214 protein-coding genes, 1 tRNA gene and 1 pseudogene (2 of these 216 cut by a window edge) are annotated in these 228,313 nt (G+C 65.2%); 129 read left to right on the top strand and 87 right to left on the bottom strand.

Annotated features, from left to right (window positions below):
• The 4 genes from GGR17_RS01350 to GGR17_RS01335 all read left to right on the top strand — a co-directional run.
• Positions 1-654, top strand: the 3' end of a protein-coding gene (locus GGR17_RS01350; RefSeq protein ID WP_162231813.1) for an ATP-binding protein. It extends 1,392 nt beyond the left edge of the window; only the last 654 of its 2,046 coding nucleotides appear in the window; its start codon lies off the left edge, out of view; its stop codon occupies positions 652-654.
• Positions 655-995: 341 nt separating this feature from the next.
• Positions 996-3,353, top strand: a complete 2,358-nt coding sequence (locus GGR17_RS01345) for a PAS domain S-box protein (protein WP_082386547.1) — start codon at positions 996-998, stop codon at positions 3,351-3,353.
• A 170-nt stretch (positions 3,354-3,523) separates the two neighbouring features.
• Positions 3,524-5,233 carry an ATP-binding protein gene (locus GGR17_RS01340; protein WP_162231814.1) on the top strand — a complete coding sequence of 570 codons (1,710 nt, stop codon included), beginning with the start codon at positions 3,524-3,526 and terminating at the stop codon, positions 5,231-5,233.
• A gap of 160 nt (positions 5,234-5,393) precedes the next feature.
• Positions 5,394-5,774 carry a response regulator gene (locus tag GGR17_RS01335; protein ID WP_037204589.1) on the top strand — a complete coding sequence of 127 codons (381 nt, stop codon included), beginning with the start codon at positions 5,394-5,396 and terminating at the stop codon, positions 5,772-5,774.
• A gap of 57 nt (positions 5,775-5,831) precedes the next feature.
• Here the strand turns inward: GGR17_RS01335 and GGR17_RS01330 are convergent, their stop codons facing one another.
• From GGR17_RS01330 to GGR17_RS01305, 6 genes are all read right to left on the bottom strand, one after another.
• On the bottom strand, positions 5,832-6,185 hold the full coding sequence (locus tag GGR17_RS01330; protein WP_054538403.1) for an Hpt domain-containing protein: 354 nt from the start codon (positions 6,183-6,185) through the stop codon (positions 5,832-5,834).
• A 14-nt stretch (positions 6,186-6,199) separates the two neighbouring features.
• A complete protein-coding gene (locus GGR17_RS01325) occupies positions 6,200-7,195 on the bottom strand; it encodes a response regulator (RefSeq protein WP_054538404.1) in 996 nt (331 codons plus the stop codon).
• 320 nt (positions 7,196-7,515) lie between these two features.
• Positions 7,516-7,590 (bottom strand) — tRNA-Gly (locus tag GGR17_RS01320).
• Positions 7,591-7,665: 75 nt separating this feature from the next.
• Positions 7,666-8,382 (bottom strand): TerC family protein, encoded by a 717-nt coding sequence (locus GGR17_RS01315; protein ID WP_037204494.1) that lies wholly within the window; start codon positions 8,380-8,382, stop codon positions 7,666-7,668.
• A gap of 11 nt (positions 8,383-8,393) precedes the next feature.
• Positions 8,394-8,780, bottom strand: a complete 387-nt coding sequence (locus GGR17_RS01310) for an MAPEG family protein (RefSeq protein WP_054538405.1) — start codon at positions 8,778-8,780, stop codon at positions 8,394-8,396.
• A gap of 176 nt (positions 8,781-8,956) precedes the next feature.
• Entirely contained in the window at positions 8,957-12,412 is a 3,456-nt protein-coding gene (locus GGR17_RS01305; protein WP_054538406.1) for a pyruvate carboxylase, read from the bottom strand.
• 210 nt (positions 12,413-12,622) lie between these two features.
• Here GGR17_RS01305 and GGR17_RS01300 point away from each other — a divergent pair, with 210 nt between their 5' ends.
• Complete coding sequence (locus GGR17_RS01300; protein ID WP_054538407.1) at positions 12,623-14,983, top strand: ATP-dependent helicase; 2,361 nt, start codon at positions 12,623-12,625, stop codon at positions 14,981-14,983.
• A gap of 556 nt (positions 14,984-15,539) precedes the next feature.
• Here GGR17_RS01300 and GGR17_RS01295 read toward each other — a convergent pair.
• On the bottom strand, positions 15,540-15,755 hold the full coding sequence (locus GGR17_RS01295) for a DUF1127 domain-containing protein (protein ID WP_054538409.1): 216 nt from the start codon (positions 15,753-15,755) through the stop codon (positions 15,540-15,542).
• Between the two features lie 245 nt (positions 15,756-16,000).
• Between GGR17_RS01295 and GGR17_RS01290 the strand changes: the two genes are divergently transcribed.
• From GGR17_RS01290 to murD, 9 genes are all read left to right on the top strand, one after another.
• Positions 16,001-17,080: an Mrp/NBP35 family ATP-binding protein gene (locus GGR17_RS01290; protein WP_054538410.1), complete on the top strand. Its 1,080-nt coding sequence runs from the start codon at positions 16,001-16,003 to the stop codon at positions 17,078-17,080.
• 605 nt (positions 17,081-17,685) lie between these two features.
• Positions 17,686-18,195 carry a division/cell wall cluster transcriptional repressor MraZ gene (mraZ, locus tag GGR17_RS20285; protein WP_054538411.1) on the top strand — a complete coding sequence of 170 codons (510 nt, stop codon included), beginning with the start codon at positions 17,686-17,688 and terminating at the stop codon, positions 18,193-18,195.
• 3 nt (positions 18,196-18,198) lie between these two features.
• Positions 18,199-19,203, top strand: a complete 1,005-nt coding sequence (gene rsmH / locus GGR17_RS01280; RefSeq protein ID WP_054538412.1) for a 16S rRNA (cytosine(1402)-N(4))-methyltransferase RsmH — start codon at positions 18,199-18,201, stop codon at positions 19,201-19,203.
• A complete protein-coding gene (gene ftsL / locus GGR17_RS01275) occupies positions 19,203-19,550 on the top strand; it encodes a cell division protein FtsL (RefSeq protein WP_037204514.1) in 348 nt (115 codons plus the stop codon). The genes rsmH and ftsL overlap by 1 nt, the downstream gene beginning before the upstream one ends.
• Positions 19,547-21,334, top strand: coding sequence for a peptidoglycan D,D-transpeptidase FtsI family protein (locus GGR17_RS01270; protein WP_054538413.1), 1,788 nt, complete (start codon positions 19,547-19,549; stop codon positions 21,332-21,334). Before ftsL ends, GGR17_RS01270 begins: the two co-directional genes overlap by 4 nt.
• A gap of 17 nt (positions 21,335-21,351) precedes the next feature.
• Positions 21,352-22,842 carry a UDP-N-acetylmuramoyl-L-alanyl-D-glutamate--2,6-diaminopimelate ligase gene (locus tag GGR17_RS01265; protein WP_054538414.1) on the top strand — a complete coding sequence of 497 codons (1,491 nt, stop codon included), beginning with the start codon at positions 21,352-21,354 and terminating at the stop codon, positions 22,840-22,842.
• The gene (locus GGR17_RS01260; protein WP_054538415.1) at positions 22,839-24,275 is read left to right on the top strand and encodes a UDP-N-acetylmuramoyl-tripeptide--D-alanyl-D-alanine ligase; all 1,437 of its coding nucleotides are present in this window, start codon (positions 22,839-22,841) and stop codon (positions 24,273-24,275) included. Before GGR17_RS01265 ends, GGR17_RS01260 begins: the two co-directional genes overlap by 4 nt.
• A gap of 12 nt (positions 24,276-24,287) precedes the next feature.
• Positions 24,288-25,373, top strand: a complete 1,086-nt coding sequence (mraY, locus tag GGR17_RS01255) for a phospho-N-acetylmuramoyl-pentapeptide-transferase (protein WP_054538416.1) — start codon at positions 24,288-24,290, stop codon at positions 25,371-25,373.
• A 111-nt stretch (positions 25,374-25,484) separates the two neighbouring features.
• The gene (gene murD, locus GGR17_RS01250) at positions 25,485-26,903 is read left to right on the top strand and encodes a UDP-N-acetylmuramoyl-L-alanine--D-glutamate ligase (protein ID WP_054538417.1); all 1,419 of its coding nucleotides are present in this window, start codon (positions 25,485-25,487) and stop codon (positions 26,901-26,903) included.
• 78 nt (positions 26,904-26,981) lie between these two features.
• Here the strand turns inward: murD and GGR17_RS01245 are convergent, their stop codons facing one another.
• Entirely contained in the window at positions 26,982-27,914 is a 933-nt protein-coding gene (locus GGR17_RS01245; protein WP_054538418.1) for an L-lactate dehydrogenase, read from the bottom strand.
• Between the two features lie 292 nt (positions 27,915-28,206).
• On the opposite strand from GGR17_RS01245, the gene GGR17_RS01240 reads away from it, so the two are divergent.
• Positions 28,207-29,379, top strand: a complete 1,173-nt coding sequence (locus GGR17_RS01240; protein ID WP_054540344.1) for a type III PLP-dependent enzyme — start codon at positions 28,207-28,209, stop codon at positions 29,377-29,379.
• On the opposite strand, the gene GGR17_RS01235 is transcribed toward GGR17_RS01240, so the two are convergent.
• The gene (locus tag GGR17_RS01235) at positions 29,325-30,782 is read right to left on the bottom strand and encodes a sulfatase (RefSeq protein ID WP_054538419.1); all 1,458 of its coding nucleotides are present in this window, start codon (positions 30,780-30,782) and stop codon (positions 29,325-29,327) included. The two genes, GGR17_RS01240 and GGR17_RS01235, sit on opposite strands and share 55 nt — an antisense overlap.
• A 259-nt stretch (positions 30,783-31,041) precedes the next feature.
• Here GGR17_RS01235 and ftsW point away from each other — a divergent pair, with 259 nt between their 5' ends.
• The 16 genes from ftsW to GGR17_RS01155 all read left to right on the top strand — a co-directional run bounded on the left by ftsW (position 31,042) and on the right by GGR17_RS01155 (position 48,359).
• The gene (gene ftsW / locus GGR17_RS01230; RefSeq protein WP_054538420.1) at positions 31,042-32,208 is read left to right on the top strand and encodes a putative lipid II flippase FtsW; all 1,167 of its coding nucleotides are present in this window, start codon (positions 31,042-31,044) and stop codon (positions 32,206-32,208) included.
• Positions 32,209-32,210: 2 nt separating this feature from the next.
• Positions 32,211-33,317, top strand: a complete 1,107-nt coding sequence (locus GGR17_RS01225) for a UDP-N-acetylglucosamine--N-acetylmuramyl-(pentapeptide) pyrophosphoryl-undecaprenol N-acetylglucosamine transferase (RefSeq protein WP_054538421.1) — start codon at positions 32,211-32,213, stop codon at positions 33,315-33,317.
• Positions 33,314-34,714 carry a UDP-N-acetylmuramate--L-alanine ligase gene (gene murC, locus GGR17_RS01220; protein ID WP_054538422.1) on the top strand — a complete coding sequence of 467 codons (1,401 nt, stop codon included), beginning with the start codon at positions 33,314-33,316 and terminating at the stop codon, positions 34,712-34,714. Before GGR17_RS01225 ends, murC begins: the two co-directional genes overlap by 4 nt.
• A gap of 5 nt (positions 34,715-34,719) precedes the next feature.
• Complete coding sequence (locus GGR17_RS01215) at positions 34,720-35,910, top strand: APC family permease (RefSeq protein ID WP_054538423.1); 1,191 nt, start codon at positions 34,720-34,722, stop codon at positions 35,908-35,910.
• Positions 35,907-36,164 (top strand): DUF2484 family protein, encoded by a 258-nt coding sequence (locus tag GGR17_RS01210; RefSeq protein WP_054538424.1) that lies wholly within the window; start codon positions 35,907-35,909, stop codon positions 36,162-36,164. Before GGR17_RS01215 ends, GGR17_RS01210 begins: the two co-directional genes overlap by 4 nt.
• Entirely contained in the window at positions 36,161-36,415 is a 255-nt protein-coding gene (locus GGR17_RS01205; protein ID WP_037204546.1) for a DUF2484 family protein, read from the top strand. Before GGR17_RS01210 ends, GGR17_RS01205 begins: the two co-directional genes overlap by 4 nt.
• Before the next feature lie 14 nt (positions 36,416-36,429).
• A complete protein-coding gene (locus tag GGR17_RS01200) occupies positions 36,430-36,720 on the top strand; it encodes a hypothetical protein (RefSeq protein WP_054538425.1) in 291 nt (96 codons plus the stop codon).
• Between the two features lie 8 nt (positions 36,721-36,728).
• Positions 36,729-37,649 carry a UDP-N-acetylmuramate dehydrogenase gene (gene murB / locus GGR17_RS01195; RefSeq protein ID WP_157445525.1) on the top strand — a complete coding sequence of 307 codons (921 nt, stop codon included), beginning with the start codon at positions 36,729-36,731 and terminating at the stop codon, positions 37,647-37,649.
• An 88-nt stretch (positions 37,650-37,737) separates the two neighbouring features.
• The gene (locus GGR17_RS01190) at positions 37,738-38,616 is read left to right on the top strand and encodes a D-alanine--D-alanine ligase (protein WP_235974392.1); all 879 of its coding nucleotides are present in this window, start codon (positions 37,738-37,740) and stop codon (positions 38,614-38,616) included.
• Positions 38,604-39,491, top strand: a complete 888-nt coding sequence (locus GGR17_RS01185) for a cell division protein FtsQ/DivIB (RefSeq protein WP_054538428.1) — start codon at positions 38,604-38,606, stop codon at positions 39,489-39,491. Before GGR17_RS01190 ends, GGR17_RS01185 begins: the two co-directional genes overlap by 13 nt.
• Positions 39,488-40,822, top strand: a complete 1,335-nt coding sequence (ftsA, locus tag GGR17_RS01180) for a cell division protein FtsA (protein WP_037211410.1) — start codon at positions 39,488-39,490, stop codon at positions 40,820-40,822. The genes GGR17_RS01185 and ftsA overlap by 4 nt, the downstream gene beginning before the upstream one ends.
• A 180-nt stretch (positions 40,823-41,002) precedes the next feature.
• On the top strand, positions 41,003-42,571 hold the full coding sequence (gene ftsZ / locus GGR17_RS01175) for a cell division protein FtsZ (protein WP_054538429.1): 1,569 nt from the start codon (positions 41,003-41,005) through the stop codon (positions 42,569-42,571).
• Between the two features lie 233 nt (positions 42,572-42,804).
• On the top strand, positions 42,805-43,725 hold the full coding sequence (gene lpxC / locus GGR17_RS01170; RefSeq protein WP_054540345.1) for a UDP-3-O-acyl-N-acetylglucosamine deacetylase: 921 nt from the start codon (positions 42,805-42,807) through the stop codon (positions 43,723-43,725).
• A gap of 115 nt (positions 43,726-43,840) precedes the next feature.
• Entirely contained in the window at positions 43,841-44,677 is an 837-nt protein-coding gene (locus GGR17_RS01165; RefSeq protein ID WP_054538430.1) for an outer membrane protein assembly factor BamD, read from the top strand.
• A gap of 22 nt (positions 44,678-44,699) precedes the next feature.
• On the top strand, positions 44,700-46,349 hold the full coding sequence (recN, locus tag GGR17_RS01160) for a DNA repair protein RecN (RefSeq protein ID WP_054538431.1): 1,650 nt from the start codon (positions 44,700-44,702) through the stop codon (positions 46,347-46,349).
• Between the two features lie 321 nt (positions 46,350-46,670).
• Positions 46,671-48,359: a chloride channel protein gene (locus GGR17_RS01155; protein WP_054538432.1), complete on the top strand. Its 1,689-nt coding sequence runs from the start codon at positions 46,671-46,673 to the stop codon at positions 48,357-48,359.
• Between the two features lie 7 nt (positions 48,360-48,366).
• Here the strand turns inward: GGR17_RS01155 and GGR17_RS01150 are convergent, their stop codons facing one another.
• The 7 genes from GGR17_RS01150 to cobS form a co-directional block, all read right to left on the bottom strand.
• Positions 48,367-48,711, bottom strand: coding sequence for a DUF427 domain-containing protein (locus tag GGR17_RS01150; protein ID WP_054538433.1), 345 nt, complete (start codon positions 48,709-48,711; stop codon positions 48,367-48,369).
• A 90-nt stretch (positions 48,712-48,801) separates the two neighbouring features.
• Positions 48,802-50,607, bottom strand: coding sequence for an aminopeptidase P family protein (locus GGR17_RS01145; RefSeq protein WP_054538434.1), 1,806 nt, complete (start codon positions 50,605-50,607; stop codon positions 48,802-48,804).
• A 69-nt stretch (positions 50,608-50,676) separates the two neighbouring features.
• Complete coding sequence (gene cobT / locus GGR17_RS01140) at positions 50,677-52,557, bottom strand: cobaltochelatase subunit CobT (protein WP_054538435.1); 1,881 nt, start codon at positions 52,555-52,557, stop codon at positions 50,677-50,679.
• Between the two features lies 1 nt (position 52,558).
• Positions 52,559-53,032 (bottom strand): thermonuclease family protein, encoded by a 474-nt coding sequence (locus tag GGR17_RS01135; RefSeq protein WP_054538436.1) that lies wholly within the window; start codon positions 53,030-53,032, stop codon positions 52,559-52,561.
• Entirely contained in the window at positions 53,032-53,271 is a 240-nt protein-coding gene (locus GGR17_RS01130; protein ID WP_157445526.1) for a hypothetical protein, read from the bottom strand. Before GGR17_RS01130 ends, GGR17_RS01135 begins: the two co-directional genes overlap by 1 nt.
• 94 nt (positions 53,272-53,365) lie before the next feature.
• A complete protein-coding gene (locus GGR17_RS01125; RefSeq protein ID WP_054538438.1) occupies positions 53,366-53,791 on the bottom strand; it encodes a hypothetical protein in 426 nt (141 codons plus the stop codon).
• A gap of 112 nt (positions 53,792-53,903) precedes the next feature.
• Complete coding sequence (gene cobS, locus GGR17_RS01120) at positions 53,904-54,890, bottom strand: cobaltochelatase subunit CobS (protein WP_054538439.1); 987 nt, start codon at positions 54,888-54,890, stop codon at positions 53,904-53,906.
• Positions 54,891-55,075: 185 nt separating this feature from the next.
• On the opposite strand from cobS, the gene GGR17_RS01115 reads away from it, so the two are divergent.
• The 4 genes from GGR17_RS01115 to GGR17_RS01100 all read left to right on the top strand — a co-directional run bounded on the left by GGR17_RS01115 (position 55,076) and on the right by GGR17_RS01100 (position 57,491).
• Positions 55,076-55,621 (top strand): sigma-70 family RNA polymerase sigma factor, encoded by a 546-nt coding sequence (locus GGR17_RS01115; RefSeq protein WP_037208313.1) that lies wholly within the window; start codon positions 55,076-55,078, stop codon positions 55,619-55,621.
• The gene (locus tag GGR17_RS01110; RefSeq protein ID WP_054538440.1) at positions 55,618-56,316 is read left to right on the top strand and encodes an anti-sigma factor; all 699 of its coding nucleotides are present in this window, start codon (positions 55,618-55,620) and stop codon (positions 56,314-56,316) included. The genes GGR17_RS01115 and GGR17_RS01110 overlap by 4 nt, the downstream gene beginning before the upstream one ends.
• Before the next feature lie 212 nt (positions 56,317-56,528).
• Positions 56,529-56,996: a peptide-methionine (R)-S-oxide reductase MsrB gene (gene msrB / locus GGR17_RS01105; RefSeq protein ID WP_054538441.1), complete on the top strand. Its 468-nt coding sequence runs from the start codon at positions 56,529-56,531 to the stop codon at positions 56,994-56,996.
• A 228-nt stretch (positions 56,997-57,224) separates the two neighbouring features.
• Positions 57,225-57,491, top strand: a complete 267-nt coding sequence (locus GGR17_RS01100; RefSeq protein WP_037208307.1) for a hypothetical protein — start codon at positions 57,225-57,227, stop codon at positions 57,489-57,491.
• Positions 57,492-57,503: 12 nt separating this feature from the next.
• Here the strand turns inward: GGR17_RS01100 and GGR17_RS01095 are convergent, their stop codons facing one another.
• On the bottom strand, positions 57,504-58,136 hold the full coding sequence (locus GGR17_RS01095) for a J domain-containing protein (protein WP_037208305.1): 633 nt from the start codon (positions 58,134-58,136) through the stop codon (positions 57,504-57,506).
• Positions 58,137-58,212: 76 nt separating this feature from the next.
• Here GGR17_RS01095 and GGR17_RS01090 point away from each other — a divergent pair, with 76 nt between their 5' ends.
• Positions 58,213-58,470, top strand: coding sequence for a BolA family protein (locus GGR17_RS01090; protein ID WP_054538442.1), 258 nt, complete (start codon positions 58,213-58,215; stop codon positions 58,468-58,470).
• A 3-nt stretch (positions 58,471-58,473) separates the two neighbouring features.
• On the opposite strand, the gene GGR17_RS01085 is transcribed toward GGR17_RS01090, so the two are convergent.
• Entirely contained in the window at positions 58,474-58,926 is a 453-nt protein-coding gene (locus tag GGR17_RS01085; protein WP_054538443.1) for a DUF4177 domain-containing protein, read from the bottom strand.
• 125 nt (positions 58,927-59,051) lie between these two features.
• A complete protein-coding gene (gene gatB / locus GGR17_RS01080; protein WP_054538444.1) occupies positions 59,052-60,560 on the bottom strand; it encodes an Asp-tRNA(Asn)/Glu-tRNA(Gln) amidotransferase subunit GatB in 1,509 nt (502 codons plus the stop codon).
• A gap of 181 nt (positions 60,561-60,741) precedes the next feature.
• Here gatB and GGR17_RS01075 point away from each other — a divergent pair, with 181 nt between their 5' ends.
• Both GGR17_RS01075 and GGR17_RS01070 read left to right on the top strand, forming a co-directional pair.
• Entirely contained in the window at positions 60,742-61,356 is a 615-nt protein-coding gene (locus GGR17_RS01075; RefSeq protein ID WP_054540346.1) for a transglycosylase SLT domain-containing protein, read from the top strand.
• A 106-nt stretch (positions 61,357-61,462) separates the two neighbouring features.
• Positions 61,463-62,275 (top strand): transglutaminase-like domain-containing protein, encoded by an 813-nt coding sequence (locus GGR17_RS01070; RefSeq protein WP_054538445.1) that lies wholly within the window; start codon positions 61,463-61,465, stop codon positions 62,273-62,275.
• Positions 62,276-62,287: 12 nt separating this feature from the next.
• Here GGR17_RS01070 and GGR17_RS01065 read toward each other — a convergent pair whose 3' ends face one another.
• Positions 62,288-63,163, bottom strand: a complete 876-nt coding sequence (locus GGR17_RS01065; protein WP_082386552.1) for a lysophospholipid acyltransferase family protein — start codon at positions 63,161-63,163, stop codon at positions 62,288-62,290.
• Between the two features lie 112 nt (positions 63,164-63,275).
• Complete coding sequence (gene pepN, locus GGR17_RS01060) at positions 63,276-65,834, bottom strand: aminopeptidase N (protein WP_054538446.1); 2,559 nt, start codon at positions 65,832-65,834, stop codon at positions 63,276-63,278.
• 118 nt (positions 65,835-65,952) lie between these two features.
• Between pepN and GGR17_RS01055 the strand changes: the two genes are divergently transcribed.
• The 5 genes from GGR17_RS01055 to GGR17_RS01035 all read left to right on the top strand — a co-directional run bounded on the left by GGR17_RS01055 (position 65,953) and on the right by GGR17_RS01035 (position 70,314).
• Positions 65,953-66,177 carry a hypothetical protein gene (locus tag GGR17_RS01055; RefSeq protein WP_054538447.1) on the top strand — a complete coding sequence of 75 codons (225 nt, stop codon included), beginning with the start codon at positions 65,953-65,955 and terminating at the stop codon, positions 66,175-66,177.
• Between the two features lie 111 nt (positions 66,178-66,288).
• Positions 66,289-68,436 carry a malate synthase G gene (locus tag GGR17_RS01050; RefSeq protein WP_037208293.1) on the top strand — a complete coding sequence of 716 codons (2,148 nt, stop codon included), beginning with the start codon at positions 66,289-66,291 and terminating at the stop codon, positions 68,434-68,436.
• A 29-nt stretch (positions 68,437-68,465) separates the two neighbouring features.
• Positions 68,466-68,894, top strand: a complete 429-nt coding sequence (locus GGR17_RS01045; RefSeq protein ID WP_054538448.1) for a GlcG/HbpS family heme-binding protein — start codon at positions 68,466-68,468, stop codon at positions 68,892-68,894.
• Positions 68,895-69,014: 120 nt separating this feature from the next.
• On the top strand, positions 69,015-69,791 hold the full coding sequence (locus GGR17_RS01040) for a gamma-glutamyl-gamma-aminobutyrate hydrolase family protein (protein ID WP_054538449.1): 777 nt from the start codon (positions 69,015-69,017) through the stop codon (positions 69,789-69,791).
• Between the two features lie 85 nt (positions 69,792-69,876).
• Positions 69,877-70,314 carry a c-type cytochrome gene (locus GGR17_RS01035; protein ID WP_054538450.1) on the top strand — a complete coding sequence of 146 codons (438 nt, stop codon included), beginning with the start codon at positions 69,877-69,879 and terminating at the stop codon, positions 70,312-70,314.
• 17 nt (positions 70,315-70,331) lie between these two features.
• Here the strand turns inward: GGR17_RS01035 and GGR17_RS01030 are convergent, their stop codons facing one another.
• Both GGR17_RS01030 and GGR17_RS01025 read right to left on the bottom strand, forming a co-directional pair.
• On the bottom strand, positions 70,332-72,938 hold the full coding sequence (locus GGR17_RS01030) for a Hint domain-containing protein (RefSeq protein WP_054538451.1): 2,607 nt from the start codon (positions 72,936-72,938) through the stop codon (positions 70,332-70,334).
• 282 nt (positions 72,939-73,220) lie between these two features.
• The gene (locus tag GGR17_RS01025) at positions 73,221-73,697 is read right to left on the bottom strand and encodes a GNAT family N-acetyltransferase (RefSeq protein WP_054538452.1); all 477 of its coding nucleotides are present in this window, start codon (positions 73,695-73,697) and stop codon (positions 73,221-73,223) included.
• Between the two features lie 148 nt (positions 73,698-73,845).
• On the opposite strand from GGR17_RS01025, the gene GGR17_RS01020 reads away from it, so the two are divergent.
• The 5 genes from GGR17_RS01020 to GGR17_RS01000 all read left to right on the top strand — a co-directional run bounded on the left by GGR17_RS01020 (position 73,846) and on the right by GGR17_RS01000 (position 80,154).
• Positions 73,846-74,292 (top strand): methyltransferase family protein, encoded by a 447-nt coding sequence (locus GGR17_RS01020; RefSeq protein ID WP_328705640.1) that lies wholly within the window; start codon positions 73,846-73,848, stop codon positions 74,290-74,292.
• Between the two features lie 125 nt (positions 74,293-74,417).
• Positions 74,418-75,989 carry a Re/Si-specific NAD(P)(+) transhydrogenase subunit alpha gene (locus GGR17_RS01015; RefSeq protein ID WP_054538453.1) on the top strand — a complete coding sequence of 524 codons (1,572 nt, stop codon included), beginning with the start codon at positions 74,418-74,420 and terminating at the stop codon, positions 75,987-75,989.
• 13 nt (positions 75,990-76,002) lie between these two features.
• Positions 76,003-77,436, top strand: a complete 1,434-nt coding sequence (locus tag GGR17_RS01010; RefSeq protein WP_037208284.1) for an NAD(P)(+) transhydrogenase (Re/Si-specific) subunit beta — start codon at positions 76,003-76,005, stop codon at positions 77,434-77,436.
• A 104-nt stretch (positions 77,437-77,540) separates the two neighbouring features.
• Positions 77,541-78,758: an MFS transporter gene (locus GGR17_RS01005; protein ID WP_054538454.1), complete on the top strand. Its 1,218-nt coding sequence runs from the start codon at positions 77,541-77,543 to the stop codon at positions 78,756-78,758.
• Positions 78,759-78,870: 112 nt separating this feature from the next.
• Positions 78,871-80,154, top strand: a complete 1,284-nt coding sequence (locus GGR17_RS01000) for a DUF3422 family protein (RefSeq protein WP_054538455.1) — start codon at positions 78,871-78,873, stop codon at positions 80,152-80,154.
• On the opposite strand, the gene GGR17_RS00995 is transcribed toward GGR17_RS01000, so the two are convergent.
• On the bottom strand, positions 80,090-81,166 hold the full coding sequence (locus tag GGR17_RS00995; protein WP_037208326.1) for a YeeE/YedE family protein: 1,077 nt from the start codon (positions 81,164-81,166) through the stop codon (positions 80,090-80,092). The two genes, GGR17_RS01000 and GGR17_RS00995, sit on opposite strands and share 65 nt — an antisense overlap.
• A 303-nt stretch (positions 81,167-81,469) precedes the next feature.
• Between GGR17_RS00995 and argE the strand changes: the two genes are divergently transcribed.
• From argE to GGR17_RS00980, 3 genes are all read left to right on the top strand, one after another.
• Positions 81,470-82,642 (top strand): acetylornithine deacetylase, encoded by a 1,173-nt coding sequence (argE, locus tag GGR17_RS00990; RefSeq protein WP_054538457.1) that lies wholly within the window; start codon positions 81,470-81,472, stop codon positions 82,640-82,642.
• 4 nt (positions 82,643-82,646) lie between these two features.
• The gene (locus GGR17_RS00985) at positions 82,647-83,813 is read left to right on the top strand and encodes a M20 aminoacylase family protein (protein WP_054538458.1); all 1,167 of its coding nucleotides are present in this window, start codon (positions 82,647-82,649) and stop codon (positions 83,811-83,813) included.
• Positions 83,814-83,890: 77 nt separating this feature from the next.
• A complete protein-coding gene (locus GGR17_RS00980) occupies positions 83,891-84,628 on the top strand; it encodes a glutamine amidotransferase (protein ID WP_054540349.1) in 738 nt (245 codons plus the stop codon).
• A 113-nt stretch (positions 84,629-84,741) separates the two neighbouring features.
• Here the strand turns inward: GGR17_RS00980 and moaA are convergent, their stop codons facing one another.
• The 5 genes from moaA to glmU form a co-directional block, all read right to left on the bottom strand.
• A complete protein-coding gene (gene moaA, locus GGR17_RS00975) occupies positions 84,742-85,749 on the bottom strand; it encodes a GTP 3',8-cyclase MoaA (RefSeq protein WP_054538459.1) in 1,008 nt (335 codons plus the stop codon).
• Between the two features lie 76 nt (positions 85,750-85,825).
• Positions 85,826-86,503, bottom strand: coding sequence for a DNA alkylation repair protein (locus GGR17_RS00970; protein ID WP_054538460.1), 678 nt, complete (start codon positions 86,501-86,503; stop codon positions 85,826-85,828).
• Positions 86,500-87,051 carry a pyridoxamine 5'-phosphate oxidase family protein gene (locus GGR17_RS00965; RefSeq protein ID WP_054538461.1) on the bottom strand — a complete coding sequence of 184 codons (552 nt, stop codon included), beginning with the start codon at positions 87,049-87,051 and terminating at the stop codon, positions 86,500-86,502. The genes GGR17_RS00970 and GGR17_RS00965 overlap by 4 nt, the downstream gene beginning before the upstream one ends.
• 4 nt (positions 87,052-87,055) lie before the next feature.
• A complete protein-coding gene (gene glmS / locus GGR17_RS00960; RefSeq protein ID WP_054538462.1) occupies positions 87,056-88,879 on the bottom strand; it encodes a glutamine--fructose-6-phosphate transaminase (isomerizing) in 1,824 nt (607 codons plus the stop codon).
• Positions 88,880-88,881: 2 nt separating this feature from the next.
• Positions 88,882-90,234 carry a bifunctional UDP-N-acetylglucosamine diphosphorylase/glucosamine-1-phosphate N-acetyltransferase GlmU gene (gene glmU / locus GGR17_RS00955; RefSeq protein ID WP_054538463.1) on the bottom strand — a complete coding sequence of 451 codons (1,353 nt, stop codon included), beginning with the start codon at positions 90,232-90,234 and terminating at the stop codon, positions 88,882-88,884.
• A gap of 128 nt (positions 90,235-90,362) precedes the next feature.
• On the opposite strand from glmU, the gene GGR17_RS00950 reads away from it, so the two are divergent.
• Together GGR17_RS00950 and GGR17_RS00945 are read left to right on the top strand one after the other, a co-directional pair.
• Complete coding sequence (locus GGR17_RS00950; protein WP_054538464.1) at positions 90,363-91,031, top strand: HAD-IA family hydrolase; 669 nt, start codon at positions 90,363-90,365, stop codon at positions 91,029-91,031.
• A gap of 150 nt (positions 91,032-91,181) precedes the next feature.
• Complete coding sequence (locus GGR17_RS00945) at positions 91,182-92,405, top strand: DegT/DnrJ/EryC1/StrS family aminotransferase (protein WP_054538465.1); 1,224 nt, start codon at positions 91,182-91,184, stop codon at positions 92,403-92,405.
• 11 nt (positions 92,406-92,416) lie between these two features.
• On the opposite strand, the gene GGR17_RS00940 is transcribed toward GGR17_RS00945, so the two are convergent.
• Positions 92,417-92,866 carry a CreA family protein gene (locus GGR17_RS00940; RefSeq protein WP_054538466.1) on the bottom strand — a complete coding sequence of 150 codons (450 nt, stop codon included), beginning with the start codon at positions 92,864-92,866 and terminating at the stop codon, positions 92,417-92,419.
• Between the two features lie 182 nt (positions 92,867-93,048).
• Between GGR17_RS00940 and GGR17_RS00935 the strand changes: the two genes are divergently transcribed.
• The 26 genes from GGR17_RS00935 to GGR17_RS00810 all read left to right on the top strand — a co-directional run bounded on the left by GGR17_RS00935 (position 93,049) and on the right by GGR17_RS00810 (position 115,710).
• A complete protein-coding gene (locus tag GGR17_RS00935; RefSeq protein ID WP_082386553.1) occupies positions 93,049-93,654 on the top strand; it encodes a lysozyme inhibitor LprI family protein in 606 nt (201 codons plus the stop codon).
• Positions 93,655-93,879: 225 nt separating this feature from the next.
• A complete protein-coding gene (locus GGR17_RS00930; RefSeq protein WP_054538468.1) occupies positions 93,880-94,245 on the top strand; it encodes an NADH-quinone oxidoreductase subunit A in 366 nt (121 codons plus the stop codon).
• A complete protein-coding gene (locus GGR17_RS00925; protein WP_037208260.1) occupies positions 94,236-94,769 on the top strand; it encodes a NuoB/complex I 20 kDa subunit family protein in 534 nt (177 codons plus the stop codon). Before GGR17_RS00930 ends, GGR17_RS00925 begins: the two co-directional genes overlap by 10 nt.
• Before the next feature lie 3 nt (positions 94,770-94,772).
• Complete coding sequence (locus tag GGR17_RS00920) at positions 94,773-95,384, top strand: NADH-quinone oxidoreductase subunit C (RefSeq protein WP_037208258.1); 612 nt, start codon at positions 94,773-94,775, stop codon at positions 95,382-95,384.
• A gap of 7 nt (positions 95,385-95,391) precedes the next feature.
• Positions 95,392-96,258: a sulfotransferase gene (locus GGR17_RS00915; protein ID WP_054538469.1), complete on the top strand. Its 867-nt coding sequence runs from the start codon at positions 95,392-95,394 to the stop codon at positions 96,256-96,258.
• A gap of 4 nt (positions 96,259-96,262) precedes the next feature.
• Positions 96,263-97,471 carry an NADH-quinone oxidoreductase subunit D gene (locus tag GGR17_RS00910; protein ID WP_054538470.1) on the top strand — a complete coding sequence of 403 codons (1,209 nt, stop codon included), beginning with the start codon at positions 96,263-96,265 and terminating at the stop codon, positions 97,469-97,471.
• Between the two features lie 112 nt (positions 97,472-97,583).
• The gene (locus GGR17_RS00905; RefSeq protein WP_037208252.1) at positions 97,584-97,877 is read left to right on the top strand and encodes a hypothetical protein; all 294 of its coding nucleotides are present in this window, start codon (positions 97,584-97,586) and stop codon (positions 97,875-97,877) included.
• Entirely contained in the window at positions 97,877-99,034 is a 1,158-nt protein-coding gene (locus tag GGR17_RS00900; protein ID WP_183314763.1) for an NADH-quinone oxidoreductase subunit E, read from the top strand. The genes GGR17_RS00905 and GGR17_RS00900 overlap by 1 nt, the downstream gene beginning before the upstream one ends.
• A gap of 35 nt (positions 99,035-99,069) precedes the next feature.
• Positions 99,070-99,714 (top strand): hypothetical protein, encoded by a 645-nt coding sequence (locus GGR17_RS00895; RefSeq protein WP_054538472.1) that lies wholly within the window; start codon positions 99,070-99,072, stop codon positions 99,712-99,714.
• A 31-nt stretch (positions 99,715-99,745) separates the two neighbouring features.
• The gene (locus tag GGR17_RS00890; protein WP_037208775.1) at positions 99,746-99,970 is read left to right on the top strand and encodes a DUF5337 domain-containing protein; all 225 of its coding nucleotides are present in this window, start codon (positions 99,746-99,748) and stop codon (positions 99,968-99,970) included.
• A 9-nt stretch (positions 99,971-99,979) separates the two neighbouring features.
• Positions 99,980-101,275: an NADH-quinone oxidoreductase subunit NuoF gene (nuoF, locus tag GGR17_RS00885; RefSeq protein ID WP_054538473.1), complete on the top strand. Its 1,296-nt coding sequence runs from the start codon at positions 99,980-99,982 to the stop codon at positions 101,273-101,275.
• A gap of 5 nt (positions 101,276-101,280) precedes the next feature.
• A complete protein-coding gene (locus GGR17_RS00880) occupies positions 101,281-101,502 on the top strand; it encodes a DUF805 domain-containing protein (protein WP_054538474.1) in 222 nt (73 codons plus the stop codon).
• Positions 101,502-101,951, top strand: a complete 450-nt coding sequence (locus GGR17_RS00875; RefSeq protein ID WP_183314760.1) for a DUF5333 domain-containing protein — start codon at positions 101,502-101,504, stop codon at positions 101,949-101,951. The genes GGR17_RS00880 and GGR17_RS00875 overlap by 1 nt, the downstream gene beginning before the upstream one ends.
• Positions 101,952-101,957: 6 nt before the next feature.
• On the top strand, positions 101,958-103,967 hold the full coding sequence (nuoG, locus tag GGR17_RS00870) for an NADH-quinone oxidoreductase subunit NuoG (protein ID WP_054538476.1): 2,010 nt from the start codon (positions 101,958-101,960) through the stop codon (positions 103,965-103,967).
• Positions 103,968-103,974: 7 nt separating this feature from the next.
• Complete coding sequence (locus GGR17_RS00865; protein ID WP_037208784.1) at positions 103,975-104,385, top strand: hypothetical protein; 411 nt, start codon at positions 103,975-103,977, stop codon at positions 104,383-104,385.
• 11 nt (positions 104,386-104,396) lie between these two features.
• Positions 104,397-105,437 (top strand): NADH-quinone oxidoreductase subunit NuoH, encoded by a 1,041-nt coding sequence (gene nuoH / locus GGR17_RS00860; RefSeq protein ID WP_037208786.1) that lies wholly within the window; start codon positions 104,397-104,399, stop codon positions 105,435-105,437.
• Between the two features lies 1 nt (position 105,438).
• Positions 105,439-105,930 (top strand): NADH-quinone oxidoreductase subunit NuoI, encoded by a 492-nt coding sequence (nuoI, locus tag GGR17_RS00855; protein ID WP_037208788.1) that lies wholly within the window; start codon positions 105,439-105,441, stop codon positions 105,928-105,930.
• The gene (locus GGR17_RS00850) at positions 105,927-106,334 is read left to right on the top strand and encodes a carboxymuconolactone decarboxylase family protein (RefSeq protein WP_054538477.1); all 408 of its coding nucleotides are present in this window, start codon (positions 105,927-105,929) and stop codon (positions 106,332-106,334) included. Before nuoI ends, GGR17_RS00850 begins: the two co-directional genes overlap by 4 nt.
• A complete protein-coding gene (locus GGR17_RS00845) occupies positions 106,331-106,945 on the top strand; it encodes an NADH-quinone oxidoreductase subunit J (protein WP_037208791.1) in 615 nt (204 codons plus the stop codon). The genes GGR17_RS00850 and GGR17_RS00845 overlap by 4 nt, the downstream gene beginning before the upstream one ends.
• Before the next feature lie 120 nt (positions 106,946-107,065).
• Complete coding sequence (gene nuoK / locus GGR17_RS00840) at positions 107,066-107,371, top strand: NADH-quinone oxidoreductase subunit NuoK (RefSeq protein WP_037208793.1); 306 nt, start codon at positions 107,066-107,068, stop codon at positions 107,369-107,371.
• Between the two features lie 6 nt (positions 107,372-107,377).
• A complete protein-coding gene (nuoL, locus tag GGR17_RS00835) occupies positions 107,378-109,501 on the top strand; it encodes an NADH-quinone oxidoreductase subunit L (RefSeq protein ID WP_054538478.1) in 2,124 nt (707 codons plus the stop codon).
• Positions 109,501-111,042 (top strand): NADH-quinone oxidoreductase subunit M, encoded by a 1,542-nt coding sequence (locus GGR17_RS00830; RefSeq protein WP_037208796.1) that lies wholly within the window; start codon positions 109,501-109,503, stop codon positions 111,040-111,042. Before nuoL ends, GGR17_RS00830 begins: the two co-directional genes overlap by 1 nt.
• 11 nt (positions 111,043-111,053) lie before the next feature.
• Positions 111,054-112,496, top strand: coding sequence for an NADH-quinone oxidoreductase subunit NuoN (gene nuoN, locus GGR17_RS00825; RefSeq protein WP_054538479.1), 1,443 nt, complete (start codon positions 111,054-111,056; stop codon positions 112,494-112,496).
• Entirely contained in the window at positions 112,486-113,250 is a 765-nt protein-coding gene (locus tag GGR17_RS00820; protein WP_255353400.1) for a biotin--[acetyl-CoA-carboxylase] ligase, read from the top strand. The genes nuoN and GGR17_RS00820 overlap by 11 nt, the downstream gene beginning before the upstream one ends.
• 10 nt (positions 113,251-113,260) lie before the next feature.
• The gene (locus tag GGR17_RS00815) at positions 113,261-114,040 is read left to right on the top strand and encodes a type III pantothenate kinase (RefSeq protein WP_054538480.1); all 780 of its coding nucleotides are present in this window, start codon (positions 113,261-113,263) and stop codon (positions 114,038-114,040) included.
• Positions 114,037-115,710 carry a ribonuclease J gene (locus GGR17_RS00810; protein WP_054538481.1) on the top strand — a complete coding sequence of 558 codons (1,674 nt, stop codon included), beginning with the start codon at positions 114,037-114,039 and terminating at the stop codon, positions 115,708-115,710. The genes GGR17_RS00815 and GGR17_RS00810 overlap by 4 nt, the downstream gene beginning before the upstream one ends.
• A 70-nt stretch (positions 115,711-115,780) precedes the next feature.
• Here GGR17_RS00810 and GGR17_RS00805 read toward each other — a convergent pair whose 3' ends face one another.
• The 4 genes from GGR17_RS00805 to GGR17_RS00790 form a co-directional block, all read right to left on the bottom strand.
• Positions 115,781-117,226: a DEAD/DEAH box helicase gene (locus GGR17_RS00805; RefSeq protein WP_054538482.1), complete on the bottom strand. Its 1,446-nt coding sequence runs from the start codon at positions 117,224-117,226 to the stop codon at positions 115,781-115,783.
• Positions 117,227-117,362: 136 nt separating this feature from the next.
• Positions 117,363-118,262, bottom strand: a complete 900-nt coding sequence (locus GGR17_RS00800; RefSeq protein WP_054538483.1) for an SGNH/GDSL hydrolase family protein — start codon at positions 118,260-118,262, stop codon at positions 117,363-117,365.
• Positions 118,263-118,349: 87 nt separating this feature from the next.
• A complete protein-coding gene (locus tag GGR17_RS00795) occupies positions 118,350-119,957 on the bottom strand; it encodes a peptide chain release factor 3 (RefSeq protein ID WP_054538484.1) in 1,608 nt (535 codons plus the stop codon).
• A gap of 117 nt (positions 119,958-120,074) precedes the next feature.
• On the bottom strand, positions 120,075-122,303 hold the full coding sequence (locus GGR17_RS00790; RefSeq protein ID WP_054538485.1) for a Calx-beta domain-containing protein: 2,229 nt from the start codon (positions 122,301-122,303) through the stop codon (positions 120,075-120,077).
• Positions 122,304-122,686: 383 nt separating this feature from the next.
• On the opposite strand from GGR17_RS00790, the gene GGR17_RS00785 reads away from it, so the two are divergent.
• Positions 122,687-123,310, top strand: a complete 624-nt coding sequence (locus GGR17_RS00785; RefSeq protein WP_037208807.1) for a ParA family protein — start codon at positions 122,687-122,689, stop codon at positions 123,308-123,310.
• Positions 123,311-123,329: 19 nt separating this feature from the next.
• On the opposite strand, the gene GGR17_RS00780 is transcribed toward GGR17_RS00785, so the two are convergent.
• Positions 123,330-124,382, bottom strand: a complete 1,053-nt coding sequence (locus tag GGR17_RS00780; RefSeq protein WP_082386733.1) for a Hint domain-containing protein — start codon at positions 124,380-124,382, stop codon at positions 123,330-123,332.
• A 257-nt stretch (positions 124,383-124,639) separates the two neighbouring features.
• On the opposite strand from GGR17_RS00780, the pseudogene GGR17_RS00775 reads away from it, so the two are divergent.
• Together GGR17_RS00775 and GGR17_RS00770 are read left to right on the top strand one after the other, a co-directional pair.
• Positions 124,640-125,418, top strand: a pseudogene (locus GGR17_RS00775) (SDR family oxidoreductase).
• Positions 125,419-125,506: 88 nt separating this feature from the next.
• A complete protein-coding gene (locus GGR17_RS00770; protein WP_054538487.1) occupies positions 125,507-126,616 on the top strand; it encodes an ABC transporter ATP-binding protein in 1,110 nt (369 codons plus the stop codon).
• On the opposite strand, the gene GGR17_RS00765 is transcribed toward GGR17_RS00770, so the two are convergent.
• Entirely contained in the window at positions 126,613-126,993 is a 381-nt protein-coding gene (locus GGR17_RS00765; protein ID WP_054538488.1) for a rhodanese-like domain-containing protein, read from the bottom strand. The genes GGR17_RS00770 and GGR17_RS00765 overlap by 4 nt on opposite strands.
• Before the next feature lie 233 nt (positions 126,994-127,226).
• Between GGR17_RS00765 and GGR17_RS00760 the strand changes: the two genes are divergently transcribed.
• From GGR17_RS00760 to GGR17_RS00745, 4 genes are read left to right on the top strand one after another with little or no spacing between them, the layout of a single operon-like run.
• A complete protein-coding gene (locus GGR17_RS00760) occupies positions 127,227-127,442 on the top strand; it encodes a twin-arginine translocase TatA/TatE family subunit (RefSeq protein WP_037208815.1) in 216 nt (71 codons plus the stop codon).
• A 33-nt stretch (positions 127,443-127,475) separates the two neighbouring features.
• A complete protein-coding gene (tatB, locus tag GGR17_RS00755; RefSeq protein ID WP_054538489.1) occupies positions 127,476-128,069 on the top strand; it encodes a Sec-independent protein translocase protein TatB in 594 nt (197 codons plus the stop codon).
• Positions 128,066-129,058: a twin-arginine translocase subunit TatC gene (tatC, locus tag GGR17_RS00750; RefSeq protein WP_054538490.1), complete on the top strand. Its 993-nt coding sequence runs from the start codon at positions 128,066-128,068 to the stop codon at positions 129,056-129,058. Before tatB ends, tatC begins: the two co-directional genes overlap by 4 nt.
• Positions 129,055-129,897 carry an ATP-binding protein gene (locus GGR17_RS00745; RefSeq protein WP_054538491.1) on the top strand — a complete coding sequence of 281 codons (843 nt, stop codon included), beginning with the start codon at positions 129,055-129,057 and terminating at the stop codon, positions 129,895-129,897. Before tatC ends, GGR17_RS00745 begins: the two co-directional genes overlap by 4 nt.
• Before the next feature lie 21 nt (positions 129,898-129,918).
• Here GGR17_RS00745 and GGR17_RS00740 read toward each other — a convergent pair whose 3' ends face one another.
• From GGR17_RS00740 to pyrC, 14 genes are all read right to left on the bottom strand, one after another.
• Positions 129,919-131,046, bottom strand: coding sequence for a peptidoglycan DD-metalloendopeptidase family protein (locus tag GGR17_RS00740; RefSeq protein WP_157445527.1), 1,128 nt, complete (start codon positions 131,044-131,046; stop codon positions 129,919-129,921).
• Positions 131,047-131,101: 55 nt separating this feature from the next.
• Positions 131,102-131,746 carry a protein-L-isoaspartate(D-aspartate) O-methyltransferase gene (locus GGR17_RS00735; protein ID WP_037208824.1) on the bottom strand — a complete coding sequence of 215 codons (645 nt, stop codon included), beginning with the start codon at positions 131,744-131,746 and terminating at the stop codon, positions 131,102-131,104.
• Entirely contained in the window at positions 131,743-132,528 is a 786-nt protein-coding gene (surE, locus tag GGR17_RS00730; protein ID WP_037208827.1) for a 5'/3'-nucleotidase SurE, read from the bottom strand. Before surE ends, GGR17_RS00735 begins: the two co-directional genes overlap by 4 nt.
• A 119-nt stretch (positions 132,529-132,647) precedes the next feature.
• Positions 132,648-133,319: an SDR family NAD(P)-dependent oxidoreductase gene (locus GGR17_RS00725; protein ID WP_054538492.1), complete on the bottom strand. Its 672-nt coding sequence runs from the start codon at positions 133,317-133,319 to the stop codon at positions 132,648-132,650.
• On the bottom strand, positions 133,316-134,773 hold the full coding sequence (gene purF / locus GGR17_RS00720) for an amidophosphoribosyltransferase (protein WP_054540352.1): 1,458 nt from the start codon (positions 134,771-134,773) through the stop codon (positions 133,316-133,318). Before purF ends, GGR17_RS00725 begins: the two co-directional genes overlap by 4 nt.
• Before the next feature lie 193 nt (positions 134,774-134,966).
• Positions 134,967-135,527, bottom strand: a complete 561-nt coding sequence (locus GGR17_RS00715) for a CvpA family protein (protein WP_037208834.1) — start codon at positions 135,525-135,527, stop codon at positions 134,967-134,969.
• Between the two features lie 19 nt (positions 135,528-135,546).
• The gene (gene radA, locus GGR17_RS00710; RefSeq protein WP_054538493.1) at positions 135,547-136,914 is read right to left on the bottom strand and encodes a DNA repair protein RadA; all 1,368 of its coding nucleotides are present in this window, start codon (positions 136,912-136,914) and stop codon (positions 135,547-135,549) included.
• Between the two features lie 273 nt (positions 136,915-137,187).
• Positions 137,188-137,631 (bottom strand): paraquat-inducible protein A, encoded by a 444-nt coding sequence (locus tag GGR17_RS00705; RefSeq protein ID WP_054538494.1) that lies wholly within the window; start codon positions 137,629-137,631, stop codon positions 137,188-137,190.
• Entirely contained in the window at positions 137,631-138,377 is a 747-nt protein-coding gene (locus GGR17_RS00700; RefSeq protein ID WP_054538495.1) for an ABC transporter ATP-binding protein, read from the bottom strand. Before GGR17_RS00700 ends, GGR17_RS00705 begins: the two co-directional genes overlap by 1 nt.
• Positions 138,374-139,153, bottom strand: coding sequence for an MlaE family ABC transporter permease (locus GGR17_RS00695; protein WP_157445528.1), 780 nt, complete (start codon positions 139,151-139,153; stop codon positions 138,374-138,376). The genes GGR17_RS00700 and GGR17_RS00695 overlap by 4 nt, the downstream gene beginning before the upstream one ends.
• Positions 139,153-140,202: an alanine racemase gene (alr, locus tag GGR17_RS00690; RefSeq protein ID WP_054538496.1), complete on the bottom strand. Its 1,050-nt coding sequence runs from the start codon at positions 140,200-140,202 to the stop codon at positions 139,153-139,155. The genes GGR17_RS00695 and alr overlap by 1 nt, the downstream gene beginning before the upstream one ends.
• Before the next feature lie 66 nt (positions 140,203-140,268).
• Positions 140,269-141,771, bottom strand: coding sequence for a replicative DNA helicase (locus tag GGR17_RS00685; RefSeq protein WP_037208844.1), 1,503 nt, complete (start codon positions 141,769-141,771; stop codon positions 140,269-140,271).
• 209 nt (positions 141,772-141,980) lie between these two features.
• Positions 141,981-142,661: an orotate phosphoribosyltransferase gene (locus GGR17_RS00680; RefSeq protein ID WP_054538497.1), complete on the bottom strand. Its 681-nt coding sequence runs from the start codon at positions 142,659-142,661 to the stop codon at positions 141,981-141,983.
• 127 nt (positions 142,662-142,788) lie between these two features.
• Positions 142,789-143,829, bottom strand: a complete 1,041-nt coding sequence (pyrC, locus tag GGR17_RS00675; protein ID WP_054538498.1) for a dihydroorotase — start codon at positions 143,827-143,829, stop codon at positions 142,789-142,791.
• 199 nt (positions 143,830-144,028) lie between these two features.
• Between pyrC and GGR17_RS00670 the strand changes: the two genes are divergently transcribed.
• The 11 genes from GGR17_RS00670 (at position 144,029) to ureG (ending at position 150,649) form a co-directional block, all read left to right on the top strand.
• Entirely contained in the window at positions 144,029-144,853 is an 825-nt protein-coding gene (locus GGR17_RS00670; protein ID WP_173585977.1) for an urease accessory protein UreD, read from the top strand.
• Positions 144,854-144,862: 9 nt separating this feature from the next.
• Positions 144,863-145,165 (top strand): urease subunit gamma, encoded by a 303-nt coding sequence (locus tag GGR17_RS00665; RefSeq protein ID WP_037208850.1) that lies wholly within the window; start codon positions 144,863-144,865, stop codon positions 145,163-145,165.
• Between the two features lie 10 nt (positions 145,166-145,175).
• Positions 145,176-145,343 (top strand): peptidase M23, encoded by a 168-nt coding sequence (locus GGR17_RS00660; RefSeq protein ID WP_157445529.1) that lies wholly within the window; start codon positions 145,176-145,178, stop codon positions 145,341-145,343.
• Positions 145,340-145,651: an urease subunit beta gene (locus GGR17_RS00655; RefSeq protein WP_037208852.1), complete on the top strand. Its 312-nt coding sequence runs from the start codon at positions 145,340-145,342 to the stop codon at positions 145,649-145,651. The genes GGR17_RS00660 and GGR17_RS00655 overlap by 4 nt, the downstream gene beginning before the upstream one ends.
• A gap of 93 nt (positions 145,652-145,744) precedes the next feature.
• Positions 145,745-146,284, top strand: coding sequence for a hypothetical protein (locus tag GGR17_RS00650; protein WP_157445530.1), 540 nt, complete (start codon positions 145,745-145,747; stop codon positions 146,282-146,284).
• Between the two features lie 5 nt (positions 146,285-146,289).
• Positions 146,290-146,604: an antifreeze protein gene (locus GGR17_RS00645; RefSeq protein ID WP_157445531.1), complete on the top strand. Its 315-nt coding sequence runs from the start codon at positions 146,290-146,292 to the stop codon at positions 146,602-146,604.
• Positions 146,605-146,762: 158 nt separating this feature from the next.
• Positions 146,763-148,472, top strand: coding sequence for an urease subunit alpha (ureC, locus tag GGR17_RS00640; protein WP_054538502.1), 1,710 nt, complete (start codon positions 146,763-146,765; stop codon positions 148,470-148,472).
• 139 nt (positions 148,473-148,611) lie between these two features.
• Positions 148,612-148,827, top strand: a complete 216-nt coding sequence (locus GGR17_RS00635; RefSeq protein WP_037208383.1) for a hypothetical protein — start codon at positions 148,612-148,614, stop codon at positions 148,825-148,827.
• 78 nt (positions 148,828-148,905) lie between these two features.
• A complete protein-coding gene (locus tag GGR17_RS00630; RefSeq protein ID WP_054538503.1) occupies positions 148,906-149,421 on the top strand; it encodes an urease accessory protein UreE in 516 nt (171 codons plus the stop codon).
• Positions 149,418-150,041, top strand: coding sequence for an urease accessory protein UreF (locus GGR17_RS00625; protein ID WP_054538504.1), 624 nt, complete (start codon positions 149,418-149,420; stop codon positions 150,039-150,041). The genes GGR17_RS00630 and GGR17_RS00625 overlap by 4 nt, the downstream gene beginning before the upstream one ends.
• Entirely contained in the window at positions 150,038-150,649 is a 612-nt protein-coding gene (gene ureG / locus GGR17_RS00620; RefSeq protein ID WP_054538505.1) for an urease accessory protein UreG, read from the top strand. The genes GGR17_RS00625 and ureG overlap by 4 nt, the downstream gene beginning before the upstream one ends.
• Here the strand turns inward: ureG and GGR17_RS00615 are convergent.
• The 7 genes from GGR17_RS00615 to GGR17_RS00585 all read right to left on the bottom strand — a co-directional run bounded on the left by GGR17_RS00615 (position 150,618) and on the right by GGR17_RS00585 (position 158,286).
• Entirely contained in the window at positions 150,618-151,607 is a 990-nt protein-coding gene (locus tag GGR17_RS00615) for a phosphoadenosine phosphosulfate reductase (RefSeq protein WP_157445532.1), read from the bottom strand. The two genes, ureG and GGR17_RS00615, sit on opposite strands and share 32 nt — an antisense overlap.
• Before the next feature lie 137 nt (positions 151,608-151,744).
• The gene (locus tag GGR17_RS00610) at positions 151,745-152,788 is read right to left on the bottom strand and encodes a glycosyltransferase family 2 protein (protein WP_054538507.1); all 1,044 of its coding nucleotides are present in this window, start codon (positions 152,786-152,788) and stop codon (positions 151,745-151,747) included.
• A gap of 6 nt (positions 152,789-152,794) precedes the next feature.
• The gene (locus tag GGR17_RS00605; protein ID WP_054538508.1) at positions 152,795-153,493 is read right to left on the bottom strand and encodes an FkbM family methyltransferase; all 699 of its coding nucleotides are present in this window, start codon (positions 153,491-153,493) and stop codon (positions 152,795-152,797) included.
• 1 nt (position 153,494) lies between these two features.
• Entirely contained in the window at positions 153,495-155,861 is a 2,367-nt protein-coding gene (locus tag GGR17_RS00600; protein WP_054538509.1) for a glycosyltransferase family 2 protein, read from the bottom strand.
• Positions 155,861-156,502: a sulfotransferase gene (locus GGR17_RS00595; protein ID WP_054538510.1), complete on the bottom strand. Its 642-nt coding sequence runs from the start codon at positions 156,500-156,502 to the stop codon at positions 155,861-155,863. Before GGR17_RS00595 ends, GGR17_RS00600 begins: the two co-directional genes overlap by 1 nt.
• A complete protein-coding gene (locus tag GGR17_RS00590; RefSeq protein WP_054538511.1) occupies positions 156,499-157,524 on the bottom strand; it encodes a glycosyltransferase family 2 protein in 1,026 nt (341 codons plus the stop codon). Before GGR17_RS00590 ends, GGR17_RS00595 begins: the two co-directional genes overlap by 4 nt.
• Positions 157,525-157,662: 138 nt before the next feature.
• On the bottom strand, positions 157,663-158,286 hold the full coding sequence (locus GGR17_RS00585; RefSeq protein WP_054538512.1) for a LysE family translocator: 624 nt from the start codon (positions 158,284-158,286) through the stop codon (positions 157,663-157,665).
• Between the two features lie 374 nt (positions 158,287-158,660).
• Here GGR17_RS00585 and GGR17_RS00580 point away from each other — a divergent pair, with 374 nt between their 5' ends.
• Genes GGR17_RS00580 through GGR17_RS00570 form a run of 3 tightly spaced genes read left to right on the top strand, consistent with a single transcriptional unit; the run spans position 158,661 to position 161,847 of the window.
• Positions 158,661-159,923, top strand: a complete 1,263-nt coding sequence (locus GGR17_RS00580; RefSeq protein ID WP_054538514.1) for an efflux RND transporter periplasmic adaptor subunit — start codon at positions 158,661-158,663, stop codon at positions 159,921-159,923.
• Between the two features lies 1 nt (position 159,924).
• Positions 159,925-160,632, top strand: a complete 708-nt coding sequence (locus GGR17_RS00575; protein WP_054538515.1) for an ABC transporter ATP-binding protein — start codon at positions 159,925-159,927, stop codon at positions 160,630-160,632.
• 3 nt (positions 160,633-160,635) lie between these two features.
• Entirely contained in the window at positions 160,636-161,847 is a 1,212-nt protein-coding gene (locus GGR17_RS00570; protein WP_054538516.1) for an ABC transporter permease, read from the top strand.
• Here GGR17_RS00570 and GGR17_RS00565 read toward each other — a convergent pair.
• Together GGR17_RS00565 and infC are read right to left on the bottom strand one after the other, a co-directional pair.
• The gene (locus GGR17_RS00565; protein WP_157445533.1) at positions 161,841-162,038 is read right to left on the bottom strand and encodes a hypothetical protein; all 198 of its coding nucleotides are present in this window, start codon (positions 162,036-162,038) and stop codon (positions 161,841-161,843) included. The two genes, GGR17_RS00570 and GGR17_RS00565, sit on opposite strands and share 7 nt — an antisense overlap.
• Before the next feature lie 172 nt (positions 162,039-162,210).
• The gene (gene infC, locus GGR17_RS00560; RefSeq protein WP_235213593.1) at positions 162,211-162,705 is read right to left on the bottom strand and encodes a translation initiation factor IF-3; all 495 of its coding nucleotides are present in this window, start codon (positions 162,703-162,705) and stop codon (positions 162,211-162,213) included.
• A 240-nt stretch (positions 162,706-162,945) separates the two neighbouring features.
• Here infC and GGR17_RS00555 point away from each other — a divergent pair, with 240 nt between their 5' ends.
• Positions 162,946-163,629: a hypothetical protein gene (locus GGR17_RS00555; RefSeq protein WP_054538517.1), complete on the top strand. Its 684-nt coding sequence runs from the start codon at positions 162,946-162,948 to the stop codon at positions 163,627-163,629.
• A 56-nt stretch (positions 163,630-163,685) separates the two neighbouring features.
• Here the strand turns inward: GGR17_RS00555 and GGR17_RS00550 are convergent, their stop codons facing one another.
• Complete coding sequence (locus GGR17_RS00550; RefSeq protein WP_054538518.1) at positions 163,686-164,501, bottom strand: ferredoxin--NADP reductase; 816 nt, start codon at positions 164,499-164,501, stop codon at positions 163,686-163,688.
• Between the two features lie 211 nt (positions 164,502-164,712).
• On the opposite strand from GGR17_RS00550, the gene GGR17_RS00545 reads away from it, so the two are divergent.
• The 3 genes from GGR17_RS00545 (at position 164,713) to GGR17_RS00535 (ending at position 166,817) form a co-directional block, all read left to right on the top strand.
• Entirely contained in the window at positions 164,713-165,174 is a 462-nt protein-coding gene (locus GGR17_RS00545) for an Lrp/AsnC family transcriptional regulator (protein WP_037208407.1), read from the top strand.
• A 63-nt stretch (positions 165,175-165,237) separates the two neighbouring features.
• Complete coding sequence (locus tag GGR17_RS00540) at positions 165,238-166,071, top strand: glycosyltransferase (RefSeq protein WP_054538519.1); 834 nt, start codon at positions 165,238-165,240, stop codon at positions 166,069-166,071.
• Positions 166,068-166,817: a glycosyltransferase family protein gene (locus GGR17_RS00535; protein ID WP_054538520.1), complete on the top strand. Its 750-nt coding sequence runs from the start codon at positions 166,068-166,070 to the stop codon at positions 166,815-166,817. The genes GGR17_RS00540 and GGR17_RS00535 overlap by 4 nt, the downstream gene beginning before the upstream one ends.
• On the opposite strand, the gene GGR17_RS00530 is transcribed toward GGR17_RS00535, so the two are convergent.
• The 4 genes from GGR17_RS00530 to GGR17_RS00515 form a co-directional block, all read right to left on the bottom strand.
• On the bottom strand, positions 166,811-167,560 hold the full coding sequence (locus GGR17_RS00530; RefSeq protein WP_054538521.1) for a glycosyltransferase family 25 protein: 750 nt from the start codon (positions 167,558-167,560) through the stop codon (positions 166,811-166,813). The two genes, GGR17_RS00535 and GGR17_RS00530, sit on opposite strands and share 7 nt — an antisense overlap.
• A 156-nt stretch (positions 167,561-167,716) precedes the next feature.
• The gene (locus GGR17_RS00525) at positions 167,717-172,906 is read right to left on the bottom strand and encodes a GEVED domain-containing protein (RefSeq protein ID WP_162231815.1); all 5,190 of its coding nucleotides are present in this window, start codon (positions 172,904-172,906) and stop codon (positions 167,717-167,719) included.
• A 347-nt stretch (positions 172,907-173,253) separates the two neighbouring features.
• Positions 173,254-175,818 carry a hybrid sensor histidine kinase/response regulator gene (locus GGR17_RS00520; protein WP_054538523.1) on the bottom strand — a complete coding sequence of 855 codons (2,565 nt, stop codon included), beginning with the start codon at positions 175,816-175,818 and terminating at the stop codon, positions 173,254-173,256.
• Between the two features lie 21 nt (positions 175,819-175,839).
• The gene (locus tag GGR17_RS00515) at positions 175,840-176,232 is read right to left on the bottom strand and encodes a molybdopterin-dependent oxidoreductase (RefSeq protein WP_328705639.1); all 393 of its coding nucleotides are present in this window, start codon (positions 176,230-176,232) and stop codon (positions 175,840-175,842) included.
• 305 nt (positions 176,233-176,537) lie between these two features.
• Here GGR17_RS00515 and GGR17_RS00510 point away from each other — a divergent pair, with 305 nt between their 5' ends.
• The 9 genes from GGR17_RS00510 to GGR17_RS00470 all read left to right on the top strand — a co-directional run bounded on the left by GGR17_RS00510 (position 176,538) and on the right by GGR17_RS00470 (position 192,825).
• The gene (locus GGR17_RS00510) at positions 176,538-177,158 is read left to right on the top strand and encodes a response regulator transcription factor (protein ID WP_054538525.1); all 621 of its coding nucleotides are present in this window, start codon (positions 176,538-176,540) and stop codon (positions 177,156-177,158) included.
• Between the two features lie 344 nt (positions 177,159-177,502).
• Entirely contained in the window at positions 177,503-178,015 is a 513-nt protein-coding gene (locus tag GGR17_RS00505; protein ID WP_054538526.1) for a hypothetical protein, read from the top strand.
• A gap of 58 nt (positions 178,016-178,073) precedes the next feature.
• A complete protein-coding gene (locus GGR17_RS00500; RefSeq protein WP_054538527.1) occupies positions 178,074-180,713 on the top strand; it encodes an NEW3 domain-containing protein in 2,640 nt (879 codons plus the stop codon).
• A gap of 84 nt (positions 180,714-180,797) precedes the next feature.
• Complete coding sequence (locus GGR17_RS00495; protein WP_054538528.1) at positions 180,798-186,545, top strand: DUF11 domain-containing protein; 5,748 nt, start codon at positions 180,798-180,800, stop codon at positions 186,543-186,545.
• Positions 186,546-186,772: 227 nt separating this feature from the next.
• Positions 186,773-187,486 (top strand): lysozyme family protein, encoded by a 714-nt coding sequence (locus GGR17_RS00490; protein WP_082386557.1) that lies wholly within the window; start codon positions 186,773-186,775, stop codon positions 187,484-187,486.
• A gap of 188 nt (positions 187,487-187,674) precedes the next feature.
• Positions 187,675-187,857, top strand: coding sequence for a hypothetical protein (locus tag GGR17_RS00485; protein ID WP_054538530.1), 183 nt, complete (start codon positions 187,675-187,677; stop codon positions 187,855-187,857).
• A 391-nt stretch (positions 187,858-188,248) separates the two neighbouring features.
• The gene (locus tag GGR17_RS00480; protein ID WP_054538531.1) at positions 188,249-189,499 is read left to right on the top strand and encodes an MFS transporter; all 1,251 of its coding nucleotides are present in this window, start codon (positions 188,249-188,251) and stop codon (positions 189,497-189,499) included.
• Positions 189,500-189,540: 41 nt separating this feature from the next.
• Positions 189,541-191,745, top strand: coding sequence for a TonB-dependent receptor (locus GGR17_RS00475; RefSeq protein ID WP_054538532.1), 2,205 nt, complete (start codon positions 189,541-189,543; stop codon positions 191,743-191,745).
• A 51-nt stretch (positions 191,746-191,796) separates the two neighbouring features.
• Positions 191,797-192,825, top strand: coding sequence for a siderophore-interacting protein (locus GGR17_RS00470; RefSeq protein ID WP_054538533.1), 1,029 nt, complete (start codon positions 191,797-191,799; stop codon positions 192,823-192,825).
• On the opposite strand, the gene GGR17_RS00465 is transcribed toward GGR17_RS00470, so the two are convergent.
• Genes GGR17_RS00465 through GGR17_RS00455 form a run of 3 tightly spaced genes read right to left on the bottom strand, consistent with a single transcriptional unit; the run spans position 192,822 to position 197,340 of the window.
• A complete protein-coding gene (locus tag GGR17_RS00465) occupies positions 192,822-194,588 on the bottom strand; it encodes an IucA/IucC family protein (RefSeq protein ID WP_082386559.1) in 1,767 nt (588 codons plus the stop codon). The two genes, GGR17_RS00470 and GGR17_RS00465, sit on opposite strands and share 4 nt — an antisense overlap.
• Positions 194,585-195,547 carry a GNAT family N-acetyltransferase gene (locus tag GGR17_RS00460; RefSeq protein ID WP_054538534.1) on the bottom strand — a complete coding sequence of 321 codons (963 nt, stop codon included), beginning with the start codon at positions 195,545-195,547 and terminating at the stop codon, positions 194,585-194,587. Before GGR17_RS00460 ends, GGR17_RS00465 begins: the two co-directional genes overlap by 4 nt.
• A complete protein-coding gene (locus GGR17_RS00455) occupies positions 195,544-197,340 on the bottom strand; it encodes an IucA/IucC family protein (RefSeq protein WP_054538535.1) in 1,797 nt (598 codons plus the stop codon). The genes GGR17_RS00460 and GGR17_RS00455 overlap by 4 nt, the downstream gene beginning before the upstream one ends.
• Positions 197,341-197,444: 104 nt before the next feature.
• On the opposite strand from GGR17_RS00455, the gene GGR17_RS00450 reads away from it, so the two are divergent.
• Genes GGR17_RS00450 through GGR17_RS00440 form a run of 3 tightly spaced genes read left to right on the top strand, consistent with a single transcriptional unit; the run spans position 197,445 to position 200,604 of the window.
• Positions 197,445-198,701, top strand: a complete 1,257-nt coding sequence (locus GGR17_RS00450) for a hypothetical protein (protein ID WP_157445534.1) — start codon at positions 197,445-197,447, stop codon at positions 198,699-198,701.
• On the top strand, positions 198,698-200,047 hold the full coding sequence (locus tag GGR17_RS00445; protein ID WP_054538537.1) for a lysine N(6)-hydroxylase/L-ornithine N(5)-oxygenase family protein: 1,350 nt from the start codon (positions 198,698-198,700) through the stop codon (positions 200,045-200,047). The genes GGR17_RS00450 and GGR17_RS00445 overlap by 4 nt, the downstream gene beginning before the upstream one ends.
• A 29-nt stretch (positions 200,048-200,076) precedes the next feature.
• Complete coding sequence (locus GGR17_RS00440; protein ID WP_054538538.1) at positions 200,077-200,604, top strand: energy transducer TonB family protein; 528 nt, start codon at positions 200,077-200,079, stop codon at positions 200,602-200,604.
• A gap of 154 nt (positions 200,605-200,758) precedes the next feature.
• Here GGR17_RS00440 and GGR17_RS00435 read toward each other — a convergent pair whose 3' ends face one another.
• Entirely contained in the window at positions 200,759-202,000 is a 1,242-nt protein-coding gene (locus tag GGR17_RS00435; RefSeq protein WP_054538539.1) for an MFS transporter, read from the bottom strand.
• A 70-nt stretch (positions 202,001-202,070) separates the two neighbouring features.
• Between GGR17_RS00435 and GGR17_RS00430 the strand changes: the two genes are divergently transcribed.
• Positions 202,071-202,496, top strand: coding sequence for a helix-turn-helix domain-containing protein (locus GGR17_RS00430; RefSeq protein WP_054538540.1), 426 nt, complete (start codon positions 202,071-202,073; stop codon positions 202,494-202,496).
• A gap of 12 nt (positions 202,497-202,508) precedes the next feature.
• On the opposite strand, the gene GGR17_RS00425 is transcribed toward GGR17_RS00430, so the two are convergent.
• The 4 genes from GGR17_RS00425 to GGR17_RS00410 form a co-directional block, all read right to left on the bottom strand.
• Positions 202,509-203,363 carry an NmrA family NAD(P)-binding protein gene (locus GGR17_RS00425; protein ID WP_054538541.1) on the bottom strand — a complete coding sequence of 285 codons (855 nt, stop codon included), beginning with the start codon at positions 203,361-203,363 and terminating at the stop codon, positions 202,509-202,511.
• A 427-nt stretch (positions 203,364-203,790) separates the two neighbouring features.
• Positions 203,791-204,681 (bottom strand): amino acid ABC transporter permease, encoded by an 891-nt coding sequence (locus GGR17_RS00420; RefSeq protein ID WP_054538542.1) that lies wholly within the window; start codon positions 204,679-204,681, stop codon positions 203,791-203,793.
• Between the two features lie 57 nt (positions 204,682-204,738).
• The gene (locus GGR17_RS00415; RefSeq protein WP_054538543.1) at positions 204,739-205,572 is read right to left on the bottom strand and encodes a transporter substrate-binding domain-containing protein; all 834 of its coding nucleotides are present in this window, start codon (positions 205,570-205,572) and stop codon (positions 204,739-204,741) included.
• A gap of 38 nt (positions 205,573-205,610) precedes the next feature.
• Positions 205,611-206,468 carry an amino acid ABC transporter permease gene (locus GGR17_RS00410; protein WP_144244634.1) on the bottom strand — a complete coding sequence of 286 codons (858 nt, stop codon included), beginning with the start codon at positions 206,466-206,468 and terminating at the stop codon, positions 205,611-205,613.
• Positions 206,469-206,780: 312 nt separating this feature from the next.
• On the opposite strand from GGR17_RS00410, the gene GGR17_RS00405 reads away from it, so the two are divergent.
• The 7 genes from GGR17_RS00405 (at position 206,781) to GGR17_RS00375 (ending at position 212,445) form a co-directional block, all read left to right on the top strand.
• Positions 206,781-207,380 carry a helix-turn-helix domain-containing protein gene (locus GGR17_RS00405; protein ID WP_037209426.1) on the top strand — a complete coding sequence of 200 codons (600 nt, stop codon included), beginning with the start codon at positions 206,781-206,783 and terminating at the stop codon, positions 207,378-207,380.
• 69 nt (positions 207,381-207,449) lie between these two features.
• Positions 207,450-208,427 (top strand): fatty acid desaturase family protein, encoded by a 978-nt coding sequence (locus tag GGR17_RS00400; protein WP_054538544.1) that lies wholly within the window; start codon positions 207,450-207,452, stop codon positions 208,425-208,427.
• A complete protein-coding gene (locus GGR17_RS00395) occupies positions 208,424-208,750 on the top strand; it encodes a non-heme iron oxygenase ferredoxin subunit (protein ID WP_054538545.1) in 327 nt (108 codons plus the stop codon). The genes GGR17_RS00400 and GGR17_RS00395 overlap by 4 nt, the downstream gene beginning before the upstream one ends.
• A 12-nt stretch (positions 208,751-208,762) precedes the next feature.
• The gene (locus GGR17_RS00390) at positions 208,763-209,347 is read left to right on the top strand and encodes a carboxymuconolactone decarboxylase family protein (RefSeq protein ID WP_054538546.1); all 585 of its coding nucleotides are present in this window, start codon (positions 208,763-208,765) and stop codon (positions 209,345-209,347) included.
• Positions 209,347-210,375 (top strand): succinylglutamate desuccinylase/aspartoacylase family protein, encoded by a 1,029-nt coding sequence (locus GGR17_RS00385; protein ID WP_054538547.1) that lies wholly within the window; start codon positions 209,347-209,349, stop codon positions 210,373-210,375. The genes GGR17_RS00390 and GGR17_RS00385 overlap by 1 nt, the downstream gene beginning before the upstream one ends.
• A 28-nt stretch (positions 210,376-210,403) precedes the next feature.
• Positions 210,404-211,369: an isopenicillin N synthase family dioxygenase gene (locus GGR17_RS00380; RefSeq protein WP_054538548.1), complete on the top strand. Its 966-nt coding sequence runs from the start codon at positions 210,404-210,406 to the stop codon at positions 211,367-211,369.
• Positions 211,370-211,374: 5 nt separating this feature from the next.
• Entirely contained in the window at positions 211,375-212,445 is a 1,071-nt protein-coding gene (locus tag GGR17_RS00375) for a hypothetical protein (protein WP_054538549.1), read from the top strand.
• Between the two features lie 10 nt (positions 212,446-212,455).
• Here the strand turns inward: GGR17_RS00375 and GGR17_RS00370 are convergent, their stop codons facing one another.
• The 4 genes from GGR17_RS00370 to GGR17_RS00355 are packed head-to-tail and all read right to left on the bottom strand — an operon-like array spanning position 212,456 to position 215,813.
• Positions 212,456-213,328: a F0F1 ATP synthase subunit gamma gene (locus GGR17_RS00370; protein WP_054538550.1), complete on the bottom strand. Its 873-nt coding sequence runs from the start codon at positions 213,326-213,328 to the stop codon at positions 212,456-212,458.
• On the bottom strand, positions 213,325-214,845 hold the full coding sequence (locus GGR17_RS00365; RefSeq protein WP_054538551.1) for a F0F1 ATP synthase subunit alpha: 1,521 nt from the start codon (positions 214,843-214,845) through the stop codon (positions 213,325-213,327). Before GGR17_RS00365 ends, GGR17_RS00370 begins: the two co-directional genes overlap by 4 nt.
• Positions 214,835-215,563: a F0F1 ATP synthase subunit B family protein gene (locus GGR17_RS00360; protein ID WP_054538552.1), complete on the bottom strand. Its 729-nt coding sequence runs from the start codon at positions 215,561-215,563 to the stop codon at positions 214,835-214,837. Before GGR17_RS00360 ends, GGR17_RS00365 begins: the two co-directional genes overlap by 11 nt.
• Before the next feature lie 4 nt (positions 215,564-215,567).
• Entirely contained in the window at positions 215,568-215,813 is a 246-nt protein-coding gene (locus GGR17_RS00355) for a F0F1 ATP synthase subunit C (RefSeq protein ID WP_037209436.1), read from the bottom strand.
• A 155-nt stretch (positions 215,814-215,968) separates the two neighbouring features.
• On the opposite strand from GGR17_RS00355, the gene GGR17_RS00350 reads away from it, so the two are divergent.
• Genes GGR17_RS00350 through GGR17_RS00335 form a run of 4 tightly spaced genes read left to right on the top strand, consistent with a single transcriptional unit; the run spans position 215,969 to position 218,343 of the window.
• Positions 215,969-216,955, top strand: coding sequence for an IS1595 family transposase (locus GGR17_RS00350; protein WP_054538553.1), 987 nt, complete (start codon positions 215,969-215,971; stop codon positions 216,953-216,955).
• 5 nt (positions 216,956-216,960) lie between these two features.
• Positions 216,961-217,449 (top strand): hypothetical protein, encoded by a 489-nt coding sequence (locus GGR17_RS00345; RefSeq protein ID WP_157445535.1) that lies wholly within the window; start codon positions 216,961-216,963, stop codon positions 217,447-217,449.
• Entirely contained in the window at positions 217,446-218,213 is a 768-nt protein-coding gene (locus GGR17_RS00340) for a DUF1828 domain-containing protein (RefSeq protein ID WP_054538555.1), read from the top strand. The genes GGR17_RS00345 and GGR17_RS00340 overlap by 4 nt, the downstream gene beginning before the upstream one ends.
• Positions 218,203-218,343: a hypothetical protein gene (locus tag GGR17_RS00335; protein WP_173585956.1), complete on the top strand. Its 141-nt coding sequence runs from the start codon at positions 218,203-218,205 to the stop codon at positions 218,341-218,343. Before GGR17_RS00340 ends, GGR17_RS00335 begins: the two co-directional genes overlap by 11 nt.
• A 9-nt stretch (positions 218,344-218,352) precedes the next feature.
• Here GGR17_RS00335 and GGR17_RS00330 read toward each other — a convergent pair whose 3' ends face one another.
• From GGR17_RS00330 to GGR17_RS00300, 7 genes are read right to left on the bottom strand one after another with little or no spacing between them, the layout of a single operon-like run.
• Positions 218,353-219,021 carry a F0F1 ATP synthase subunit A gene (locus GGR17_RS00330; RefSeq protein ID WP_054538556.1) on the bottom strand — a complete coding sequence of 223 codons (669 nt, stop codon included), beginning with the start codon at positions 219,019-219,021 and terminating at the stop codon, positions 218,353-218,355.
• Positions 219,018-219,296: an N-ATPase subunit AtpR gene (locus tag GGR17_RS00325; RefSeq protein ID WP_054538557.1), complete on the bottom strand. Its 279-nt coding sequence runs from the start codon at positions 219,294-219,296 to the stop codon at positions 219,018-219,020. Before GGR17_RS00325 ends, GGR17_RS00330 begins: the two co-directional genes overlap by 4 nt.
• Positions 219,293-219,580 (bottom strand): AtpZ/AtpI family protein, encoded by a 288-nt coding sequence (locus tag GGR17_RS00320; protein WP_054538558.1) that lies wholly within the window; start codon positions 219,578-219,580, stop codon positions 219,293-219,295. Before GGR17_RS00320 ends, GGR17_RS00325 begins: the two co-directional genes overlap by 4 nt.
• Entirely contained in the window at positions 219,577-220,020 is a 444-nt protein-coding gene (locus GGR17_RS00315) for a F0F1 ATP synthase subunit epsilon (RefSeq protein ID WP_054538559.1), read from the bottom strand. Before GGR17_RS00315 ends, GGR17_RS00320 begins: the two co-directional genes overlap by 4 nt.
• Entirely contained in the window at positions 220,017-221,420 is a 1,404-nt protein-coding gene (atpD, locus tag GGR17_RS00310) for a F0F1 ATP synthase subunit beta (protein WP_054538560.1), read from the bottom strand. Before atpD ends, GGR17_RS00315 begins: the two co-directional genes overlap by 4 nt.
• Positions 221,413-222,588, bottom strand: a complete 1,176-nt coding sequence (locus GGR17_RS00305; protein WP_054538561.1) for an alpha/beta fold hydrolase — start codon at positions 222,586-222,588, stop codon at positions 221,413-221,415. The genes atpD and GGR17_RS00305 overlap by 8 nt, the downstream gene beginning before the upstream one ends.
• Positions 222,585-222,875, bottom strand: coding sequence for a hypothetical protein (locus GGR17_RS00300; protein ID WP_157445536.1), 291 nt, complete (start codon positions 222,873-222,875; stop codon positions 222,585-222,587). The genes GGR17_RS00305 and GGR17_RS00300 overlap by 4 nt, the downstream gene beginning before the upstream one ends.
• A gap of 498 nt (positions 222,876-223,373) precedes the next feature.
• Between GGR17_RS00300 and GGR17_RS00295 the strand changes: the two genes are divergently transcribed.
• A complete protein-coding gene (locus GGR17_RS00295; protein ID WP_054538562.1) occupies positions 223,374-225,281 on the top strand; it encodes a heavy metal translocating P-type ATPase in 1,908 nt (635 codons plus the stop codon).
• 256 nt (positions 225,282-225,537) lie between these two features.
• On the opposite strand, the gene GGR17_RS00290 is transcribed toward GGR17_RS00295, so the two are convergent.
• The 4 genes in view from GGR17_RS00290 to GGR17_RS00275 are tightly spaced (at most 22 nt apart) and all read right to left on the bottom strand, a layout consistent with a single transcriptional unit that may run on beyond the window.
• Positions 225,538-226,278, bottom strand: coding sequence for a glycerophosphodiester phosphodiesterase family protein (locus GGR17_RS00290; RefSeq protein ID WP_054538563.1), 741 nt, complete (start codon positions 226,276-226,278; stop codon positions 225,538-225,540).
• A 22-nt stretch (positions 226,279-226,300) separates the two neighbouring features.
• A complete protein-coding gene (locus GGR17_RS00285; RefSeq protein WP_255353401.1) occupies positions 226,301-227,203 on the bottom strand; it encodes an ABC transporter permease in 903 nt (300 codons plus the stop codon).
• A complete protein-coding gene (locus GGR17_RS00280) occupies positions 227,184-228,110 on the bottom strand; it encodes an ABC transporter permease (RefSeq protein ID WP_054538565.1) in 927 nt (308 codons plus the stop codon). Before GGR17_RS00280 ends, GGR17_RS00285 begins: the two co-directional genes overlap by 20 nt.
• A 10-nt stretch (positions 228,111-228,120) precedes the next feature.
• Positions 228,121-228,313: the 3' portion of an ABC transporter ATP-binding protein gene (locus GGR17_RS00275; protein ID WP_054538566.1), read on the bottom strand. It continues 791 nt past the right edge of the window; 193 of the gene's 984 nt are visible here — the last part of the coding sequence; the start codon falls outside the window, past its right edge; the stop codon is at positions 228,121-228,123.

The following is a 228,313-nucleotide window of genomic DNA, read 5'->3' as shown; positions in this document are numbered from 1 at the left end:
CCCAGCGTGAAGGCCCTTTTTGCCGCGATCGAGCAGGACAAGGGCACCGGCAGCGCCATCGAAAACCAGTTGGATGCCGTTCTGGACCAGCTCGCCGGGCAGGCGAAGCGGATCGAGGATTCGGGCGAGCATCTGCTGACGCTGATCAATGAAATGCTCGATTTCTCGACGATCGAAGCGGGGAAAATGGCGCTCGAGCGGGACGACGTCAACCTGGATCTCGTTGTCACCTCGGTGATCGAGAAGTTCCGGCTTGCGGCGGAACAGAAATCCTTGCGGATCGGGCAACAGACGCATGCAGAGTATGTCAACGCCGACGTGACGCGTCTGAAACAGGTTCTGATCAATCTGGTCGGGAACGCGGTCAAGTTCACCGACGAGGGCGCGATCGAGGTCCGGTCGCGGCGGGTGGGCGACATGATCGAGGTTTCGGTGGTGGACACGGGCTGCGGTATTCCGGAGAAGGACAGTCAGCTTGTCTTTGAAGAATTTCAGCAAGCCGATCTTTCGTCCACCCGAAAGGCCGGTGGCACCGGGTTGGGGCTGGCGATCTGCAAGCGCATCATCGAGCTTCATGGCGGCACCATCGAGTTGAGCAGCGTCGTCGGCGAGGGCAGCACGTTCCGTTTCACCATCCCGGCGGCGGCCGAATGACGGCCTGCTCTTTCGTGCGTCGGCCATTGCCTGCCGTTTTCGCGCGGTCACATCAGGCGGGCCTTGCCTTTATGGGCGAGTTGCGGTTTTCTGTACAATTAATGCTTGTATTCACGCGCCTCCGATTGAAAGTCTGATATTGGATATAGGTTTTCCGGACGATAACATCCCCTCGGGTGTCGATGACATCCGTCTGATCGCACCGGGGCCAGGCGAACATGAACAAGACCGGATACGCGCTACCATGCAAGAGCACCGATGACCTGTGCTGACACTTCGCGCTTTTCAGGAGCCACGATGATGTCGCGGTTTGATCCCATTCCCAAAAGGATGAGCCCTGCATGACACCGTGGATGACCTTCGTGCTTCTGTTCGGCGGCCTTTTGCTGTTGGCGCTGGCCGGGGCGCTGCTGGGCGGGTTGCGCAAGCGGATGGTCGCAGGCCGGACGGCCGCGCGCGCCCGTGCCCGGGAGGTGGCCGAAACCGCGGCCCTGAACCAGTCGATCCTGCGCATGGGGATGGTCGCCATTCTGGTGGTCGACCAGAACGGGGCGGTAATCTCTTCCAACCCCGAAGCGCGGCGGCTGTTCGCGGTGGAGGAGGGTGAAATCAAGGCCCGGCCGCTGGAGCGCTGGATAACCAATATGAGCGTTGCCCGGCTCAAGGCCATAGCGGGCCGGGGCGGCGACAAGACGGCGGGCAAGTATTTCAGCGCCAAGTCAAGCAACGGCACGGCGCTGGTTCTGGACATTCGCGCCGACTATTGGCTGAGCCCCGATGATCAGGAAAGGTTTACGGTTATGTTGCGGGATGCGACGGTTCTGAGCGAGATCGCAACCGCCCAGGAACGCTGGGATCGGGCGCTGAAAAGCGCGGGTATCGGTATCTTCGATGTCGATCTGCGGCACGGGCGATCGGTCGTGACCGAGACGTGGAAAACCATGTTCGGCTTTGATCCAAAAGGCGAAATCGACTCTCAGGCCGAGTGGGAATCGCGCATTCACCCCGAAGACAAGCCCCGTGTCTTCGCGGCGGATCAGGCATGCGTCGACGGCAAGGCCGAGCGTACGGACAACGAATACAGGTTTCTGCGCGCCGACGGCAAGTGGATCTGGACACGGTCGAACGCCGTTGTCACCGAATGGTCATCCGACGGCAAAGCGCTGCGGATGATTGGCGTGCAATCGGACATCACGGCGCTCAAAGAGGCCGAGGAGGCCCTGCGCAGCAGCGAGACACGGTTCCGCAACGCGATCGAGAATGCGCCGATGCCGATGGTCATCACCGATGAACACGGACACTGCCTGAACGCGAACCGCGCCTTCAAGGATTTCATCGGGTACGGGTTGGAGGATGTACGCGGAAAATCGTTTCTCGACATCGTGCACCCGGAGGACGGCGGGCAGAAAGAGGGCGGGCTGGATCTTGTGCAGCTTGACCGCCTCAGGGATGGCGAGGTCAGAGCCTACGAGGTCGAAATGCGCTTCGTTCACAAGAACGGCTCCGATCGGTGGGGCTACCTGACCGTTTCGATCGACAGGGATGCCAACGGCGTACCTCTCTATTTCATCGTCCAGATCAAGGATATCACCGAGCAAAAGGGTGTGGATCAGATCAAGAGCGATTTCGTGGCCACGGTCAGTCACGAGCTTCGCACGCCTCTGACATCGATCCACGGCGCGCTTCGCCTGCTGCAGGACACGACGCAGGGCAAGTTGCCCCAGAGCACCGACCGTCTGCTCAGCATCGCGCAGACCAACAGCAAGCGGCTGATCTCACTGGTCAACGACATTCTGGATCTCGAAAAGATTTCCTCTTCGGATTCGGTGTTCAAGCTGGCACCGCGGGATATCTGCAAACTGACGCGCGGCACGGTCGAGGCAAACATGCCGCTTGCCACCGACAGCGGCGTAACGCTGAACGTTGTTCATGATGCGGAGAGTTGTTTTGCGAATGTGGATGAGACCCGGTTCAGCCAAGTTCTGACCAACCTGATTTCCAATGCGGTGAAATTCTCGCCCGAAGGCGGCGTTGTGGAAATCGCGCTGGAAACCGATGCAGAGACGCTCCGCATCATCGTGACCGATCAGGGGCCGGGAATTCCGGAGGATTTCGAGGACAAGATCTTTCAACGGTTCTCGCAGGCGGATTCGTCGTCGACCCGGAAAAAGGGCGGCACCGGGCTTGGTCTTTTCATCTCCAAGCTGATGGTCGAAAAGATGGGCGGGCAGATCGGCTTCATCTCCGGCCGCAGCGAGGGCGCCTGCTTCTGGATAACCTTTCCACTTGAGAAAACCGTGATCAGCAGCGCACCGGGGGATGAGCTGGCCCCGGTCGAGCCGCAGAGAAGCTGCCCGCCGGCGATCCTGCATGTGGAGGATGACGCCGATTTTTCCGAAGTTCTGACAGCCTCGTTCAAGGAGCGGGCCAAGATTTTCACCGCGACGCATCTTTCGGAGGCGCGCGTGATGATCGGCAAAAGACCTTTCGATTTGATCATCATCGACTGGGATCTGCCCGACGGAAACGGACGTGCACTGATCCCAGAGATCGCGCAGGTCAACGGCGATACCCCCGTCATCGGGCTATCGTCAAGCGAGCCGGAGTGGGAGGATGAACACGTTCTGCACCATCTGGTAAAGACGCGTACCTCTGTCGAGGATATCGTGCAGATTGCCCTTTCAACCATCCATTCCTAGTCCGCCCGCTGCGCCGCGAAGCGGACGATTGCCTTATCTTGTCCATAATTCTGTCCGCAAAAACTCCATAAGCTCCGGTAACTTCTCTGCCAGAGGGAGGATATTCGGATGCGGCCATGTTCTGGCGGCACCTGTTCCCCCCAACGTGGATTTTTTTGGAAGCGGTGCTAATGGTCGGTTCGAAGTACAAAAAGCCTTTGCTGGTTGTCGTGATGGCCACGCTTGCTGCTTACGGAATGTCTGTTTTCTTCGGCCCCGAGCTGGGCGCGTGGCTCGAACGCCATTTTCCCAACCTCGAATCGGATCATCTTCGCGAGCATGTCCTGCTCAGCGTCCTGCTGATTTCGTGTTTCGCGCTGGCGGTCTTGCGGGGCGGGCAACTGAGCAAACTGGAATCCAAACTCCTCAAGATGAAAGATAACGAACTGGTCTTTCAGGAGCGCGCGATCAACGAACACGCGATCGTCAGCATCAGCAATCCCGACGGCAGGATCTTGGAAGTGAACGACAAATTCGTGGCGGCCTTCGGTTATGCGCGTGAAGAGATCCTGGGCCAGTCGCAGGGCATATTGTATGCGGATAACGAGGCCGACCAGAGCTTTGAGAAAGTCAAAGCGAAGGCTGCCGAAGGAAAGATCAGCTCCGGCGAGCAGGTGCTGCGCACCAAAAGTGGCGAAATCCGGCAGATGCAGTGTACCGTCGTTCCGCTGATGGATACCGATGGCAACCACATCAAGAACATTTCGGTCCGGACGGATGTGACGGTCGCGCGCCGGTCGGAGGCGCTGGAGCAGCTTACCTCGTTGCTCGACCGGCTGCAGGATCTGGTCTTGATCTTCCGTCCTGGCACTCTGGATATCATCTATGCAAACCAGGCGGCCCGCGATTGGTTCGTCGAACACATCGGCTGGGACGAAAAGGAATATCTGAACCGCAGCCTTTCGGATGAGAGCCTGGATTTCAACTACCAAGAGCTCGAAGACTATGCTGCCCTGCTCGGCATTGATGGCCGCGAGGCGATGATTTTTGAATCGATGCAGTATGGTCGTACCGTAGAGGTCAACCTGCAGATCGCGCAGGGTGGGTTCGACGAAGAGGTTTATATCGTCGTGGTGCGCGACATAACCGAACGCAAGGAGATCGAGCAGGCCAAGCGCGAATTCATCGCTGTGGTGAGCCATGAGCTGAGAACGCCGCTGACGGCCATCAAGGGCTCGCTGGGGCTGCTGCGGGCAGGGGTCGCCGGGGAGCTTCCGGAAAAAGCGGTGGCTGTTCTCGACGTTGCGTATCGCAACAGCGAGAGGCTGCTGCATATGGTCAACGACATGCTTGATCTGGAAAAGATCGAAGCCGGCAAGATGGATTGCGCCCTTGATATGCTGGATCTGACGGAACTGCTGCGCGAGGCGCTTCTGGTCAACAAAGGATATGGCGATGAATACGAGGTGCATTTCCGCAGTGTCGGATTCGACCAGCCCTGCCTTGTCCGGGGGAACGAGATGCGGTTGTTGCAGGTCATGACCAACCTCATGTCGAACGCCGCCAAATTCTCGCCCCGCCATGGGGTCGTCACGGTCCGGCTCTCCGACGAAACGGATGTCTGGCGCGTGTCGGTCAGTGATGACGGGCCGGGCATTTCCGAAGACGCGCGCGAGACGATCTTCGAGAAATTCCGTCAGGCCGAGGCCGTCGATGGCAAAAGCCGCAAGGGCACCGGGCTCGGGCTGAGCATCGTCAAGGCGATTGTCGAGCGCCACGGCGGTACGATCGGCGTGACAAGCGAAGTGGGCAGGGGCGCCACCTTCTTTGTCGATCTGCCAAAGCTCGATGCCGCGCCGCAGGCTATCGATGGCCCGGGCCATCTTCAGGCGGCGGAGTGAACCCGGCCCGTTTTTTTCAACCGGTTTGCGTCTATGCGTCATCTTGCAGGTGGTTGGCATTTGCGCGATGATGCCAAGGCGAACCGATCGGCAAACAATACCGCTCTGGTAGGCGTGCCCGCCAATGCGCGCTGCCGGATCGGGATGAAGGGAAATGCGCGTGAGCCAGCTTGAGAAAATCCTGCATGTCGATGATGACACGGATATCCAGTTTATCGTCAAGATGTCGCTGGAAACGGTCGGCGGGTTCACGGTCGAACAATGCAGCTCCGGCCATGAGGCTTTGGCCTGCGCCGCCGGTTTTCAGCCCGATCTGGTGTTGCTGGATCTGATGATGCCGGTGATGGACGGCGAAGAAACCTTTCAGGAGCTTCGAAAGCTTGACGGGCTTCAGGACACGCCGGTTATCTTCGTCACGGCAAAGGCGCATGACGCCTCGGTCAAGGATCTGATCTCCAAGGGGGCGCTGGACGTGGTCACCAAGCCGTTCGATCCGATGACCCTGCCGGATATCATCCGGGAAGCCTGGGAAAAGGCCTGATCCTCAATATCTGAAGCTGATTTTGGGGCCGCGCGCTGTATCCCGCGCCGGGGCCGGTCAATCGCCCGATTGCACCTGGTCCATCTGGTCCAGAAGGGCGTCGATCATGGCAAACAGCTCTGCGCGCGCCGGGGCGGCGTCGGCTTTCGCCAGAAATGCGTTCACGGCGTTTTCCACATTTCCCGCAAGCTCGCCCAGTTCGGCAAAGCCCAACGTTTTGGCCAGGCCGCGGATCTTGTGCGCATCGGCCGCGACATGCGTCAGCGCATCATCCGACACCAGCCCCGCTTCGAGTTGCAGCATGATGCGATCCATCGCCTCGAGGCGCCCGGCAAGCGAGCCGACGAACCGCCCCCGCACCGCCAGGATCGCGGTTTGCATCTTTTCATCATAACCGGAGGTACCCATCATCGCGATTTCTCCGGTCACGACGCGTGCTGCTGGCGCGGCGCCCGCAGGGCCACGCTCTTCTGCCGATTGTCAGAGGTGATGGCAAAGCCGCCCTTGCGGGCGGATTCGACGGCCGCCTCTACCATGCACATCGGGCCGCCGCCGAAGAACAGCGAATTGGTCTGCGGTTCGCCCATGCGCAGCGACACATTGCAGGCCGCGCCGTCATCATAGCAAAGCTCCATCTCGTCGATGGCCATTTGCGCCGCGACTTCCAGATCCGGGTTGATGACAGGGTTGTTGCGGTTGGTGACCACGACATAAACGCCGTTGCCCATGTAGGTCATCAGGAAGGAGGTATACTTGAACTGGGTCGCAATCGCTTCGGCGACGTCCGTCAGGGTATAGTAAAGATCCTCTGCCGTTGCCCGGGCGTAGATCGCATCGAAATTGCGGATGTGAAAGGCCACGGCCGAGGACAGATAGGATTTGCCGCGCGACAGCTGCAGCAGATAGTTTTCCAGCACAAGGTGATCGACGACACCTGGCACGTCTTCGATCGTGATCGGCTTGTCAGCCTCGATCCGGAACGCATCCTCGACCTTGGCTTTCAGAGAATTCAGGGCGAATATCTTGTCTGCCGAAACCTTCCGCTCGGTCACGATGCGCTGGGCCAGGCGCAGGCGCGTGCCCAGCTCCAGCCCGTCGAACGGCTTGGTGACATAGTCGATCGCCCCGGCGCTGAAGGCACGGTCAATGAACGAGCGTTCGGACATCGCGGTGATCATGACGACCGGAGAGGTCTTGTAGGTCTCCATCGAGCGGATGATCGAGCACAGCTCAATCCCGTCCATCTCGGGCATCTGGATATCAAGCAGAAAACAGTCGAACGGCACCGACGCGCCCGCGATCACGCGCAGCGCCTCCTGGGCGGATGATGCCGTTGTCACGTCCTGATGGCCCAGAACGCTCAATGTCTCGACCAGCAGCTCCAGCAGGATCTGATCGTCGTCAACAGCTAGTATGCGCACTCCAACGCCTCCTGTCTTTTCCCAAGGTGAACGGGAGTCTTCCGATGGGATCACCCTGGCCTTATCCGGCGATTTGCCGACTGCCTGTTTTCTCCCCCATTCTTCCGCTTAAAGATGGCGACATTAAGGCCAGGCTACTTAAGGTTGTGTTTTCACTGTGGCGGGGATGAAAGGGCATTCGCAGGGGGCGGCATGCTCGTGGCACAAGGCTCCCGGATCCGCAGCACCGGGCCCGGGCTTCGTGCGGAGAACCGCACGAAAGCACCGAGAGACCAGCCTGTCTGAAAGATACCCTCATCAGCGCAATGCGCTGATTTAATTGGAGCGGGCGAGGCGATTCGAACGCCCGACCCTAACCTTGGCAAGGTTATGCTCTACCCCTGAGCTACGCCCGCATCCTTGGGTGAGGCGTGATTTATAAACTCTGCCGCGGGGCTGCAAGGGAAAAATGCAAAACATCCGACGAAAACTTATCGGGCCTGCCTGCGCTTCGCCCGAAGCAGGTTCAGCACCTCGACCCCGCCGGCAAAAACCATCGCCGCATAGATGAAACCGCGTTCGATATGATGGTGCAGCCCGTCGGCCACCAGCGCCATGCCGACCATCACCAGAAACGCCAGCGCCAGCATCTTGGTCGAGGGGTGCGCCTCGACAAATCCCGCGATCGGCTCCGCAGCCACCATCATCACCAGCACGGCCAGCACCACGGCGGCCACCATCACCTCCAGATGATCGGCAATGCCCACGGCGGTGATCACGCTGTCGAGCGAAAACACCAGGTCCAGAACCATGATCTGCGCGATCACCCCGATGAAAGAGGCCGTGGCCCGCGCCGCTTCATGGTCTTCGGTGCCTTCGACCTCGTCGAAAATCTCGGTCGCGGCTTTCCAGATCAGGAACAGCCCGCCCGCCAGCAGAATCAGATCGCGCCAGGACAGGCCGAATCCCGCAACCGTCACGAAGGGCTCCGCCAGCGAAACGATCCAGGCGATCGAGAACAAAAGCCCCACCCGCAGCACCAGCGCCCCCGACAGCCCGATGACGCGCGCCCGGCCGCGCTGGGCGGCGGGCAGGCGTTGGGCGGCGATGGAAATGAAGATCACATTGTCCACCCCCAGCACGATTTCCAGCACGGTCAACGTCAGGAAAGAGGCCCAGACAGCCGGGTCGGTCAGCAAGTGCAGCATGCGGAAAATCCTTAAAACAGGGCCTGGCCGATATTGGCCAAAGCACCAAGAATGAGCATCACGAAGGTCAGCGTCATGCCACCGACGCGGGCCCGCATGGCAGAGGGCGTGCGGCTCACCGCCCAGGCGTGCAGCGCCCGCCCGGCAAGCAGCATCAGGCCCAGCAGATGCAGCGCCCAGACCGGCGCGCCCTGCACCTCGGCCATGCCCAGCAGGATCAGCCCGAGCGGCGCATATTCGGCGCAGTTGCCCTGCGCGCGAATGCGCTTGCGCAGCTCGTTGTCGTCCCCGTCGCCAAGGGAAACACCCGCTTCCCGCCGCCGCAGGATCACCCTGACGCTCAGCGCAACGAAAAGCAGGGTGATCAGCCCGGCGTAGAGCGGTGCGATGGTCAACATGAGGCGCCCCCGTTCCTGACACTCGAGCGCGAGCTTAGCCGATTCCGCGGCACATTCCAGTGCTCACGGGGGGCGGTCAAACCCGCCAGCCCCTTCATCTTTCCCCAAATATCCCCGCCGGAGGCACCTGAGCGCCCGTCAGGGCGCGAGACGAAAGGCGCGGCCCGTAACGGGCCTCATTCGGATCCCCCCTCCAGTTCGATCAGCAGATCCTTTGCGTCGATCTGCGCGCCCGGCACCACATGCACCACCTGCACGACCGCGTCGCGTTCGGCGTGAATGCCGGTTTCCATTTTCATCGCCTCGATGGTCAGCAGCATGTCGCCCTGCTTGACCTTCTGTCCGGCGGCAACGGCCACAGTGGCCACCACGCCGGGCATCGGCGCGCCCACATGGTTGGCATTGCCCGGTTCCGCCTTGGGGCGCTTGGCCGCCGTGGCCCGGGCCTTGCGGTCGGGCACGCGGATCACGCGGGGCTGGCCGTTCAGCTCGAAGAACACCTTGGCCTCGCCGTCATCGGTGGTCTCTCCCACCGCCTGCATGCGCACCTCGAGCGTCTTGCCGGGGTCGATCTCGGCGGTGATCTCCTCGCCCGGCTCCATGCCGTAAAAGAAAGTGCGGGTGGGCAGGGTCCGAACGGGGCCGTATTGCGCGTGCCGCGCGGCGTAATCGGTGAACACCTTGGGATACATCAGATAGCCGTTCAGATCCTCATTGTCGAAGTCCTGGCCCTCCAGCTTTTCGGCAAGCTCCCTGCGCGTGGCCTCCAGATCGACCGGTGGCAGATGCTTGCCGGGGCGTTCCAGATTGGGCCGCTCGTCCTTCAGCACCTTTTTCAGGATGGCTTCGGGAAAGCCGCCCGGCGGCTGGCCCAGGTTGCCGCGCATCATGTCGATCACGGAATCGGGGAAGGCCACATCGACCGCGGGGTCTTCGACCTGGGCCCGGCTCAACCCCTGCGACACCATCATCAGCGCCATGTCGCCCACCACTTTCGACGATGGCGTGACCTTCACGATATCGCCGAACATCGCGTTCACATCGGCATAGGTCTGGGCCACCTCGTGCCAGCGATCCTCCAGCCCCAGCGAACGCGCCTGCGCCTTGAGGTTGGTGAACTGGCCGCCGGGCATCTCGTGCAGATAGACCTCGGAAGCGGGGGCCTGAAGCCCGGATTCGAACGCCCGGTACTGGCTGCGCACCCCTTCCCAGTAGTCGCTGATCTCGCGGATTGCCCGCATGTCCAGCCCGGTGTCGCGGTCGGTGTTGCGCAGTGCCTCGACCACCGAACCCAGGCAGGGTTGCGAGGTGCCGCCGGAAAACGCATCCATCGCCGCGTCGGCCGCATCCACGCCCGCCTCTGCGGCGGCGAGGATCGTGGCGCCGGCGATGCCGCTGGTATCGTGGGTGTGGAAATGGATCGGCAGGCCTACCTCCTCCTTCAGCGCCTTGATCAGCACCCGCGCGGCGGCGGGCTTCAGCAGGCCGGCCATGTCTTTCAGCCCCAGCACATGGGCGCCGGCGGCCTTCAGTTCCTTGCCCATCGCCACATAGTAGTTCAGACCGTATTTGGCGCGGGCCGGGTCGAGGATATCGCCGGTGTAACAGATCGTGCCCTCGCAAACCTTGCCGCTTTCGATCACCGCATCCATCGCGATGCGCATGTTTTCCACCCAGTTCAGGCTGTCGAACACGCGGAACACGTCCACCCCGGTTTCCGCCGCCTGCGCCACGAAGCTTTGCACCACATTGTCGGGATAGTTGGTGTAGCCCACGCCGTTCGACGCGCGCAGCAGCATCTGCGTCATCACATTGGGCATGGCCGCGCGCAGGTCGCGCAGCCGCTGCCACGGGCATTCCTGCAAGAAGCGGTACGCCACGTCAAAGGTGGCCCCGCCCCAGCATTCGACGCTGAACAGGCCGGGCAGGTTGGCCGCATAGGCGGGGGCCACGCGGATCATGTCGATCGAACGCATGCGGGTCGCCAGCAGGCTCTGATGCCCGTCGCGCATCGTGGTGTCGGTCAGCAAAAGCCGCTTTTGATGCCCCATCCACTCGGCCAGGGCCTCGGGCCCGCCTTCTTCCAGAATCGTCCGGGTGCCGGGCTTTGGCGTATCCGCGCGCAAGGCCGGCGGGTGCGGGGCCTTGGCCTCGGCCGGCGGACGGGCGCGGCCTTCGGTTTCCGGATGCCCGTTCACGGTGATGTCGGCGATATAGGTCAGGATCCGGGTCGCCCGGTCGCGCCGCTTTTCAAAGCGGAACAGTTCGGGCGTCTGGTCGATGAACTTGGTGTGGTATTCGTTGTTCAGGAAGGTCGGGTGCTTCAGCAGGTTTTCGACAAAGGCGATGTTGGTGCTGACGCCGCGGATGCGAAACTCGCGCAGGGCGCGGTCCATCCGGGCGATGGCGGCCTCGGGGGTGGGGGCCCAGGCGGTGACCTTTTCCAGCAGGCTGTCGTAATACCGCGTGATCACGGCGCCGGAATAGGCGGTGCCGCCGTCCAGCCGGATGCCCATGCCGGTGGCGCCGCGATAGGCGGTGATGCGGCCGTAATCGGGAATGAAGTTGTTCAGCGGGTCCTCGGTGGTGATGCGGCATTGCAGGGCGTGGCCCGACAGTTCTACATCATACTGGCTGGCCACGCCGGTGGCCTCGACCAGGCTCTTGCCCTCGGCGATCAGGATCTGCGCGCGCACGATGTCGATGCCTGTCACCTCTTCGGTGACCGTATGCTCGACCTGCACGCGCGGGTTCACCTCGATGAAGTAGAAGGCGCCGCTGTCCATATCCATCAGGAATTCGACGGTGCCGGCGCATTCGTAATGCACATGCTCGCAGATCTTCTTGCCCAGATGGCACAGGTTCTCGCGCTGCGCGTCCGTCAAATAAGGGGCAGGGGCGCGCTCCACGACCTTCTGGTTGCGCCGCTGCACCGAGCAATCGCGCTCCCACAGATGATAGATGTTGCCGTGGCTGTCGCCCAGGATCTGCACCTCGACATGGCGGGCGCGGATGATCATCTTTTCCAGATACCCCTCGCCATTGCCGAACGCGGCCTCGGCCTCGCGCCGGCCCTCGCGCACCTTCTCCTCCAGTTCGTCCGGCCCCATGATCGGCCGCATCCCGCGCCCGCCGCCGCCCCAGCTGGCCTTGAGCATCAAGGGATAGCCGACCTCGGCCGCCTCCTTGCGGATCGCCTCCATGTCGTCGCCCAGAACCTCGGTGGCGGGGATCACCGGCACCCCGGCCTCGATCGCCACGCGCCGGGCGCTGGCCTTGTCGCCCAGCTTGCGCATGGTTTCGGCCTTGGGGCCGATGAATGTAAGGCCGGCGGCCTCGCAGGCCTCGACGAATTCCGGGTTTTCCGACAACAGCCCATAGCCGGGATGAATGGCATCCGCGCCCGACATCCGGGCCACGCGGATGATCTCTTCAATGCTCAGGTAGGCGGCAACCGGCCCCATCCCTTCGCCGATCCGGTAAGCCTCATCCGCCTTGAACCTGTGCAGGCTCAGCTTGTCTTCCTCGGCATAAACGGCAACGGTGCGCTTGCCCAGCTCGTTGGCCGCGCGCATCACCCGGATTGCGATCTCACCGCGGTTCGCGATCAGGATCTTCTGGAAATCAGGCATCGTCGGGGCTCTCCCTTGTCTTGGTTACGCTCTGGCCCGACGGGGCAGGGCGGATGTCTTCACCGGACGGATTATGCTGCATCGCGGCGGCATGGTCACTCCCTTCTATTGCACAACCTTCAGATCGGTGAAGGAATTTGTCCAATTGCGCCAAGAACAATTTGCGAACACTTCTTTAACTCGAAGCTGAACCAAGTTAGATTACCAAGTATGAGCAGGTTTGACGAAGATGAGGCCTTCGAGGCCGGGGCGAAGCAGTCGCTGGCGGCGCGCGCGATGGCGGCGCGGCCCGCGCCCTATCTGGACGGGCTGAACCCGGCGCAGCGCGCGGCGGTCGAGGCGCTGGAGGGGCCGGTGCTGATGCTGGCGGGGGCGGGCACGGGCAAGACCAGGGCGTTGACCGCGCGGATCGCGCATCTGCTGAACACAGGCACCGCACGCCCCAACGAAGTGCTTGCCGTGACCTTTACCAACAAGGCCGCCCGCGAGATGAAGGAACGGGTGGCCGGGCTGTTGGGGCAGACGATCGAGGGCATGCCCTGGCTGGGAACGTTTCATTCGATCAGCGTCAAGCTGTTGCGCCGCCATGCCGAACTCGTCGGGCTGAAATCGAATTTCACCATTCTGGATACGGATGATCAGATTCGGCTGCTCAAGCAACTGATCGTTGCGGCCAATATCGACGAAAAGCGTTGGCCCGCGCGGCAGCTGGCCGGCGTGATCGACAACTGGAAAAACCGCGCCTGGACGCCCGACAAGGTGCCCGCGGCCGAGGCGTCGGCCTTCAACGGGCGCGGCGTGGCGCTGTATGCCGCCTATCAAGACCGGTTGAAGACGCTGAACGCCGTCGATTTCGGCGATCTGCTGCTGCATGTGGTCACGATCTTTCAGGCCCATGATGACCTGTTGCAGCAGTATCAGCGCTGGTTCCGCTATATCCTGGTGGACGAGTATCAGGATACCAACGTTGCCCAATACCTGTGGCTGCGGCTTCTGGCGGGCGGGCATCGCAACATCTGCTGCGTGGGTGATGACGATCAGTCGATCTACGGCTGGCGCGGCGCCGAGGTGGGCAATATCCTGCGGTTCGAAAAGGATTTTCCCGGCGCGACGGTGGTTCGGCTGGAACAGAATTATCGGTCCACCGCGCATATTCTGGCCGCCGCTTCGGGCATCATTGATGCCAACAAGGGCCGGCTGGGCAAAACCCTGTGGACAGCGGCCGAGGGCGGCGAAAAGCTGCGCCTGATCGGCCATTGGGACGGCGAGGAAGAGGCGCGCTGGATTGGCGAAGAGGTCGAAGCGCTGCAGTCGGGCACGCGGGGGCTGGAGCCGCTTTCGCTGGATGACATGGCGATTCTGGTGCGCGCCTCGCATCAGATGCGCGCCTTCGAAGACCGGTTTCTGACCATCGGCCTACCGTACCGCGTGATCGGCGGCCCGCGATTCTATGAGCGGATGGAGATCCGGGATGCGATGGCCTATTTCCGCGTCGCCGTGTCGCCCGACGACGATCTGGCGTTCGAGCGCATTGTGAATACGCCCAAACGCGGCCTTGGCGACAAGGCGCAGCAGAAAATGCAGGCAATGGCCCGCGGCAATGGCGTTTCACTGGTCGAAGGGGCGCGCCTGTTGCTGGCCGCCAAAGGGCTGACGGGCAAGGGCGCGGTGGAGCTGAAGAAACTGCTGGACGGCATCGGCCGCTGGCATGGTGCAGCGCTGGGCGACAGGGCGGGCCATATTGAGCTGGCCGAGATGATTCTGGAGGAATCGGGCTATACCGAGCATTGGCAGAACGACAAGACGCCAGAGGCGCCGGGCCGACTGGAGAACCTCAAGGAGCTGGTCAAGGCGCTGGAACAGTTCGAGAATCTTCAAGGATTCCTCGAACATGTCGCGCTGATCATGGATAATGAAACCGAAGAGACGGGCGCCAAGGTCTCGATCATGACGCTGCACGGCGCCAAGGGGCTGGAATTCCCCGCCGTCTTTCTGCCCGGCTGGGAGGATGGCCTGTTCCCCAGCCAGCGCTCGATGGATGAAACCGGCCTCAAAGGGCTCGAGGAAGAGCGCCGCCTGGCCTATGTCGGCATTACCCGGGCCGAAAAGCTGTGCACGATTTCCTTTGCCGCCAACCGGCGTGTCTATGGCCAGTGGCAATCGGCGCTGCCTTCGCGCTTTATCGACGAACTGCCCGAGGATCACGTCGATGTGCTGACGCCGCCGGGGCTGTATGGCGGCGGCTATGGCGCCGCCGGAATGCAAGGTGGAATCGAAGAGCGGGCTGCCTCTGCCAATGTCTATAACTCTCCCGGCTGGAAGCGCCTGCAAGAGCGTAGCCAGACGCGGCCGGTCAGCCAGCCGCGGGAAAGCCGTAACATTGTGATTGATGCGCAGGCCGTATCCAGCTTCACCGCCGGTGACCGGGTGTTTCATCAGAAATTCGGCTACGGCACGGTGATGGGTATCGAGGGCGACAAGCTGGATATCGAGTTCGACAAGGCCGGTGCGAAAAAGGTTGTGGCGCGTTTCGTCGTGACCGCCGCCCAGGCCGATGACGTGCCCTTCTAGGTCAGATCCGGGATCAGCGGCAGCACTGTGGTCGCGTGGCCGGCGCCGCGAGGCCTGACTGCTGTGCCGTCATGAGCCTGCCCAAGGATGATTGCATCTGAGAAACAGAAAACGGCGACGCCAGGGAGGAGGAAGGCGCCGCCGTTCTGTTCTGCGAAGGCCTCAGGGAGGAGGAGGAAGCCTGCCGCATCTCGGAGGGGCTGGGTCGCGATGCGACCGGGCCCCGGTTGTTTGCGAACGACAGCGCCAGGGAGGAGGAGGGCGCTGCCGTTCTGAACTGCGAAGGCCTCAGGGAGGAGGAGGAGGCCTGCCGCATCTCGAAGGGGCTGGGTCGCGATGCGACCGGGCCCCGGTTGTTTGCGAACGACAGCGCCAGGGAGGAGGAGGGCGCTGCCGTTCTGATCTGCGGGGACCTCAGGGAGGAGGAGGAGGCCATCCGCAACTCGGTGGGGCATTTGCCCCGGTGTAAAAGGGCGGCGACATCAGGGAGGAGGAAGATGCCGCCGCTAAAGGCAGAAAACCCAGGGAGGAGGAAGGGTTTCCTGAACCGAATTCTTTATTTCCCGTGCGCCGCGTCGCGGGCCACGTAGTGTATCATCGACCTGCTGATGCCCAGGTCAGACAGCTCGCGCGCCGTCAGCGTCGAAAGCTCGTCGACCGTGCGGTTGTAGACACGCCGACGCGAAATCCATTCACGGGCTGCCGAGACGCCCGATTTCAGCCACTCAGCCAGGCCGCTCTGTGCGACATGTATTTGCTGTGCGTGTGCCATTTTCGTTATCCTGTATCGTATTCTAGTGTTTTCAGCGGGCTGCGTTCGTCCCCGCGTTTCGTTGATCTCAAGATACGGTAATGCTGCAGTTGCACAATGGGCGTTTAGGCAATGCCGCCATGCAGCATTTGCATAAGTTATGCTGACGTAGTTTTGAGCAACTGCCCGTAACCGAAGCAAACTATTTGCCCTTGTCCTTGCGTGTTGGATGGTCATGTTGGGGGCGCGCAACAAGGAGGCCCCAGATGCCGATATCCCGTGACGTCATTCTTGACACGCTCAGCGGAATTTCCCTGCCCGATGGTGGTGATCTGGTTTCGCGCGATCTGGTGCGCGCGCTTTCACTGGGCGAATCCTCGGTGAGTTTCGTGATCGAGGTGCCGGATGTGGCGGCGGCCCGCGCGATGGAGCCGTTGCGCCAGGCCGCCGAGGATGCGGTAAAGCGCCTTGCGGGGGTCGAAAAGGTGTCTGTGGTGATGACGGCGCATGAGCCCGCCGCGAAATCCGCGCCGAAGGGCGAGGCGCCATCGCTGAAGATCGGGCGCCACCCCGAAGGCGGGGGCGTGCAGAAGGTTGCCGGCGTTGACCGCATTCTGGCAATCGCCTCGGGCAAGGGCGGCGTGGGCAAATCCACCGTGTCTTCGAACCTGGCGGTGGCGCTGGCGCGTCAGGGGCGCCGGGTGGGGTTGCTGGACGCCGATATATACGGTCCGTCACAGCCGCGCATGATGGGGGTCAGCAAACGACCCGCTTCACCGGATGGCAAGACGATCATTCCGCTGACGGCGCATGGGGTCACGTTGATGTCGATCGGTCTGATGGTCGATCCCGATCAGGCCGTGGTCTGGCGCGGGCCGATGCTGATGGGCGCGCTGCAGCAGATGCTGGGGCAGGTGGCCTGGGGCGCGCTGGACGTGCTGATCGTCGATCTGCCGCCGGGCACCGGGGATGTGCAGCTGACCCTGTGCCAGCGTACCCACCTGACCGGGGCGATTGTCGTCTCTACCCCGCAGGACGTGGCGCTTCTGGATGCGCGCAAGGCGATCGACATGTTCGGCAAGCTGAACACGCCGGTGCTGGGCCTGATCGAGAATATGTCGATGTATATCTGCCCCAATTGCGGGCACGAGGCGCATATCTTCGGCCATGGCGGTGTAAAGGCCGAGGCGGAGCGGATCGGCGTGCCGTTTCTGGGTGAACTGCCGCTCGCGCTGGAGGTGCGGGAGGCCGGTGACGCCGGCAGCCCCGTCGCAGCGGGCGAGGGGCCGATCGCCGATGCCTATGCCGCGCTGGCGGCGCGGCTGGTCGCCGGCGGGATGGCCTGACCCCGTACGGGAACACATGGGAAATGGCTGCCCGCAGGGCGCCGCAGGGCGAATCAATCGCCCCGGGGCGGTTGATTTCGCCGCATTCCGGCGGGATTCGCCGTTGATTCCTCAAAAATTCGACACGGCGCCGTGATCTCGCGTATTTTTTCGGGAAATTACGGGAATTGTTGGCACGGCCGAAGATTCTCTACATTTTGTGTGTAAATCGACATGGGCATCTAGCTGCTGTGTTGTGATTGCGTCGGGCACCCCCAGAGCTTGTTTTCCACACCCTCTCAACCCATCATCTTGTGTCTTGTTCCCGTGAAAACCTGTTGATTTCCATGAAATCCCATGGCATCCCTTGGTCATCGGATGAAGACGGGCTTACAGGGGCGGTTCAAGAACCCCGAACAAAGGCACCAAGTCAGGTTTCATACAGGCACCCGCTTTCACCGAACACAAAGATCCGGCGCGCGAGCGAGCAGACATCCCCCCAGGTGGCATGCGTAGCCGGACACACCCAGAGATGGGACGAGGGCGGCGGATTGGGCAGTGGCAGCAGCTCAATCCGCCGTTTTCGTTTCAGACGGCCAAAGCGGCAGCAAAGGAGCGTCGGGACAGTGGCGCGCAGGTTCAGAGGCGAATACACCTTCAAGGTGGACGCAAAGGGCAGGGTCTCGATCCCGGCCCTGTTTCGCCGCGTGCTGGAGGCCGGCGATCCCAGCTGGACAGAGGGCCTGCGCCCCGAACTGGTCATCGTCTATGGCGATCACCGCCGCAAATTTCTCGAAGTTTACACGATCGAGGCGATCGAAGAGGTGTCTGACCAGATCGAGCAGATGCAGCGCGGCTCGCCCGAGCGGCGGATGCTCGAGCGCCTGATCAACGGCCAGTCCCACCCCACCGAGGTGGATGGCGACGGTCGCCTGGTGCTGCCGCAAAAGCTGCGCGAAAAGATCGGACTGGAGGGCGAGGCCTTCTTCATCGCCTCCGGCGACACGTTCCAGATATGGAAACCCGAAACCTTCGAGGCTGAAAACGCCGCCTTCATGGAAAGTTTCGAGGAAGACTACCCCGAGGATTTCGATCCGCTCACGCTTCTTCCCGGCAAGCCCAAGACGGTGCACTAGAAAATGGCCGCCGCTGAACGCCCCGCTTCAGACTCACGCCCCCACGTTCCCGTTCTGCTGCGTCCGCTTCTGGCGGCGGTGGCCCCGGTCGAGGGGCTGTGGCTGGATGGCACATTCGGCGCCGGCGGCTATTCCATCGGCCTGCTGGAGGCCGGCGCCGCACGGGTGATCGGCGTGGATCGCGACCCGGCCGTGTTCGACATGGCCGCGGGCTGGGCCGAAGCCTATGGCGACCGGCTGGTGCTGGTCGAAGGCACGTTTTCGAAGCTCGACACCTATTCCGACGTGCCGCTTGACGGGGTCGTGCTGGATCTCGGCGTGTCGTCAATGCAGCTCGATCAGGCGGAACGTGGCTTTTCCTTCATGAAAGAGGGGCCGCTGGACATGCGGATGAGCCAGTCCGGCCCGTCGGCCGCCGATCTGGTGAACGAGCTGGATGAAACCGCGCTGGCCGACATCCTGTATCACTACGGTGAAGAGCGTGCCTCGCGCCGCATCGCGCGCACCATCGTCGAGACGCGCAAGACCCAGCCGTTCGAGACCACCGCGCAGCTTGTCGCGGTGATCGAACGCTGCCTGCCGCGCCCCAAGCCGGGCCAGAGCCACCCCGCGACACGTTCGTTTCAGGCGATCCGCATCGCCGTGAACGATGAGCTGGGCGAGCTGGTCGAAGGGCTTTGCGCCGCCGAGCGGGCGCTCAAGCCGGGCGGCAAGCTGGCGGTCGTGTCCTTCCATTCGATCGAAGACCGGATCGTGAAGCGGTTTCTGCAGGCCCGGTCCGGCGGGGCGGGGCGGGCCAACCGTTATGCGCCCGAGACCGAAGAGCAGGCGCCGCAGTTCCGGCTGCTGTCGCGCCGCGCGATCGGGGCGGATGACCAGGAACTGGCGGAAAACCCCCGCGCGCGCTCGGCCAAGTTGCGGGTGGCGGTGCGCACCGACGCGCCTGCGGGTGATGTGGATCGGGCGGCATTGGGCCTGCCCGCGCTGATGACAGGGAGAAACGGATAATGCGCAGCCTCTTTTTCGTTCTGTCCGCGCTTGCGGTGATGGGGCTGGCCTTCTGGGCCTATCGCGAAAACTATGAAACCCAGCAGGTGATCAAGGAAACCGAGGCGTTGCAGCGCGACATCGCGCAGATGCGGGCCTCGCTTTCGATGCTGCGGGCCGAATGGGCCTATCTGAACCGGCCCGACCGGCTGCGCGAACTGGCCGACCTCAACTTCGATCGGCTGGGCCTGCTGCCGCTGCGCCCCGAACAGTTCGGCCTGATCGATCAGGTGGCCTATCCGCTGCCCGATCTGCCGCCGATCATCACCTCGGTCGAGGTGGTCGGAAAATGGGAGGCTTCGGAATGATCCGCACGCCGCTGCGCCCGCTGGCCCGTATCCTGGAAGCCCGCGCCAAGGGCGAAAACCCCGACGCGATCGAACGCGAGAACCTGCGCCTGCGCCAGGAGCAGATGCGCGATCAGGCCCGCACCCGGGCCGAGGGGCGGCTGCTGATCCTCGGGGTTCTGTTCTTCTGTGCCTTTTCGGCCGTGGGTGCGCGGATGGGCCTGCTGGCCGCGTCCGAGCCGCAGGAGCCGCGGGCCGCGGCCTCCGGCGCCGCCATCGTCGCGCAGCGTGCCGACATCACAGACCGCACCGGGCGCATCCTGGCCACCAACCTGGCCACGCATTCCCTTTATGCCCAGCCGCCGCTCATGATCGACAAGGAAGGTTCGGCGCGGGCGCTGGCCAAGATATTTCCCGACCTGAACGAGCAAAAGCTGCTGGCCCAGTTCACCGGCAAGCGCAAGTTCCTGTGGATCCGAAAGAAAATCAGCCCCGAGCAAATGCAGCAGGTGCATGACATCGGCGATCCCGGCCTTCTGTTCGGCCCGCGCGAGATGCGGCTTTATCCCAACGGCAAGCTGGCCGCGCATGTTCTGGGCGGCACCAGTTTCGGGCGCGAGGGTGTCCGCTCGGCCGAGGTGATCGGCACGGCCGGGGTGGAAAAGGCCTTTGACACCTACCTGCGCGATCCGGCCAACGGCGGCCAGCCGCTGCGGCTTTCGCTGGATCTGACGGTGCAGACGGCCGTGCGCCAGGTGCTGTTCGGCGGCATGAAGCTGATGAACGCCAAGGGCGCGGCGGCGGTGATGATGGATGCCCACACGGGCGAGATCGTCTCGATGGTGTCGCTGCCCGATTTCGACCCGAATGACCGCCCGCGCCCCCTGGTCGAGGGCGACGCGTCCGACAGCCCGCTGTTCAACCGCGCGGTTCAGGGCGTGTATGAGCTTGGCTCGACCTTCAAGATTTTCGCGGCGGCCCAGGCGATGGAGCTTGGCCTGGTCAACCCCGATACAATGGTCGATGCGGATGCGCCGCTGGTCTGGGGCAGGCACCGGATTGGCGAGTTCCACAACAAGAACTACGGCCCGCTTCTGTCGGTGACCGATGTGATCGTGAAATCCTCGAACGTTGGCACCGCGAAGATCGCGCTGCAGATCGGCACCGAACGTCAGCGTGATTTCCTCGGCAAGCTGGGCTTCTTCGAGGCCACCCCGGTTGAGCTGGTCGAGGCCCCGGGCGCCCGGCCGCTGTTGCCGCCGCGCTGGTCGGATATCAACACGATCACGGTGTCCTACGGCCACGGGCTCTCGGCCAGCCCGCTGCATCTGGCCACGGCCTATTCCTCGCTTCTGAACGGGGGCAAGCGGGTTCAGCCGACGCTTCTGGCCGGCGGGCGCCCGGCCACCGGCGAGCGTGTGGTCTCCGAGCGGACTTCGACCGCGGCGCGCGAAATGCTGCGTCAGGTGGTGGTGCGCGGCACCGCCAGCTTCGGCGAGGTGCCCGGCTATTCGGTGGGCGGCAAGACCGGTACCGCCGACAAGCCCAGACCGAGCGGCGGCTATTACGATAACAAGGTGATCACCACATTCGCCTCGGTCTTTCCGACGAACGATCCGAAATACGTGCTGGTCGTCACCCTCGATGAGCCCGAAGACACCACAGGCCCCGAACCGCGCCGGACCGCCGGCTGGACGGCGGTGCCCGTCGCCGCAGAGATCATCCGCCGCGCCGCGCCGCTGCTTGGCCTGCGACCAGAGATTGAACCCCAGCCCGGCTTCGCGGTAACACTCACCGGAAACTGACAGCCGTGGGGGCGAAAATGGCGACACAGCCACAGGCGAAATCACTGGCAGAGCTTGGGCTGACCGCAAAGGCCGGGCGCGAGGCGCAGATCACCGGCCTGTCGGTCGACAGCCGCCTGGTGAAACCGGGGCATCTGTTCGCCGCGCTTCCCGGTACGCGGGTGCATGGTGGCGCGTTCATCCAATACGCGCTGCGGATGGGCGCGGGCGCGGTGCTGACCGATGCCGAGGGCGCCCGCATCGCCAGGGAAGAGCTGGCCGCATCCGACGCCGCACTGGTGGTGGCCGAGGATCCGCGCCAGACGCTGGCCTATGCCGCGGCCCTGTGGTTCGGCGCGCAGCCCGAGGTGGTGGTGGCGGTGACCGGCACCAATGGCAAGACATCGGTGGCCAGCTTCACCCGGCAGATCTGGGCCCTGCTGGGTTACGAGGCGGCCAATCTGGGCACCACCGGGGTCGAAGGCGCCTATGAGGCGCCGCTGAACCATACCACGCCCGAACCCATCACCCTGCACCGCCTGCTGGCCGAGATGGCCCATGCCGGCGTCAGCCATGTGGCGATGGAGGCATCGTCACACGGGTTGGCGCAACGGCGGCTCGACGGGGTGGCGCTGACCGCGGCGGCGTTCACGAATTTCACCCAGGACCATCTGGATTACCACGCGGATTTCGATGAATATTTCGCGGCCAAGGCCGGCCTTTTTGCCCGCGTCCTGCCCGAGGAAGGCACCGCCGTCATCAACCTCGAGGATCCGCGCGGCCCCGAGATGGCGATGATCGCCCGCGCGCGCGGGCAGACCCTGCTGACCGTCGGCCGCTCGGACGAGGCCGATCTGCAGATCCTCGCACAGCGGTTCGACGCCACCGGGCAACAGCTCCGGTTCGAATGGCAGGGGCTGGCGCATCAGGTGCGGCTGGGGCTGATCGGCGGCTTTCAGGCCGAAAACGTGCTGGTCGCCGCCGCGCTGGCGATTGCCGGCGGGGCCGAGCCGCTGCATGTGTTCGACGCGCTGCCCGATCTGATCACCGTGCGCGGCCGGATGCAGCTTGCCGCCACCCGAGACAACGGCGCGTCGGTCTTTGTCGATTACGCCCACACGCCCGATGCGCTGAAGACGGCGCTGAGCGCGCTGCGCCCGCATGTAATGGGCCGTCTGATCGTCGTGTTCGGCGCGGGCGGTGACCGTGACAGGGGCAAGCGCCCGCTGATGGGGCGGGCGGCGGCGGAACACGCCGATGTTGTGTTCGTGACGGATGACAACCCGCGCAGCGAGGTTCCGGGCGATATTCGTGCAGAAATAATGCAAGCCTGCCCGGATGCGACAGAGGTCGGCGACCGCGCCGAGGCGATCCTGCGCGGCGTCGATGCGCTGCAGCCCGGCGATGCGCTGCTGATCGCGGGCAAGGGCCACGAGTCCGGGCAGATCATCGGCGATGACGTGTTTCCGTTCGACGATGTGGAGCAGGCCTCTGTCGCGGTCGCGGCGCTTGACGGGCGCGTGACATGACGCCGCTCTGGACCTCTGCGGATGCCGAGGCCGCGACCGGGGGGCGCAGCACGCGGCCCTGGCAGGCGGGTGGCGTGTCGATCGACACCCGCAGCCTGGTGCCGGGTGATCTGTTCGTGGCGCTGAAAGACGTGCGCGACGGCCATGATTTCGTGGCGCAGGCGCTGAAGAACGGCGCCGCCGCGGCGCTGGTGTCACACATTCCCGATGGCGTGGCGAAGGATGCGCCGCTGCTGATCGTCGATGACGTGTTGCGCGGGCTGGGGGCGCTGGCCCGGGCCGCACGGGCCCGCAGCGCAGCCAGGGTGGTCGCCGTGACCGGGTCGGTCGGCAAGACCTCGACCAAGGAAATGCTGCGCGCGGTTCTGGCCGGGCAGGGGCAGGTTCACGCCGCCGAGAAAAGCTTCAACAATCACTGGGGCGTGCCGCTGACCCTTGCGCGGATGCCGCGGGCGGCGGATTTCGCGGTGATCGAGATCGGCATGAACCATCCGGGCGAAATCGCCCCGCTGACGGCGATGACCCGGCCGCATGTGGCGCTGATCACCACCGTCGTCGCCGCGCATCTGGAGGCGTTCGACAGCATTGCCGCGATTGCCCGTGAAAAGGCCAGCATTCTCGACGGGCTGGAACCGGGCGGGGTTGCGGTGCTGAATGCCGATCTGGATGTCTCGCCGATCCTGATCGAAAAGGCGCGGCAGGTCGGCGCGCGTGTGGTCACCTTCGGCACCGGGGCCGAGGCCGACTATTGCCTGAAAGAGGTGACGCTGCGCGCGGATGCCACCATCGCCCAGGCGCGTGCCAGGGGCGACGACATTCTGTTCAAGATCCACACCCCCGGCCGGCATTTCGCGATGAATGCGTTGGGGGTGCTGGCGGTGGCCGATGCGCTGGGGGCCGACCGCGCCCTGACCGCCTGCGATCTGGCTGCCTGGCAGCCGCCCACGGGCCGCGGCGCGCGCGAAAAACTGCAGCTCGATCCGGTGGACGAACGCATGGCCTTCGAACTGATCGACGACGCGTTCAATGCCAACCCGGCCTCGTTGCGCGCCGCGCTGGAGGTTCTGGCCGCCGCCGAGCCGCGCGATGGCCTTGGCCGTGTGGCCAAGGGCCGGCGCATCGCCGTACTTGGCGACATGCTGGAGCTTGGCCCGACCGAGGCGGAGCTGCACCGCGCCGTCGCGGATGACCCGTCCTTGAAGCCTGTCAGCCTGGTGCATTGTGTCGGCCCCAGGATGCGGGCGCTCTACCAGGCGCTGCCCCGCGCACAGCGCGGCGAGTGGCATGAAACCGCCCAGTCGCTGGCCGCGCGGGCGCATGCGATCGCGGATGCTGGGGACGTCGTGCTGGTCAAAGGCTCCAAGGGCAGCCGCGTGTCGCTGGTGGTTGACGCCCTGCGAAAATTGGGACAAGCGGTCCCGAATGAAAAATGAGAGGCTGGGCGTATGCTCTATTGGCTGACCGGATTTTCCGATGGCGGCGATGTTTTCAACCTGTTTCGCTATATCACCTTCAGGGCGGGTGCGGCGTTTTTCACGGCGCTGATCTTCGGGTTCATCTTCGGGCGGCCGCTGATCAATCTGCTGCGCAAGCGCCAGCGGCATGGCCAGCCGATCCGCGATGACGGCCCGCAGAGCCACCTTGAAACCAAGGCCGGCACGCCCACCATGGGCGGTGTGCTGATCCTTGGCGCGCTGATCGTTTCAACCCTGCTCTGGGCGCGGCTCGACAATCCCTATATTTGGATCGTGCTGTTCGTCACGGTGGGGTTCGGGGCCATCGGCTTCGCCGACGACTACGCCAAGGTATCGAAGAACAACACCAAGGGCGTGCCCGGCAAGGTGCGGATGAGCCTGGGGCTGATCATCGCCGCCGTCGCCGGGTTCGCGGCCTCGATGGTGCATCCCGAAGGGTTGACCAACCAGCTGGCGCTGCCGGTATTCAAGGACACGCTGATCAACCTGGGGGTCTTCTTCGTGCCCTTCTCGATGATCGTGATCGTGGGATCGGCCAACGCGGTGAACCTGACCGACGGGCTGGACGGGCTGGCGATCATGCCGGTGATGATCGCGGCGGGCACATTGGGCGTGATCGCCTATGCGGTGGGCCGGGTCGACTTTACCGAATATCTCGATGTTCACTACGTGCCGGGTACCGGCGAGATCCTGATCTTCTGCGCCGGGCTGATCGGCGGCGGGCTGGGGTTTCTTTGGTATAACGCACCGCCCGCGGCCGTGTTCATGGGCGACACCGGTTCGCTGGCTCTGGGTGGCGCGCTGGGGGCGATCGCGGTTGCCACCAAGCACGAGATCGTTCTGGCCATCGTCGGCGGGCTGTTCGTGGTCGAGGCGCTGAGCGTCATCATCCAGGTGCTGTATTTCAAGCGCACCGGCAAGCGGGTGTTCCTGATGGCGCCGATCCACCATCATTTCGAGAAGAAGGGCTGGGCCGAGCCGCAGATCGTGATCCGGTTCTGGATCATTTCGCTCATCCTGGCGCTGATCGGGCTGGCGACGCTGAAGTTACGGTAGGGGAAAGGGGGCGCTGCCCCCCTCGCGCGCCTTGCGGCCCGCTCACCCCCCGGGATATTTGAACGAAGATGAAGGGGGCGGGGGTGCGCCCGCCCGAGCGGGGTTTGGGAGATGATTGCAGTTCGCGGATATAGTGGCGCGCGTATCGCGGTTCTGGGGCTGGGCCGGTCCGGTCTTGCCGCCGCGCGGGCGCTGCGGGCAGGCGGGGCCGAGCCGCTGGTCTGGGATGACAGCGCGGATGCGCGGGAGCGGGCCGGGGCGGAAGGGTTTGCTGTTCACGATCTGACGCGCGAGGGGGCGTGGCGGGATGTGGCGGCGCTGATCGTGTCGCCGGGGATCCCGCATCTTTATCCTGTGCCGAACCGGATCATCGCCTCTGCCTGGGCGGCGGGTGTGCCGGTGGACAATGACATCGGGCTGTTCTTTCGCTCGGTCGCCACCGATGAATGGGACAATCTGGAAACCGCGCCGCGGGTGATCGCGGTTACCGGATCGAATGGCAAATCCACCACAGCGGCGCTGATCCACCATGTGCTGACGTATGCCGGCCGCGAAAGCCAGCTGGCGGGTAATATCGGCCGCGGGGTCATGGATATCGACCCGCCGGGGGATGGCGGGGTGGTCGTGCTGGAACTGTCGAGCTATCAGACCGAACTGGCGCGCGCGCTGACCCCGGATGTGGCCGTGTTCACGAACCTGACGCCCGATCATCTGGACCGGCACGCAGGGCTGGGTGGCTATTTCGCCGCGAAACGCCGGCTGTTCGCCGAAGGCGGGCCGGACCGGGCGATCATCGGCGTGGATGAGGTCGAAGGGCAGTATCTGGCCAACCAGATGGCTGAGAGTGCCGCCGATGACCGGCTGATCCGCATCTCTGCCGCGCGAAAGCTGGACGGGCCGGGCTGGGCCGTGTTCGCCCGCAAGGGGTTCTTGTCGGAATACCGCAAGGGGCGGCAGATCGCGTCGCTCGACTTGCGGGGGATTGCCGGGCTGCCCGGTGCGCACAACCATCAGAACGCCTGCGCGGCCTATGCGGCGGTGCGCAGTTTGGGGTTGGCGCCGAAGATCATCGAACAGGCGTTCCACTCCTTTCAGGGGCTGCCCCACCGGTCGCAACTGGTGGCGGAGGCGGGGGGCGTCCGGTTCGTCAATGACAGCAAGGCCACAAACGCCGACAGCGCGGCCAAGGCGCTGGCCGCTTTCCCGCGCATCCGCTGGATCTGCGGCGGGCTGGAAAAAGAGGGCGGCCTGGGGCCGGTTCTCGAACAGCTCGGCCATGTGGTGAAGGCCTATGTCATCGGGCGCGAGGCAGGCCGGTTCGCTCTGCAACTGGGCGAGACGCCTCATGAGGTGAGCGAGACGATGGCCCGCGCCGTTGCCCGTGCTGCGGCCGAGGCGGCGGAGGGAGAAACCGTTCTGCTCGCCCCTGCGGCGGCAAGTTTCGACCAGTATGACAATTTCGAGAAACGCGGCGAGGATTTCATCGCCCAGGTCACCGCCGCGCTGGCGCGAACGGCCGAACCGGGATAAAACGCCTCCTTCTTTTTCGCCTGAATATCCCGGGGTTTGGGGCAGAGCCCCAATCCGCAAGCCGCAAAGTGACGCGCCCTACAGGCAGACCGCGTCGGCCGTATCCTTCAGAAGCTGCGCGCTTTTCATCAGCGCGGCGGCCTCGTCATCCGCCAGGTCGGGCATCAGATGGGCCGTCACGCCCGCGGCGCCGACGATGCGCGGCAGGGAAAGCGCCACATCGTGCACCCCGAGCACGTCCTGCGTGGCGATGGAGACCGAGAGCACCGCATTCTGATCCTGCGCGATGGCGCGCACGATCCGCGACAGGCCGGCGCCGATGCCATACCATGTGGCGCCCTTGCCCGCGATGATCGTATAGGCGGCATTGCGCACGCCATCGTCGATCGCGTCACGCACATGCCCGGTGATCGGGGCGCCCACCTGCGCGGCAAAGGATGCCAGCGGCGCCGACCCGGCACGGGCGCTGGACCAGGCCAGAACCTCGCTGTCGCCATGCTCACCCAGCACATAGGCATGGACGGAGCGCGGCGAGATCCCCAGATGCCGGCCCAGAAGGCTGCGGAACCGGGCGGTATCCAGGATCGTGCCCGAGCCGATGACCCGCTCCGGCGGCAGGCCGGTCAGGCGGGTGGTGATCTGGGTCATCACATCCACCGGGTTCGAGGCCACCAGAAGGATCGCATCCGGCGCGTGCTCCAGCACACGCGCCGTCACCTCGCGGAACACCGCGGCATTGCGGGCCAGCAGCGCCAGCCGGGTCTCGCCGGGTTTCTGGCCGACGCCCGCCGCCAGGATCACCACCGACGCGCCCGCCAGCGCGGGATAGTCGCCGTGCTCGATGACCGTGGAAGAGGCGAAAGGCACGGCATGGGCGATATCCTCGGCCTGGGCGCGGGCAAGCGCCGCGTCGAGATCGACCAGCACGACGCGGCTGACCGTTCCGGTCAGCGCCAGCGCATATCCGGCCGCGCTTCCCACCATTCCCGCCCCGACGATCCCGACTTTCATATCCGTACCCCGCTTGTGTCCAGAGCCACTATAGCAAGCGGGGCATCGAGCGGTGGTATTTCTGTGCCCCGGATCTGCGGCGCGGAGGCAACGCTTTGCGCTTCTGCGGAAATTTCGCGCGAAGATGAAAATACCCTCTTGCGCCGACTCATGCGCGGCCCTATCTGCGCCCTCACAGACGCCAACGCACGCGCCTCTGGCCGGCGGTTCCGCCGCCCGCGTTTATGTAGCGACGGTAACGTCTCCTTGGAAGTGAGCGGTCATTCTTTGGCCGGGTCTATTGGAGATGACCATGAACGCTACGATCACCGATTTCGTCGGCCGCACTGCTGTTGCGCCTGTTTCCCGAGTTGAGGCTTATATCCGGTCGAATGAGTTCGACCGCCCGACGCTGGTGCTGGACACGCAGGCCGTGGCCAAACAATACCGCGCGCTGAAAGCCGGGCTTGGCCATGCCGATATCCACTATGCCGTGAAGGCCAACCCCGCGCGCGAGATCGTCGAGACGCTGGTAAACCTCGGCTCGCATTTCGATGCCGCCTCGCGCGGGGAAATCGAGCTGTGCCTCGGCCTCGGCGCCGCGCCCGAAACGATTTCCTTCGGCAACACCATCAAACGCGCTTCCGACATTGCCTTCGCGCATCACGCTGGCATCACCCTGTTCGCCGCCGATGCCGAGGAAGAGCTGGAAAAGATCGCCAAGCACGCCCCCGGCGCGCAGGTCTATATCCGCCTGATCGTCGATGCGTCCGAGGCCGACTGGCCGCTGTCGCGCAAATTCGGCTGCGCCCGTGACAAGGCGCTGGATCTGCTGGCGCTGGCCGCCCGTCTGGGGCTGGAGCCGGTCGGCTTTTCGTTCCACGTGGGCTCGCAAACCCGCCGGGCCGAGATGTGGACCGCCACGCTCGACCAGATCGCCGAAATCTGGCACCGCGCCCGCGCCGAAGGCCACGCGCTGACCCTGCTGAACATCGGCGGCGGCTTTCCGGCCTTTTATGGCGAGGCGATTGATCACCCGACCAAATATTCCGCACGGGTGATGGAGCTGGTGACCGAACGCTTTGGCGATGTGCCCCGCGTGATGGCGGAGCCGGGCCGCGGCCTGGTGGCCGAGGCCGGCATGATCGCCGCGGAAGTGTTGCTGGTGTCGAAGAAATCCGAGGCCGACGCCTTCCGCTGGGTCTATCTGGACATCGGCAAGTTCTCGGGCCTGGCCGAAACCATGGACGAGGCGATCCGCTATCAGTTCGTCACCGACCGCGATCACGAGGCGACCGGCCCCTGCATCCTGGCCGGCCCCTCCTGCGACAGTGCCGATGTGCTTTATGAAAAGCGCCCGGTGCAACTGCCGCAGGGGCTGAAGGCGGGTGACCGCTTTATCATCCGCAACTGCGGCGCCTATACGTCGAGCTATTCGTCGGTCGGCTTCAACGGCTTCCCGCCGCTGGATGTCGTGGTGCTCTGAGCCGGGCTCATCTTCCGCGCCGCCTGCCAACGGTGGCGCGGCGGCGCGGTATTGACAGGCGGGCAGGGCGCCACGGGCAGCATCGCCCGGTGCGCCCGCACCACGGCGGCCAGCGCGCCATCATCCGGGGCCTGCAGCAGATTGGCATGTTCGAACGGGTCGGCCCGGTGATCATACAGTTCTTCATGACCGGTCCAGTAGCGGATGAAGCGAAAATCGCGGGACCGCGCCGAAAACGCCAGCTTCGGGCGATCGCTCATCAGATCATGGCCCCAGACCGACAGCGCGTGCCCGCGCAGCGCCTGCGCCTCGCCCCGCAGCAGCGGGGCCATGTCCTGCCCGGTGAAGCGGCCGGGCGCGGGCAGGCCGGCCAGTGAAAAGAGCGTCGGCGCGATGTCGGTCAGGCTGACCGGATCGCCGGCCCGGCCCGGGGCGATGCCCGGCCCGCCGATGAACAGCGGCACCCGCAGCGCGCGCTCCCACAGGGTGAATTTGCGGAAGGCCAGCTTTTCGCCCAGCTGCCAGCCGTGATCCGACCACAGCACCACGATGGTGTTGCCCCACAGCCCCTGTTCATCCATCCGGTCCAGAACCCGGCCCAGCAGCGCGTCGGCATAGGAGATCGAGGCAAGATACGCTTTCAGGAATGCCTTGTATTCCCCCTGCGCATGCAGCGCCTTTCCCAGCCCGGCGTTCTGGCGCACGAAGCTCATCGCCGGGCGCGGCAGCCCGGCCAGCGGCGCCGCGTTGTCGGGGGCGAACCCGTTGGCGCCCAGCCCCGGCGGATCGGCGACCACCGCCGGCAACTGGTCGAAAAAACGCTTCGGCACGATGAAGGGCAGATGCGGCCGATAGAGCCCCAGCGCCCAGAACTGCCCTTCGGCGCCGCCGGTCATGCGGCGGGTGATCCACTCGGTGTTCAACTCGTCATATTGCGGGGTATCGTCGGGCGCCGGGCCGAAATCGGAGTTGCTGCCCAGGGCGCCGGATTTCTGCGACCGGCTGATCGGGGCAAAGCTGTCTGGTTCCTGGCCATGGTATTCGGTCCATTCGTCGTGATCGAACTGGCCCTTGAGCACGTGGAACACCTTGCCCGCGCCAAAGGTCTTATACCCGGCGCTTTGCAGGCCGCCGACCAGCGACAGGCCCCGGCCGCGCGGAAACGCGTGGTTGGGCCGGTGTGCGTTGCCGTAGATCCCCGTTTCCCATGGGTTCCGGCCATAAAGCGTTGCCGCGCGCGAAGGCGAACAGGCCGGGGCCGCGGCATAGGCCCGTTCGAACACCACGCTGTGCCGGGCCAGCCGGGTCAGGTGCGGGGTGATCGTATCGGGATGGCCGCCCAGCGGCGCGATCCAGTCATTCAGATCCTCGATCGACAGGAACAGGATGTTGGGTCTGGTCACCGGCGGGTCTGTCCTTTGTGATGCGGCGCGGGTGCGCCCGTCGGGCCCTGCGGCTCTCTTCGCGGATCGCGGCGAGGAAACCTGCAAGGGTCGAGGAGCGGCCCGCGCGCGCGGATGGCGGCAGACTAGGGGGCGCGTGGCGGCGGTGCAATCCCGTCGGCCCGGGGTGTCAGATGGCTGGCGTTGCGGCGCAAATCGCGCTAGACTGCACCCGAGACCCGGCAAACGGGCAGAGGCAGGCAGAGCAAGGCGAACATTCATGACGGAAATGGTGTACGGCACCGTGCCGATGCGGGCCGGTGAACCGATTCTTCCCCGGTGGTGGCGGACGATCGACAAATGGACCCTGTCGTGCATCCTGCTTTTGTTCGGGATCGGGCTGTTGCTGGGGCTGGCCTCGTCGCCGCCACTGGCCGCGCGCAACGGGCTTGCGCCGTTCCATTACGTCGAACGGCAGGCGTTTTTCGGCACGCTGGCCCTGGGCGTGATGTTCTTCACCTCGATGATGTCGCCCGATCTGGTGCGCCGGTTGGGCGTGCTGGGCTTTTTCGGCGCCTTCGCGGCGCTGGCGCTGCTGCCGGTGCTGGGCACAGATTTCGGCAAGGGCGCGGTGCGCTGGTATTCGCTTGGCTTCGCCAGCGTGCAGCCCTCGGAATTCCTCAAGCCCGGGTTCATCATCCTGGCCGCCTGGCTGATGGCCGCCAGCCAGGAGGTGAACGGCCCGCCGGGCAGGCTGTTTTCCTTCGGCATCGCCATCGTGATCGTCGGGTTTCTGGCGATGCAGCCCGATTTCGGGCAAGCCGCGCTGATCCTGTTTGCCTGGGGCGTGATCTATTTCGTAGCCGGTGCGCCGTTCATGCTGTTGGTCGGGATGGCCGGGCTGACCGTCTTCGGCGGCACCATAGCCTATAACAATTCCGAACATTTCGCCCGCCGGATCGACGGCTTCCTGTCGGCTGATCTCGATCCGCGCACCCAGCTTGGCTATGCGACCAACGCCATCCGCGAGGGCGGCTTTTTCGGCGTCGGCGTCGGCGAGGGGCAGGTCAAGCAATCGCTGCCCGATGCCCATACCGATTTCATCATCGCCGTCGCCGCCGAGGAATACGGGCTGCTGCTGGTGCTGGCGATCATCGTGCTGTTCGCGGTCATCGTCATCCGCTCGCTGTTCCGCCTGATGAAAGAGCGCGATCCGTTCATCCGGCTGGCGGGCTCGGGGCTGGCCTGCGTGTTCGGCGTGCAGGCGCTGATCAACATGGGCGTGGCGGTGCGGCTGCTGCCGGCCAAGGGCATGACCCTGCCGTTCGTCAGCTATGGCGGCTCGTCGCTGATCGCGGGCGGCATCGCCGTCGGCATGTTGCTGGCCTTCACCCGGACCCGCCCGCAGGGTGAAATCGGCGATATCCTGATGCGGAAAGGGCGGTAGCAATGGCCGGCAAGGCGGCGCTTCTGGTCATCGCCGCGGGCGGGACCGGCGGGCATATGTTCCCCGCCCAGGCGCTGGCCGAGGCGATGATCCGCAAGGGCTGGCGGGTGAAGCTTTCGACCGACGCGCGCGGCGCGCGCTACGCGGGCGGCTTTCCGCATGTGGTGGAGGTGGAGCAGATCGCATCGGCCACCTTCGCGCGGGGCGGGGCGCTGGCCAGGGCGGCGGTGCCGTTCCGGCTGACAGGCGGCGTGATCTCGGCGGCGGCCAAGATGCTGCGGGACCGGCCCGATGTCGTTGTGGGCTTTGGCGGCTACCCGGCGATCCCGGCGGTGGCGGCGGCCACGATCCTGCGGCTGCCCCGGATGATCCACGAACAGAACGGCGTGCTGGGTCGGGTGAACCAGCTTTTCGCGACCCGCGTCCATGCGGTGGCCTGCGGCACCTGGCCGACCGAACTGCCCGAGGGTGTCGAGAGTTTTCATACCGGCAATCCGGTGCGCGCGACGGTGCTGGAACGCGCGGGCGCGCCCTATATCCCGCCGGGCGACTACCCGATGTCGCTGCTTGTGATGGGGGGCAGCCAGGGCGCGCGCATCCTGTCGGATGTGGTGCCCGCCGCCATCGCAGCCCTGCCCGAGGCGTTGCGCGGCAATATCCGCGTGTCGCACCAGGCGCGTGACGAGGATGGCGCGCGCGTGGCGCAATTCTACGCCGAACACGGGATCGGTGCCGATGTTCAGCCATTTTTCCACGACGTGCCCCGCCGCATGAGCGAGGCACAGCTTGTGATTTCGCGCGCCGGCGCATCCTCGGTCGCCGATATCAGCGTGATCGGCCGGCCGTCGATCCTGATCCCCTTCGCGGCCGCGGCGGCGGATCACCAGACAGCCAATGCCCGCGGGCTGGTAAAGGCGGATGCCGCGATCATGATCCCCGAATCCGCCCTTGAGCCTGCCGCGCTTTCAGAGCAGATAAGCGCGGTTCTCACCAACCCCGATGCGGCGGTGCATATGGCCCACGCGGCCCTGGGCGTCAGCCGCCCGGACGCGACCGAGCGGCTGGTGGAGATCGTCGAGGCGCTGGCAGGCAAGGGGCAACAGGCATGAACGCGGCAACAAAACTTCCCACCGATGTGGGCCCGATCCATTTCGTCGGTATCGGCGGCATCGGCATGTCCGGCATCGCCGAGGTGCTGCTGAACCTGGGCTATACCGTGCAGGGCTCTGATCTGAAGGCCAGCAAGATCACCGATCGGCTGGCCGGGCTCGGCGCCACGATCTTCGTCGGCCAGCGCGCCGAGAACCTGGAAAATGCCGAGGTGGTGGTAATCTCCTCCGCCATCAAGCCGGGAAACCCGGAACTGGACGCCGCCCGCCGCATGGGCCTGCCCGTGGTGCGCCGGGCCGAGATGCTGGCCGAGCTGATGCGCCTGAAATCCAATGTCGCCGTCGCCGGTACCCATGGCAAGACCACGACCACCACCATGGTCGCCACGCTGCTGGATGCGGGCGGGCTCGACCCCACGGTGATCAACGGCGGCATCATCCACGCCTATGGCTCCAACGCCCGGATGGGCGAGGGCGAGTGGATGGTGGTCGAGGCGGATGAAAGCGACGGCACCTTCAACCGTCTGCCCGCGACCATCGCCATCGTCACCAATATCGACCCCGAGCATATGGAGCATTGGGGCACGTTCGAAAACCTGCGCCAGGGCTTCTACGATTTCGTGTCGAACATCCCGTTCTACGGTCTGGCGGTCTGCTGCACCGATCACCCCGAGGTGCAGGCGCTGGTGGGCCGCGTCACCGACCGCCGCGTGGTGACCTTCGGCTTCAACGCGCAGGCCGATGTGCGGGCGGTGAACCTGACCTACAAGGCGGGTGTCGCGCATTTCGACATTGCGCTGCAGGCCGAGGACATGGTGATCGAGGGCTGCAGCCTGCCGATGCCCGGCGATCACAACGTCTCGAACGCCCTGGCCGCCGTGGCCGTGGCCCGGCAGCTTGGCATGAAGCGCGACGAGATCCGCGCCGCGCTGGCCGCGTTCGGCGGGGTGAACCGGCGTTTCACCAAGGTGGGCGAGGTGAACGGCGTGACCGTTATCGACGACTACGGCCATCACCCGGTCGAGATCGCCGCGGTGCTCAAGGCGGCGCGCCAGGCCACCGACGGCCGCGTGATCGCGGTGCATCAGCCGCACCGTTATTCCCGCCTGCATACGCTGTTCGACGATTTCTGCACCTGTTTCAACGATGCCGACGTGGTGGCCATCGCCGAGGTGTTCGCCGCCGGTGAAGACCCGATCGAAGGCGCGTCGCGCGATGATCTGGTCTCGGGGCTGATCCGCCACGGCCACCGCCACGCCCGCGCCATCGTCAGCGAAGACGATCTGGTGCGGCTGGTGCGTGAACAGGCCGGGCCCGGCGACATGGTGGTCTGCCTGGGCGCGGGCACGATTTCAGCCTGGGCCAACAACCTGCCCGCGCGGCTGGAAAAGGCCTGAGGCCGGTGGCGGAGGCGCTCAAGCGGCGGATCGGGCCGGGGCTGCTGACGGCCTATGGCATCGGGGTGATGATCGGCGCCGGGATCTATGTTCTGGTCGGCGCGGTGGCGGGGCAGGCCGGGGTTTATGCGCCGCTGTCGTTTCTGATTGCCGGGCTGGTCGCCGCGCCCTCGGCGCTGTCATATGCCGAACTGTCCACCCGCATCCCCGAAGCGGCGGGCGAGGCCGCCTATGTCGATCAGGGGCTGAAAATCCACTGGCTGTCGGTTGTGGTGGGGCTGGGCATCGTGCTGGCCGGCACGATCTCGGCCGCGGCGGTGCTGCGCGGCGGCGCCGGTTACCTGACCGCAGTCATCGACCTGCCGTTCGAATGGGTGGTGGCAGGGCTCGGCGCGGCACTGCTGGCCGTGGCGCTGATCGGGGTGCTGGAAAGCATGGCGGTGGCGGCGATCTTTACCGTGATAGAGCTGATCGGGCTTGGCCTGGTGATCTGGGCCGGCTCCACTGCGGCGCCGGTACCGGCCTGGAGCGCCCCGCCCGAGATTTTCTGGCCGGGTGTGGGCATGGGCGCGGTGCTGGCGTTTTTCGCCTTCATCGGCTTCGAGGATATCGTGAACATGGCCGAAGAGGTGGAGCATCCAGAGCGCACCCTGCCGCGCGCCATCCTGATTTCGCTGCTTGTGACCTCGCTGATCTACGCCGGGGTCAGCCTTGCCGCCGTCCGCGCCGTTCCGGTCGAGGCGCTGGCCAACAGCACGCGCCCGCTGTCGCTGGTGTGGGAGGCGCGCAAGGGCAACAACAGCGCGGGTTTTCTGTCGCTGATCGCGGGGGTGGCGGCGCTGAACGGGGTGCTGGCGCAGATCGTCATGGCCGCGCGGGTGCTGTTCGGCCTGGGCAAGCGCGACCGGCGGCTGGCGCTGTTCCATCACGCCCATCCGCGCTTCGGCACGCCGGTGAAGGCGACGTTGCTGGTTGGCGCGGCGGTGATCCTTGGCGCGCTGGCCCTGCCGGTGGCGGCGTTGGCGGAAATGACCTCTTCGCTGTTGCTGGCGGTGTTCGCGGTGGTCAATCTTTCGCTGATCGCGCTGAAGCGGCGCGCGCCGTTCGCGCCGTTCCGGGTGCCGATGTTCGTGCCCTATGCCGGGCTTCTGGCCGCGCTGGCCGCGCTGGCGATGACGCTGCTGGGGCCGGCATGACCCTGTCGCTCACACTGGCCTGCCTCTGGGCACTCGCGGCGACCATCACCGCGTTTCTGCCGATGCGGCTGCAATACGCGCCGGGCCTCGCGCTGCTGGTGTCGGCGCCGGTGCTGATCGGGTATCTGGGCTGGCAGCATGATGTCTGGGTCGTTCTTGCCGCTGTCGCGGGGGCCGCGTCGATGTTTCGCAGGCCGCTCTTCTATCTGCTGCGCCGGGCGTTGCGCCCCGGCGGCGGGGAGGGGCGGGAATGAACCTGTCGCTGATCCTGGCGTGTTTCTGGGCGCTTGCCGCCACCGGCATCGCCTTCCTTCCGGCCCGGCTGAACTGGCCGCTGGCCTATGGGCTGATCGCCGCCGGCATTCCGCTGCTTGGCTACGTCACCTATCAGAACGGGCCGGTCTGGGGGCTTCTGGTGCTGGCGGCGGGCATGTCGATGCTGCGCTGGCCGGTCTATTACTTCGCCCGCTGGTGCGCGCGGCTGTTGCGCGGTAAAGGTCCCTGAAAACGGGGGGCGCGATGGCGGGCTATACGGAAATTCTGGTTTACGGCACCTGGGCGGCGGCACCGGTGATCGCCTATCAGGCGCTGACCCACGGGCTGGCCCGCAAGGGGCGCGACTTTCTGGTGATCTTCGCGCTTTACTCGACGGCGGTAATCGTGACCTGGGCGGCGCTGCGCGCCGATCTGGCGCGCACGGGCTTCGGCGCGAACACGCCCCTCGGGGTGCTGTTGCCATGGATCGGAACCGGCGTGCTGTCGGCCGCGCTGTTCGCGCTGGGGCGCCGTAACGGCGAGGACGGGGCATGAGGGGCGCGATGCCACAGGTGCGCGGCACGCTGACGCCGGACCGGTCGCTGGATGATCTGACATGGCTGCGGGTCGGCGGCCCGGCGGACTGGCTCTTTCAGCCTGCGGATGTCGATGACCTGGCGGCGTTTCTGGCCGCGCTCGATCCTGCGGTGCCGGTGTTTCCGATGGGCGTGGGCAGCAACCTGATCGTGCGCGACGGCGGGCTGCGGGCGGTGGTGATCCGGCTGGGGCGCGGGTTCAACGGCATCGCGGTGCAGGGCGGCCGGGTGACGGCAGGCGCGGCGGCGCTGGACGCGCATGTGGCGCGCAAGGCGGCGCAGGCCGGGGTGGATCTGACCTTTCTGCGCACCATCCCCGGTGCCATCGGTGGCGCGGTGCGGATGAACGCCGGATGCTACGGTTCGTATGTTTCAGACGTTCTTTTGTACGCAAGGGCGGTGACGCGGGCCGGCGCGGTGGTGACGCTGACCCCCGAGGATCTGAAATTCGGCTATCGCCACAGCGACCTGCCCGACGGCTGGGTGCTGATCGAGGCGGTGTTCGAAGCGCCGGCGGGCGACCCCGCCGCGCTGGAGGCGCGCATGGCCGATCAGCTTGCCCGGCGCGACGCCAGCCAGCCCACCAGAGAGCGCAGCGCCGGATCGACCTTTCGCAACCCGGCCGGCTTCAGCTCGACCGGGCGGGCGGATGACACCCATGAGCTGAAGGCGTGGAAGGTGATCGACGATGCCGGGATGCGCGGCGCCACGGTGGGCGGCGCGCAGATGTCGCGGATGCATTCCAACTTCATGATCAACACCGGCGGGGCCACGGCGGCGGATCTGGAAAATCTGGGCGAGCAGGTGCGAAAAAAGGTTTTCCAAAAGAGCGGAATAGACCTACAATGGGAGATCATGCGGGTCGGTGAACCGGCACCGCGGAAATAATCAAATTCAGGGGCCACTTATAAGGCTCCGAATCGAGGCACCAGTGGTGGGTATGTCGAGCAGGGCAGCCCCCAAAGTAGCGGTTCTGATGGGCGGATCCTCGGCTGAGCGCGAGGTTTCGCTGGTATCGGGGCGGGATTGCGCCGCCGCGCTTGGGGAAGAAGGCTTTGAGGTTGTGCGCGTGGATGCGGGCGCCGACCTCTGTGCACGCCTTGCCGAGATTCAGCCCGATGTGGTTTTCAACGCGCTGCATGGTCGCTGGGGCGAGGATGGGTGCGTTCAGGGCCTGCTGGAATGGCTGCGCATCCCCTATACCCATTCGGGCGTCCTGGCCTCGGCCCTCGCGATGGACAAGGAACGCACCAAGATGGCCTTTCGCGCCGCCGGGCTGCCGGTGGCCGAAAGCCTGCTGGCCCCCGCCGTTGAGGTGCGCGCGCGTCACGTGATGGAGCCGCCCTATGTGGTCAAGCCGAACAGCGAGGGGTCTTCGGTCGGGGTCTATCTGGTGCATGAGGCGGCGAACGGGCCGCCGCAGCTTTCTGCGGAGATGCCGGATGTCGTGATGGTCGAGGCGTTCGTGCCGGGGCGCGAGCTGACCACCACGGTGATGGGCGACCGGGCGCTGGGGGTCACCGATATTCTGACCGACGGCTGGTATGATTACGAAGCCAAGTACACCGAGGGCGGCTCGCGCCATGTGCTGCCTGCCGACGTGCCGGCCGAGATTTTCGACGCCTGCATGGACTACGCCCTGCGCGCGCATGACGTGCTGGGCTGCCGGGGCGTGTCGCGCACCGATTTCCGCTGGGACGAGACGCGGGGCCTGCGCGGGCTGTTCCTGCTGGAGACGAACACCCAGCCGGGCATGACGCCGACATCGCTGTCGCCAGAGCAGGCGGCGCATTGCGGCATGTCCTTTGGCGCGCTGTGCCGCTGGATGGTGGAGGATGCGTCATGCAACCGGTAGCCGCGCCCGAACCTGCGAAGCGTGACCCGGCGCCGACGCGTCTGGCCTATCGGCTGCACCGGCTGTGGCTGACGCCGCTGTTCCGGTCTTTGCTGCGGGTGGGGCTACCCTCGTTCTGCATGGTGTTCGCGGTGGGCTGGTACCTGGCCGATCAGCAGCGGCGCGAGGAGCTGGGGCTGGTGTTTTCCGACCTGCGCCGCGCGATCGAGGAGCGGCCGGAGTTCATGGTCAAGCTCATGGCGATTGACGGCGCGTCTGGCGAGCTGGATCAGGATATCCGCGAGATCGTTCCGCTGGATTTCCCCGTCAGTTCGTTCGATCTGGAGCTTGAAGAGATGCGCCGCGCCATTCTGGGGCTGGATGCGGTGGCCGGGGCCGGGCTGCAGATCCGGCCGGGCGGCATTTTGCAGGTGTCGATCCAGGAGCGCATTCCCACCGTGATCTGGCGCAGCCGCGACGGGCTGGAACTGCTCGATGGCGAGGGTCACCGGGTGGCGCCGCTGGGCGCGCGTACCGACCGGCCCGACCTGCCGCTGATCGCCGGCGACGGGGCCGATGCGCAGGTGGCCGAGGCGCTGGCGCTGATCGAGGCGGCGCGGCCGCTGGCCGGGCGGCTGCGCGGGCTGGTGCGGATGGGCGAACGCCGCTGGGACGTGGTGCTGGACCGTGACCAGCGCATCCTGCTGCCCGAACGGGGCGCGGTCGAGGCGCTGGAGCGTGTGATCGCGCTGGATCAGGCCGAAGACATGCTGGAGCGGGATCTGATGGCGGTGGACATGCGCAATGCCGACCGCCCGACGCTGCGTATGTCGCCCGAAGCCGTGGAAGAACTGCGGCGCGTGAAAACATTGGAAACAGGAGCAATCAAGGGATGACCGATCTCTATCAGTCACAGCGCGCCATGCGGCGGATGCGCAAGCAGGCGATGGACCGGGGCGTGATCGCGATTCTGGATGTCGGCACCTCCAAGATCGCCTGTCTTGTGCTGCGTTTTGACGGGCCGGAGCGGTTTTCCGGCGGTGATGGCGTCGGCTCTCTGGCGGGGCAATCGTCGTTCCGGGTGATCGGGGCGGCCACCACCCGTTCGCGCGGGGTGCGCTTTGGCGAGATCGACGCGATGCAGGAAACCGAGCGCGCCATTCGCACCGCCGTTCAGGCGGCGCAGAAGATGGCCAACCTGCGGGTCGACCACGTGATCGCCTGCATGTCGGGGGCGCAGCCGCGGTCTTACGGGCTGGATGGCGAGATCGATCTGGTGGACAGCGTCGTCAGCGAGGATGACGTGGCCCGCGTTCTTGCCGCCTGCGACGTGCCCGATTTCGGCGACGGGCGCGAGGTGCTGCATGCCCAGCCGGTGAATTTCGCGCTGGACCACCGGTCGGGGATGAACGATCCGCGCGGGCAGATCGGCAACCGGCTGGCTTGCGACATGCATCTGCTGACGGTGGATGCGCATGTGGTGCAGAACCTGCTCTATTGCATCAAGCGCTGCGACCTGGAGCTGGCGGGGCTGGCAAGCTCGGCCTATGTCTCGGGCATCTCGTCGCTGGTCGAGGATGAGCAGGAGCTGGGCGCGGCCTGTATCGACATGGGCGGCGGCGCGACCGGCGTGTCGGTCTTCATGAAGAAACACATGATCTATGCCGATTCCGTGCGCATGGGCGGCGATCACGTGACGGCGGATATTTCCAAGGGGCTGCAGGTGCCGCTTTCGACGGCGGAGCGGATCAAGACCTTCTATGGCGGCGTGGTCGCCACCGGGATGGACGACCGCGAGATGATCGAGATCGGCGGCGACACCGGCGATTACGAGCATGACCGGCGCACCGTCAGCCGGGCCGAGCTGATCGGAATCATGCGCCCGCGCGTCGAGGAGATTCTGGAGGACGTGCGCGCCCGGCTCGATGCGGCCGGGTTCGAGCATCTGCCAAGCCAGCAGATCGTGCTGACCGGCGGCGGCAGCCAGATTCCGGGGCTCGACGGGCTGGCCAGCCGAATCCTTGGCCAGCAGGTGCGCCTTGGCCGGCCGCTGCGTGTGCAGGGCCTGCCGCAGGCGGCGACGGGCCCGGCCTTTTCGGGGGCGGTGGGGCTGTGCCTGTTTGCGGCACACCCACAGGATGAGTGGTGGGACTTTGAGATCCCGGCAGAGAGGTATCCGGCGAAATCGCTGAAAAGAGCGGTGCGCTGGTTTAAGGATAACTGGTGACCGCAAGATACTGTGTGAGCGGCGAAATACCGCCAATGCGGCCCTTCGGTCCCCAATATTTTGTGGGTTTTTTTGCGTTTTTTTCGTGACCAGCCCTGTTCGAAACGGTAGAATCAAGCGAATAAAGGACCACAGCGGCGTATTGTGCCGAGTAAAAGAACAACGCAGGCGGACAGATCAATGACATTGACACTCACAATGCCGGAGCATGAAGAACTCAAACCCCGGATCACTGTTTTCGGTGTGGGCGGGGCAGGCGGCAACGCCGTCAACAACATGATCGAGAAGCAGTTGGACGGGGTGGAATTCGTCACCGCGAACACCGATGCCCAGGCGCTGCAGCAATCGAACGCCCCGGCGAAGATCCAGATGGGCGTTAAGGTGACCGAAGGGCTGGGCGCGGGCGCGCGGCCGTCGGTCGGGTCCGCCGCCGCCGAAGAGGCGATCGAGGAAATCGTCGATCATCTGGCAGGCGCGCACATGTGCTTCATCACCGCCGGCATGGGTGGCGGCACCGGCACCGGCGCGGCGCCGATCATCGCGCAGGCCGCGCGCGAGCTGGGTGTTCTGACCGTCGGCGTCGTGACCAAGCCGTTCCAGTTCGAGGGCGCCAAGCGGATGCGCCAGGCCGAGGAGGGTGTCGAGGCCCTTCAGAAGGTTGTGGACACGCTGATCATCATTCCGAACCAGAACCTGTTCCGCCTGGCCAATGAAAAGACCACCTTCACCGACGCGTTCAGCCTGGCCGATGATGTGCTCTATCAGGGCGTGAAGGGCGTGACCGACCTGATGGTGCGCCCCGGCCTGATCAACCTGGATTTCGCCGACGTTCGCGCCGTGATGGACGAGATGGGCAAGGCGATGATGGGCACCGGCGAGGCCGAGGGCGAGGATCGCGCGGTTCAGGCTGCCGAAAAAGCCATCGCCAACCCGCTGCTCGATGAAATCAGCCTGCGCGGCGCCAAGGGTGTTCTGATCAACATCACCGGCGGCTACGACCTGACCCTGTTCGAACTCGACGAAGCCGCCAACCGCATTCGCGAGGAAGTGGATCAGGAGGCCAATATCATCGTCGGCTCGACGCTGGATACCGCCATGGAAGGGTTCATGCGGGTATCGGTTGTCGCCACCGGGATCGACGCCAGCAATGTGGTGATGGACACGCCGGTTCCGCGCCGCCGCATGGCCGAACCGCTGCAGCCCGCCGCCGTGGCGGAAGCGCCCGCGCCGGCGGTTGCGGAAACGCCTGCCGCCGCGGAAACGCCCGAGCCGTCGCTGTTCCCGGCGGAAGAGCCGCGTGCTGCCGCCCAGAGCTATGCGCAGGACGATGAGCTTCCGGCCCCGGCCTATCAGCCGCAATCGGAAGAAGACGCCGCGCTTGCCGCCGCGCTTGCCGATGATCCGCAGCCCGAGGAAGAGGTGTTTGTCGCGCCGCGCCCGCGCGCGCCGGGAACGCCGTCGCCCGAAGCCATGGCGCGCCTGCAGGCCGCCGTTGCCAAGGCGCCGCGCACCAGCTCTTCGGAGCATCACGCCGCGAGCGCCCGCCCGGCGAGCGCCGCCGACAAGGCGCGTTTCGGCATCGGCTCGCTGATCAACCGCATGGCCGGCAGCCCGCAGGAGGCCACCGCGCGCGCCGCGCAGCCGGAGCGCCGCCAGCCCCCGGTTCAAAGCCAGCAGGAAGCCGCGGAGACCGACCCGGATCAGGAGAGGATCGAGATCCCTGCGTTCCTGCGGCGTCAGGCCAACTAAAATCTGACTGCGAAAATTACGTGAAAAGGCCGGGTTGACCGGCCTTTTTTCATTTCTAAATCAGAGTTTTGCATCATATACCTCACCCCCGCGGCGGCAAATCGCCGATGCCTGACGCGCAATGTTTCAGCGCGTTACAATCTTTGAGTTGAGGTTCCGGGCCGGTGACCGTACCTCAAATGTGCAGCTGCGGCATGGTCCGCCTGCCGGGGCAAAAGAAAGACGGGTGCAAATTGCAGACCACTCTTAAATCGCAGGTTGGATTCGCCGGTATCGGTCTTCACACGGGGCGCCCCGTGCGGATGATGGTGCGCCCGGCCTCGGCTGAATATGGTGTGTGGTTCCGCCGCACCGACGTTTCCGACGCTGATCCGCTGATCGCCGCCCGCTGGGATGTGGTCTCGCCCGCGCGGCTTTGCACCCGGCTGGTGAATGACGCGGGCGTGTCGGTGTCGACCGTCGAACATCTGATGGCGGCGCTTGCCGGCTGCGGCATCCACAACGCGCTGATCGAGATCGACGGGCCGGAAGTGCCGATCCTCGACGGGTCGGCGGCGCCTTTCGTCAGCGCGTTCATCGCGCGCGGGCTGCAGGAGCTGGACGCGCCGAACCGCGCGATCGAGATCCTCGATACCGTGGAGGTGCGCGAAGGCGATGCCTGGGCCCGGCTTTCGCCCGCCCGGACGCTGGAAATTGATTTCCACATCGATTTCACCGATCCGGTGATCGGTGTGCAGAACAAACGCCTGAACATGGCCAACGGCGCCTTTGTCCGCGAATTGTGCGACAGCCGCACCTTTTGCCGCCAGAGCGATGTGGATGCGATGCGCGCCAACGGGCTGGCCCTTGGCGGCAGCCTGCTCAACGCGGTCGTGGTTGATGGCGACCGAATCCTCAGCCCCGGCGGGCTGCGCCACGCCGACGAGGCGGTGCGCCACAAGATGCTGGATGCGCTGGGCGACCTCGCGCTGGCCGGTGCGCCGATCCTGGGCCGCTATACCGGGCACCGCGCCGGCCACGCCATGACGAACGCGCTTTTGCGGGCGCTTTTCGCCCGGCCCGAGGCTTTTCGCATGGTAACATGCGACGCGCGGCTGGCGCGCAACCTTCCGGGCGTCGGCGTCAGCCGCACCGATCTGCGCGCCGTCGCCTGAGCAACCGGGTTTCGCGGTAAAAGCGTTTTTCCTCCGATTTTTATGTGCTAGGACACGGCGCAGGCCGCGCCGAACGCCACACGCGCGGAGCACTAGGAAAGAGGTATTGCGGGTCATGGGCAAAAGCAGATCGCTCAAGGGGCTTGTCGGGGCGTTGGCGGCGCTGGCCGTGCTGTCATCGTGTGGCGGCAACAAAGAGCCGGCGCTGGAAAGTCTGACCGCCGAGGATATCTACAAGAAGGCCGAGTTCGAGCTGGAAACCACGCGCAACGCCGATGACGCCGCCGTGCTGTTCGGCGAGGTCGAGCGGCTCTACCCCTATTCCGAATGGGCCAAGCGCGCGCTGATCATGCAGGCCTATGCCTATTACATCGACAAGGACTATGAAAACAGCCGCTCGTCGGCGCAGCGCTATATCGATTTCTATCCGGCCGATGAGGATGCGGCCTATGCGCAATATCTTCTGGCGCTCAGCTACTACGACCAGATCGACCTGATCGGCCGCGATCAGGGCCTGACCTATCAGGCGCTGCAGGCGCTGCGCACGGTGATCGAACGCTATCCCGACAGCGAATATGCGCAATCGGCGATCCTGAAATTCGATCTGGCCTTCAACCATCTCGCCGCCAAGGAGATGGAGATCGGGCGCTACTACCTCAAACGCGGCCATTACACCGCCGCGATCAACCGGTTCCGCGTGGTGGTCGAGGATTTCCAGACAACGACCCACACCGCCGAAGCGCTCTATCGCCTGATCGAGGCCTATCTGTCGCTGGGGCTGGATCACGAGGCACAGGCGGCGGGCGCGATTCTCGGCTTCAACTATCAGTCCACCGAATGGTATGAGGACGGGTACAAGCTGTTGCAGGGCAAGGGGCTGGAGCCGGATGTGCTCGGGACCGGCTGGCTGCAGGCGATCTATCGGCAAATGGTCAAGGGCGAATGGCTCTGACCCTGGGGCAGGGGGGCTTTCGATGCTGCGCAGTCTCGACATCCGGGACCTGCTGATCATCGACCGGCTGGAACTCGCGTTCCAGCCCGGCCTGAATGTGCTGACCGGCGAGACCGGGGCCGGCAAATCCATTCTTCTGGATGCTCTGGGCTTTGTGCTGGGCTGGCGCGGCCGGGCCGAGCTGGTGCGCGAAGGCGCCGCGCAGGGCGAGGTGGTGGCGGTGTTCGACCTGCCCGAATCCCATGCCGCCCGCGCAGTGCTGGCCGACGCGGGCTTTCCCGCCGGCGACGAGCTGATCCTGCGCAGGGTCAACAGCGCCGACGGGCGCAAGACCGCCTGGGTCAATGACCGCCGCGCCTCGGGCGAGGTGCTGCGCGCCCTGTCCGACACGCTGGTAGAGCTGCACGGCCAGCAGGATGACCGCGGGCTGCTGAACCCGCGCGGGCACCGGGTCTTGCTGGACGACTTCGCCGGCAACGCCGCGCCGCTGGCCGCCACCCGCGCCGCCTGGCGCCGCGTGGCCGAGGCCCGCCGCGCCCTGGCCGAGGCCGAGGCCGCGCTGGCCGCGCTGCGCGAAGAGGAGGATTTCCTGCGCCACGCCCTGGCCGAGCTCGACGCGCTCGATCCGCAACCGGGCGAAGAGGCCGAGCTGGACACGCGCCGCCGCATGATGCAGGCGGCCGACCGTATCCGCGAAGACATCGCGCGCGCCTTTACCGCCATGGGCGGCGACGGGGCCGAGGGCCTGCTGGGCGATGCCGTCCGCTGGCTGGAAGGCGCGTCGGACCGGGCCGAGGGCCGGCTCGACGGCGCCATCGACGCACTCTCCCGCGCCCTGTCGGATCTGGGCGAGGCGCAGCAGGGGGTGGAGGCCTGCCTTGATCACCTCAGCTTCAACCCCGCCGAGCTGGAAATGACAGAGGAGCGCCTCTTCGCCATCCGCGGCCTTGCGCGCAAACACGGGCAACAGCCCGACGATCTGGCAGAGTTCACCCGGACCCTGCGCGCCCGGCTCGCCGCGCTCGACGCCGGCGAGGGCGATATCGCCGCCCTGCACGCCGCCGTGGCGCAGGCCGAAGCGGGCTATCGCGCCGCTGCCGAAACCCTCACCGCCCGGCGCATCAGGGCGGCCAGGGCGCTCGACAAGGCGATGGCCGCCGAACTGGCCCCGCTGAAGATGGAGCGCGCGGTCTTCGCCACCGAAATCACCCCCGCCGATCCCGGCCCCGAGGGGCAGGATGGCGTGACCTTCACCGTCGCCACCAACCCCGGCGCGCCCTCCGGCCCGCTCGACAAGATCGCCTCGGGCGGCGAACTCAGCCGCTTCCTGCTGGCGCTCAAGGTCTGCCTCACGCGCGGCACCTCCGGCATCACCATGATCTTCGACGAGATCGACCGCGGCGTCGGCGGCGCCACCGCCGACGCGGTGGGCCGTCGCCTCGCCGCGCTGGCCGAAGGCGGGCAGGTGCTGGTCGTCACCCATTCGCCGCAGGTGGCGGCCCGGGGCGCGCATCACTGGCGGGTGGAGAAGCAGGTCAGCCGGGGCAAGACCCGTTCCACCGTCACGCCGGTTGCCGAAACCGGCCGTGTCGATGAAATCGCCCGCATGCTCGCCGGCGACACCATCACCGAAGAGGCCCGCGCCGCCGCCCGTGCCCTGCTCGGCGCCTGAGCTTCATCTTTCCGAAAATATCCCCGCCGGAGGCACCTGAGCGCCCGCCAGGGCGCGAGGCAGGAAACGGCCCGGAACGGGCCGCGACAATGGCCCCTCACCGGGCATGGCCGCGAAATGCGGCGCGCTTTCGCCCCCCTGCGCCCAGATCGGGCTTGGACCGGCCCGGCCGATCGCCTAAGAGGGAAGAGACGGCGCCAGGCGCTTCGGGGATGGGCGCGGGCGCGCGCTGCCGGGGATGCGCCGCAGCAGGGGCATCCTGTGCCAGGCGGGCGGCGCGGGAAAGGCCCGGGGAAACACGCCCGGCAGAATGGGTCCGCCTTGGGCGAGCGGCTTTCCGCATTTCTCGACCGGCAGCGCAGTGACGCGAAAACCGCCGTTCGCAACGGCTGGTCTGCGCTGCTGCGCGAGGGGCCGTCCAAGCTTCAGTTCTGGATCATCGCGCTGATCGTCGGCAGTGCCGCGGGCTTTGTGACGCTGGGCTTCCGTCATGCGATCGACGCGCTGCAGCGGGCGTTCTACGGCGTCGATGACCCGCGTCTGTTGCACAGCTTCGCCCAGACATTGCCGTGGTACTGGGTGCTGATCATTCCGATCTGCGGCGGGCTGGCGGTGGGTATCCTGCTGCGGCTGTTCACCGATGACGGCCGGGTCTGCAGCGTCGCCGACGTGATCGAGGGCGCGGCCCTGCATGACGGGCGGGTGGAGCGCAAGGCCGGGCTGGCCTCGGCGCTGGCCTCGCTGATCACGCTGTCATCGGGTGGCTCCACCGGGCGCGAGGGGCCGGTGGTGCATATGGCCGCGACCATCGCCTCCTGGGTGTCAGAGCGTATCCATGCCAATGGCATGACGGGGCGCGATCTGCTGGGCTGCGCGGTGGCGGCGGCGGTCTCGGCCTCGTTCAACGCGCCGATCGCCGGCGCGCTTTTCGCGCTGGAGGTGGTGCTGCGGCATTTCGCGGTGCACGCCTTCGCGCCCATCGCCATCGCCAGCGTGGCCGGCACGGTGATCTCGCGCCTGAGCTTCGGCAATGTCACCGAATTTTCGCTGCCGCTCGACAATGACCTGATCGTCTATGTCGAACTTCCGGCCTTTTTGCTTTTGGGGCTGGTCTGCGGTCTGGTCGCGGTGCTGCTGATGCGGGCGATCTTCTGGGCCGACGACGTCGGCAACTACCTGCAGGGCGAGATGCGGGTGCCGTCCTGGCTGCGCCCGGCGCTGGCGGGGGCGCTGCTTGGCGGGCTGGCGATCTATTTCCCGCATATCATCGGGGTGGGCTATGAAACCACATCCGCCGCGCTGACGGGGCAGCTCGTGTTTCACGAGGTTCTGATCTTCGCCGTGCTCAAGGGCGTGGCCGTGGCCATTACCATGGCCGGGCGGATGGGGGGCGGCATTTTCTCACCCTCACTGATGATGGGCGCGCTGACCGGGCTGGCCTTCGGCATCGTCGCGACCTCGGTCTTCCCCGATATCTCGGGCTCCGAAACCCTCTATGCGCTGGCCGGAATGGGGGCGGTGGCGGCCGCCGTGCTGGGCGCGCCGATCTCGACCACGCTGATCGTGTTCGAACTGACCGGCGACTGGCAGACCGGACTGGCGGTGATGGTGGCCGTGTCGGTCTCGACAGCGCTTGCCTCGCGCCTGGTGGATCGCTCGTTCTTCCTGACCCAGCTCGCGCGTGCCAACAAGCATGTGGCCGCCGGGCCGCAGGCCTATCTTCTGTCGCTCTACAAGGTGCGGGTGGTGATGCGCGGCAAGGACAAGCCCGGCGCGGCCTCGCCAGAGGCCTGTCTGGCGCTGATGGAGCAGGGGGTGTTCATCGGCCCCGACGCAACGCTGGAAACCGCTCTGCCGGTATTCGACGAAACCGGCCACAGTTTCATCCCGGTCGTCGCCCCGGCAACCGACAAGGCCCCGGCAACCCTGCTGGGCGCGCTGTTTCACGTGGATGCCCTGGGGGCCTATAACCGCGCCCTTGCGGCCATGGCGGCCGAAGAACATTCCTGACCGCGGATCAAAGCTGTTCGACGGCGACCTTTTCGGTGGAATAAAAGGCCAGATGGCCCTTTATCCGCGCAACCTCATCCTTCGGCTCTTCATAGGACCAGGCGGCGTCTTTCAGCGTTTCGCTTTTGGTGCCGATCGAGAAATAGCTCGCCTCGCCCTTGTGCGGGCAGGTCGTGCGCGTGTCGGACGCGTCCAGAAACGCCATCGCGACATCGCCGCGCGGGAAATAGATCACCGGCGGATAGGCCCCTTCGGACAGTTCCAGCGCATCGGTGCTTTCGGCCAGAACGGCGCCGCCGGCGCGCACCACCCATTTTCCGCCCGCCTTGCGTATCGCGATGTGGTTTGTCATGGCTGCTCTCCCCCGTCGGCCTGCGTTGCGGCCGCATACTAGTCGCCGCTTCATGACAGTTACATGTCGCCGTATCCAGCGTCCAGATGGTCACAGGGGGGCGGTGGCACGCCCGAGCCAGACGCGCGCCGCCTCTGACACGCGCGGCGCGATCCTGTCACGCACCTGCGCGTGATAGGCATCCAGCCAGGCCCGCTCCTCGGCGCTCAGCATATCGGCCAGAATGAGGCGCCGGTCGATCGGCACATAGGTCAGCGTGCCGAAGCACAGCATCGCCCGGTCATCGCCGCCGGGCAGGGCCGGGGCCTCCTGCACCACGATCAGGTTCTCGAGGCGGATGCCAAAGGCACCCTCGCGATAATATCCCGGCTCGTTCGACAGGATCATCCCCGGCTCCAGCGCCACCTCAGAGCTGCGCGACAGGCGCTGCGGCCCCTCATGCACGCTGAGATAGGCGCCGACGCCGTGGCCGGTGCCATGATCGTAGTCCTGCCCGGCCAGCCACAGCGGATACCGCGCCAGCGCCTCCAGATCCCGCCCCGACAATCCGCGCGGCCAGCGCGCGCGCGATATGGCGATCATGCCCTGCAACACGCGGGTGAAGCACAGCTTTTCCTCATGCCCCACATCGCCGATGGCAACCGTGCGGGTGATGTCGGTGGTGCCGTCGATATACTGCCCGCCGCTGTCGATCAGCAGCAGATCGCCCGGCGCAAGATCGCGATTGGTGTCCCGGGTCACCCGGTAATGCACGATGGCGCCATTCGGCCCGCTGCCCGCGATCGTGTCGAAGCTGATGTCGCGCAGCGCGTTCGTGGCGCGGCGGCAGACCTCGAGCTCGGTCGCCACGTCGATCTCGGTCAGGCGCGCGGTCGGAACGGTGGCGTCGAGCCATGACAGGAACTCCACCACCGCCGCGCCGTCGCGCAGATGCGCCTCGGTGGTGCCGGCAATCTCGGCCGGGGTCTTGCGGGCCTTGGGCAGGAGACAGGGGTCGGCGCCCCAGCGGATCTCTACCCCGGCCTCGTTCAGCAGCCCGGCCAGCGCGATCGGGGCGCTGGCCTTGTCGAGCCGCACCGGCCCGGGCAGGCTGCGCAGCGCCGCGTCAAAGGCCACGGGCGGGCGTAGCGTGACCTCGGCGCCCAGATGCGCCGCCAGCGCCGCATCGCATTTCGCCGGATCGGCAAACAGCGTCACCCGCCCGTCGTCATGCAGAATGGCAAAGGCATGCGGCACCGGATTGCGGGCGATATCGCTGCCCCTGACGTTCAGAAGCCAGGCGATGGAATCGGGCAGCGTCAGCACGGCAGCCTTCTGCCCGGCGGCGCGCAGCTCCGCGGCGATCCGGCCGCGCTTGGCGGCATGCTCTTCCCCGGCAAGCGCGGCGGGATAGGGCACAACCGGCCCCAGCGGCGGGCCGGGCTGATCGTCCCAGATCCGGTCGATCAGATTGTCGCTCTCGCACAGGCCGACACCGCTGCCCGCCAGCTCTTCCAACAGCTTGTCGATCTGCTCGAACGTGTGCAGCCAGGGATCGAACCCCACCACGCCGCCACCGGGCAGCGCCTCGCGCAGCCACGCCGCCAGCTTGGTCTCGGGCCAGGGCACGGGCGTGAAATGCGCCGGATCGACCTGCGCCCGGACCTGCACCCGGTAGCGCCCGTCGATGAACACCCCGGCCCGGTCGCGCAGGGCCACGGCAAACCCCGCCGAGCCGGTGAAGCCGGTTAGCCAGGCCAGCCGCTCGTCACGCGGCGCGACATATTCGCCCTGATGCGCATCGGCGCGCGGCACCATGAACCCGTCCAGCCCGGCGGCCGCCATCTGCCGGCGCAGATCCGCCAGCCGGGGCGGGCCGTCGGCAGGGCGGGTGGTGGCCTCGAACCTTTGAAACATGCGCCGCGCTCCTGCTTTCATCTTTCCCGAAATATCCCCGCCGGAGGCAAGAAAACTCTGGCTCCGGCCTCAGCTCGCCCTGCGGATGCCCATCACGCGGGCGCGCGCCCGCGGGTCGCTGTCGAACAGCCCGGCCAGCTGCTCGGTCATCGCACCGGCCAGCTGTTCCACATCGGTGATCGTCACCGCGCGGTCGTAATAGCGCGTCACATCATGGCCGATGCCGATCGCGATCAGCTCCACCAGCTTGCGTTTCTCGACCATGGCGATCACGTCGCGCAGGTGTTTTTCAAGATAATTCGCGGGGTTGACCGACAGGGTCGAATCGTCCACCGGCGCGCCGTCGGAAATCACCATCAGGATCTTGCGCGCCTCGTGCCGCGCGACCAGACGCCGGTGCGCCCATTCCAGCGCCTCGCCGTCGATATTTTCCTTCAGCAGGCCTTCCTTCATCATCAGCCCCAGATTGGGGCGCACCCGGCGCCAGGGCGCGTCGGCCTGTTTGTAGATGATGTGGCGCAGATCGTTCAGCCGGCCGGGCTGCTGGGCGCGGCCCTCGCCCAGCCAGCGTTCGCGCGATTGGCCGCCCTTCCAGGCGCGGGTGGTGAAGCCCAGAATCTCCACCTTCACCTGACAGCGTTCCAGCGTGCGCGCCAGCACATCGGCGCAGATCGCGGCGATCGAGATCGGGCGCCCGCGCATCGAACCGGAATTGTCCAGCAGCAGCGTCACGACGGTATCGCGAAACTCGGTATCCTTCTCGACCTTGAACGACAGCGGCGTCGTCGGGTTGGCCACCACGCGCGCCAGCCGCCCCGCATCCAGAATGCCCTCTTCGCGGTCGAACTCCCAGCTGCGGTTCTGCTGCGCCTGCAACCGGCGCTGCAGCTTGTTGGCCAGGCGGCTGACCGCGCCCTTCAGCGGCTCGAGCTGCTGGTCGAGATAGGCGCGCAGCCGCTCCAGCTCCGCCGCCTCGGCCAGATCCTCGGCGCGGATCTCCTCGTCGAAATCGGTGGTGAAGACATCGTAATTCGGATCGGCCTGCGAATGCGGCGGCGGCGGGGGCGGCTCCATCGGGGCGTCACCTTCGGGCAGCTCGGCCTCGTCCGACATTTCCATATCGGCCAGATCGTCCATCGACACCTGCGCCTCGGCGGCCTCCTGGGTGTCGTCCTGGCTTTGCTCGGGACTGGCCTCGCTCTCTTCCGACGATTGATCCTGATCGTCGCCGGTGCTTTCGGGCTGGTCTTCCTCCTCGTCGGACTGGGTGCTCTGATCGTCTTGTTCTTCGTCTTCCATGTCCGGGTCGTCGCCCAGCTGGTCGCCATATCCCAGATCGCGGATCACCTGCCGCGCGAAGCGGGCAAAGGCGGATTGATCCGTCAGCGTCTCTTCCAGATTGTCGAGCGTGTCGCCGGCCTGTTCCTCGATAAAGCCGCGCCACAGCTCCATCACATTCTGCGCGCCGGCGGGCAACACGCGGCCGGTGGCGAGGTGCCGGATCAGATAGCCCGCCGCGCGGGCCAGCGGCGCGTCGGCGGCATTGGTGATGTCGGCATAGCCCTTGCGCGCGGCCTCGGCCCCGATCATCGAGTCGATGTTGCCGGCGGTGCCGGGCATGGTGCGGGCGCCCACCGCCTCGCACCGGGCGGTTTCCATCGCCTCGTAGAGATCGCGCGCCATCTCGCCCTGCGGCTGATAGCGGCTGTGGGTGGCGGCATCATGGTATTTGCGGCGCAGCGCATAGGCATCGGCGGTGCCGCGCGCGAGCAGCACCTCGTCGCGGGTCATCCGGCGGCTGATCTGCGGCAGGCGCACGGCATCGTCGCTCATGCCCGGCGGATCGACAGAATAGCTGACGCCCAGATCGGGATCATCGGCCATGACCCGGGTGGCCTCGGCCAGCGCCTTCTTGAACGGATCGGCGGGGTTGTCGGATTTCTGGGTCATTTTATGCCGTCAGCCTTTCGCACCAGTTGATCCTTTTGCCACCGTCATAAGCAACCGCGAGCCCCTGCGCCATCATATCCTGCCCGATGTCGCGCCCATCGACATAGAGCTGCAGCAGCATCCTGCCATACTTGTCGCGCCCGCCACCAGGGGCGACGGAAATCTGCGCGGCCCCGTCGAGCCGCTGGGTCAGGTAGGCGGTTGCCTGCAGCCCGAGCCGCCGCTCCGCCGGGCACGCTGGTCGGTAGGTTTCGGGCGTATCAAAGCCGACAAGCCGGGCGGTGCCGCCCGAACCGTCGGGGCAGGCGATGCCGATGGTATCGCCATCGACAACCCGGTCGATGATACAACCCGGCCCCGACCGGGGAAGGGCAACCGTTCGCGACGGGGGCACGGAGTGGGTGCTGCATCCGGCAAGCAGGCTGGCCGCAACGAGCGCGGCTTTCACGGCGAGGCGACGGCTGGGGAGCGGCATCAGATCGGCCCGGGGGTTTCGGGCCGGGTCCGGGTGAAAGCATCGACGTCCCGGCCCAGCCGGTCGAACATGTCGCGGTTGTCGGTGCAGCCGTCAGCCATGCAATCCTTGTCCATCAACAGCATCAGCTGTTCGGCGATATGGGCGTCGATTGCCGCGGTATCACCGCCGCCACGGGCCGCGAACCGGGCACGGGCGGCGGCCTTTGCCGTGGTGATGCGGATGCAGGGCTGTGTCATCGGGGCCGTGACCTGAGGCTGAGGAACGCCCATCAACCTAGAGCCATTCCCGAGGCTTGGCCATAGGGGGGGCGCGAAAACCCGCCCCTCGGGATCAGTCGCCGGACGCGTTCGGCAGGATCAGCGCATTGCAATCCAGAATGCGCCTGTCGATCATCTGCCGGGCCCGCGCGGCGCGGCCGGCATCGAAGCTGTAATCGGCATCGGCGAGCAGGGTGGCGATCTCGCCCCAGCCGAGAGAGCGCCATTGCGTCGCCTGGGCGGGGGGCATGCCGTAATCGACGGCGTCGGGCAGGGTCGCCTCCAGCAGCAGGTCGAAATCCGCGCGCAGGGCTTCTGTCTTGCCGACATCGGGGCTTTGCGTGGCGCGCTGCCGGGTTTCGAGCGCCGCAAGGCGGCCGGCGCAGGTGGCAAAGAATTCAGCTCGCTGAGACGGAGAACCGGGCAGGGCGAGCGCGGCAGGGGCGGTGAGGATCAACAGCGCCACGCCACGAAGGGTGTTGAGGGCCGGATGTGTCATGTAACAAAGTTATGACGCTTCGATATCGAAAGTCAATACTTTGTATATACACCAGTGGTGCGGACGCGGGCGCCCGCCGCGGCAGGCCTCCGCATGAGGGCCCGCCCGAAGATCAGCCCAAGCTCATGCTGGCGGCGCTTTCCGGCAGTTCCTCGTCAAAGCAGCGCTGATAGAATTCGGCGACCGTCTGCCGCTCCAGCTCGTCGCATTTGTTCAGGAAGGTCAGCCGGAAGGCATAGCCGATATCGCGGAAGATCGTGGCGTTCTGCGCCCAGGCAATAACGGTTCGCGGGCTCATCACCGTGGACAGATCGCCGTTCATGAAGGCGGTGCGTGTCAGATCCGCGACCGTCACCATCTGGCTGACGATCCTGCGGCCCTTTTCGGTGTTGTAGGTGGGGTTCTTGGCCAGAACGATCGCCGATTCCGCGTCATGCGACAGGTAGTTCAGCGTCGCCACCAGCGACCAGCGGTCCATCTGGCCCTGGTTGATCTGCTGGGTGCCGTGATAGAGGCCCGTGGTATCGCCCAGACCCACGGTGTTGGCGGTGGCGAAGATGCGGAAATACTTGTGCGGGGTGATCACCTCGTTCTGGTCGAGCAGGGTCAGCTTGCCGTCGACCTCCAGCACCCGCTGGATCACGAACATCACATCGGCGCGGCCCGCGTCATATTCATCGAACACGATCGCGGTGGGGTTGCGCAGCGACCAGGGCAGGATGCCCTCCTGGAACTCGGTCACCTGCTTGCCGTCTTTCAGCTTGATCGCATCCTTGCCGATCAGGTCGATCCGGCTGATGTGGCTGTCGAGGTTAACGCGCACGGTGGGCCAGTTCAGGCGGCTGGCCACCTGTTCGATATGGGTGGATTTGCCGGTGCCGTGATAGCCTTGGATCATCACCCGGCGATTGTGGGAAAACCCGGCCAGAATCGCCAGCGTGGTGTCGGGATCGAACTTGTAGGTGCTGTCCAGTTCGGGCACCCGGTCGGTGCGGTTGGCAAAGCCCCGGACCACCATATCAGTGTCGATTCCGAAAACTTCGCGAACCGAGATCTCCTCAGAGGGTTTTGCGTCAATGTCCATGGTGCCGTCCGCCATTATCGCCATACCTTTCACACGGGATGTGCACGCGCGCCCGTCCCAGACGATTTAGTGGAACATATCGCCGGGGGGTTCAAGGGGAAGCCCGCCGGCCGCGTCACTTCCCGCGCATGTATCTTTGTCCTTCATTTCGCACCCAGGATGCGTATTCTGCCCACGGCGAACAGGAAAATTACAGGCACATGGCGACGCGGGCAGAGATTGAAGTTCTGATTGCACAGGTGGGCATGCGCGACCGTGCGGCGTTTTCGTCGCTTTATGCGCGCACCTCGGCGAAACTCTTTGGCGTCTGCCTGCGTATCTTGAAGGATCGGGCGGCGGCCGAAGACGCGTTGCAGGAGGTGTTCGTCAAGATCTGGTACAATGCCGACAAGTTCATCGCCGGGGGCTACAGCCCGATGACATGGCTGATCACCATCGCGCGCAACCACGCGATCGACCGGCTGCGCGCGGCCCAGGCCCTGACCCAGGGGATGGGCGCGGAGGCCGATGCGGTGCCCGACGGGGGGCCTGGGCCAGAGGCTCTGGCGGTGGCCGCGTCGCAGCGCGCGGCGATCGACGGGTGTCTGGAAGAGCTGGAGGATGACAAGGCCGATGCGGTGCGCGGCGCCTATCTGGAAGGCTACAGCTATCAGCAGCTTGCCGACCGCAGCGGCGTTCCTGTCAACACGATGCGAACCTGGCTCCGCCGGAGCCTGTTGAAACTGAGGGATTGCCTGACAAGATGACCGACGGGCGACAGATCACCGGAGACGACGCAAGCCGGGCGGCGGAATATGTGCTTGGCCTGATGGGCGCGTTCGAGCGGCGCGCCTTCGAGGCCGAGATGGCCGAGAGCGCGGTGCTGCGCGACGAGGTGCGCGCCTGGGACGAGGATCTGATTTCGCTGGCCCAGGGCTTTGACGAGGTGGCGCCGGGGCCGCATGTGCGGGGCGCGCTGGAGGACCGGCTGTTCGGCCGCGAGGCGCGGCGCGGGATCTGGTCGAGCCTGTCGTTGTGGCGCGGGCTGGCGGGGGCGGCGCTTGTCGGGGCGGCGGCGCTGGCATTTGTACTGATGCGCCCGGTGGTTCTGCTGCCGGCGGGGGATGCGCCGGTGTTCGTCAGCCAGATCGCCACCGAAGACAACGCGCTGCAGATGGCTGCGGTGTTCGATGCCGGGGCGGGTGTGCTTCAGATAAACCGGGTGGCGGGCGCCCCGGCCGAGGGGCGTGTGCTGGAGCTGTGGCTGATCGCGGGTGAAGGCGCGCCGGTGTCGCTTGGGGTGCTGCCCCCCGAACGGCGCGGCCGGATCGCGGTGCCCGAGGCGCTGGCCGATCAGTTCCGCAACGCGGTTATGGCCATCAGCGACGAGCCGCCCGGCGGCTCGCCCACCGGGGCGCCGACCGGGCGGGTTCTGGCGGTCGGCGTGGTTACCGCGCTGTAGAATTTGGAAAAAATTTGACCGGAACGTGAAACTATTTTCGTTCTGGTTCGTATAGTCTTCAACCTGGGGGCTGCGGGGCAGCGTGTGGTGAACCTTGTTCTGGTATCGCCCCGCGCCAATTGCCATCCGGGGCGTGCCGCCTGTTGTGATGTGTCGATGGTTAAATGGTAATACAGGCGGCACGCATAACCGCAGAGCGAGGAGTTCGGGAAATGAACCGTCGTGGATTGCTGAAGGCCACCTGTGCGGCCGCGCTGCTGGCGGGCGTGCCGCGCGCGCTGTTGGCCGCCTCTTTCGAGGTGACGCGCAGCGATGCGGAGTGGCGCGCGATGCTGAGCGATCTGGAATACAGCGTCATGCGCCGGGAGGGCACGGAGCGCCCCTTTACCAGCCCGCTGAACGATGAAAAGCGGGCCGGCCTGTTTCACTGCCGGGGCTGTGACCTGCCACTTTACGACGCGGCCGCGAAATACGACAGCGGCACCGGCTGGCCCAGCTTCTGGCAGGCCTTGCCCGGCGCGGTGCAAACCAAACAGGACCGCAAGTTCCTGATGCTGCGGACCGAGGTGCATTGCCGCCGCTGCGGCAGCCATCTGGGCCATATCTTCGATGACGGGCCGAAGCCGACGGGCAAGCGCCATTGCCTGAACGGGGTCAGCCTGCGGTTCGAGCCGGCCTAGTCAGGCATTTTGTAACGTCACGTCACACTGGCGTCTGCCGCGGGAATTCAGGGGTTTCGGCCCGATCCGCCGTTGATTTTCATATTCCGATACTTAGATTGGCGCGACTTGGCCAAGGCGGGAACCGATATGCGGGTCTCGGCGTTAACCAATGATTGTTGCCGTGAAGGCGGTGTCGGCCCGGAGGGGCCGGAGAGTATATAACTTTCAGTAAAGTGAGTTGCCGGCGTGAAACAGAACAAAGACATCGAGCGGTTGAACATGAACAGCGAATCGATGTGCGACTGTATCTTTCAGGAAATCGTCGATGCGACCGAAGGCTGGCCGCGCGCCGCGCAATACACTTTCGCGGTGCGCCTTGCGTCGCGTCTTGTGGAGCATACCGCTTATGAAGGGGCCGGGTGGTGGTCGAAACATGTGCTGAACGATCTGATCATGGTCGCCGCACAGCTTGACCGGGTCGCCAGTGACGGCGGCACCCTCACAAGCCACTGAGGCGCGTACGCCTCAGTCCTGAAAGCTGCGGCTTTCCTTGATCTGATCCCAGGCCCAGACGACCTCTTGCAGGCGATCCTCGTCGGCACGGTCGCCGCCGTTCATGTCGGGGTGCAGATCCTTGACCAGCGATTTGTACTGTTTGCGGATCTCGGTCTTGGTCCAGTGATCGCGCGCCTCGAGGATATCGAGCGCCTTGCGTTCGGTGGGGGGCAGGCGGCGGGTGCTGCCACCGCCCTTGCCGGGGTTGCGCGTGGCGTTTTCGCCCAGAACCTGATGCGGATCGTCCACGCCCAGCCGGGCCCAGGCGCGCTGTTCCTCTGTCGGTTTCCCGAAGGGCTTGGTTTCGCGTTCCCAGACGCGATCCTTTTCCATCTGGGCTTCCATCTCTTCCTCGGTGGTGCCGTGGAAGAAATTCCATTTCAGATTGTATTCGCGCACGTGATCCTTGCAGAACCACAAATACTGGTCGAGATGGTCGGGGGATTTGGGGGCGCGGTACTGCCCCTGTTCTTCACAGCCCGGATGCTCACACTTCTTGGTCGAGGTCTCGAAAGCCCCCGACATGCCGCGCCTGCCGCGGGTGCGTTTCTTTTTGTCGGACGAAACGGATATATCGAATCCGAACGGATCCCTCTTACTCATGGCCAGCCACCTTTTCGACTCGGACGTAAGAGTTTAGGCATTTGGAGCGAGGAATGAAGGGGGTCAGGAGTGAAAAATGACTGTCACTGACGAGATTAACACAAAGCTGACCGAAGCCTTCGGGCCGAGCCGCCTGCGGGTGGTGGATGAAAGCGATCTGCATGCCGGGCACGCCGGAAATACAGGCGGCGGCGAGAGCCATTTCCGGGTGGAGATCAGCGCGCCCGCCTTCGCCGGCATGAGCCGGATCGCGCGGCATCGTGCGGTGCATGCCGCGCTGGGCGCCGATCTTGTGGGCCGCATCCATGCGCTGGCCCTGCATATCGAGGGGTAGCGCCTATTCGGCGGCCACGTCGCCGGTTTTCTTTTCCGGGTCTTCGGTCAGCCGCGCCGGGCCAAGCAGCGGCGCGCGGCCTTCGGGGCGTGTCGTAAGGGCCGGCGGCGCCTTGCCCTCGGGCGCGTCGGCGGTCAGCGAGGCGGCGGCGCGGGCGGCGATCTCTTCGGGGGTCTTGGGGGCTTCCTCTGCCTGTGGCATCGGGGCCGGGGCCGCCTGTTCGGGCAGGGCGCGGCGGAAGATCAACATGTTCTGGAACGTCGTGGTCTTGCCGGTCAGGCCCTGCCGCTCTTCGCAGGGCAGGGTATCGGCGCGCTGATATTCCCAGCCGTCGCGGCCCAGATCGTTCATCAGGGTTGCCAGCACATGGGCGAACCGTTCCTGCGTGGTTTTCACGCCCTTGATTTTCTGGCCCCGGGTGGGGGCCGGAACGACCTTGTACTCAAATTTAGGCATCCGCCTCACATCCCCGTATTCAACGCATGACAAATTAACGCTTCTGGTGGCCGGAGTCCAAGCCCGGCGCGAATTTTCCGCCCGGCGCGGCGGTCAGGCCACAGGCCCGGCCGGCCCGAAACCGGCTAGCCCAGCTTTTTCGCGACGATCTCGTTCACCGCCTTGGGGTTGGCCTTGCCGCCGGTGGCCTTCATCACCTGTCCCACGAACCAGCCGGCCAGCTTGGGGTTCTGGCGGGCCTTTTCGACCTGCGCGGGGTTGTCGGCGATCACCTTGTCCACGGCGGCCTCGATCGCGCCGGTGTCGGTGACCTGTTTCATGCCGCGCTCTTCGACGATCTGCGCCGGATCGCCGCCGGTGGTATAGACGATCTCGAACAGGTCCTTGGCGATCTTGCCGGAAATGTCGCCCTTGGAGATCAGATCGAGGATGCCGCCAAGCTGCGCCGGGCTGACAGGGCTTTCGGTGATGTCATGCTCTTCCTTCTTCAGCCGGCCGAACAGCTCGTTGATCACCCAGTTGGCGGCCAGCTTGCCGTCGCGGCCTTCGGCCACCGCCTCGAAATAGGCGGCATTCTCGGCCTCGGCGGTCAGCACGCTCGCGTCATATTCCGTCAGCCCGAATTCCAGCACGAACCGCGCCCTCTTTTCATCGGGCAGTTCGGGCAGGCCGGCGGCGATGTCATCCACCCATGCCTGTTCGATCTCCAGCGGCAGCAGATCGGGGTCGGGGAAGTAGCGGTAATCATGCGCCTCTTCCTTGGACCGCATCGAACGCGTCTCGCCCTTGTCGGGATCGTAGAGCCGGGTTTCCTGCACCACCGCGCCGCCATCTTCCAGAATCGCGATCTGGCGCCGGGCCTCGTGTTCGATCGCCTGCTGGATGAAGCGCATGGAGTTCATGTTCTTGATCTCGCAGCGCGTGCCCAGATGGCCGAAATCCTGGGTTTCCTGATATTTTTCGTAATCGCCGGGGCGGCAGACGCTGACGTTCACATCGGCGCGCAGGTTGCCGTTCTGCATGTTGCCGTCGCAGGTGCCCAGATAGCGCAGGATCTGGCGGATCTTGGCGACATAGGCCGCGGCCTCCTCGGGGCCTCGGATGTCGGGGCGGCTGACGATCTCCATCAGCGCCACGCCGGTGCGGTTGAGATCGACGAAAGACATGTTCGGGTCCATGTCATGGATCGACTTGCCGGCGTCCTGCTCCAGGTGGATCCGTTCGATGCGCACCTTGCGGGCCACGCCGGGGCCCATGTTCACGAGCACCTCGCCCTCGCCCACGATCGGGTGGTAGAGCTGCGAAATCTGATAGCCCTGCGGCAGGTCGGGATAGAAATAGTTCTTGCGGTCGAAGGCCGACATCAGGTTGATCTGCGCCTTCAGCCCCAGCCCGGTGCGCACCGCCTGGGCCACACAGAATTCGTTGATCACCGGAAGCATGCCCGGCATTGCCGCGTCCACAAAGGACACGTTGGAATTGGGCTCGGCGCCGAATTGCGTCGAGGCGCCGGAAAACAGCTTGGCCTTGCTCGCGACCTGCGCGTGAATCTCGAGGCCGATCACAAGCTCCCAGTCGTGCTTTGCGCCGGCAATGACTTTGGGTTCGGGGGCGGTATAGCTGAGGTCGAGCATCTTTGGGCGTCCTGTCAGGGGTCACGGGGGCGTTCTAAGGCAGAAGCCCCGAGAGGGGCAAGGGGCAGCGGCCGTTGGCGGGGTTTCGCCGCCCTGTGCGCGCATGCATTGCACGGCGGCCGGTTTCGCCGCATTCTGTGCGCTGCGGGCGGTGTCGGCCCGTTTTACTTCGGGCCGCATCATGAAACATTTCGTCCTGTCCGCGCTGATCCTGCTTCTTCCCATGGGGTGCGGCCTGCCGGGGGGCGGCGAGCCCGCGACGATGAGCACATCCTCGCCGGTGCTGCCGGTGATGCGCTGGGATGATCAGCGCCCGCCGGATCAGGCGCGGAACTGGACATACGCCTCGCTTGCCGCGCTGCAGACCCATGGCGCCGGTCTGGCGGCGATCGTTCCGGCCGATATCGAAACCTATTGCCCCGGCTACCCGACCGCGTCGCCCGCCGACAGGCGCGCGTTCTGGGCCGGGCTGTTTTCGGCGCTGGCCAAGCACGAAAGCACCTGGAACCCCGGGGCGGTGGGCGGCGGCGGCCAGTGGTTCGGGCTGGTGCAGATCTCGCCCGCCACCGCGCGCGGCTACGGCTGCTCGGCGCAGACGGCCGAGGCGCTGAAGGATGGCGCGGCCAACCTGTCTTGCGCGATCCGCATCGCCGCGCGCACGGTGATGCGCGACGGCGTCGTGTCTGCCGGGGGGCGGGGTATCGCCGCCGACTGGGGGCCGTTCCACAATGCCGCGAAACGCGCCGAGATGGCGCGCTGGACCGGCGCGCAGGCTTATTGCCGCAACCGCGAATAGGTTTGACTGGCGCGGCGAACGGGTGCAGGCTGTTTGCATCGGGCCGCGCGCCGGGGGCATTCGGGTGTTGCGGTATTTTCCAGCAAAATGAAAAGGATTCAGGATATTGCGCATTCATCTTGGCTGTCAGATGACCTACGATCTGCCGCAGCCGACGCCGATGATCGTTCTGCTGAATGTGCATTATTCCCGCGCGGGAGATCTGGAGCGCCCCGATTGGCTGGTGACCTCTCCCGCGGTGCCGGTTCAGGCATACCGCGACGGGTTCGGCAACTGGTGCAACCGGCTGACCGCGCCGCCGGGGCGGATCACGCTGCGCACTGACGGGGTGATCCGCGATGAAGGGCTGCCGGACCCGGTGAAGCTCGACGCCTGGCAGCACCCGGTGGAAGAATTGCCCAGCGAGACGCTGCAATATCTGCTGGGCAGCCGCTATTGCGAAACCGATGTTCTGTCGGAGGTGGCCTGGGCCCTGTTCGGCGCGACGCCGCTGGGATGGGGGCGGGTGCAGGCGGTCTGCGATTTCGTCAACCGGCACGTGCGCTTCGGCTATGAGCATTCCAGCCCCTTCAGAACCGCCGCCGGCACCTATGCCGAACAGCGCGGCGTGTGCCGGGATTTCACCCATCTGGCGATTGCCTTCTGCCGCTGCCTGAACATCCCGGCGCGCTATTGCACCGGCTATGTCAGCGATATCCGCCAGCCGCCGCCCTATGCGCCGATGGATTTCGCGGCCTGGATGGAGGTTTACCTGTCTGGCCGGTGGTGGACCTTCGATCCGCGCAACAATGACACGCGTTTCGGGCGGGTGCTGATCGCGCAGGGGCGGGACGCGGCCGATGTGCCGCTGACCCATAGTTTCGGCACACATCAGCTTGCCGATTTCCAGGTGTGGATCAGCGAACTTCCGCCGGAATAGGGCGCGAGACGCTCAGCCCGACAGAACCGTGCGCGCCCAGCTCGGCCGCCGCGTGCTGTCGACCAGGCTGACCGTGGGCGCGTGCCGCCCGCCAAGGGCCAGCGTGGCCTGGCGCAGCATGTCGATACCCGCGTCCGATTTCACCGGCAGGGCCCCGGGCGAAATCGGCTGGCCCACCGTCATCCGGTAGGGCTGGCTGCCCTTGTTGAGCGTTTCGTGAAACAGGGTGATGTCGCGCAGGGTGGGGTGGATCAGGTCGAACAGGTAGAACAGCACCGAATTGCGCGCCCGGATGTTGATCGGGATCACCGGCAGATCGAACTTGCGCGCGATCATCGCGGCAGAGGCCATCCACGGCCGTTCATGCAGCTTCAGCCCGCGCCGCTTGGCCAGACGCCCAGACGGGAAGATCACGCCGACGCGCCCCTCGTCGATCGCCTTGCGGGTATAGGCCATGGTTTCGCGGGTCTTGCCGTGGCTGCGCTTTTCCTCGCGCCATTCCACCGGGGCGATGATCGTTTCCATCTGGGGGAGAACCCGCAGGATGTCGCAATTGGCATAGAAGAACAGATCGGGCCGAATCGGGGCCAGCAGGCTCCACAGCATGATGCCGTCGGCGATGCCGGTGGGGTGGTTGGCCACCACCAGCGCGGGGCCCGAACGGGGGATGTTTTCCAGCCCCGTCGCCTCGACATCCAGGGCCAGAAGCCGCGCCATTTCATCCATGATGACAGGCGAGGGGTGATGCTGAAGCGCCTCGCCCAGGGCAACGGTTCTGGGGTAGCCCAGAAGCCTTGTCAGCACATCCCGTGAAGGTGCGCTCCACGGATGCTGCGCGAAAAGCCAGGGCGCGCGTTCTTCTATAAGTGGATCTATTCTTTCCCGCATGAGCCTTGTCACCACAAAGGTGCGAAATTTATGTGACACCCCACCACATAGCCTACACGGCGCTCCGCGCCAATGGCGTTGCACGAAAAGCCGGCGGTTTCGTGCCGCGGTGTCATCCCTTCGCCCCCAGCATCCGGCCCACCATCTCGCCCATGTCGCGCGACAGCCCGTCGCGCGCGGCGATGCGCTCCAGCGCGCCCCGCATCAGCGCCTGGCGGTCGGCGTCATAGCGCGCCCAGGTCTCGAATGCGGTCGACATGCGGGCGGCGGTCTGCGGGTTGATCGCGTCGAGCCGGATCAACCAGTCGGCGACCAGATCGTAAGACGCGCCCGAAGGATCGTGAAACCCGGCCGCGTTGGTGGCCAGCGCGCCGATCACCGCGCGAAAGCGGTTGGGGTTCTTCCAGTCGAAATCCGGGTGCTCGGTCAGCGATCTGGCGACCGAGGCCGCCTTGTGCGGCGCGGCCAGCCCGGCCTGAAGCGCGAACCATTTGTCCATCACCAGACGATCCGCCGACCACTGCCGGAAAAATCCCGCGACCTCGGCCGCGCCTTCGCCGATCTCGAGCAGGCAGGACAGCGCGCCAAGCTGATCGGTCATGTTGTCGGCTTCCGCATAGCGGGCCGCCGCCAGCGCGCCGCCGTCCAGCCGCGACAGGTAGCCAAGCGCCGCCTGGCGCAGCGCCCGGCGGCCGGCGTTGCGCGCATCCGGCGCGTAGGGGCCGGGGCAGGCCATCGCATCGTGGAGCCGTGGCAAGAGATCCGACAGGTGCCGCGCGACCGCGGTTTTCAGCTTTTCGCAGGCGGCGTGAATCGCCAGCGGATCGGGGGTGATGCCGCTGTCGAACAGCGATTGCGCCATGTCATCCTCGGACGGCAGGCGCAGCGCCAGCGCGCGGAACGCGGGGTCCAGCGCATCGTCGCCGGCCATGGCGCGCAGCGCGTCCAGATAGGCCGGGCCGGGGGCGGCGCCATCGGCCACCATGCGCATCAGCACATCTTTGGCGAGGGTGCGGCCGGCCTCCCACTTGTTGAACGGGTCGGTGTCATGTGCCAGCAGGAAGGCGCGTTCTTCGGCGGTGGTGTCGCGCTGCACGATCACCGGCGCCGAAAACCCGCGCAGCAGCGAGGGAACGGGCCGGGTGGAGAGCCCCTCGAAGCTGAAGCTCTGCTCGGCCTCCGTCATTTCCAGCATGGTGGTCGGCAGCACTTCGTCGCCATTGGGGTTCAGCAGGCCCACGGCGATGGGGATCACCTGCGGCGCCTTTTCCGGCTGGCTGGGCGTTGGTGGTGTTTCCTGTTTGAAATGAAGCGTATACCGCCCGTCGTTGAAGTCATCCGTGAACGTCAGGCGCGGGGTGCCCGATTGAGAGTACCAGCGCTTGAACTGGCTCAGATCGCGGCCGGTGGCATCCTCGAACACCTTCAGCCAATCCTCGATCGTGGCGGCATCGCCATCGTGCCGTTCGAAATAGAGATCGAGCGCGCGGGCATAGCCATCGTCGCCGACCAGCCGCTTGAGCATCCCGATCAGCTCGGCGCCTTTTTCGTAAACGGTGGCGGTGTAGAAATTGTTGATCTCGACATAGCGCTCGGGGCGCACCGGATGGGCCAGCGGGCCGTTATCCTCGCGGAACTGGCGGGCGCGCAGCATCAGCACATCCTCGATCCGCTTCACCGCGTGCGATCGCATGTCGCCCGAGAATTGCTGATCGCGGAACACGGTCAGCCCTTCCTTGAGGCAAAGCTGGAACCAGTCGCGGCAGGTGATGCGGTTGCCTGTCCAGTTGTGGAAGTATTCATGGGCGATGATCGCCTCGATCCGGGCGAAATCGTCGTCGGTGGCGGTTTCGGGGCTGGCGAGCACGTATTTGGAGTTGAAGATGTTCAGCCCCTTGTTCTCCATCGCGCCCATGTTGAAATCATCGACGGCGACGATGTTGAACACGTCGAGATCATATTCCCGCCCGTAGACCTGCTCGTCCCAGACCATCGAGCGTTTCAGCGCATCCAGTGCATAGGCGCATTTATCCTCATCCCCCGGCCGAACCCAGATGTTCAGCATCACGTTCTTGCCGGAAGCTGTTGTGAAAACGTCGGATTTCGAGACGAGATCACCGGCCACGAGCGCGAAGAGATAGGCCGGTTTCGGCCACGGATCGTGCCATTCCGCCCAGCCTTCGCCGCGTGCCTCCGGGTTGCCGTTGGACAACAGCACCGGCGCCGCGCCCTCGATCCGCACATCGAACGGGGCCATCACGTCGGGGCGGTCGGGGTAGAAGGTGATTTTGCGGAACCCCTCGGCCTCGCATTGCGTGCAATACATGCCGTTCGACATGTAAAGCCCTTCCAGCGCGGTATTTTCTTCCGGCGCGATCTCGACCTCGGCCTCCCAGGTGAAGGGGCCGTCGGGGACAGCGCAGGTCAGCCCGGTATCGGTGATCTCGGGGCTGACAGGGGCGCCATTGATCCGCGCGCCGATCAGGCGAAGCTGTTCGCCGTGCAGGAAGAACCGGCGATCGGTGGCCGCGGGGTTCGGGCGAAAGGCGATTTTCGACAGCACGCGCGTGGCGGTGGGATGCAGGCGGAACGTCAGCGCCACCTGATCGATCAGAAACGCCGGGGGGGTGTAATCCGACAGGTGAACCGCCTGCGCGCTGGTATTCTTCATCACATGCTCCGGGAAAAGGGGAACTTCAGGTCTGTTCAGACGTTAGGGTTCCGTGCGGCGGGGTTCAACCGCCAGCAGAATTGTCTTTTGTCCGCCTTGCGGGAAGGAGGAGCATTCCATGTCCGCGCCTCAGACCGACGTCGAAACCCAGAAAAAGCGCCACCGTATCGCCCTGTGGGGCAGCGTGCTTACCGCCCTGTTCGGGTTTGTTCTTATCATGTGGTGGGTCATCGAAGAGGCCGCCAGCGTCGATAGCCCCGAGGGGGCCGATGTGCGCATCGACGGGCGCACCGGCGAAGAGATCCAGGCCGATGAACCGGCCCCGGTTGAAGAGCCGCAGTAACGCCCCCGAAATTGGTAAGTTGTTTTTACCGGACTGGTTGCCTATCGCAAACAAGTTTCCTAAGCGTAGTTCTCAGCGGGCCGGCGTGACCGGCGATACGGAGGATCACGGATGGAAATGCGCAGCGAACGCGACGGCCTTCAGGTGGATGCCGCTCTTGCACGGTTTGTCGAGGAGCAGGCGCTGCCGGGCACCGGCGTATCGGGCGCGGTGTTCTGGAGGGAACTGTCGGCGCTGATCCACGACCTGGGGCCGGAAAACCGCGCCCTGCTGGAGCGCCGCGAAGATCTGCAGGAACAGATCGACGCCTGGCATACCGCCCGTGCGGGCCAGCCGCACGACCATGCCGCCTATACGACCTTTTTGCGCCAGATCGGATATCTGTTGCCCGAGGGCCCTGATTTCACGCTGGAGACCGGCCCCACAGACCCCGAGATCGCCCGGCAGCCCGGGCCGCAACTCGTGGTGCCGATCATGAATGCACGCTACGCGTTGAACGCGGCCAATGCGCGCTGGGGCTCGCTCTATGATGCGCTTTACGGCACCGATGCGCTGGGCGATCTGCCTGCGGGCGGCGGCTATGACCCGGCGCGGGGCGCGCGGGTGGTGGCCTGGGCCAAGGCGTTTCTGGACGAGGCCGTGCCGCTGAGCGGGGCAAGCTGGGCCGATGTCACGGCGCTGTCGGTGGGGGATGGCGCGCTGAAGGGCGCCGCGCTGGCCGATCCGTTGCAGTTTGCGGGCCATATCGGTGACGCCGCCGCGCCCGACGAGGTGATCCTGCAAAACAACAACCTGCATATCCGCATCGTGATCGACCCGTCCACCCCGGTGGGCAAGACCGACCCGGCCGGGATCAGTGATGTGATCCTGGAGGCGGCGCTGTCGTCTATCATGGATTGCGAAGACAGCGTGGCCGCCGTCGACGGGGAGGACAAGGCGCTGGCCTATCGCAACTGGCTGGGCCTGATGAAGGGCGATCTGACCGAGCAGGTGGCCAAGGGCGGCGGCACCATCACCCGCCGGCTGAACGGCGATGTGGCCTTCACCGCGCCCGATGGCGGCCCGGCCACGCTGAAGGGCCGCGCGCTGATGCTGGTGCGCAACGTGGGGCATCTGATGACCACGCCCGCGATTCTGGATCGCGACGGCAACGAGGCCTTCGAGGGGCTGATGGATGCGATGATGACCACGCTCATCGCCATGCACGATCTGCAAAAGGCGGGCGGTGCGCGCAATTCCGTCACCGGGTCGGTTTATGTGGTCAAGCCCAAGATGCACGGGCCCGAAGAGGTCGCCTTTGCCGACCGTATCTTTACCCGTGTCGAGGCCGCGCTGGGCCTGCCGCGCTATACCGTGAAGCTGGGCATCATGGATGAGGAGCGGCGCACCAGTGCCAACCTCAAGGAATGCATCCGTGCCGCCAGACACCGGGTGGCCTTCATCAACACCGGTTTCCTCGACCGGACCGGCGACGAGATCCACACCTCGATGGAGGCCGGGCCGATGGTGCCCAAGGGCGAGATGAAATCGCAGCCATGGATCAGCTCTTACGAAGATCGCAATGTGGATATCGGGCTGGCCTGCGGGCTGAAGGGGCGGGCGCAGATCGGCAAGGGGATGTGGGCCATGCCCGATCTGATGGCCGACATGCTGGCCGCCAAGATCGGCCATCCGATGGCGGGGGCCACCTGCGCCTGGGTGCCCAGCCCGACGGCGGCGACGCTGCACGCCACCCATTACCACAAGGTCAACGTCCTTGCCCGGCAGGACGAGATCGCCGCCGGCGGGCCGCGCGGCACGCTGGACGATCTGCTGACCCTGCCCCTGGCCGAGGGCCGCAACTGGAGCGATGACGAATTGCGCGCCGAGATCGAGAATAACGCGCAGGGCATTCTGGGCTATGTCGTGCGCTGGGTCGATCAGGGGGTGGGCTGTTCCAAGGTGCCCGATATCCACGACGTGGGCCTGATGGAAGACCGCGCCACCTGCCGCATTTCCAGCCAGGCGCTGGCGAACTGGCTGCATCACGATGTGATCAGCGCCCCGCAGGTGATGGAGGCCATGCACAAGATGGCCGAGGTGGTGGATCGGCAGAACGCGGGTGATCCGGCCTATGTGCCGATGGCGCCGGGGTTTGATGGCGTCGCGTTTCAGGCGGCCTGCGATCTGGTGTTCCGGGGGCGGGTGCAGCCCTCCGGCTATACCGAACCGGTGCTGCACACGCGCCGCCTGCAGCTCAAATCCAGCCGCCGCACCTGAATTTCCGCAAACCGAAAGGAACATCCGACATGGCATCCGTTACCCTGCGCAAAGCCCGCACCATCATCCGCAAAACGCTCGAGAAGGGCCGCGAGATGGCGCTGAAACCGCTATCGGTCGTCGTGCTGGATGCGGGGGGCCATGTCATCGCCTTCGAACGCGAGGATGGCGCCAGCCCCGGCCGGTTCGTGATCGCCGAGGGCAAGGCCTTTGGCGCGGTGATGCTGGGCATGGGCGGCAAGGCGCAGATGGCGCGGGCCGAACAGCAGGCCTATTTCATGGCGGCGGTCAACGGTGCCTATGGCGGCAAGGTGGTGCCGGTGCCCGGCGGCATTCTGCTGCGCGATGGCAAGGGCGCCGTCGTCGGCGCCGTGGGGGTCACCGGCGACACGTCGGACAATGACACGATCGCCGGTCTGGCCGGCATCGCCGCCGCGGGTCTGGAGGGCGACGCCTGAGCGGCGCGCGCTGATCAAAAAACAGGCAGGTGCCCCTGCACAAGTCATGTGCGGCGCGGTGCCTCTTCACCCCGGCCCGTGATCGCTATATTGTTGTGGCAACGGGATAAGAGGACGAATATGGCGCGCCCCATTGTCGGCATCATCGGAAACCAGCATCTGATCAATGACAGCTACGAGGTTCACGCCGGCGGCGCGATGAATTCCGAGGCTGTGGCCGAAGTTTCGGGTGCGATGCCGCTGCTTATCCCCGCCGACCCGCGCTTTGTCACCGTGGCGGAGTTGTTGGAAACCTGCGACGGGTTCCTTTTCACCGGCGGCCGGCCCAACGTCCACCCCGAGGAATATGGCGAAGACCCGACCGAGGCGCATGGCGCCTTTGATCGTGCCCGCGATTCGATCGCGCTGCCGCTGATCCGGGCGCTGGTGGAGCGGGGCCAACCGCTTCTGGGTATCTGCCGCGGGTTTCAGGAGGTCAACGTGGCCATGGGCGGCACGCTCTACCCCGAAATCCGCGAGTTGCCGGGCCGGATGAACCACCGGATGCCCCCGGATGGCACGGTGGAAGAGAAATTCGCCCTCCGCCACATGGTACGGTTTTCCGAGGGCGGCCCCTTTGCCCGCCTGTTCGGCGCGACCGAGGTGATGACCAACACGCTGCACGGGCAGGGGATCAAGACCCCCGGCGCGCGGATCGTGGTGGATGGCTATGCGCCCGATGGCACGCCCGAAGCGATCTATGTGAAAGACGCGCCCGGCTTTACCATGTCGGTGCAGTGGCACCCGGAATATAACGCGGCCTGCGATCCGGTCTCGCGCCCGTTGTTCGAGGCGTTTGGCGAGGCGGTGCGGCAATGGGCGGAATGCCGGCGTGCGCCGGTTCTGAAAACCGCCTGAGCGGGCGGGCGGGTTCACCTTTCCGTGACTTGACCTTACCTTTACTGGAACCTTTAGGGTCTTCCCGGCGTAAAGGGAGGGTTTCATGAACGCGAAACTTGTTGCGGCGGCTGTTGCCGTCATCGCGCTGGGCGGGCTTGGCGCCTACGGAATTTTCGCGGGGCAGGGCGTTGCCGCGCCAACGGCGCAGGCCGCCGCAGGGCGCGCGATGGTCGAGGTTGCCCTTCCCGCACAGTTGAGCGCCACGGCGAAGCTGGGTGAAACCGCGTTCAATGCCAGATGCGCAAGCTGCCACGGGGTGAACGCCGCCGGGCGGGCGGGGGTTGCCCCGCCGCTGATCCACAAGATCTATGAACCCGGTCATCACGGTGACATGTCATTCCTGATGGCCGCCCGCAACGGCGCGCGGGCGCATCACTGGCGCTTTGGCGACATGCCCCCGGTGCCGGGCCTGACCGACGCCGAGATCGGCGCCATCATCACCTATGTGCGCGAAGTGCAGCGGGCGAACGGGATCTACTGACAGGCGCGCCCGCCGGCTCAGGCCGCGCGCAGGGCCAGCGCTTCGTGCTTTCGCAGCACGAGGCGCGAGGTCGGGCCATAAGATCCGATGTTCGAGCGCAGCTCGGGGAAGACCGCGAACAGCTCTTCGCGGGCCGGATCGGCGATGCCTTCCAGCCCCATGTGGCCGGGATGAAAGCTCTCGCTGGCCACGCCTTCGGCAAAGACGACCTCGTGCCGGTCGAACAGGATATGCACATAGGTCACCGTGCCGCCCGCCTCGCGCAGCACATCCTTGCCATCGACGAGGTGCAGCGCGGGTACCAGAACCTCGTTCTGGCTGAACAGAAGCTCGGCGCGATGACCCGTGCACAGCATCCGGTGCTGCGGTGATACGATCAGATCGCGGGTGTTGCCGAGAACGCCCTGACGGATGCGCACCGGGGCAAGATTGCCCTGCGCGGGCACCTCGCGCCGGCCGGTCCAGCGCACGCGCTGCAGCCCGCTGTCGGCGGTGATCACCAGATCGCCGGGGCGCAGGCTTTCCACCGGACGTTCGCCGCGCGGGGTCAGGATGTGGGTGCCGGCCGCGAAACAGATGATGATCGTCTCGATTTCCGAGAAGTTGACCACCGACCCGTCCGCCAGCGACGCAAACCCGCTGAGCCCGCCCGAGGCATCATCGGTATTGGTATAGGTGATGTCCTTGAAGCCGATCAGCCCCTGGAAATCGAGCGTGTCGCCCGCCGTTTCCGCGCCCTCGCCGCCGGTGATGGTGATACCGGCGGAACCGGCCTCGTCCAGATCGGTGAGGGTGAAGGTATCGTCGCCATCGCCGCCGGTGGCACTGTCGCCCTCGGCCACATGGATCGTATCGTCCCCGGTGCCGCCATCCACGATATCGGCGCCGGTGCCGCCGGCGATCGTGTCGTCGCCGGCATCGCCGTCGATTACATCGTCGCCCGATCCGCCGGAGATCACATCCGCCCCGGCACCCGCGTCGATATCGACGCCCGCGCTGTCGGCGGAGGCATCGACCGTATCATCCAGATCGGTCAGGACCAGATGTTCGATTTCCGAAAAGCTGACGCTGTTGGTGCCATCGCCGAGCGTGCCGGCCTCATCCCCGCCATAGCTGCCCGACACCGGCGCGCCGAGCGCCGAGAAATCCAGTGTGTCGTAGTCGGTGCCGCCTTCGCCGCCGGCCACGGTATCGCTGCCGAACCCGTCCTGGAACGTGATCGTGTCGGAGCCGTCGCCGGCGAAGATCGTGTCGTCACCGGTGCCGCCGTCGATGATGTCATCATCGCCGGAGGCGGGCATCGTCTGGAATTCGACATCGCTGACCCAGATCGCATGGGTGCCGGCATTGCCGCCCGACGGGGTGATGCCGTTGCGGTAGGCGATCTCGATCCGGGCGACGGGGCCGGCGATGCTGATCAGCGCCGAGCCGCTGGCGCTGTCGGGATCGTCATAGGAGCTGTCGGCGGTGATCGTGTAGCCAGAGGCCGTATCGCCGGAAACGGTGTCGCCGCCGCTGGGCGCGATGGAAACGGCGATGGGTTTGCCATCCGCACCATAGGCTCTGACGGTAACGATGTCCTGGTGGTTCCGGGCATAGGAATCGATGTCGTTGATGCGGAACTGCACGTTTTCCACGGCGTCGCTCAGCCCGCTGCCGGCGGCTGCGGAAAAATCCAGCGTGGTGGTCGAGGTCGCGGCGTCGCCCGCGCCGTAGAGATAGAGGTTGGAATTGGGATCGAAGCTTTCGCCCGAAGCGACATAGGCCGTATCGGAGGTTTCCACCTGGAAGGTCGGGCTGTTGTTGCCGTCGCTCGCGGTGGAGACCGATACGTTCATCTGGCCGGTGGACTGGGTGAAACCGCCCGCCACGCTGGTGCCATCGTTGCCCTCGGCCGCCCAGTTCAGGTCTTCGCTTTGCGCGGTGGCGGCGGGCGCGTCGCCATAGATCGTGTCATCGCCCGCGCCGCCGTCGATCGTATCGCGCCCCGCGCCGCCATAAACCGTATCCGCCCCGGCGCCGGCGGCAACCGTGTCATCACCCGCGCCCGCGTCGATGGTATCGCCCATTCCCGCGCCGCCGGTCCCGACGCCATCGTCGACCAGATCGTTCTCGGGATCGCCGGTATAGCCTGCGTCGATGATATCGTCGCCGGAGCTGCCCGCGACGACGCCGTCGCTTTCGACATAATCCGCATAGCTGAAGGCGATGTCGCCAGATGAGGCGTTGGGGTTGCTGTCATAGGCCATGACCTCATAGTCGCGCCCCGCGACCAGCGGCATTTCCGACAGTGTGTAATAACCCGACGCTCCGCCGTTTTCGACCTGGAACTGCGCCACCTGGAACTGCTGGCCGGTCACCGTGTCGCGCAGGGTCCAGACGAGTTCGGCATCGACGGTGCTGTTGGTGGAGGTCAGGCCATTGACGGTGACACTGGCCGTCGCGGCTTCGCGCCCGGCGCTATCGTCATCCAGTGTCTGGCCGCCGACGCCCGATTCATTGTCGGTGATCGTCGCGGCACCTGCGGGCGTGGCCGGGCCGCTCCATGTGACTGTGGCCCCCACGCTGCGCGAAAGGATACCCGATGGGTCCGCATCATAAAACTTGACGTCGAAAATCGCCATCTGTCTCCACTCGGTACCACGCGGGAGGAGGAAAGGCGCGTTGGAGATGAAAGGAGTTGCGTTCCTTCCCAAGCGGGCGGTTGCCCGTGCCCGTGTCCCCTGCGCCCCCGTGCCTTGCCCCGGTTGCTGTGCCTCATATTTCCTGTTCGAGCACCCGTGCGGGCACCCTGCGAAGCGCGGCAAAGCCCTTCACACGTTTCTTGCTATCGCCAGTGACTAAAGAATTAGTGAGGCCGGGTTTTGCTGGGGCCGTGACACGCGCGGGGCGATATCGTGGCGAAATCAGGGCAGGGGGCATTCCATACGGAAGTTGGTGATTGCCACGCCATCACGGATCGCGCTTTGCCGCGCCACGGTTGCCCAGCCGTGGCGGTGAAAGAACCGCCGCGCCAGATGGCTGGCCTCGGTGCTGAGCACCCGCAGCCCGGCTGCGCGCGCGATCGGTTCGAGAGCGGCATAAAGCGCATCGCCGACGCCCTTGCCCATCCAGCCCGGTGCGACATAGGCGAAATCGAGAAACCCGTCATGGCCCAGCGTCATGAATCCGATCATCGCGCCGGCCCGGTCTTCGGCCACCAGCGTGTGACCGGACAGCAGCCGCGGCTCCCAATCCGGGGCGGGCGGGCCGTCGGGGGCCCAGGCGGCCCGCTCTGCCGCGCTATAGAACGCGGCCGCCCCCTGATGCACCGCGGCATGCAGGACATGGTGTGCGGCGGGGCCGTCGCCGGGGTGGACGTGGCGGATCTGGTAGGGGGGCATGGCGCGGGTCCTTTCCGCGCCGATCAGAACCACCCGCGCGCGCCCTGGTCAATGCGGCGCGGCGGCCCGCCGGGGGCTTGCAAATCACGGCCCCGCATTGCCTAGTCGCGAGGCAATGACTTCGGGGAACCGCGAATTGATACGTTTCGTGCTGCGATGGATCGACCTTCCGCCGATGTGGCTGGCGCTGTTCGGCGGGCTGGCCTGGGGGCAGGCGCGCTGGCTTCCGGTTTTCCGGTTCGGCGGCTGGGCCGATGCGCTGGGCGCCGTTCTGATCGGCGCGGGTCTGTTGATCGGGGTCGCGGCCGTGGCGCAGTTCCTTGGCAATCGCACCACGGTCATCCCTCGCAGAACCCCCGGAACGCTGGTGCGGGGCGGCATCTACCGGCTGACACGCAATCCGATCTATCTGGGCGATGCGCTGATCCTGGGCGGGCTGATCCTGCGCTGGGACGCGGGGCTGAGCCTGGTGCTGATCCCGGCCTTCATGGCGCTGATCGAGAAGCGGTTCATCCGGGGCGAGGAGGTCCGGATCCGGCAGGAGTTCGGCGCCGCCTTCGACAGCTATGCCGCGCGTGTGCGACGCTGGTTGTAGGCCGCGAAACGACAGGATCGAAAATCAACACCGATATGCTTGTGAAATAATGTTACGCAATGGTAATAGTCTGGCGTCTTTTAGGGTAAAGGTTCGGCCGGGCCGGATAGAGAGGGATTGAGGACGTGAAAATCGGGGCACCGAAGGAGGTATTCGAAGGGGAAGCGCGCGTTGCGATGACCCCGGAGAGCGCCCTTCAGCTTCAGAAGCTGGGGTATGACTGTGCAATTGAAACCGGAGCGGGGGCAGCGGCGGGTTTTTCCGATGACGCCTATGCGCAAGCCGGGGTCGAGATCATCAAGACGCCCGCCGCACTTTGGAAAGCGGTGGATATCGTCATCAAGGTGCGCGAGCCCAACGAGACCGAGGCCAAGCGCCTGACCAAGGGGCAGACGCTGATTTCCTTCTTCTGGCCGGCGCAGAACGAGGCGCTGCTGGAGCTGTGCAAATCCAAGGGCGCCAATGTGATCGCCATGGACATGGTGCCGCGCATTTCCCGTGCGCAGAAGATGGACGCGCTGTCGTCGATGGCCAATATCGCGGGTTACCGCGCGGTGATCGAGGCCGGCAACAACTTTGGCCGCTTCTTCACCGGCCAGGTGACGGCGGCGGGCAAGGTGCCCCCGGCCAAGGTTCTGGTGGTGGGCGCTGGCGTGGCGGGCCTCGCCGCGATCGGCACGGCGACCTCGCTGGGCGCGATCGTCTATGCCTTCGACGTGCGCCCCGAAGTGGCCGAGCAGATCGAATCGATGGGTGCGAATTTCGTGTTCCTCGATTTCGAGGAGGCCGCGCAGGACGGCGCGGCGACGGGCGGCTATGCCGCGCCTTCCTCGCCCGAGTTCCGCGAAAAGCAGCTCGAGAAATTCCGCGAGCTGGCCCCCGACATGGATATCGTCATCACCACGGCGCTGATCCCGGGCCGCGATGCGCCCAAGCTGTGGCTCGAAGACATGGTCGCGGCGATGAAGCCGGGCTCGGTCGTGATCGATCTTGCCGCCGAAAAGGGTGGCAACTGCGATCTGACCGTCAAGGATCAGAAGGTTGTCAGCGAAAACGGTGTGACCATCGTCGGCTATACCGATTTCCCCAGCCGGATGGCCGCGCAGGCCTCCACGCTTTATGGCAACAACATCCGCCACATGATGTTCGATTTGACGCCCGAAAAAGACGGGCAGGTCGTGCATAACATGGAAGATGACGTGATCCGCGGCGCGACGGTCACCTATGACGGCGAAATCACCTTCCCGCCGCCGCCGCCGAAGGTGAAGGCGATTGCCGCCAAGCCCAAGGAAGCGGTCAAGGAGCTGACGCCGGAAGAAAAGCGCGCGCAGGAGGTTGCCGCCTTCAAGGCGCAGACCAAACAGCAGGTCACGCTGCTGGTGGTGGGTGCCGCGCTGATCCTGGGGGTGGGGCTGGTGGCCCCGGCCAGCTTCATGCAGCATTTCATCGTGTTCGTGCTGGCGGTGTTCGTGGGCTTCCAGGTGATCTGGAACGTCAGCCACAGCCTGCACACGCCCTTGATGGCGGTCACCAACGCGATTTCGTCGATCATCATCCTGGGGGCCCTGATGCAGATCGGATCGGATTCGGCGCTGGTGATCATTCTGGCGGCGCTGTCGGTCTTCATGGCCGGGATCAACATCTTCGGCGGCTTCCTCGTAACCCGGCGCATGCTTGCCATGTTCCAGAAATCTTAAGGAGGCCGGGACCATGGAATTCGGATTCACCACTGCCGCCTATGTTGTCGCGGCTGTTCTGTTCATCCTGTCGCTCGGCGGCCTGTCGGGGCAGGAAAGCGCCAAGCGCGCGGTCTGGTACGGGATCGCCGGCATGGCGCTGGCGGTGCTGGCAACGCTGATCGGACCCGGCTCGGGCCTGTGGCTGCTGTCGGTCATCCTGATCGCCGCCGGCGGCGCGATCGGCTATGTCGTGGCGCAACGCGTCCAGATGACAGAGATGCCGCAGCTTGTTGCGGCGATGCACTCTCTGGTCGGTCTCGCGGCGGTGTTCGTGGGCTATGTCGCCCATATCGAACTGGGCCGCGTGCTGGCGATGGACGATGCCGCCCGCCAAGGGCTGGACGGCTTTGCAGCCCTGCTGGCGCACAAGACCTCGGTCGAGGTCAACATCCTGCGGGTCGAGCTGTTTCTGGGCATCTTCATCGGTGCCGTGACCTTCACCGGCTCTGTCATCGCCTATGGCAAGCTGGCGGGCAAGGTCGGCTCGGCCGCGACCAAACTGCCGGGCGGGCATATGCTGAACGCGGGCGCCGCGGCGCTTTCGGTGCTGTGCCTGATCTGGTACTTCAACACCGGCGGCTTTTTCCCGCTGTTCCTGATGACGCTGGCCGCACTGTTCATCGGCTATCACCTGATCATGGGTATCGGCGGCGCCGACATGCCGGTGGTGGTGTCGATGCTCAACAGCTATTCCGGCTGGGCGGCGGCGGCCATCGGCTTCAGCCTTGGCAACGATCTGCTGATCGTGGTGGGCGCGCTGGTGGGCTCTTCGGGCGCGATCCTGTCGTACATCATGTGCAAGGCGATGAACCGCAGCTTCATCTCGGTCATTCTGGGCGGCTTCGGCGGCGCGGCGGGACCGGCGATGGAGGTCGAGGGCGAGCAGATCGCGATCGACGCCGAAGGCGTGGCAACGGCGCTGGACGAGGCCGACAGCATCATCATCATCCCCGGCTACGGCATGGCGGTGGCGCAGGCGCAGCAATCGGTATCCGAGCTGACCAAGCGGCTGCGCGCCAAGGGCAAGGAGGTGCGCTTTGCCATCCACCCGGTGGCGGGGCGTCTGCCCGGCCACATGAACGTGCTGCTGGCCGAGGCGCGGGTGCCCTATGACATCGTGCTGGAGATGGACGAGATCAACGACGATTTCCCGGACACGGATGTGGCGATCGTCATCGGTTCCAACGACATCGTGAACCCGGCGGCGCAGGAAGACCCCAACAGCCCCATTGCCGGCATGCCGGTGCTGGAATGCTGGAAGGCGAAACAGGTGTTCGTCAGCAAGCGCGGCCAGGGCACGGGCTATTCGGGCATCGAGAACCCGCTGTTCTACAAGGAAAACACGCGCATGTTCTATGGCGACGCCAAGGCCAGCATCGACAAGCTGCTGACGCTGATCCAGTAACCGGCAGCGCGCGAAAACCAAAGCCCCGGCCGTTGCGCCGGGGCTTTCTTGTTGCCCGGTGGCCGCGGCGGGCCTAGCGTTTGCCGTAACGCAAAGGGGGCAGCATGACCGACGGTGACAAGGGCAACTGGCGCGGCCTTCCGCGCAGTATCTGGGCGCTGGGCTTTGTGAGCATGCTGATGGATATCTCCTCCGAGATGATCCACGGGCTGCTGCCGGTGTTTCTGGTGACGGTCCTTGGGGCCAGCACCGTGACCGTCGGCCTGATCGAGGGGATCGGCGAGGCCACGGCCAATATCACCAAGCTGTTTTCCGGCGCGCTGAGCGACAGGATGGGCAAGCGCAAGCCGCTGACCATTCTGGGCTACGGGCTGGGCACCCTGTCAAAGCCGATCTTCGCGCTGGCGCCCACGGCGGGCTGGGTGCTGGGCGCGCGGTTTTCCGACCGGATCGGCAAGGGTATCCGCGGGGCGCCGCGCGATGCGCTGGTCGGCGATCTGGCCCCGCCCGACAAGCGCGGCGCGGCCTATGGCCTGCGCCAGTCGCTCGACAATATCGGCGCTTTTGTCGGGCCGCTGCTGGCGATGGCGCTGATGGCGCTGTTTTCCGATAACTTCCGGCTGGTGTTCTGGGTCGCGCTTGTGCCCGGCTGCATCGCGGTTTTCCTGCTCGTTACCTTCGTGCGCGAGCCAGAGCGCGCCCCGGCCGCCGCCCCGGTGCGCACCCCGATCGACCGCAAGATGCTGTCGCGGATGGGGCCGCTGTTCTGGGGTGTGGTGGCGTTGGGCGGGGTGATGACGCTGGCCCGGTTCACCGAGGCATTCATCATCCTGCGGGCCGAGGAGCAGGGGCTTGCCCTGGCCCTCGCGCCGATGATCCTGGTGATCATCAATCTGGTCTCCTCGGCCTCGGCCTATCCGGTCGGGGTGCTGTCCGACGGGATCGGCAAGCGCGGGCTGCTGATGCTGGGGTTCGCGGCGCTGGTGGTATCGGATGTGGTGCTGGCCATGGCGCAGGGCGTGGCGGCGGTTTTCATCGGCGCGGCGCTTTGGGGGCTGCATCTGGGCCTGACACAGGGGCTGTTGTCGGCGCTGGTGGCCGACAGCGCCCCGGTCGAGCTGCGCGCCACCGCCTTCGGCGTCTTCAACCTGACAAGCGGCGTGGCGCTGTTTCTGGCCAGCCTGCTGGCCGGCGTTCTGTGGGCCGGGCCCGGCCCGGCGGCGACCTTCTGGGCCAGCGCCGGGCTGGCGTTTCTGGGCCTTGCCGGGTTCATGCTGATCGCGCGTACACGGCGCGAGAAGGCTCCGCCCAAATCCGGCTGATCCCGCCGCAGTGTGCCATTGTATGCGTTCAACATATGGTTTTTGTTGAATGTTTATGTTTACACGGGCGCGTTTCCGGGTAGGGTCTGGGGACGTTTCAGAAGGCACCGGCATGAGCCCGATCGAAGACCACCCGCTGCGCTACATGATGGCCAACGAGCTGCACGCGCGCCCGTTCCCGGCGCTGGAAACGCCGTGCCACGCCGCCTATCTGGCGATAAAGCGCCCCCATGACGCCGCCAACCGCGACCGGGGCGCAGACCGCGCGCATCTGCTCGACCTGCTCGACCGGTTCGGCGCCCAGCATCCGCAGCCCGACGCCACCCATTTCTTCGGCGATATCGGGCGGCACAAGCTGAAATGGGAAAGCCATACGGAATTCGTGACCTACACGATCTTCACCGATGGCGTTGCCGACCGCCCGTTCGATCCGAGCGCGTTCGAGGTTTTCCCCGACGATTGGCTGGCCACCGCGCCGGGCCTGCGCATCACCTCTGCGCTGATCCGGATGGAGCAGTTGCGCGAGCCCGACGAAAGCATCGTGCGCCGTCTGGGCGACTGGTTCGTGCCCGAAAGCCTGGCCTGTTCGGGGGTGCTGGATGACAGCGCGGTCATGGCCTCGGATTTTCGCATCGACAGCGCCGGGCACATGCGCTTTGCCCTGTTCGTGCGCCCCGAGACGGGCGCGCGGCGCGTTGGCCGCATCGTGCAGCGCCTGACCGAGATCGAGACCTACAAGGCGATGTCGATGTTGGGCCTGCCCCGCGCGCGCGAACTTTCGGCGCAGATGGGCGCGATCGACCCGAAGCTGGTGACGCTGGTCGGCGATCTCAAAACCGGCGACCATACGCCCGAGGAAACGCTGCACGCGCTTCTGGCGATCTCTGCCGAGCTGGAGAACATGACCGCCCAGTCGCAGTTCCGCTTCGGTGCCACCGCCGCCTATGAGGCGATCGTGCATCAGCGGATCGAGGTGATGCGCGAATCGCGGTTCGAGGGGCGCCAGACCTTCCGCGAATTCATGATGCGCCGGTTCGACCCGGCGATGCGCACGGTCAAATCCACCGAACGGCGGCTGCATGAGATGACGGAACGCGCGATCCGGGCGGGCGAGTTGTTGCGCACCCAGGTGGATGTGGATCGTTCCGCCCAGAACCAGAAGCTGCTCGAAAGCATGGACCGGCGCGCTGATCTGCAGCTTCGCCTGCAAAAGACGGTCGAGGGGCTGTCCGTCGTCGCGATCAGCTATTATGCGGTCAGCCTGGCCTCGTACATGGCCTATCCCCTTGCCGAGCCGCTGGGGCTGAGCAAGGGGATGCTGACCGCGATGCTCACGCCGCTTGTCGTGCTGGGGGTGTGGCTGATGATCCGCCGGATCCGGCACGAGATGGAGTAAGCGCGCGGTCGGCGATCACGCCGCCCGCCGCGATGGCCAGCACCGCCAGAAGCGCGGCAAAGCTGAGCGTCGGGATGCCCGACAGGCCCGCGCCCACGGTGCAGCCGCCCGCCAGCACACCCCCCACGCCCATCAGCAGCGCGCCGGCCATGTAGCGCCCGGTTTGCGCCGGGCTCTCGAAGCTTTGCCAGCGGAAGCGCCCGCCCAGCAGGGATGCCACCAGCGCGCCGGCCAGCACCCCGCCGATCAGCCCCACGCCGAACCGCGCCGGGATCGACGTGGCCGCGATGCCCCAGAACAGCGTGTCGGCGGCGGTCGAGGTGAAGGAGAGCGATTCCAGCGCGATCGGGTCGAAATCGTCGTAAAGCACAAAGCCGGTGCCGACCCAGCCTATCGCCGCCAGCAGACCGAGCGGCACCGCCAGCGCCGCCTTGCGCGGCGAAACGCCCGAGCGTGCCGCATAGGCCAGCGCCGGAAGCGCCAGCAGCGCCGTCCATACCCACGCCCCGCCGGGCAGGGCGGACAGGCCGGCGCTTTGCAGCGGCACCGTGACTGACCCGAGCGCCACGCGCAGCGGCGCCAGTACGCCTTTCAACGTGGCATGCGCGGTGATGGCAAAGACCACCAGCACCAGCAGCGCGCGCAGGTTGCCGGTGCCCGTCAGAACGGTCAGGCGCGAGACGCAGCCGCGTGTCAGCACCATTCCGGCGCCGAACAACAGCCCGCCCGCGATGATCGCCAGCACCGGCAGATCGGCGGCGAAGAACCGGTGCTCTTCGAAAGAAATCAGCCCGGCGGCCACCGCCCCCTGGGTGCCGATCAGCGCGGCCACCACGGCGACCAGCCACAGGCCAAGCGCCGGGCGGCGCTCCGCCACCGGGCCCGAGACGGTGCGGCGAAAGCAAAAGCCGGTGATCTCGGCCAGCAGGCCGAAGGCGGCGCCCAGGATCAGGCCGAACCAGATGGCGGCCTGCGGCGCGGTCAGGGTTTCGAACCCGAGGTCTTCGAACATATCCGCATCCTTGCAAACGTGAATGGGTGTGATCTGACCGCAACCGCGCCCCGGATCAAGCCGCAGGGCCCTTCGGCAAGGGCGGCGCGGCGGAACAGATTTTCGGCGCCGGCGGGCAGGGCCGGAACAGCGTTCCGCGCAGGCGCCCGGCGTCAAACCCGCCGCCACGCCGCCGCGCCTGCCGGGGGCGGGTGTTTTTATTCGCAGATTGGGCGAAACGCCGGGGCAACCGCGCCTCTGGTGGCTTGACCTTGCCGGCGCGGGGCATCACCCTGACGCTCAGGGAAACGCAGGGAGCACCCGATGGGCCGCCCGTTGACGCCGCGACAACTGCTTGAAAAACTTGTGTCATTCCCGACGGTCAGCCGGGACGGCAATCTTGCGCTGGTCGACTGGGTCGAGGATTACCTGTCGGGCTTCGGCATCGCCAGCACCCGCGTGCCCGACGCGCAGGATGCGCGCAAGGCCAGCCTCTATGCCCATGTCGGCCCGGCGCGGGCCGGGGGCATCGTGCTGTCGGGCCATACCGACGTTGTGCCGGTCGACGGGCAGGACTGGGCGAGCGACCCATGGACGGTGACCGAGCGTAACGGAAAATACCACGGCCGCGGCACCTGCGACATGAAGGGGTTTGACGCGCTGGCGCTCTGGGCGCTGGTGCGCGCGCAGGCCGAAGGCGTGCACCGCCCGCTGCAGATCGCCCTGTCGCATGACGAAGAGCTGGGCTGTATCGGCGCGCCGCAAATGATCGATCATATGGTTGCCAACGCCGACCTGCCGCGCGCCTCCGCCGCGATCATCGGCGAGCCCTCGGGGATGAAGGTGGTCACCGGCCACAAGGGGGGCGCCGGGTTCGCCACGCATCTGCGCGGGCACGAGGTGCATTCCTCGCTCATGCACCGGGGCGTCAGCGCGATCATGGAAGGGGCCCGGCTGATCGACTGGGCCAATCGCCGCAACGCCGAAAACCGCGCCCGCCCGCCCGCGCCGGAGGATGCGGTGTACGAGCCGCCCTTCACCACGATCCATGTCGGCACCATCTCGGGCGGTACCGCGCACAATATCACCGCCGCCGATTGCCGCTTCGGCCTCGATTTCCGCTGCGTGCCGGGCGAGAGCCTGGCCGACTGGCACAGCGCCTTTCTGCAGGAGGTCCGCCGGGTGGAGGCGGACATGAAGGCGATCCACCCCGGCGCCGGTATCGAGGTGAAGCAGTATTTCCACGTACCCCCCCTGCGCCCCGAGCCGAAGGGAGAGGCCGAAGCCATCGCCCGCGGCCTGACGGGCGACAATGCCACCCATGTGGTCAGCTACGGCACAGAGGCGGGCCAGTTTCAGGAACGCGGCTATTCGGCGGTGGTCTGCGGCCCCGGCAGCATCGAACAGGCCCACCAGCCGGACGAATACATCACCATCGAACAGTTCGTCGCGGGCGAGCGTTTCATGTCGCGCCTGATCGACCAGCTCAAGGAATAGCCCCATGCCCGTCAAGAACCGCTTTGCCGAACTGCACGGTGATATCACCGCCTGGCGCCACGATTTCCACGCCCATCCCGAACTGGATTATGACACCCACCGCACCGCCGCCCGCATCGCGGAGCTGCTGCGCGGATTTGGATGCGATCAGGTGGTCGAGGGGATCGGCCGCACCGGCGTGGTCGGCGTGATCCGGGGCCGGGCCGATACCACGGGCCGGGTCGTGGGCCTGCGCGCCGATATGGATGCGCTGCCCATCCATGAGCAAACCGGGGTGGCCTATGCCTCGAAAACACCGGGGCGGATGCATGCCTGCGGCCATGACGGGCACAGCGCCATGCTGCTTGGGGCGGCAAGCTACCTGGCCGAAACCCGCAATTTCGATGGCACCGCCGTGGTCATCTTCCAGCCCGCAGAAGAGGGCGGCGGCGGCGGCCGCGCGATGGTGAAAGACGGGCTGATGGAACGGTTCGGCATCCAGGAGGTTTACGGCATGCACAACCTGCCGGGCTTTCCCACCGGCCAGTTCGCCATCCGGCCCGGCCCGATGATGGCCGCCGCCGATGAGTTCGAAATCACCGTGACCGGCAAGGGCGGCCATGCCGCGCGGCCGCATGACTGTATCGACACCGCGCTGGTGGCCAGCCACATCGTGATCGCGCTGCAATCCATCGTGTCGCGCAATGTCGATCCGCTGCAACAGGCGGTCGTGTCGGTCTGTACCATCCGCACCGACAGCACCGCGCATAACGTGATCCCGCAGGTGGTGAACCTGTGCGGAACCGTGCGCACACTGGACCCAAAGGTGCAGGATTTCGTCGAAGAGCGGCTCAAGCAGGTCGCCACCGGCACCGCCGCGACCTTCGGCGCGACCGCCGAGGTCGCCTTTTCCCGCGGCTACCCCGTCACCGTCAACGCGCGCGATCAGACGGCCTTCGCCGCCGAGGCCGCCCGCAAGGTGGCCGGCCTGGTCGAGGATGACATCGCCCCGGTCATGGGGGCCGAGGATTTCAGCTTCATGCTGAACGAACGCCCCGGCGCCTATATCTTCATGGGCATCGGTGATGGGCCGGCCTGGCACACGCCCGACTACAACTTCAACGATGACGCCATCCCGGCCGGCTGCTCCTGGTGGGCCGAAATCGTCGAAAGCCGGATGCCCGCGGCCTGACCGCGCCGCGCCGCCGCATTGACGCCGCCCCGGCGATCGGGCACCAGACCCGGGTCCGCAACCAGCCCGGCCCGCCGATGAAACCGTTCCTGATCCTGCAACTGCGCCCCGAAGCCGAAGCCTCGGACGACGAATATGCCGCGCTCCTGCGCAAGGGCGGGCTGACCGCCGCCCGGACCCGCCGCATCCTGCTGGACCGCGACCCGATCCCGAAGGACCTGCATCTCGAGGATTACTCCGGTGTCATCATCGGCGGCGGGCCCGGCTGCGTCTCCGACCCGCCGGAAAAGAAGTCGCCGGTGGAAAAGCGGATCGAAGAGGCGGTTCTGGGCCTGATGCCGGCGATCACCGCCGCCGATTTCCCGTTGATGGGCTGCTGCTACGGCATCGGCGTGCTTGGGCACCACCTGGGCGCCGCCGTCACCAAGGAGAGGTTCAGCGAACCGGTGGGCACCGCCGACTGCCGCCAGACGGCGGAGGGCGCCGCCGACCCGCTTCTGCAGGGGCTGCCCGACCGGTTCGATGCATTCGTCGGCCATAAAGAGGCGCTGCAAACCCTGCCTACGGGTTGCGCGCATCTTCTGTCCTCCCCGACCTGCCCCTATCAGATGATCCGTTTCGGCCGGAACGTCTATGCCACCCAATTCCACCCCGAGGCCGACAGCGAAGGTTTCGCGCTGCGTATACGCATCTATCGCAACAAGGGGTATTTCGCGCCCGAAGAGGCCGACAGCCTGATCGCGATGTGCCATGCCGCAGACGTGCAGATGCCCGAACGCATCCTGCGGAACTTCGTGAAGACATATCAGCGTTGATGGCTTCATCTTTCTGAAAATATCCCCGCCGGAGGCAAGAAAACCTTTGGCGTGCCCAAAAGATTCCATGCCTCCGGCGGGGATATTTTCCGGAAAGATGAAGGGAAGGACTGTCAGCCGCCGGTGTGGCTCATATGGCGTGAGACCTGGCCGTCAGCTTTCTGGCGGGAGTAGTCAAAATCGTGGCCTTCGGGTTTCATCCCGATGGCCGCGTGTATCGCCGCGATCAATGGCCCGTCCTCGTCCGGATGATCGCGCAGCGGATTGCGCAGGTCGGCCATGTCTTCCTGGCCGAGGCACATGTAGAGCGCGCCGGTGCAGGTCATCCGCACCCGGTTGCAGCTTTCGCAGAAATTATGGCTGAGCGGCGTGATGAAGCCGATCTTCTGGCCGGTCTCCTCCAGCCGGACATAGCGCGCCGGGCCGCCGGTGCGCTCTGCCAGGTCTGTCACCGTGTATTCCCCGGCCAGCCGCGCGCGCAGGTCGGTCAGGGGCCAGTACTGGCCCAGCCGGTCTTCATTGCCCAGATCGCCCATCGGCATGACCTCGATGAAGGTCAGGTCCATGCCGCGTTCCGCGCACCAGCTGGTCAGGTGGAACAGTTCATCCTCGTTGAAGCCCTTGAGCGCTACCGTGTTGATCTTGATTTTCAGCCCTGCCGCCAGCGCCGCGTCGATGCCGCGCAGTACCTGGGACAGGCGGCCCCAGCGGGTGATGCGGGCGAATTTCGCCTCGTCCAGCGTGTCGAGCGAGACATTCACCCGGCGGATGCCGACGGCGAAGAGATCATCGGCAAAACGCTCGAGTTGTGAGCCGTTGGTTGTCAGCGTCAACTCTTGCAGCGCGCCTGACTCCAGATGCCGGGTCATCGCGCGGAAGAAGGTCATGATGCCCTTGCGCACCAGCGGTTCGCCCCCCGTGATGCGCAGTTTTTCGACGCCGAGCCCAATGAAGGTGGAACACATGCGGTCGAGCTCTTCCAGCGTCAGAAGCTCTTTCTTGGGCAGGAAGGTCATGTTTTCGGACATGCAGTAGACGCAGCGGAAATCGCATCGGTCGGTGACCGAGACGCGCAGATAGGTGACGGCGCGGGCGAAAGGGTCGATCAACTGCGGGGTCATGCGGGGCAACTTACGTCTGCCGGGGGATCAGGGCAAGCGGCATTCCGCGCGGTGTGCCCTGCGCGTTTGCGGCGGGTCAGGGCAGATATTTCCCCGCTTCCTTGCGCGCGAAGGGTTTCATCCTGTCGGCATGGGCCTGCAGGAAGGCGCGCGCCCGGTCGGGGTCGTGTTTCGACAGGTCGCGCAGCCACCAGGCCACGGCCTTCTGGATGAACCATTCCGGGTCGTCCGCATAGGCGGCGGCCCAGGTCAGCACCCGGTCCCGGATTTCCAGATCCCGCGGCTTGGGGTGGTTTTGCCGGGTCCAGGGCAGGGTGATCACCAGCGCCGCGCGGCGGGTCCACATGTGATCGGAGCGGGACCACGGTTCGACCTCGTCCAGCCGCGACGGATCGGCGACAAGGCGTTTCTGGCCCGCCATGCAGGCGTGGTCGGCAATCGCCCAGCTGTCGAAATCCGGCACCCAGGATCTGATCAGATCCCAGACCGCGCCGTCGGGGCGGATGCGCGCCTGGGTCAGCAGTTTCGCCGCCGCCAGCCGGGCCTCGAAGATGTCGGTGCCCCACAGGGCGCGGGCCAGCGCCACGCGCTCGTCGACGCTCAGCGCGCGGCGCCAGGCTTTCGTCAGGTCGTTGATCGCCGGGTTGGTCACCCCCAGATAGGCGCGCGGCACCTTGTGGTAGCGGGCCGAGCCTTCGGCGCGGCCGGGCACGGCATGGGCCTTCAGCGCATCGAGCGCGTCGTCCAGCGTCATGCTTGCGGGTCCAGAATTCCGGTTGGTGCGCCGTCGATCGTGGTCTGGTTCTTTTCTTCCCAATGGGCATGGATGCCCTTCGGCCCTTTGCCCTCCGCCCATTTCGCCAGCGTGTCGCGCGGGCCCGCGTGATCGAAGAAGGGCACCGCATAGCCGCAGGAGGTTTGCACCATTCCGACCCGCATATCGTAGATCTGCCGCGCCCCGGGATGGGGCGGGAACAGCCCGATCAGCCCGGCCCAATCCGCATCACGCGGGTGCAGGGCGCGCGCCGTGCCATAGGCGCGCAGGATCAGCGGGCGGGTGGTGAAGGAACACCACATCAGCGTCATCCTGTCAGCCTGATGCAGGTGCCCGGCGGTTTCATTGCCGCTGCCTGTCAGGTTCAGCCAGATGATGCGGTCGGGGCCAAGCACCCGCAGGCTGTCCATCCCCTTGGGCGAGATATTGACCCGGCCCTCGGGCGCGGCGGAGCCGACGAAGAACATGTGCTGCGCCTCGATGAAGGCGCGGTGCGGGGGCTCGATTCCGTCGAACTGCCTTGCCACCGGCCTACTCCACCGTTACGGATTTCGCCAGGTTGCGCGGCTGATCCACGTCCGTGCCCTTGGCCACGGCGGTGTGATAGGCCAGAAGCTGCGCCGGCAGGGCATAGAGGATGGGCGCCAGCAGGTCGGGCGCTTCGGGCAGGACGATGCTTTTCCAGGCGCCGTCACCCGCCTTGGCCGCGCCTTTGGGATCGGTGATCAGCACCACCTTGCCGCCGCGGGCCATCACCTCCTGCATGTTCGACACGGTCTTGTCGAACAGCCGGTCATGCGGGGCCATGACGATCACCGGCACATGCTTGTCGACCAGCGCGATGGGGCCGTGTTTCAGCTCTCCCGACGCATAGCCTTCGGCGTGGATGTAGCTGATTTCCTTGAGTTTCAATGCGCCCTCGAGCGCCAGCGGGAACATCGCGCCGCGACCAAGGAACAGCACGTCGCGCGCCTCGGCCAGCTTGCGGGCAACCGCCTTGATGTCGGCGCCCATCCCCAGTGCGATGTTCATCAGGCCGGGCAGGTTGCGCAGCCCGGCCAGATGCGCGGCCAGCGTGTCGGCGTCCAGCCGGCCCCGGGCCGCCGCAGCCTTCAGGGCCAGCAGCGCCAGAACCGTCAGCTGGCAGGTGAAGGCCTTGGTCGAGGCCACGCCGATTTCCACCCCGGCCAGCGTTGGCAACGCAAGGTCGCTTTCCCGCGCGATGGAGCTTTCGGGCACGTTCACCACCGCCACGATCTGTTCGGCCTTGCCTGACACATAGCGCAGCGCCGCCAGCGTGTCGGCGGTTTCGCCGGACTGGCTGACGAACAGCGCGAGCGTGCCGGCCGGTACCGGCGGTTCGCGATAGCGGAACTCCGACGCCACATCGACATCGACGGGGATGCCGGCAAGCTGTTCGAACCAGTATTTCGCGGTCAGGCAGGCCAGATAGGCCGTGCCGCAGGCCACCATGGTGATCCGCTCGAACCGGGTGAAATCGAGGCCGCCGTCGGGCAGGTCCACGTCGCGCCCGTCGGCCGACAGGTAGTGGCGCAGGGCGTCGCCCAGGACCACGGGCTGTTCGGCGATCTCCTTGGCCATGAAATGCTTGTGCCCGGCCTTTTCGACCCGCGCCGCATCGAGCTGGATGGTCTTGACCGGGCGGTTGGCCAGGCGCCCTTCGGCGTCGATGATCACGGCGCCCTCGCGGGTCAGGATGGCGCGGTCGCCTTCGGCCAGATAGGTGATCCGGTCGGTCAGCGGGGCCAGCGCGATGGCGTCGGAGCCCACGAACATCTCGCCGTCGCCATGGCCGATCGCCAGCGGCGAGCCCTTGCGCGCGGCGATCATCAGATCGTCTTCGCCGTCGAACAGAAAGCACAGCGCAAAGGCGCCCTCGAGCCGCGCGAGGGTGCGTTCTGTCGCCTCGCGCGGGGACAGGCCCTGATCGAGGTAGAACCGCGTCAGAAGGGCGACGGTTTCGGTGTCGGTTTCGGATTCGAAGCTCAGGCCGGCGGCCTTCAGCTCTTCGCGCAGCTCGCGGAAGTTCTCGATGATGCCGTTATGCACCACGGCCACGGGGCCCGATTTATGCGGATGCGCGTTGCCGACCGACGGCGCGCCATGGGTGGCCCAGCGTGTATGCCCGATGCCAGACTTGCCCGGCAGCGGATCATGCACCAGAAGGTCCGACAGGTTGACCAGCTTGCCCACCGCCCGGCGCCGGTCGAGCACGCCGTCGTTCACGGTGGCGATTCCGGCGCTGTCGTAGCCGCGATATTCAAGCCGTTTCAGGGCCTCGACGATAATGGGCGCGACTTCGTGGTTGCCGAGAACCCCTACAATACCGCACATTTTTAATCCCTTTTCTGCTGTCTTGCCTTGGCAGCCTTCAACTTTTCGAACAATTTGCGCGAAAGTCCCGGTTTGACCTCCTGGCGCGCGCGGCCAATCGCCAGCGCGTCGTCGGGCACGTCGGATGTGATGACGGAACCTGACGCCGTCATCGCACCGGCGCCCACCCGCACCGGCGCCACCAGCATCGTGTCGGAGCCGATGAAGGCCCGCGCGCCGATTTCCGTATGGTGTTTGAACACGCCGTCGTAATTGCAGGTCACCGTGCCCGCGCCGATGTTGGCACCGGCCCCGACCGAGGCATCGCCGATATAGCTCAGGTGGTTCACCTTCGCGCCCTCGGCGATCACCGCATTCTTGATCTCCACGAAATTGCCGATGCGCACATCCTCGGCCAGTTCGGCGCCGGGGCGCAGCCGGGCATAGGGGCCGACCACCGCGCCGCGCGACACGTGGCAGCCTTCCAGATGCGAAAAGGCGCGGATCAGGGCGCCGGATTCCACCGTCACGCCGGGGCCGAACACCACATTGGGCTCGATCACCGCATCGCGGCCGATCACCGTGTCATGGGCGAAGAACACGGTTTCCGGCGCGGCCAGCGTCACCCCGTCGTCCAGCGCCCCGGCCCGGGCACGGGCCTGAAACGCGGCGCCGGCGGCGGCCAGATCGGCGCGGGTGTTCACGCCCAGCGTCTCGGATTCGTCGCAGGCCACCGCCCCGGCCGACAGCCCGCGCGCGCGGGCCAGCGCCACGATATCGGTCAGGTAATATTCGCCGGCCGCGTTATCGTCGCTCAGCGCGTCGATCAGGCTGAACATCACCTCCGCCCGCGCCGCCATCACGCCGCTGTTGCAAAAGGTGATGGCGCGTTCCGCCGCGGTGGCGTCCTTGAATTCCACGATCCGCTCCAGGCTGTCGCCGGCCATCACCAGGCGGCCGTAGCGGCCCGGATCGGCGGCCTCGAACCCCAGCACGACCACGTCATGCACATCGCGCGCGGCGGCCATCGCGGCGAGCGTTTCGGGGCGGATGAACGGCGTGTCGCCGAACAGGACGATGACATCGCCGTCAAACCCTTCCAGCGCCGCGCGCGCCTGCGCCACGGCGTGGCCGGTGCCAAGCTGTTCGTCCTGGCGCACGACGATCACGTCGGGATCATGGTCGCGGGCGGCGGCCTCGACCGCTTCGGCGCCGTGCCCGGCGACGATCACGGTGCGGTCGGGCTCCAGCGCCGCGCCTGATTTCATCGCATGCACCAGAAGCGGCGCATGGGCGATAGGGTGCAGGACCTTGGGAAGGTCCGACTTCATCCGTGTCCCCTGGCCTGCGGCCAGGATGATCAGCGCTGTCGCCATGAATTCCGCTCTTTCCTTCCGTTCACGCTCCTTTTATCGGGGATGGGCCCGATCGCAAGAGCGGGCATTATCAAAAGGCGTTTCGCAAGGTTTCAGACCTCGGCGATAAGGTGCCGAAAGGGGGCGACATGCGCACGGTCATCTTCGATCTGGACGGCACGCTTGCCGATACCAGCGGCGATCTGATCGCGGCGGCCAATGCGTGTTTCGGCGGGCTCGGCCTTGGCGCGCCACTGGATCCGTCGGCCGATCAGGCCACCGCGTTCCGGGGCGGGCGGGCGATGCTGCGGCTGGGGTTCGAGCGGGCGCGGCCCGGCTGGGCCGAGGCGGATATCGACGCGCAATTCCCCCTGTTGCTGGATGCCTACGCGCGGCAGATTGACGTTTTCACCGCGCTCTATCCCGGCGCGCTGGAGGCTGTCGAGCGGCTGTGCGATGCCGGTTTTGCGGTGGGAATCTGCACCAACAAGCCCGAGGGGCTGGCCGAAACGCTTCTGGCGCGGCTGGGGATCCGCGACAGGTTTGCCTCGCTGATCGGGGCCGATACGCTGCCGGTGCGCAAGCCGGACCCGGCGCCGCTGCGCGCGGCTGTGGAACGGGCGGGCGGCAGTTTGACGCGGGCGATGCTGGTCGGCGATACGGTGACCGACCGCGAAACCGCGCGCGCGGCCGGGGTGCCTTGCGCCCTTGTCACCTTCGGGCCCGAGGGCGGTGCGGTGGCGGCACTGAAGCCCGAGGCGCTGCTGGACGATTTCGATTCGCTGTTCGACGTTGCGGCGCGGCTGCTTCCGGGATGACCTCGGGAACGCCCCTGAGGAGAGTGGCGGGAATTGTTTTCGCCGCTTGGGGCAGCGGCCCCGGCTGGGCGGTTTTGTCGCTGATCAATAAACGGCGCGGCGGCCCCACGGGCGATTGACCTGGCCCTGTCCGCCCCGCAATGTGACCTGATGAAAGAGGTTTTCACAGGCAGCTTCACCCAGCAGGAGCCGATCCCGGAAGAGGGCATCGCGGCGGCGGTAAAGGCAATGCGCCATGGCCGGCTGCACCGTTACAACCTTGTCGAGGGTGAGGTGGGCGAGGTTGCCGAGCTGGAGCAGGAATTCGCTGCCTTCACCGGCGCGAAATACTGCCTGGCCGTGGCCTCGGGCGGTTATGCGCTGGGATGCGCGATGCGGGCGGTGGGCGTGGCGCCGGGCGACAAGGTGCTGACCAACGCCTTTACCCTGGCCCCGGTGCCCGGCGCGATTGTCGGACTTGGCGCCGTTCCGGTGTTCGTTGAGGTGACGCAGGATCTGACCATTGATCTGGACGATCTGGAACGGCAGATCGCGGCCACCGGCGCGCGTACCCTGCTGCTCAGCCACATGCGCGGCCATATCTGCGACATGGACCGGCTGATGGTGCTGTGCGACCGGGCCGGTGTGACCGTGATCGAGGATTGCGCGCATACGATGGGGGCGGCGTGGAACGGCGTGCCCTCGGGGCGGCACGGGCGGGTCGGCTGTTATTCGACCCAGACCTACAAGCACATGAATTCCGGCGAGGGCGGGCTGCTGATTTCCGACGATCCCGAGGTGATGGCGCGGGCCATTTTTCTGTCGGGGTCCTACATGCTCTATGATCGCCACCGCGCCGCGCCGCCTGCCGAGGTGTTCGAGCGCGTGAAATTCGACACCCCGAATATCTCGGGTCGCATGGACAATCTGCGCGCCGCGATCCTGCGCCCGCAGCTGCGCGCGCTGCGCGGGCAATGCGAGAAATGGAACCGGCTTTACCGGGCGGTCGAGGCGGGGCTGGAGAACACGCCCGGCCTGACCCTGTTCCGTCGCCCGGCGGCGGAGCGCTTCGTAGGGTCTTCGTTCCAGTTCCTGCTCAAGGGATGGGTCACGGCGAAGCTGCAGGAGGTGCTGCGCCGCTGCGCCGCGCGCGGGGTCGAGCTGAAATGGTTCGGCGCGCAGGAGCCCGTGGCCTTCACCTCGCGCTATGATCACTGGCGCTATGCCGCCACGCCGGCCCTGCCGCAGACCGACGCGGTGCTGGCCGGGCTGATCGACATGCGCCTGCCGCTGACCTTTTCCACCGCCGATTGCGAGTTGATCGCGCGGATCATCCGGGCCGAGGTTTCGGCCCTGTGGCAGGCCGAGGAGGGCAGCGGCGCCGCGACCGGATAAACCGGCGCCGTTCAGTCGCCGGGGCGGTAGAGCGGCACCGTCGAGATCGACATCTTGGCCGAGCCCTCGGTCAGTTCGCGGGCATGGGCCAGATAGATCAGCGTCTGGTTTTCGGCATCGAATATCCGTTTGACGCGCAGCGACTTCAGGATGATCGAGCGGCGCTCCTGAAACACGTCTTCGCCGCGGGCGCTGCGGTCGATGTCGCCGATGGTGATCGGCCCGGTCTGGCGGCAGGCGATAGACGCGTTCGACGGATCCTCGAACCAGTTGCCCTGGGCCAGACGGTCCAGCACCGACCGGTCGAAATAGGCGATGTGGCAGGTCACGCCCGCGACCTTGGGATCGGCGATCGCCTCGATCACGATGTCATTGCCGACCCAGTCGACCCCGACCTTGCCAACCTCTTCGGCCCCGGCGGGCAGCGCAAGCGCAAGGCCCGCGGCGCATGTTGCAAGCATTTGTCTGATCATGATCCGCTGTGCCTCTGTTGCGACGGTGTCACCACTGTAATGCGCAGGCCCGCCATTTGGTTCAACCCGATTTATACGCCGGGGCGGGTGCCACATCCCGCGTGGCCACATGCGGGAGGATCGGTTACGCTTTGCTTCCGCACGTCCAGCCCTTTGCGCCCGGAGATCCGATGCCCCGCTTTCCCGCTTCGCATGCGTCACCCTGTTCGCAATCCGCGTGGTCGTGGGGCGGCGGGAGAGGTCGGGGGCATTGCCGGTCCGTCCTTGCGGTGGCGGCGTCTGCCTGGCCCGTCCTGTGCGCGGCGCAGCAGGATGACGCCACGACGCAGGCGCTGATCGACCGTTACGGCGGGCCGGTTCTTTCCTGCTACGAGGCCGCGCAGACGGCGCCGGCCAAAGAGGCATGTGCCGGTCGGCTGGCCTCTGCCTGCTCCGCGCAGGAGGAGGGTGGGCAGACCACCTTCGGGATCATGACCTGCCAACTGGCGGAGGCCGCGTTCTGGGACGCGCGCATGGCGCATGAATATGCCGGGACGCTGGCGTGGCTGGGCACCGTAGATCAGGCCGAGGCAGAGTACTTCCCGGAGTTCGCGCACAGTGCGGACGCGCTTCCTGCGATGCAGGAGGCGTGGCGGGCCTATCGCGACGCGAACTGCGCGTTGCAGTATGCGCTCTGGGGGTCGGGCTCCATGCGCATGATCGCGGGCGCCGACTGCCACAGGGCGATGACCGCCGCGCAGGCCATCGCGCTCTGGTCCCTGCGGGAAGAGATGTAGCGGCCCGCCCGCATCCCGCAAACGCGGGCGCTTTTCGGCGCAATGCGACTCGGCCGGGCGGCTTTGCGGCGCCAGGGAGTGTACCGCGCGGTTCACATTTTTCAAAATGTCCCGAAACCAAGGGGCTTTGCGCCGCCGCGCTTGGTTGACCCGGTATCATGCGAGGGGTAAACCTCGATCAGATAACAGTCGCGCGTCCCGTGGGGCGCGAGAAGGAGATGCGCCGTGGACGAGCTGCTGAGAGAGTATCTGCCCATCATCATTTTCCTCGGATTGGCAACCGCCCTTGGCGCGATCCTGATCCTTTCGGCGGTGGTTCTGGCCGTGCGCAACCCGGACCCGGAAAAAGTGTCGGCCTATGAATGCGGCTTCAACGCCTTCGACGACGCGCGCATGAAGTTCGACGTGCGGTTCTATCTCGTCTCGATCCTGTTCATCATCTTCGATCTTGAAATCGCGTTCCTTTTCCCCTGGGCCGTCGCTTTCGGCGATCTTGGGGATGTGGGCTTCTGGTCGATGATGGTGTTTCTGGCCGTGCTGACCATCGGCTTTGCCTATGAGTGGAAAAAAGGAGCCCTGGAATGGGAGTGAGCACCGCCGCCAACACCGCCGGGCCTGACCGCGAACATGCCACGCAGGCGCTGAACAAGGAGTTGCAGGACAAGGGTTTCCTGCTGACCTCGACAGAGGATGTCATCAACTGGGCGCGCACCGGCAGCCTGCACTGGATGACCTTCGGTCTGGCCTGCTGCGCCGTCGAGATGATGCACAGCTCGATGCCGCGCTATGACCTGGAACGCTACGGCACCGCGCCGCGCGCCAGCCCGCGCCAGTCGGATCTGATGATCGTGGCCGGCACGCTGACCAACAAGATGGCGCCGGCGCTGCGCAAGGTTTATGACCAGATGCCCGAGCCGCGTTATGTGATCTCGATGGGGTCTTGCGCCAATGGCGGCGGCTACTACCATTATTCCTATTCCGTCGTGCGCGGCTGCGACCGGATCGTGCCGGTGGATATCTATGTGCCCGGCTGCCCGCCCACGGCAGAGGCGCTGCTCTACGGCATCCTGCAGCTGTCACGCAAAATCCGCCGCACCGGCACGATCGCGAGGTAAGTCATGAGCGAGGCCCTCAACGAGCTTGGCACGCATATCAGCCTGAAGCGCCCCGATTGCGTGATCTCCTATTCGATCGCGCTGGACGAGCTGACGCTGGAGGTCGTTCCGTCGTCTCTGGTCGGTCTGGCGGAGTTTCTGAAAAGCGACGCCACCTGCCGGTTCTCGACGCTGGTGGACATCACCGCCATCGACCACCCGGAGCGTGAGGCGCGGTTCGATGTCGTCTATCACTTCCTGTCGATGTACCAGAACCACCGCATCCGCCTGAAATGCGCCGTGCGCGAAGACGAGATGGTTCCCTCGATCACCGAGATACACCCTTCGGCCGGCTGGTTCGAGCGCGAGGTGTTCGACATGTTCGGCATCCTGTTTTCGGGCCATCCCGACCTGCGCCGCCTGCTGACCGACTACGGCTTTCGCGGCCATCCGCTGCGCAAGGATTTCCCGACCACCGGCTATACCGAAGTGCGCTATGACGAGGCGCAGAAACGCGTGGTCTACGAACCCGTCAGCCTGGTGCAGGAATACCGGCAGTTCGATTTCATGAGTCCCTGGGAAGGGGCCGAATACATCCTTCCCGGCGACGAGAAAACCGATGGGGCAAAGGGGTAGGGCGGCGATGGCGGACGCAACGCTTCTGTTCGGGATAGGCGCTGCCAAGGCGGGCACGAGCTGGCTTTACCGCTATCTCTGCGCGCATCCCGATTGCCACCTGCGCACGATCAAGGAACTGCATTTCTTCGATGCGATCGACGACGGCCGCGCGGCAGAGCAGCTGCGCATGCTTGCCGAGCGCCGGCGCAAGCTGGCGCGGCGGCAGGCCGATGCCGCCGATGATGCGAACCGCGCGCGGCGCATCGCCGAGATAGAGGAATATGAGGGCGTGCTGGCATCCGCCGATCAGGGGCAATACCTGTCGTTTCTGAACCGTGGCCGGGGCGGGGAACGCCTTATTGCTGACATAACGCCGGCCTATGCTCTGCTGTCGGAGGGGCGTCTTGCAAGGATGGCCGGAATGTCGGCTGACGTGCGGTTCATATACCTCCTGCGGGACCCTGTCGCGCGGCTGTGGAGCCATGTGCGCATGATTGCGGGCCGCCGCGCGGCGAAGGGGCAGGAGCTTGCGCAGCGCGCCGGGGCGATCCTCGAGCGTGCCCTTTCGGGTGGCGAGGACCATATTCTTCAACGCGGCGATTATCGCGGTGCCCTGCGCCGGATGACTTCGGCGCTGGACCCGTCGCGCCTGTTTCTGGCCTTCTATGAAGAGTTGTTCACCGGCGCGACCATCGCCCGGCTGTGCGCATTTCTGGGCATCGCACCGGTTCCGGCCGATTTCGGGGCCAGGGCGCATGAGGGCGTGCCACTGAAGATGACCGACGCACAGCGCAACCGCGCCGCGGGTTTCCTGCGGCCGCAATATGAATTTGTCGAGGCCAGCCTCGGCCGGCTTCCCGGCGCCTGGGAAACGAACAGGGTGGGGGTGTAACACCATGGACGGAAATTTCGACGACGTACTGAGCGGCGAGCAGAAGATCCGCAATTTCAACATCAACTTCGGCCCGCAGCACCCGGCGGCGCATGGCGTGCTGCGCATGGTGCTGGAGCTGGACGGCGAGATCGTGGAACGCGCCGATCCGCATATCGGCCTGCTGCATCGCGGCACCGAAAAGCTGATGGAAAGCCGCACCTATCTGCAGAACCTGCCCTATCTGGACCGGCTGGATTACGTCGCGCCGATGAACCAGGAACATGCCTGGTGCATGGCGATCGAACGGCTGACCGGCACGCTGGTGCCGCGCCGCGCCAGCCTGATCCGGGTGCTGTTTTCCGAGATCGGGCGCGTGCTGAACCACCTGCTGAACGTCACCACCCAGGCGATGGACGTGGGCGCGCTGACCCCGCCGCTCTGGGGGTTCGAAGAGCGCGAGAAGCTGATGATCTTCTATGAGCGCGCCTGCGGTGCGCGGCTGCACGCCGCCTATTTCCGCCCCGGGGGGGTGCATCAGGATCTGCCGCCCAAGCTGATCGAGGATATCGACGAATGGGCCGAGGCCTTTCCGGCGGTACTGGATGACATCGACAGTCTGCTGACCGAGAACCGCATCTTCAAGCAGCGCAATGCCGATATCGGTATCGTCACCGAGGAAGACATTCAGAACTGGGGCTTTTCCGGCGTGATGGCGCGCGGATCGGGCCTGGCCTGGGATCTGCGCCGGGCGCAGCCCTATGAATGCTATGACGAGTTCGATTTCAAGATTCCCGTCGGCAAGAACGGCGATTGCTATGACCGCTATCTTGTCCGCATGGCCGAGATGCGCGAAGCGACGAAGATCATCCGGCAGGCCTGCGAAAAGCTGCGCAACGAGCCGGGCGACGTGCTGGCGCGTGGCAAGGTGACGCCGCCGCCGCGGGGCGAGATGAAGACCTCGATGGAAGCGCTGATCCACCATTTCAAGCTTTACACCGAAGGTTTCCACGTGCCCGCAGGCGAGGTTTACGCCGCGGTCGAGGCGCCGAAGGGCGAATTCGGCGTCTATCTGGTGGCCGATGGCAGCAACAAGCCCTACCGCGCCAAGCTGCGCGCGCCGGGTTTTCTGCATCTGCAGGCGATGGACTATGTCGCGAAAGGGCACCAGCTCGCCGATGTCGCGGCGATCATCGGAACCATGGATATCGTGTTCGGCGAGGTTGACCGGTGATGTGGCCGCTGCTTCGCCAAAGCTTTCTGGGTGGGGACCCAACCGGCCGTGGCGCATTTCGCCAGGGTCATACCCAAGTGCCGGGTTTGCCCGGAAAAACGGAGTTCTATCCATGAATACCACCCTGAAGATCGCGGCATTCTGCGCCGCATTGTGCCCGGTACCGGTTTTCGCCGATGGCGATACGGAACTGACGGAAGACCAGTTGAACGCCTTCCGCGCGGCCATCGTCGCCGTCGGCTGCACGATCAATGACGAAACCACCGCCAGCGCGGTTGAGGATGCCACCGGCTTCGATCCCGAAACCCTGCAGGCCGTGGTTGAACAGCTTCGCGTCTATGACGAAATCGTTGATGCCTCTGACGAGGGTGGCATCACCTATATATCGGGAGAGTGTGCCAGCTAATGCTCCGCCGCCTCAATCACGCCCAGCCTGAGTCCTTCGCCTTCACGCCAGACAACCTGGCCTGGGCGAGGGCGCAGGTCACGAAATACCCCGAAGGCCGTCAGGCCAGCGCAATCATCCCGCTGTTGTGGCGCGCGCAGGAGCAGGAAGGCTGGCTTTCCCGCCCGGCGATCGAATATGTGGCCGACATGCTGGGCATGGCGCATATCCGCGCGCTGGAGGTGGCGACCTTCTATTTCATGTTCCAGCTGCAGCCGGTGGGCGCGGTTGCGAATATCCAGATCTGCGGCACCACCTCCTGCATGATCTGCGGCGCCGAAGATCTGATCGGCGTTTGCCGCGAGAAGATCGCCGACAAGCCGCACCAGCTTTCGGCCGATGGCAAGTTCAGCTGGGAAGAGGTGGAATGCCTGGGCTCTTGCGCGAATGCGCCCATGGCCCAGATCGGCAAGGATTATTACGAAGACCTGACCGCCGAGAAACTGGCCGCGATCATCGACAGCCTGGCGAAGGGCGAGGTTCCGCTGCCCGGCCCGCAGAACGGCCGCTATGCCTCCGAGCCTCTGGCCGGGCTGACCAGCCTGAAGGAATTCGACAGCGGCCACACGCAATATAACGCCTCGGTTCAGCGGGCGGTGGATCTTGGCGATACCGTCAAGCGGATCGACGGGACGGAAGTGCCGCTGCTGACGCCTTGGGGCAAGCAGAGCGGCGTCACCGAAGAAACCGATACCGATGCGCCTGTGCTGTCGGGCGATGCGCCGATCGACGAAACCGGGATCGACCGACGGGAAGCCCCGGTCGAGAGCAAGGCCGAGCCGCAGGCGGTCGCGCCCGCGGTGGCGCCAGCCGCGGCTGCAGCGGGTGCGGGCACCAGGCCCGCCGCGCTGGAGGCGCCCAGAGAGGGCGGGGCGGATGATCTGAAGTTGATCAAGGGCGTTGGCCCGAAGCTGGAGCAGCTTTTGCACGAGCTTGGTTTTTATCACTTCGAGCAGGTCGCCGCCTGGACGGCGGATGAGGTTGCTTGGGTGGATCAGAACCTCCAGGGGTTCAAGGGCCGCGTCAGCCGTGATGACTGGGTGGAACAGGCCAAGGTTCTGGCATCCGGCGGCAACGCGGAATTCCCGGATCGCGTCAAGAAGGGTGACAACGAATAGGAACGCCCGGAACTGAATTCACGGGGAGAGGAACTATGGCGGAAACATCGAAGGACATGGGCTGTGCGCTGAAGCTGTGGATCGCTGCGGCGGTTGTCGGCTTCGTGGTCATGGTCTTTCTCCTGCTTGGCGACCTGTCGTGGCTGGCCGCGATGTTCGTCGGGCTTGTGGCCGCGATCCTTGTGGGAATGTTCCTGACCTGGCTGATCTGCCGCCCCGCCGAACGGGTGCGCACCGCCCCGGCGACCGAGCCGGTGGATCCGGTCGCGCTTGTGTCGGGCACGGCAGTGCCGGAACCGGCGCCGCAGCCGAAGGCGCGCGCAGTGGAACCGGCCCCCATAGCGACCGCGGAGCCGGCGCCCGTGCCGGTTGCCGCCATGGAACCTGCGGCTGAAACGCCCGGCGCCGCCGGAGAGGGCATCCGGCCCGCGGCTCTGACGGCGCCGCGCGGCGGCGGCGCGGATGACCTGAAGATGATCAAGGGCGTCGGCCCGAAGCTGGAGCAGCTTCTGCACGAGCTTGGCTTTTATCACTTCGATCAGGTCGCCGGGTGGAGCAAGGACGAGGTCGCATGGGTCGACCAGAACCTGAAAGGGTTCAAGGGCCGCGTCACCCGCGACGATTGGGTGGCGCAGGCAAAGCGTCTGGCCGAAGGCGGCGAGACGGCGTTTTCAAAGTAGGTCGGCAAGGGCGGCGTATACTGAGGTGAGCATGCCACGGGGGCAGGACACGGACAAAGACACAGCACGCCAGGGCCGCATCGCGGCGCTGGTGATTGCGGGTGCCATGCTTCTGTGGATGGGCGCCCAATGGCTTGGCGCCGCGCTGGGGCTTCCGGCCCGCTATGCGTTTCTGTTCGACTTTGCCGCGCTGGCGGCGCTGTTCTGGGCGCTGGTGGTGACATATCAGATCTGGCGCAAGCGCCGGGATAATTGAGGGTAAGCAATGCTGAAGGACGAAGACCGTATCTTCACCAATCTCTATGGCATGGACGAGCGCACGCTTGCCGGCGCCCGCCGTCGCGGTCACTGGGATGGCACATCGGGCATCATCGAGAAGGGCCGCGACTGGATCATCGACGAGATGAAGGCATCGGGCCTGCGCGGCCGGGGCGGGGCGGGGTTTCCCACCGGTCTGAAATGGTCTTTCATGCCGAAGGAAAGCGACGGCCGCCAGCATTACCTGGTGATCAACGCCGACGAATCCGAACCCGCGACCTGCAAGGACCGCGAGATCATGCGCCACGATCCGCACACGCTGATCGAGGGCGCGCTGATCGCCAGCTTCGCGATGGGCGCCCATGCCAGCTATATCTACATCCGCGGCGAATATATCCGCGAGCGCGAGGCGCTGCAGGCCGCGATCGACGAGGCCTATGATGCCGGGCTCCTGGGCAGGAATGCCGCCGGTTCCGGCTGGGATTTCGACCTGTATCTGGCGCATGGCGCCGGCGCCTATATCTGCGGCGAGGAAACCGCGCTTCTGGAAAGCCTCGAGGGCCGCAAGGGCATGCCGCGCATGAAGCCGCCCTTCCCGGCGGGGGCGGGCCTGTATGGCTGCCCGACCACGGTGAACAACGTCGAATCCATCGCCGTCGTGCCGACAATCCTGCGCCGGGGCGGCGCGTGGTTTTCCAGCTTCGGGCGGCCCAACAACGTGGGCACCAAGCTCTTTGCGATGACGGGCCATGTGAACACGCCCTGCGTGGTCGAGGAAGCCATGTCGATGTCGATGCGCGAGATGATCGAAAAGCACGGCGGCGGCATCCGCGGCGGCTGGGATAACCTCAAGGCGATCATCCCCGGCGGCGCGTCCTGCCCGATTCTGCCCAAGGACATGTGCGAAGACGCGATCATGGATTTCGACTGGATGCGCGAGAACAAGTCCTCGCTCGGCACCGGCTGCATGATCGTGATGGATCAGAGCACCGATGTGATTAAGGCGGTCTGGCGCCTGTCGAAATTCTTCAAGCATGAATCCTGCGGGCAATGCACGCCCTGCCGCGAAGGCACCGGCTGGATGATGCGGGTGATGGAACGGCTGGTCACGGGCGAGGCCGAGGTCGAGGAGATCGACATGCTGCTGGACGTGACAAAGCAGGTCGAGGGCCACACGATCTGCGCGCTCGGCGATGCGGCGGCCTGGCCCATTCAGGGCCTGATCCGGCATTTCCGTGACGAGATCGAAGACCGGATTAAGTACAAGCGCACCGGGCGCGTCAGCGCCGTGGCAGCGGAGTAGAACTCATGAGATCACACTATTACGAAGTAACAGGTTTCCCGGCGCTGGTGATGATGACCATCCCGGCGCTGATCCTGATCATCCCGTTCTTCCAGTTGTGGAAGCGCACCGGCCACAGCGGCTGGATCTCGCTTCTGATGCTGATCCCGGTCGTCAACCTGATCATTGTGTACGTGCTGGCGTTCAAGGCATGGCCGGTGGATACGGCGAAAGGACCAGACGTCTGATGATGAAACAGAGCCAGCATGGACAAGGCGCGGGGCGGCGGCTGGCGGGCGGTGGTCTGGCGGCGGCGCTGGCGCTGTGCCTGACGGCGGCGACAGGCGCGGCCGGGGCCAACAGCCTGCGCGACCACAAGGAAATCAACAACGGCCTGACGGTCATCGCCGTCGGCGATCTGATCCGCACCAACTGCAGCACGATCTCGGCCCGGATGGTCAGCGCGTATTTCTTTGCCCGCGGCCTGGAGGCCAAGGCCAAGGCGGCCGGTTTTTCGGATGACGAGATCGAAGCCTTTGTCGAGGACAAGGCCGAAAAGGCGCGCGTCATGAGTGCCGCGCGCCGCTATCTGGTGGCCAGGGGGGTGGACCTTGATGTGCCCGACTCCTATTGCCAGGCAGGGTATTACGAAATCGAACGGAACAGCCAGATCGGCGTTCTTTTGAAAGCGAAGTGAGAGATCATGGCGGACCTGCGCAAGATTATCATTGATGGCACCGAGATCGAGGTCGATCCCGCCATGACCCTGATTCAGGCCTGCGAGCAGGCGGGCATCGAAGTGCCGCGCTTTTGCTATCACGAACGGCTTTCGATCGCGGGCAACTGCCGGATGTGCCTCGTCGAGGTCGTGGGCGGCCCGCCCAAGCCCGCCGCGAGCTGCGCGATGCAGGTCAAGGATCTGCGCCCCGGCCCCGAAGGCGCGCCGCCGGTGATCAAGACCAATTCGCCCATGGTCAAGAAGGCCCGCGAAGGGGTGATGGAATTCCTGCTGATCAACCACCCGCTCGATTGCCCGATCTGCGATCAGGGCGGCGAATGCGACCTGCAGGATCAGGCGATGGCGTATGGCGTTGATTTCAGCCGCTACCGCGAGCCCAAGCGCGCGACCGAGGATCTCGATCTCGGCCCGCTGGTCGAAACCCACATGACGCGCTGCATTTCCTGCACGCGCTGCGTTCGCTTCACCACCGAGGTGGCCGGGATTGCCCAGATGGGCCAGACAGGACGCGGCGAGGATGCCGAGATCACCAGCTATCTGGGCGAGACGCTCGACAGCAACCTGCAGGGCAACATCATCGACCTGTGCCCGGTCGGTGCCCTGGTTTCAAAGCCTTACGCCTTTACCGCCCGTCCGTGGGAGCTGACCAAGACGGAAAGCATCGACGTGATGGATGCGCTCGGCTCGAACATCCGGGTGGATACCAGGGGCCGCGAAGTGATGCGGTTCTTGCCGCGCAACCACGACGGCGTGAACGAGGAATGGATTTCCGACAAGACGCGGTTCGTCTGGGACGGGCTGCGCCGCCAGCGGCTGGATCGCCCGTATATCCGTGAAAACGGCAAGCTGCGCCCCGCAAGCTGGGGCGAGGCGCTTTCGCAGGCCGCTGCGGCGATGAAGGGGGGCAAGCTTACCGGGCTTATCGGCGATCTGGCCCCGGTCGAGGCCGCCTTCGCGCTCAAGCAGCTTGTCGAGGGGCTGGGCGGCACGGTCGAATGCCGCACCGACGGCGCGAAGCTGCCCGCCGGAAACCGCTCTGCCTATGTCGGGACCGCCGCGATCGAGGAGATCGACACGGCACGGCAGATCTACCTGATCGGCTCCGATCCGCGGCAAGAGGCGCCGGTGCTGAACGCGCGCATCCGCAAGGCCTGGCTGGCCGGGGCCGAGGTGCATCTGATCGGGCAGGCGGAAGACCTGACCTATGACGTGGTAAACCACGGGCCGGGCCGGGGCGTGCTGAACCGGCTGGTCGGCAGCGCCGAAAAGCAGCCGGGCGCGCTTGTCATCCTGGGGCAGGGCGCGATTCAGGAAGGCGATGGCGAGGCCGTTCTGGGCCAGGCGATGACGCTGGCCGGCAAGCTGGGCGCCGGGTTCCTGGTGCTGCACACCGCCGCCGGGCGCGTAGGCGCGATGGATGCGGGCTGTGTGACCGAAGGCGGCATCGACGCTGCGCTGGACGGGGCGGAGGTGGTCTATAACCTCGGCGCTGACGAGATCGAGATCGCCGAGGGGCCCATGGTGATCTATCAGGGCAGCCATGGTGACCGGGGCGCGCATCGCGCCGACATCATCCTGCCGGGCGCGGCCTATACCGAAGAGCAGGGCCTGTTCGTGAACACCGAAGGCCGGCCCCAGCTGGCGCTGCGCGCCGGTTTTCCGCCGGGCGAGGCCAAGGAAAACTGGGCGATCCTGCGGGCGCTGTCGGGCGAACTGGGGCAGGCGCTGCCCTATGACAGCCTTGCGCAGCTGCGGCAGGCGCTGGTGGCCGAGGTGCCGCATCTGGCGATGATCGATCAGGTGCCGGCGAATGACTGGGCGCCGCTGCCCGCCGTCCGGCTCGACAAGGGCTGGTTCCGCGCGGCGATCACGGATTTCTATCTGACCAACCCGATCGCGCGCGCCTCGGCCCTGATGGCCGAGTTGAGCGCGAATGAACGGGCGCGCCGCGACGCGCCGGTGGCGGCGGAGTAGGGCGCGCATGGCATACCGCCATCTTTCCCTGCCGCTCAGCCTTGCCCTTGCGGGCGGGGCGGCGGCCTGTGCGCCGGCGGCCGAAGACGGGGCCGCCCAGGCGCCGTTCGCGCCGGCTTATCACGGGGTGGAAACGCGGCTTCTGGACGGCGATCTGGTGAATGTCGTGGTCCGTATGGAAGGCGCGCGCGGGCAGGAAGACGTGACGCGCTATGCGAAATGCGCGGCGGCGCAATACACGCTGATCCGGGGCTACGGTTTTGCGCGTCATGTGCGCACGAATGTGGCAGAAGAGGGTGGCGTTTGGCAGGCGGATGCTGTTTACACAATCTCGCCTGCGCTGCCTCGCGGCGTGCAGACCATCGACGCCGAAGTAGCGGTGGCGAACTGCGCCGATGAAGGAATACCGACGGTGTGAAAGGCTGAATAATGGTCGAATTCTTCACGACAACCAACCTGGGGATCGCATTGCTTGTATTGGGGCAATGCCTGTTGCTTGTTGTTCCGCTGCTGGTTGCGCTGGCCTTCCTGATGTATGCCGACCGCAAGGTCTGGGCCGCGGTGCAGATGCGCAAGGGCCCCAACGTCGTGGGGGCGTTCGGCCTGTTGCAGTCCTTCGCCGATTTCATCAAGTACATCGTCAAGGAAGTGGTCATTCCCGCAGGATCCGACAAGGTCGTGTTCCTGCTGGCGCCGATGATCAGCTTCGTTCTGGCGATGATCGCCTGGGCGGTGGTGCCGTTCAATGACGGCTGGGTGATTTCCGACCTGAACGTGGCCATCCTCTATATCCTCGCGATCTCGTCGCTCGAGGTATATGGCGTGATCATGGGCGGCTGGGCGTCGAACTCCAAATACGCGTTTCTGGGTTCGCTCCGCTCCGCCGCGCAGATGATTTCCTATGAGGTGTCGATCGGCCTGATCATCATAGGCGTGATCCTGTCCACCGGCTCGCTGAACCTGAGCGATATCGTGCAGGCGCAGGAGGGCCGCTATGGGCTGTTCAGCTGGTACTGGCTGCCGCATCTGCCGATGGTGGTGCTGTTCTTCGTCTCGGCCCTGGCCGAAACCAACCGCCCGCCCTTCGATCTGCCCGAGGCCGAGTCGGAGCTGGTGGCAGGTTATCAGGTGGAATATTCCGCGACGCCCTTCCTGCTGTTCATGATCGGCGAACTGACGGCGGTGGTTCTGATGTGCGCGCTGACCACGCTGCTGTTCTTCGGCGGCTGGCTGTCGCCGGTGCCGGGCCTGCCCGACGGTTTTCTGTGGATGGTCGGGAAGATGACGCTCGTTTTCTTCATGTTCGCCATGGTGAAGGCGATCGTACCGCGCTATCGCTATGACCAGCTGATGCGGCTGGGCTGGAAGGTGTTCCTGCCGATGTCGCTGATCTGGGTCGTGCTGGTGGCATTCGCCGCGCATTTCGAACTTTTCGGCGGCGCATACGCCCGCTGGGCTATCGGAGGCTGACATGGCAATCGACTATACCCGCGCGACCCGCTACTTTTTGCTGGCCGATTTCATCAACGGCTTCCGGCTGGGCTTCAAGTATTTCTTCGCCCCCAAGGCCACGATCAACTACCCGCATGAAAAGGGCCCGCTCTCGCCCCGGTTCCGCGGCGAGCATGCGCTGCGCCGCTATCCGAATGGCGAAGAGCGCTGCATCGCCTGCAAGCTGTGCGAGGCGATCTGCCCCGCACAGGCCATCACCATCGACGCCGAACCGCGCGAGGACGGCAGCCGCCGCACCACACGCTATGACATCGACATGACCAAATGCATCTATTGCGGCTTCTGTCAGGAAGCCTGTCCGGTGGATGCCATCGTCGAGGGCCCGAATTTCGAGTTCTCTACCGAGACGCGCGAAGAGCTGTTCTATGACAAGGCGAAACTGCTCGAAAACGGAGAGCAGTGGGAGGCCGAGATCGCGCGCAACCTCGAACTGGATGCACCGTACCGATGAGCGATTTCACAAAGATGTTTGAGCGGATGCTGGAGCAGAGCCACGCGATGGCCAAGGCTTTCAATCCGGCGCTGGAAAGCTTTCAGGTGCACGGGTTCGACAAGCTGATGCCGACCATGCCGCGCAACTTCATGGACATGATGTGGGGCAACGCCTTCAACAAGGACGGGCTGGATGCCAAGACCCGTCTTTTGGTGGTGCTGGCCGGGCTGACCGTGCTGGGTGCCCAGGCCGAACCGCAGTTCAAGCTGACCGTGCGCCACGCGCTGGAGGCCGGCGCTAGCCAGCAGGAGATCGCCGAGGTGATCTATCAGATGGCGATGCTGGGCGGTATTCCCGCCATGACCCACGCCCTGCGCCTGGCGCAGGAGGTGTTCAAGGATCTCGAGGAGGACAGCGCATGAGCGTGGCCGATTTCGCCTTCTACTGCTTTGCCATCGTGGTGGTCGCGGCGGGGATGTTCGTGGTGGTTTCGAAAAACCCGGTGCATTCGGTCCTGTGGCTGATCCTGGCGTTCCTGTCCTCGGCCGGGCTGTTCGTGCTGCTGGGCGCCGAGTTCGTGGCGATGCTGATGATCATCGTCTATGTCGGCGCGGTGGCGGTGCTGTTCCTGTTCGTGGTGATGATGCTGGATGTCGATTTCGCCGAGCTGAAGGCGGAAATGGCGCGCTATGTGCCGCTGGCCGGGCTGATCGGCGTCGTGCTGCTGATGGAGCTGGGCATGGTGTTCGGCGTCTGGGATTTCGCCGATCAGGCGCAGGCGCTGCGCGGCGCGGTAACGCCGGACGCGGATCAGGTGCACAACACCGCCGCGCTGGGGCAGCTTATCTATGACGACTATATCTATATGTTCCAGGCGGCGGGTCTGATCCTGCTGGTGGCGATGATCGGGGCCATCGTGCTGACGCTGCGCCACCGCACGGATATCAAGCGCCAGGACATTCTGGCGCAGATCTATCGCGACCCGGCCAAGGCGATGGAGCTGAAGGACGTGAAGCCGGGGCAGGGGCTTTGATCCCCGCCTGGGCGGGATGACGGGCGCGGCGGTTTAGGCTGTGGCCTTCGCCACCTTCGCGAAAGCGGGGGCGGGGGCCAGGGAAAGACGGAAATCGGGCGAAACGCCCGGAGGGACGACATGATTGGACTGGAACACTACCTGGCGGTTGCCGCAGCGCTTTTTGTCATCGGGATTTTCGGCATCTTCCTCAATCGGAAGAACGTCATCGTCATCCTGATGTCGATCGAACTGATGTTGCTGGCGGTCAACATCAACTTCGTCGCCTTCTCTTCCTATCTGGGGGATCTGGCCGGGCAGGTCTTCACGCTGTTCGTGCTGACGGTGGCCGCCGCCGAGGCCGCCATCGGCCTGGCCATTCTGGTCTGCTTCTTCCGGACCCGCGGCACGATCGCGGTCGAAGACGTCAACGTGATGAAGGGGTAAGCGACCATGACAAGCATCATCCTCTTCGCGCCGCTGATCGGCGCGATCATCGCGGGCTTCGGCTGGCGCCTGATCGGCGAGGCCGCGGCGCAATGGATCACCACCGGCCTGCTGTTCCTGGCCTGCCTGCTCAGCTGGATCGTTTTCCTGTCGTTCGACGGCGAGATGGTGCAGATCCCGATCATGCGCTGGGTGGAAAGCGGTTCGCTGGCAACCGAATGGGCGATCCGGCTGGACCGGCTGACGGCGATCATGCTGATCGTGGTCACCACGGTATCGTCGCTCGTGCATCTCTACAGCTTCGGCTACATGGCGCATGACCCGCAATGGGGCGAGGACGAACCCTACAAGGCCCGCTTTTTCGCCTATCTGTCGTTCTTCACCTTCGCCATGCTGGCGCTGGTCACCGCCGACAACCTGCTGCAGATGTTCTTCGGCTGGGAAGGGGTCGGCGTTGCCTCTTACCTGCTGATCGGCTTCTACTGGAAGAAACCTTCGGCCAACAACGCGGCGATGAAGGCGTTCATCGTCAACCGGGTCGGCGATTTCGGTTTCCTGCTGGGCATGTTCGCGCTGTTCTTCGTGACCGACAGCCTGCTGTTCGATGATGTCTTCGCCGCCGGCCCGATGCTGGCCGAAACGCAGCTGAGCTTTCTGTGGCGCGACTGGAACGCGGCCAACCTGATCGGGGTTCTGCTGTTCATCGGCGCGATGGGCAAATCGGCGCAGCTGTTCCTGCACACCTGGCTGCCCGACGCGATGGAAGGCCCGACACCGGTGTCGGCGCTGATTCACGCCGCGACGATGGTCACCGCCGGGGTGTTCCTGGTCTGCCGCATGTCGCCGCTCTATGAATACGCGCCGGGCGCCACCGGGTTCATCGTGTTCCTGGGCGCCAGCACCGCGTTCTTCGCGGCCACCGTCGGGCTGGTACAGAATGACATCAAGCGGGTGATTGCATATTCGACCTGCTCGCAGCTCGGCTACATGTTCGTGGCGGCGGGGGTCGGCGTCTATTCGGCGGCGATGTTCCACCTGCTGACCCACGCGTTCTTCAAGGCGATGCTGTTCCTTGGCGCGGGATCGGTGATCCACGCGATGCATCACGAACAGGACATGCGGAATTATGGCGGCCTGCGCAAAAAGATCCCGCTGACTTACTGGGCGATGATGATCGGCACGCTGGCCATCACCGGTGTCGGCATCCCGCTGACCAGCATCGGCTTTGCCGGTTTCCTGTCGAAAGACGCGATCATCGAAAGCGCCTATGCGGGCGGCACCGGCTATGCCTTCTGGATGCTGGTCATCGCGGCCTGTTTCACCAGCTTCTACAGCTGGCGGCTGATGTTCATGACCTTCTTCGGCACCGCGCGGGGCGACAAGCACACCCATGATCACGCGCATGAAAGCCCGCGGGTCATGCTGATCCCGCTCGGGGTTCTGGCCATCGGCGCCATCTTCTCCGGCATGGTGTTTTACGGCCCGTTCTTCGGCGATCATGACAAGCTGAACCGCTTCTTCGGCATCCCCGCGCATGAGGTTGCGGCAGAGGCCGGGCATGGCACGGAGGAGACGGCGGGCGACGCCGCGCATGGCGAGGTCGCCACGGATAACGCCGCCACCATGGCCGACACAGGACCTGCAGAGACGGCGGCGGCGCATTCCGCCGGCACCGCGCCCGTTGGCGCTATCTTCATGGGCCCGGACAATCACGTGATCGACGACGCGCACCACGCGCCCGCATGGGTCAAGGTCTCGCCCTTCATCGCGATGCTGATCGGGCTGGCCGTCGCCTATCTGTTCTATATCGTGAACCCGGCGCTGCCGAAGAAACTGGCCGAAAGCCAGCGGCCGCTCTACCTGTTCCTGCTGAACAAATGGTATTTCGACGAGGTCTACGATTTTCTCTTCGTGCGGCCGGCCAGATGGCTGGGCGGTTTCCTGTGGCGGCGCGGCGACGGCAACGTGATCGACGGGTCGATCAACGGGGTCGCGATGGGGGTCATTCCCTTCTTCACGCGCCTCGCGGGGCGGGCCCAGTCGGGCTATCTGTTCCACTATGCCTTTGCCATGGTGATCGGGGTTGTTGTCCTGATCACGTGGATGGCGATCAGCGGGGGGGCTGAGTGATGGAAAACCTTCTGTCGATGATCACCTTCATTCCGCTGATCGCGGCGGTGGTGCTGGCGTTTTTCCTGCGCGGAGAAGATGAGGCGGCGCAGCGCAATGCCAAATGGGTCGCGCTGATCGCCACCACCTTCACCTTCCTGGTGTCGCTGTTTCTGCTGTTCGGGTTCGACCCGGCCGACACCGGCTTTCAGTTCGTCGAGGAACGTGACTGGCTGATGGGGCTGAAGTACAAGATGGGCGTCGATGGCATTTCGGTGCTGTTCGTGATGCTGACCACCTTCCTGATGCCGCTGACCATCGCGGCCTGCTGGGATGTGAAGGTGCGGGTCAAGGAATACATGATCGCCTTTCTGGTGCTGGAAACCCTGATGCTGGGCGTGTTCTGCGCGCTTGATCTGGTGTTGTTCTACCTGTTCTTCGAAGGCGGGCTGATCCCGATGTTCCTGATCATCGGCATCTGGGGCGGCAAGAATCGCATCTATGCGGCGTTCAAGTTCTTCCTCTACACCTTCCTCGGGTCCGTCCTGATGCTGGTCGCCATGATCGCCATGTATATGGAGGCGGGAACGACAGACATTCCGACGCTGCTGACCCATCAGTTCAGCACCGGTGCGATCAGCCTGCTGGGCTGGCAGATCGTCGGCGGGATGCAGACGTTGCTGTGGCTGGCCTTCTTCGCCAGCTTCGCGGTGAAGATGCCGATGTGGCCGGTGCATACCTGGCTGCCCGACGCGCACGTGCAGGCGCCCACCGCGGGTTCGGTCGTGCTGGCCGCGATCCTGCTGAAGATGGGGGGCTACGGCTTTCTGCGGTTCAGCCTGCCGATGTTCCCGGTGGCAAGCGATCTGCTGGCGCCGCTGGTGCTGTGGCTGTCGGCCATCGCCATCGTCTATACCAGCCTCGTGGCGCTGGTGCAGTCGGACATGAAAAAGCTGATCGCCTATTCCTCGGTCGCGCATATGGGCTTTGTCACCATGGGGATTTTCGCAGCCAACCAGCAGGGGCTGGATGGCGCGATCTTCCAGATGATCAGCCACGGGTTCGTGTCTGGCGCGCTGTTCCTGTGCGTCGGCGTGATCTATGACCGGATGCACACGCGCGAGATCGACGCTTACGGCGGCCTCGTGAACCGGATGCCGGCCTATGCGCTGGTGTTCATGCTGTTCACCATGGCCAATGTCGGCCTGCCGGGCACCAGCGGGTTCGTGGGCGAGTTTCTGACCCTGACGGGTGTCTTCCAGGTCAACACCTGGGTGGCGGTGGTGGCGACATCGGGTGTGATCCTGTCGGCCTGCTATGCGCTGTGGCTCTATCGCCGGGTGGTGTTCGGCGACCTGATCAAGGAGAGCCTGCGCACGATCACCGACATGACCGGGCGCGAGCGGGCGATCTTTGCCCCGCTGATCGTCATGACCCTGCTGCTGGGCGTCTATCCCAGCCTGATCACCGATATCATCGGCCCCTCGGTCGAGGCCCTCGTTTCAACCCACCAGACGGCGCTGCATGACAGCGACATCGCCGTCCGGCTTGCACAGCACTGAAGGGGAGCGCGATGACCTCTGCCGATTTCTCCGTTATCCTGCCCGAGATCCTGCTGGCGGTCTTCGCCATGGGGGCGCTGCTCTTCGGGGTCTATACCGGCAAGGACAAGACCGCGCCGCTGCTTGTCTGGATCACCGCGGCGGTGTTCCTGGCGCTGGCGGTCTGGGTCGGTTTCTCCGGCGGCGGCACCGATACCGCGTTCAACGGCGCCTTCATCGACGACGGCTTCGCGCGGTTCGCCAAGGTGGTGATCCTGGTGTCGGGCGCGGCGGTGCTGTTGATGGCACAGGATTACATGGCGCGTCTGGGGCTGCTGCGGTTCGAGTTTCCCGTTCTGGTGGCGCTGGCGATCGTCGGCATGATGATGATGGTCTCGTCCGGCGATCTGATGTCGCTCTATATGGGGCTGGAGCTGCAGTCGCTCTCGCTCTATGTCGTCGCGTCGCTGCGGCGCGACAGCGCGAAATCGACAGAGGCCGGGCTGAAGTATTTCGTCCTCGGCGCGCTCAGCTCGGGCATGCTGCTTTACGGGGCGTCGCTGACCTATGGCTATAGCGGCACCACGCTGTTCTCGGGCATCATCACCACCGCGTCGGAAGACGGGATCTCGCTCGGCCTGCTGTTCGGGCTGGTCTTCATGATCTGCGGTCTGGCGTTCAAGGTGTCGGCGGTGCCGTTCCACATGTGGACGCCGGATGTCTACGAAGGCTCGCCCACGCCCGTCACCGCCTTCTTTTCCACCGCGCCCAAGATGGCGGCGATGGGCCTGTTCGCCCGCGTGATGTTCGACGCGTTCGGCCATGTCACCCATGACTGGGGGCAGGTGATCGCGCTGCTGTCGTTGCTGTCGATGTTCCTCGGGGCTGTCGCTGCGATCAGCCAGCGCAACATCAAGCGGCTGATGGCCTATTCGTCGATCGCGCATATGGGCTATGCGCTGATGGGGCTGGCCGCCGGAACCGCGGGCGGTGTTCAGGCTATGCTGATCTACATGGCGATCTACGTCACCATGAATGTCGGCACCTTCGCCTTTATCCTTGCGATGGAAAAGGACGGGCAGCCGGTGACAGATATCGGCGCGCTCAACATGTATTCGAAGCGCGAGCCGCTGCGGGCGCTGGCGATGATGGTGCTTCTGTTCAGCCTGGCGGGTGTGCCGCCGCTGGTCGGCTTTTTCGGCAAGTTCTACGTGCTGATGGCAGCGGTCGACGCGGGCTATGCCTGGCTGGCCATCGCGGGCGTGATCGCCTCGGTGATCGGGGCGTTCTACTATCTGCGGATCGTCTATTACATGTATTTCGGCCAGGAGCAGGAAGCGGGGCTCGACGGCACCATGAACCCGGTGCTCTGGGCCTTTCTGATGGCTTCGGCGGCGATCATGGTGGTGGGGGTTGTGAACCTGTTCGGGGTCGAAGGGCTGGCGCTGAGCGCGGCCGAAACCCTTGTCAACTGACATCGACTCGACGGGCTGGCCTGACGGGTACGACCGGATCATCCTTGATGAGGTCGACAGCACGATGGCCGAGGCGGCGCGCCGCGCGCCGTCGCTTGCCGGGCCGACCTGGATCCTGGCCCGGCGCCAGACCGCCGCGCGCGGGCGGCGGGGAAGGGCCTGGGCGAACCCCGAGGGCAATTTCGCCGCCACCCTGGTGATGCAGCCGAACGGCCCTGCGGATCAGGCGGCGCTGCGCTCCTTCGTTGCCTCGCTGGCACTTTACGACACGCTGCGCAAGGTTGTGGATGCGCGCCAGCTTGCGCTGAAATGGCCCAATGACGTGCTGCTGGCCGGCGGCAAGGTGGCCGGAATACTGCTCGAGGCGCAGGGCGCCGGCGGGGCGGCTGACAGGCTGAGCATCGGCATCGGCATCAATCTGATCTCCGCCCCGGCGCCGGTCGAGGTCGAGCCGGGGGCGGTGCCACCGGTGGCGCTGGCCGATTACAGCCAGGCGAAGCTGCCGGCGCAAGGCGTGCTTTTCGAACTGGCCTGCGCCTTTGCCGAATGGGAAACCCGCTTTGGCCAGTTCGGCTTCGATCCGGTCCGGCGCATGTGGCTGAGCAAGGCCGCGCGGCTGGGCGAGGTGATCACCGCGCGCACCGGCCGCGAAGACGTGACCGGCACGTTCGAGACGGTGGACGAGGCCGGCAATCTCATCCTAAAGACGGCGCAGGGCCGCCGGGCCATCGCGGCGGCGGACATCTATTTCTAGGGAGGGGTTCATGCTCCTTTGCATCGACTGCGGCAATACCAACACGGTTTTCTCGATCTGGGACGGCACGCGCTTCTTGTGCACGCTGCGCACCTCGACCGAGCATCAGCGCACGGCGGATCAGTATTTCACCTGGTACACCACGCTGGTGCGCCACCACGGTATCGATGCCGACATCACCGATGTGATCATTTCCTCCACGGTGCCGCGCGTGGTGTTCAACCTGCGCGTCTTCACCGACCGCTATTTCAATACGCGGCCATTGGTCGTGGGGCGGCCCGACTGCCTGTTGCCGGTCGCGCCGCGGGTCGATCCGGGCACCGCGGTCGGGCCCGACCGGCTGGCCAATGCGGCCGGCGCGTTCGACCGGCATGGCGGCGATGTCGTGGTGGTCGATTTCGGCACCGCCACCAATTTCGATGTGGTTGCCGGGGATGGCGCCTATGTGGGCGGGGTGATCGCGCCGGGGGTGAACCTGAGCCTCGAGGCGCTGCACCAGGGCGCTGCGGCGCTTCCGCATGTGGACATCACCAAGCCGGACAGGGTAATAGGCACCAACACCGTGGCCTGTATCCAATCCGGCATTTTCTGGGGCTATATCGGCCTGATCCAGGGAATATCCGAACGTATCCGTGCAGAATACGGAAAACCGATGAAGGTTGTGGGCACCGGCGGGCTGGCCCCTTTGTTCGCCACCGGCGACGGCCTGTTTGACACGATTGAAGATGATTTGACGATGCACGGCCTGACCGTGATTCACGCCTATAACAAGGAAAACGGCGCTTTATGAGCAGTAAGAACCGACTGATTTACCTGCCCCTCGGTGGAGCGGGAGAGATCGGGATGAATGCCTATGTCTACGGCTACGGGCCGGCAGACAACGAACGGCTGATCCTGGTCGATGTGGGGGTGACTTTCCCCGAGATGGAAAATACCCCCGGCGTCGATCTGATCTTCGCCGATATCGCCTGGCTGGAGGCCCGTGCCGACCGGCTTGAGGCGATTTTCATCACCCATGCCCATGAAGATCACGTGGGGGCCCTGGGCCTGTTGTGGCCGCGCCTGAAGGCGCCGGTCTATACCCGCGCCTTCACCGGCAATATCGCCGCGCGCAAGCTCGAGGAAAAAGGGCAGGATCCGTCGATCATCCGGGTCGTCGCGGCATATCCCGAAAAGATCAAGGCGGGGCCGTTCACGGTGTCGTTCCTGCCGGTCTCGCACTCGATCCCCGAAAGCTCTGGCATGGTGATCGATACGCCGGCCGGGCGGCTGGTGCATACCGGCGACTTCAAGCTTGATGAAACCCCCGGCGTCGGTGACCCGTTCGATCCGGCCTTGTGGGCCGAGGTCGCGGGCAAGGGCGTCAAGGCGCTGATCTGCGATTCAACCAATGTGTTCTCGCCCAATGCGGGGCGGTCGGAATCGTCTGTCGGCCCGGCGATCCGCCAGCTTGTGCAAAAAGCCGAGGGCATGGTGGTTGCAACCACCTTCGCCTCCAACATCGCGCGGGTAAAGACGCTGGCCGAGGCCGGGCGCGATGCCGGGCGTTCGGTGGTGCTGCTGGGGCGGGCGATGCGACGCATGGTCGAGGCCGGGGTGGAAAGCGGCGTGCTGACCGATTTCCCGACGACGGTGCCGCCAGAGGATGCCGTCAGTATTCCGCGCGATCACCTGATGCTGATCGTCACCGGCAGCCAGGGCGAACGGCGCGCGGCTTCGGCGCAGCTTTCGCGCGGCAAATACCTGGGCCTGTCGATGAAAGAAGGGGACATGTTCCTGTTCTCGTCAAAGACCATTCCGGGGAACGAAAAGGGCGTGATCCATATCGTCAACGCGTTTTCGGAAATGGGCGTGGATGTGGTGGATGACGCGGCCGATCTCTATCACGTGTCCGGGCACGCCAACCGCCCAGATCTGGAGACGGTGCACAAGATCATGAAGCCGCAGATGGTGGTGCCGATGCACGGCGAACACCGGCACCTGCGTGAGCATGTCAAGCTGGCCGCCGAAAACGGATTTGCCGCCGCCATCGCGACCAACGGCACCATGCTTGACCTCAGCGGCAAGGCGCCGCGCGTCGTCGGGCAGATCGAGGCCGGGCGCACCTATCTCGATGGCAGCGTTCAGATCGGCGCGCTGGATGGCATCGTGCGCGACCGTATCCGGCTGGCGCTGAACGGGCTGGTGATGGTCACGCTGATCATCGACGAAGACGACGAGCCGCTGGGCGAACCCTGGGTCGAGCTGAAGGGCCTGCCGGAAACCGGCAGTTCGAACGCCGCGCTGGCCGAGGTGCTGGAGGGCGATCTGGCCCAGTTGATCGCACGGGCCGACGACAAGACGCTGGCCGATGACGACAAGCTGGAAGACCTGCTGCGCCGCCGCACCCGCCAGGTGGCGCTGCAGGAGATCGGGCGCAAGCCCGAGGTCGTGGTGGTGATCAGCCGTCTGGTGGCCTGAACCGGCAAGGTTTTCCGCGAAAATTCGCTATGATTTTCGCGGAAAATTCCGAACTGCCCTGTGCCCCGGCTTAGTCTGCCGGGGCCTTGAACGAACGGGTCAGGAAGGCGGGCATGTGATCGCCCATGCCGACCACCGGTTCGTCACGGCGGCTGCCGGAACGGCTCGACGAGGATTTCGACGATTTCGATCCGTTGCCGCGTGTGGAGGAAGATGATTTCGACGGGGGCGTCGACGCCTGGGCGGGGGCTGCGGTCTCTGTGGATTTCGCGCTGGACGTGCGGGACGACCGTTTGCGGCTGCTCGTCGGGGTCGGTTTTTCAGCCTTTTCGCCCGGTTCGCTTTGCTCTTCGGGGGCAGGGGCGCCCTTGATCGGGCTTTCCACGCGCGGGATCGGCTTGCCTACCAGCGTTTCGATATTGGCGAAATTCTTTTCGTCATGCGGCACGCAGATCATCAGCGTCTTGCCCTTGCGCCCGGCGCGGCCGGTGCGACCGATGCGGTGCACGTAATCCTCGGCATGGCTGGGCACGTCGTAGTTGAAGACATGGCTGACGGCGGGCACGTCCAGCCCGCGCGCGGCCACATCAGAGGCGACGAGAAAGCGCAGCTTGCCCTCGCGGAACGAATCCAGTGTCTTGGTGCGCTGCGACTGATCCAGATCGCCATGGATGGGGGCCGCGTCATAACCATATTTGGTCAGCGATTTGGCCACCACATCGACCTCGGTCTTGCGGTTGCAGAAGATGATGGCGTTGGTGCAGGCGTCGCCCTCCTGCTCGATCAGCGCGCGCAGCAGCTCGCGCTTTTCGCTGGCCTGCCGGTCCTTGCGGCTGGCGCGGAACATCACCACGCCCTGTTCGATATTCTCGCCGGTGGTCGCGGCGCGGGCGACCTCGATCTTCACCGGGTTGGACAGAAAGGTGTTGGTGATCCGCTCGATCTCGGGCGCCATGGTGGCCGAGAAGAACAGGGTCTGCCGGGTGAAGGGCGTCATCTGGAAGATACGCTCGATATCGGGGATGAAACCCATGTCGAGCATCCGGTCGGCCTCATCCACCACCATGATCTGCACGCCGGTGAGCAGCAGCTTGCCGCGCTCGAAATGATCAAGCAGGCGGCCGGGGGTGGCGATCAGCACATCGACGCCCTTGTCGATCAGCTGGTCCTGTTCCTTGAACGACACGCCGCCGATCAGCAGCGCCTTGGTCAGCTTGGTGTTCTTGGCGTAGATGTCGAAGTTTTCGGCGACCTGCGCGGCCAGTTCCCGTGTGGGGGCCAGCACCAGGCTGCGGGGCATGCGGGCACGGGCGCGGCCCTTGGCCAGCATCGTGATCATCGGCAGGGTGAAGCTGGCGGTCTTGCCGGTGCCGGTCTGGGCAATGCCCAGAACATCGCGGCCGGCAAGGGCGGGGGGGATGGCCCCGGCCTGGATCGGGGTCGGGGTTTCATAGCTGGCGTCGGATACGGCTGAAAGCACTTTGGGGTCCAGCCCCAAGTCTGCGAATTCGGTCATGTAGGCCCTTTGGGTTTGCGGCGTTCAAATCGGCCGCAACTCCACGCGGCCTGACCGGCCGTATTGCCGATCCTTCAACTTGGCCGGATGCATAGGCCAAAGGGCGCGCCGCGTCAAGGAAACAGGCCGTGTGCGCTCATCGGAAGGCGGCGGCGATGTCGGCCACCACCTGGCGGGCGATGGCGTCACGGCCGAGGCTGTTGAAATGGCAGCCATCCTTGCGAAAGTCATTGTCCAGCTGATCTGTGTCCATCCCGCGCATGATCCTGTCATTCGCATCCGCGACCGCGCGTTGCACGGCCACCACCTCCGGCACGCCGTTGGCACGGTTTGCGCCGATGCATTTCGACGCGCCAAAGAGATAAAGCCTGCTCTGCGGCATCAGCGTCAGAAGGCGCCCCGTCAGCGCCCGGAACAGTGCGTCGAGCGCGGCCATGTCGGTCATGGCGCCCGCGTCGGTTTCGCCCTGATGCCAGAGCACCAGATCCGGCTCGAATCCCGCAGCCTGCGCCGATCCGATCCGGCGCTCCAGCGCGCCGAGATAGCCCGAGCGTTCGTCCAGCCAGTCGCTGACCTGGGTGCCGCCGATCGCGCCGTTGATGAACAGCACGGGCCGGCCCAGTTCGGCCGCCACCCCCTTGCCGATCACGGGCCAGAGGCTGCCGCCCGTGGCCGAGGCCCCGAGCACGGGATCGCGCGTAGTGAAACACTGGCCCGCGAACCAGGTGAAAACGCCATCGCCCGGCGCGGTTTCGGTCTGGCGGCTGTTGGTGTTGGCGGCGTTCGATTGGCCGCCCGTCACCACCACGAAGGTGGCCTCGGGGTCGGGGCAGGGCACGGGCGTGCGGCCCAGCGGATCAGCCTCGTCCGGCGGCGGCGCCCAGAGTTTCGGCAGGCCGAGCATCTGCCGGATATTGCTCTTGGTGCTGGCGAAAAGCTGTGCCGGCCGGTTGGAAGTGCTGCTCCAGATGGCTCCGGCGGTGAAGGCACAGAACAACAGAGCGACGAGCAAAAGCAGGCGCAGGAATGTGAGCACGATCCAATTCCGGCATGGCAAGGAATATGCGCTGAACTATAGAAGCGGCGCGCAATCTGTCCAGCGTTAACCTTTTGCCGGGCCGGATCAGACCTGCATTTCTTTCGTGGCGCTCAGGGTTACCTCTGGATAGTCGCGTGCGATCCGGTCGATATCCCACTGCAGACGGGTCATGTAGACGATATCACCGTCGTTGTCGTGGCTGATATGGCCCTTGTTGGCGTTCACGAACTTGTCCACCGCCGCCTTCGGCCCGGTCACCCAGCGCGCGCTGGTGAACTGCGAGGATTCGAACCGCACCGGCAGCCCGTATTCCAGCTCGATCCGGCTGGCCAGCACCTCGAACTGAAGCTGGCCGACAACGCCCACCACGAAGCCCGACCCGATCGCCGGTTTGAACACTTTCGCAGCACCTTCCTCGGCGAATTGCATCAGCGCCTTTTCCAGATGCTTGGCCTTCATCGGGTCGCCTGCGCGGCAGTTTTGCAAAAGTTCGGGTGCGAAGCTTGGAATGCCGCTGACGCGCAGGGATTCCCCCTCGGTCAGCGTGTCGCCGATGCGCAATTGCCCGTGGTTGGGGATGCCGATGATATCGCCGGCCCAGGCCTCTTCGGCCAGCTCGCGGTCGGAGGCGAGGAACAGCACCGGGTTCGACACGGCCATCGGCTTTTTGGTGCGCACATGGGTCAGCTTCATGCCGCGCTGGAAATGGCCCGAGGCCAGGCGCAGGAACGCCACGCGGTCGCGGTGCTTTGGGTCCATGTTGGCCTGTACCTTGAACACGAAACCGGTGACCTTGGTCTCCTCGGGGGCGATCTGGCGCGGCTCTGCGGCCTGCACCTGCGGCTCGGGGCCATAGATACCGATGCCGTCCATCAGCTCCTTGACGCCGAAAGAGTTGATCGCCGATCCGAACCAGATCGGCGTCAGCGTACCCTCCAGCAGCGCCTGGCTGTCCATCGGCGGCAACAGCGCGCGCGCCATCTCGACCTCTTCGCGCAGCTTGTCCAGCAGGTCGGCGGGGATGTGCCGCTCCAGCAGCGGGTCGTCCAGCCCTTCGATCTTGATGCTCTCGGCCACCTTGTTGCGATCGGCGCGGTCCATCAGTTCCAGCCGGTCGCGCAGCAGGTCATAACAGCCCAGAAAATCGCGCCCGGTGCCGATCGGCCAGCTTGCCGGGGTCACGTCGATCGCCAGGTTTTCCTGAATTTCGTCGATGATCTCGAACGTGTCGCGGCTTTCGCGGTCCATCTTGTTGCAGAAGGTCAGGATCGGCAGATCGCGCAGCCGGCAAACCTCGAACAGCTTCTGCGTCTGGCTTTCCACGCCCTTGGCGCCGTCGATCACCATCACCGCCGCGTCCACCGCCGTGAGCGTGCGATACGTGTCTTCGGAAAAGTCGCTGTGGCCGGGCGTGTCCACCAGGTTGAAGCGGAAGTCGCCATAATCGAACGACATCGCCGAGGCCGAGACCGAGATCCCCCGGTCCTTTTCCATCTGCATGAAATCCGATCGCGTACGCCGTGCCTCGCCCTTGGCGCGTACCTGCCCGGCCATCTGGATCGCGCCACCATAGAGCAGGAACTTTTCGGTCAGCGTCGTCTTGCCCGCATCGGGATGCGAGATGATGGCAAAGGTGCGCCGCCGGGCGATTTCGGCGGGCAGGTCGGGGCGGTTTTTGGGTGCGTCCAGCATGGGGCCGGATATAGGCAAGCGGCGGCGGGCCAGCAATAGCGGAGCGGCGCGCCGTGCGAACTATCTGCAGCGCGGGCACCCCGTGCCGGGGTGCCCGCAGGTTCGGTTCAAGGGGCCTCAGATGAAATCGATGGTGTCGGCCAGCAGCTCCAGATCAAGCACCCCGTCAAGAGCGATGGTCCCCTTGCGGCCGAAGTCCAGAACCGTGTCGGGGCCGACGATCGAGGCGAACTGATCAACCACCTCATCGGCGGTCAGCGTGCCTTTCCACAGCCGGGTGTCGAGCTGCAGGATATCCTCATCCACCGAGAAATCGGTGATGAAATCGGTGCCTTCCTTTTTCATGAAGACGAAAGTATCGGCGCCCTTGCCGCCGGTCAGCGTGTCGACCCCCTTGCCACCGGCCAGCGTGTCGTTGCCGCCGTTGCCCTTCAGGGTATCTTTCTGGCCGCCGCCCTTGAGCACATCATTCCCGGAGCCGCCGATCAGTTTGTCGTTGCCGGTGCGCCCCAGCAGGATGTCGTTGCCGCCCAGCCCGCTGAGGCTGTCGTCACCGTCGAGCCCGTCCAGCGTGTTGGCGCCCTTGCTGCCGACCAGAATGTCGTCAACCTCCGACCCGATAACGCCTTCGATCTCGATCGCGGTGTCGCCCTCGGCATCGCCCTGGCGGAACACAGATTTCCCCAGTTTGACGATGACGCCAACGGTCGACAGGCTGTAATCCGCGAAATCCGTTCCCGCGCCGCCGTTCAGGATATCGGCGCCCACTCCGCCGTTCAGCGTGTCGCTGCCCGCACCGCCCCTGAGATCGTCATCACCGGCATCGCCGAACAGCTTGTCGGCGCCGCCCTTGCCGGAAATGATTTCGCGGCCGATGTCGCCAACCAGCGTGTCTTTCTTGTTCGACCCGAAGATCTTGGTGATGGGCAGATCGTCGTTCATGATCAGCGCGTTGCCGATCGTGTCATCCGTGCCGCCGGCAACCAGAGCAGCGGTGGCAACGGTGGGCGAGATCTTCAGCGAGAAGCTTTCATTGGCTTCGAATTTATCATCGCCGAAGACCGGAACACGCACATAGGCCACCGTCTGGCCGGGAAGAAACTCGACCGTGCCCGACGCCTTCTTATAGTCCTTGCGGGCGACGGCGCTGCCGTTCAGCGTCAGATAGTCGAACTGCATCACGGTATCGGCGGGCTCGGAGAGGCGAATCTCGAAGATGGCTTCGGTGTCACCGCCGGTGCCTTCCACGATTTCCGGGTCGCCGACGAAAACCGCGCGGCCGCCCTCTTCGATGATGCCGGTCACCTTGATCTTGGAAACGCCGCCCGCAAGCACCGCATTCACCGGGTCGGTCACTTCGATGATATAGTTTTCATCGACCTCGCCGGCGGTGTTGTCATGGTGGCTGACGTAGGCATACACCGTCGTCTGGCCGGCGGGAATTGTGTAGGTCTTCAACGTCTCGAAGGTCGAGTAATAGTTGAAATCGGCATCGGTGGCCAGATCCGCGGTCTGGCCGACCAGCCGCAGCGTCACCTGCACGTCGACCAGGGATGGCTCTGAAAGCCGGATCGCGTAATAGCCGTCTTCGCCTTCGGACCCCGCGCCGGGCTCCATCGAAAGCACGGGCAGGTTGGTGTCGGTGTCATCGTCGCGGATAGTGGCGATGCCGGTGGAATCCGCCACACCATTGTCGATCTTGCCGTCGGAGTTCTTGCCCGGCGTCACGACCAGAGAGAAATCCTCGAACTGTTCGATCCGGGTGTCGCCTTTCACGGGCACGCGCACCGTGGCGTAGGTCTGGCCGCTGACGAATTTGAGCGTGCCCGATTTCGCGGTGTAGTCGCTGCCGGCCAGGGCGGTTCCGTCTACCGTTGTGTAGTCGAGCCAGAGGTCGGTCGCCGCGGGGCGCGAGAGCTGAACCTCGAACACCGCATGGCTGCTGCCGCCGTCGCCCTCTTCGATCGTCGGGTCGCTGACGAACAGGCTGACGCCGGATTCCTCGATGATGCCGGTGGTGCGGATGACATCGGACCCGCCCGCCAGCGTGGCGTTCACCGGGTCGGTGACTTCGACAACGTAGTTTTCGTCAAGCTCGCCCGCGATACTGTCATGGTGGCTTACGTATACGTCCACCGAGGTTTGGCCTGCCGGAATGGTATAGTTCTTTACCGTCTCGAAGGTCGAGTAATAGTTGAAATCGGCGTCACTCGCCAGATCCGCCGTTTGCCCGATCAGGCGCAGCGTTACGGTTACATCGACGTTCGTGGCGGCGGAAAGCTGAAGCTCGAAATGGCCGTCATTCGCTTCGGTGCCCGAGCTGGGGTTAAGAGATACTTCTACCATGAATTTCTCCGGGGTTCTGGTTTCAATCAAATGGCTGGCGCTTTTAGAGCGCGTGCTAAGCAGGGAGGAACATTAAAATATTCCCGCGTCGCGGGGAGTTCACATAATGGGCGCGATTCTGTCAACATTTCGCCCCAATTAACTTTTCGCCCAATGGTTGCACGGGTAGACGAAAATCGATTTTGTATATGCATTGCATATCTAATTGATTTGCAATACGGTTTCAGAATGCCCCAAAACAGCAAAAATCGAGAGCCGCCAGCTCCTGAACGGCACTGTCATCGGAGGCGCAACAGTCTTGTGGCAATTCGTGAAAAGCCGGATTTCCCCGGTCTGGGGCGGGTGAGGCATCGGACGATCGCAACGAACAAGAGAGAGGCGCAGTGAAAACCGTACTAATCGCGAATCGGAAAGGCGGATGCGGCAAGACGACCGTGGCCATCAACCTGGCGGCCGCGCTGGCCGATGGGGGCTGGAAGGTGGCGCTGGCCGATGCGGATCCGCAGAAATCCTCGCTGCGCTGGCTGAAGCGGCGGCCGAAGGGGGTGGCGAAGATCACCGGGCTGGATTGGTCATCGCCGAAATCGCTGGGGGACGTGCCGAAGGGGGTGCAGTTCGTGGTGATCGACGCGCCCGGTTCGATCTACGACGAAGAGGCGCAAGAGCTGGTGGCTGAAGCCAAGGCGGTGATCACGCCGGTGATGCCATCGTTCTTTGATGAGGACGCGACCAAGCGGTTCCTGGCCGAGATGCAGGAGATCAAGCGCATCCGCAAGGGCAAGGTCGGGCTGGAATTGCTGGCCAACCGGGTGCGGCCGCGGGCGCGCGCGAACGCCCGGCTGGAGATGTTCTTTGAAAAGATCGGCCAGCCGCCCGTCGCGATGATATCCGAACGCGTGGCCTATGGCGATCTGGCGGAGCAGGGGCTGACGATCTTCGACCGTCCGCAGAAGGTGTATGATCCGATGCGGGCGCAATGGGCGCCGCTGATCCGGTCGCTGGTCTAGGCTCTTCCGACCGAAGGGTTTACCGGCCCGCGCGCGGCTTGCGGCGCGCTGTGACAAGAACAGGCGCGCCGGGGGCGTCCCTGCCATATTCGGCGCGCTGCGTGAGATCGGGGAACCTTTGCGAAACTTCCTGTGCCAGATCCTCTGGCAGGCGGCCCAGCGTGCGCTCGTTCAGCAGCAGGCTTTCGGTGGGGGTGCATTCGGCATAGATGATTTCATGCCGGTCGAAGATCAGGTGGAAATAGTCCACAAACCCGCCCTCGCGGATGAAGACCGCGCCGTCATCGACCAGATCGCGCGCCTTGACCATCACTTCGGCCGAACTGATCAGAAGCTGCGTGCCGCGCTGATAGATGAACAGCCGCTGGTCCTGGCTGACGATCAGATCGCTTTCATTCGAAAGCGTGCCCTTGGTCACGACCACCGGCGCGTAGGGGCCGATCGCGCGCACCGTGCGCCGGCCGATCCAGCGCAGTTGCTGGGCGCCATGGTCGCGGGTCAGAACCTTTTCGCCGATCCGCAGTTCCTCGACCGGGCATTGCCGCCCGTCCGACAGGGTGATCAGCGTGCCGCGGGTGAAGGCGACCGGGGTGATGTCCGTCAGCCGCACCTCGCCCGGGTCGGGCCTGGCGGTGACCAGGGCATAGGGCTCTCCCGGGGCGAGCGGCGCCATCGGCAGGAAATAAAGCGCGGCCTCGGGCCCGGCGTCCGGCATGTGGGTGATCAGCAACAGCTCCACCTTGTCGCCATCGGGCGCCATGAAGGTCAGCCGCCCGGTCAGCGACAGCGGGTCGCCCGGCGTGCCGATCTCCGACCCGCTCGCCACGCTGGGGGTCATGGCGCTGGCCTGCAGGAACCGGCCGGTGCCCGCCTGCGCGGCCTGAGCGTCGCGGATGGTCAGGGCCAGCGGCGCGGCCTCGGCCGCCAGCCTGTAGGTATCGCCCAGGCAAAGCTCGTCCAGCGGCATCAGGGGATCGCCGCTGTTGGCCCCGGCGACCGCCTGCAGATCGGAGGCGGAAAACACGTGCACCGAATAGCTTGGGGTGAACTCTGGCCGGGAGGTGTCATTCATCGCGGCGGTGTGCTCCATACATCGAGCTGTTCCATGATGCCGGGCCAGCCCCTGTGCCGCGCATAGTTTCAACTGGTTGAATATCCTTTGAAACTAACCGCGCCGCGCTGGCCCGTCAATCGAGGGGCTGCCGGTTGCCGCTGGGGCGTTGGCCGGGCGCAACAGATCACATGCGCGGGCAGCCGGCCATCGTGGGCTTTTCCCCGGCCGGGCGGAGTGATACCGACAACCCTGTGCCGGAACAAGGGAGCAGACGGATGGAACTGGGAATTGCCGGAAAGCGCGCATTGATCTGCGCGTCGTCAAAGGGGCTGGGGCTGGGCTGTGCCCGCGCGCTGGCCGAAGCCGGGGCGAACATCGTGATGAATGCCCGCGGCGAAGAGGCGCTGGCCCTGGCGGCCGAGGGTATCCGCAGCACCTGCGAGGTCGAGGTCACGGCCGTGGCCGCCGACATCACCACCGAAGAGGGGCGCGCGCAGGTGCTGCAGGCGGCGGGGATGTCGATATCCTGGTCACCAACGCCGGCGGGCCGCCGCCGGGCGTCTGGTCCGACTGGGACCGGGAGGATTTCATCGCCGCGCTGGACGCCAACATGCTGACCCCGATCGCGCTGATGAAGGCGTTGCTGCCGGGCATGATTGACCGGGGCTGGGGCAGGGTGGTCAACATCACCTCGCAATCGGTCAAGGCGCCGATCGCCGCGCTTGGCCTGTCGAACTCGGCTCGTGCCGGCCTGACCGGCTATGTCGCCGGCACGTCGCGCCAGGTGGCGCCCTACGGCGTGGTCATCAATAACATGCTGCCGGGCATCCATGCCACCGACCGGGCCGTGGCGCTGGATACCGGGGTGGCCCAGCAAGAGGAATTGACGCTGGAACAGGCCCGCGCGCGGCGGGAGCAGAGCATCCCCGCAGGCCGCTACGGAACGCCAGAGGAATTCGGGGCGATGTGCGCCTTCCTGTGTTCGCAGCACGCGGGCTTCATCATCGGCCAGAATATCCTGCTGGATGGCGGTGCCACGAATGCGACGCTGTGACAGGCGGGCAAGGCTTGCGGCAGGGCTTCGGGGTTGATATTTCCGAACAAATCCCGATTTTTTCGCTCGGGAATGAGGTGAGGCAGCGGTGAGCGACACGACCCCCCGGCTGGAAATTCGGAACATCACCCGGCGCTTCGGCGGCCGGGCGGTGGTGGATGACGTGTCGCTGGCGGTGATGCCTGGGCAGGTCACCTGCCTGCTGGGCCCGTCGGGCTGTGGCAAGTCCACCACGCTGCGTATCATCGCTGGCGTCGACATGCAGGACGAAGGCACGATCTTTGTCGACGGCGCGCTGGTCTGCGACACGATTTTCCGGGTCCCGCCCGAGGGCCGCTCGATCGGGTTGATGTTTCAGGATTTCGCGCTGTTCCCGCATCTGAGCGTGGCCGATAACGTGGCCTTCGGGCTGAAGGGCCCCAAGGCGGCCCGGCGCGCCCGTGTCGAAGAGCTTCTGGCGCGGGTCGAGATGCTGCGCTTCATCGACGATTATCCGCACGAGCTTTCGGGCGGCGAGCAGCAGCGCGTGGCGCTGGCCCGCGCCCTGGCGCCGCGCCCCGGCATCATGCTGATGGACGAGCCGTTTTCGGGGCTCGACAACCGCCTGCGCGACGATATCCGCGACCAGACCCTGAGTGTGCTTAAGGAAGAGGGCGCCGCGGTGCTTCTGGTGACGCATGAGCCGGAAGAGGCGATGCGCATGGCTGACGAGATCGCGCTGATGCGCGGCGGACGGATCGTGCAGCAGGGCGCGCCCTACAACATCTACAACGCGCCCGTGGACAAGGCCGCCGCCGGCTTCTTTTCCGACATCAACGTGATCCGCGGCCGGGTTCACGGCTTTCTGACCGATACCCCTTTCGGGCAGTTCATGACCCCGGCCGTGCCCGAGGATACCGAAGTCGAAATCATCATCCGGCCGCAGCATCTGAAGATCGAGTTCGACCGTAACGGGGTCGGCCCCGCGCCGACGCCGGAAAACGGCGCCGCCGCGCGCGCCGTCGTCGACCGGGCCCGGTTCATGGGCAGCGAAAGCCTGCTGGAATTCCGGATGGAATATGACGGCTCGATGCTCAAGGCCACGGTGCCGGGCGTCTTCCTGCCCAAGCCCGGCACGCCGATGTGGCTGATGATTCGCCGCGAACGGTGCTTTGTATTTCCCGCGACCGGCAGCACGCAATCCCGCCCGGCGGGTTAACCGCCGACCTTGCGCGGCGCCCCGGTGGCCGGATCGGTGCCCATATAGGGCTTGGCGGCCACTTTCCACGCTGCGAAACCGCCATCCAGATGGGCGATCCGGTCATGGCCCGCGGCCAGATACTGTTCCGCCACCTTGCGAGAGCGCACGCCCGAGCCGCAGTGAAACACGATCTGCCGTTCGTCGGTTTGCGGCGGCATGAAGGCCGGATCGAACCCGGCCATCGGTGCCAGCAGCGCGCCGTGGATGTATTCGAACATGTATTCCTGCGGCGTCCGCACGTCGATCAGAATGATCTTGCCGTCGCGCAGTGCCTGCTCGACGTCATCGACCGTCCAGTGTTCCAGGGTTTTGCCGCCAATGTCTTCGGTATGCATGTTTCACGTTCCTTTGCCAGTGACTCGTTCGCGCCCATAGGCCCCGTGTAGACGCGCCCGCGCCGCAACAAAAGCGCGCAGCCTGCGGCCTGCCGCCGCGCTTATGGGGAATTCTGCAAGAAATCCGGTATCTGCGGCGGAATGGGGCTTTGATCTCCCCTTCATAACTCATAAATGTGTTTGACAGATTTCAAAACGGGTGTCCGGGCGAACGGCCCCCAAGGGAGAAGACCATGCTGAACAATATCGGCCTTCCCGGCCTGCTTCTGATCGCCGTCGTGGTGCTGGTGCTTTTCGGCCGCGGCAAGATTTCTTCGCTGATGGGCGAGGTCGGCAAAGGCATCACCGCGTTCAAGAAGGGCGTGAAAGACGGCAGCGAAGAGATTGAGAACAATCTCGAAAGCGCACGGGATGTCACGCCCGAAGCCACCGAAAAGGACAAGGTGTAAGCGCGCCAGCGCCGCACCGGGGGCGGGACGCACATGTTTGATCTCGGCTGGACCGAACTTCTGGTCATCGGTATCGTTGCGCTGATCGTGGTGGGGCCCAAGGACCTGCCCGGCATGTTCCGCACGCTGGGCCGGTTTACCGCCAAGGCCCGCAACATGGCGCGCGAGTTTCAGCGCGCGATGGACGATGCCGCCGACGAGGCCGGCATCAACGAAGCGACCAAGAGCCTGAAAGACATCGCCAACCCGCGCAAGATGGGGCTGGACGCGATCAAGGACGCCGCCGACAAGTTCGAGAAATGGGAGCCGAAAGTGCCCTCGGCCACCGCAAAAGGCCCCGCGACCGCGGCACTGAGCGAAGAGCGCGCCGAGGCGGCGGCGAAGATCAAGCAGGCCGCCGCCGAGAAGGCCAGCGCCCGGATCGCCGCCGAAGAAGCCGCGAAAACCGCCGAAGCCGCCCCGGCGCCCAAACCTGCCGCCAAACCCGCCGCAAAGAAATCCGCGGCCCGCAAGGCTCCCGCCAAGAAAACGCCCGCCAAAAAGGCCGTGAGCAAGAAACCGGCGGCGAAAACCGCCGCCAAACCCCGCGCCAGCCGCAAGGCCGCCGCGAAGAGTGACGACGCATGAGCAACGCCGACGAGATCGAGGATTCCAGCGCTCCGCTGATCGAGCATCTGGCAGAGCTGCGCACGCGGCTGATCCGCGCCGCGCTGGCCTTCATCATCGGCATGGTGATCTGCTTTTCGGTGGGCCGGTATATCCTGGATTTCCTGCTGATCCCGATCGAAGACACGATGCGGGATCTCGGCAACCCCAACCCTGTGATGCAATACACCGCACCGCAGGAGTATTTCTTCACGCTGATCCGGATTTCGATGGTCGGCGGTCTGGCCCTGTCGTTCCCGGTGATCGGCTATCAGCTTTGGCGCTTTGTGGCGCCGGGCCTTTACAAGGCTGAAAAGAATGCCTTTCTGCCGTTCCTGATCGCCTCGCCGCTGCTGTTCCTGTTGGGCGCCGCCTTTGCCCAGTTCGTGGTCGTGCCGCTGGCGATGGCGTTTTTCCTTGGTTTCGCCGATCTGCCCTCGATGGTGGCCGCTTACGTGGCCGGCACCGAAGGGGCGGAGGTTGCGGCGGGCACGGACCGGGGCATCGACATCGTGTTCAACGGCAAGGTCAACGAAACCCTCGATATCACGCTGAAAATGATCGTCGCCTTCGGGGTGTGCTTTCAGCTTCCGGTGTTGCTGACGTTGATGGGCAAGGCCGGGCTGACCTCTGCCGCCGGGCTGCGTTCCGTGCGGAAATATGCCGTGGTGGGCATTCTGACCGTCGCCGCGCTGGTCACGCCGCCCGATGTCACCACGCAGGCGATTTTGTTCGTGGTGGTCTACGGTCTCTACGAGATCTCGATTTTTCTTGTCGCCTGGGTAGAGCGCAAGCGCGAGGCCGATCTGCGTGCCCAGGGGCTGTGGTTCGAGGACGACGAAGATGAAGAGCCGGAGGCCGCAGAGGATGCCGCCGATGCGTTCGATCCCGAAGCCGCCGCCGATGATCCGCTGCTCAAAGAGTTCGAAGAAGAAGATGACGAAGACGGCGAGGACAACAAACCCGCATGAGTGACGGCGACACCCTGACCCGGATCGCAGCGGCGCTGGAGCGGATCAGCCCGCCCGCCGCCGCAGCACCCGATTTCGCCACCGCCGATGCGTTCGTCTGGCATGTTTCGCCGGATCGCCTTGCGCCGGTCGGGTCGGTCAACCGGGTCGAGCTGGGGCTGCTTCTGGGCATCAACCGCGCCCGCGACACGCTGCTGGAAAACACGCTTCGCTTCGCGCGCGGCCTGCCGGCCAACAACGCCTTGCTCTGGGGCGCGCGGGGGATGGGGAAATCCTCGCTCGTCAAAGCCGTCCATGCCGAGGTTCTGCGCCAGGGGCATGCGCTGAAGATCGTCGAGGTGCAGCGCGAAGACCTGCCGTCGATCGGGCGGCTGCTGACCCTGCTGCGCGGTGCCGACGCGCGTTTCCTGCTGTTTTGCGACGACCTGTCGTTTTCCCACGACGATCAGCACTACAAATCTCTGAAAGCGGTTCTGGATGGCGGGATCGAGGGGCGGCCCGACAATGTGGTGTTCTATGCCACCTCCAACCGCCGCCACCTGATGCCCCGCGACATGATCGAGAACGAGCGTGGCAGCGCCATCAACCCGTCCGAGGCGGTGGAAGAGAAGGTTTCGCTTTCCGATCGTTTCGGGCTGTGGCTGGGCTTTCACCCCTGCGATCAGGACGAGTATCTGGCGATGATCCGCGGCTATTGCGATGCGCATGGGCTGCAGATCGACGATGCCACCCTGCGCGCCGAGGCCATCGAATGGCAGGCCACCCGCGGCAGCCGTTCGGGCCGGGTGGCGTGGCAGTATTTCACGGATCTGGCCGGGCGGCGCGGCATAACGCTCTGACCGCCGCCGCCGGGCTTTGGATCAGTTGAGATAGCTCATCGGATCGACGCTTTCGAAGCCTTCGCGCACCTCGAAATGCAGAAACGCCGGATCGCTGGCGCGAACGGTGGCCACTTGCTGGCCGCGCGTCACCGTATCGCCCTTGGCGACGCTGATATCGGCGATGTTGGCATAGACAGTCAACAGGTTGTCGGAATGGCGCAGCACAAGGATCGGCACCTGATCGGTGTCGCGGGTGATGGCGGCCACGGTTCCGGCTTCGGCTGCCTTGATCGCGGAGCCGGCGGGGGCGGAAATGTCGATACCGTCGTTCTTCTTCTTCTCGTAGCCACGGAAGATCTGGCCCTCCACCGGGAAGGCGAGGCGGGCGGTGACGGTCTTTTCCTCTTCCAGATCGGGCGAGGGCGGCGGCGTGACGGGGGCCGCGGCGGGGGCGGTCTGCTCATCGGGCAGCGGGCGTGCGGCGGTGGGCGGCACCGGAATGCGCGAAATCGCCCCCGGCGGGGTTGTCGTTTCGGGGGGGGCCGGGGCGGCGGCCGTGGTGACGACGGGGATCAGCAGATACTGCCCTTCGCGCACCGAAAGATCGGGGGCGAGCCCGTTCCAGTCGGCCAGAGACCGCACCGACACGTTGTAGAGCCGGGCGATGGAATAGGCGGTTTCGCCACGCTCCACCCGGTGGCGGATCGGTTCGGCCTGGGTGGCGGTGGCCGGGGTGGTGGTCGTGGCGGGCGTGATCGCCCCGTCGGCGCGTTCGATGGCGCCCCCGGCCAGCGTGGTGATGTCGATCGTATCGTCCGGCGCGGTTTCGCGGGCACTGGCGGGCAGGGCCAGAAGCTCGCCTTCGCGCAGCGCGACATCCTGCGGCAGCCCGTTGAACGTGGCCAGTTCGCCGGCCGGCAGCCCGACACGGGCGGCCACATCGGCCACGCTGTCGCCGCGCCGCGCCACGGCCACCTGATAGTTGGGGTAGGAGATCACGCCGCGCGCATCCGGCGCGGGCCGGGGGGCCGTCTGCTGGCGCACCGCGTCAGAGGTGTTGGCATCGTTGCTGCGCAGGTCCAGGTCGAAGTCCTGGCAGGCGGCAAGCGCCAGAACGGAACAGCCCAGGGTCAGGGCGCGCAGGCGGGGGCGTCGGCGGGCTGTCATGGCTCACTCCTCAATCGCGGGCCCCGTGTTGGTCCGGGCACTCCGCTGTGGTCCGTCATTCCTGTCCGAGCCCTTCGACCAGCGGCACGAACCGCACCGGCCGAAGCTCGTCATACTCAAAACCATGGGGCGTGCGCGTCACCCTGATCAGGCTTTGCACCGTATCCGACTGCCCCACGGGCAACACCATGATACCCCCCTCGCGCAGCTGCGCCAATAGGGGGCCGGGCGTATCTTCGGCCGCGGCGGTCACCAGAATCCGGTCGAACGGCGCCTGTTCGGGCAACCCGTGCGACCCGTCGCCCAGGATCGCGGTGACATTGGTCAGATCCAGCCGGTCGAAATGGCGCTGCGCCTCTTTCACCAGCCGGCGGTGCCGCTCCACCGTATAGACCCGCCGCGCCAGCTTGCTGAGGATCGCGGCCTGATAGCCGGAGCCGGTGCCCACCTCGAGCACCTTGTCACGCGGCCGCACGTTCAGCGCCTGGGTCATCAGCCCGACCACCGAAGGCTGGCTGATGGTCTGACCACAGGCGATGGGCAGCGGCATATCCTCATAGGCGCGATCGGCGAACAGGCCGCCGCGCACGAACTCGCCCCGGTCGATTTCCTCCATCGCCGTCAGAACACGCTTGTCCGTCACGCCCTTGGACCGGAGCGCGTAGAGAAACTGCATCTTCTGTTCGGCGGTTCCGCTCATTCCAGCTGGTCTTTCAGCCAGGCGATCGTGTCATGCGCCGTCAGATCCGCGCGCATCGGCGTGACCGAGATATACCCCTCGAGGCAATCGCTGACATCGGTGCCCGGCGTCGTCGGGTGGTGTTGCGGGCCGCCCTTGATCCACAGAAACTTGCGGCCCGAGGGTGACATATGCGGCTCCACCCCGAAAAAGCAATCCTGGCGATAGCCCTGCGGGCTGACGCGCAGCCCCATCACCTTGTCGCCGGTGATGGGCGGAAAGTTGACGTTGTAGAAGATGCGGTAATCCTCGCCATCCCACAGCCCGTTGTTCAGCAGGTTGCGCACCGTGGCGGCGCCATGCGCGGCGGCGGCATCGAACTGGAAATTCTCGCGATAATTCTGCGGGCCCATGTATTGCGACAGGGCGATGGCGGGCAGCCCCTGCAGCGCCGCCTCCATCGCGCCGCCGATCGTGCCGGAGTAAAGCGCATTCTCGCCCGCGTTGTTGCCCCGGTTCACACCTGAAAGCACCAGGTCGGGCCTTGCGTCGGGCATCACATCGTAAAGCCCGGCCAGCACGCAATCGGCCGGAGAGCCTTCGGCGGCGAACCGGCGCGGGCCAAGCTCGGCGATCATCATCGGATGGGTATAGGAAATCTTGTGCGCCACGCCCGATTGCTCGAAGGCGGGCGCCACTGTCCAGACCTCGCCGCCGGGGCCGGCAATCTCCTGGGCGATGGCCTCGAGCACTTTCAGGCCGGGCGCGTTGATACCGTCGTCATTTGTGATGAGAATGCGCATGGATGCCTGCCGCTGTTGCCGTTGCATCCTCAATAGTAGAGGCGGGGCAGGGCGGCAAGCGGCGGCGGCCCGATTCGGCGGCCCTGTGCCCCGTCGCGGGATTGGCGGTGAGCTTCGGGCTATCCGCCTGCCTGTTCCAGTTCCATCACGGCGGCCAGCAGGCGCGCGGCCTGATCGGCGGGCCGGGCCAGTACGGTGCGATCCTCGCCCGGATAGAACCGGGCGCGGGTGGCGGTGGCCATGGGCGCGGGCGTAAAGCTGATCACGCGCGGCCTAGCGGTCTTGGCGGTTTCGGCGGCCCAGCTTGCGAACAGCGCCCGTTGCGCCGATTTCGCGGCGGCATAGGCGGCAAGAAACTTGCCCGCATTCGGATCGTCCACATGCACCGCCGTTCCGGCCCCCGAGGCCTGCAGCAGCGGCGAGATGAAGGGGATCAGGATACCCGGCGCGGTGATGCCGGTGGCCACGACCTTTGCCCAGTCCTTTTCGTCCAGATGGTCGGCCGGCGTCATCGGCGGCACGTGGATGGCGGTATGCACCCACAGATCAAGCCGCCCCCAGCGATCATGGATCGACCGGCACAGATGGCGCATCGCATCGGTTTCGGTCACGTCCATCGGCGCCAGCGTGGCATGGCCGCCGCGCGCCTTGATGCGGTCGTCCAGTTCTTCCAGCGCGCCCACGGTGCGGGCCACGGCGATGACATGCCAGCCCTCGGCGGCCAGTTCTTCGGCCACGGCGGCGCCAAGCCCGCGCGAGGCGCCGGTGATCAGGGCAATCTTTTCGCTCATTCCGCCGCCTTCAGCTCGAACCCGTTCGCGATCATGTCGCTCGGCGCCACCGGGTATTCGCCCGAGAAGCAGGCATCGCAATATTGCGGCGCCTCGGAGTTGCGGCCCTTTGCTTCGCCCACGGCGCGGTACAGCCCGTCGAGCGAGATGAACTTCAGGCTGTCCACCTCCAGATAGGCGCGCATCTCTTCCTCGGACATGTTCGCGGCCAGAAGCTTGCTGCGCTCGGGCGTATCGACGCCGTAAAAGCAGGGCCACGCGGTGGGGGGCGAGGCGATGCGGAAATGCACCTCGGCCGCACCGGCATCCAGGATCATCTGCTTGATCTTGCGGCTGGTGGTGCCGCGCACCACCGAGTCGTCAACCAGGATCACCCGCTTGCCCCTGATCAGCGCGCGGTTGACATTGAGCTTCAGCCGCACGCCCATGTTGCGGATCTGCTCTGTCGGTTCGATGAAGGTCCGGCCCATATACTGGTTGCGGATGATCCCCATCGCATAGGGGATGCCGCTTTGCTGGCTGAACCCGATGGCGGCCGGCGTGCCGCTATCGGGTACCGGACAGACAAGATCAGCGTCGACAGGGGCTTCCTTGGCCAGTTCCACGCCGATCGCATGGCGCGTTTCATAGACCGAACGCCCGCCAAGAATGCTGTCGGGGCGCGAGAAATACACATGTTCGAAGATGCAGAACCGCGGCTTTGTGCGCTCGAAGGGCTGAAAGCTCTCCACGCCCTTGTCCGCGGAAATCACCACCATCTCACCAGGGGCGATCTCGCGGATGAACTCGGCCCCGAGGATATCGAGCGCGCAAGTCTCCGACGACAGAACCCAGCCGTCGCCGAGCCTGCCCAGAACCAGCGGGCGCACGCCCAGCGGATCGCGCACGCCGATCAGCTTGGTACGGGTCATCGCAACGATGGAAAACGCGCCCTCGACCCGGCGCAGCGCATCCTTCATCCGTTCGGGGATGTTGCGCTGCAGCGAGCGGGCCATCAGGTGGATGATACATTCACTGTCCGACGAAGACTGGAAGATCGAACCGCGCTCGATCAGCTCCTTGCGCAGGGCGTTGGCGTTGGTGATGTTGCCGTTGTGGGCAATCGCCGCGCCGCCCATGGAAAACTCGCCGAAAAAAGGCTGAACGTCGCGAATCTGCGTCTGCCCCTTCGATCCGGCGGTGGAATAGCGCACATGGCCGATGGCAAGCGGCCCGGGCAGGGTGTCCATCAGGCTGGCCTTGGTGAAATTGTCGCGCACATATCCGAAACGACGGGCGGAGTTGAAGCCGACCTCGGGGTCGTGAGACACGATGCCGCCGGCCTCCTGCCCGCGATGCTGAAGCGCATGCAGGCCGAGGGCCACGAAATTCGCCGCATCGGTCAGGCCGATCGCGCCGAACACGCCGCATTCCTCTTTCAGTTTATCGTCGTCGAACGGGTGGCTTGGGGGCATCTCGCGCATTTCAGCGGGGCTCCGAATCCGATAGGGACAAGTTGTTCTTTCCTTAGTGCCTCTGGCGGGCGGTGTCACGAAAGGATCACACTTTGTGAAACACGCCGGCGGTGTGATGCGGTTTTGATCGAAAGACAACCCGTCATGGTGGGGTCAGGGTCGTTTTGGCGCAGGGCCTGCACGGGGGGTGGCGCTATTCGGGCAAGCCGCACGTTCCCACCAGCGCGTCATAGCGGTTCGTCAGCCAGCCCAGGGCATCTTCCGGGTCGCGCTCTTCGATCTTGTCGGTCAGCTTGGCGAACACGCTGGCCGAACGGCTGTCATCGACCATCGGCAAAGGCTCTGACGTGACAACGGTGTTATAGGCGAAGAACGCCACGGCCACCAGAACGATGCCGCGCAGCACGCCGAACAGAAACCCGAGCCCCTGATCCACGCCACCAAGGGCGGAGCGTTGCACGACCGAGGAAAACAGGGGCGCGAAGATCGACACCACCACAAGCGCCACCGCGAAGACGGCGGCGAAGGCGGCGATGATCGAAATTTCGCAACTGTCGGCGATGAACTCGCCCAGCACCGGCACCTGCTTGATCAGCGGTTCGACCGCGGGCGCGAAGACAAAGGCCAGAAACGCGGCGGCCACCCAGCCCAGGATCGCCATCGCCTCGCGCATCAACCCGCGCGAATAGGCCAGGATCGCCGACAGCACGACGACCACGGCCACGACCGCATCAATAATGGTGAAACCTTCCATGCCTCGCTCCTTCGGGGGATTAGCCGGCCCCGAACATATCTCCAACAAATTCCGCCAGATCCGCCATCTCGCGCAGCTTCAACCCGGCGTTCCCCCCCGGCTTTCCGCGCGCAGGAGCGATCGCCTGTGTGAAACCAAGTTTTCGCGCTTCTTTCAACCTGTTTTCGGTCTGGCCCACGGGGCGCAGGGCGCCCGACAGGCTGATTTCGCCGAAAATCACCGTATCGGCGGGCAGGGCCACATCCTCGCGCGCGCTCAGCAACGCGGCGGCGACGGCCAGATCGGCGGCAGGTTCGGTAACCCGCATCCCGCCGGCCACGTTCAGAAACACGTCGAGCCCGGTAAAGGGAATGCCACAGCGCGCCTCGAGCACCGCAAGCGTGGTCGACAGCCGCCCGGCGTCCAGCCCCACCACGGTGCGACGCGGGGTGCCCAGCGGCGATGGCGCGACCAGCGCCTGAATCTCGGTCAGCACCGGGCGGGTGCCCTCGATCCCGGAAAAGACCGCCGAGCCGGGCACCGGCTTGTTGCGATCCGACAGGAACAGGGCCGAAGGGTTCGCGACCTCGGCCAGCCCGGCGCCCGTCATTTCGAACACGCCGATCTCATCGGCGGGGCCGAAACGGTTCTTGACCGCGCGCAGGATGCGGAACTGATGGCCCCGCTCGCCCTCGAAATAAAGCACGGTGTCGACCATATGCTCGACAACGCGGGGGCCCGCGATCTGCCCGTCCTTGGTGACATGCCCCACCAGAATGACGGCGGTGCCGGTGCGTTTGGCGAAGGTCACCAGCTCATGGGCGCAGGCCCGGACCTGAGAGACCGAGCCGGGGGCGCTCTCCACATTGTCTGCCCACATGGTCTGGATCGAGTCGATGATCGCGAGCGCCGGGCGCTCCGCGTCGAGCGTGGTCAGAATGTCGCGCAGGTTGGTTTCGGTCGCCAGTTTGAGCGGCGCATCAGCCAGCCCCAGACGCTGCGCGCGCATCCGGATCTGCGCGCCGGCCTCTTCGCCCGACACGTAGATGCAGGGTAGGCCGGCCCGCGCAAAGCTGGCCGCGGCCTGCAGCAACAGTGTGGATTTGCCGATACCCGGATCGCCGCCCACCAGAATGGCCGAGGCGGGAACAAGCCCGCCGCCGAGCACCCGGTCAAGCTCCGACAGGCCCGATCCGGTGCGCGGCGGCGGCGGCTCGCGCGACGACAGATCCGTCAGCGCGATCGCCTTGCCCCGCGCGCCCCCCAGCGATTTCGCGGCCGGGCCGGCGGAGAGCGGCGCCTCTTCGACAATGGAATTCCACGCGCCGCACGCATCGCAACGCCCGGCCCATTTCTTGTGAACCGCGCCGCAGGACGTACAGGTGAAGGAGGTTACAGGTTTTGCCATCCGCGCCTTTCTGCCCGACTGCCGCGCCCGGATCAAGCGGCAGACGGGGGCGCCGCCCCCGCGCCCCGGATCGGATCCGGGGCTTCCCCCGGGATATTTCGCCCAAAGCAATTGAAACGGAGAGCGCCCTGCCTCAGGCAAGAGACAGGGCGCCTTGCTTTGGGCGGTCATCGGCGTCCCCGCCTGTACCGCGGCCCCCTTCTCGCACCAAATCCTTTTGCTTTGGTTAAAATATCCCCGCCGGAGGCAAACCCGCGTCAGCGGGTTTTGTTGTCACCGCGCCCGAAACCGGCGCTCCGTCAGGATCGACAGGGCAAGTGAGGTCAGAATGCAGAAGCTCAGCAGGTAGAGACCCCAGGCGATTTCGATCTTGCCCACGCCCACGCCCTTGGCGATGACGATGTAAAGCGCGATCAGAAACACATCCGCCATCGCCAGCTTGCCCAGCAGTTGAACCGGCGCCAGAAGGCGGGGTGGGGCCAGGCCGAACTGGATCAGCGCCAGCCCCAGGGTTTTCAGGTAGGGGGCCAGCAAGGCGAAGAGCGCTACGACGAGGGCCAGGAAGACATCCGTGCGCCACAGGCTCTGCAGGCCCGACATCACCGAGATGTCGCTCATCCCGAAAAGCGGCAGCAGGCCGGCGCGCAGGAGCGGGGCGAACCAGGCGACCGGGAAAAGGAGGAGAAGGGCGAGATTGGCCAGCCGGAGCCGCGCCATCAGCGCACCGCCTCGATCGGCCCCTCTGCGCGGCCGTGGATGAACTGGTCCAGATAGGGATCACCCGAATTGTCCAGCCGGCTGACCGGCCCGGACCATTTGATCACCCCGTCATGCAGCATCGCCACGTCATCGGCGATGGCGCGGACCGAGCTCATGTCATGGGTGATGGTCATCGCCGTGGCGCCCATTTCCACCACGATCTCGCGGATCAGTTCGTTGATGACGCCGGCCATGATCGGGTCCAGGCCGGTGGTGGGCTCGTCGAAAAAGATGATATCGGGATCGGCGGCGATGGCACGGGCCAGGCCCACGCGTTTCTGCATGCCGCCCGACAGCTCGGCCGGGAAGAGATCAGCGACAGAGGATTTCAGCCCGACGCGGCGCAGCTTTTCGATCGCGATCGCGCGCGCCTCGTCCTTGGGGCGCTTCTGCGACCCGCGCAGCAGGCGGAAGGCCACGTTCTGCCAGACACTCAGCGAGTCGAACAGCGCGCCGCCCTGAAACAGCATTCCGAAGCTGGCGAGGAATGCGTCGCGGTCGGCCTTGGTCACATCCTGCCCGTTCACCAAGATCTCGCCCGCGTCGGGCTTCACCAGCCCGAGCACACATTTCAGCGTCACCGATTTGCCGGTGCCCGAGCCGCCGATGATGACCATGCTCTTGCCCTTGGGGACGGTCAGATCCACCCCGCGCAGCACCTTGTTGGCGCCGAAGGCCTTATGTATTCCGCGAAGCTCGATCATCCGGTGAAAAACAGTTCTGTCAGAATGTAATTGGAGGCCAGGATGAAGACCGAGGCCATGACGACCGCCGTTTTCGTGGCCCGGCCCACGCCCTGCGCGCCGCGGTTGGAATGCATGCCGTAGTAGCAGCCCACCAGCGCGATCAGGCATCCGAACACCGCGCCCTTGATCATGCCCGAGGTGACATCCCAGGTTTCGAGGAAATCCACCGTATTCTTGAGATAGGCCGCGCGGTTGAAGCCCAGCCGCTCGGTTCCTACCAGATACCCGCCGAAAATCCCGATGATATCGCCCAGGCCGACCAGGACCGGCATGGTGATCGTGGCTGCCAGCACCCGCGGGGCGGTCAGGTATCGCATCGGGTTGGTTGACAGGGTCACCAGCGCGTCGAGCTGTTCGGTCACCTTCATCGTGCCGATCTCGGCGGCGATGGACGAGGTGACGCGCGCCGCCACCATCAGCCCGCCCAGCACCGGGCCAAGCTCGCGCGTCATGCCGATGGCGACAATCGAGGGGACAACGGATTCGGCCTGAAACCGGCTGCCGCCGGCATAGACCTGAATGGCCAGCGCCGCGCCGGTGAACACCGCCGTCATGCCCACCACCGGCAGGCTGAAATACCCGATGGTCAGCAGCGCATGGCCGAATTCGCGGAAGTAGAAGGGAGGCGAAAACATCGCCGCCAATGCGCGCAGGAAGAACAGCGTGGCCCGGCCGATCTCGGCCAACAGCCGCAGCGTGGACCGGCCGATCCCGGCAACAGTGTCAATCAGCATCAGCCCGCACCCCCTGTGTACAGTCGTTTGTAGCGCCCGCCCAGCGAGGTCAGGATCTCATATCCGACCGTGCCGGCCGCATCGGCCAGGTCATCCACCGATTGGTCCGGTCCCAGGATATCAAGCGCCTTTGGCGCCGCGGTCAGGTGCGAAATATCCACCGTGATCAGATCCATCGACACGCGCCCCACGATCGCGCAGGGCACGCCGTCGAAAAACAGGTGGCCGGTGTTGCCCATGGCGCGGATCAGCCCGTCGGCATAGCCGCCCGAAACGGTGGCGATCACCCCCGGCTCTTCCGCGACCCAGGCGCTGCCGTAGCCCACGCTCTCGCCCTGTTCCACTTCGCGCGTCTGGATCACCGGAAGCGAAAGATGCGCCACCGGCGTGGCGTCTTCGAAGGGCAGCCCGCCGTAAAGGCCGATGCCGGGGCGGGTCAGATCGAAGTGATAGTCTTCGCCCAGCAGAATGCCGCCCGTCGCGGAGAGCGAGCGGGGCACGTCGATGCCGTCGGTCATGGCATGGAACATCTCCAGCTGCTGGCGGTTCTGCGCGTGGTCGGGCGTGTCGGCGCAGGCTAGGTGGCTCATCACAAGCTTCGGCCCGGCGGTCAGCGCAACTTCGGCCACGGCGGCCCATTCGCCGGGCTCCATGCCCAGGCGGTTCATGCCTGTGTCGAGCTGAATGCCGAAGGAGGTGCCGGCCAGCGCCTCGAAATGCCGGGTCAGCTGATCCACCGAATTCAGCATCGGGATCAGATCCAGATCACCCAGCATGTCGGCATCGCCGGGCATGTGGCCGCCGAACACGTAGATCTCGGGGGCGCGCCCCAGAACCTCGCGCAGGGCGGCGCCTTCCTCGGCCACGGCCACGAAAAACCGCCGCGCCCCGGCCCGGGCCAGCGCCCGTGCCACCTGCGCGGCACCCAGGCCATAGCCATCGGCCTTGACCACCGCACCGGTTTCAACGCCACTGCCGGACGCCTTGTCCAGCGCCTGCCAGTTGCGCACCAGCGCGTCGAGATCGATCGTCAGAGAACCAGTAGCCATGGGCGAGGTTTCGACCGGCACGCGGGCAAGGTCAAGCGGAAACCGGCGCGGCGCCGCGGGCGGGGCTCACTGGAACCCGTCGCCGCCGCCGGCGCCTTGCTGCCAGGGTTTAACGAGATTGCCGAAACGGGTGAAGCGCCCCTCGAAGCTCAGCTCGACGGTGCCGATCGGGCCATGCCGCTGCTTGCCGATGATGACCTCCGCCTTGCCATGCAGCGCCTCCATCTCCTCCTGCCACTTGGCCATGCCTTCCAGATTGTCATCACCCGGTTTTTCGCGCTCTTTGTAATATTCACCGCGATAGACGAACATCACCACATCGGCGTCCTGCTCGATCGAGCCGGATTCGCGAAGATCCGAGAGCTGCGGCCGCTTGTCCTCGCGGCTTTCGACCTGACGCGAAAGCTGCGACAGGGCGATCACCGGGATATCCAGCTCCTTGGCGATGGCCTTCAGGCCCTGGGTGATTTCCGACACCTCGTTCACCCGGCTGTCCTTGGCGGTGGCCGGGCGCACAAGCTGCAGATAGTCGACGATCAGCACATCCAGCCCGTGGGTCCGCTTCAGCCGCCGCGCACGGGCGGCCAGCTGGCTGATCGGCAGGGCGGGGGTGTCGTCAATGTACAGCGGGCAGGCCTCCAGCTGCTTGGCGGCATCCACGAAACGGCGGAACTCGGCCTCCGTCATGTCGCCGCGGCGAATCTGCTCGCTGGGCACTTCGGAGGCTTCGGAAAGAATACGCGCGGCCAGCTGCTCGGCGCTCATCTCCAGCGAATAAAACCCCACGACCCCGCCTTCGACCGCGCCCTCGGTGCCATCGGTCAGCGTGCCCTTCTTGTAGGCCTTGGCGATGTTGAACGCGATATTGGTCGCCAGCGAGGTCTTGCCCATCGACGGGCGCCCGGCCAGGATCAGAAGGTCGGACCGATGCAGCCCGCCCAGCTTGCGGTCCATGTCGACCAGCCCGGTGGACACCCCGGCCAGGCCGCCCTCGCGCTGAAAGGCGGCATTGGCCACGTTCACCGCATCGGTGACGGCCTTCAGAAACGACTGAAACCCGGTTTCCGCCTGCCCCTGCTCGCCCAGCTTGTAGAGCGCCTGCTCGGCCTCGACGATCTGGGTCTTGGGCTCGCTGTCCACGGCCACTTTCGCGGCCTTGCCCGAAATATCCTGACCCAGCCGGATCAACTCGCGCCGGATGGCGAAATCATAGATCATCTGCGCATAGTCACGCGCCGCGAAAGACGAAATCGCCGCCCCGGCAAGACGCGCCAGATAGGCCGGCCCGCCCAGCTCCTTCAGCCCTTCGTCATCTTCCAGAAAGGATTTCAGCGTGACCGGAGAGGCCAGCGCGTTCTTCTGAATCCGCGCCGCGGCAATCTCGTAGATCCGGGCATGCACCGGCTCGTAGAAATGCGCCGGCTGAAGAATGGACGCGATCCTGTCATACACATCGTTGTTTGTCAGAATCGCGCCCAGGAGCTGCTGCTCAGCCTCTGTGTTATGCGGCAATGTGCCGCTGCTCTCACTGCCCGAGTCTTCCTGCCGGATCGCTGCGATCTCGTTCATCTCTTGTCCCTGTCGCCCGTGAAGAGGGGGTATAGGCTCAGCCAACATCTGCAATCAATCTGGATATCCTGTGGATATCCTGTGGGGAAAAGGCGTAGCTTTCACCCGGGCTCATATTGAGGCCGACAAAGCCTCCGCGTCAACATATAGTGGCGACCGCACGCGGGAACCCGCCGGTCGCCTCTGCCATTTACGCTTCGCAAACGGGATCAGCCCTGTTTGCGCGCATCCTGCCAGGCGCGCGGCCCGTTCAGAAACGACTCAACCTCGCCCAGAGTCGCGCCGTCGAACGCCCCGGACGCACGCGCCTCTTTCAGCACATCCCACCAGGTGCACAGGGAATGCAACGCGACCCCGTGATCGGCCAGCCGCTGCTCGGTCTCCGGGAAGATCCCGTAGTGGAAGATCACCGCCGTATGGGCGCAGCTCGCCCCGGTCTCGCGGATCGCATCGACAAAGCCGAGCTTCGAGCCGCCGTCGGTAGTCAGATCCTCGACCAGCAGCACCCGCTCGCCTTCCCGCATGACCCCTTCGATCCGCGCGTTGCGGCCATAGCCCTTGGGCTTCTTGCGCACATAAGTCATCGGCAGCGCCAGCCGCTCGGCCACCATGGCGCCAAACGGAATGCCCGCGGTTTCGCCGCCGGCGACATTGTCGAACGCCTCGAACCCGGCCTCGCGCATTATCGTTACCGCCATGAAATCCATCAACGCCGACCGGATCCGCGGATAGGAGATCAGCTTGCGGCAGTCGATATACGTGGGGGAAGGCAGCCCCGAGGCCAGCGTGAAGGGTTCATCCGCATTGAAATGCACCGCCTGTATCTCCAGCAGCATCCGGGCGGTCAGTCGGGCTATCTCTGTTTTTTCGGGAAAGGAGGAGGGGATCATGTCATCACCGTCTTGTTCGTCATCTTTCCGGAAATATCCCCGCCGGAGGCAAGAAAACCTCTGGCGCGCCCGAAAGATTCCATGCCTCCGGCGGGGATATTTGGGGAAAGATGAAGCTGGGTTTTCATCAGGAGGACACGCGCCAGTGCAGCGGGAAGCCCGGGTCGAAGAGTGTCACGGGCCCCGCGCCGGTGTCGATCTTGGCGGGATAGGTCACCGGCGCGCCCTTTGTCAGGGTGAGCGTGGCGTCGTTCGGCGGCAGCCCGTAGAAGGCGGGGCCGTGCAGCGAGGTGAAGCCTTCGAGCCTGTCCAGCGCGTTCTGGACGTCGAACACCTCTGCCAGGCAGGACAGGGTGTTGCTGGCCGAGAAGACGCCGGCGCAGCCGCAGGCGCTTTCTTTGGCCGGATCGGCATGGGGGGCGCTGTCCGTGCCCAGGAAGAACCGCGCGTCGCCCGAGGTGGCGGCCCGCACCAGCGCGACGCGGTGGGCTTCGCGTTTGGCGACCGGCAGGCAGTAGTAGTGCGGCTTGATCCCGCCGACCAGGATGTGATTGCGGTTGATGATCAGGTGGTGCGTGGTGATCGTCGCGCCCAGGTTTCCGTTGGCGGATTGCACATAGTCCACCCCGTCGGCGGTGGTGATATGTTCCATCACCACTTTCAGCCCCGGTGTGGCACGGCGGAGCGGGTCGAGGACGCGGTCGATGAACACGGCTTCGCGGTCGAAGATATCCACCGTGGGGTTCGTCACCTCGCCATGCACGCAGAGCGGCAGGCCGATCTGCGCCATTTTCTCGAGCACGGGGCGAATCCTGTCGAAATCCGTAACCCCCGAGGCGGAGTTGGTGGTGGCCCCCGCCGGGTAGAGCTTGACCGCCGTGATCAGGCCGCTGGCATGGGCGGCGGCGACATCCGCCGGGTCGGTGTCTTCGGTCAGGTAGAGCGTCATCAGCGGGGTGAAATCCGCGCCCTCGGGCAGGGCCGTCAGAATCCGCTCGCGATAGGCGGCGGCCTGTGCGCCGGTTACCACCGGTGGCACCAGATTTGGCATGATGATGGCGCGGCCGAAATGGCGGGCGGTTTCGGGCAGCACGCCCTGCAGCATCGCGCCGTCGCGCAGGTGCAGGTGCCAGTCATCGGGGCGGCGGAGTGTCAGCGTCTGTGTCATGGCCCCGGCGTTACACAATTGGCGGCGTGCTTTCCAGTGGCATTCGGGTGGGGCGGCCGGGAATGCCCCCGTGCGGATGCCCGGGAATTCAGCGTTTGCGATGAAAGAAGGGGCGGCGAGGGCGAAAATCGGGCATTGCTGCAGTGCGGCGAAGTGCTATGCTGGGCGTGACGCGTAAAGTGGATATGAAGAGGCCATGTTGGACGGCGCGGACCCAGTTACAGTCATGCAGCGCACACGCGGGCGGGCGGCCGTCACGCTTGCGGCGGCGCCGGGTGGGGCGCGTCTGACGCATCTGCATCAGTCCGGTTCGGCCAAGGCGATGCTTCCGCGCATCCACACGCCCCGGCCCGAGGTTGTTTTTCTGAACACGGCGGGGGGGCTGACCGGCGGCGACCGGATGAGTTTCGCGCTGACGCTGGCCCCCGGCGCCAGCGCCACGGCGACCACCCAGACGGCCGAGCGGGCCTATGCCTCGTCGGGCGGGGTGGCGGAGCTGGCCATCGATATGCGGGTGGGCGCGGGCGGCGCGCTGGACTGGCTGCCGCAGGAGACGATTCTGTTCGAGGGCTCGGCCCTGTCGCGCCGAACCGTGATCGCGCTGGAGGGTGACGCGCGGCTGCTGATGCTGGAAACCGTGGTTCTGGGCCGGATCGCGATGGGCGAGACCCTGACATCGGCCTATCTGCATGACAGCCGCAGCGTGACGCGCGATGGCCGGCCCGTGTTGATGGAGCCGCTGCGCCTGACCGCCGAAACCCTGCGCCGTGGCGGCGCGTCGGCGGGTCTTCGCGGGGCGCGGGCGATCGCGACGCTTGCACTTGTGGCGCCGGGGGCGGAAGATGCTCTGGGGCCGTTGCGCGCGGCCTTTCCCGGCGACGGGGTGGAGGCTGCGGCATCGGCCTGGAACGGAAAATGCGTGGCGCGGTTCATGGGCTCGGATGCGGCCCTGTTGCGCCGGGCGCTGGTGCGGGCGATCACGACACTCAGGGGCGGCCCGCTGCCCCGGGTCTGGCAGATATGAGGAGACGGCATGAACCTGACGCCGCGTGAGAAAGACAAGCTTCTGGTCAGCCTGGCGGCAATGGTCGCGCGCGGACGGCTGGCGCGGGGGGTGAAGCTGAACCACCCCGAGGCGATTGCGCTGATCACCGATTACGTGGTCGAGGGCGCGCGCGACGGCCGCGCCGTGTCGGAGCTGATGGAGGATGGCGCCCATGTGGTGGCTGCCGCCCAGTGCATGCCGGGCATTCCCGAAATGATTCACGAGGTGCAGGTCGAGGCGACATTCCCCGACGGCACCAAACTTGTCACCGTTCACCACCCGATCCGCTGAGGAGACGCCGATGAAGACATTCTTTCTGACTGCAGCCACCCTTTTTGCCGCAACCCCTTTGCTGGCCCACGACGGGATGCATCTGCACCCGCATGGCATTGATGCGGCGACGCTGATCCTCGGGGCCTCGCTGGTCGCGGGGGGCGTGGTGGCCGTGGTGATCCGGGCGCGCAAATGATCCCCGGTGAGATTTTCACGAAATCAGGGGATATCACCCTGAACGAAGGCAGGGAGGCCATAAGGCTCACCGTTTCCAATACCGGCGACAGGCCGGTTCAGGTGGGCAGTCACTATCATTTCGCCGAAACCAACAGCGCGTTGGAGTTCGACCGGGACGCGGCGCGTGGCATGCGGCTTGATATCGCCGCCGGCACCGCCGTTCGGTTCGAACCCGGCCAGACCCGCGACGTGGCGCTTGTGCCGCTGGCCGGGGCGCGGCGCGTGTTCGGCTTCAACCAAAAGGTCATGGGCGATCTGGACGCCTGACCGGAAAGGAAATTGATTATGGTTTGTGTTGCTCCTGCAGGATTTACCAACCCGTATACCGAGATTTTGAAGTTCTGGGCCAAGGGCGTGGAGATGCAGATGGCCGCCGTGAGTTCGTGGTGCGATTTTGCGTTCCGCCTGAACCCGCTGTTGTCCGCCTATTCGGTGGATGAACTGGCGGCGCCCCATGCAGCGCCAGAACCGGCACCGGCTGCAACGATCGCACCGGCGCCCGCACCCGCCGCAGATGTCGCTCCTGCGCCCGCGTCGGCCGCGAAGGTCGCGCCGGAGCCGGAGGCGCCGACGCCCGCGCCGAAAAAGCCTGCCGCGCGGCGCAAGCCTGCCGCGAAGCCGGCGGCCGCGGCAACGGTGGAAACGCCCGGACCCGCCGCCGAAGCGCCCGAAACGCCGGAGACGAAACCGGCCCCCACGCCCAGAAAGCCCACGTCGCAGGCCGCCGGGACGGCCGAAGCGGTAACAACCAAGGCGGTCGAAGCACCGGAACCGCCCAAGCCGGCCAAGAAGGCCGCGCCGCGCCGCGCGACCGCGTCGGCCGCCGCTGATCCCGACAAGCCCGCCCCGCGCCGCCGCCGCAAGGCGCCCTCCAAACCCAGCCAGCCTTTTGAGGAATAGGCCGGGTGATGGTGAATTCTCCCTCTCTCCTTGATCTGTGGCGTGTTCAACTGGAGCTTTGGCACCTGTCGATCGAGGCGCAGATGGTTGTCACCATGCGGCTTCTTGGCATGGCGGGGGTCTGGTCTGTCACCTCGTCCGAAACCGAACGGATGTTCGGTGAAAAGCTGCCCGCCTTCACCAACGCCGCCTTTGCCGCCAGCCGGTCTGCCTGGAAGGGCGAGCGGCCCGACCAGATACTGGTGGCCGCGATCCGGCCGATCCGGGGCAAGACCTATGCCAACTCGCGCCGCCTGTCGCGGCGCGGGTTGCGGTACTGAGCGCGGGCGACGATGCGGGAGGGGTGTTCGATAGCTGCGCCACCACATGGCCGGTCGGCGCGCACGGGCGCTGCGACGGCACCGCCTGTGCTGGCCCCGTTTCATCGCGCATGACACATTGAGCCTGCCCATCTCCTGACGTTCGAAAGGTTTCTCCCATGCCCGCAAAAATCTCCCGCGCCGCCTATGCCGACATGTATGGCCCCACCACCGGCGACCGGCTGCGCCTTGCCGATACCGATCTTGTCATAGAGGTTGAGAAAGACCTGACAACCTACGGGGAAGAGGTGAAATTCGGCGGCGGCAAGGTGATCCGTGACGGGATGGGGCAAAGCCAGGTCACGCGCGCGGGCGGTGCCGTGGACACGGTAATCACCAATGCACTGATCCTGGATTACACCGGGATCTACAAGGCCGACGTGGGGCTGAAAGACGGGCGTATCCACAAGATCGGCAAGGCGGGCAACCCCGACACCCAGCCCGGCGTGGATATCATCATCGGCCCCGGCACCGAGGCGATCGCGGGCGAGGGCAAGATCCTGACCGCCGGCGGGTTTGACAGCCATATCCACTTCATCTGCCCGCAGCAGGTGGACGACGCGCTGCATTCGGGCCTGACCACCATGCTGGGCGGCGGCACCGGGCCTGCGCATGGCACTTTGGCCACCACCTGCACGCCGGGTCCGTGGCATCTGGGGCGGATGCTTCAGGCGCTGGATGGCCTGCCGATGAATTTCGGCCTGTCGGGCAAGGGCAACGCCAGCCAGCCCGCCGCTCTGGTGGAGATGATCAGGGCCGGCGCCTGCGCGATGAAGCTGCACGAGGATTGGGGCACCACGCCGGGCGCCATTGATTGCTGCCTGTCGGTGGCCGACGACATGGATGTGCAGGTGATGATCCACACCGACACGCTGAACGAAAGCGGTTTTGTCGAAAACACCATCGCCGCCCTCAAGGGGCGCACCATCCATGCCTTCCACACCGAAGGCGCGGGCGGTGGCCACGCGCCCGACATCATCAAGATCTGCGGCGAGGCGCATGTGATCCCGTCCTCGACCAACCCGACACGCCCCTATACGGTGAACACGCTGGAAGAGCATCTGGATATGCTCATGGTCTGCCACCACCTCGACAAGGCGATCCCCGAGGATGTGGCCTTTGCCGAATCCCGCATCCGCAAGGAAACCATCGCCGCCGAGGATATCCTGCATGACATGGGCGCGTTCTCGATCATCGCGTCCGACAGTCAGGCCATGGGCCGGATCGGCGAGGTGATCATTCGCACCTGGCAGACCGCCCACAAGATGAAGGTGCAGCGCGGGCGGCTGGCCGAGGAGGCGGGCGAGAACGACAATGTCCGCGTCAAGCGCTATGTGGCGAAATACACGATCAACCCGGCCATCACCCACGGCATGTCGGCCCATATCGGCAGCATCGAAGAGGGCAAGCGCGCCGATCTGGTGCTCTGGTCGCCCGCGTTTTTCGGCGTGAAGACCGAGATGGTGCTGATCGGCGGCACCATTGCCGTGGCGCAGATGGGCGATCCCAACGCCTCCATCCCGACGCCGCAACCGGTGTACACGCGGCCGATGTTCGGCGCGCTGGGCCGTTCCTTGGAGAACTCGTCGGTCAGCTTCGTGTCGGCGGCGGCTCAGGCCGACGGGATCGGCGCGGCGCTGGGGCTGCGCAAGCAGACCGTCGCGGTGGAAAACACCCGCAATATCGGCAAGGCCGACATGGTGATGAACGCCTTGACCCCAACGATCGAAGTGAACCCCGAAACCTATGAGGTGCGCGCCAATGGCGAGTTGCTGACTTGCGAGCCGGCCAGCGAACTGCCCATGGCGCAGCGGTATTTCATGTTCTGAAAACGCGCGGCCCGGTTGCCGGGCCTCCGGGGCGTCAGGTGCAATGCTGCATTGCAGAATTTGCGATGGAAATGTCCATGGGGCTGACCTATTCTCGGGGCAAGGGAGGAAACCTTGTAGAGCAGACAGGAGTTTCCAAATGGCACTGACAAACACAGCGCAAAGCGCAACGCATATTTCCTTCTCCGCCCCTTTCGCGGCTTTCGGCCGGGCCGTGGTGCGGATGGCCGAACGCCACCCGTGCATGCGGCAGATCGAAAAGCTCAACAACACGAGCGACGAAGAACTGGCCGCCCGTGGCCTGACCCGCGATGACGTGGTGCGCCATATTTTCCGCGAGCGTTTCTATATCTGAGCGGATTCGGCTTTTCCCGGAGTTTCCCGCCGCCTATGCTGTTCTGACACTTCATACGAGATACGAGCAGAGCGGATAATGGCGGCGGAAACAGTTTGCGCATATGAAATCGCCCGGCGCGGGCAGTGGTCCGGCCCGGCCGAAACGGTCACCCTCAGCTATGATGACCGGTTCCTGCGGCGCAAGCGGCTGACCTCCGATGACGGCACCGTCTTTCGTGTCGATCTGCCGGAGGTCACGAATCTCGAGGCGGGCGATGCCCTGATCCTGACGGATGGCCGCAAGATCGCCATCGCCGCCGCCGACGAAGCCCTGCTGCAGGTCACCGGCCCCGGCCTGACCCGGCTGGCCTGGCATATCGGCAACCGCCACACCCCCTGCCAGATCGCGGAAGATTGCCTGCTGATCCGGCACGACCATGTGCTGGCCGACATGCTGGCGGGGCTTGGTGCCACGCTCATGCCTGTCACCGCGCCCTTCACGCCCGAGGGCGGCGCCTATGGTCATGGCCGCACGATGGGCCATTCGCACGGGCCGGAAGACCACGATCAAGACCACGATCACGGCGATCATCACGACCATTCCCACGCATGAACCCGGATCTTCTGACCCTGACGCAATGGCTTTCCCCGGCCTTTCCGGTTGGCGGCTTTGCCTATTCGCACGGGTTGGAACAGGTGATCGCGGCGGGCGAGGTGACGGATGCCGCCGGGCTGCGGGCCTGGCTGCGCGTGGTGCTGGAGGAAGGCGCGGGCGCGGCGGATGCAACGCTTTTGTGCCTGGCGATGAAGGGCGGCGATCTGGCCGATGTGGCGCGGGCGCTGGCCCCGTCGCGCGAGCGGCTGGAAGAGGCCGAAGCCCAGGGCGCGGCCTTTGTCGCCACGGTGAACGGCATCTACGGTGAAGAACTGGAGCCGGCACCGCTGCCGGTGGCGGTGGGGATCGCCGCGCGCCGCCTGTCGCTGTCGGCGCCGCAGGTCGCGGCGCTTTACCTGCATGGCTTCGCCTCGAACCTGGTGTCGGCCGCTGTGCGCTTCGTTCCGCTGGGCCAGACAGAGGGGCAGCGCGTGTTGCAGGCCCTGCATGCCCCCATCACCGCGATTGCCGCCCGCGCCGCCGACGCTACGCTCGATGATATCGGCACCGCCGCGCTTGGGGCCGATCTGGCGGCCATGCGGCACGAGACAATGGATGTGAGGATATTCAAGACATGACCAGCCCGAACGGCCCCCTGCGCATCGGCATCGGCGGCCCGGTGGGCGCCGGGAAAACCACGCTGACCGAACAGCTTTGCCGGGCGCTTTCGCCGAAATACTCCGTCGCTGTCATCACCAATGACATTTATACCGCCGAGGATGCAGAATATCTGATGCGGGTTCAGGCCCTGCCGTCAGAACGGATCAAAGGCGTCGAAACCGGCGGCTGCCCGCATACCGCGATCCGCGAGGATGCGTCGATCAACCTGGCCGCCGTGGCCGCCTTCCGGCGTGAACTGCCCGATCTGGATGTGATCCTGATCGAAAGCGGCGGCGACAATCTGGCCGCGACCTTCAGCCCGGAACTGGCCGACCTGACGCTTTACGTCATCGATACCGCCGCCGGGCAGGACATTCCGCGCAAACGGGGGCCGGGCATCACCCGCTCGGATCTGCTGATCATCAACAAGACCGATCTGGCGCCCTATGTGGGGGTGGACCCGGTGCTGCTGGAAAGCGATGCGCGCGCGGCGCGTGGCGCCCGGCCGTTCGTGATGGCGGCGCTGAAATCCGGCAAGGGCGTGGATGAGATCGTCAGCTTTGTCGTGGCGGAAGCAGGGCTCTGAGCGGCAGTTCGCCGCCGTTTCCGTCTTCCCAATAGGCGCCGTTCGGGGTGGCCTCGTTCACGCCGAGATCCTTGAGCCGCCTGCGAAACCGCGGCGCGCGCATCCGTTCGGTGACATTGCGGCACAGGTAGACCATCAGCAGATCGCGCTCCGCCGCCTCGAGCCGCTCGAGAAGCCGCCGCAGATAGGGCGCGTAATCGCGCCGCGCGCGATAGAGGCGGTGGAACACGTGATCGTTCAGCTTGCCCTCGCAGGCGGCGTCGATCAGCTCTGACAGCACGCCCATGCGCAGCAGGTCGGCCTCGATCTCGGGGCCGAGCCAGGGGCAACGCAGACGCGAGACATTGGCCTTGCGGAACATGGCCGCATGTTTGGCATCAAGATCGCAGTCGGGGTCGAACAGGATATAGGCGCGCTCTGCCGCGTCGAGCATGTCGGGGGCAAAGGCGTAGCGGCTGGAGAAATCGGCCCGGCGCTGGTTCGGGAAGCGGCGGTCCCAGCCGGCGGTGCGCGGCTCCAGCGTGGCCTGGGGCGCGATGGCGATCACCGTGGCCCCTGGGGCGGCAACCGAATAGGCGGCGGCGGCATAGCCGCACGGACCGGTGCCGAAAAACACCACCCTGTCGAACCCGTCGAAAAAGCCATCGTCGGTCAGCCGGTCGAAATAGGCGAAGACCTCGGGGTCGCGGAACCATGTGTCGCCATTGCTGACCAGCGACAGGTAGGACCAGCCGGCCTCTTCCGCCAGCGATAGGGGCAGCGGCAGCTTTTCGGGCCTTGTGCGGGCGGTGGCGGCGTTTTCGAAACCCACCAGCAGCGTGGGTGCGCCTTCCTGGAAAAACGCGGCGTGATGCGCGCCCAGCCGCGTGGTGGAAACAGCGCCTTCCGCCGTCTCCGGAAAATGCGCATACCACCCATTTTCCCCGGTCTGCCCGGATTGTTCCGATTCAGCTTCCATCGCGGTTTTTTCCATTTCGGTAGCGTCGGCGTCGCTGCCCCGCGGCGCGCCTTATCTGGTGTAGCTATCCGAATTTGCCTTCGCAATGGGGCAGAACTTCGATGCCCGTATGGGGAATTTATGCGGCCGCCGCGGGGCTATTGTTCACGATTTCGCGCCCGGTTCGCAAAATGCGTCAGGAAGCGGGCCGCCTGCAGCGGGACGGGGCGCGCCGGCGGGGTCAGCAGCAGCCGGCCGAACAGGGCGCGATAGGGTTCTTGCTCCATCAGCGCTTCGAATCGCGCCTTGCGCCAGCGCACGGCGTCGCGGTGCAGCCGGGCAAGCGCGTCGTCCGCCTTCAGGGCGGCCAGGGCAGTCTCGCGGGCAGGGGCGGTGGCCGCGATCGTCAGATCTTCTTCCGCCGCGAAATTCCGCTCTGCCCAGTAATCCATGCCCAGCCTGTCGCCGCCATGCACGGCGCGGCCACGGTCGCATTTCACGATGTAGCTTTCCATCGCGCCGAGCGGATAGTGGTTGAGCTGCACCAGCGCGGTGTTGGACTGGCCCATGTTGGAGAAGATGCGCTGACGGTTGAATTTCTCTGGGAGTTCGCGGCCTTCGCCGTCAAACCAGACCGTCTGCCCGATCCTACTGGCATCCGGGCTGCGCGGGCGGTGGACGCCGAGTTTGCCGTAGGTGCCATCGTTGCGGTAGAGCGTCTTGAACATGGTCGCGCGCCACGGCCAATAGATGACGGCGGGCGCGGCGCGGGTGAATTGCCCCGTCACCGGGCGGTCATCGTAGCGCACGACGCCGCCATTGCCGAACAGCCGCCAAGTCAGCGTGATCGCCGTCGCGCGGGGCAGGGCGGCCAACAGCGCGGGCAGCGTGTGATCGCCCACGTGGATGTTCACGAATTCATCCACATCCAGCGGCAGGATCCAGTCGGCCTGCCGCACCAGCGGATGCCGGTCCGCCTGTTTCAGCGCCGCCCATTGCACACCGCCCTCATGCGGGCCGTCATTGCGCAGATGGGTCAGATGGCCCAACCTCTGCAACCGGTCCAGAATCGCGTCGGTGCCGTCGTCGCAATCGTTTGAAAATACTAGAAAATCGGTAAACCCCACCGCCTTGTGATGGGCCAGCCATTCCAGCAGGAAGGCACCTTCGTTGCGAACGGTCAGAACGGCAAGGGCGCGCATCCGCCGCTACCAGCCCTTGCGGAAGGTCACGACCTTTGCATTCGACATGCGCGGGTAATAGGTCAGCCCGCCCGCCTGCATCGCATCGAACACCCCCTGCACGCCGGCCTGCCCGATCCATTGCGGGTGCAGCTCGACAATGGCGCAGCGCAGCCCCGACAGATCGATCAGCGGCAGCAGATCGGCCTCGGCCCCTTCGATATCACAGACCAGAACGCTCGGCGATATCTCGTCGAACACGGCCTGGGCGTTGCGGATGTCGATCTCTTCTTCCGCGATCACGCCGCCATGGGCGTCTTCCAGATTGTCTGCCAGCGAAGAGGCCACGAAATCGCCGCGCACATAGAACTTGGCCCGGCCGTCGGCGGCCCCGAGGATCGCGTTGTGAACCGTCACGCCTTCGACCCCGTTCGCCGCATGCACCGCGTGGATATAGGGGATCATGCGCGGGTTCGCCTCGAACGCATGCACGGTTTTCACGCCCAGCTTTTTCGTCAGCAGGGTAGACATATAGCCCATCCCGGCGCCCAGTTCGATCACCGTGTCATCGGCCTTGACCACGCGCAGCACCGCTTCGCTTTCCTTGTGTTCGTAGTGATCGTCACGCATCAGCCGGCGCCGTTTGCGGGTGATGATCTGCGGATCATAGGGAAAGCGAAGCCCGCGGGTGCGGATGAATTTCGGCAAGGTCGGGGCGTCTTTCATGTCAGTTGTCCACTTCCAGCGCCAGGGCGAAGGCCACCCGCTCCAGCTCGGTCAGTTTGGTGGCGAGGGCCTGATCGTAGAGTTCGCGGAACTCGGGCGTGGCCTGCAGGTCGGCGGCCTTGGCCGTGTGCCAGGCCACGGCCGCCGCATGTAGCCGCGCCAGTTCGGGGTCGGCCATCAACCGGGCCAGCGTGGCCCGCGTGCGGGGGATGTTGCGCTTGATCGTCACGTCGCGGTAATCGCCCCAATCCATCCGCACCCAGTAGTTCAGCCCGATCGACCGATCCACATGCAGCGCGCGGCCGCGCTGCCGCTTGATCAGAAAGCTCTCGGCGGAGCGAAGGGCATAGTGGTTCAGTTGCAAAAGGTCGTAGCCGATGGATTTCTTCGACGACCGCCAGCCGTTGTCCAGCACATCGTCGACCATCGGCAGGCCCGACCCGTTGACCCATTTCACCTTGTCGCGGAATGCGTCGGACAGTTTGTTGGGCCTGTGGCAGCTGATCTTTTCATAGGCGCCGATGTTGCGGAACATGGTCTTGAAGCCCCAGGCCGTGTGCGGCTTGGGCAGGTATTTCGGGGCGCATGTGTCGAACTGGTCGATCACCAGATCGTCGCGGAATTCCTGAATGCCGTTATGTCCGAACAGCCGCCAGGTCATGGCCACGTTGGTGGCATCCGGCACGCGGGCAAGGAAATCGGCCAGGGTGCCGTTGCCGCAGCGCACGTTCATGAACTCGTCCACGTCGATATGGATGATCCATTCGGCGTTTCGGATCACATCTTCCTTCAGCGATTTGTTCAGCGCGTGCTGTTGGGGCGAGTTGCCCTTCCATTCATCGTTGTTGCGGTGCTGAACCACGCCAAGCGCCTGCAGGCGATCCAGAATTTCGCTGGTGCCATCCTCGCAGCCATTGGTGTAGATCAGGAAATTATCCACCCCGATGGCGCGGTGATAGGCGACCCATTCCAGGATGTAGGGCGCCTCGTTCTTCATGCAGCCGACGATCACGTTGCCGCTGTTGCCGGGGGGCAGTTCGCGCTGCAGCACCTCGGCGAAGGCGGCGGCCAGCGCCTCTTCGTTCACGCTGCCGATCTTGTTATGCGGCGCGAAGGGGCCGCCGCGCAGCTTTTTGACATTGGCCTTGGCGCTGTCGGGCATGATCTTTTCGGCAACCGGCGAAAGCCGGTCGGCGGGCGGTTTGGCCGCCGGCGCGGCATCGGCCGGGGCCTGACCGGCGGCAGTCTGCTTGCGGAACCGTTTTTCCTGACGGGTCGCCTTTTCGATCCGGGGCAGGAAGGCGGCGACATATTGGGTGGCGCGAAAGCCGAACCCGGGGTCGGCCTCGTGCCAGTCGGGCAGGGCCGGGTCGGGGTGCAGGGCGGGCCCGGCCAGCGCCGGATGCGCCTTGGCAAGCCGCGCGTTCGACGCGGCGAAGCAGGCCGAGACGGCAGACAGGCTGCCCGGCGCGATCGGGGCGCCAGGCACCGCGATCTCGTCCATCAGCCGGCGCCAGAGCTTGCGCGGGATGAATTTGCCCTTGTCCAGAAGCGCGCCGAGAACCGTGTTCAGCAACCGGGCCCGCGCCAGCCATGCGGCCGAGGGCGGGGGCGCCAGCGCCGCCGCCCTGGTCTTGCCGATATTCTGGGGCAGATCGAAGGCGGCGCAGATTTCCCGGGTCAGATCCTCGCTGGCGAAGAGCGCGGGATCATAGGGGCGCAGGGTAAGCGTGCCCGCCCCGAACACCTCCTCCCAACGGGTCTGAAGCGCGGCATAGTCCAGCCAGAACGGCGGCGCCTGAATTTCGGGGAAGCGGTTGCGGTCGGGTTCCACCGCGCCCCAATGCTCAAGACAGCCCGCGCGCCAGTCGGCACCGGACCGTGCCAGCGCCAGTTCGGCCTCAAGCGCGGCGGTGCGGCCGGAAAACAGCTGATCGGCATAGTGGCGGGCCAGAACGCGGGCCTGTTCATCCACATGGGCGACGACGCGGATATCGTCGGAAAAAGGGGTGAGCAGGGCGCGCAGCCGCTCCAGATCACTTTTGCGGGTCAGGGACCCGGCCAGTTGCGAGGCGGACAGGATCAGCGTATCGGGCTGCACCCGGTCAACCTCGGTGCGCAGTTCGGCGCTGAACGCCTCGCGCAGCGCCGCCTGATCCTGAGGCGTGGCATAGCCACGCGCGGCGCGCAGAGGGTCGGGGTGATCGGGGTCGGTGACGGCCATGAACAGCCGGGTGTGGTTCTTGCGCCCCGGCGAACCGGGATAGAGCACGCCCTTGCCCGCCAGTTGATCGCGCTTGTCGCTCAGGGTGGCCTGAATGCGGGGGGCGCCGCAGGTCTCGGTGCCTATGTGCAGGTGGATCCGCATCAGCGCTGCGCCCCTTCGGCCTGTTTGCGGGGGTTGGCGTTGGCTACGCCCCACCAGGGCAGGCCGATCCCGAGGAAGGCCGCGACCTGTTCAGGGGCGGCGCTGTCTTCCATGTCATATTCCAGAAAGTCGGGGTCGTTGCCGAACACCCGGCGGCAAAAGGCGTAATGCCCTTCGATCCAGCGGATGCGCTGGGCATCCGTGGCGCCAAAGCCGGCGGGCAGGCCGGGCACCGCGTTTTCGGGCAGGCGGGTGCGGCCCATGTTGGACCAGCGCCCCATGCTGTCGGACAGTTTCACCGGGTCGCGATAGGTCAGCACGAATTTCGCGCCGGGGTGATGTGCGCGGATCGCCGCAAGCAGGCCCCAATCGGTCTGGGGCCACAGGTTCAGCCCGTTGCGCACCACGTCGATCTCGGTGAAGGCGTCGAATTCGGCCATCTCGGCCAGCGGGTCGCCGGTTTCGAAATAAGCGTCATACATCAGCTTGCCGACAAAGCGCCGGTTGATACGGTCGCCGGTGCTCTGGCCCGCGCGGATGCGCCAGTCGGCCACCCGCAGCCCGGCACGCTTCAGCGCCTCGCCCAGCGTTGTGGTGCCCGATTTCGGCAGGCCCAGGTTGATGACCTTCAGCGCGCTCATGCCGCGAGCATCGCCATCAGCGCCTCTTCCTGCGGGCAGATCTTCGGTGCCCGCTGCAACTGTGCGCGCAGCGCCTGATAGGCCGGGCTTTGCATCAGCCGGTCCCGCGCGGCGCGATGGGCGGCGACGCTGGCGTCATGCAGCGCCGCGATCTCGGGGTCCGATTTCAGCGCGGCGATCCCGGCTTCCAGCTTCGGCAGATGCCGCAGGATCGAACGGTCTTCATGGCTGTCATCGTTGCGTTCGCGCCAATAGGTATCGTCGAAGGCGCGGTTGTCGCGGTTCACGTCGCCGCGGTCATTCTTGACCAGATAGCTGTCGAGCGAGCGCAGCGCATAGTGGTTCAGCGTGGCAAAGCGGCGCGCCCCGTGCGCCTTGAAATCGCGGATCGGCTGTTTTGCGGGGGCAAGATAGAATTTCTCGGGCACCGGGCGGCCTGAGCCGTCGGTCCATTTCGGGCGCTTCTTCTCGGGCAGGGTGGGGCGCAGGTAGGGGCGGTGGGCGCCGTAGAAATGCACCGGGAAATCGCCCCGCACCAGGGATTTGGTCTCGATCTCGAGCGTGTCACACCAGATATCGGGGTTGTGCGAGCGAAGGAACTGGGTGATGACCGGCCTGTCTTCATAGGCCGCAACCCCGCAATTGGCGAAGAACTGGAAATTCAGCGAAATCGCCTGAGGGTCGCCGCAGGCGCTGGCCAGTTCCGGGATCGTGCCATCGCCCACATGGATGTTCAGAAACTCGTCCACATCGGCGATCCAGACCCAATCGGCCTCGCGCGCGATAGGCTGCTGGCGGGCGTGGCGCAGCGCCTCCATCTGATAGTTGCGGCCCTGGGCGGGGTTCGCCAGGTGCTGAACCAGTCCGCGCCGGGCCAGCGCATTCAGCAGGGTGTCGGTGCCATCGGTGCAGTCGTTGGAATAGAACAGGTGATCGGTGACCCCGATCATCCGGTTGAAGGCGATCCATTCCAGCAGGAACGGCCCCTCGTTCTTGACGCAGGTAACGGCGGTTATGCGCATGGGCGCACCTCTGGCCGCAACGGCCCGCTGGAACTCATATCGACTGCCCGTCCGTCTGTTGCGCGGTTTCGCCCGCTTGTCACGGAATTCTTACCGTATATGTGCCAAATCCGGGCGAATCCGTCAATTGCGCATGGCTCAGGACCGGCTCATCGTGGCGGTCAGCGCGCCCATGCCCACCAGCGCGCCGCCACCGGCGCGGTTCATCCACTGCAGAACCGACGGGCGGCGGATGCGGGCGCGCAGCCTGTCGGCCAGAAGCGCATAGATCAGCGCGTTCAATGCCGCCAGCGAGACGAAAGTGGCGATCAGGATGCCGAATTGCGGGGCAAGGGCGGCTTCGGGGCGGAGGAACTGCGGCACGAAGGCGATGAAAAAGGCGATGGATTTCGGGTTCAGCGCCGTTACCGCCGCCGCATGGCCAAAGATCGCGCGCGCCGGTTTGCGTTCGGGCGACAGATCGTCGGGCATCAGCGCCGGGCGGCTGCGCAGCAGCTTGACACCCAGATAGACCAGATAGACCGCGCCCACCCATTTCAGCACCGTGAACACCATGGCCGAGGCCAGGACCAGCGCGCCAAGCCCGGCCAGAGAGGCCGACATCGCGATGAAATCCCCCAGGGCCACCCCCAGCGCCATGGCCACGGCCACCCGGCGCCCCTGCGTCAGCGCGTAGGACATCACGAGCAGGATGGTCGGGCCGGGGATGATCAGCAAGACGGTCGAGGCGGCAACGAAGGCCAGCCACAGGTCAAAGGGCATCGGTTCGTTCCTGTCCGGGGCGCTCATCGGGTTTGCGGGCCCGGCGGGCGCAGGCGCCTGTCAGGGTGGATGAGCGGCGGGTTGAAAAACGCCGGCTCCCCGGTTGCGCGCACCCCCCGCAACCGGTGCGCGCCTTTCACGGGGCCCTCATATCTAGCCATGATTTTCCGCCGTGTCTCGGTTTGAATCAACTTTTTCGTCTTGTCAGGGCCGCGCTTTTTCGGCGCGACTTCGCGCTCAGTCATGGCCATATGCCACGGGCGGGGGGCGAAGCGGGCGCCGCTTTTCGGGTGGCAAACTGCCGGAAATTGGTGTCACCTGCGACGGAACCGGTATGTGCCACCGTTTAATCAGGATTGAATATCGGGGAAAATATGAGTGAGCGCCGCGAAAACATCGAGAAAACGCTGAAAATCGGAAAGCATCGGCGCAAGACCCCACTTTGGGCCAGGATCGGCGTGGTTGCGATTGTCGGCCTGCTTGCCCTCTGGTTCTTTGTTCTGCGTGGCGATCAGGGCGGCGGGCTGAGCTATCAGACAGAGCCGGTGCGGCGCGGCGATCTGTCGGTCACCGTTTCGGCCACCGGCACGGTAGAGCCCACCAACCTTGTGGAAATATCCTCCGAACTTTCGGGCACACTGGCCAGCGTCGAGGTGGATTACAACGATACGGTCGAGGTGGGGCAGGTGCTGGCCCGGCTCGACACGACCAAGCTCGAGGCGCAATATGCGGTGCAGGAGGCCTCGCTGGTCGCGGCCGAGGCGCGGGTCGAGCAGGCGCAGGCCACGCTGCACGAAACCTTCGACAAGTACGAGACCGCCCGGCAGCTCTATGAACGCGGCGTCGGCACGCATCAGGCCTTCATCACCGCCCGCGCCACGCAGGAACGCGCGGAAGCGGAGTTGCAGATCGCCGATGCCGACCGGGCGCTGGCCTACGCCCAGCTTGATCTTTACGGGGCCGATCTGCAAAAGGCGGTGATCCATGCGCCGATCAAGGGTGTGGTGCTGGAACGCAACGCGGATGCCGGGCAGATCGTCGCCTCGTCGCTGTCGGCACCGGTGCTGTTCACCATCGCCGAGGATCTGGCCAGCATGGAGCTGCAGGTGGATATCGACGAGGCCGATATCGGCCGGGTCGCGGTTGGCAACAGCGCGACCTTCACGGTGGATGCCTACGACGACGAAACCTTTCCCGCCGAGATCTCTCAGGTTCGCTATGCGCCCGAAGAGATTGACGGGGTGGTCAATTACAAGGCCATCCTCGTGATCGACAACTCGTCGCTGCGGCTGCGCCCGGGCATGACGGCCACCGCCGATATCGTGGTGGCAGAGCTTTCGGACGTACTGATGGTGCCCAACGCCGCGCTGCGCTTCGCACCGCCCCGGGTGGCCGAGAGCGGCGGCGGCGGCGATTCCTCGGGCAGCGGGCTTCTGGGCCTGATCATGCCCGACCGCCCCGGCCGTGACGCGGGCATGGGCGAAGCCGCGCAAAAGACGCTGTGGCTGCTGCGCGCGGGCCAGGCCGTGGAAATTCCGGTGACGCTCGGGCAAAGCGACGGGCGTTTCACGGCGGTGTTGGACGGTGCGTTGGCCGAGGGCGATCAGGTGATCACGGATCAGACCGGGGCTGAGTAACATGGCTGGCACCGCACCCCTGATCGAACTCAGAGGGATCACCAAGGTTTACGGCGCGGGCGAGGCCGAAGTGCGGGCGCTGCGCGGCGTTGACCTGACGATCACGGCCGGCGAATTCGTGGCGATCATGGGGCCGTCGGGCTCTGGCAAATCCACGGTGATGAACGTGCTCGGCTGCCTCGATACACCCACCTCCGGCACGTTCCTGTTCGAAGGGGTGGATGTGGGCAAGCTGGATCACGACCAGCGGGCGCTGCTGCGGCGCAACTATCTGGGGTTCGTGTTTCAGGGCTACAATCTTCTGCCCCGGACCACGGCGCTGGAAAACGTCGAGCTGCCGCTGATCTACAAGGGCCTGCCGCGCGGCGAGCGGCAGCGGATGGCGCTGGAGGCGCTGGACAAGGTCGGCCTGTCGCACCGGGCGGATCACGACCCGTCGCAGTTGTCCGGCGGCCAGCAACAGCGGGTGGCGATCGCGCGCGCGCTGGCGGGCGGACCGGATGTGATCCTGGCCGACGAGCCGACGGGCAACCTGGATACCGAGCGTTCGCGTGAGATCATGGATCTGCTGTCGGGGCTGAACAAGACCGAGAATATCACCATCGTCATGGTCACCCACGAAGAGGACATGGCCGAATATGCCCGGCGGCTGGTCTCTTTCGTCGATGGCCATATCGAGCAGGATACGAAAACGCCGGGGAAGGGCTGAACCATGCTGTGGGAAACCATCCGCCTTGCCGTTCAGGCCATTTTTCGCAACATGCTGCGCTCGTTCCTGACGGTGCTGGGCATCGTCATCGGCGTCGGCGCCGTCATCGCGATGGTCACGGTCGGGCAGGGATCGCAGACCCAGGTGACAGCGGATGTGGAATCACTCGGCAGCAACACGCTGATCATCCGGCCGGGAGTGGGCGGCATGGGCGGCGGGGGCGGGCTCAGCGCCGACCGGTCGTTCGTGCGCGCCGATGCCGAGGCGCTGAGGGAAGAGTTGTCGAGCATCGAAATCGCCGCCCCCTATTCGATGACCAACATCACTGCGGTTTACGGCAACGAAAACCACTTCACCCAGCTCGCCGGCGCGGAAACGACGCTCATGGATGCGATGAACTGGTCGATCGCCGAGGGGCGCATATTCACCGATGCCGAAGAAAAGGCCGGTCGCGCGGTCTGCGTCATCGGTGAAACGATCATTGAAGAACTGTTCTTCAATATCAATCCCATCGGAGAGAAACTTCGCCTCAGATCCCTGTCCTGCGAGGTTGTCGGCATCCTGGCCGCGAAAGGCGTGACAAGCTATGGCGATGATCAGGACGATATCGTGGCGATCCCGCTGAAGACCTTCCAGCGCCGTGTGGCGGGCAACAACGACGTGTCGCTGATCTATGTCACGGTGCGCGATGGCGTCTCCACCGACCGGGCGATACGCGACATCGAGATCCTGATGCGCGAACGCCGCCGCATTTCCGCGGGCGAGGAGGACGACTTCTCTGTCATGGACATGAAACAGATCGCCTCTGTCCTGTCGGGGATCACTGCGGTCCTGACCGGGCTCTTGTCATCCGTGGCGGCTGTCAGCCTGCTGGTGGGGGGTATCGGCATCATGAACATCATGCTGGTGTCGGTGACGGAGCGCACGCGCGAGATCGGCATTCGGCTGGCCGTGGGCGCGCAGACCGGGCAGGTCATGCTGCAGTTTCTGGTCGAGGCGATCGTGCTGTCGTTGCTGGGCGGGCTGCTTGGCATCGTGCTGGGGCTCGGGCTGGGGGCGCTGGCATCGAACCTGATGTCGATCCCGTTTGTGCCCGATCCGCGGGTGATCCTGATCGCCTTTGCGTTTTCGGCCGGCGTCGGGGTGATTTTCGGCTATTTCCCGGCGCGCCGGGCCGCCCAGATGGATCCGATCGAAGCATTGCGGCATCAATAGCCCGGCCGCCGGAAAATATATTTAATTTTCTTTGCTGCCAGATGGTTATTCGCGCCCGTTTTGACCTGCATCAAAGTTGGCTCTTGAACCACATGCGAAAAAGCCAATGTGAGTTGCAGCGGAAGACCAGATTCTTTTCTGTCTGCAATTTCCCGAATGCCGTGGCGTTCCCTGCGCGGCATAAAAGGCATCAAGGGCCCTCCCTCCCGCGATGCCGGACTTAAAGGCGCTGCGGGCCCTCCCTCCTGCAGCGCCTAAAATTTTTTCATCCCTTGCAGCGGACCCCGCGAAAACCGCCGGCCCGGAACGAAAAACCCCCGCTCTGTGGCGGGGGCTTGTTGTATCTCTTGGTGGGCGCCGGGGTTATTTCGGCATCGGGCCGATCATCATGATCATCTGGCGGCCTTCCATCTTCGGCATGTTCTCGATCTTGCCGATTTCCTTGACGTCTTCCGCCACACGCTCCAGCAGCTCCCGACCGAGATTCTGGTGCGCCATTTCGCGGCCCCGGAAGCGCAGGGTGACTTTCACCTTGTCGCCGTTCTCCAGGAATTTCACCACGTTGCGCATCTTGACCTCATAGTCATGAGTGTCGGTGTTCGGGCGGAACTTGACCTCCTTGACCTCGATGATCTTCTGCTTCTTGCGCGCCTCGGATTCTCGTTTCTGCTGTTCGTATTTGAACTTGCCGAAATCCATGATCTTGCAGACCGGCGGCGAGGCGTTGGGGGAGATCTCCACCAGATCAAGGCCGGCCTGTTCGGCCAGTTGCATCCCGCGCTCCGGGGTGACGACGCCGACGTTTTCGCCTTCGGCGCCGATTAACCGGATTTCCGGGCACCGGATACGTTCGTTCACGCGGGGGCCGGTTTCGCGCGTTGGCGGCGCGTTGTGAGGTCTGCGGGCTATGGTGGTGTTCCTTGTGTGGTTTATGGTTTGGCGGAAAATAGACTTGGCGGGGATGTGTTTCAACCCGGTTTTCGCGGCGGCTTTCCGCAGGGCGCTTTCGGGCGCGCCGAAATCTGTTTCCATTCCATGGCAGCTTTGCCACAAGGGCGCTCGGAAACACGCGCTATGCGATCTTGAAAGGACAATGAGATGAAGAACACGGCAATTACGGTCGTCATTCTGGCTGCAGTCGGGATCGGAGGCTTCGTCTGGTATCAAAGCAGATCGAAAGAAGAGGCGCTGCCGCCCGCCGAGACCGCGCTCGAGGCACCGACGCCCATGGAAAACGCCGCCGAGGCGGTTGACGATGCGGCCGAGAGCGTCAGCGAGAAGGTCGAAGGCGCGGTCGAGAGTACCGCCGAGGCGGTGGAAGGGGCGGCCGATAACGCCGCCAAGGCGCTTGGCGACATCACCGAAAGCGTAAGCGAGGCCGCGAGCGATGCCGTCGAGGCGGTGAGCGACGCTGTCACCGGCGGCGAGTCGATGGAGGCGACGCAGGGCGCTGTGACCGAGGCCACCGATGCGGTGACCGACACCGCCGCCGATGCGGCGCAGACGGGGGCTGCGGCGGCGACGGATGCCGCCGATACCGCTGGCGAGACGATGGATGCCGGCGTGGCCACGGTCACCGATGCGCCGGTCACCGACGTTCCGGCCGATGCACCGCTGACGCAGGAAGGGTTCGACGCCGACAAGATCATCGAGATGATCAACGCCTCCGATCTTGACGCGATGCGCAAGTCGGTGCTGCGCTCGGCGGTCGAACAGGCGCGCAGCAACCCCGCGCTGGTCGATGCCACCATCACGCAGGTCAAGACCGCGCTCGGCATGTAAGTTCTTCAAAATCGCAACGCCGCGCGGGGCCGCCCCTGCGCGGCGTTTTTCATGGCCTAGCCCACGAACGCCTTCTCGACGACATATTCCCTTGGCTCTGAATTCGCGCCCTCGCGCAGGCCGAAGGTTTCGAGGATGGCCATGATATCCTTGTTGAACTGCAGCGATCCGCAGACCATGCCCCTGTCGGTTTCGGGCGACATCGGCGGCAGGCCCAGATCGGCGAACACCTTGCCCGTGCGCAGGTTGTCGGTGATCCGGCCCATGAACGGGCTCTGCTCGCGGGTTGTGGTGGGATAGTAACGCAATTTGCCGGCGACGATCTCGCCGATCAGCGGATCGTCGGGCAGCCCCTCGACCAGTTCGCGACCATAGTCCAGCTCTGCCAGATCCCGGCAGGTGTGCATCATGATGACCTCGTCGTAACGCTCATAGGTGTCGGGGTCGCGCATCAGGCTGGCGAAGGGGGCGATGCCGGTGCCGGTGGCGAACAGCCACAGCCGCTTGCCCGGCAGCAGCGCGTCGAGCACCAGGGTGCCGACTGGCTTGGGGCGCAGGATGATCTGATCGCCGGGCCGGATATGCTGCAGCCGGCTGGTCAGGGGGCCGTCGGGCACCTTGATCGAGTAGAACTCCAGCTCTTCGTCCCAGGCGGGGCTGGCGATGGAATAGGCGCGCAGCAGGGGTTTGCCGGTGTCGCCCATCAGGCCGATCATGACGAACTCGCCCGAGCGGAAGCGCAGGCTGCGCGGCCGCGTGACGCGGAACGAAAACAGCCGGTCGGTCCAGTGACGTACCGTAGTCACGGTTTGCGCGTCGGGGAGGGTGGCGGGCTTGGGGGCGGTATCGGTCAAATGCGTGTGCTCGGTCATGTTGCGATGGGCCTTTCGGCCGGTTTTCTGTTTCTAGGATGCCTTGCGCGGGGCCGAAACCCCCAGTCTTGCCCGATAAACCGCCGAGGGGCGCGGGCGCTCCATGATTTCGATCAAAGATGCATCTCAGATTGGCGTTGGATGCGGGAAATCGTTCTGCTATGCGGGGGAATATGCCGTATCAACAGACGTATTTCCCGATGGGGTGGTGATGGCCGCGAAACTGGACAAGACCGACCGCAAGATCCTGGCGGAGTTGCAGCGCGATGCGGGGCAGTCTCTGGATGAGATCGCCCGGACGGTGGGATCGTCGAAAACCCCTGTCTGGAACCGTATCCGCAAGATGCGAGAGACCGGGGTGATCCGTGGCCAGACCGTGATCGTCGAGCCCGAGGCGCTGGGGCTGGAGGCCTGTTTCTTCGTGCTGATCCGCACCGCCGAGCATGAGGCCGACTGGCAGCTGCGGTTCCTCGAGGCGCTGCGCGCCCGCCCCGAGGTGCAGGAGGCGCACCGGCTGGCCGGCGATATCGACTATATCCTGAAGGTGCGTGTGGCCAATGCGCGTGCCTATGACGCGTTCTATCAGGCGCTGATCGCGGATGTGAAAATCCACAACGTCACGGCGCTCTTGTCGATGGAGGAAATCAAGGCGACAACCGCGCTGCCGCTCTAGGCGCGGTTGAAACCCGGCCGCTCCGGGGTTAGGTGATTGCAACCCGGCCAGCAGGGGCGCCCGATGACATCGGAACTGATCATCTCGACCTACAACAGCCCGCGCGCGCTGCTGCTGACGCTGCTTTCGGTGGCGCGGCAGGATGTGCGGCCGGGCAGCGTGTGCATCGCCGACGATGGCTCCGGCCCCGAAACCGCTGCCGCGATCGCGGCGGTTCAGGCGCGCTACCCCGATCTGCCGATCCGCCATGTCTGGCACGACGATCGCGGGTTCGAGAAGAACGTGATCCTGAACAAGGCCATCGCCACGTCGGATGCCGATTACCTGATCTTCATCGACGGTGATTGCCTGATCCACCCCGGCTTCATCGCCCGCCATCTGGAGGTCGCCCGGCGCGACCGTTTCTGTTCGGGCAGCCTGATCCGGCTGGATGACGCGACCACGAAATCGGTGACCGAAGTGGATGTGCTGGAAGGCCGGGTGTTCGACATCGGCTGGCTGAGGCGCAGCGGCGCGCTGCGCAGGTTCACCGCCTGGCTGAAGGCGGCACCCCTGCCCAAGCCGGTTCTGGCGGCGCTGGAACATGTCTATCCGGTCGGGCGCAACTGGTGCGGCGGCAACGGATCGGCCTATCGCGACGCGATCCTGGCGGTGAACGGTCTCGACGAGACGATGAAATATGGCGGCGGCGACAAGGAGTTCGGCATTCGCCTGGCCAATTCGGGGGTCAAGGGGCGGCATCTGCGCTTTACCGCGCCGCTGGTGCATCTGGATCATCCGCGCGGCTACAAGGACCCCGAAAAGATCAGGGCGCACCGGCTGAAGATCGCCGAGGCGCGCCGCACCGGCAAGATCTGGGCCGAGGCGGGCATCCGCCCGCCGGAGCCTGCGGCATGATCATCGCCAACATGGCGACCTACCCGCCACGCCGCGCCGCGTTCCTGCGGGCGGTGGCGGCGGTGGCGCCGCAGGTCGATCAGCTGAACCTCGTGCTGAATGAATATGACGCGATTCCGCGCGAACTGGCCGGGTTCGGCAATGTCACGGCGGTGATCCCCGATGAGGATCTGAAGGATGTGGGCAAGTACCTGCCCGACAGTTCCGCCGCCGAGCATGTGTTCACCATGGATGACGACATCCTGTACCCCGCCGATTACGTTGCCACCACGCTGAGCCGGCTGGCGGCGCTGCGGCACAAGCGGGTGCTGGCGGGCTATCACGGCTCGCTCTACCGGGGCTGGCCGCGGCTGGCGGCGCGGCTGGGCATCCGGCCGAACCGTATCGCCGCGCATCGCCGCCAGTTCCGCTTCCGCGACGGGCTGGCCGCGCCTGTGGTGGTCGATCAGCTCGGTTCCGGCGTTTCAGTGATGCGCGGCTGCGATTTTCCTCCCTTCGATTTCATGAAGGGCTCTCAGGGGTTTGTCGATGTGCGGCTGGCGCGCTGGTGCCATGAACACGGCATCCTGCCTGTCTGCCTGCCGCGCGCGGCGGGGTGGCTGAGCGCCGAAAGCTTTGACGAGGCGCTGTTCTACTCTGTCACCCAGGCGTCGCCGCCGCATGTGGCGCGCGAGATTTGGGAATATGCCTTCCGGGTTCGGGGGCGGGGCAGGCACCCCGACCGGATCGACGATCCCGTTCAGTAAAGCCGCCGCGACCGGGCGCGCTTGATCTTCAGCGCCCAGTATCCGCGCGAGAGCAGGCGTGCGCGGCCCTTGGGCAGGGTATCCTGCTTGTGCCGCGCGCGGCTGCCCTGAAGATGGGTCCAGCCTTCACCCTGTTCATAATGCCCGACGATGCGCGGTGCGGCGGCGATGGCACCCAGCCGGGAAATGTCGCAGGGCCAGTCCGCCGTTCCCGAAAGCGGCGTGCAGGCGTCCAGCATCCAGCGCGCACCGGCGGCCGACAGCACATAGCCTGTGGCAAGGGTCGGCGGCAGGATCACGCGATAGGCCGCCACCCCCGGCATCAGCATCGCTACCGGCCGCCGGGTGAAACGGCCGCAGCGATGATCGAGCAATATCATGTCGGCCTGCGTATGGGGGCCGGTTTGCATGAACCGCCCGAAGGGCGCATCCACGATCGCGTCATCCTCGAGGATCACGGCGCCGGGCAACCCGCGGGTCAGGATGGCGCGGTAGATCGCCTGATGCGACAGGGCGCAGGCCAGTTCCGCGTCGCAAAGGTCACGGCGCAAGGCCCGTCTGATGGCGGGCCTGTCGATCATGGCGTCCTGCGCCGGGCTCAAACCCTCGCGCCCGTCGATACCGAAGAAAAGCTCATGACCCAGGCCCATGCCGGCCAGCCGGTCCAGCAGCGGCTGCCGCCGCGCCTCGTCGCCGGGAAGGGTGAGCACGAAGATCGGGTAGGGGGCGTCGGCGGCGGGCATACTCTGTACTCGTGGGCTATACGACGGGCTGCCGGTCCAGCCCGTGAAAACAATAGATCTGCCCATAGCGCGGCGGCGTAGAAAGGGCCAGCCCGGTGCGGCGGGCGGGTTCGGGGCATGGGCGGAAAGCAGCGCGCTTTACCGGGCGCAGCCTGATCAGGGCGCAATTCTTACCTGGAAGGTGACGGAACCTTCGGTTCCCGGCTGATAGAGGCCGGCGCAATCCCACCGCAGTTCACCCGCATAGCCAGAGCCGCCGGAGCCCGATGTCGCGCTGGTGCAGGTGACGCCGTTGCCCAGGTTCACCGGGCTCGGGATCGCCGCAGCCAGCACCGTGTAGGGCGGCGTTCTGTCGTGGATGACGATGTCGGACGCCGGCAGGGTGCCCGTATTCCTCAGATAGATCCGATACTCCAGAACATCACCGGCCGAGGCGCCGTTGCTTACACCTTCCGGCGTTCCCTGCGACAGGTTGCGCACGGTTTTGGAGAGCGTCAGCGCCCCTTGGGCCGATTCCACCGTCAGCCGGTCGGTATTGCTGTCCACCTCGCTCAGGCCGGACGCCCCATAGGCCGTGTTGGCCACCAGATCGAAGCTGTAGGATGCGCCCGGGCCCACGGCCGAAGAGGCCGACACGCGTGCGATCAGACATATGAGCGTCTCCGCCTGTATCGCGACCGGGCTGGTTGCCGGGGTGTCGGCGGTGCCATCACAACCGGTGTCGACAAACAGTGCGGTGGAAAACGCCCCCGGCGTTGCGCCGGACTGGGCGCTGATATCGAAGCTGACCGTGCCCGGCGCGTCTGCCATGTATTCATGCCGCAAAGAGACGACTTGCCCGGGCAGGATCGCGCTTTGCTGGCTCTGGTTCAGCCGCGCCTCGGTGATCACACCCACGTTGAGATCAGCGTAAGAGGTGCCCGGCGCGGGGGTGAAGGTAAAGGCGCCGTCTCGCGCGTCTGCATTCACCAGCGCGGGCAGGGTGGCTGCGGTTTCCGATGCCGTGCGCAGCCCTTCTGCGGGCAGCACCGAAACGGTGACCGCATCGGCGTAGCCATCCGGCAGGGTCAGGCTCCAGCTGCCATCGGCGGCGAGCGCGGGTGTGTCGAGCAGCCCGCCGGCACCGTCGAGGATCTGCACCACGGCTTTGTCCGTGCCGGTTTCCGCCCCGGAGTGAAGGCCGTCATAGGCCGTGGCGCCCGCCCCGTTGTCGAAGAAAACCACGCCCGAGAGCGTTGCCCCGGTGCCGGTGTAGGCAACGGTGGCGCTGGCCTCGTCATCATCGGCCAGCCCGTCGGACAGATCGTCCACCAGCGGGCCGGTTGCCGGGTCGCTGTCGGGATCGGTCAGCGAACTGGCGACGATTTCCGCTGTGTTGGTGTGCTCGCCGCTGTCGCGCATGGTGACGCGGATGGTCAGCGCATGGCTGCTGCCCGCCGGCACGTCGCCGAGCGCCCAGATGCCCGTTCCGGGGTCGTAGCTGTCGCCCTGCGTGGCGGCATCGTCCGCGACATAGGCAAAGCCGTCGGGCAGCAGATCCCGAACCCGCACATCGCTGGCGCTGCCCGGCCCGTCATTGGTGACGGTCAGAACGACGTCCAGCGCCTCTCCGTTGGTTGCCTGGGGGGCGGGCTGGCCATCCGCCGCGCGGATGACGCTTTTGCTCAGCGACAGATCGGCGGAAGCGACGGCGGTGACAAAGCCGAAGTCCTGATCGGCCGTGTCGGCGCCGGTGGTGACGGGCACGCCGGTCAGCGGATTGGCCGTTGACAGGGTCAGGCCCGCGGGGATTTCGGGGTCTGTCTCGTCCACCTCGATCCGGTAGGTCCGTGTCGCGTTGACGGTGGCGAAACCATAGCTGCCATCGGCGGCGGTTTCGGTCGTCTGTGCCAGCGTATCGTCGCCGGGATCGGAGGGCGTGCCGTTGTCGTCATACAGCGTGACGGTGATGCCGGCGGGCAGGCCCGCCTCTGCGCCGTCGCGCGTGCCCGAGCCGTTCGTATCCTGATAGAGCGTGCCCGAGATCGACCCTTCCTGGAACACGGTCGACACAAACGGCCCCGGCGCGCGGCAGGATGCGCCGTCATTGCCCTGATAGGTCACGTTGTCGATGGTGCCCTGCACTTCGATGAACTCATAGCTTGCGGGGCGGTTGCCCTCGGAGCCGACCTCGATACCGAAGACCTGCCGCGACTGGTTGTCGAACGTGTACATGAAACCGCTGGAATCGAACCACACAGAATCGAAATCAATCGCGAATTTGCCCGCAGGCAGCGGAACATTGGCGACAAGCGCAACCGTCGTCGCGCCCGGCGTGCCGTTCCTTGGATCGAGGGCATGCAGATTGCGCGACGAGTCGAAGAAATACATCAGCCCGTCGCGCGGGTTATAGGCCATGTCACGCCCATAGGCCGCGCCTGCGCCCGCGCTCAGCACCCCCAGCGCCACCGGGTTGGCGGGGTCGCTGATGTCAAGCAACTGATAGCGGCTGAAATCCGTGCCGGACATGTAGACCAGAATGCCGTTGGGCAGGATGTCGGTGCTGGTGTCGGGGGATTCGAGGCTGAGCCCCGACAGATCCGCAACCTCCCGCACCGCGCCCGAGGCGTCGATCCGCATGAGCGAGCGCGGGCTCTGGCGAATGCCGTAGATATAACCGTCCAGCTCGTTATAGCCCCAGCCGGTCACGAGGTAGTTGCCGGTGTAGTCGGGCGGCAGGGCGGTGTGGTTCAACGTATAGCTGCCGGCGTTTTCGCTGATCGACAGCGCGTTCAGCGACGGAAGGTTCTGCGTGGTTTCCGTGGCGATCATGTAGAAGGTGGAGGAACAGGTCAGCGGCCCGTTCGGGTTCGACAAGGTCACGACATAATCCTCGACCTCGCCATCCAGGTTCAGCCCGTCGAACGGGTCGGCGGTGACCGCGCTGCTGGTCGACCAGCGCAGCCGGGCATAGGTGGTGCCGTTGCCGATATCCGCCGGCACGGGGATATTCAGGTTGATCTGGTTGTTGAAGGTGCCGTCGGTATCGCCGGTGCCGCCATCGCGGTAGTCGGTGGCGATCTGCTCGGCGGCGTCGAACAGGCCGTTCTGGTTGAAGTCGATCCAGAGTTGCAGATTGGTGATGCCCGACAGCACCGGCAGCCCAAGGTCAAGCTGCAGGCTCAGCGTTTCGTGGGTTTGCACGGACAGCGGCACGGTGGTGCCCGCCACCAGGGTCGGGAACGCCGCGACGCCGTCTTCGTCATCGATGCCGGCCAGGTCGTCGGCATCGGCGGCCGCGCTGTTCTGGGGGGTCGTTTCGGTGTCTGGCAGGCCGCCGCCAAGATAGATCTCGGGCACGACCACATGGCGCGGGTCGCCATAGCTGGCCGGGGCATCGCCACGGTCCACCAGATCGGCGGCGGCGATGATCAGCGAATAGTCCTCGACCTCGCCATCGACGGCGAAGCCCGCGAAGCCAAGCCCGGCCTCGCCCCCGTAGCGGAAGCGCGCGAAGGTGGTCGAGGTGGTGGCGTCGGTCGGCACGCTCACGTCGATCTGGATCACTCCGTCGCCGGGGATATTGTCGTGAACGGTGCCGTCATCACGCAGGTCGCTGGCGATCCGCTCGCCCAGGGCGTCTTCGAACAGCCCGTCACCGTTGAAATCTATCCATCCCTGCAAATAGCCTGCGCCCGTTACCGTCACGTCGAGCGTGCTGATCGTTCCCTGTGTCAGCACGGGGAAGGTGATGGCGTCTTCGTCGTCGGTGTCGAACAGGTCATCCGCGGTGGCCGTGCCGTCCGACTGCGCCACGAGTTCGGTATCGGGGGCGACGGCACCCAGATAGACAGTCGGCGCGGCAGGCACATCGTGGATCGCCGCAACATAGCTGACCGGGGCATCGCCGTAGTCGACCCCGTTGCCCTCGAACACGGCGATCGTGGCGGTCGCGGTGTCGCAATCGGCGGGGTCGACCGCATCGCACAGCCGGTAGTCGATCGTGTAAACCCCCGACGCAACGCCGGCCGGGACGACAACCCGCCCGGCATCAAGGCCGCTGGTAACGAGCGTGGGCACCGGATCGCCCGCATTCGCCGGCACGGCCTCTGTGACAACCTCCAGCGTTACGCCCGGGAAGGCGGCGGGCAGCCCGCCGACCGTGTCGTTGGCCAGAACCTCGCCCGCCGTTCCGCCGACCAGCGCGTTCACCGGGCTTGCGGTATAGTCGTCGTCAACCGCCACGACATTGGTGCTGGCGGGGAGTGTTCCGGAAACCACCACGGTCGCGGTCGCGGTGTCGGTATTGGCGGGAACGCCGCCGGCCGGCCGGTCGGTCAGGCTGTATTCGACGGAATATGTGCCTGGGGTGGTGCCCTGGGCAACCACGATCTCGCCGGTATCTGTGTTCAGGCTGATCGAGCCGGCGGCGGGCGCGGGGGCGGAGACGACCGCCAGATCGACGTTGCCGACAAGCGGTGCGGTGTCGACGCCGCCGCCGTTCAGGATGTCGCCGGCCAGCACGCTGCCGGTCGTCCCGCCGGAGGATGTGTCGATCGGGGCCGCCGAGAAATCATCGTCGGCGGCCTCGATGCAGGATTTCAGGCGCGCCTGAATCCCCAGCGCGACAGTCGGGCCCACGCCGATGCCGACCTGGCGCATGGTGAGCTGCGTGACCGTTTCGGACGCGCCCGAGATCACGCCGGGCGGGTTATAGGCCAGGTCGATCATGCCGTAGGCCTGATCCTGCCCGCCGAGATTGACGTCGCCGGGCACGACGTTGGGGTCATGTACCCAGAAGCGGCCATCCAGCGGCAATCCGTCGGCCCCTGTCCCCGTCAGCGTGGTCACGGCGATGCCCTCGCTGTCGGAGCCGAAGGTCTGGAAATATCCCTGATTGTCGAGCGGTGCGACGGTGCCGAACAGATTGCTGACCGAACCGTTCCCCGACAGCGCCATGTTGAAATCGCCGATGATCCCCGAGCTGAGAGGCTCGAGCGCGTTGCGCCCCGCATTGCCGATGAAGACGTTGAGATCGTGGATGACCGGGGCGTTGAAACTCACCGAATAGGTGCCGCGGCCTTCCGACAGTTCCGAAATCCGGATGATCGAGGTCTCGGTCCCCGGAACGAACTGCGGGCCGGAAATCGTGATGTCGGTATTGGCCGAGCCCCATTGCAGGCTGGCTGACTGATCCGTGTTCAGGCCGCCGATCGTGCCGGGCGTGACCCAGTTCACGAAACCCGGCGAAACGGAGCAGGTTTCGGCCAAAGCCGCCGACCCTGTGGAGAGCCCGGCCACCGCGGCCAGAAATGTGAACGACGCCCGGCGCGTGGAAAAACGATTGCGCCGGATAAACGGATTCATGTTCATACCCAAAACCCTGAACTTTCAGTTTGGCCCGCAGCGGTCCGGGGGAGCGGCTCAACAGAAGGCAAGCGCCGTGAGTGGTGGCCAAACGGGCCCCCTGTTGCCCAGGAGCGCCACTATCTGATCTGCGTTCTTTCGCGCGCCGTTTCGTGGCGCTTGCCTTCTGACATCCCGCTTTCGGGCCGGAATGTGGATCTACTATAGACCAGCCTGCCGCGGGCGGCGCGGGGGCGGTGGTATATTCGGGCTATGCGAAGGGATAGTGCATGGCTTTGCCACGGGTGGCCGGGCGGAGGCGTTTCCACCTCATGCAACGCATGAACACTTTGCTTTAGAATATTGTGTTATTGAAGAATTCTCTGGCGCCATGCGGATTGCGTGTGGTGCCATGCGGCCGGCAGCAGTTCCACGAGCGCGCGCGCCTTTTGCGCGTTACCGTCCTTGCAGGCCGTTTCGATATCTTCGAGCAGGCCGTGCAGACGATCCGCCCCGAACATCCCGCACATGCCCGCCATGGCATGGGAACGTATTTGCAGATCCCGCACCGCCTGGGCGCCAACCAGGGCGGGAAGATCCTGATCCACACGCTGCACCAGGGTCGTGAGACGCTCGGAAAGCTTGTCTCGCCCCAGCACCTCGAGCAGCTCCGAAACCTGGGTTTCGTCGAGAACCGGCCGGTCAAACGCGTGTTCCGGGGCCGCGGCGCCCCATTCCCCGGTGACGGCCGCCCCGTTCGCCGATGCCAGGTCGCTCAGCGCGGTATCGAGCGCTTTCATGTCCAGCGGTTTGAGCAGCAAACCCGACATGCCGACCGCCTTGAACTCTTCGCGCTCATTGGGCAGGGCATGGGCCGTGACCGCCAGAACCGGGGTCTTTCTGTTCGGCCCTGTGCCCGACAGGATCGCCCGGGTTGCCTGAATGCCGTTCATCCCGGGCATGGAGATATCCATAAGAATTACGTCGAACCTGGTGTTTTCGGCCAGCGCCACGGCCTCCCGGCCACCGGTGGCAAGCGTGACCTGATGCCCCAGCCGCTTCAACATTGCCTGAAGCAGATCCCGGTTGATCTCATTGTCATCCACGACAAGCAGTTGCAGGGGGGCACGCCGCGCCTGCGCGACTACCGGCAAGGGCGGGGCGGGAAGGGCCGGCGCCACGGCCGGGGTGGCGGGCAACCGGACAGTGAAACGGGCGCCCGCGCCGGGGGCCGACGCGCAATGGATTTCGCCGCCGAGGCGCCTGACCAGCCGGCGGACGATCCCGAGCCCCAGGCCGGTTCCGCCCGTGCGCCGCTCGTAACGGCTGTCCAGCGAAACAAAATCCTCGAAAATCCTTTCGATGTCTTCAGGCGGGATGCCGGGGCCATCGTCGACGACCTCGAGATGCAGCGCCATCCCGCCGCTGTCGTCTTCGGATGTCTTGTAGAAGGCGCGCAGCGTGACATCTCCGTCGGGGCTGAACTTGATCGCGATGCTGAGAAGATTCACCAGAATCTGCTGTATCGCGCGCGGGTCAGTCATGATCGGCCGGTCGTTCAGGCCCCTCTGATCAAGATGCAGCCGCGTTCCCGAGGTCTTGGCGAGGGGATCGATCGTGCCGATCAGGCCGGATGTCAGCGCGGTGAGGTCACAGGGCTGCAGTTGCTGATCGTCCGTATCCGCCTCGCTTCGCTCGATCGCGAGTACGTCGTTGATATGGCCGAGCAGGATGTCGCCGGAGGTGATGGCCGCGTCGAGGTATTTCTGCTGCTCATCATCGAGGCGGCCGTCTTTCAGAAGCTGCAGGGCGGAGAGCACGCCGTTCAGCGGGGTGCGCATCTCATGGCTCATCATGGCGAAAAACCGGGATTTCTCGGAGTAGGCGGCAAGCGCCTCGTCCCGGGCGCGGGTGATTTCCGCCTCTTTCTGCCGCTTGTCGGTTATGTCGCGGATATAGCTGACGAATATCGGCCCGTCGGCCGAACGCGCAAGCGAGACCGACAACTCGACCGGAAAGACGCGGCCGCGGCAATCGATCATCTCGAGTTCCCGCCGCCCGGCTTCGGCAAAGAAAGTCTGACCGGTAGAGCGAAAGGCCGCGAGATTGCGGCGTTGCTGCTCGCGCAGGTGGGGGGGGATGAGAAGCTCGATGAAGTTCTGGCCCAGAGCGGCCGCGCGGGAGAGGCCGAATATCTCTTCGGCCGAGCCGTTGAAATCCCTGATCAGCCCCTCGTCATCGATAACCACGACCGCATCCAGAGAGGCGCGCAGCGTGGTGGCCAATCTCAGGTGGTTTTCCTCGGCCTGGCGGGAGGTCCGGTTCAGCGCGGTGGCCTGGCGTGAAAGACGTATGATCGCGCCGACAAGGGCGATGGTGACGACCAGCACGACCAGGACGAGTATCTCGATCAGCCGGACGATCTTTTGCCGTTCGGTCTGCGCGGCTTCGGCGGCGATGGCAATGGAGGCAAGGGCAATGTCCCTCGGAACCTCTTCGACCTGGCGCAGAGCGCGCTGCAGCCTGTCCAACCCGTCGAAGAGCGGCGCATCGCCTGTATCGATCAGCGCGGTCTGCGTGTCGAGCATGCGGCGCAGCCGAAGGATCTCGGGTGCCACGTTTCCAGTGTTCTGGAGGCTCTCGGCGATTTCCACCCGGCTGAAGAAGATGTCGAACCGCTTGCGAAGGTTCTCCAGATCCTCGGGCGCGCCGGATCGTGCCTGATCAAGGGCGCGGTCCAGCTTCAGGTATTCGATCTCGAGCTGCGAGAAGACCCATTCGGTATGATCCTTCTGCGCACTGTCGAGCGCCCGGATCCTGTTCCAGACATTGAAGGCGAGATAGCCCGAGAAAATCATCCCGGCGAACAGCGCCAGAACCAGCAGGTATCTGACCCATGTGCCGCGCGGAACCGGATTTGTCTTGTCGCCCATCAATGCTCCCAAGCCGTGACTTTATTCGATTGTAAGCCGGTCCAGCTGCCAGATCGACCGGCTGTAGATGGTTTCCGTCTGAAACTTCAGATCGCTGTCATAGGGGTACACAATCCAGAGCGGGCCCTTGCCCCTGCGCGACATGGGGGCGTCATTCGCGGCATAGGCGATGATGGGCCCGTCGGCTGTTGCGTCCGTCATCGGGATGGTCACGGAATAGTCGTTGATCGCCGTCGCGTGAATCACGCCTTCCGTTACATCGAGTGACTCCAGCAGGGCCTTCAGCGAAACGCCGCGGAAGGTTTGCGCGCCTTCCGTCCAGATTGTCGTCGTCTGGAAGGACGACGCGGGCAGGGCCTGCAAATCCTCCAGGTTGAACGCGTGGCGCGTGTCGCCCACCGTCACCAGGAGCACAACGGGGCCCTGCGCGCTTGCCGCCGCGACGAATGCGATGCTGCAAACCCATGCCAAAACCGCTCGGAAAAACCTTTGCCAACTCATTTCGGAGCCCCTTCTTTCAAAGATATGAGGCGACTTTAGGGCCCTTGGCGGGAAGTCGTGAGTGATCAGAAGATCATTTCCCCTATACGAAGGTATAGTTCGCGGAGAATTTGGTACAGGAAAGCCGGGAGCGTGCGATCTACACTGTTCTTTGCGAAAAAGCCGCTCTATCAGTAAGATCACTCCAACCGGGTGGCGGCGCTGGAGGATAACGAAGAATGACTTTGCAGATACTGATCGCCGATGATCACGATATGGTCCGTGAGACCATAGCGATGTTCCTGGATGCCGATGGCGCGACCAATACGGTGGCGGCAAGCGATTTGAGCGAGGCGCTCGAGAAGATCAGGGCCGAGGGGCCCTTCGATCTGGTTTTGCTGGATTACACCATGCCGGGGATGAAAGGGCTGGACGGGTTGCAGATCGCGCTAGAGGCGAACGGCGGCAAACCTGTCGGCCTGATCTCGGGCACCGCGACCCGGCTCATCGCCGAGCGGGCGCTGGAAATGGGCGCGATCGGGTTCCTGCCCAAGACCCTGCCGGCGAAATCACTGGTCAACGCCGTGCGCTTCATGGCGGCCGGCGAAACCTATGCGCCGGTGAACTTCATGTCGGGCAAGGACAGCCCCGAGGAAACCGATTTCGAAAAAGCACTTTCGGATCGTGAGAAACAGGTTCTAAGGGGCTTGATGAGCGCGAAATCCAACAAGGAGATCGCACGAGACCTCGATCTTCAGGAAGTGACGATCAAGCTGCACGTCAAGTCGCTTTGCCGAAAGCTCGATGCGAAGAACCGGACGGACGCGGCGATGATCGCGCGCGACGCCGGCTTCGTCTAGATCAGCCACAAGTTCCGCAACTATCCTTTTCGGCCAAGGGGGCGTTCGCATCACGAGCGCCCCCTTTGGCATGGGGCCGGACAGGCCCGCCCCGCCAGCCGCCGGCGTTCGTGTGCCCCCGCCCGGCGGCCTCGGCACCCGTCCGAATGCGCCATAGCGCCTTCCGGTGCGGTAGCCGCGACTATCCTTAAGGTTAGAGAACTGCCTGCACGCTCAAGCACTTAGACCTAAGTGCAAATGCATCCCTGCGTCTTTCCCGAAATCATGTGCGTAGGACGGCTCCGCTCGTGAGCCCGTTCACCGCAACCGCCGGCGCTCGCTCCGGCCTTTATGGGAAGATGTAGATGTTTGTTCAAATCCCCAGAACCTCCCGGGCCGTGCTGGCCGGGGTGGCGCTGTCTCTGGTCGGGCTGCCAGCCTTCGCAGAAGCCCTTTCCAGCACCTTCTCCTTTCTTGTCGTCGAAACCGGTGACGACGGGCAGGAACAACTTGTCGAGCGCGGCACGGTCCGGCCCGGCGAAGTCATCCACTATCAGCTGCACCACGAGAACATGACCGAAGCCGCCATGGGCGGCATCGTCATCGCGGCCCCCGTGCCCGAGGGTGTCTCGTTGCAGATCGGCGGCGAAACCACTTCGGTGGCCGCCGTTTTCGAAGTGCAGGCCGAGCTCGACCCCGAACAGGACGGGCTTGAATGGTCGACCCTGCCGGCGATGCGCAAGGTTGCCGACGCGGATGGCTCCCTGCGCGAAGAGCCGCTGCCCCAAGAGGCCGTGGCCGCTGTCCGGTGGGTCTTTTCCGAACTGCTCGAGCCGGGCGCAAGCGCCCTCAACACCTATCGCGTCCGCGTCGACTGATCCGGCCCGCCGGGTCCGTTCTCCTAACCCAAAATCCTGGAACAGAGGAAATTAAACAGTGACTTATCAATCCCTTTTCATGCGCTCTGCCAGCGCCGTGGCGCTCAGTGCCGCTGTCGGGGCCGCAGCCTTCGCAGCCGCGCCCGAGGCGGGCTCTGTCATCGGCAACCAGGCCGTGGCGACCTATACGAACTCGGCCGGCGACACGATCACCGTGACCTCGAACACGGTCGAGACGATCGTGCAGCAGGTGGCCGGTGTCACGCTGACATCCGACAACACCGAGACGATCGCGCCGGGCGGCAAGGCGTTCCTGCCGCATATCATCACCAACGAAGGCAACGGCCCCGACAACTTCCTGCTGACCGCCGTCGAGGATGACAGCGGCACGCTCGATACCTCGCAGCTGGTCTTCTACCCCGACGCCAACATGGACGGCGTGGCCGACAGCGCGACGCCGCTGACCGAAACGCCCACCCTGGCGCCGGGCGAGCAGTTCGGCGTGGTGATCGAAGCCTCCGTGCCCTCGACCGCGACCGGATCGGACACGATCACCGTCACGGCGGTGTCGGCTCTGAATGGTGCCGAAACAAGCGTCAACACGGATACGCTGACGATCTCGAACGATGCCATCGTGGAGCTGGTCAAGTCGATGGTGGCCGATGCAGCGTCGGGCGGCAATCCCAACATCATCGATGCCGGCGATACCGTGACCATCACCCTGACCTATTCAAGCACGGGCCTGACCGCCGCGAACAACTACGTGGTGCAGGATATTCTCGAGGGCAACCTGACCTATGTGCCGGGATCGGCGAGCTGGTCGGATGCCGCCGGTGCTCTGGATGATAACAATGCCTCCACCTCGGTCGATGCCACGAACGGCGCGGGCGAGACCCTGGCGTGGGATTACGACGATGCGCAGACGGTCAACTTCTCGCTGTCCTCGGTCGGGTCGGGTCGGTCGGGCAGCGTGACCTTCCAGGCGGTCGTGGCCAGCACCGCCAATGCCGGCGTGATCACCAATACCGCCAGCCAGCAAGTCAACGGCGTGGCCTTCCCGCCGTCGAACACCGCTTCGATCGTGGTCGACAACCAGTATGCGGTTGCCGTGGCGGATACGGCCATCAACGCCGATGGCTCGGCGAACACCGCCATCGCCTCGGCAACCGATGACGATGCAGCCAGCAACGACGTCGTGACCGAAGCGGGCGATGTCTATCAGGGCGGCGTGATCAAGCAGGAATTCGTGCTCACGAACCTGTCCAACCAGGCCGACAGCCTGTCGCTTCAGGTCGCCAATGTGGACTTCCCCGCCGGCACCACCTTCCGCTTCGTCGGGGCCGATGGCGTGACGCCCGTTGTCGGGTCGGTCGGGCCGCTGGCCATCGGCGAAAGCGCCAAGGTGACCCTGATCGCGACGCTTCCGACCGATCTGGCGCCGACGGCGAGCACCAACTACACCGCCACCGTCACCACGACCTCGGATGGTTCGGGTGTCTCTGATGTCTCGACCGCCGAGTTCACCGGCGCCGTTCTCGCGGCTTCGGTCGATCTGGAGAATGCGGTGACAGGCGCCGAAGGTGATGGCGCGGCACCGACGAATGCCGGCGCGCCCTGGGTGACCAGCGCCACCGATCCCGGCCAGCCGGTGACCTTCGACATGGTCGTCCAGAACGAAGGCCCCGTGTCCGACAGCTATAACCTGTCGCTGGCGCAGCCGCTGCCCGAAGGCTGGACGGTCGAGTTCCGCCTCGCCGATGGTTCGGTGGTCAGCAACACCGGCACCATTCCGGCCGGTGGCAGCCAGGCCTTCCAGGTGATCGTGACGCCGACCGACGATGCCCTTTCGGGTGATACGCTGGTCGATATCGCGCTTGTCTCGTCGGTTTCGGGGCAGGGCGACCGGATCGTGAACCAGGTGACGGTCAACGAGATCTTTGACGTGCAGATCATCGACGACCAGAGCGCACAGGCAGCCCCCGGCGGGATCGTCGATCTGCTGCATACGATCACCAACAACGGCAACGTGGCCGTTACCGAAGGCTCGATCGCGGAAAGTGGTCTCACCAACTTCTCGGGCGCCATCTTCTGGGATCAGAACGGCAACGGCGTGCTTGATGCCTCGGAGCCGGTGATCGACAACTTCAACGATCTGACCGACGGGGTTTCGGCCGGTGTGAACGGTCTGGCCCCCGGTGAAAGCATCTCGGTGATCTACCGTGTGCAATCGCCCTCGACGGCAACCACGGGCGTTTCGGAGATCGGCACGCTCAGCCTGGGAACCGCGCTCAACAGCGGCGCCGCGACCGATGGCAACACCGCCGACAACGCGGTGGAAGACCGGATCGTCATCATCTCGGGCGATATGGCGCTGAGCAAGTATCAGTATGTCGATCCGAACTGTGACGGCTCGGTGGGCACCTTCACCAAGACCCGTCAGGACGTCGCGCCCGGTCAGTGCATCCGCTATCTGGTCGAGGCCGAGAATACCGGCGCGGCCACGGCCACGAACGTGACCATCTCGGACGCGGCACCGGCCTACACATCGATCACCAACTGTGGTGGCGCATGCGGCGAAGCCCTCTTCCCGGCAGGCAGCACCGCCACGATCACCTCGACCAACGTGTCGAGCGATCATGGCTCGGTTCTGCCCGGCGGGTTCGCCCGGCTCGAGTTCACCGTGAAGGTGAGCGAGTAAGCGACCCCCTGGCGCCCCCGGCCTGTCCCCCTTCCGGGGGCGCCTCATTCCCCGAAGTTCATTTTTTTTGCAAGGAGCAAGCTGATGCGCAGTTTTCTTCAGACAATCGGCGCACGCGCCACGATATCGGTTCGGGCTGCCGCACTGATGCTTGCTCTTCTCCCCCAAACCGCGGCAGCAGACCCCGCGCCCGCCGGCGCCCTGATCCGCAACATCGCCCAGACGAGCTATTTCAACACCGCTCTGGGGATCGTCGAAACGGTGCTTTCCAACGCGGTCGAGGCAAGGGTGGCGGCCGTCGCCGATATCGAGGTCATCGGATATTCCGATCTGCTCCTGACCCGCGGCGCGATGGCACAATATTACTTCGAGGTGCTGAACACCGGCAACGTGCCGCTCGAGGCGGCGCTGGCCGTCGAAGACAGGGCCGGCGCCGGGCTGATCGGGGAGGCCCGGCTGGTGCCGGATCTCAATGGCAATGGCCGCATTGATGAGGGCGAGGCGGCGTTCGATCTCTCCACCCCCTTTTCCCTGCTGGCGGGCGAACGTGTTCAGCTCATCTACGAATTCCGCGTCTCCTTCAACGCAGCGCCGGGCGCCACGCTGGGGTCGACCCTGACGGTCACGGCGACAACCGCCGAGGGCGCCACAGCGGATGCGGACCTCGCAGGCGAGGCGCTCGGGGTGACGAAGATTGTCAGCGGCGCGCTGGAGCTTGAAAAGGAGCAGTCGATCCGGGAAACCGATACTGCGGCGCTTCTTACCTACACGCTGCGCCTGCGCAACAATTCCGAACTTGACGTGCCGGGCTATTCCGCCATCGGCGACGCGCCGATCCGCATCGACGGCGAGGTGCGTTCCGGCGTGCTGGTGCGCGACGCGATCCCGCTGAACACGACATTCGTCAGCATCGCCGACCCGGGCGGCCTGCTGCCGCTCTTTCACCGCAGCGGCGACGCCCCGCAGGACTACCGGACCGCCCAGCCAGGCGTGGCCGGGGAAATCGACGCCGTCGCGTTTTTCATGGAGGGGGATTACCCCGTCGGGCATGCGAGCGATCCCGCGTTTTCGGTGCGCCTGCCTGCCGCTCTGGGCGATGTCAGCATCGCAAACACCGCCGCGACCTTTCTGGAAGGCGAGGACTCCGGCATCGTTCTGGCTTCGAACACGACTGTCTACAGCCGGGAGAATTCCGGTTCGGGCGAGCTTCGGTTCGAAAGCCCCGAAACGGGCGCCGCGCAGCCCCACGCCAGCCCGGGGAGCGATACGCGCCTGCGGCTGACCGCCGGCGGCTGCAACCTGTCTGCGGGCGTCGACAGTGCCGTGATCACGGTTCGCAGCGTGCTGACCGGGGATGTCGAAACGCTCACGGCAACCGAGATCGCCCCGAATGCGGGGGTATTCCTGACCGCGGCGCTCCCGCTTGCGCGGATGGAGCTTGCCCTGGCCGGCGACAATGTCATGGCGACCGAGCATGGCGATAGGCTGGTCGCGGCCACGCAATGCGCCGGTGCCGCCCTCGAGGATGATCTGCTGATCAATCCGGGGAATTTTCTCTTCAACTCGGTGACAAACGCGCCCATCGACGGGATTGCCATCGCCCTGGTCGATGCGGCCACCGGCGCGGAACTGGCCCGCAGCATGACGGACCCGCGCGGGTTCTTCGCCTTCGGCGACATGCCCGCCGGCCGCTATCGCTATGCGGTGGTCGATGCGCCGGCCTGGGAATTCCCGTCGGTCCGGCTGGATTTTCCCGGGCAGGGCCGCCGGATGACAGAGGCCGGCTATGGCGCCGCCTTCGATCACGGGGGGGGCCTGCTTTTCGTATCCGACATCCCCGTCGATCCGCATTACGGCGCGCCGTTGTCGCTGCGGAAAGCGGCCGAACGTGAACGCGTTTCCAATGGCGAATACGTGATTTATACGCTGAGCTTCACCAACAACATGCATCAGGCCCTGATCGGTGCCGAATTGCTAGACCGGCCGCCCCACGGCGTCACGCTCGTTCCGGGCTCGGCCGTGCTGAACGGTCAGCCTCTGGCCGATCCCGCCACCGATCAAAGCGGCGATCTGGTCTATGCGCTCGGCACGCTGGGGCCGCTTTCCAGCCATGAGCTGAGCTATGTCATGCATTTCACCGCCGCCGCCCGTGAAGGCCGCAACGAGAACACCGCCGTGCTTTCGGGCCGGCAGGCGGGCACGGGCACGCCGCGCCAGTCGCCCGTCGCGCGGGCCATGGTCCGGCTCGACAATTCCGGGGGCGTTTTCGCGCGCCAGGGCACCGTCGTCGGGTCGGTGTTCATGGATTGCAATGGTGACGGTATTCGCGGCGGCGCATCCGAACCCGGTATCCCGGGGGTGCGGATCGTCACCCAGGAGGGGCTTTCGGTCGTCACCGATATCGACGGTAAATATTTGCTCTACGGCCTGCGCCCCGTTACCCATGCGTTCCTCGTGCAGAGCGAGACGCTGCCCCGAGGCACCGAGGTCGGCGTGACCCGGACCAACGATCTGCGGCGGGGCGGCTCCCGGCTGATCCCGCTCAGGAAAGGGGAGATGCGGGCCGAGCATTTCGCCGTGGCCGCGTGCACGCCAGAGGCCCTGGAAGAGGTTGAACAGCGCCGTGCGCATTTCGAAGAGAAGCGGCAGCCGGCGTCGCTGAACGCGGCGGATCTTCCGATCGAGGGGCAGCGCGCGCCCGTGCGTTCAGCCCGCAGCGAGGCCGGTATCGCGACGACGACGCAGATCACCCCCGGCATGCTGTCGGGTGGCGACGCAGAGGCGGGGCAGGCCCGCAATGTGGCCGAGAAGGCCGAGGCGTCGGCACGCCGCCAGCCGCTCGACGCGCTGATCCGGGCGCTGGACGCCGCGCCCGGCTTCATCGATTTCGCGGACGGGCAAACCGTTGCACGGCGCACGCAGAACATCCGCGTCAAGGGCAAGGCCGACCTGTCGCTGTCTCTGATGCTCAACGGTCGCGCGCTGGGCTCCGACAGGGTGGGGGAAAGAACCAGCTGGGCAAGCAACAATGTTCAGGCGCTCGAATATATCGCGGTCAAGCTCGATCCGGGTGAAAACCGGCTGACCCTGATCGGAAGCGACGGTTTCGGGATCGAGCGTGCGCGCAACGAGATCCGCCTGATCGCGCCCGGAAAACCCGCGAGGTTCGAGATCATCATGCCCCGGACGGCCCCGGCGAACCCGGCCTCTGTCGTGCCTGTCGTGGTGCGTGTACTCGATGCGCGCGGGCTGCCCGTTCCGGCCTCGGGCACGGTAACGCTCAATGCGCGGCGCGCGCTGTGGGACGTGACCGACATCCGCACCGGCACGCCCGGCGTGCAGGCCTATCTCGACAATGGCGAGGCAACGTTCGGGCTGATCCCGCCGCAGGTTTCGGGGCCCGATCGTATCTCCGTAACGGGAGCGTTCGGCAGTGCCGAAGCGGCCATCACCTTCACGCCGGATCTTCAGGAGCGTATCCTCGTCGGGGTCATCGAAGGCGCGGTTTCGCTGGGTGGCGGCGGCGGCGCCGTGCTGGAGCCGGACCGTTTCAGCTCTTTCGAGGAGACCACGACGGGGGTTCGCGGAGAGCTTTATCTCAAAGGTGTGGTCCGCGGCGACGCCCTGCTGACGCTGCGCTACAGTTCCGACCGCGACACCGAAGACCGGCTGTTCCGCGACATCCGCGGCGACGAATATTACCCGGTCTACGGCGACAATTCCGAGCGCGGCCATGACGCGCAATCGTCGGAGAACCTCTATGTGAAGGTCGAAAAGGGGCGCTCCTACATCCTTTACGGGGATATCGCGATCGAACCCGAGGCCAGCGCGCTGAAGCTCGGCGGCCTGCGCCGTGTGGCCACCGGGGCCCGTGCGCACTGGGAGGACGACAAGGTTTCCGTCACGGTGTTCGGCGCGCGCACCGCGCAGGAGCAGATGGTGAAGGAGATGCCGGGCCGTGGAGTCTCGGGGCCCTATGATCTGGACCTGGGCGGGTATGTTCAGGGGTCCGAGCGGGTGGAGATCCTGGTACGTGACGAAGAGGGCGGCGATGTGCTTTCGGCAACGCCCCTGCGCCGTGGCACGGATTACCTGCTCGATTTCTTCCGCAACACGATCACCTTCGACAGCCCCGTGCGCCAGCTCGATGCGGATGGCAACCCGGTGTCGATCCGTGTCACCTATGAGGTAGAGGCCGAGGGCGCCGAACGCTATTGGCTCTATGGCGGCGAGGTGAACTATGCCCTGAGCGACCGGACGACCATCGGCGCGCGGGCCGTTCACGCCGACGCGGCCACCGGCAATCCCGCCCGCGAGCGGCTGCAATCGGGCTATATCCGCCATGAAGACGCGGCCGGAGGGATCTGGGAGGCGGAAATCGCGCGGTCGGAAGATGCGCAGGGAGACGCGGATGCCGCGGCCCGGTTGTCTTACGAATACCAGTCGGACGTCGTGCGCTTCAGCGCCGAGGCGATCCATACCGGGCGCGATTTCCTGTCGCACGGCGGGCTGGCGCGGCCGGGGACGGATCAGGTTCGGCTGAGCTATGGCCACGAACTCGGCCGCGACAGCGACGTTCTGGTGGGGGCCGAATTCGTTCGTGACCGGATCAATGACGTCGAAAGGCTGACGGTGGATACGCTCTACTCCCGGCAATTCACCAACCAATTCCGCGGGGATATCGGGCTGGAGTACCGCCGCGACCGTCAGGCAGATGGCACGGAGGCGGAAACGGCGCTGGTTCTGGGCGGCCACTGGACGCCGCGCGATCGGCCCGGCACCGTCATCGAGGCGCAGCTGCGCCATCCCGTGAGCGGGCGCGAGCATCTCACAGAGCTGACCCTGGGCATGCACCGCGAGCCGAAGGCGGGCTGGCGCACCTATAACGAGGTTGAGCTGAGCTTCGGCGACGAGACGGCCATGACGCGCTCGAAACTCGGGTTTTCCTATGAGTTGAACGAATGGCTGAGCGGCCGGACCGAACTGAGCCGCGACGCGGCCGAGACGGACAGCACGCTCAATCAGGCGGTTTCGGCCGGTTGGGAGATGAACGAGACCACCGCGCTCAGCCTCGACATCGAACACGTGCGCCGCATGGAGGCCGATGAACACGAGCTGACGAGCGTCGCGCTTGGCGTGAAGTGGGCCTCGGCCGACGGAAACCGGGTGGGCGATGCGGATTTCGACACGACCTTCGAGGAAAGCGGCAGAACCCACTATGCAAGCCTAGGTCTTGCCGGAAGGATCACGCCCGATCTCACGTTGCTCGGGCGCAGCCGGGTGGCCGTGGATCGACGCAACGGTGATGTCCACCGCCGGATCAGAACGCGCGCCGGCATCGCCTACCGCCCGGTGAGCGACCCGCGCCTTGAGGTTCTGGCATGGTATGAGCACCGTCTCGAGCAGAAGTACAACAAGTCGAAGACCCATCTGTGGTCTGTCGATGCGTCCTATGAGGTGGATCAGGACCTGCGCCTGAACGGAAAATACGCGGGCCAGTATCAGGACATCCGCGTTTCGGGGGGCGCTTCCGCCAGTTCGACCACCCAGTTGCTTCAGGCCGGGCTGAACTACGAGTTCGGGGAAGACCGGTTCCAGATCGGCGTGAACGTGGCGCATCTTTGGGACAGCGCCGAAAACGCGACAAGCGGCCTAGGCGCCGAATTCGGCGTCGCGCCCGCAAAAGGAACACTGATCGCCATTGGCTACAACAAGGCCGCCGGGCGGGTGGCCGGCCAAAGCGCGCTTTATCAGGAGGGGTTCTATTTGCGCCTCAATCTGCTGCTCGACAATTCCCTGTGGGATCAGCTCGACGGGTTCCTGGGCAACTGACCAACGGGTCATTTGCCGGGAAGAGCCACGCCGCATGCGCATCTGCGGCGTGGCTCGTTTATCAGCCGTTCGATCGCGGGCGCGAACGATGCCGGCCCCGGCACAAGGCGTTCTTCAGGGCGGGGCAGCTATGCTTTAGCGGCCGCGATTACCCGCTTGAGCGCATGAATTCTCGCGGGCCAACCGGCAAACTCTGCTCATTGTCGCATTTACGAATGGAGTGTCCCATGAAGGCGAGAGGAGCCACCGCCGCCCTTTGCCTGTCCGCAATATTTGCCGCGCAGCAGGCGCCGGCCGAGACGTTTTCACTTGCGGGCCATGGCAGGATGCAGGGGGGCGATATTTCATTCGCCCTTCTGCCGGACGCGCCGCAAAACCGGATTCATCTGGATCAGTCGATGCGAAAGCGGGCAGGGGCCGTGCGGATGCGTGACATCCCGCTTGGCACCGGTTCCGGCCCGGCCGCGTATCTCAAGCACCTGATCGGCTGGACCGAAGCGGGCCGGAAGGGATATGACGCGGTTCAGCTCGGCGCCAGAAAGCCACCGGGAAAGCCGCCGACCCACATGACGATCGGCGAGATATATCAATGGATCCGCGAAACGCCGGGGCAGCCGCATGCGATCGGCCGCTATCAGTTCATACCGCCCACCCTGAAACGCCTGGTGCGCGAGGCCGGGCTGACTCCGGGCACGGTGTTCTCAAGCCAGGTTCAGGATCTTCTGGCCGATATCCTTCTCGAAGATGCAGGCTATGGCGCGTTCTTGGCGGGACGGATCGGCAGGCATCGGTTCATGGAGAACCTGGCAGGCATCTGGGCCGGTTTTCCAACGTCGACGGGCCGCTCTTACTATCACGGTCATGCCGGCAACCGGGCCGTGATCACCTGGCATGAGTTCGACGCCCACATGAGAAAGATATTCCCGAGCGAAAGGGGATAGCCTGTCAGCGGGGTGACGCAGAAAGGTGATGTGGCGGCCGTGGCCGCCATTTTCGTTTGTTCGAGCTGCGCGGGCCTTCCTTCGGGGCGGGCATATATACCGAAGCATAGGGCGATTAGCCGAGCGAAAGGGCGAAAAAAACCTCACGGCCTGCAACACTGATGGCAGTTGAAACAGGAGGTTGAAAGATGGTTGTTCAGTTCAGAAGCTTGCATGGCAAAAATCATGAGGCCATGCGCGTTCCCCGTGAGCAGATCGTGTGCGTCAAGACCGGCGATTACAGCAGTGCCCAAGGCGTTCTTGTCTGGGAACATAGCGGGCTGGCTTGTGTCCAGGTCTTTTCGCGGCAGGTCATCGGCGAGCGCATCTGACGATGTCTCAAAAACGCGGAGCAAGCGTGCTGCCATAATTCTCGCTTGTTCCAGATCCTGCCGCCCTGTCGGATGAGGTCGGCGCGCGTGTCTTGTCCAGGACGGAGCTGCCGCCGGATCCTGTAGTCGAATAGCGGTTCCACGCGTCGCGCTTGTCGCCGCTGGTGGGGTCGTATTTGCGTTGAAACAGGTGGGTGTTCTGTGTCTTGAGCCGGGAATGCTCTCAGAATTCTGGATAATGCTTTGTTATGAATAAAACTTATTGCTTGGAAAATAATTCCTGAGTATTTTATTCAGAAAGCTTGCAGGATTGCGGAGGCCCCGCTAAAAACCTTCCTCAACCAGCCAGCATTTGCCAGCGAAACCAACCCCTCAGAAAAAGAGGTTTCGCATGGCCCTGCGGTCCAAGGCGCTCGTTGCCTCGCTTGTCGGTCTGTATGTCGCGCAAAGCGTGCCGCTTTACATGGTGGCTGCGGCCCTGCCGCCGATCCTGCGCGCGCGTGGGGTCGATCTGGCGGTGATCGGGGCGTTCGGCGTGTTGCTGGCGCCATGGGTCTTCAAGTTTCTCTGGGCGCCGCTGATCGACCGGCTGTCGCGCAGGCCGGCCATCGGGCGCAAGCGCATCGTGCTGGCCGCGCAGACCGTCACGATCCTGTGCATCGCCGCGCTGGCGCTGCTCGATCCGGCCGCCGACGCCGTGCGTTTCTTTCCGATCCTGATGTTGATGTCGTTCAGCAGTGCCACACAGGACGTGGCCGCCGATGGATACGCGGTAGAGCATTTGCCGCCGGAGCAGCAGCACATCGGCAATGCCATTCAAGGCGGCGCTGTGGCTGCGGGCGTGTTGCTGGGCGGATCGGGGACCTTGCTGCTGCATGATGCGATCGGATGGAGCGGGGCCCTGGCGGTGGTGGCGGCACTCACGCTGCTTATCCTGCTGCCCTTCGTGCTTTTGCCGGAATCCCATGCCCGCCGCGAGGTGCCGGTATCGGCGCGGCCGGCATCGTTGCGCCGTTTCTTCACGCGGCCCGGGGCGTGGGCGATCTTTGCCTTCGCGATCCTGTTCCGCCTGCCCGAGGGCCTGATCAAATCGCTTGAACAGTCGTTCCTTGTCGATGCGGGCCTGTCGCTGTCTCAGATCGGGCTGATCTCGGGGGCGTCGGCGGCGCTGGTCGGGCTGGCGGGATCGGCGGCGGGGGCGTTCGTGATCGCGCGCTATGGCTTGCGCGCCTTCTTTCTGGGGCTGGTGATCGCGCGCACGCTTATCTTTGCGGGGTACGGGCTGGCCGATGCGGGCGATCCGGGGCTCTGGCCGCTGGTCGTGCTTTCGGCCGCGAACACCTTCACCCGGTATATCGAGATCGTCGGCCTGTTCACCGCTTTCATGCGCTTTTCGTCGCTGGCGCAGGCGGGCACCGATTTCACGCTGCTGTCGGGTGTGAACCTGCTGATGTACATGGTCGGTTCGATGACGGCGGGGCTGTTGGCTTCGTCCTTCGGATACGGTCCGGTTTTCTGGGCCGCGACGCTGTTGTCTGGTGTCGTTGGCACCTTGGCCCTGCGGCTGCTGCGCGGTGCCGCCCTTCACCCCCCTGAAAAGCAAGCAACCCGTTCTTCCGCGCCCTGCGCGGATGTCAACTGATGGAGTCTGGATTGAGAAACCTTCGAACGACCGTTTGCCGCATGGTCCTGATGTCTGCGGCCGGCGCGCCGGGCCTGGCTCTGGCGCAAAGCGATGAACCCTTCCAGCTGGACGAGATCGTGATCTCTTCCACCCGGAGCAACAGCGCGCAAAGCGCGATTCCGGGGGCGGTGCAGGTCATCTCGGGCGACGCGCTGGAAACCGCGCGCGCGGGGGGCAAGACGCTGGAGCAGATGCTGTCGGCGCTGATCCCCGGTTTCGCCCCCTCGAACGGCACGATTTCGGGGGCCAGCCAGACGTTGCGTGGCCGCAGCGCGCAGATCCTGATCGACGGCGTGTCCCGCACCAGCGAGCTGCGCGGTTTTTCGCGGGAACTGGCGCTGATCGATCCGGCATCGGTCGAACGAGTCGAAGTCATCAAGGGCTCGTCCGCGCGGTTCGGCAATGGCGCGACGGGCGGGATCATCAACATCATCACCAAGAAACCCGCCGATGCCGATGCCGCCAGCGTATCGGTGCGCCTGTCGGCCCAGGAGGACGATCTCGGGGACAGCCTGGGTTATGAGGTGTCGGTGACCAGCGACAAGCGGGTGAACGATCTTGGCCTGCATCTGGAACTGACCGGCAAAACAATGGGCGATCGTTTCGACGGCAACGGCGATCTGCTGGCGGGCGATCCGCTGGTGGGGCAGGGCGGCTCGAGCGACTATGATCAGTACGCGCTGGGGTTCGCCGCCGATTATGCCGTCGGCCCGCATGAGTTCGATCTGCGGTTCGACGTCTCGCGCTTCACCCAGGACAGCGACTATTTCACCGACTATCTGACAAGGCCCGTCAGTGTCGATGAGGACAACCCCTATACCGGCGCCGATGTTAAGGACGAGTCCGAGGCGCTGACACTGACCTACCGCAACGATACGCTGAGCTTCGGCGAGATGGAGCTGACGGCCTATGCCACCAGCACCAAGCGCCGCGCGGCCTTTGTGGAGCCGGGCATCGCCAACAGCCAGTATTACGTCGATACCGGCAGCGCCGCCGTCATCGTCTATCCGCCCGGCGTGCCCGGCTATGCCCAGGACGCGGATGCGCAGACCGAGCTGAACACCGACACATACGGCGTCAACCTCACCTTCCGCTCGGGGCTGGATCAGTTGGCCGCCGGGGCAAAGCTGACCTGGGGCTTCGATTTCGGGCGCGACGAGGTCGAGCAGGCCCTGCTCGACGGCGCCGATGTGATCGCGCCGATGACGCAGGACAGCATGGCCGCCTTCGCCCAGCTTGAGGTTCCGGTGGGCAACCGCTTCGATCTGTCGATGGGGATGCGCGCCGAACGGTTCGAACTGGATGTCGACGATTTCATCCGCCCCGCCGCGTCGGATCTGGGGCGCAGCCTTCAGGCCATTCAGCTTGGCTATCCCGCCGATGTGGCGGCGGCCTATGCCCTGCTTCCGGCAGCGGACGTGACCGGCGGCGAAGAGGATTACTCGGCCACCGTGTTCAACATTGGCGGCGTCTATCACGCCACCCCGGCGGTTGATCTGTATGCGGGGTTCAGCCAGGGCTTTTCGTTGCCCGACGTGGGGGCCTTCACCCGCCGCGCGGGGCTTGACGGCTCCACCAGCGTGTCCTTCGCGGATATCAAGCCCAAGGCACAGATTGTCGATACCTATGAAATCGGCACGCGCTATCGCAACGGTGCGCTGCGGGTCGACGCCTCGGCCTTCCTGTCCACATCCGATGACGGCACGACCTTCGATTCCGTGACCAACTCGGTGTCGCAGCAGAAAGAGCGGGTCTGGGGCGGTGAGGTGACGGTGGATTACACCAACGCCGCCGGGCTGAACTATGGCCTGATCGCCAGCTACACCGAAGGCAAGTATGACAGCGACGACGACGGCGATATCGACGATTACCTGCCGAACAACCGCATCGTGTCGCCCTTCACCGCAACGCTCTATACCGGCTATGGTTTCGGCTCCGGCCTAGAGCTGGGGGGCGAGGTGATCTATGCCAGCGCCCGCGATGTCGAAGACTACCCCGAGGTCGAGGAAAACATCCGCGTGAACCTGCGCGGCGCCTATCCGGTCGGGCGTGGCAGCATGAGCTTCGGTGTCGAGAACCTGTTCAACCGCGACCAGTACAACAGCACCGCCAGCGTGGTGCGCACCAACCCGCTGACGGGAGAGGCGATCCTGGTGGCCGACGAGGGCCGCCGCTTCTGGATCGGGTATGACGTCAGCTTCTGACACCGTCGCGGCGGGGCGTGGCCCTGCCGTGTCTTTTCCGGGAGAACAGGAATGCGCCACACCACAAGCGCCACACTCGCCGGGTACGATCCCGCCGGTCTGCTGGCCTTTTTTGCGGCCGAACTGGCCGAGCACGGCCTGCCGTTCGAACAGGCGCAGCCGGGCCGGTATCAAAGCGTGATGCCCGCCGGGGCGCTGTATCTGCTGCGGGAACAGGGCGCGCTGCGGCTGACGTTGCAGGCCGGCGGTCTCGCGCAGCTGCACGGCCTGCGTGACCTGGTGATCGAGCATCTTGCGGAATATTCCGCCGATCTGGCGGCCGGGCTGGTCTGGTCCGACCTTGCGGGGGCGGGCGCCGCGCCGCCGAACTTCAGGCTGATGCGGGCCCTATCAGTCACGCGCCCCTCGCCGATCTATCTGCGTGTGCGGCTGGCGGGTGAGGATCTGCACAGCTTCGACGCGGACGAGATGCATTTCCGCCTGTTGCTGCCCCCTGCCGGGCGCCCGGCGCAATGGCCGGTTCTGTCGGCCAACGGGCAGACCCTTTGGCCAAAGGGCGAGGCCGCGCTGCACCGGCCCGCCTATACCATCCGGCAGATCGACGCCAAGGCGGGATGGCTGGAATTCGACGTGTTCCGCCACGCGGGCGGCAGGGCAACCGCATGGGCCGAAGCGTTGCGGCCCGGCGATGCGGTCGGGGTCATCGGCCCCGGCGGGGGTGGGTTCCCCTGCGCGCCTTGGCTGCTGATGGCGGGGGATGAAACCGCGCTGCCGGCCATCGCCCGCATCGCGGAGCGCCTGCCGGCGCAAACGCGCGGCCACGTGATCGTGGAGCTTGGCGATCCGGCGGGGCGCCAGCCGCTGGCCGCGCCCGCGGGCATGCGGGTCGAATGGCGCATCCGCCGGGGCCATAGCGGCCTGTTCGCCGCCGCACAGGCGGTGGCGGTGCCCGATGCTGGCCGCTATGTCTGGTTCGCCGGGGAAAAGGCACAGGCGCAGCAGGCGCGAAGCTGGTTCCGCGAAAGCTGTGGCCTGACCGCCGATGAAAGCTATATCTCGGGCTACTGGAAGGCGCGCTAACGCGCCTTGCAGATGTAAAGCGGGTTCACCAGATCGGTGCCCAGGCCGGGCAGGGGCCGCGCCGCATCATCGCCATAGCCGATTGCCAGCCTCACCTTGTTGATACAGACGCGCGGCAGGGTCGGTGTGAACAGGTCGAACATCGCGAACCGTTCGCCAAGTTCCGGGTGGGCCTTCATATGGGCCTGCAGCTCTTCGCCCAAGATCCGATAGAATGTCTCTTCGCCCATCGCGCCGCAGGCCGACAGCCGGGCTGACAGAAACCGCAGAACCGTTACGAAATGCGCGGTCTGAATGTCATGAATGATATGGGTTGCAGGTTTGCGGGGCAGGGTGGCCCGAATTTCGGGATCGAGGCCCGCAAGTTCGGGAAAGTCCTGATCGATCAGGTCCAGATCGCCCTGAAGATCCTTCACCGCCATACCCACCGGCACGTCATTTTCCAGCACCAATGTCACGTTCTGCCCATGCGCGATGAAGCCCACGCCATAGCGCGTGAGGTAATGATAAAGTGGCACGACAGTGACGCGGAAGAGGGCGCGCAGCCAATCCTCCATCCCCATGCCGGCGCGGCGGGCATGGGCGGCGGCCAGCGGGGTGCCGTCGGTGGCCCGGTGCAGCAGCGCCGCCATCAGACAGGCGCGGCGCCCACCGGCCACCCGCCCCGATGCGCTGTCGCGCCAGATCACGCCCAGCGTTTCGGCGAACTGATAGGGCAGGTCGGGCACCTGTGCATAGACCGGATGCTCGTACCAGATGCCGCGCAGTTCGCGCAGAACGGTCACGCGGCTGGAAAGCAGCGGGTCGGCCTGCGTGATCCCCTCCAGCCAGTCGGACAGGGCGCCGCCCACGGCAATGTATTTGCCTGGAATGCCGCGCCAGGCCGAGGTGTTCAGGATGGTCAGCGCCAGTTTCACATCAGGGCTGCCGGGCCTGTCGATGCTGGTCAGCGTGCGCAGGCTGGGCGTGGCCGTATAGCGCCCGCCGAAATAGCCCAGAGGGATCAGGCGGCGCTCGGCCAACTCGCCCACATAGGCCTGTTGCACAACGTTGTTCCATTGCCACGGGTGTACCGGGATCAGCGCATGGGTGTCGGCAGTTACCCCTGCCGCGGTGCGGGCCGCAAACAGCCTGCAGGTTTCCTCGATGCCAAGGCAGTTTTCGATCAGGGCGCGCTCGGTGCTGCCGTCACTGGTGCCGATCTTGCAATGGCGCCGGTCAGCGGCCAGCCAGAACAACTGGAACGTACCGCCCGCTTCCGGCGCAAACCGCGCCAGGTCGTCTGCGCCCCAGCCCATGCGCCCCTTGTTGGCCACCGCTTTGGGGTGGCCTTCCAGCGCGGCATGCAGCGCATGAACCGGCAGGTCGATCAGCGCGTCGGCAGACAGGGTGCCAAATTTCTCGGCGGTTTCGATATCCTGGCGCAGGGTGTTGGACAGCTCGCGCAGGAAATTCGCCTCGGTCGCGGGGGTCATGCCCAGCTCGGCCCGTGCGTCGGGCACGAATTGCAGCGGGGTCGGCACCCCTGCGGCGGGCGTGCGCGAAAGGGTTTCGGGGTCGATCAGCAGATTGCCCCAGATGCCCTTGGTGCAGGCGAAACGGTAGACCACGCCCGAAGCAAGGCGCAGCTCGGCACCTCCGTCGGCGCATTCGGGGGCCAGTACCTGCTCATAGCTCAACTCGCTGATCATCTTGGCCAGCGCAGCGCGCCCGGCGCGGGCCCAGGCATCGGGCTTGACGGGCGTGGGCACGGGCGCGTTCACAGCCGCACCTCGGCAAAGAAGCGGTCGCGGCGGCACTGCATCAGGGCCGAGCGCTTGTGCGGAAAGTCGAATTCCTTGAGCTTTTCGTAGGCCATCGTATCGGCATAGGCCAGCAGCTTGGCATTGTCGGCGCGCGGCTCGCCCATGATGTTTTCGGTCATCGGGCAATCGAGGAACAGGTAATGCGTCAGCCCCCTGATCCACGCGCCGGTCTTGTTCCGGCCCAGATGCCTGCGCTCGCCGATCAGCGCGTGCCAGCCTCGATCCCACGGGCCGCTGTCGTAATAGGGGCCAAGCCGGTCCTCGCGCACCCAGTAGGTTTCGAAATAGCCTGCCTCGTCCCCGTCGAAACAGCCGATCAGCGGATAGGTGTGCGGGTCGGCGGCACGTTCGTGCAGGTATTCGGCAAGCGCGTCCCTGGGCTGTGCCAGTTCCCAGAAATGGGCGACGCGGCCGTCGTTCATCCATTTGTGGAAGCGGTCCAGATCACGCTCGGGATCGACCGCGCGGAAGGATACGGTGACCCCGGCGACCGGATCGAACCGCTCATAGCACACCCCTCGCGGGGCGGGGGCGCGGCGCGGATGGTCGCGTCCGTCGGGGCCTGGTATCAGCCCGGTCTGGATGCGCCCGGTCGGCGCATGCGCAAGCCACAGACCGGGATCCTGATAGAACCCCGCGCGATAGGCGGTCAGCGCGCCGTCCTCGATCACAAGGCAGGGCAGCGCGCGCGGATCGGGCGCGGGGCCATCAACGCGCAGCACGATGCGGTCAAGCCCCGGATCGCCCGCAAAGGCCCATTCCAGCGCGCGGGCCGCGGTTTCGGCCCAGTGTGGGCCGGGGGCGGCGGGTGCCACGCGCAGTTCGTCGCCATGGCGTTCAGCGCGCCCCATCAGGCGTTGCCCGTCCTTGATCGTGGTTTCCGCCTCGGGGCGGGTCATCGCTGCGGCAAGGGTCATTTCTGTGTCTCCTGGCTGAGAGGGTTGGGCAGCATGAGGAAGGCGGCAAGCTGGCCCGAGGCATCGCCCGCCGCTTCGTTCACGCCGCTCAGGCTGGTTCGGTAGTTGCCCTTGCTGGTCAGGCTGGGTGCGGTAAGGAGCATGTCGATCAGGCCGGTATCGCCCGGCTCGGTCGCGCGCTGTTCCTGAAGAAAGCGGCGCAGCACGTCGTGCAAGCCGGCCTCGGTCGCGCCGGTGTCCAGTGCGAGCGTGCTGGCGACGTTCATCATGTTGTTGACGATCACGTAGTAGCAGAACAGCCCGTCGCCCAGTTCCGGGCTTGCCTCGTTTTCCGCGAAGGCCCCGATATCGGGGACGTAACGCGCCAGATGGTCGTGGAACGTGGTCAGGTGCCCGGTGCCCTGGCAGTCGCGCACCACCAGCCGCGCGGGCCAGCCATCGCAAAGGCCGATCATCATGTTCTGCTGATGCGCGCCCATCAAGAGCCCGTGGCGCGCGCGCAGCCTGAGCAGGGGGGCAAGCGCCACGCCCAGAAACCGCGCGAACCAGTCCTGTGCGATCTCGCCGGTGCCACGCCCGCTGCTGCACGAAAGGGTCTCGATCACCGCGCCCAGCGGCGATAGCCCGGCCGTGCCTTCCTCGCACAGGCTGGCCAGCATCACCGGGCCGGGCTGTGCCGGATCGCGAAACGGGTTTTCGCGGAAGACCGCGATGCTTTCGGCAAGCGGCCCGCCATCGGCGCCGCGCAGCGCGATATGCGCGGGTTCCTGAAGGATGGTCATTTCCGGGTTTTCGGCCCGGATTTGCGCGCCCAGCGGGCTTTGGAACAGGCGGTACATCTGCTCGCCCCGCGCCACCTCCTTGGGGGCCAGAACCCGGCGCGAGTTCGTCAGCCGCAGGCTGAGCGAGAATTTCAGCATATAGGGCGCATGCCAGCCGTGGACGCTGCGCATAGAGCCGGTGGGGGCCCAGTCACGCCCGGCTTCGCCGATGATGCGCAGGCGGCCCTGCGCGATCCAGCCCGCCACATCGGGCCGCGCCAGAAGGCGCGCCGCCTGCCATGGGTGCCAGGGCAGGGCGACGAAGCCTTCGGGCGGCCTGCGCAGCGCGCCGGGAAGCGTGTCATCCGAGGCAATCAGCGCGGTGCACATCTCTTCCGCGCTCCGGTCGGCCGCGCTTTCCTGCGACAGGACACTGCGCTCTGCCAGAACCCAGAACAGCGGGAAACGGCCGCGCATCTCGGGGGCGAAACGCTGCGCGTCCTCGGGGCTCATCTCGTCGCGACTGCGCGGGTTGGGGTGCATCGGGTGCCCCGAGCGCAGCGCCTGTTCGGCATCGACGAAATTCCATTCGGTGGCCGGTTCCGGCAGCGGTTCGGGGCTGGCGGCGATGGTTTGCAGGCTGTCGAGAACCCGCGCCAGAAGTTGCCGCTGTTTTTGCGCCGGGCCGGGGCTGGCGCCGGTATCGAAGCACAGCAGGGATATGGCCGTATGCGCCGACAGCGGCGCGAGCGCTCCGTCGTCGCCGCGCCAGATCAGCCTGCCGCTGAAGCTGCGCCGGAAGGCCCCGTCCTGCCGAAGCCCGGCGATGATCTCACCGCGCGGGGACACGACGGGCAGGGCGACGGCAGCTCCGGGCAGGGCCAGTGAGTCCGTCTGCTCGGGCGGCAGGTGATACCAGCCGTCCCATTCGCGCATCAGCGCATTCAAAAAGGCGCTCAGCCCCGCCAGATCGGCGGTATCGTGCTGAAAGCCCTGCGTTTCCTGGGCGGATTTCCGTGCATGCGCGTTCATGTTCTTCCCTGCAATCAGCCGCTTTCCCCGAAGCCATAAAAAGACCCATAAAAAATATCAACTATTATCTTGATAAAAATAGTAAGGTAATGGAAGAGGGTGTCATGACATTTGCCGAAACTGCCCCAACCCCATCCGCCGCGCTGGCCATTCGGCTGGCCCTGCTGGCGAATGCGATTCATCAGTCGGTGCTGATCGCCCTGGTGCCGGTGCTGCAGCAGGAACTGGGGCTGGGGCTGGGGCAGCTCGGGCTGATCGTGGGGCTCGGGCTGGGGGTTTCGATGATTTCGATGCCCGTCCTGGCATGGCGCGCGGGCGAGGGGCGCACCGGCCGGGTGCTGCTTTGGGCGGTGCTGGGTGGCGGTGTCAGCGCCGCCGTTCTGGCCGGTGCGATCATGCTGGGCGCGCGCGGGATGCTTCAGGGGGCGGCGTTGTTCGCGGTGCTTCTGGCGGCGCGCGCGGCCTATGGTCTGAGCGCGCCGGCGGTCCTGCCCGTGGCCCAGGCGCTGACCGGGGTGCAGGGGCGCGGCGGCAACGTGATCGGCGGGCTGGGCCGTCTGGGGGCGATCGCGGGTGCCGGCCGTATCCTGGGCAGCGGCATGGTCGCGCCGCTCGTCTTTCTGGGGCCGGCGGCGCCGGTGCTGGCCGTGCTGCCGCTTTATGCCGCCGCGGCGCTGTGGCTTGTTCCGGCGGGGCGGTTGCAAGCCGCGCCCCTCGTGATGCGCCGCTCCACGGGCGCGGGCGGTATGCCCCGGCTGTCGTTTCTGGCCGTTCCGTTTCTGGCGCAGGGCGGGATCGGCATGGTGCATATCGCCTTTGGCGCGGCCCTTGTGGCCCGGTTCGGTCTGGGGGCCGAGGCCGCCAGCGCCATGACAGGCTTCAGCCTGATGGCGGCGTCGCTGGCGGCCCTTGCCATGCAGCTGCTGCTGATCCCGCGGTTCCACGGGCGTGAGCGGCGCGGCCGGCAGGGCGGCGCGGTGCTGTGCCTGCTGGGCGCGGGATGCGCGCTGCTGCCGGGGGCGCCCTGGCTGCTGACTGCCGCCGCGGTGCTGCTGGCGGGCGGCGCCGCGCTGCTGCTGAGCGCCAACCTCGCGCTTGCGCTCGATCAGACCGCGCCGGCCGGGCGCGGGCGCTTGGCCGGGATGTTTTCCGGCGCACAGCTTGCCGGTCTGGCGCTGGGCACCACCCTGGCCGGGTTTCTGGCCGAGATTTCAACCACGCTGCCGCTCTGGGCGGCGTTTCTACTGACCATCGCAGTTGTCGCCTTCAGTGCCGTCACACCGGCGCGCGCCACGGCCTTGCAGCCCCAGCCAGCCATTGGCGGCGATCGACTGTGTCAACAAAAGGGGACATCGGAATGACAATCGACCATTCGGCCACGGGCCGGGAAAACGACACCGGGCCGCTGGACCTGGCGGGGATCGGCGTGGGGCCGTTCAACCTGAGCCTTGCGGCCGTGCTCGACGGCCTGCCTGGCGTTTCGGCGCGGTTCTTCGAACGCAAACCGGTCTTTTCGTGGCATCCGGGGCTGATGCTGCCGGGATCGGTTCTGCAGACCTCGTTCCTGAAGGATCTGGTCACGCCGCTGATGCCGACCAGCCCGCATTCCTTCACCAACTTCCTTGTGGCGAAGAAGCGGTTCTATGATTTCGCGTCGGGCCGTTTCGGCGGGGTGTCGCGGGCCGAGTTCTCTGAATACCTGGCCTGGGCGGCGGAGCGCATCGCGTCGGTCGAGATGGGCGCGCAGATCGAAGAGGTCACGCTGGGCAAAGGCGGTTTTCACCTGCGCCGCGCCGATGGAGAGCAGGTGACCGCGCGCAACCTGTCGCTGGGCACGGGCATGCGCCCGCATGTTCCGGCCAGCGCCGCGCCGCATCTGGGCGATCGCTGTTTCCATGCGTCAGAGTTCGTGCTGCGCGCGCCGCGCGTGGCCGGGCGGCGCGTCGCGGTCGTCGGTGGCGGGCAGACCGGGGCCGAGATCGTGCTGCACCTTCTCGGGCTTGGCGACGGGCCTGCCCATGTCAGCTGGATCAATCGGCGCCCACGTTTCGCCCCGCTGGAAGAGGGCGCCTTTGTCGATCAGGTGTTCACCCCGGCCTATGTGGCGGCCTATCGCAGCCTGCCGGCCGCCGCGCAGCGTGCAGAGACGGCCGACCTGAAACTGGCGAGCGACGGGTTGACCCCCTCGACGATCGAGGCGCTTTACACCGAGCTTTACCGCCGCACCCATCTGGGCGACCAGCCGGACAGTTTCGCCCTGTTGCCCGGCCGGTCGATGACGCGCATGATGCCCGGAGCGGCGGGGTTCCGGTTGTCGCTATGGGCCGAGGCCGCCGCGCGCGAAGAACAGCTCGAGGCCGATCTGGTCATCCTTGCCACTGGCGCCGAGCCGTTCGTGCCCGCCTGTCTGGACCCGATCCGCGAACGGCTGGAGATCGACGCGACCGGGCGGTTGAAACTGGATGAAACCTACCGGGCGGCATGGGATGGCCCCGAGGGGCACAACATCTTTGCGCTGAACCACGGCGGTGCCTCGCATGGCATCGTCGATCCGCAGCTCAGCCTGATGGCCTGGCGCAGCGGGGTGATCGCCAATACGCTGGTCAGGCGCCCCCAGTTCGACGTAAGCGCCGGCCCGAGCCTTGTGGACTGGGCGGGCGGCCAGCCGGGCGCATCGGCGGAAATGGCGCTGCGCATGGCGGGTTGAACAGGTGGGGCGCGGCGCCCGCGCCACCGATGCCCGACCTCACCCCGCCCCAGGCGAAGCCGCCGCCGCCGCCCGCACCGGCACCCGCGCCGAAGGCAGAGTCCGAACCGCGCCCGGCAGCCGAACCCAAACCGCGGCCGAAGGCCAGGCCGGCGCCGCCGGCCAAACCCTCGGGGGCCAGCCAGGCACAGCGGGCCGCCGGGTCCGGCGGGGGCGCTACGGCGGGCGAGGCACGTTCGGCCAGCGCGGCAACGCTGAACCCGGCCAAGGCGCAGAGCCTCAAGTCCAGCTGGGGGGCGGCCATTCGCGCGCGCGTTGAACGGCGCAAACGCTATCCATCGTCGGCGCGCGGTGCGTCGGGCAGCGCGGTGTTGCGGATCACGGTGGGACGCGACGGGTCGTTGCACGGCGTATCGGTCGGGCGCAGCTCCGGCAACCGGGCGCTGGACCAGGCGGCGGTGCAGGCCGTGCGCGCGGCCAGGCGCTTCCCGGCGGCGCCCAAAGGGCTGGGAGACGCGTCCTACACCTTCAGCCTTCCCGTGCAGTTCAACGGCTAGCCAACGGGTGGGTGTGTCCGGGCGCGTCCGGGCGAGGTCTTGTGCGTTTACCCTATCCAAGCCTTTGATGATCGGACTCATGCAACGGCATAGGCCGATATCGGCGATTTTCCGCACGGCCATGAACGAACTGCGAAGCATCGGCAGGGCGCGGTTATTGCATCGTGTGATCGGCCCGGGCTGTTTGCCGACGGGTGATCCACAGCGCGACCGCCATCAGCAACCCGGCGACGATGAACGTCAACCGCATCCCGTCGGCAATTGCGCCGGATGCGGCCTCTTCGATCACGCTGGTTCCGACGCCGAAGGAAAAGACCGCTCCCATCGCCGAAGCGCCGATAATGAGCCCCAGATTGCGGGACAGGCTGAGCATGCCGGAGATCGTGCCACGCTGATCGGGCGGGACCTCTGCCATGACCATTGTGTTGTTCGCGGATTGAAACAGTTGATAGCCCGGGGTCAGGATGGCAATGGCGGCGATATAGCCACCGACCCCGAAAAGCGCGGGCAGCGCCGAGAGCGAAAACGCGCCGACGGCCATCGCGACAAGCCCGACCCGAAGAACACGCCGGGGCCCCCATCCATCGACCAATCGACCGGAGGGCACGCCGCTGAGTATCGAGATGACCGGCCCGACCGACATCACCAGCCCCACCATCGCCGCGCGCAGGCCCAGCCCGTGGCCGAGATAGAACGGCCCGACGATCAGGGTTGTCATCATGACGCTCGCCACCAGAAGATTTGCGATCAGGCTGGGCCAGACGTGGTCATCGCGAAGCGCGGCGAAGCGGATTGGCGACGATTTCGCGCCTGCCACGCCCGGTGTCAGCGCGCGGCGCGCAAGGCCGGTGGCCAGCAGACCGATCGGCACAAGAACAGCGAACACCATGCGCCAATCGAATGTTGCCAGGAGAGCACCGCCAAGTGACGGGCCAAGCGCCGTTCCGACGGCGGACATGGTGCCGAGCATTCCCATGGCCCGTCCGACCCGATCGCCGCTGATGGTTTCGCGCACCAGCGCGATGGTCAACGTCATCAGGAAGGCTGCCCCGATGCCCTGAAGCGCCCGTGCCCCGACCAGCAGCCAAAGACTGGGGGCCAGGGCGCATAGCAACGATGCCAACGAAAACAGCACGAGCCCCGCAACAAGCATCCGCTGACGTCCGAACATGTCGCCAAGTCGCCCGGCAAACACGGCACAAAGCGTGAGGGCCGCAAGATAGGCGATGACAACCCACTGAACCTGATGGAACGGGGCATCGAACGCCAGCGCGAGCCGCGGGAGGGCGATATTGGCGATGCTGGTCCCCAGAGAGGCGAGCAGCATGGATAGCGAAAGGCAAAGAAGCGCGCCCCGGCTTGCTTTGGCTTGGTTTGCGGCACCGGCCTGTTCCATTCGCGTGTCTCTCTTGTCAGAATCAGCGGGAGCGCCCACTTTACGAATTCAAGTCGACTTGAGGTCAAGCATGAAGCTTCTGGATATCGGCGAGGTGTCAAGGACGACCGGGGTTCCGCCCTCGACCCTGCGCTATTACGATGAGATCGGCCTGATCTCGTCGGCCGGCCGCCATGGCCTCAGGCGGCAGTTTCCGCCCGAGGTGCTGCTGCAACTGACACTGATCGCCTGGGGCAAATCCGCGGGGTTTTCGCTTGATGAGATTTCGGGAATGTTCGGGCGGAATGGCGAACCGGACCTGCCGCGCGAGGCGCTGCACGCGCGCGCGGATGAACTGGATCGGCACATCCGCGCGCTGATGGCGCTGCGTGATACCCTGCGCCACGTTGCGGACTGTCCGGCGCCGTCACATATGGAATGCCCGTCGTTCAGGCGCCTTGTCAGCGATGCCGGGACTGAAAGGAGGAATGCGGGCGACAGACGATCAGGCGGGTAAGACCGTCAGCCCTTACTTTATCAAAGCTCTTATGTACTCCCGCAAGGTGATGGCCCCACGTTCCGGATCGTCCGGCCCCGGGGTTTGCCCGTCGATGACCGCCGCGGTCATGCAGGCGTAGGAGGCCGCGGCTTCTTGCGAGAACCCGAACTGAAGAAACGTTGCCGCCCATGCCTCACGCGGGATCACCGCGACCTCCACCCGCATGCCGAATGCGTCAGAGACCGCATCGGCCACATCCTTCGGGGTATAGCGCTCTGGTCCTTCGATGAATTTCAGGCCGATGTCGCTGACCGGGGCCAGAAGTCTTTCCGCAGCAGCTTTCCCAAGATCATCCGGCGCGACCATGGGCAGCACCAAATCGGCCGGAAAGAAGCTGGGCAAGCTGCCGCTTTCACGCACGGACCCGAGCATCCCGGCCCAGTTGCTCATATAATACGCGCCCCGATTGATCGCCACGGGGATCGGTTGCGCGCGCAGCTTTTGCTCGAACTCATACAACACCGTCAGGTCGCCGCAACGTTCGCCGGGCCGCGCGCCATAGGTCGAGGCCGCGACGAGTTTTTCCAGACCGGACCCCTCCAGCGCCGCGACGATGGCCGCGACATTGGCCCGTTCTTCGGCATCGGTGTCGCCGGTGGGATCGGCGGGCGGGTTCAGAAGAAAGGCCCGCGTGCCGGCGCGAAACACCTCGCGCAAGTGGTCCACGTCTCGGATGTCCACAACCGCAACCTTTGCGCCCGCGGCCTTCAGGTCTGCGGCATGATCGGCATTGCGGGTGACGATCGTGACCGACTCGTCGCGCGCGAGCAACGCGCGCGCCACAGCCGATCCGACCCGCCCTGTTCCTCCGAGAATAATATGCATCTACGCATTCCTTCCGCCGATTCCGCCTGGATCAGGATAGCAGACCTCTGCGTCAGAACATGTCAGGAGCATTTCAGAAGCCGGCCTCTTCCAAGCGGTATTCCGCGAGCAGCATCCGGCGCAGGGTCGGTATCCCGTCGTCAGGCGGGGGGAGCGCCGGGATGCGATCCAGGTGGAAATGACGTATTGCACCCGATTTGATCGACCAGAATTTCCAGGCCGAGAAGCCTGATCAAACTCAAAAAAGCAATTCTGATATCTCACACATCCGGGCCACACGCGGCTGGCGGCATCTCGTGGTGATAATCGATCTGTTCTCCTGGCGGGTTGTCGGCGGGGCCCCAAGTGATCGGCTCAAGATGGATCTTGCGCTGCAGGCTCTGCAACGGGCTGTGCGCCGCCGACAACCAACAGCAGGGTTGATCCATTATGCCGATCGCCGCTGCCGGGCTTCCAGCCGGGCGAACAGCCGTGACAGGGCGAAGCACAGCAGGAAATAGAACAGCGCAACGACGATATAGGTCTCGAACCGCCGCTGGGATGAGACGGCCAGCTCTGTTCCCACGAAGGTCAGCTCCTGCACCGAAATCAGCGATACGATGGAACTGTCCTTCACCAGCATGATGAACTGGTTGGCCAGTGACGGCGTCACCGCCTGCAGCGCCTGCGGAAAAACCACCAGCCGGAACGCCTGCCCCGGCCGCAGCCCGAGGCTTTCAGCCGCCTCGATTTGCTGTTGCGACACAGACTCGATGCCGCTGCGCACGATCACCGCGATATAGGCCGCCTCGAACATCGCAAGGCTGATGACGCCGGCGATGAAATTTTCCAGCAGCGCGGGTGGACCCACCAGGAAACCGACGATCCGCTCGGCGCCGGGGCCCAAGTTGCGCGACCAGGTGTCGATGCCCAGCATCGGAATGATCTGCGACGACACGAAGAAATAGAAGACGAACAGAAAGACCAGTGGCGGCACGTTCCGGATCAGACCGACATAGGCCGAACTCGTCAGCCGCGGCAGCAGGCGCACGCAGCTTGCCATGATGCCCAGTACCAGCCCCAGCAAACTGGCAATCAGCATCGCCCAGATGGACAGCCGGAACGTGGTGAACAATCCCTCGAGCAGCAGGTTCGGCTCCCACCCGCCGGTTTCCGCGTTCGGGCGGAACAGGGCGCGAGGCAGGAACGACCAGTCCCAGCGATAGACCAGCACGTCCGATACGCGGTACCACAGAAAGCCGGCGAACCCGGCAACCGCCCCGATAATGATCAGGTCGAGCAGGCCGAAGCGGCTCTTGCGATTTGGATCTGGATACATGCCGGTCGTGTCCTTGGGAAAAGGGCAGGGCGGCCGGAACCGCCCCGCGCGCAACGCTTAGTCGGGCACCAGATCCGCCCAGGGGCGGCCGCCGAACCAGTAGTCGTGACGCCCGGCCAGCCAACCGTCGCCTGTCCGCATCAGGATCCAGTTGTTGAAGAAGTTCAGCGCGTCCGGGTCGCCCTTGCGCAGCGCAAACGCCTCGTTCGACGGGTCGATCGGCGCGTCGGTGGGTGAGAACACGACATCGGGGTTCTCATAGATGGTGAAGGCCGGCAGCGGCTGCGAAGACAGCATCACCGTGGCGTTGCCGTTCAGCACTTCCTGCACCACCTGGGCCTGGTCGTCGAACAGGCGCAGCGTTGCCTTGGGGAAATGCGTCTTGATGTACTCGCAGGGCGTTGCGCCGCGGCGGCAAGAAAAGGTGACGTCGGTGGCGTTGAAATCGTCGGGCCAGGTCTTGCCCTCGGATTCCGCGATATGCGCCATGACGCCGACAGAGCTATGGGCGTAGGGATCGGTGAAGTTCACCGTCAGGTTTCGCGCCGGGGTGATCGACATGCCGCCGATGATCACGTCGAACTTGCCGGAAATCAGCGCCGGAATGATGCCGTCCCACGCGGTGGGCACGAATTCGACCTCGACACCCATGTCTTCGGCCAGCTTCGTGGCCACGTCGATCTCGAACCCGATCAGGTCGCCGTTCTTGTCGCGCATCGCCCAGGGCACGAAGGTGGCCATGCCGACCTTCAGCACGCCGCGCCGCTTGATCGTTTCGATCACGCTGTCCTGCGCGACAGCCTGCTGGGTATCCTGCGCGCGAACCGCTTGCGGCCCGGCGATGCTGAGCGCGGCCACGGCCGCCAGCATCAGGTTTCGGATCAGTTTCATAGTGAGTCTCCTGTTGAAAATTGGGTTAGATTGGTTGCTCAGCGTTGGTGCAACCGGCGCGACCGTCGTTCCATCCAGGCGGCAAGGACCGACATGCTGACCGTGAGCACCAGGTAAATCCCCGCCACTGTCAGCCAGATCTCGAATGTCATGAAGGTGTCGGCGATCACATTCCGGCCTTCGTTGGTCAGGTCAAAGATCGCGATGGTCGACACGATGGCCGAACTTTTCGTCAGGTTCACCAACGAAGACGTGAGCGGCGGCAGCATCAGCGGCACCGCCTGCGGCAGCACCACCTTCAGATAGGTCACCGACGGTTTCAGCCCCAAAGAGGATGCGGCCTCCCACTGCGACTTCGGCACCGACAGGATGCCGCCCCGGATAATCTCCGAGATGAAAGACGCCTCGAAGACCGCCAGACACAGGACCCCGGTCCAGAACCGTTCGATCCCAAGGATCGGGGACAGAACGAAATAGAACAGATACATCTGCACCAGCAGCGGTGTGTTGCGGATCGCTTCCAGATATACAGTCGAAAGCCAACGCCCGGAAAACGACCGCGACAGGCGCAGCAGCGCCACAGACAGCCCCAGAGCAAAGGCCAGCAGCGCCCCCCACAGCGTGATCTGCAGCGTCACCATCAGCCCGCGCACCAGAGGCCCCCAGATCAGCTCTCCGTCGATGATACGATAAAAGAACTGCGGCACGCGGTACCATTGCCAGTTATACCGCATCGCGTCGGCCCCGGCCAAGACGCCCCAGACGATCACCCCCGCACCGACGAGGAACAGCGCAAGGTCAGACATGTTCCGGCGCCGCAGGCTTAGCCGTGCCTTGCGCTCGTAACTCTCATAACTCTGCAGAGCCGTTTCGGTATTGATTTCGGTCGTGGCCATGCCCCCTCGCTTTGTTCGGATCAATATTGGCTCGGTTTCAGCAAGCCTAGATCAAGTTATGAATTTTCCCATCATGAAACTGTTTTACTGAGAGGATGTCTTTTTTTTGTGCAAGATGGCCGCCGTCGCTTGCAGATCATATGAGGAGGCGCCATGTCAAACCGTGCGACCGCTGACCGCAGCGTTCCCTCGCGGCGCATTTTTTCGCACCCACGCAGGCGCCGGGGCGATTCCCGGCGGGCGTCGAGACCCGCTCTTGAATTCGCCGGGCGGATCGGCTCTGAACCTGGGGACAATTCGAAGGACAGTGATATGCCGCAGACAAAGACCGCTGCCGTAACGCAAAAGCACGGGCTTGACCTGCTGGTCGGTCTGGCCGTCCGCAATGAACGGACCCAGTCCGGCCTGACTCTGGCAGAGCTTTCCGCGAAATCCGGCGTCTCGACGCCGATGATTTCCAAGATCGAACGCGGCCAGGTCTCGGCCTCGCTCTCCACGCTCAATGCGCTGGCCGTCGCCATGGCCGTTCCGATCATCAACTTCTTCGCCGAGACGGTCGAGATCCACGAGGTGTCCCTTGTCCGCGCCGGAGAGGGCATATCGGTCAAGCGCGCCGGATCTACCTATGGGCACAACTACAAGCAGCTTGGGCGCGTCACCACCGATCATCAGGATCTGGAATCCTACATGATTACGCTGGATCAGCCGGTTACCGGGACGCCGATATTCCAGCACACGGGTATCGAGCTGATGCATATCATCGAAGGCGACATATCCTACCGCATCGGGGACGAAGTCTACGATCTGAAATCCGGTGACACGCTGACCTTCGAGGCGACCGTCCCCCATGGTCCGGTGCGTATCAATTCAGCACCCACACGCTTCTTGACGGTGATTTCCAAGCCGAAGTGAATTTTCCCTTGAAGATAAAAGTTTCACGTTAGTATATTTGCCCTCAAGAGATCCAGAGGGCGCTTGACCATGACCACAGCGGTGCTGACCCCGATCACTCAGGCGCTGAACGAAGGCGCGCTGACCCGGCAGGAATTAAAGGCGCTGATGCGGCGTTCGAACTGGCCCGCCTTCCGGCGCCTTGCCGTCTGGATTGTCGCGCTGTGCGTGACCGGCACGCTGGTCTGGCTCAGCATGGGCACCTGGCTGGTATGGCCGGCGATGTTCGTCCACGGCATCCTGATGGTCCACCATTTTTCACTACAGCACGAATGTGTGCATTACACACCGTTCAAGACCCGCTGGCTGAACGACGTGGCCGGAAATGCCTGCGGTTTCATCATCGCTCTGCCGCACCAGTATTTCCGCTACGAACATTGCGACCATCACACCCACACCCAACTCAAGGGCTATGACCCGGAACTGATCGAGCTGCCAATCTCGCTATGGAACTATCTGTGGTACATCTCTTCGGTCCCCTACTGGTCGGCCAAGATCAAGGAATTCTCCCGCCATATCGCCGGCCGCATGTCCGATGGTGACAAGGTCTTCGTGCCGAAAGAAGCCTATAACGCTGTCTTTTGGGAGGCCCGCATCATGGCTGGTCTCTACGCTGCCATCCTGATCCTGTGCCTCGCGACCGGCTGGTGGGCGCCGTTGTGGTACTGGTGGCTGCCGGTACTGCTGGGCGAGCCGGTGATGCGCTGGATCCGCCTGACCGAACATGTCGGCCGCCCCAACGTCCGCGACATGCGTGAGAATACCCGCACCAACCTCATCTCGGCGCCGCTGGCTTTCCTCAGCTGGAACATGAACTACCACGCGGAACATCACTACGCCGCCTCTGTCCCGTTCCATGCCCTTCCCAAGCTGCACAAGAAGCTCGAAGGCTATGTCTATGTCGAACCGCGCGGCTATCTCGGCGCCCATATCGACATCATTTCGCAGCTGATCGGCCGCAGACCCCGCAGCGACAAGACCCAAGAACAAGAGATCGCCGGGGCATGAATACGCAGGGCCATCAAAAGACCTGGCAGGACCTGATCGCCCTGGCCGACCTTGAAACGGGCGACGCTACGCCTGTCACCCTTGGCCGCCGCGACCTGGCCGTGTTCGATACTGTCGACGGCATCTTCGTCAGCCTTGCCCGCTGTACCCACGGGGCCGCCAATCTGTGCGACGGATATTTCGACGGAAAATATATCGAGTGTCCGCTGCACCAGGGGCTTTTCGATGCGCGCACCGGTCAGCCGAGGGCCGCGCCCGCCCGCATCCCGCTCAGGATGATAAAAGCGCGTGTGGTTGACAGCCGCGTACAAGTTTTTCTCTAGGAAAGGAAATCCATGTCTGCCTGGATCAGGATGATCGCTGACGAGGATGCCGACGATACCCTGCAAGAGGTCCTGAACCTCGCCCGTACGCCGCACGGTACCGTCGACAACGTGATGCGCGTCCACTCGCTGCGCCCGAGCACGATGAAGGGCCATGTCATCCTGTATCGTGCCGCGCTGCATGACGATGCAAATACCATCCCGATGTGGCTGCAGGAAACGATAAGCGCCTATGTCTCGATCCTGAACGACTGCGACTATTCGCTGGCCAACCATTGGAAGAACGCCGCCCACCTCATCGGCGATGAAGATCGCGCGGCAAGGATCGGGCGGGCGCTTCATGACCGCGACCCCGCAGCCGTCTTCGAGGGTGCCGAACTGGCGCTGATGCGCTATGCTGAAAAGCTGACCGTGAACCCCGGGCAGATGGAAGAGAGCGATGTCACCGCCCTGCGCGAGGCCGGGCTCGACGACGGCCAGATCCTCGAGGCGAACCAGATCGTCGGCTATTTCAACTACGTCAACCGCCTGCTGAACGGGCTTGGCGTCAGCACCGCCGGCGACGTCGTCGGCTACTATGCCAAGGCAGAGGGCTGATGCCTTCCGCGTCCTTCCGGCAACCCGATTTCACCGCCTCCCGGATTCAGGCCGAAATCGACCTGGCCAGTCCCGGAAAGCGCGGCGGTCATCTCGGGCTGCTCTGGTCGGACAACGCGAACCCCCTTGGCGTCTACCAGTTCCCCGCCGCGTGCATCGTGGGCTCGCCCGGGCCCACCGTGCTGTTGCTCGCCGGCGTCCACGGGGACGAATACGAAGGCCCCGTGGCCCTGGATCGTCTTTACAAGTCGCTCGACCCCGAGCAGATCCGGGGTCGGCTTATCATCCTGCCGATGCTCAACGCGCCGGCCTGCCGGGCCGGGACACGCTGTTCGCCGCTGGACGGTGGCAATCTGAACCGTGCCTTTCCCGGCGATCCCGACGAGAGACCGACCCAGGCCATCGCCCATTTGGTCTCGGCCTGCCTGCTGCCGGTCGCGGATGCGGTCATCGACCTGCATTCCGGCGGGCGGGCCTCCTGGTTCGTGCCTTGCGCGCTGGCCGCGCGGGGCAGGGACGGGGCGCTCGACCCGGCCAATCTGGCGATGGCCACCGCCTTCGGGGCCGATGTCGTCTGGGTCCTCGGCGCCGCCAATGACAACCGCTCGGTCAACGGCGCGGCGACCGCCGCGGGCGTTCCGTGCATCGCGGCCGAACTCGGCGGCGGCGGCCATGTCGGCATCGCACCCCTGCAAGCCGCCGAAACCGGCCTGCGCCGCACCCTGACCCACCTTGGCGTTCTGGGCGACAGCCACGATCCGCTTGCCGCGCCGCCGCGCCTTGTCGAGCTCGCCCATGCCGGTCACCGCGTCACCGCGCCAGAGCCCGGTCTTTACCAGCCCGCCAGACAAGCGGGTGACAGCGTCGCCGCGGGCGATCTGCTGGGCTGGATCGTCCGGCCCGACTGCCCCGACGACAAACCCACCGAAATCCGTGCCCGCATCCCGGGCCTGATCCTCGCCGAAACCCGCCACGCATGGGCTGTGCCCGGCAGTTTCCTGGCATTCATCGCCTCGGATCTCGCCTGATCCCGCCCGCCCGTAGAAGGAGCCAGAGATGAGTTACGCCCTTGCCCGCAAGACCGATGCCGACGAAATCCCGGTCATCGACATCACTCCGCTTCGCGACGGCACCGATCCCGCCGGCGTCGCCAAGGCGCTGCATGATGCCTCCAAAGGCCTTGGGTTCATCTACGTCAAGGGCCACGGCATCCCCGAACCCATCATCGAGGACGCCCGCGCCGCCGCCTACGATTTCTTCCATGCCGATGCCGCAGACAAGGAAACCGTCCGCGTCTCCGCAAGCCATCGCGGCTGGCTGGGGCAGGGCGGCGCCAGGATGCAGGACGATGCCAAAGCCGACCTGAAGGAAAGCTTCATCTGGGGTTTCCAGGACATCGACGGCGTCACCCCCGATGACCATCCCCTGCGCGGGGACAACAGGTGGCCTGCCTTTCAGCCCGGTCTCGAAGATGCCGCGATGGCCTATTTTCGTCACGCGCACGAGGTCGCCCACCACCTGATGCGCGGCTTCGCACGGGGGCTTGCCCTGCCCGAGGATTTCTTTCTCAAGACCGCCGATATGCCGCTGTCGCGCTGTTCCTTCGTCTATTACCCGCCGCAGGAAGCCTCGGCCGGCACCGAACAGTTCGGCGTCGGGCCGCATACCGATTTCGGCGTGCTGACGGTGCTCTGCCAGGACAATGTCGGCGGCCTGCAGGTCGAAGACGTGAACGGCGAATGGATCGAGGCGCCGCCAATCGCCGGAACGCTGCTGGTCAACGTGGCCGACCTTCTGGCCCGCTGGACCGACGGCGAATACAAGTCCACCCCGCACCGCGTTGTGAACTCCTCGGGGCGCGAGCGGATGTCGCTGGTTCTTGCCTTCGATCCGAACCCGGAGACGGTGATCGACGCGCGTGAGGTCTATGGTGCCAGCCACAGATCATCCAACGCGCAGATCACCTGCGGCGACTATCTGATCTGGCGTTTTGGCAAGGCCTTTGCCTACCGAAAGGCCTGACCCGCATGCACGGCATCATCCGGCCAGATCCGGTCTCTCTTTCCACGGCGGCCCGCAATCTGCTTTGCGATTGCGGCGGTCTGCAGTCAGGCGACCCTCTGGTGATCTGCTACGAAGATCCGCGCCATGGCTGGTACGATGCCGCCGTCGCAAGCGCCGTCGCGCTGGAGGCGCAGCTTATGGGCATGACGGTTCAGTTTTGCGAAGTGCTGCCGCCCGACATGGAACAGCCCGCCGAGGTGGCTGCCAAGCTGTCCCGGGCCAGCAACATCATCTATTTCGCCCGCCTCGGCGATCAGGGCCGGTTTTCCGGTGACGGCGGACCGCGACAGATCATGGTCTATGCCCGCAACGCCTCCGACCTTGCCTCGGACTTCGGCTGTGCGCCGCACAGGGCGATGACGATGTTGAAAACGGCGGTGGACGACGTGTTGTTCACTGCCCGCACGATCCGGATCACCTGTCCGAACGGCACTCTGGTCGAGGGGCACGCGCCCCGCATCGCAAGCAACGCCAACGGTGCGATCGCCGACGTCACCACCCGCCGCTTCCCGCTTGGCGTTCCCGCCCCGGTTCCGGCGATCCATTTTTCGGGCCGCGTCGTCCTGACGGATTCCCTTACCCCCACCGGCAACCGTGCCTATGTCCCGGCCGTGCTGCCACTTTCCGGCAACGTCACGGCGATTGTGGAAAAGGGCCGCATCACGGGGTTCGAGGGCGATGCCCGGGATCTGGCAGCCATCCGCGGCCATTACATGTCGGTCGCGGAGCGCTTCGGCGTCGACCCTTTCGTCGTCCATAGCTGGCACGCCGGCCTGCATCCCGGGTGCCGCTTCTTCGGCCCGCAGGGCCAGAATCGCGACTACTGGTCCAATACCGTCTTCTCCAATCCGCGGATGCTGCACTTTCACACGTGCGGCACCGAAGCACCGGGCGAGATCAGCTGGAACCTGGTCGATGCCACGGTCACCGTCGACGACGTCCCCCTGTGGGAGAACGGCGTCCTGCGCGCCCGGGCCTTTCCGCGCCTCGCAGACTGCCTCGATGCCGAGCCCGCGCTGGATGATCTGTTCTAGGCGCGAAAGGTCAAAGATCCTGCCGGGGTTCGGGATGCCCGCCGGGTCCAGCGCGCGCTTGCTCGCCCGTGGTGGTGGACAGTTCTATGATTTCCGTCGTCATCTGCTCTTGCCGCGCACGCTGAAACGCCACCTTCAGGTCTGTCGCGATCCGTTTCACGTTTGATTGCGCGCGTGACATCGCCGCGGCGCGGGCGGCATTCTCGGCCGAAAAGCCCAGCATCAGGGCTTCGCACAATTCGGCGAAGACATATTCCTCGACCAGCGCCGAAACGAGCGCGGATGCCGATAGCGTCGTCAACGGGGGCGATCCGTGCAGGGGCGGAAACCGGCTGAAATCGAATGGAAACAAGGTGCGCCGGATCGGCGCCGGATCCGCCGTTGCCGGATCCGCGAACAACAGCGTGACCGGGGCGCCCGAGGTTTTTCCCAGCCTTTCGAACAGGATGTCGGAAAGGCGGCTGGCCAGTGCTGGCACCTCGAGCGCGTGGGGCGCCATTTCGGTGGACCAGACCGGGATCTGTCCGCGTTCGACGATCGCGCTCAGGGTGCGGCCGCCGATCACCATCAGCTCGGCCCCGCCCGCGACTTCGGCCATCGCGGCATCGGCCATCCGCTCTCCGAAGGCGCCGGAAAAGCCCTGCGCCGCCCCGACCACGATGGTCAGGCCCGGTTCGCCCGTCGGTTTCGGCCCGCCGGCATCCGCGCCCGACAGGACAGCGGACAGCGCCTGCGCGACGATCGCCTCATGGGCGCGGATCGCCTCGAGATGCGCGCGCGCCTCGAGCTGATGGGCAACGGCGAGGGCGCGCAGCGTCGACACGATGCTTTCGATCTCGCGGATGTTGGCCATCCGGTCACGGATTTCCTCTGGACGGGTCATGGCGTTTCGGGCGCCCGGCCGAGGGGCAGTTTGGAAATCGCCGCGCTGACGCAGCCGATCAGAGCCTCGCGCGCCGTGCCATCAACCGCGTCGGGCGCCGCGCGAAAGGCGGCAAGCTGCGGCTCGGCCTCGATCAGGGGCGCGAGGGTCGCCTTCAGGGCGGCAAACCCGTCAACCGGTACGCGGTCGAGCACGCCATCGGACAAGGCCGCCAGCAGCGCCACCTGCGCGGCGGTCGACAAGGGCGCATAGCGCCCCTGCGCCAGAAGCGCGCCGATGCGCTCTCCCCGCTCCAGCCGCTTTTTCATCGCCGCATCGCCAAAGCCGCCGAACCGCGAGAACATCTTCATTTCCAGAAATTGCGCATAGTCCAGCCGGACCCGTCCGGCCACCGCCTTCAGCGCACCCGATTGCGCCTTGCCGCCGACCCGGCTGACCGACAGGCCGATGTCGACGGCCGGGCGCTGGTTTCCGGCAAACAGCGCGGCCGAGGTCACGATCTGCCCGTCAGCGATCGAGATCAGGTTGGTGGGGATATAGGCCGAGAGGTTGCCGGCCTCGATCTCTGCGATCGGCAGCGCGGTCAGGCTTCCGCCGCCCCTTGCCTTCGACAGTTTGGCCGAGCGTTCGAGCAATCGCGCGTGCAGGTAGAAGATGTCGCCCGGATAGGCCTCGCGCCCCGGCGGCTGGCGCGACAAGAGCGCAAGCTCTCGGTGGACGGCGGCGTGTTTGGTCAGGTCATCATAGACGATCAGCGCATGGCCGCCCCCGTCGCGCACCCATTCCGCCATCGAGGTCGCGGCGAAGGGGGCGAGCCAGCGCAGGCCCGGTTCCGCCGTGGCCGGGGCCACCACAAAGATCGTCCGGGCAAAGGCGCCCTTGGCCCGCACCGCCTCGATCACGCGGCGCACGGCAGTGGTACGCTGGCCGATGGCGACATAGATGCAGGTGATGTCGCTGTTCTTCTGGTTCAGGATCGCATCCACCGCGATCGAGGTCTTGCCGGTGCCGCGTTCGCCGATGATCAGCTCGCGCTGGCCGCGCCCGATGGCGAACAGGGCATCGACCACCAGAAGCCCGGTTGCCACCGGCTCGGTCACGAAATCGCGTTCGATGATCGCGGGGGCGGGGCGTTCGGTTTCGGCCGTCCGGGCGGTTTTGACCGGGCCGAGATCGTCAAGCGGCCGACCGAGCGGATCCACGACGCGGCCCATCAGTTCCGCGCCCACCGGAACCCTCAGAAGCTGCCCCGTCCGGGTCACGGTGCTGCCCGCGTCGACTCCGGTCATCGAGTCGAGAAACGCCACCTGAAGCGTTGCCTCGCCGAGGTTCAGCACGAACCCGCGCGCGCCGCCGGTAAAGGTAATGACCTCGCCCAGACGCGCGCCGGGCAGGCCGGAGACATGCGCAAGACCGTCGGCGATTTCGGTCACCGTGCCGGTCTCTTCGGTCTCGGGGCCGAGCTGCGCGGCGGCCACGCGGGCCTTGAGGGCCTCGAGCCCGGGGTCAGTCGCCATTGCGCAGCGCCTCCGATATCCGGTGCAGGTCATGCGCCAGCGAGTTGTGGACGATGCCGGTGCCGGATTTCAGGTCCAGCCCCGCGATCAGGGCCGGATCGACATCGGCGGCCAGTTCGGTGATGCCGAAGGGGCGCAAGGCGGCGCTGGCTGTCTCGAGATCGGCGGGCGACAAGGCGCAAGGCGCGACCAGCCGCAGGTCGCCCCCCGAGAGCAGGGCCTTGCGCTGGTCGGGGGCCATGGTGGCCAGTTCCTTCACGAGCAGGTTGGTAAACCCTGCCACGTCGGGTGGCGCGGGCAGGGCGGAGAGGGCATTCCGGGCGATGGTCTCGGCCAGATCACGAGCGCGGCGCAGGGTGTCCGCCTCGGCGTCGGCGACGACTTTCGCGGCCTCGGCCCGCGCATCGGCCACGATCCTGGTGGCCTCGGCGCGCGCGGCTTCGACAAGATCCTTGTGCTTCGCCGCTGCATCGGACTGCGCGGCGGCAAGGATATCATGACGCGCCGTCGCGTTCTTTTCGGCCTCGGCCCGTGCCTCGAGCCTGGCCTTGGCGGCGGCCTCCCGCGCGGCCTCGGCGGCGTCCTTCGCGGCGACGATTTCGGTTTGCCGCTGCGCGATGATCGCGGCGACGGGACGAAACAGAAAATGCCGCAGGATCGCCAAAAGAACGAGGACGTTGACGATCTGAAGGGCGAAGGTGACCCAGTCAAACTGCATGGCGCTATTGGACGAACGGGTTGGCGAACAAAAGCAGCAGCGCGATCACCAGACAGTAGATCGCCATCGTCTCGATCATGGCGAGCCCGACGAACAGCGTGCGCGAGATGGTGCCGGCGGCCTCGGGCTGACGGGCGATGGCCTCCATTGCTGCCGCCACGGCCCTGCCTTCGGCGAGCGCCGGGCCGATGGCGCCGAACGACACGGCCAACGCGGCCGCGATGATGCTGACAAGATCGACGTAGTTCATGGTTGGGGCTCCTTTTGAGTCTTCTCGGCGGGGTCTTCCTCGACCGCGGACGCGATGAAGACGAGTGCGAGGATGGCGAAAATATAGGCGATTGTATATTTGACAAACCCAATCGGACGGCCTATATTTAACTCAACAAGTTAGAGGTCTCCGCAATGTCCGTTCTCTCCGCCCCCTACATGCACGACGAAGCCGCCGCCTTCGCCCACGTCGAGGCCATGCTTTGGGCGGATGGCCCGGTTTGCCCGCACTGTGGCGTGGTGGATCGCGCCTATCGCCTTGATGGCGTCAGGACCAAGCCGAGCAAGAAGAACCCGGAAGGAAAAGAGCGCTACGGCCTCTGGAAGTGCCGTGAGTGCCGCAAGCAGTTCACCGTGCGCAAGGGCACCATCTTCGAGGAAAGCCACCTACCGCTTCACCTGTGGCTGCAAGCTATTCACCTGATGGTGTCGAGCAAGAAGGGTATCAGCAGCCACCAGCTTCATCGCGTTCTGGGCATTACCTACAAGTCTGCATGGTTCCTGACCCACCGCATTCGCGAGTGTATGCGCTCTGGCGATCTGGCAACACCCATGGGCAGCGGTGGCGGCACGGTGGAGGTAGACGAGACCTTCATCGGCAATGACCGCACCAAGAAGCCCCACGGCGAGAAGAAGGGCCGTGGTTACGCACACAAGCACAAAATGCTGACACTGGTGGACCGTCAGACCAAGCAAGCCAGGAGCATCATTGTGGACGACCTGAAAGCCGCAACCCTAGTTCCGATCCTGCGCGAGAACATCGCCGCCGAAGCCGTGGTCTACACAGACGAAGCGGGCCAGTATAAGAAGCTGGCCGATGAATTCGCGGGCCATGACTTCACCCGTCACGGCGCTGGCGAGTACGTCCGTCGCGAGGCCCCGGAGGTCCACACGAATACCGTCGAGGGCTTTTACAGCATCTTCAAGCGCGGCATGAAGGGTGTCTATCAGCACTGCGGAAAGCAACACCTGCACCGTTATGCTGCGGAGTTTGACTTCCGTTACAACAATCGCAAAGCCAATGGTGTTGAGGATGTGGAGCGTGGCGAGATCGCGCTGCGCGCTGTGGTTGGTAGGCGCCTGACGTATCGGCGGGCTGACGCAGAAGTGCGCGCGGTCTAATGGCAATGGATAGCCCCCTTACCGTCGCCGACATTATCCGCGCGGACAAACAGGATGTAAGAATCGGCAAATGGGAAACCGGGCCAGTTCCGAAAGCGAAGTTCCCGCTTACGCGAAACAAGTTGTCCTTGGGGCGCGGCTGGAAATGGCGCGTGGTGACTTTTCAAGCGTTACGGCAGCAATTCGTAGTCCTTGTGGCCATCAATGAAGAGAAGGAGTACTACCGCGCCACCTTGGCCATGAAGGACGGGAAAACGTTAAAAGTCATATGCTTCCACGAGCTACACGCAGATCATTGGAATTGGCATTGTCACCTCATCCGTGGTAATGTTCACGAGACGTTCCCAGGTGTTCTGAGGGACAAAAATCTTATGTCGGCGTGGCCTGTCTTCACGAAACGTGAATGCACGGTGCCGTTCAATGTAACAGAGGAAAGCGCGCTGACCGTCGCGGCAGCGCGCTTTCGATTCGCAGAAGGAGGAGGCTTACTGTGAACTTGCAGAAAGAAATCTGCGCCGCCTTCTGTGATGGTTTGGTGGTCCGCCAAGTCCCGATGGGCTACGCGATCTCGACGCCTGTCACTTGGTTCTCTGGTGACACCCTAAGTTTCTATGCGAGGGTAGAGGGTGAACGTGCGCGCTTGGAAGACAGCGGAAGTCTACTCTTTGACCTGGAGGGGCAAGGTGTCGATTTTTCATCTGAGAACCGCATGGAGTTGCTGTCTGGGCTGCTTGAAGAGCACGGTGTCATGTTGTCGGAAGATGATGGACTGTTCTGCACTGAGTGGGTCCAAAAAGCGCGGATTGCCAAACTAGCTCTGCCATTTCTGACGTTTTTGACGAGGGTTCAGGATCTGCTCTTCCTCAACCGGGAAATCGTAAAGAGCACATTTCGAGAGGACTTGATAAGCGCCCTTGAGGACACGTTCACAGAGCAACGCGTTTCATTTTCTGAGGCGCTGATCCCGTCGCTGCCGCACTACACGGTAGACATTGTGGTGCGTGCGCCGAGCGGAAAAGTTGCCGCCATCTTCCCAGCCACCAACGATGTGAGTGTTTTGCGTGCGGTCTTGTTCTCAATGGAGGTTCAAAAGCATGACGTTGCGGGTGTCGTCCCGTTCTTGATCTACGAGAACTTGGACAAGGCAGCGATCACACAACAGAGCCGAGAGATTGCGTTCAATTCTGATCTGACGCCGGCGGTCTGGTCGGGTGGCAGGGACGAAGTTATTCAAAAGGTGCAACGCTATGTGCAGTGACAAGAAATCCCAACTCGACAAGTTCAAAGAAGCCGCCCGCGAGCTAGAGACGGACGAAGACGAAGAGCGGTTCAACGAGAAGCTGCGCAAACTGGCGAAGCAGAAGCCGGACAAGAAGTCCGACGACTGATCCGGCCTGTCACGCAGGCTTATAATCGACTGCATGGGCTTGGTTTGTCAAATATACAATCGCCAAAATATAGGCCTGCACGGCGCCGGTCACCAGATCGAGCGCCATCAGCGGGATCGGCACCAGAAGGCCCGCCAGCGACAGGACGATGCCGACCACGAAGACCCCGCTCATCACGTTGCCGAACAGACGCACCATCAGAGAGAAGGCGCGGGTGATCTGTTCGATCAGGTTGAGCGGGACCATCACCCAGCTGGGCCGGGCGAAGCTTTTCAGATAGCCCCACGGGCCCTGTGTGTGGATGCCGTAGCCGATGGTCGCCACGAACACGATCAGCGCCAGCGCCGCGTCGGTTTCCAGATGCGCGGTGGGCGGTTCCACGCCGGGGATCAGCGACGACCAGTTCGCCGTCAGGATGAACAGCAGAAGCGTGCCGATCAACGCGCGGTAGCGGCCGGGATCGCCGGGGATGGTCGCGCGGATCTGATCGTCTATGGCGCCGACCACAAGCTCGACCACCGCCTGGGTCTTGCTGGGCCGGATCGCGAGGCGGCGGGTCAGCACGAACGCCCCCAGCCCAAGAAACGCGAGGATGCCCCATGTCGTCAGCACAACCCAGCTGATCCTCAGGGCGCCGATCGAGAAGGCATAGGTCAGATCAAGGGGGGAACCGGTCATGACGGGCTCCTGTCCGGGCGGCGCAGAACGATGGCCCGCCCCGCCATGATCCCTGCGGCGCCTGTCAGCAACGGCACCGCGCCGAAGCGGGCGCAAACGTAGAGAAAGAGCGCGAGTGCCGCGATGCGCGCCATCTGAAGCGTGACCGCGGAAAGCTGCCCGGCCACAAGCCGCTCGGTCACCGCGCGCAGGGAACGGAAATGCAGCCAGCCGACAAGCGTGCCGGCCAGCGCCGCAAGCATGGCATATCCGGCGGAAATCACCACACCGCTCATTGCTGGTGCATCCAGCGCAGGGCGAACCAGAGCCCCAGCGCCGCGCCGAGCAGGGTCAGCGCCGCGGTCAGCGTCACCCCCGTGCCCAGCAGATGATCGAGCCAGTTGCCGAGGAGGATGCCAAAGATCGTCGGCCCGACGATCACCCAGCCCAGCACTCCGATCTGGCCGAAGCGGCGCGCGAGCGTGGGCTCGGGATCGTGCTTTCCGGCCTGCTCGCGGTCATGTGTGCGTCGGGCGGCGTCGGCAAGGTGGCTGTCCGGTTCCTGGTCCGGTTGGGTCATCGAAAATCCTCCGCAAGGTCTTTGCCGTCCGGGTTCGGGCCGAGCCGTTGCATCAGCCCGCGGATCGCGCTGGTGTGCAGGCGGGTCTGTTCGGCGCGTGCGCGCCGCGCCGCGTCGGACTGATCGGCGCTCTTCTTCTTGACCAGCGCTTCCAGCGAGGCCAGATCATCCCCCGTCACGGCCTCGCGGCAGGCGATCTCGACCTTCGCGCCATCGCTGACCCGCAGGATGCCGCCGCGCAGGGCGCAATACTGCCAGGCTTGATCCGCACCGCGCCAGCGCAGGACCGACGCGTCCAGCACGGTCAGGAAATCGGCATGGCCTGGACGGATGCCAAACCCGCCGCTGGCATCCTCGGTGCGGATCGAGGTCACCCCGGCCGCGTCCACCTTTACCGCAAGTGGCGTGGTCACGCGCAGGGTCAGGGCCGCCGCGCTCATGCCGCAGCCCCCTTGCGCTGTGCCTCGCGGGCGCGGGCCTCGTCCAGCGTGCCGATCATGTAGAGCGATGCCTCATCCCAGTCGTCGCATTCGCCGGCAAGGATCGCGGCACAGCCCGCCACCGTATCGGCGACCGGCACGGAACGGCCCTCCATCCCCGTATAGGCGGCGGCGACGAAAAAGGGCTGGGTGAGGAACCGCTGCAGGCGGCGCGCGCGCCCGACCAGCAGGCGCTCCTCGCGGCCCAGTTCCTCGACCCCCAGCAGCGCGATGACGTCGCGCAGTTCCTGATAGTGCTCGATCAGTTCGCGGATGCGGCCCGCGACGCGGGCATGTTCTTCGCCCACCACCTGCGGGTCGAGCAGCACCGAGGTGGTGGCGATGGGGTCGATGGCGGGATAGATCCCCTCGGCCGCGAGTTGCCGGGACAGGACCACCGTGCTGTCCACATGTGCGCTGATCGCGGAAACGGCCGGGTCTGTGAAATCGTCGGCGGGCACATAGACCGCCTCGATCGCGGTGACGGAGGCGCGCCCGACCGACGCGATACGCTCCTGCAGATCGGCGACTTCGGTTTCCAGCGTCGGCTGATAACCCACGCGCGACGGCATCCTCCCCAAAAGGCCCGAAACCTCGGACCCGGCTTGTACGAAGCGAAAAACATTATCCATCAGCAGCAGCACGTTGCGATCTTCTTCGTCGCGGAAATGCTCTGCGATGCTCATCGCGGTCAGGGGCACGCGCCAGCGCGCGCCGGGCGGTTCGTTCATCTGGCCATAGACCAGAACGGTCTGGTCCAGCACGCCGCTGTCGTGCATCTCGTGCAGCATCTCATGGCCTTCGCGCGACCGCTCGCCGATACCCGCAAAGACCGATATGCCGTCATAGCCCGACACCATCGCCCGGATGAGTTCGGTCACCAGAACGGTCTTGCCGACGCCGGCGCCACCGAACATGGCCGACTTGCCGCCCTGCGCCAGCGGCGCCAGCAGGTCCAGCACCTTGATCCCGGTCGAAAAGACCTTGGTCTGGCCGCGCTGGTCGGACAGCGAAGGGGCGGCCCGGTGGATCGGGCGGCGCGGTGCGTCGGCGGGCAGGGCGCCCTTGCCATCGCCGACCCGGCCCATCACGTCGACAAGGCGGCCCAGAACCGCGGACCCGACCGGCACGCTCAGCGGCCCGCCGGTCAGCCGGGCCGGCGCACCGCGCGCAATCCCCTGCGTCGATTGCAAGGCAATGACACGGGCGTGGCGGGTATCGAGATGCGCCTGCACCTCGGCATAGATGGCGTCCTGTCCGGTGCCGATCTCGACCGCATCGTGAATCGCGGGCAATTCGCCCTCGACCCGGATATCCAGAACCGGGCCGCGTACCGCAGTGACTTCGGCGCGGTCAGTCATGGGGCGCGCTTTCGGTCTTTTGCGGCGCGGCCGCCGCGCCACCGGCGCGGGTGTTCGCCAGAAGCCACGCACCGATGTGCGGCCACGCTTCCTTGAGCGTCCGCGACCCCATGAACAGACCAATATGCCCGCCCGGCATCAGTTTCTTCACGATATGCCCCCTTGGCGTTGCAACCAGATGTTCGGCCGCAAAGACCTGTTCCTTGGTCGTGATGTCGTCGGAGGCGCCGGCGAGCAGATAGAGCGGGCAGGTGATCGTCTTTAGCGAGAGTGTCTGGCCAAGGCCCACGAATTCCCCCTTGGCAAAGCGGTTTTCCTTGAACAGCCATTGGATGGACTGAAGGTAAGAGCGGCCTGCCAGGTCGATAGGGTTTTCATCCCAACGCTCGAATTCTTCGGTGCGCTGGATGTAGGAATTGTCTTCGATATTTGCGTACAGGTCAATGAATTTGCCGACATACTGCTCGTCCGGATGCATGTCTTTCCAGCCAGCCAGCATGTATTGTCCCAGCATGCGACCGCCGCCAGCGGCGACCATTTCCTCATAGAAACTCAGGGGCAGCTCATGCGCCATTCTCTTGATCGGCCCGTTGCCCGTGTCGGTGTCGACGCGCGATCCGGCCAGTACCAGCGCCAGCACCTTTTCGGGGAACAGACAGGCGTACATCGCCGAAAGCCAGCCGCCCTGGCAAAGCCCGACAAGCGCGACCCGCCCGCCAAGCGCGTCCACCGCACGATCAAGGGTGGAAAGATACGTGTCGCTCCCGAAATCCCGCATGGCGCGGGTCGCGGGCTTCCAGTCAGCGCACGGCACCCGGGGCAGGCCGGTGGCCAGCAGGCTTTCGACAAGGCTTTGGCCCTTTGTATAATCCGCGATGGTCGACGAACGCCCGGCGTAGGGCGCGTCGATCAACACCGGCACGGCCGTCTTCTCGGCGTCGGCACCCGAGACGTCGCGAAGGCGCATCGTGTCGAGGTTGCGGATCACCCGGTTCGGCGTGGGCCGGGCGGGCGGGGGCGGCGCTTCGATCTTCGCGGCCTCGGCGATGTAACGCATGTTGTCCGGAAACAGCCGCAGGTCCTCCTCCTCCATCTCAATGGCGCTGGCCATCGGCCAGAACCACGGGATCGAATGTTCGGTTTTGGATATTTTCGATGTTCTGGTCATCGTGAGGTTGCCCCTGCTTTTCGGGCGGCCGGCCGGGTCGGCGCGAAACTGTGCCTTGCGACCGTCGGCTGCTCACGCGCCGGGGCCGCCCCGACCCGGGCCGCGCTGCCATCGAGGCCGGTCGCTTGCTCCCGAGACAGGCGCGGCCCAGGCCAATTGCAGCGGCCACAGGGGCGCACGCGGAATTCGGGAGCGTGCCCATCAATCGCGGATGCGAAAACAATCATATCAAGACCGCCGAGCATCGCCGTCAGCGCGCCGATCCTGCCGGTGATGTTGTAGCTCATCAGGCCTGTTGCCTCTACCGCGCCCCGCGGCGTCACGTTGCTGCGGGGCGCGGCGACAGGGGCCGGGGCGGGTTCCGGACCACTCATCTTTTCAAACCTGGCGGAAAAGAGGTGGCGGCCCTGCGCATGAACCCGACCCCCGAATTGTTTCAAATTCACGTCATGAAGTTAATCGGCATTTGGCGGATTTTCGTTGTTCTAGATCAATCCACGACATGGTCACGATTGTTGCGGTTGAAGTGTACGCGTCCTTTCTCGCGACCTCGGGGATATGTGAGATAAGGGGCTGTGGTCTTTAGCCCGGACCTGGCCGATTCACGGCGTGTTCGAGTGCGCTAGCTGCGCATCGCCGAAGGCGCCAAGCCCGCGCGCGAAAACGCGGGCTCGACGCCCTATTCGTGCTGCGCGATGATGATGGCAGCGGAAGGGGCGCGGGAGTCGGACGGCTTTTCTCCGAAAACCGGCGGCGATCCCCTCAGCCGAGGGGAAATGAGCCGTATGGAAGAGACACGCACCGACCGGCTGAAAACAGCGCTGCTGGTGGTTGCGGTCGCGGGGTTGCTCGCGGGCCTTGCCCTATATTTTACCGAAAAAGGCGATATGGCCGACCTTGTCTGGTTCGCCGGGGTCGTTCCGGTGCTGGCGGCCCTTCTGGTCGAGATTTTGCGCAGCCTTTGGCGGGGCGAGGTCGGGCTCGATATCGTGGCGGCGCTGTCCATGACCGCCGCTCTCGCCTTCGGCGAGACGCTCGCGGCGGCGGTTGTCGCGGTGATGTATTCCGGGGGCACGTTTCTGGAAAGCTTCGCCGAGGGGCGCGCGCGGCGCGAGATGCATGATCTCCTGTCCCGCGTTCCCCGGACGGCCATGCGGCACCGCGACGGCGGGTTCGAGGATGTGCCGCTCGATCAGATCGCGCCGGGCGACCGGCTTTTGATCCGACAGGGCGACGTGGTGCCGGTGGACGGCACGGTGGCCTCCGACGGGGCCTTTGTGGACACCTCGGCGCTGACCGGCGAGTCGCTGCCGGTGCGGCTCTCGCGCGGGGCCGAGGCCATGAGCGGATCGACCAACGCGGGCGAAGCCTTCGACCTCGCGGCCACGCGCCGCGCTGCGGAAAGCACCTATGCCGGGATCGTCTGCCTGGTCGAGGAGGCGCAGCGGTCGAAGGCGCCGATGTCGCGTCTGGCGGACCGCTGGTCGCTGGGGTTTCTGGTGGTCACAATCGCCATCGCATTTGCCGCCTGGTGGTTCACGGGCGACCCGATCCGCGCCGTTGCCGTGCTGGTGGTGGCCACGCCCTGTCCGCTGATCCTGGCCGTTCCGGTGGCGCTGGTCGCGGGGCTGTCGCGGGCAGCGCATTTCGGCGTTCTCATCAAGGGCGCGAGGCCGCTCGAAACGATGGCGCGCATCCGCACCCTGATCCTCGATAAGACCGGAACCCTGACAGACGGGCGCCCGCAGATCGTATCGATCGACAGCCACGGCGGCATGGCCGAGGATGAGATCCTTCGGCTTGCCGCGGCGCTCGACCAGGCGTCGAAGCACCCGGTTGCCCTGGCCATCGTTGCGGCGGCGCGGGCGCGCGGTCTCGTTTTGCCCGTGCCTTCTGAGGTGGCCGAGATCCCCGGTGAAGGGGTTGTCGGCAGCGTCGAGGGTCACAAGATCATCGTAGGCGGCGATGCATTCGTCGCGAGGCGCGTGGGGCGCGCGGAAGATGACCATGCGGCCCTTGCCGCGGGTTCCGTTCTTGTCGCCGTGGCGGTCGACGGCCACATGACGGGGCATCTCGTGATGGCCGATCCCTTGCGCGACGGCACCGCCGCGATGCTTGCCGAACTCCGCCGCGAGGGGATCGAGCGGATTCTGCTGGCGACAGGCGATCGGGTCGATGTGGCGGAGCGCGTGGCCGACGGGCTCGGCCTTGACGGGATTCGGGCGGGCCTGACGCCCGACCAGAAGGTTCTGCTGGTTCTGACTGAACGCAAGAACGGCCCCGTGATGATGGTCGGAGACGGCGTGAACGACGCGCCCGCGCTCGCGGCGGCCGATGTGGGCGTGGCCATGGGCGCGCGGGGCGCTGCCGCCTCGGCCGAGGCCGCCGATGTCGTGCTGCTGGTCGACCGGGTAGATCGGCTGGGGCCGGGGATAGAGATCGCCCGCAGATCCCGCCGCATCGCCGTCGAAAGCGTGATCGCGGGGATCGGATTGTCGGTCGCGGGCATGATCGCGGCGGCCTGCGGATATCTGTCGCCGGTGCAGGGCGCGCTGCTGCAGGAGGCGATCGACGTGGCCGTGATCCTGAACGCGCTGCGCGCTCTGGGCATCAAACCCGACGCGCCAGTCGCCCCGGAAGCGGCGGTCGATGCGTCGCGGGGGCGCACTGAACTGACCGACCAAATCTCATGAGCCGCCCGGCACGTTCCAACAGCGTCTCGGCCTCGCTTCGGTGCGCCGGTTTCCCTGTCTGACGTCCGCGCTTAAGAGGCCAAATGAGAGACTGAGGCGTGAGCGCTTGGGGTGACCAATTGGTTTGAGTGCCATCCGTTTCATCTGAAATGCCGCTTTTGCGACATCCGGAAATCCTCGTAACATCCGGAAATTATATGATGCTGCATGATTTCAAGAACCGACAGGTCGCCGGCAACAGGCCTGGCAGCCCGGTTTATTTCGCAGTCTCTGTCCGCAGCATCAGCGCGAGAGCGGGATCGTCGGTGGTAAGGTGACCGATCCCCCGAGAGAGCCACTCTTGCACGAGGCCCGGGGTGTTGATGGTCCAGACACATAGACGGTCCTTTGGCCAGAGCTGGGTCACCTGATCGAAGACTTCAAAAAAATAGTCGTGTCGTAAGGCGACAATATCGGCGAGATCCGCCGCGTCGGCCAAAAACGCCTCTAGTCCACCATGTTTGTCCACCCAGGCCGCATCCGCGGAAACAAGTCGTCGGATCTCGGGGTTAAGCCTCTGACATTCCTTCAGAGCAGTGATGTCAAATGACGTCAGGTGCGAGCGGGCGGCAACTCCGTGCGCTTTGAGGCGATCGGCCACAAGGCCGCTGATCCCGGTATAGCCATGGCCGGCAGCATCCCGCTTGATCTCGACATGCAGATTTACACCAGAGGGAGCCAGGACCTCCAGAACGTCATCGAGCGTCGGGATTGTCTCGATGCTGTCTTTCAGGCGCGTGTCGGCCCGGACTTCGGGCCGCAGAGCCGCGACTTCGCCCGTACCTTCGGTGGTCCGTTCCAACGTCGGGTCGTGTATCACGATCAGCTCGCCGGCGCGCGTCAGGTGGACATCGAACTCGATCGCGTCGCACCCGAGTTTTGCCGCTTCACGGAAACCGGTCAGAGAGTTCTCGGGCCACAGGCCGCGGCCCCCGCGATGACCTGTGATTGCTGTCATGTGTCTCTCGTCCTTAAAGCAGTCAGCGAATGGTGGGATCGAGCTTGTCGCGCAGCCAGTCCCCGACAAGCGAGATCGATAGCGTGGTAAACATGATAACAACGGCGGGCCCCAGCATGATCCAGGGAGCGGTGGTCAGATACTCGCGCCCAAAACCGACCATGTTGCCAAGACTGGTATCCGGTGGCTGTACCCCCAGCCCGAGAAATGACAGGCCGGACTCCATCAGGATGATCTCCGGGAAGGTCAGCGTCATCGAGACGATCAGCGTCGAGGCAACATTCGGCAGGATGTGGTTGAGATACACCCGCCGCGGGGTTGCGCCCAGTTGAACCACCGCTGCCGCATAGCCTTGCGCCCCGGCCGAGATGGCAAGCCCGCGGGCAATCCGCGCATAGCGTTCCCATCCGTAAAAGCCCATCAGTCCAACCAGCAGGATCATGGACGATCCGAAGAAAGCGAGTACGGCAAGCGACATGATGAGGAACGGCAGCGCGGCTTGGAAATCCGCCAGCATCACCACCAAATGTTCAATGATCCCCCGAAACTGCGCCGCGAGAAAACCAAGCGTGGTGCCAAACACCGCCGAGATGATTGTGGCGCCGAATGCGATCACCAGCGAGACGCGAACCGACTGAAACAGGCGAGAAAGCACATCGCGGCCCAATTCGTCGGTGCCAAGCCAATGCCCCGGCGTTCCCGGTGGTGACAACCGCGCGGACAGGTCCATCTGGGTGATATCGTAAGGCCGGATCAGATCGGCAAAAACAGCGCAGATCACCATCAGTGCCAGCCATCCTAGCCCAGCGGCGACGGCGAGCGGAATCCGGCGTTTCCTCGGCAGGGTAACGACGCGATGGGGGGCAGTTTCGGTTGGGGTGACAAGAGACATCTGACCTTTCCTTTCAATGCGCTGGCTGTGCACGCAAGCGCGGGTCGAGCCAGCCGTAAAGCAGGTCCACGATCAAGTTCGAACACACCATCACGGCGGCGATCAACAAAAGGATGCATTGCACGACGGCCAAGTCCCGGTTCGACACAGAGACGATCAGCAACCGCCCGATCCCGGGCCAGGAGAAAATGGTTTCCACAACCACCGCCCCGGCAATCAGCGACCCGACCATGAATCCCACGATGGTCACGATCGGCACAGCGGCATTCGGCAAGGCATGGCCCCAAACCACATCGCGCCATTTGACACCCTTGGCCGAGGCTGTGCGGATAAAAGGTTGCCCCATGACCTCGATCATCGCTGACCGTGAAAAGCGGGCCAGCAAGCCGATCCCCCCGACCGAGATCGTAAGCGCCGGAAGGATCGCATGTAGCCATGTCCCGAATCCCCCCGAGGGAAGCAGACCCAGCTGGATCGAGAAGATCAGCACGAGCACTAGCCCCATGACAAAAGAGGGCACGGTGAACCCCAGAATGGCGAGCACGATCACCCCCCGGTCGATGGTGCTGTCCCGGTGCAGGGCCGCGTAAATCCCGGCGGGAATTCCGATGCTGAGCTTCAGAAACAGTGCCGGAATGGTGAGGATCAACGTCGCGGGCACCCGCTCCAGAACAAGATCGAGCGCGGGCGCCCCCCCTCGCATCGACAGGCCGAAATCGCCGGTTAGAATGGCCCCGAGGTAGGCCAGATATTGACGCCATAGCGGCTTGTCGAGGCCCCAGTCGGCCCGGAAATCGTCGATGACATTCTGCGGCACATCCGGCCCCAGAAGCACCTGCGCGGGATCACCGGACATGCGTAGAACAACAAAGGCGAACGTCATGACTGCCAGCACGGTCAGCGCGGCGCGGAACAATCGGAGGGAAATGAAACGGATCATGAGAAACCTCTTAGGCGACCTCTGCGCGGGTCTCACCGGCAACAAGGTGACAGGCGGCGGTGCGGTCTGTTCCGAGCGGCTGTAGCGCAGGAATGCCGCTGCGGCAGATGTCGGTGGCCCTGAGGCAGCGTGGATGAAACGCACAGCCCGGCGGTCGTTTCGCCGGGTTTGGCGGTTCGCCTTGCAAAATCACGCGCCCATCA

It is taken from the genome of Actibacterium naphthalenivorans (assembly GCF_014196965.1).
GTDB classification, from domain to species: domain Bacteria; phylum Pseudomonadota; class Alphaproteobacteria; order Rhodobacterales; family Rhodobacteraceae; genus Actibacterium_A; species Actibacterium_A naphthalenivorans.
Note: the sequence above shows the minus strand (reverse complement) of the source record. Positions and strands in the feature narration are given on the sequence as shown.

Coding starts and splice junctions, on each gene's coding strand:
- GGR17_RS01345 (WP_082386547.1), top strand. CDS start 996: ATGACACCGTGGATGACCTTCGTGCTTCTGTTCGGCGGCCTTTTGCTG.
- GGR17_RS01340 (WP_162231814.1), top strand. CDS start 3,524: ATGGTCGGTTCGAAGTACAAAAAGCCTTTGCTGGTTGTCGTGATGGCC.
- GGR17_RS01330 (WP_054538403.1), bottom strand. CDS start 6,185: ATGATGGGTACCTCCGGTTATGATGAAAAGATGCAAACCGCGATCCTG.
- GGR17_RS01315 (WP_037204494.1), bottom strand. CDS start 8,382: ATGCTGCACTTGCTGACCGACCCGGCTGTCTGGGCCTCTTTCCTGACG.
- GGR17_RS01310 (WP_054538405.1), bottom strand. CDS start 8,780: ATGTTGACCATCGCACCGCTCTACGCCGGGCTGATCACCCTGCTTTTC.
- GGR17_RS01305 (WP_054538406.1), bottom strand. CDS start 12,412: ATGCCTGATTTCCAGAAGATCCTGATCGCGAACCGCGGTGAGATCGCA.
- GGR17_RS01300 (WP_054538407.1), top strand. CDS start 12,623: ATGAGCAGGTTTGACGAAGATGAGGCCTTCGAGGCCGGGGCGAAGCAG.
- GGR17_RS01295 (WP_054538409.1), bottom strand. CDS start 15,755: ATGGCACACGCACAGCAAATACATGTCGCACAGAGCGGCCTGGCTGAG.
- GGR17_RS01290 (WP_054538410.1), top strand. CDS start 16,001: ATGCCGATATCCCGTGACGTCATTCTTGACACGCTCAGCGGAATTTCC.
- rsmH (WP_054538412.1), top strand. CDS start 18,199: ATGGCCGCCGCTGAACGCCCCGCTTCAGACTCACGCCCCCACGTTCCC.
- ftsL (WP_037204514.1), top strand. CDS start 19,203: ATGCGCAGCCTCTTTTTCGTTCTGTCCGCGCTTGCGGTGATGGGGCTG.
- GGR17_RS01270 (WP_054538413.1), top strand. CDS start 19,547: ATGATCCGCACGCCGCTGCGCCCGCTGGCCCGTATCCTGGAAGCCCGC.
- GGR17_RS01265 (WP_054538414.1), top strand. CDS start 21,352: ATGGCGACACAGCCACAGGCGAAATCACTGGCAGAGCTTGGGCTGACC.
- GGR17_RS01260 (WP_054538415.1), top strand. CDS start 22,839: ATGACGCCGCTCTGGACCTCTGCGGATGCCGAGGCCGCGACCGGGGGG.
- mraY (WP_054538416.1), top strand. CDS start 24,288: ATGCTCTATTGGCTGACCGGATTTTCCGATGGCGGCGATGTTTTCAAC.
- murD (WP_054538417.1), top strand. CDS start 25,485: ATGATTGCAGTTCGCGGATATAGTGGCGCGCGTATCGCGGTTCTGGGG.
- GGR17_RS01245 (WP_054538418.1), bottom strand. CDS start 27,914: ATGAAAGTCGGGATCGTCGGGGCGGGAATGGTGGGAAGCGCGGCCGGA.
- GGR17_RS01240 (WP_054540344.1), top strand. CDS start 28,207: ATGAACGCTACGATCACCGATTTCGTCGGCCGCACTGCTGTTGCGCCT.
- ftsW (WP_054538420.1), top strand. CDS start 31,042: ATGACGGAAATGGTGTACGGCACCGTGCCGATGCGGGCCGGTGAACCG.
- GGR17_RS01225 (WP_054538421.1), top strand. CDS start 32,211: ATGGCCGGCAAGGCGGCGCTTCTGGTCATCGCCGCGGGCGGGACCGGC.
- murC (WP_054538422.1), top strand. CDS start 33,314: ATGAACGCGGCAACAAAACTTCCCACCGATGTGGGCCCGATCCATTTC.
- GGR17_RS01210 (WP_054538424.1), top strand. CDS start 35,907: ATGACCCTGTCGCTCACACTGGCCTGCCTCTGGGCACTCGCGGCGACC.
- GGR17_RS01205 (WP_037204546.1), top strand. CDS start 36,161: ATGAACCTGTCGCTGATCCTGGCGTGTTTCTGGGCGCTTGCCGCCACC.
- GGR17_RS01200 (WP_054538425.1), top strand. CDS start 36,430: ATGGCGGGCTATACGGAAATTCTGGTTTACGGCACCTGGGCGGCGGCA.
- murB (WP_157445525.1), top strand. CDS start 36,729: ATGCCACAGGTGCGCGGCACGCTGACGCCGGACCGGTCGCTGGATGAT.
- GGR17_RS01190 (WP_235974392.1), top strand. CDS start 37,738: ATGGGCGGATCCTCGGCTGAGCGCGAGGTTTCGCTGGTATCGGGGCGG.
- GGR17_RS01185 (WP_054538428.1), top strand. CDS start 38,604: ATGCAACCGGTAGCCGCGCCCGAACCTGCGAAGCGTGACCCGGCGCCG.
- ftsA (WP_037211410.1), top strand. CDS start 39,488: ATGACCGATCTCTATCAGTCACAGCGCGCCATGCGGCGGATGCGCAAG.
- ftsZ (WP_054538429.1), top strand. CDS start 41,003: ATGACATTGACACTCACAATGCCGGAGCATGAAGAACTCAAACCCCGG.
- GGR17_RS01165 (WP_054538430.1), top strand. CDS start 43,841: ATGGGCAAAAGCAGATCGCTCAAGGGGCTTGTCGGGGCGTTGGCGGCG.
- recN (WP_054538431.1), top strand. CDS start 44,700: ATGCTGCGCAGTCTCGACATCCGGGACCTGCTGATCATCGACCGGCTG.
- GGR17_RS01150 (WP_054538433.1), bottom strand. CDS start 48,711: ATGACAAACCACATCGCGATACGCAAGGCGGGCGGAAAATGGGTGGTG.
- GGR17_RS01145 (WP_054538434.1), bottom strand. CDS start 50,607: ATGTTTCAAAGGTTCGAGGCCACCACCCGCCCTGCCGACGGCCCGCCC.
- cobT (WP_054538435.1), bottom strand. CDS start 52,557: ATGACCCAGAAATCCGACAACCCCGCCGATCCGTTCAAGAAGGCGCTG.
- GGR17_RS01135 (WP_054538436.1), bottom strand. CDS start 53,032: ATGCCGCTCCCCAGCCGTCGCCTCGCCGTGAAAGCCGCGCTCGTTGCG.
- GGR17_RS01130 (WP_157445526.1), bottom strand. CDS start 53,271: ATGACACAGCCCTGCATCCGCATCACCACGGCAAAGGCCGCCGCCCGT.
- GGR17_RS01125 (WP_054538438.1), bottom strand. CDS start 53,791: ATGACACATCCGGCCCTCAACACCCTTCGTGGCGTGGCGCTGTTGATC.
- cobS (WP_054538439.1), bottom strand. CDS start 54,890: ATGGCGGACGGCACCATGGACATTGACGCAAAACCCTCTGAGGAGATC.
- GGR17_RS01115 (WP_037208313.1), top strand. CDS start 55,076: ATGGCGACGCGGGCAGAGATTGAAGTTCTGATTGCACAGGTGGGCATG.
- GGR17_RS01110 (WP_054538440.1), top strand. CDS start 55,618: ATGACCGACGGGCGACAGATCACCGGAGACGACGCAAGCCGGGCGGCG.
- msrB (WP_054538441.1), top strand. CDS start 56,529: ATGAACCGTCGTGGATTGCTGAAGGCCACCTGTGCGGCCGCGCTGCTG.
- GGR17_RS01095 (WP_037208305.1), bottom strand. CDS start 58,136: ATGAGTAAGAGGGATCCGTTCGGATTCGATATATCCGTTTCGTCCGAC.
- GGR17_RS01090 (WP_054538442.1), top strand. CDS start 58,213: ATGACTGTCACTGACGAGATTAACACAAAGCTGACCGAAGCCTTCGGG.
- GGR17_RS01085 (WP_054538443.1), bottom strand. CDS start 58,926: ATGCCTAAATTTGAGTACAAGGTCGTTCCGGCCCCCACCCGGGGCCAG.
- gatB (WP_054538444.1), bottom strand. CDS start 60,560: ATGCTCGACCTCAGCTATACCGCCCCCGAACCCAAAGTCATTGCCGGC.
- GGR17_RS01075 (WP_054540346.1), top strand. CDS start 60,742: ATGAAACATTTCGTCCTGTCCGCGCTGATCCTGCTTCTTCCCATGGGG.
- GGR17_RS01065 (WP_082386552.1), bottom strand. CDS start 63,163: ATGCGGGAAAGAATAGATCCACTTATAGAAGAACGCGCGCCCTGGCTT.
- pepN (WP_054538446.1), bottom strand. CDS start 65,834: ATGAAGAATACCAGCGCGCAGGCGGTTCACCTGTCGGATTACACCCCC.
- GGR17_RS01055 (WP_054538447.1), top strand. CDS start 65,953: ATGTCCGCGCCTCAGACCGACGTCGAAACCCAGAAAAAGCGCCACCGT.
- GGR17_RS01050 (WP_037208293.1), top strand. CDS start 66,289: ATGGAAATGCGCAGCGAACGCGACGGCCTTCAGGTGGATGCCGCTCTT.
- GGR17_RS01045 (WP_054538448.1), top strand. CDS start 68,466: ATGGCATCCGTTACCCTGCGCAAAGCCCGCACCATCATCCGCAAAACG.
- GGR17_RS01040 (WP_054538449.1), top strand. CDS start 69,015: ATGGCGCGCCCCATTGTCGGCATCATCGGAAACCAGCATCTGATCAAT.
- GGR17_RS01035 (WP_054538450.1), top strand. CDS start 69,877: ATGAACGCGAAACTTGTTGCGGCGGCTGTTGCCGTCATCGCGCTGGGC.
- GGR17_RS01030 (WP_054538451.1), bottom strand. CDS start 72,938: ATGGCGATTTTCGACGTCAAGTTTTATGATGCGGACCCATCGGGTATC.
- GGR17_RS01025 (WP_054538452.1), bottom strand. CDS start 73,697: ATGCCCCCCTACCAGATCCGCCACGTCCACCCCGGCGACGGCCCCGCC.
- GGR17_RS01010 (WP_037208284.1), top strand. CDS start 76,003: ATGGAATTCGGATTCACCACTGCCGCCTATGTTGTCGCGGCTGTTCTG.
- GGR17_RS01005 (WP_054538454.1), top strand. CDS start 77,541: ATGACCGACGGTGACAAGGGCAACTGGCGCGGCCTTCCGCGCAGTATC.
- GGR17_RS01000 (WP_054538455.1), top strand. CDS start 78,871: ATGAGCCCGATCGAAGACCACCCGCTGCGCTACATGATGGCCAACGAG.
- GGR17_RS00995 (WP_037208326.1), bottom strand. CDS start 81,166: ATGTTCGAAGACCTCGGGTTCGAAACCCTGACCGCGCCGCAGGCCGCC.
- argE (WP_054538457.1), top strand. CDS start 81,470: ATGGGCCGCCCGTTGACGCCGCGACAACTGCTTGAAAAACTTGTGTCA.
- GGR17_RS00985 (WP_054538458.1), top strand. CDS start 82,647: ATGCCCGTCAAGAACCGCTTTGCCGAACTGCACGGTGATATCACCGCC.
- GGR17_RS00980 (WP_054540349.1), top strand. CDS start 83,891: ATGAAACCGTTCCTGATCCTGCAACTGCGCCCCGAAGCCGAAGCCTCG.
- moaA (WP_054538459.1), bottom strand. CDS start 85,749: ATGACCCCGCAGTTGATCGACCCTTTCGCCCGCGCCGTCACCTATCTG.
- GGR17_RS00970 (WP_054538460.1), bottom strand. CDS start 86,503: ATGACGCTGGACGACGCGCTCGATGCGCTGAAGGCCCATGCCGTGCCC.
- glmS (WP_054538462.1), bottom strand. CDS start 88,879: ATGTGCGGTATTGTAGGGGTTCTCGGCAACCACGAAGTCGCGCCCATT.
- glmU (WP_054538463.1), bottom strand. CDS start 90,234: ATGGCGACAGCGCTGATCATCCTGGCCGCAGGCCAGGGGACACGGATG.
- GGR17_RS00950 (WP_054538464.1), top strand. CDS start 90,363: ATGCGCACGGTCATCTTCGATCTGGACGGCACGCTTGCCGATACCAGC.
- GGR17_RS00945 (WP_054538465.1), top strand. CDS start 91,182: ATGAAAGAGGTTTTCACAGGCAGCTTCACCCAGCAGGAGCCGATCCCG.
- GGR17_RS00940 (WP_054538466.1), bottom strand. CDS start 92,866: ATGCTTGCAACATGCGCCGCGGGCCTTGCGCTTGCGCTGCCCGCCGGG.
- GGR17_RS00935 (WP_082386553.1), top strand. CDS start 93,049: ATGCCCCGCTTTCCCGCTTCGCATGCGTCACCCTGTTCGCAATCCGCG.
- GGR17_RS00925 (WP_037208260.1), top strand. CDS start 94,236: ATGGGAGTGAGCACCGCCGCCAACACCGCCGGGCCTGACCGCGAACAT.
- GGR17_RS00920 (WP_037208258.1), top strand. CDS start 94,773: ATGAGCGAGGCCCTCAACGAGCTTGGCACGCATATCAGCCTGAAGCGC.
- GGR17_RS00915 (WP_054538469.1), top strand. CDS start 95,392: ATGGCGGACGCAACGCTTCTGTTCGGGATAGGCGCTGCCAAGGCGGGC.
- GGR17_RS00910 (WP_054538470.1), top strand. CDS start 96,263: ATGGACGGAAATTTCGACGACGTACTGAGCGGCGAGCAGAAGATCCGC.
- GGR17_RS00905 (WP_037208252.1), top strand. CDS start 97,584: ATGAATACCACCCTGAAGATCGCGGCATTCTGCGCCGCATTGTGCCCG.
- GGR17_RS00900 (WP_183314763.1), top strand. CDS start 97,877: ATGCTCCGCCGCCTCAATCACGCCCAGCCTGAGTCCTTCGCCTTCACG.
- GGR17_RS00895 (WP_054538472.1), top strand. CDS start 99,070: ATGGCGGAAACATCGAAGGACATGGGCTGTGCGCTGAAGCTGTGGATC.
- GGR17_RS00890 (WP_037208775.1), top strand. CDS start 99,746: ATGCCACGGGGGCAGGACACGGACAAAGACACAGCACGCCAGGGCCGC.
- nuoF (WP_054538473.1), top strand. CDS start 99,980: ATGCTGAAGGACGAAGACCGTATCTTCACCAATCTCTATGGCATGGAC.
- GGR17_RS00880 (WP_054538474.1), top strand. CDS start 101,281: ATGAGATCACACTATTACGAAGTAACAGGTTTCCCGGCGCTGGTGATG.
- GGR17_RS00875 (WP_183314760.1), top strand. CDS start 101,502: ATGATGAAACAGAGCCAGCATGGACAAGGCGCGGGGCGGCGGCTGGCG.
- nuoG (WP_054538476.1), top strand. CDS start 101,958: ATGGCGGACCTGCGCAAGATTATCATTGATGGCACCGAGATCGAGGTC.
- GGR17_RS00865 (WP_037208784.1), top strand. CDS start 103,975: ATGGCATACCGCCATCTTTCCCTGCCGCTCAGCCTTGCCCTTGCGGGC.
- nuoH (WP_037208786.1), top strand. CDS start 104,397: ATGGTCGAATTCTTCACGACAACCAACCTGGGGATCGCATTGCTTGTA.
- nuoI (WP_037208788.1), top strand. CDS start 105,439: ATGGCAATCGACTATACCCGCGCGACCCGCTACTTTTTGCTGGCCGAT.
- GGR17_RS00850 (WP_054538477.1), top strand. CDS start 105,927: ATGAGCGATTTCACAAAGATGTTTGAGCGGATGCTGGAGCAGAGCCAC.
- GGR17_RS00845 (WP_037208791.1), top strand. CDS start 106,331: ATGAGCGTGGCCGATTTCGCCTTCTACTGCTTTGCCATCGTGGTGGTC.
- nuoK (WP_037208793.1), top strand. CDS start 107,066: ATGATTGGACTGGAACACTACCTGGCGGTTGCCGCAGCGCTTTTTGTC.
- nuoL (WP_054538478.1), top strand. CDS start 107,378: ATGACAAGCATCATCCTCTTCGCGCCGCTGATCGGCGCGATCATCGCG.
- GGR17_RS00830 (WP_037208796.1), top strand. CDS start 109,501: ATGGAAAACCTTCTGTCGATGATCACCTTCATTCCGCTGATCGCGGCG.
- nuoN (WP_054538479.1), top strand. CDS start 111,054: ATGACCTCTGCCGATTTCTCCGTTATCCTGCCCGAGATCCTGCTGGCG.
- GGR17_RS00815 (WP_054538480.1), top strand. CDS start 113,261: ATGCTCCTTTGCATCGACTGCGGCAATACCAACACGGTTTTCTCGATC.
- GGR17_RS00810 (WP_054538481.1), top strand. CDS start 114,037: ATGAGCAGTAAGAACCGACTGATTTACCTGCCCCTCGGTGGAGCGGGA.
- GGR17_RS00805 (WP_054538482.1), bottom strand. CDS start 117,226: ATGACCGAATTCGCAGACTTGGGGCTGGACCCCAAAGTGCTTTCAGCC.
- GGR17_RS00795 (WP_054538484.1), bottom strand. CDS start 119,957: ATGCTGGACGCACCCAAAAACCGCCCCGACCTGCCCGCCGAAATCGCC.
- GGR17_RS00790 (WP_054538485.1), bottom strand. CDS start 122,303: ATGGTAGAAGTATCTCTTAACCCCAGCTCGGGCACCGAAGCGAATGAC.
- GGR17_RS00780 (WP_082386733.1), bottom strand. CDS start 124,382: ATGAATGACACCTCCCGGCCAGAGTTCACCCCAAGCTATTCGGTGCAC.
- GGR17_RS00765 (WP_054538488.1), bottom strand. CDS start 126,993: ATGCATACCGAAGACATTGGCGGCAAAACCCTGGAACACTGGACGGTC.
- GGR17_RS00760 (WP_037208815.1), top strand. CDS start 127,227: ATGCTGAACAATATCGGCCTTCCCGGCCTGCTTCTGATCGCCGTCGTG.
- tatB (WP_054538489.1), top strand. CDS start 127,476: ATGTTTGATCTCGGCTGGACCGAACTTCTGGTCATCGGTATCGTTGCG.
- tatC (WP_054538490.1), top strand. CDS start 128,066: ATGAGCAACGCCGACGAGATCGAGGATTCCAGCGCTCCGCTGATCGAG.
- GGR17_RS00745 (WP_054538491.1), top strand. CDS start 129,055: ATGAGTGACGGCGACACCCTGACCCGGATCGCAGCGGCGCTGGAGCGG.
- GGR17_RS00740 (WP_157445527.1), bottom strand. CDS start 131,046: ATGACAGCCCGCCGACGCCCCCGCCTGCGCGCCCTGACCCTGGGCTGT.
- GGR17_RS00735 (WP_037208824.1), bottom strand. CDS start 131,746: ATGAGCGGAACCGCCGAACAGAAGATGCAGTTTCTCTACGCGCTCCGG.
- surE (WP_037208827.1), bottom strand. CDS start 132,528: ATGCGCATTCTCATCACAAATGACGACGGTATCAACGCGCCCGGCCTG.
- GGR17_RS00725 (WP_054538492.1), bottom strand. CDS start 133,319: ATGAGCGAAAAGATTGCCCTGATCACCGGCGCCTCGCGCGGGCTTGGC.
- purF (WP_054540352.1), bottom strand. CDS start 134,773: ATGCCCCCAAGCCACCCGTTCGACGACGATAAACTGAAAGAGGAATGC.
- GGR17_RS00715 (WP_037208834.1), bottom strand. CDS start 135,527: ATGGAAGGTTTCACCATTATTGATGCGGTCGTGGCCGTGGTCGTCGTG.
- radA (WP_054538493.1), bottom strand. CDS start 136,914: ATGGCAAAACCTGTAACCTCCTTCACCTGTACGTCCTGCGGCGCGGTT.
- GGR17_RS00705 (WP_054538494.1), bottom strand. CDS start 137,631: ATGGCGCGGCTCCGGCTGGCCAATCTCGCCCTTCTCCTCCTTTTCCCG.
- GGR17_RS00700 (WP_054538495.1), bottom strand. CDS start 138,377: ATGATCGAGCTTCGCGGAATACATAAGGCCTTCGGCGCCAACAAGGTG.
- GGR17_RS00695 (WP_157445528.1), bottom strand. CDS start 139,153: ATGCTGATTGACACTGTTGCCGGGATCGGCCGGTCCACGCTGCGGCTG.
- alr (WP_054538496.1), bottom strand. CDS start 140,202: ATGGCTACTGGTTCTCTGACGATCGATCTCGACGCGCTGGTGCGCAAC.
- GGR17_RS00685 (WP_037208844.1), bottom strand. CDS start 141,771: ATGAACGAGATCGCAGCGATCCGGCAGGAAGACTCGGGCAGTGAGAGC.
- GGR17_RS00680 (WP_054538497.1), bottom strand. CDS start 142,661: ATGATCCCCTCCTCCTTTCCCGAAAAAACAGAGATAGCCCGACTGACC.
- pyrC (WP_054538498.1), bottom strand. CDS start 143,829: ATGACACAGACGCTGACACTCCGCCGCCCCGATGACTGGCACCTGCAC.
- GGR17_RS00665 (WP_037208850.1), top strand. CDS start 144,863: ATGAACCTGACGCCGCGTGAGAAAGACAAGCTTCTGGTCAGCCTGGCG.
- GGR17_RS00660 (WP_157445529.1), top strand. CDS start 145,176: ATGAAGACATTCTTTCTGACTGCAGCCACCCTTTTTGCCGCAACCCCT.
- GGR17_RS00655 (WP_037208852.1), top strand. CDS start 145,340: ATGATCCCCGGTGAGATTTTCACGAAATCAGGGGATATCACCCTGAAC.
- GGR17_RS00650 (WP_157445530.1), top strand. CDS start 145,745: ATGCAGATGGCCGCCGTGAGTTCGTGGTGCGATTTTGCGTTCCGCCTG.
- ureC (WP_054538502.1), top strand. CDS start 146,763: ATGCCCGCAAAAATCTCCCGCGCCGCCTATGCCGACATGTATGGCCCC.
- GGR17_RS00635 (WP_037208383.1), top strand. CDS start 148,612: ATGGCACTGACAAACACAGCGCAAAGCGCAACGCATATTTCCTTCTCC.
- GGR17_RS00630 (WP_054538503.1), top strand. CDS start 148,906: ATGGCGGCGGAAACAGTTTGCGCATATGAAATCGCCCGGCGCGGGCAG.
- GGR17_RS00625 (WP_054538504.1), top strand. CDS start 149,418: ATGAACCCGGATCTTCTGACCCTGACGCAATGGCTTTCCCCGGCCTTT.
- ureG (WP_054538505.1), top strand. CDS start 150,038: ATGACCAGCCCGAACGGCCCCCTGCGCATCGGCATCGGCGGCCCGGTG.
- GGR17_RS00615 (WP_157445532.1), bottom strand. CDS start 151,607: ATGGAAGCTGAATCGGAACAATCCGGGCAGACCGGGGAAAATGGGTGG.
- GGR17_RS00610 (WP_054538507.1), bottom strand. CDS start 152,788: ATGCGCGCCCTTGCCGTTCTGACCGTTCGCAACGAAGGTGCCTTCCTG.
- GGR17_RS00605 (WP_054538508.1), bottom strand. CDS start 153,493: ATGAAAGACGCCCCGACCTTGCCGAAATTCATCCGCACCCGCGGGCTT.
- GGR17_RS00600 (WP_054538509.1), bottom strand. CDS start 155,861: ATGCGGATCCACCTGCACATAGGCACCGAGACCTGCGGCGCCCCCCGC.
- GGR17_RS00595 (WP_054538510.1), bottom strand. CDS start 156,502: ATGAGCGCGCTGAAGGTCATCAACCTGGGCCTGCCGAAATCGGGCACC.
- GGR17_RS00590 (WP_054538511.1), bottom strand. CDS start 157,524: ATGCGCATAACCGCCGTTACCTGCGTCAAGAACGAGGGGCCGTTCCTG.
- GGR17_RS00585 (WP_054538512.1), bottom strand. CDS start 158,286: ATGCCCTTTGACCTGTGGCTGGCCTTCGTTGCCGCCTCGACCGTCTTG.
- GGR17_RS00580 (WP_054538514.1), top strand. CDS start 158,661: ATGAGTGAGCGCCGCGAAAACATCGAGAAAACGCTGAAAATCGGAAAG.
- GGR17_RS00575 (WP_054538515.1), top strand. CDS start 159,925: ATGGCTGGCACCGCACCCCTGATCGAACTCAGAGGGATCACCAAGGTT.
- GGR17_RS00570 (WP_054538516.1), top strand. CDS start 160,636: ATGCTGTGGGAAACCATCCGCCTTGCCGTTCAGGCCATTTTTCGCAAC.
- GGR17_RS00565 (WP_157445533.1), bottom strand. CDS start 162,038: ATGCCTTTTATGCCGCGCAGGGAACGCCACGGCATTCGGGAAATTGCA.
- GGR17_RS00555 (WP_054538517.1), top strand. CDS start 162,946: ATGAAGAACACGGCAATTACGGTCGTCATTCTGGCTGCAGTCGGGATC.
- GGR17_RS00550 (WP_054538518.1), bottom strand. CDS start 164,501: ATGACCGAGCACACGCATTTGACCGATACCGCCCCCAAGCCCGCCACC.
- GGR17_RS00545 (WP_037208407.1), top strand. CDS start 164,713: ATGGCCGCGAAACTGGACAAGACCGACCGCAAGATCCTGGCGGAGTTG.
- GGR17_RS00540 (WP_054538519.1), top strand. CDS start 165,238: ATGACATCGGAACTGATCATCTCGACCTACAACAGCCCGCGCGCGCTG.
- GGR17_RS00535 (WP_054538520.1), top strand. CDS start 166,068: ATGATCATCGCCAACATGGCGACCTACCCGCCACGCCGCGCCGCGTTC.
- GGR17_RS00530 (WP_054538521.1), bottom strand. CDS start 167,560: ATGCCCGCCGCCGACGCCCCCTACCCGATCTTCGTGCTCACCCTTCCC.
- GGR17_RS00525 (WP_162231815.1), bottom strand. CDS start 172,906: ATGAATCCGTTTATCCGGCGCAATCGTTTTTCCACGCGCCGGGCGTCG.
- GGR17_RS00520 (WP_054538523.1), bottom strand. CDS start 175,818: ATGGGCGACAAGACAAATCCGGTTCCGCGCGGCACATGGGTCAGATAC.
- GGR17_RS00510 (WP_054538525.1), top strand. CDS start 176,538: ATGACTTTGCAGATACTGATCGCCGATGATCACGATATGGTCCGTGAG.
- GGR17_RS00505 (WP_054538526.1), top strand. CDS start 177,503: ATGTTTGTTCAAATCCCCAGAACCTCCCGGGCCGTGCTGGCCGGGGTG.
- GGR17_RS00495 (WP_054538528.1), top strand. CDS start 180,798: ATGCGCAGTTTTCTTCAGACAATCGGCGCACGCGCCACGATATCGGTT.
- GGR17_RS00490 (WP_082386557.1), top strand. CDS start 186,773: ATGAAGGCGAGAGGAGCCACCGCCGCCCTTTGCCTGTCCGCAATATTT.
- GGR17_RS00485 (WP_054538530.1), top strand. CDS start 187,675: ATGGTTGTTCAGTTCAGAAGCTTGCATGGCAAAAATCATGAGGCCATG.
- GGR17_RS00480 (WP_054538531.1), top strand. CDS start 188,249: ATGGCCCTGCGGTCCAAGGCGCTCGTTGCCTCGCTTGTCGGTCTGTAT.
- GGR17_RS00475 (WP_054538532.1), top strand. CDS start 189,541: ATGGTCCTGATGTCTGCGGCCGGCGCGCCGGGCCTGGCTCTGGCGCAA.
- GGR17_RS00470 (WP_054538533.1), top strand. CDS start 191,797: ATGCGCCACACCACAAGCGCCACACTCGCCGGGTACGATCCCGCCGGT.
- GGR17_RS00460 (WP_054538534.1), bottom strand. CDS start 195,547: ATGACCCTTGCCGCAGCGATGACCCGCCCCGAGGCGGAAACCACGATC.
- GGR17_RS00455 (WP_054538535.1), bottom strand. CDS start 197,340: ATGAACGCGCATGCACGGAAATCCGCCCAGGAAACGCAGGGCTTTCAG.
- GGR17_RS00450 (WP_157445534.1), top strand. CDS start 197,445: ATGACATTTGCCGAAACTGCCCCAACCCCATCCGCCGCGCTGGCCATT.
- GGR17_RS00445 (WP_054538537.1), top strand. CDS start 198,698: ATGACAATCGACCATTCGGCCACGGGCCGGGAAAACGACACCGGGCCG.
- GGR17_RS00440 (WP_054538538.1), top strand. CDS start 200,077: ATGCCCGACCTCACCCCGCCCCAGGCGAAGCCGCCGCCGCCGCCCGCA.
- GGR17_RS00435 (WP_054538539.1), bottom strand. CDS start 202,000: ATGGAACAGGCCGGTGCCGCAAACCAAGCCAAAGCAAGCCGGGGCGCG.
- GGR17_RS00430 (WP_054538540.1), top strand. CDS start 202,071: ATGAAGCTTCTGGATATCGGCGAGGTGTCAAGGACGACCGGGGTTCCG.
- GGR17_RS00425 (WP_054538541.1), bottom strand. CDS start 203,363: ATGCATATTATTCTCGGAGGAACAGGGCGGGTCGGATCGGCTGTGGCG.
- GGR17_RS00420 (WP_054538542.1), bottom strand. CDS start 204,681: ATGTATCCAGATCCAAATCGCAAGAGCCGCTTCGGCCTGCTCGACCTG.
- GGR17_RS00415 (WP_054538543.1), bottom strand. CDS start 205,572: ATGAAACTGATCCGAAACCTGATGCTGGCGGCCGTGGCCGCGCTCAGC.
- GGR17_RS00410 (WP_144244634.1), bottom strand. CDS start 206,468: ATGGCCACGACCGAAATCAATACCGAAACGGCTCTGCAGAGTTATGAG.
- GGR17_RS00405 (WP_037209426.1), top strand. CDS start 206,781: ATGCCGCAGACAAAGACCGCTGCCGTAACGCAAAAGCACGGGCTTGAC.
- GGR17_RS00400 (WP_054538544.1), top strand. CDS start 207,450: ATGACCACAGCGGTGCTGACCCCGATCACTCAGGCGCTGAACGAAGGC.
- GGR17_RS00395 (WP_054538545.1), top strand. CDS start 208,424: ATGAATACGCAGGGCCATCAAAAGACCTGGCAGGACCTGATCGCCCTG.
- GGR17_RS00390 (WP_054538546.1), top strand. CDS start 208,763: ATGTCTGCCTGGATCAGGATGATCGCTGACGAGGATGCCGACGATACC.
- GGR17_RS00385 (WP_054538547.1), top strand. CDS start 209,347: ATGCCTTCCGCGTCCTTCCGGCAACCCGATTTCACCGCCTCCCGGATT.
- GGR17_RS00380 (WP_054538548.1), top strand. CDS start 210,404: ATGAGTTACGCCCTTGCCCGCAAGACCGATGCCGACGAAATCCCGGTC.
- GGR17_RS00375 (WP_054538549.1), top strand. CDS start 211,375: ATGCACGGCATCATCCGGCCAGATCCGGTCTCTCTTTCCACGGCGGCC.
- GGR17_RS00370 (WP_054538550.1), bottom strand. CDS start 213,328: ATGACCCGTCCAGAGGAAATCCGTGACCGGATGGCCAACATCCGCGAG.
- GGR17_RS00365 (WP_054538551.1), bottom strand. CDS start 214,845: ATGGCGACTGACCCCGGGCTCGAGGCCCTCAAGGCCCGCGTGGCCGCC.
- GGR17_RS00360 (WP_054538552.1), bottom strand. CDS start 215,563: ATGCAGTTTGACTGGGTCACCTTCGCCCTTCAGATCGTCAACGTCCTC.
- GGR17_RS00355 (WP_037209436.1), bottom strand. CDS start 215,813: ATGAACTACGTCGATCTTGTCAGCATCATCGCGGCCGCGTTGGCCGTG.
- GGR17_RS00350 (WP_054538553.1), top strand. CDS start 215,969: ATGTCCGTTCTCTCCGCCCCCTACATGCACGACGAAGCCGCCGCCTTC.
- GGR17_RS00345 (WP_157445535.1), top strand. CDS start 216,961: ATGGATAGCCCCCTTACCGTCGCCGACATTATCCGCGCGGACAAACAG.
- GGR17_RS00335 (WP_173585956.1), top strand. CDS start 218,203: ATGTGCAGTGACAAGAAATCCCAACTCGACAAGTTCAAAGAAGCCGCC.
- GGR17_RS00330 (WP_054538556.1), bottom strand. CDS start 219,021: ATGACCGGTTCCCCCCTTGATCTGACCTATGCCTTCTCGATCGGCGCC.
- GGR17_RS00325 (WP_054538557.1), bottom strand. CDS start 219,296: ATGAGCGGTGTGGTGATTTCCGCCGGATATGCCATGCTTGCGGCGCTG.
- GGR17_RS00320 (WP_054538558.1), bottom strand. CDS start 219,580: ATGACCCAACCGGACCAGGAACCGGACAGCCACCTTGCCGACGCCGCC.
- GGR17_RS00315 (WP_054538559.1), bottom strand. CDS start 220,020: ATGAGCGCGGCGGCCCTGACCCTGCGCGTGACCACGCCACTTGCGGTA.
- atpD (WP_054538560.1), bottom strand. CDS start 221,420: ATGACTGACCGCGCCGAAGTCACTGCGGTACGCGGCCCGGTTCTGGAT.
- GGR17_RS00305 (WP_054538561.1), bottom strand. CDS start 222,588: ATGACCAGAACATCGAAAATATCCAAAACCGAACATTCGATCCCGTGG.
- GGR17_RS00300 (WP_157445536.1), bottom strand. CDS start 222,875: ATGAGCTACAACATCACCGGCAGGATCGGCGCGCTGACGGCGATGCTC.
- GGR17_RS00295 (WP_054538562.1), top strand. CDS start 223,374: ATGGAAGAGACACGCACCGACCGGCTGAAAACAGCGCTGCTGGTGGTT.
- GGR17_RS00290 (WP_054538563.1), bottom strand. CDS start 226,278: ATGACAGCAATCACAGGTCATCGCGGGGGCCGCGGCCTGTGGCCCGAG.
- GGR17_RS00280 (WP_054538565.1), bottom strand. CDS start 228,110: ATGATCCGTTTCATTTCCCTCCGATTGTTCCGCGCCGCGCTGACCGTG.